Origin of the sequence: Burkholderia sp. RF7-non_BP4, assembly GCF_001521935.1 — a bacterium.
Lineage (GTDB): Bacteria > Pseudomonadota > Gammaproteobacteria > Burkholderiales > Burkholderiaceae > Burkholderia > Burkholderia diffusa.
Map to the genome: position 1 here is coordinate 171,820 of NZ_LOTA01000001.1, position 187,020 is coordinate 358,839.

The 187,020-nt window shown below is 67.4% G+C and carries 169 protein-coding genes, 6 tRNA genes, 1 pseudogene and 1 riboswitch (1 of these 177 only partly in view); of the genes and pseudogenes, 78 read left to right on the forward strand and 98 right to left on the reverse strand.

Annotation, left to right across the window (positions count from 1 at the left end):
* On the reverse strand, positions 1–510 hold the 5' portion of the coding sequence (locus tag WS49_RS00710) for a lipase family protein (protein WP_059523551.1). 528 nt of this gene lie to the left of the window's left edge; only the first 510 of its 1,038 coding nucleotides appear in the window; its start codon is at positions 508–510; the stop codon falls past the left edge of the window.
* Between the two features lie 436 nt (positions 511–946).
* Between WS49_RS00710 and WS49_RS00715 the strand changes: the two genes are divergently transcribed.
* The 8 genes from WS49_RS00715 to WS49_RS00750 all read left to right on the forward strand — a co-directional run bounded on the left by WS49_RS00715 (position 947) and on the right by WS49_RS00750 (position 9,573).
* The gene (locus WS49_RS00715; RefSeq protein ID WP_059523553.1) at positions 947–1,504 is read left to right on the forward strand and encodes a hypothetical protein; all 558 of its coding nucleotides are present in this window, start codon (positions 947–949) and stop codon (positions 1,502–1,504) included.
* An 872-nt stretch (positions 1,505–2,376) separates the two neighbouring features.
* Positions 2,377–3,402, forward strand: coding sequence for a LacI family DNA-binding transcriptional regulator (locus WS49_RS00720; RefSeq protein WP_059523555.1), 1,026 nt, complete (start codon positions 2,377–2,379; stop codon positions 3,400–3,402).
* Positions 3,403–3,466: 64 nt separating this feature from the next.
* Positions 3,467–4,495 (forward strand): ABC transporter substrate-binding protein, encoded by a 1,029-nt coding sequence (locus WS49_RS00725; RefSeq protein ID WP_059523556.1) that lies wholly within the window; start codon positions 3,467–3,469, stop codon positions 4,493–4,495.
* A 16-nt stretch (positions 4,496–4,511) separates the two neighbouring features.
* The gene (locus WS49_RS00730) at positions 4,512–5,336 is read left to right on the forward strand and encodes an ABC transporter permease (protein ID WP_059523558.1); all 825 of its coding nucleotides are present in this window, start codon (positions 4,512–4,514) and stop codon (positions 5,334–5,336) included.
* Positions 5,337–5,346: 10 nt separating this feature from the next.
* A complete protein-coding gene (locus WS49_RS00735; protein ID WP_059523560.1) occupies positions 5,347–6,243 on the forward strand; it encodes an ABC transporter permease in 897 nt (298 codons plus the stop codon).
* A gap of 24 nt (positions 6,244–6,267) precedes the next feature.
* The gene (locus WS49_RS00740; protein ID WP_059523562.1) at positions 6,268–7,299 is read left to right on the forward strand and encodes an ABC transporter ATP-binding protein; all 1,032 of its coding nucleotides are present in this window, start codon (positions 6,268–6,270) and stop codon (positions 7,297–7,299) included.
* A 38-nt stretch (positions 7,300–7,337) separates the two neighbouring features.
* The gene (locus tag WS49_RS00745) at positions 7,338–8,162 is read left to right on the forward strand and encodes a phosphodiesterase (protein ID WP_059523564.1); all 825 of its coding nucleotides are present in this window, start codon (positions 7,338–7,340) and stop codon (positions 8,160–8,162) included.
* Between the two features lie 211 nt (positions 8,163–8,373).
* Positions 8,374–9,573, forward strand: coding sequence for an MFS transporter (locus WS49_RS00750; RefSeq protein WP_059523839.1), 1,200 nt, complete (start codon positions 8,374–8,376; stop codon positions 9,571–9,573).
* Positions 9,574–9,594: 21 nt separating this feature from the next.
* Here the strand turns inward: WS49_RS00750 and WS49_RS00755 are convergent, their stop codons facing one another.
* Positions 9,595–10,776 carry an EamA family transporter gene (locus WS49_RS00755; RefSeq protein ID WP_059523566.1) on the reverse strand — a complete coding sequence of 394 codons (1,182 nt, stop codon included), beginning with the start codon at positions 10,774–10,776 and terminating at the stop codon, positions 9,595–9,597.
* Between the two features lie 494 nt (positions 10,777–11,270).
* Here WS49_RS00755 and WS49_RS00760 point away from each other — a divergent pair, with 494 nt between their 5' ends.
* Both WS49_RS00760 and WS49_RS00765 read left to right on the forward strand, forming a co-directional pair.
* The gene (locus tag WS49_RS00760) at positions 11,271–11,624 is read left to right on the forward strand and encodes a type II toxin-antitoxin system RelE/ParE family toxin (RefSeq protein ID WP_059523568.1); all 354 of its coding nucleotides are present in this window, start codon (positions 11,271–11,273) and stop codon (positions 11,622–11,624) included.
* Positions 11,621–11,893, forward strand: coding sequence for a helix-turn-helix domain-containing protein (locus WS49_RS00765; protein ID WP_059523570.1), 273 nt, complete (start codon positions 11,621–11,623; stop codon positions 11,891–11,893). Before WS49_RS00760 ends, WS49_RS00765 begins: the two co-directional genes overlap by 4 nt.
* A gap of 50 nt (positions 11,894–11,943) precedes the next feature.
* Here the strand turns inward: WS49_RS00765 and WS49_RS00770 are convergent, their stop codons facing one another.
* The 3 genes from WS49_RS00770 to WS49_RS00780 form a co-directional block, all read right to left on the reverse strand.
* Positions 11,944–12,732, reverse strand: a complete 789-nt coding sequence (locus WS49_RS00770; protein WP_059523572.1) for a molybdopterin-dependent oxidoreductase — start codon at positions 12,730–12,732, stop codon at positions 11,944–11,946.
* A gap of 29 nt (positions 12,733–12,761) precedes the next feature.
* Positions 12,762–13,394, reverse strand: a complete 633-nt coding sequence (locus WS49_RS00775; protein WP_059523575.1) for a cytochrome b/b6 domain-containing protein — start codon at positions 13,392–13,394, stop codon at positions 12,762–12,764.
* A gap of 88 nt (positions 13,395–13,482) precedes the next feature.
* Complete coding sequence (locus tag WS49_RS00780) at positions 13,483–13,734, reverse strand: pentapeptide MXKDX repeat protein (protein WP_059523577.1); 252 nt, start codon at positions 13,732–13,734, stop codon at positions 13,483–13,485.
* 269 nt (positions 13,735–14,003) lie between these two features.
* Positions 14,004–14,120: riboswitch (TPP riboswitch) on the forward strand.
* A 124-nt stretch (positions 14,121–14,244) separates the two neighbouring features.
* Between WS49_RS00780 and thiC the strand changes: the two genes are divergently transcribed.
* The 5 genes from thiC to WS49_RS00805 all read left to right on the forward strand — a co-directional run bounded on the left by thiC (position 14,245) and on the right by WS49_RS00805 (position 19,900).
* On the forward strand, positions 14,245–16,176 hold the full coding sequence (gene thiC, locus WS49_RS00785; protein WP_059523580.1) for a phosphomethylpyrimidine synthase ThiC: 1,932 nt from the start codon (positions 14,245–14,247) through the stop codon (positions 16,174–16,176).
* Between the two features lie 259 nt (positions 16,177–16,435).
* Positions 16,436–16,651 (forward strand): glycine zipper 2TM domain-containing protein, encoded by a 216-nt coding sequence (locus WS49_RS00790; RefSeq protein WP_059523582.1) that lies wholly within the window; start codon positions 16,436–16,438, stop codon positions 16,649–16,651.
* A gap of 209 nt (positions 16,652–16,860) precedes the next feature.
* Positions 16,861–17,109, forward strand: coding sequence for a hypothetical protein (locus tag WS49_RS00795; protein ID WP_059523584.1), 249 nt, complete (start codon positions 16,861–16,863; stop codon positions 17,107–17,109).
* A gap of 144 nt (positions 17,110–17,253) precedes the next feature.
* A complete protein-coding gene (locus WS49_RS00800) occupies positions 17,254–18,180 on the forward strand; it encodes a DMT family transporter (protein ID WP_059523586.1) in 927 nt (308 codons plus the stop codon).
* A 439-nt stretch (positions 18,181–18,619) separates the two neighbouring features.
* Positions 18,620–19,900, forward strand: a complete 1,281-nt coding sequence (locus WS49_RS00805) for an EAL domain-containing protein (protein WP_059523588.1) — start codon at positions 18,620–18,622, stop codon at positions 19,898–19,900.
* A gap of 55 nt (positions 19,901–19,955) precedes the next feature.
* On the opposite strand, the gene arfB is transcribed toward WS49_RS00805, so the two are convergent.
* From arfB to recC, 4 genes are read right to left on the reverse strand one after another with little or no spacing between them, the layout of a single operon-like run.
* Positions 19,956–20,360: an alternative ribosome rescue aminoacyl-tRNA hydrolase ArfB gene (gene arfB / locus WS49_RS00810; protein WP_044848015.1), complete on the reverse strand. Its 405-nt coding sequence runs from the start codon at positions 20,358–20,360 to the stop codon at positions 19,956–19,958.
* Entirely contained in the window at positions 20,357–22,645 is a 2,289-nt protein-coding gene (locus tag WS49_RS00815) for an AAA family ATPase (protein ID WP_059523590.1), read from the reverse strand. Before WS49_RS00815 ends, arfB begins: the two co-directional genes overlap by 4 nt.
* On the reverse strand, positions 22,642–26,346 hold the full coding sequence (recB, locus tag WS49_RS00820; RefSeq protein ID WP_059523591.1) for an exodeoxyribonuclease V subunit beta: 3,705 nt from the start codon (positions 26,344–26,346) through the stop codon (positions 22,642–22,644). The genes WS49_RS00815 and recB overlap by 4 nt, the downstream gene beginning before the upstream one ends.
* Positions 26,343–29,681, reverse strand: a complete 3,339-nt coding sequence (recC, locus tag WS49_RS00825; RefSeq protein WP_059523593.1) for an exodeoxyribonuclease V subunit gamma — start codon at positions 29,679–29,681, stop codon at positions 26,343–26,345. Before recC ends, recB begins: the two co-directional genes overlap by 4 nt.
* 181 nt (positions 29,682–29,862) lie before the next feature.
* Between recC and WS49_RS00830 the strand changes: the two genes are divergently transcribed.
* Together WS49_RS00830 and WS49_RS00835 are read left to right on the forward strand one after the other, a co-directional pair.
* Positions 29,863–32,154, forward strand: coding sequence for an FUSC family protein (locus WS49_RS00830; protein WP_059523595.1), 2,292 nt, complete (start codon positions 29,863–29,865; stop codon positions 32,152–32,154).
* Positions 32,155–32,451: 297 nt separating this feature from the next.
* Positions 32,452–33,819, forward strand: a complete 1,368-nt coding sequence (locus WS49_RS00835; protein WP_059523597.1) for an amino acid permease — start codon at positions 32,452–32,454, stop codon at positions 33,817–33,819.
* A 159-nt stretch (positions 33,820–33,978) separates the two neighbouring features.
* Here WS49_RS00835 and WS49_RS34650 read toward each other — a convergent pair whose 3' ends face one another.
* Positions 33,979–34,140 carry a hypothetical protein gene (locus tag WS49_RS34650; protein WP_006476417.1) on the reverse strand — a complete coding sequence of 54 codons (162 nt, stop codon included), beginning with the start codon at positions 34,138–34,140 and terminating at the stop codon, positions 33,979–33,981.
* 242 nt (positions 34,141–34,382) lie between these two features.
* Here WS49_RS34650 and WS49_RS00840 point away from each other — a divergent pair, with 242 nt between their 5' ends.
* From WS49_RS00840 to WS49_RS00850, 3 genes are read left to right on the forward strand one after another with little or no spacing between them, the layout of a single operon-like run.
* A complete protein-coding gene (locus WS49_RS00840) occupies positions 34,383–35,426 on the forward strand; it encodes a Fe(3+) ABC transporter substrate-binding protein (protein ID WP_059523599.1) in 1,044 nt (347 codons plus the stop codon).
* Complete coding sequence (locus tag WS49_RS00845; RefSeq protein ID WP_059523601.1) at positions 35,416–37,092, forward strand: ABC transporter permease; 1,677 nt, start codon at positions 35,416–35,418, stop codon at positions 37,090–37,092. Before WS49_RS00840 ends, WS49_RS00845 begins: the two co-directional genes overlap by 11 nt.
* A gap of 4 nt (positions 37,093–37,096) precedes the next feature.
* On the forward strand, positions 37,097–37,870 hold the full coding sequence (locus tag WS49_RS00850; protein WP_059523603.1) for an ABC transporter ATP-binding protein: 774 nt from the start codon (positions 37,097–37,099) through the stop codon (positions 37,868–37,870).
* 80 nt (positions 37,871–37,950) lie between these two features.
* On the opposite strand, the gene WS49_RS00855 is transcribed toward WS49_RS00850, so the two are convergent.
* The 4 genes from WS49_RS00855 to WS49_RS00870 form a co-directional block, all read right to left on the reverse strand.
* Positions 37,951–38,421 (reverse strand): Lrp/AsnC family transcriptional regulator, encoded by a 471-nt coding sequence (locus WS49_RS00855; protein WP_006754321.1) that lies wholly within the window; start codon positions 38,419–38,421, stop codon positions 37,951–37,953.
* A gap of 285 nt (positions 38,422–38,706) precedes the next feature.
* Positions 38,707–39,348, reverse strand: coding sequence for an NAD(P)-dependent oxidoreductase (locus tag WS49_RS00860; RefSeq protein ID WP_059523605.1), 642 nt, complete (start codon positions 39,346–39,348; stop codon positions 38,707–38,709).
* Between the two features lie 137 nt (positions 39,349–39,485).
* Positions 39,486–39,941: an Rrf2 family transcriptional regulator gene (locus WS49_RS00865; RefSeq protein ID WP_059523607.1), complete on the reverse strand. Its 456-nt coding sequence runs from the start codon at positions 39,939–39,941 to the stop codon at positions 39,486–39,488.
* Between the two features lie 91 nt (positions 39,942–40,032).
* Positions 40,033–40,461, reverse strand: coding sequence for a hypothetical protein (locus WS49_RS00870; RefSeq protein ID WP_059523609.1), 429 nt, complete (start codon positions 40,459–40,461; stop codon positions 40,033–40,035).
* A 193-nt stretch (positions 40,462–40,654) separates the two neighbouring features.
* On the opposite strand from WS49_RS00870, the gene WS49_RS00875 reads away from it, so the two are divergent.
* From WS49_RS00875 to WS49_RS00910, 8 genes are all read left to right on the forward strand, one after another.
* Positions 40,655–40,990, forward strand: coding sequence for a hypothetical protein (locus WS49_RS00875; protein ID WP_059523611.1), 336 nt, complete (start codon positions 40,655–40,657; stop codon positions 40,988–40,990).
* Between the two features lie 243 nt (positions 40,991–41,233).
* Positions 41,234–42,427 carry an ammonium transporter gene (locus WS49_RS00880; protein WP_059523613.1) on the forward strand — a complete coding sequence of 398 codons (1,194 nt, stop codon included), beginning with the start codon at positions 41,234–41,236 and terminating at the stop codon, positions 42,425–42,427.
* A gap of 193 nt (positions 42,428–42,620) precedes the next feature.
* The gene (locus WS49_RS00885; protein ID WP_059523615.1) at positions 42,621–44,579 is read left to right on the forward strand and encodes a PhoX family protein; all 1,959 of its coding nucleotides are present in this window, start codon (positions 42,621–42,623) and stop codon (positions 44,577–44,579) included.
* 561 nt (positions 44,580–45,140) lie between these two features.
* Complete coding sequence (locus tag WS49_RS00890) at positions 45,141–45,965, forward strand: IclR family transcriptional regulator (protein WP_059523617.1); 825 nt, start codon at positions 45,141–45,143, stop codon at positions 45,963–45,965.
* 250 nt (positions 45,966–46,215) lie between these two features.
* Positions 46,216–47,586, forward strand: a complete 1,371-nt coding sequence (locus WS49_RS00895) for an MdtA/MuxA family multidrug efflux RND transporter periplasmic adaptor subunit (protein WP_059523620.1) — start codon at positions 46,216–46,218, stop codon at positions 47,584–47,586.
* A gap of 15 nt (positions 47,587–47,601) precedes the next feature.
* On the forward strand, positions 47,602–50,721 hold the full coding sequence (locus WS49_RS00900) for an MdtB/MuxB family multidrug efflux RND transporter permease subunit (protein ID WP_059523621.1): 3,120 nt from the start codon (positions 47,602–47,604) through the stop codon (positions 50,719–50,721).
* Positions 50,722–50,724: 3 nt separating this feature from the next.
* Positions 50,725–54,033, forward strand: coding sequence for an efflux RND transporter permease subunit (locus tag WS49_RS00905; RefSeq protein ID WP_059523623.1), 3,309 nt, complete (start codon positions 50,725–50,727; stop codon positions 54,031–54,033).
* A 114-nt stretch (positions 54,034–54,147) separates the two neighbouring features.
* On the forward strand, positions 54,148–54,531 hold the full coding sequence (locus WS49_RS00910; protein ID WP_059467132.1) for a VOC family protein: 384 nt from the start codon (positions 54,148–54,150) through the stop codon (positions 54,529–54,531).
* A gap of 84 nt (positions 54,532–54,615) precedes the next feature.
* On the opposite strand, the gene WS49_RS00915 is transcribed toward WS49_RS00910, so the two are convergent.
* Positions 54,616–56,088, reverse strand: a complete 1,473-nt coding sequence (locus tag WS49_RS00915; protein ID WP_059523625.1) for an NYN domain-containing protein — start codon at positions 56,086–56,088, stop codon at positions 54,616–54,618.
* A 254-nt stretch (positions 56,089–56,342) separates the two neighbouring features.
* On the opposite strand from WS49_RS00915, the gene WS49_RS00920 reads away from it, so the two are divergent.
* Positions 56,343–56,972, forward strand: coding sequence for an SDR family oxidoreductase (locus WS49_RS00920; RefSeq protein ID WP_059523627.1), 630 nt, complete (start codon positions 56,343–56,345; stop codon positions 56,970–56,972).
* A gap of 90 nt (positions 56,973–57,062) precedes the next feature.
* On the opposite strand, the gene WS49_RS00925 is transcribed toward WS49_RS00920, so the two are convergent.
* A complete protein-coding gene (locus WS49_RS00925) occupies positions 57,063–57,614 on the reverse strand; it encodes a peroxiredoxin (RefSeq protein WP_059523629.1) in 552 nt (183 codons plus the stop codon).
* Positions 57,615–57,893: 279 nt separating this feature from the next.
* Between WS49_RS00925 and cdpA the strand changes: the two genes are divergently transcribed.
* Positions 57,894–59,633, forward strand: coding sequence for a putative bifunctional diguanylate cyclase/phosphodiesterase (cdpA, locus tag WS49_RS00930; RefSeq protein WP_218921278.1), 1,740 nt, complete (start codon positions 57,894–57,896; stop codon positions 59,631–59,633).
* Positions 59,634–59,660: 27 nt separating this feature from the next.
* On the forward strand, positions 59,661–61,166 hold the full coding sequence (locus WS49_RS00935; protein ID WP_059523634.1) for an HDOD domain-containing protein: 1,506 nt from the start codon (positions 59,661–59,663) through the stop codon (positions 61,164–61,166).
* 70 nt (positions 61,167–61,236) lie between these two features.
* Here WS49_RS00935 and WS49_RS00940 read toward each other — a convergent pair whose 3' ends face one another.
* The 16 genes from WS49_RS00940 to hpnI all read right to left on the reverse strand — a co-directional run bounded on the left by WS49_RS00940 (position 61,237) and on the right by hpnI (position 79,492).
* The gene (locus tag WS49_RS00940) at positions 61,237–62,031 is read right to left on the reverse strand and encodes an ABC transporter substrate-binding protein (RefSeq protein WP_059523636.1); all 795 of its coding nucleotides are present in this window, start codon (positions 62,029–62,031) and stop codon (positions 61,237–61,239) included.
* Between the two features lie 355 nt (positions 62,032–62,386).
* A complete protein-coding gene (gene astE / locus WS49_RS00945; RefSeq protein WP_179949283.1) occupies positions 62,387–63,436 on the reverse strand; it encodes a succinylglutamate desuccinylase in 1,050 nt (349 codons plus the stop codon).
* 7 nt (positions 63,437–63,443) lie between these two features.
* Positions 63,444–64,784, reverse strand: a complete 1,341-nt coding sequence (gene astB, locus WS49_RS00950; protein WP_059523640.1) for an N-succinylarginine dihydrolase — start codon at positions 64,782–64,784, stop codon at positions 63,444–63,446.
* Positions 64,785–64,798: 14 nt separating this feature from the next.
* Positions 64,799–66,262 carry a succinylglutamate-semialdehyde dehydrogenase gene (astD, locus tag WS49_RS00955; RefSeq protein ID WP_059523642.1) on the reverse strand — a complete coding sequence of 488 codons (1,464 nt, stop codon included), beginning with the start codon at positions 66,260–66,262 and terminating at the stop codon, positions 64,799–64,801.
* A 7-nt stretch (positions 66,263–66,269) separates the two neighbouring features.
* On the reverse strand, positions 66,270–67,316 hold the full coding sequence (gene astA, locus WS49_RS00960; RefSeq protein WP_059523644.1) for an arginine N-succinyltransferase: 1,047 nt from the start codon (positions 67,314–67,316) through the stop codon (positions 66,270–66,272).
* Positions 67,313–68,380, reverse strand: a complete 1,068-nt coding sequence (aruF, locus tag WS49_RS00965; protein ID WP_059523646.1) for an arginine/ornithine succinyltransferase subunit alpha — start codon at positions 68,378–68,380, stop codon at positions 67,313–67,315. The genes astA and aruF overlap by 4 nt, the downstream gene beginning before the upstream one ends.
* 30 nt (positions 68,381–68,410) lie before the next feature.
* Positions 68,411–69,643, reverse strand: coding sequence for an aspartate aminotransferase family protein (locus WS49_RS00970; RefSeq protein ID WP_059523648.1), 1,233 nt, complete (start codon positions 69,641–69,643; stop codon positions 68,411–68,413).
* Between the two features lie 942 nt (positions 69,644–70,585).
* Positions 70,586–71,629 (reverse strand): GlxA family transcriptional regulator, encoded by a 1,044-nt coding sequence (locus WS49_RS00975; protein WP_059523650.1) that lies wholly within the window; start codon positions 71,627–71,629, stop codon positions 70,586–70,588.
* A 21-nt stretch (positions 71,630–71,650) separates the two neighbouring features.
* Positions 71,651–72,451 (reverse strand): ABC transporter ATP-binding protein, encoded by an 801-nt coding sequence (locus WS49_RS00980; RefSeq protein WP_006488736.1) that lies wholly within the window; start codon positions 72,449–72,451, stop codon positions 71,651–71,653.
* Between the two features lie 21 nt (positions 72,452–72,472).
* Positions 72,473–73,186 (reverse strand): ABC transporter permease, encoded by a 714-nt coding sequence (locus WS49_RS00985; protein ID WP_059447650.1) that lies wholly within the window; start codon positions 73,184–73,186, stop codon positions 72,473–72,475.
* A complete protein-coding gene (locus WS49_RS00990; RefSeq protein ID WP_059523652.1) occupies positions 73,183–73,872 on the reverse strand; it encodes an ABC transporter permease in 690 nt (229 codons plus the stop codon). Before WS49_RS00990 ends, WS49_RS00985 begins: the two co-directional genes overlap by 4 nt.
* 265 nt (positions 73,873–74,137) lie before the next feature.
* Complete coding sequence (locus tag WS49_RS00995; RefSeq protein ID WP_059523654.1) at positions 74,138–74,695, reverse strand: hypothetical protein; 558 nt, start codon at positions 74,693–74,695, stop codon at positions 74,138–74,140.
* An 87-nt stretch (positions 74,696–74,782) separates the two neighbouring features.
* The gene (locus WS49_RS01000; protein ID WP_059523656.1) at positions 74,783–75,823 is read right to left on the reverse strand and encodes an HpnL family protein; all 1,041 of its coding nucleotides are present in this window, start codon (positions 75,821–75,823) and stop codon (positions 74,783–74,785) included.
* Positions 75,820–76,704, reverse strand: coding sequence for a hopanoid biosynthesis-associated protein HpnK (hpnK, locus tag WS49_RS01005; RefSeq protein WP_059523658.1), 885 nt, complete (start codon positions 76,702–76,704; stop codon positions 75,820–75,822). The genes WS49_RS01000 and hpnK overlap by 4 nt, the downstream gene beginning before the upstream one ends.
* Before the next feature lie 3 nt (positions 76,705–76,707).
* On the reverse strand, positions 76,708–78,150 hold the full coding sequence (hpnJ, locus tag WS49_RS01010) for a hopanoid biosynthesis associated radical SAM protein HpnJ (RefSeq protein ID WP_306426965.1): 1,443 nt from the start codon (positions 78,148–78,150) through the stop codon (positions 76,708–76,710).
* A gap of 166 nt (positions 78,151–78,316) precedes the next feature.
* Positions 78,317–79,492 (reverse strand): bacteriohopanetetrol glucosamine biosynthesis glycosyltransferase HpnI, encoded by a 1,176-nt coding sequence (gene hpnI, locus WS49_RS01015; protein ID WP_059523660.1) that lies wholly within the window; start codon positions 79,490–79,492, stop codon positions 78,317–78,319.
* Positions 79,493–80,134: 642 nt separating this feature from the next.
* Here hpnI and WS49_RS01020 point away from each other — a divergent pair.
* Complete coding sequence (locus tag WS49_RS01020; protein WP_059523841.1) at positions 80,135–81,133, forward strand: LLM class flavin-dependent oxidoreductase; 999 nt, start codon at positions 80,135–80,137, stop codon at positions 81,131–81,133.
* 25 nt (positions 81,134–81,158) lie between these two features.
* Here the strand turns inward: WS49_RS01020 and WS49_RS01025 are convergent, their stop codons facing one another.
* Entirely contained in the window at positions 81,159–82,220 is a 1,062-nt protein-coding gene (locus WS49_RS01025; protein ID WP_059523662.1) for an alpha/beta fold hydrolase, read from the reverse strand.
* Between the two features lie 174 nt (positions 82,221–82,394).
* Here WS49_RS01025 and pdxY point away from each other — a divergent pair, with 174 nt between their 5' ends.
* From pdxY to WS49_RS01040, 3 genes are all read left to right on the forward strand, one after another.
* Positions 82,395–83,255 carry a pyridoxal kinase PdxY gene (gene pdxY, locus WS49_RS01030; RefSeq protein WP_059523664.1) on the forward strand — a complete coding sequence of 287 codons (861 nt, stop codon included), beginning with the start codon at positions 82,395–82,397 and terminating at the stop codon, positions 83,253–83,255.
* 355 nt (positions 83,256–83,610) lie between these two features.
* On the forward strand, positions 83,611–85,755 hold the full coding sequence (locus tag WS49_RS01035; protein WP_059523666.1) for a phosphocholine-specific phospholipase C: 2,145 nt from the start codon (positions 83,611–83,613) through the stop codon (positions 85,753–85,755).
* Positions 85,756–86,128: 373 nt separating this feature from the next.
* The gene (locus WS49_RS01040; RefSeq protein WP_059523668.1) at positions 86,129–87,277 is read left to right on the forward strand and encodes a branched-chain amino acid ABC transporter substrate-binding protein; all 1,149 of its coding nucleotides are present in this window, start codon (positions 86,129–86,131) and stop codon (positions 87,275–87,277) included.
* Between the two features lie 208 nt (positions 87,278–87,485).
* Here the strand turns inward: WS49_RS01040 and WS49_RS01045 are convergent, their stop codons facing one another.
* Complete coding sequence (locus WS49_RS01045; RefSeq protein WP_059465220.1) at positions 87,486–88,247, reverse strand: FadR/GntR family transcriptional regulator; 762 nt, start codon at positions 88,245–88,247, stop codon at positions 87,486–87,488.
* A 425-nt stretch (positions 88,248–88,672) separates the two neighbouring features.
* Here WS49_RS01045 and gudD point away from each other — a divergent pair, with 425 nt between their 5' ends.
* Positions 88,673–90,025 (forward strand): glucarate dehydratase, encoded by a 1,353-nt coding sequence (gene gudD / locus WS49_RS01050; protein WP_059523670.1) that lies wholly within the window; start codon positions 88,673–88,675, stop codon positions 90,023–90,025.
* Between the two features lie 39 nt (positions 90,026–90,064).
* Here the strand turns inward: gudD and WS49_RS01055 are convergent, their stop codons facing one another.
* The 3 genes from WS49_RS01055 to WS49_RS01065 all read right to left on the reverse strand — a co-directional run bounded on the left by WS49_RS01055 (position 90,065) and on the right by WS49_RS01065 (position 92,668).
* Entirely contained in the window at positions 90,065–90,529 is a 465-nt protein-coding gene (locus tag WS49_RS01055; protein ID WP_059523672.1) for a DUF2214 family protein, read from the reverse strand.
* A gap of 37 nt (positions 90,530–90,566) precedes the next feature.
* A complete protein-coding gene (locus WS49_RS01060; protein ID WP_059523674.1) occupies positions 90,567–91,367 on the reverse strand; it encodes a hypothetical protein in 801 nt (266 codons plus the stop codon).
* A gap of 236 nt (positions 91,368–91,603) precedes the next feature.
* Entirely contained in the window at positions 91,604–92,668 is a 1,065-nt protein-coding gene (locus WS49_RS01065) for a glycosyltransferase family 4 protein (RefSeq protein ID WP_059523676.1), read from the reverse strand.
* Positions 92,669–93,229: 561 nt separating this feature from the next.
* On the opposite strand from WS49_RS01065, the gene WS49_RS01070 reads away from it, so the two are divergent.
* Positions 93,230–95,059, forward strand: coding sequence for an ABC transporter ATP-binding protein (locus WS49_RS01070; RefSeq protein ID WP_059523678.1), 1,830 nt, complete (start codon positions 93,230–93,232; stop codon positions 95,057–95,059).
* A gap of 90 nt (positions 95,060–95,149) precedes the next feature.
* Here WS49_RS01070 and otsA read toward each other — a convergent pair whose 3' ends face one another.
* Positions 95,150–96,526: an alpha,alpha-trehalose-phosphate synthase (UDP-forming) gene (gene otsA / locus WS49_RS01075; protein ID WP_059523680.1), complete on the reverse strand. Its 1,377-nt coding sequence runs from the start codon at positions 96,524–96,526 to the stop codon at positions 95,150–95,152.
* Positions 96,523–97,275, reverse strand: coding sequence for a trehalose-phosphatase (otsB, locus tag WS49_RS01080; RefSeq protein ID WP_059523682.1), 753 nt, complete (start codon positions 97,273–97,275; stop codon positions 96,523–96,525). The genes otsA and otsB overlap by 4 nt, the downstream gene beginning before the upstream one ends.
* Positions 97,276–97,558: 283 nt before the next feature.
* Here otsB and WS49_RS01085 point away from each other — a divergent pair, with 283 nt between their 5' ends.
* From WS49_RS01085 to WS49_RS01095, 3 genes are read left to right on the forward strand one after another with little or no spacing between them, the layout of a single operon-like run.
* Entirely contained in the window at positions 97,559–98,203 is a 645-nt protein-coding gene (locus WS49_RS01085) for an SCO family protein (RefSeq protein WP_059523684.1), read from the forward strand.
* A gap of 8 nt (positions 98,204–98,211) precedes the next feature.
* Positions 98,212–98,652, forward strand: coding sequence for a copper chaperone PCu(A)C (locus tag WS49_RS01090; protein WP_059523686.1), 441 nt, complete (start codon positions 98,212–98,214; stop codon positions 98,650–98,652).
* Positions 98,653–98,662: 10 nt separating this feature from the next.
* The gene (locus WS49_RS01095; RefSeq protein WP_059523688.1) at positions 98,663–99,535 is read left to right on the forward strand and encodes a cytochrome c oxidase assembly protein; all 873 of its coding nucleotides are present in this window, start codon (positions 98,663–98,665) and stop codon (positions 99,533–99,535) included.
* A gap of 12 nt (positions 99,536–99,547) precedes the next feature.
* Here the strand turns inward: WS49_RS01095 and WS49_RS01100 are convergent, their stop codons facing one another.
* Together WS49_RS01100 and WS49_RS01105 are read right to left on the reverse strand one after the other, a co-directional pair.
* A complete protein-coding gene (locus tag WS49_RS01100) occupies positions 99,548–100,039 on the reverse strand; it encodes a GNAT family N-acetyltransferase (RefSeq protein ID WP_059523690.1) in 492 nt (163 codons plus the stop codon).
* Positions 100,040–100,166: 127 nt separating this feature from the next.
* Positions 100,167–101,033, reverse strand: a complete 867-nt coding sequence (locus tag WS49_RS01105; RefSeq protein WP_059523692.1) for a pirin family protein — start codon at positions 101,031–101,033, stop codon at positions 100,167–100,169.
* A 110-nt stretch (positions 101,034–101,143) separates the two neighbouring features.
* Between WS49_RS01105 and WS49_RS01110 the strand changes: the two genes are divergently transcribed.
* Positions 101,144–102,061: a LysR family transcriptional regulator gene (locus tag WS49_RS01110; RefSeq protein WP_059523694.1), complete on the forward strand. Its 918-nt coding sequence runs from the start codon at positions 101,144–101,146 to the stop codon at positions 102,059–102,061.
* A 114-nt stretch (positions 102,062–102,175) separates the two neighbouring features.
* On the forward strand, positions 102,176–102,679 hold the full coding sequence (locus WS49_RS01115; RefSeq protein WP_059523696.1) for a GAF domain-containing protein: 504 nt from the start codon (positions 102,176–102,178) through the stop codon (positions 102,677–102,679).
* A 75-nt stretch (positions 102,680–102,754) separates the two neighbouring features.
* Here the strand turns inward: WS49_RS01115 and map are convergent, their stop codons facing one another.
* Together map and WS49_RS01125 are read right to left on the reverse strand one after the other, a co-directional pair.
* A complete protein-coding gene (map, locus tag WS49_RS01120; RefSeq protein WP_059523698.1) occupies positions 102,755–103,561 on the reverse strand; it encodes a type I methionyl aminopeptidase in 807 nt (268 codons plus the stop codon).
* Complete coding sequence (locus tag WS49_RS01125) at positions 103,561–103,797, reverse strand: ParD-like family protein (protein WP_059523699.1); 237 nt, start codon at positions 103,795–103,797, stop codon at positions 103,561–103,563. Before WS49_RS01125 ends, map begins: the two co-directional genes overlap by 1 nt.
* 149 nt (positions 103,798–103,946) lie before the next feature.
* On the opposite strand from WS49_RS01125, the gene WS49_RS01130 reads away from it, so the two are divergent.
* Together WS49_RS01130 and WS49_RS01135 are read left to right on the forward strand one after the other, a co-directional pair.
* Positions 103,947–104,606 (forward strand): helix-turn-helix domain-containing protein, encoded by a 660-nt coding sequence (locus WS49_RS01130; protein WP_059523701.1) that lies wholly within the window; start codon positions 103,947–103,949, stop codon positions 104,604–104,606.
* A complete protein-coding gene (locus WS49_RS01135; protein ID WP_059523703.1) occupies positions 104,603–105,151 on the forward strand; it encodes a GNAT family N-acetyltransferase in 549 nt (182 codons plus the stop codon). The genes WS49_RS01130 and WS49_RS01135 overlap by 4 nt, the downstream gene beginning before the upstream one ends.
* A gap of 290 nt (positions 105,152–105,441) precedes the next feature.
* Here WS49_RS01135 and WS49_RS01140 read toward each other — a convergent pair.
* From WS49_RS01140 to uvrC, 6 genes are all read right to left on the reverse strand, one after another.
* Positions 105,442–105,515 (reverse strand) — tRNA-Cys (locus WS49_RS01140).
* A 100-nt stretch (positions 105,516–105,615) separates the two neighbouring features.
* Positions 105,616–105,691, reverse strand: a tRNA-Gly gene (locus WS49_RS01145).
* A 51-nt stretch (positions 105,692–105,742) separates the two neighbouring features.
* A tRNA-Gly gene (locus tag WS49_RS01150) sits at positions 105,743–105,818 on the reverse strand.
* 53 nt (positions 105,819–105,871) lie between these two features.
* Positions 105,872–105,947, reverse strand: a tRNA-Gly gene (locus tag WS49_RS01155).
* A 144-nt stretch (positions 105,948–106,091) separates the two neighbouring features.
* Entirely contained in the window at positions 106,092–106,679 is a 588-nt protein-coding gene (gene pgsA, locus WS49_RS01160) for a CDP-diacylglycerol--glycerol-3-phosphate 3-phosphatidyltransferase (protein ID WP_006757520.1), read from the reverse strand.
* A gap of 99 nt (positions 106,680–106,778) precedes the next feature.
* Positions 106,779–108,809: an excinuclease ABC subunit UvrC gene (gene uvrC / locus WS49_RS01165; RefSeq protein ID WP_059523705.1), complete on the reverse strand. Its 2,031-nt coding sequence runs from the start codon at positions 108,807–108,809 to the stop codon at positions 106,779–106,781.
* Between the two features lie 76 nt (positions 108,810–108,885).
* On the opposite strand from uvrC, the gene earP reads away from it, so the two are divergent.
* The 3 genes from earP to WS49_RS01180 all read left to right on the forward strand — a co-directional run bounded on the left by earP (position 108,886) and on the right by WS49_RS01180 (position 112,426).
* Positions 108,886–110,073 (forward strand): elongation factor P maturation arginine rhamnosyltransferase EarP, encoded by a 1,188-nt coding sequence (gene earP, locus WS49_RS01170; RefSeq protein WP_059523707.1) that lies wholly within the window; start codon positions 108,886–108,888, stop codon positions 110,071–110,073.
* A 138-nt stretch (positions 110,074–110,211) separates the two neighbouring features.
* Complete coding sequence (efp, locus tag WS49_RS01175) at positions 110,212–110,769, forward strand: elongation factor P (protein WP_034206788.1); 558 nt, start codon at positions 110,212–110,214, stop codon at positions 110,767–110,769.
* Positions 110,770–111,040: 271 nt separating this feature from the next.
* Positions 111,041–112,426, forward strand: a complete 1,386-nt coding sequence (locus WS49_RS01180) for a sigma-54-dependent transcriptional regulator (protein ID WP_059523708.1) — start codon at positions 111,041–111,043, stop codon at positions 112,424–112,426.
* A 172-nt stretch (positions 112,427–112,598) separates the two neighbouring features.
* Here the strand turns inward: WS49_RS01180 and nagZ are convergent, their stop codons facing one another.
* The 23 genes from nagZ to WS49_RS01295 all read right to left on the reverse strand — a co-directional run bounded on the left by nagZ (position 112,599) and on the right by WS49_RS01295 (position 135,250).
* The gene (gene nagZ / locus WS49_RS01185) at positions 112,599–113,627 is read right to left on the reverse strand and encodes a beta-N-acetylhexosaminidase (protein ID WP_059523709.1); all 1,029 of its coding nucleotides are present in this window, start codon (positions 113,625–113,627) and stop codon (positions 112,599–112,601) included.
* A 16-nt stretch (positions 113,628–113,643) separates the two neighbouring features.
* Positions 113,644–114,084, reverse strand: a complete 441-nt coding sequence (gene acpS, locus WS49_RS01190) for a holo-ACP synthase (protein ID WP_059523710.1) — start codon at positions 114,082–114,084, stop codon at positions 113,644–113,646.
* Positions 114,085–114,153: 69 nt separating this feature from the next.
* Positions 114,154–114,930 carry a pyridoxine 5'-phosphate synthase gene (pdxJ, locus tag WS49_RS01195; RefSeq protein WP_059447973.1) on the reverse strand — a complete coding sequence of 259 codons (777 nt, stop codon included), beginning with the start codon at positions 114,928–114,930 and terminating at the stop codon, positions 114,154–114,156.
* The gene (gene recO / locus WS49_RS01200; protein ID WP_014897645.1) at positions 114,927–115,766 is read right to left on the reverse strand and encodes a DNA repair protein RecO; all 840 of its coding nucleotides are present in this window, start codon (positions 115,764–115,766) and stop codon (positions 114,927–114,929) included. The genes pdxJ and recO overlap by 4 nt, the downstream gene beginning before the upstream one ends.
* Positions 115,753–116,652 carry a GTPase Era gene (gene era, locus WS49_RS34655; RefSeq protein WP_059523712.1) on the reverse strand — a complete coding sequence of 300 codons (900 nt, stop codon included), beginning with the start codon at positions 116,650–116,652 and terminating at the stop codon, positions 115,753–115,755. The genes recO and era overlap by 14 nt, the downstream gene beginning before the upstream one ends.
* Positions 116,653–116,712: 60 nt before the next feature.
* On the reverse strand, positions 116,713–117,960 hold the full coding sequence (gene rnc / locus WS49_RS34660; protein ID WP_059523713.1) for a ribonuclease III: 1,248 nt from the start codon (positions 117,958–117,960) through the stop codon (positions 116,713–116,715).
* Positions 117,961–118,113: 153 nt separating this feature from the next.
* Complete coding sequence (gene lepB, locus WS49_RS01215) at positions 118,114–119,007, reverse strand: signal peptidase I (protein ID WP_059447970.1); 894 nt, start codon at positions 119,005–119,007, stop codon at positions 118,114–118,116.
* A 16-nt stretch (positions 119,008–119,023) separates the two neighbouring features.
* A complete protein-coding gene (gene lepA / locus WS49_RS01220; RefSeq protein WP_021159691.1) occupies positions 119,024–120,817 on the reverse strand; it encodes a translation elongation factor 4 in 1,794 nt (597 codons plus the stop codon).
* A 217-nt stretch (positions 120,818–121,034) separates the two neighbouring features.
* Positions 121,035–121,271: a glutaredoxin family protein gene (locus WS49_RS01225; RefSeq protein WP_059523714.1), complete on the reverse strand. Its 237-nt coding sequence runs from the start codon at positions 121,269–121,271 to the stop codon at positions 121,035–121,037.
* A gap of 7 nt (positions 121,272–121,278) precedes the next feature.
* Entirely contained in the window at positions 121,279–122,784 is a 1,506-nt protein-coding gene (locus WS49_RS01230) for a DegQ family serine endoprotease (protein WP_059523716.1), read from the reverse strand.
* Positions 122,785–122,904: 120 nt separating this feature from the next.
* Complete coding sequence (ltrA, locus tag WS49_RS01235; RefSeq protein ID WP_059523719.1) at positions 122,905–124,605, reverse strand: group II intron reverse transcriptase/maturase; 1,701 nt, start codon at positions 124,603–124,605, stop codon at positions 122,905–122,907.
* A 964-nt stretch (positions 124,606–125,569) separates the two neighbouring features.
* Positions 125,570–126,649: a MucB/RseB C-terminal domain-containing protein gene (locus tag WS49_RS01240; protein ID WP_059523721.1), complete on the reverse strand. Its 1,080-nt coding sequence runs from the start codon at positions 126,647–126,649 to the stop codon at positions 125,570–125,572.
* 5 nt (positions 126,650–126,654) lie between these two features.
* Entirely contained in the window at positions 126,655–127,272 is a 618-nt protein-coding gene (locus tag WS49_RS01245; RefSeq protein ID WP_059523722.1) for a sigma-E factor negative regulatory protein, read from the reverse strand.
* Between the two features lie 88 nt (positions 127,273–127,360).
* Complete coding sequence (gene rpoE / locus WS49_RS01250) at positions 127,361–127,960, reverse strand: RNA polymerase sigma factor RpoE (protein WP_006752490.1); 600 nt, start codon at positions 127,958–127,960, stop codon at positions 127,361–127,363.
* Positions 127,961–128,051: 91 nt separating this feature from the next.
* On the reverse strand, positions 128,052–128,516 hold the full coding sequence (locus WS49_RS01255; RefSeq protein WP_059523725.1) for a protein YgfX: 465 nt from the start codon (positions 128,514–128,516) through the stop codon (positions 128,052–128,054).
* An 11-nt stretch (positions 128,517–128,527) separates the two neighbouring features.
* Positions 128,528–129,760: a beta-ketoacyl-ACP synthase II gene (fabF, locus tag WS49_RS01260; RefSeq protein ID WP_059523727.1), complete on the reverse strand. Its 1,233-nt coding sequence runs from the start codon at positions 129,758–129,760 to the stop codon at positions 128,528–128,530.
* A 162-nt stretch (positions 129,761–129,922) separates the two neighbouring features.
* The gene (gene acpP, locus WS49_RS01265; protein WP_004197638.1) at positions 129,923–130,162 is read right to left on the reverse strand and encodes an acyl carrier protein; all 240 of its coding nucleotides are present in this window, start codon (positions 130,160–130,162) and stop codon (positions 129,923–129,925) included.
* A 144-nt stretch (positions 130,163–130,306) separates the two neighbouring features.
* Entirely contained in the window at positions 130,307–131,056 is a 750-nt protein-coding gene (fabG, locus tag WS49_RS01270) for a 3-oxoacyl-ACP reductase FabG (protein WP_059523729.1), read from the reverse strand.
* Positions 131,057–131,092: 36 nt separating this feature from the next.
* Positions 131,093–132,025, reverse strand: coding sequence for an ACP S-malonyltransferase (gene fabD / locus WS49_RS01275; RefSeq protein WP_059523731.1), 933 nt, complete (start codon positions 132,023–132,025; stop codon positions 131,093–131,095).
* Positions 132,026–132,110: 85 nt separating this feature from the next.
* Positions 132,111–133,100: a beta-ketoacyl-ACP synthase III gene (locus WS49_RS01280; protein WP_059523733.1), complete on the reverse strand. Its 990-nt coding sequence runs from the start codon at positions 133,098–133,100 to the stop codon at positions 132,111–132,113.
* Positions 133,101–134,207 (reverse strand): phosphate acyltransferase PlsX, encoded by a 1,107-nt coding sequence (gene plsX / locus WS49_RS01285; RefSeq protein WP_057928056.1) that lies wholly within the window; start codon positions 134,205–134,207, stop codon positions 133,101–133,103.
* Positions 134,208–134,336: 129 nt separating this feature from the next.
* Positions 134,337–134,516: a 50S ribosomal protein L32 gene (rpmF, locus tag WS49_RS01290; protein WP_006051932.1), complete on the reverse strand. Its 180-nt coding sequence runs from the start codon at positions 134,514–134,516 to the stop codon at positions 134,337–134,339.
* A 98-nt stretch (positions 134,517–134,614) separates the two neighbouring features.
* Complete coding sequence (locus WS49_RS01295) at positions 134,615–135,250, reverse strand: YceD family protein (RefSeq protein WP_059523735.1); 636 nt, start codon at positions 135,248–135,250, stop codon at positions 134,615–134,617.
* A gap of 255 nt (positions 135,251–135,505) precedes the next feature.
* On the opposite strand from WS49_RS01295, the gene WS49_RS01300 reads away from it, so the two are divergent.
* Positions 135,506–136,135: a Maf-like protein gene (locus WS49_RS01300; RefSeq protein ID WP_059523737.1), complete on the forward strand. Its 630-nt coding sequence runs from the start codon at positions 135,506–135,508 to the stop codon at positions 136,133–136,135.
* Positions 136,132–136,854 carry an SAM-dependent methyltransferase gene (locus tag WS49_RS01305; protein WP_059523739.1) on the forward strand — a complete coding sequence of 241 codons (723 nt, stop codon included), beginning with the start codon at positions 136,132–136,134 and terminating at the stop codon, positions 136,852–136,854. The genes WS49_RS01300 and WS49_RS01305 overlap by 4 nt, the downstream gene beginning before the upstream one ends.
* 72 nt (positions 136,855–136,926) lie before the next feature.
* Here WS49_RS01305 and WS49_RS01310 read toward each other — a convergent pair whose 3' ends face one another.
* Genes WS49_RS01310 through WS49_RS01325 form a run of 4 tightly spaced genes read right to left on the reverse strand, consistent with a single transcriptional unit; the run spans position 136,927 to position 140,008 of the window.
* Positions 136,927–137,919, reverse strand: coding sequence for a S49 family peptidase (locus WS49_RS01310; protein ID WP_059523741.1), 993 nt, complete (start codon positions 137,917–137,919; stop codon positions 136,927–136,929).
* Positions 137,920–137,931: 12 nt separating this feature from the next.
* The gene (locus WS49_RS01315) at positions 137,932–138,342 is read right to left on the reverse strand and encodes a Rieske (2Fe-2S) protein (RefSeq protein WP_059523743.1); all 411 of its coding nucleotides are present in this window, start codon (positions 138,340–138,342) and stop codon (positions 137,932–137,934) included.
* Positions 138,339–138,998 carry an HAD-IA family hydrolase gene (locus WS49_RS01320; RefSeq protein WP_059523745.1) on the reverse strand — a complete coding sequence of 220 codons (660 nt, stop codon included), beginning with the start codon at positions 138,996–138,998 and terminating at the stop codon, positions 138,339–138,341. Before WS49_RS01320 ends, WS49_RS01315 begins: the two co-directional genes overlap by 4 nt.
* A gap of 5 nt (positions 138,999–139,003) precedes the next feature.
* Positions 139,004–140,008 (reverse strand): RluA family pseudouridine synthase, encoded by a 1,005-nt coding sequence (locus WS49_RS01325; RefSeq protein ID WP_059523747.1) that lies wholly within the window; start codon positions 140,006–140,008, stop codon positions 139,004–139,006.
* A 723-nt stretch (positions 140,009–140,731) separates the two neighbouring features.
* Here WS49_RS01325 and WS49_RS01330 point away from each other — a divergent pair.
* The 6 genes from WS49_RS01330 (at position 140,732) to WS49_RS01355 (ending at position 147,946) form a co-directional block, all read left to right on the forward strand.
* The gene (locus WS49_RS01330) at positions 140,732–143,857 is read left to right on the forward strand and encodes an Rne/Rng family ribonuclease (RefSeq protein ID WP_059523749.1); all 3,126 of its coding nucleotides are present in this window, start codon (positions 140,732–140,734) and stop codon (positions 143,855–143,857) included.
* 131 nt (positions 143,858–143,988) lie between these two features.
* Positions 143,989–145,104 (forward strand): GTP 3',8-cyclase MoaA, encoded by a 1,116-nt coding sequence (moaA, locus tag WS49_RS01335; RefSeq protein WP_059523751.1) that lies wholly within the window; start codon positions 143,989–143,991, stop codon positions 145,102–145,104.
* 28 nt (positions 145,105–145,132) lie between these two features.
* A complete protein-coding gene (gene mobA, locus WS49_RS01340) occupies positions 145,133–145,750 on the forward strand; it encodes a molybdenum cofactor guanylyltransferase MobA (RefSeq protein WP_059523753.1) in 618 nt (205 codons plus the stop codon).
* A gap of 105 nt (positions 145,751–145,855) precedes the next feature.
* A complete protein-coding gene (gene moeA, locus WS49_RS01345; RefSeq protein WP_059523755.1) occupies positions 145,856–147,151 on the forward strand; it encodes a molybdopterin molybdotransferase MoeA in 1,296 nt (431 codons plus the stop codon).
* Positions 147,152–147,188: 37 nt separating this feature from the next.
* A complete protein-coding gene (locus tag WS49_RS01350) occupies positions 147,189–147,464 on the forward strand; it encodes a hypothetical protein (RefSeq protein WP_006476519.1) in 276 nt (91 codons plus the stop codon).
* Complete coding sequence (locus WS49_RS01355) at positions 147,461–147,946, forward strand: GNAT family N-acetyltransferase (protein ID WP_059523757.1); 486 nt, start codon at positions 147,461–147,463, stop codon at positions 147,944–147,946. The genes WS49_RS01350 and WS49_RS01355 overlap by 4 nt, the downstream gene beginning before the upstream one ends.
* A 96-nt stretch (positions 147,947–148,042) precedes the next feature.
* Here the strand turns inward: WS49_RS01355 and WS49_RS01360 are convergent, their stop codons facing one another.
* From WS49_RS01360 to pncB, 5 genes are all read right to left on the reverse strand, one after another.
* The gene (locus WS49_RS01360; RefSeq protein ID WP_059523759.1) at positions 148,043–149,521 is read right to left on the reverse strand and encodes a DNA recombination protein RmuC; all 1,479 of its coding nucleotides are present in this window, start codon (positions 149,519–149,521) and stop codon (positions 148,043–148,045) included.
* Positions 149,518–150,507 (reverse strand): 2-hydroxyacid dehydrogenase, encoded by a 990-nt coding sequence (locus tag WS49_RS01365; RefSeq protein ID WP_059523843.1) that lies wholly within the window; start codon positions 150,505–150,507, stop codon positions 149,518–149,520. The genes WS49_RS01360 and WS49_RS01365 overlap by 4 nt, the downstream gene beginning before the upstream one ends.
* Before the next feature lie 81 nt (positions 150,508–150,588).
* On the reverse strand, positions 150,589–152,019 hold the full coding sequence (locus tag WS49_RS01370) for a sodium:proton antiporter (protein WP_059523761.1): 1,431 nt from the start codon (positions 152,017–152,019) through the stop codon (positions 150,589–150,591).
* 52 nt (positions 152,020–152,071) lie between these two features.
* A complete protein-coding gene (locus tag WS49_RS01375; protein ID WP_059523763.1) occupies positions 152,072–152,734 on the reverse strand; it encodes a LutC/YkgG family protein in 663 nt (220 codons plus the stop codon).
* A gap of 86 nt (positions 152,735–152,820) precedes the next feature.
* Positions 152,821–154,020, reverse strand: coding sequence for a nicotinate phosphoribosyltransferase (gene pncB, locus WS49_RS01380; protein ID WP_059523765.1), 1,200 nt, complete (start codon positions 154,018–154,020; stop codon positions 152,821–152,823).
* A 289-nt stretch (positions 154,021–154,309) separates the two neighbouring features.
* Here pncB and fdxA point away from each other — a divergent pair, with 289 nt between their 5' ends.
* From fdxA to WS49_RS01420, 8 genes are all read left to right on the forward strand, one after another.
* Positions 154,310–154,633 (forward strand): ferredoxin FdxA, encoded by a 324-nt coding sequence (gene fdxA, locus WS49_RS01385; protein WP_006753067.1) that lies wholly within the window; start codon positions 154,310–154,312, stop codon positions 154,631–154,633.
* Positions 154,634–154,734: 101 nt separating this feature from the next.
* Positions 154,735–154,810, forward strand: a tRNA-Asn gene (locus WS49_RS01390).
* A 75-nt stretch (positions 154,811–154,885) separates the two neighbouring features.
* Positions 154,886–154,961: transfer RNA gene (locus WS49_RS01395), tRNA-Asn, on the forward strand.
* Positions 154,962–155,068: 107 nt separating this feature from the next.
* Positions 155,069–155,554, forward strand: a complete 486-nt coding sequence (locus WS49_RS01400) for a CreA family protein (protein WP_059523767.1) — start codon at positions 155,069–155,071, stop codon at positions 155,552–155,554.
* A 61-nt stretch (positions 155,555–155,615) separates the two neighbouring features.
* A complete protein-coding gene (locus WS49_RS01405; RefSeq protein ID WP_059523768.1) occupies positions 155,616–156,521 on the forward strand; it encodes an AraC family transcriptional regulator in 906 nt (301 codons plus the stop codon).
* A gap of 122 nt (positions 156,522–156,643) precedes the next feature.
* The gene (locus tag WS49_RS01410) at positions 156,644–157,417 is read left to right on the forward strand and encodes an AzlC family ABC transporter permease (protein ID WP_059523770.1); all 774 of its coding nucleotides are present in this window, start codon (positions 156,644–156,646) and stop codon (positions 157,415–157,417) included.
* Entirely contained in the window at positions 157,414–157,752 is a 339-nt protein-coding gene (locus WS49_RS01415; protein WP_059523773.1) for an AzlD domain-containing protein, read from the forward strand. The genes WS49_RS01410 and WS49_RS01415 overlap by 4 nt, the downstream gene beginning before the upstream one ends.
* A 159-nt stretch (positions 157,753–157,911) precedes the next feature.
* The gene (locus WS49_RS01420) at positions 157,912–158,688 is read left to right on the forward strand and encodes a DUF4088 family protein (RefSeq protein ID WP_059523775.1); all 777 of its coding nucleotides are present in this window, start codon (positions 157,912–157,914) and stop codon (positions 158,686–158,688) included.
* Between the two features lie 117 nt (positions 158,689–158,805).
* On the opposite strand, the gene WS49_RS01425 is transcribed toward WS49_RS01420, so the two are convergent.
* The gene (locus WS49_RS01425) at positions 158,806–159,216 is read right to left on the reverse strand and encodes a hypothetical protein (protein WP_059523776.1); all 411 of its coding nucleotides are present in this window, start codon (positions 159,214–159,216) and stop codon (positions 158,806–158,808) included.
* A gap of 279 nt (positions 159,217–159,495) precedes the next feature.
* Here WS49_RS01425 and WS49_RS01430 point away from each other — a divergent pair, with 279 nt between their 5' ends.
* The 3 genes from WS49_RS01430 to fumC all read left to right on the forward strand — a co-directional run bounded on the left by WS49_RS01430 (position 159,496) and on the right by fumC (position 162,769).
* Positions 159,496–159,714, forward strand: coding sequence for an RNA-binding S4 domain-containing protein (locus tag WS49_RS01430; RefSeq protein WP_006753074.1), 219 nt, complete (start codon positions 159,496–159,498; stop codon positions 159,712–159,714).
* 129 nt (positions 159,715–159,843) lie between these two features.
* Positions 159,844–161,232, forward strand: coding sequence for a multidrug efflux MATE transporter NorM (norM, locus tag WS49_RS01435; protein WP_059523779.1), 1,389 nt, complete (start codon positions 159,844–159,846; stop codon positions 161,230–161,232).
* 142 nt (positions 161,233–161,374) lie between these two features.
* On the forward strand, positions 161,375–162,769 hold the full coding sequence (gene fumC / locus WS49_RS01440) for a class II fumarate hydratase (RefSeq protein WP_059523781.1): 1,395 nt from the start codon (positions 161,375–161,377) through the stop codon (positions 162,767–162,769).
* A 56-nt stretch (positions 162,770–162,825) separates the two neighbouring features.
* Here fumC and WS49_RS01445 read toward each other — a convergent pair whose 3' ends face one another.
* Together WS49_RS01445 and WS49_RS35500 are read right to left on the reverse strand one after the other, a co-directional pair.
* Positions 162,826–163,338 carry an acyl-CoA thioesterase gene (locus tag WS49_RS01445; protein WP_014897688.1) on the reverse strand — a complete coding sequence of 171 codons (513 nt, stop codon included), beginning with the start codon at positions 163,336–163,338 and terminating at the stop codon, positions 162,826–162,828.
* A 120-nt stretch (positions 163,339–163,458) separates the two neighbouring features.
* A complete protein-coding gene (locus tag WS49_RS35500; protein ID WP_175915183.1) occupies positions 163,459–163,599 on the reverse strand; it encodes a hypothetical protein in 141 nt (46 codons plus the stop codon).
* Positions 163,600–163,777: 178 nt separating this feature from the next.
* Here WS49_RS35500 and WS49_RS01450 point away from each other — a divergent pair, with 178 nt between their 5' ends.
* Entirely contained in the window at positions 163,778–164,485 is a 708-nt protein-coding gene (locus tag WS49_RS01450; protein ID WP_059523783.1) for an ArsR/SmtB family transcription factor, read from the forward strand.
* Positions 164,486–164,647: 162 nt separating this feature from the next.
* Positions 164,648–167,173, forward strand: a complete 2,526-nt coding sequence (locus WS49_RS01455) for a DUF6600 domain-containing protein (RefSeq protein ID WP_059523785.1) — start codon at positions 164,648–164,650, stop codon at positions 167,171–167,173.
* Positions 167,174–167,277: 104 nt separating this feature from the next.
* Here WS49_RS01455 and WS49_RS01460 read toward each other — a convergent pair whose 3' ends face one another.
* Both WS49_RS01460 and WS49_RS01465 read right to left on the reverse strand, forming a co-directional pair.
* Positions 167,278–168,249, reverse strand: a complete 972-nt coding sequence (locus tag WS49_RS01460; protein WP_059523845.1) for a thymidylate synthase — start codon at positions 168,247–168,249, stop codon at positions 167,278–167,280.
* Between the two features lie 42 nt (positions 168,250–168,291).
* A complete protein-coding gene (locus WS49_RS01465) occupies positions 168,292–169,689 on the reverse strand; it encodes a sigma-54 dependent transcriptional regulator (RefSeq protein ID WP_059523787.1) in 1,398 nt (465 codons plus the stop codon).
* Positions 169,690–170,162: 473 nt separating this feature from the next.
* On the opposite strand from WS49_RS01465, the gene WS49_RS01470 reads away from it, so the two are divergent.
* Complete coding sequence (locus tag WS49_RS01470; RefSeq protein WP_257130190.1) at positions 170,163–170,516, forward strand: hypothetical protein; 354 nt, start codon at positions 170,163–170,165, stop codon at positions 170,514–170,516.
* 69 nt (positions 170,517–170,585) lie between these two features.
* On the opposite strand, the gene WS49_RS35810 is transcribed toward WS49_RS01470, so the two are convergent.
* Complete coding sequence (locus tag WS49_RS35810; protein WP_156441312.1) at positions 170,586–170,765, reverse strand: hypothetical protein; 180 nt, start codon at positions 170,763–170,765, stop codon at positions 170,586–170,588.
* A 26-nt stretch (positions 170,766–170,791) separates the two neighbouring features.
* Here WS49_RS35810 and WS49_RS01475 point away from each other — a divergent pair, with 26 nt between their 5' ends.
* Positions 170,792–171,292 (forward strand): dihydrofolate reductase, encoded by a 501-nt coding sequence (locus tag WS49_RS01475; protein ID WP_059523789.1) that lies wholly within the window; start codon positions 170,792–170,794, stop codon positions 171,290–171,292.
* 83 nt (positions 171,293–171,375) lie between these two features.
* On the opposite strand, the gene pmbA is transcribed toward WS49_RS01475, so the two are convergent.
* Positions 171,376–172,746, reverse strand: coding sequence for a metalloprotease PmbA (gene pmbA, locus WS49_RS01480; RefSeq protein WP_059523791.1), 1,371 nt, complete (start codon positions 172,744–172,746; stop codon positions 171,376–171,378).
* A 128-nt stretch (positions 172,747–172,874) separates the two neighbouring features.
* Here pmbA and yjgA point away from each other — a divergent pair, with 128 nt between their 5' ends.
* Together yjgA and mog are read left to right on the forward strand one after the other, a co-directional pair.
* Positions 172,875–173,480, forward strand: coding sequence for a ribosome biogenesis factor YjgA (gene yjgA / locus WS49_RS01485; protein ID WP_290371025.1), 606 nt, complete (start codon positions 172,875–172,877; stop codon positions 173,478–173,480).
* Positions 173,464–174,081, forward strand: a complete 618-nt coding sequence (gene mog / locus WS49_RS01490) for a molybdopterin adenylyltransferase (RefSeq protein WP_082725450.1) — start codon at positions 173,464–173,466, stop codon at positions 174,079–174,081. The genes yjgA and mog overlap by 17 nt, the downstream gene beginning before the upstream one ends.
* A gap of 16 nt (positions 174,082–174,097) precedes the next feature.
* Here the strand turns inward: mog and orn are convergent, their stop codons facing one another.
* Positions 174,098–174,718 (reverse strand): oligoribonuclease, encoded by a 621-nt coding sequence (orn, locus tag WS49_RS01495; RefSeq protein WP_059523795.1) that lies wholly within the window; start codon positions 174,716–174,718, stop codon positions 174,098–174,100.
* Between the two features lie 118 nt (positions 174,719–174,836).
* Between orn and WS49_RS01500 the strand changes: the two genes are divergently transcribed.
* From WS49_RS01500 to WS49_RS01510, 3 genes are all read left to right on the forward strand, one after another.
* Positions 174,837–176,096, forward strand: a complete 1,260-nt coding sequence (locus WS49_RS01500) for a M48 family metallopeptidase (protein ID WP_059523797.1) — start codon at positions 174,837–174,839, stop codon at positions 176,094–176,096.
* A complete protein-coding gene (gene rsgA / locus WS49_RS01505; protein WP_059523800.1) occupies positions 176,093–177,034 on the forward strand; it encodes a ribosome small subunit-dependent GTPase A in 942 nt (313 codons plus the stop codon). The genes WS49_RS01500 and rsgA overlap by 4 nt, the downstream gene beginning before the upstream one ends.
* Before the next feature lie 61 nt (positions 177,035–177,095).
* Positions 177,096–177,413: a putative signal transducing protein gene (locus WS49_RS01510; RefSeq protein ID WP_059523802.1), complete on the forward strand. Its 318-nt coding sequence runs from the start codon at positions 177,096–177,098 to the stop codon at positions 177,411–177,413.
* Between the two features lie 78 nt (positions 177,414–177,491).
* On the opposite strand, the gene WS49_RS01515 is transcribed toward WS49_RS01510, so the two are convergent.
* From WS49_RS01515 to rpsP, 6 genes are all read right to left on the reverse strand, one after another.
* The gene (locus tag WS49_RS01515) at positions 177,492–178,430 is read right to left on the reverse strand and encodes a CobD/CbiB family protein (protein WP_059523804.1); all 939 of its coding nucleotides are present in this window, start codon (positions 178,428–178,430) and stop codon (positions 177,492–177,494) included.
* A gap of 120 nt (positions 178,431–178,550) precedes the next feature.
* Positions 178,551–179,237: a CoA pyrophosphatase gene (locus WS49_RS01520; protein WP_059523805.1), complete on the reverse strand. Its 687-nt coding sequence runs from the start codon at positions 179,235–179,237 to the stop codon at positions 178,551–178,553.
* 87 nt (positions 179,238–179,324) lie between these two features.
* Positions 179,325–179,717 (reverse strand): 50S ribosomal protein L19, encoded by a 393-nt coding sequence (gene rplS, locus WS49_RS01525; protein WP_006753174.1) that lies wholly within the window; start codon positions 179,715–179,717, stop codon positions 179,325–179,327.
* A gap of 133 nt (positions 179,718–179,850) precedes the next feature.
* A complete protein-coding gene (gene trmD, locus WS49_RS01530; RefSeq protein WP_059523808.1) occupies positions 179,851–180,645 on the reverse strand; it encodes a tRNA (guanosine(37)-N1)-methyltransferase TrmD in 795 nt (264 codons plus the stop codon).
* Positions 180,645–181,322, reverse strand: a complete 678-nt coding sequence (gene rimM, locus WS49_RS01535; protein WP_059523810.1) for a ribosome maturation factor RimM — start codon at positions 181,320–181,322, stop codon at positions 180,645–180,647. Before rimM ends, trmD begins: the two co-directional genes overlap by 1 nt.
* Positions 181,323–181,364: 42 nt before the next feature.
* Positions 181,365–181,619, reverse strand: coding sequence for a 30S ribosomal protein S16 (gene rpsP / locus WS49_RS01540; RefSeq protein WP_006476550.1), 255 nt, complete (start codon positions 181,617–181,619; stop codon positions 181,365–181,367).
* A 153-nt stretch (positions 181,620–181,772) separates the two neighbouring features.
* On the opposite strand from rpsP, the gene WS49_RS01545 reads away from it, so the two are divergent.
* The gene (locus tag WS49_RS01545; RefSeq protein WP_059523812.1) at positions 181,773–182,912 is read left to right on the forward strand and encodes a PQQ-dependent sugar dehydrogenase; all 1,140 of its coding nucleotides are present in this window, start codon (positions 181,773–181,775) and stop codon (positions 182,910–182,912) included.
* Between the two features lie 110 nt (positions 182,913–183,022).
* Positions 183,023–183,490 carry an NINE protein gene (locus WS49_RS01550; RefSeq protein ID WP_059523814.1) on the forward strand — a complete coding sequence of 156 codons (468 nt, stop codon included), beginning with the start codon at positions 183,023–183,025 and terminating at the stop codon, positions 183,488–183,490.
* A 22-nt stretch (positions 183,491–183,512) separates the two neighbouring features.
* Here the strand turns inward: WS49_RS01550 and WS49_RS01555 are convergent, their stop codons facing one another.
* The gene (locus tag WS49_RS01555) at positions 183,513–184,691 is read right to left on the reverse strand and encodes a PA0069 family radical SAM protein (protein ID WP_059523816.1); all 1,179 of its coding nucleotides are present in this window, start codon (positions 184,689–184,691) and stop codon (positions 183,513–183,515) included.
* Positions 184,692–184,782: 91 nt separating this feature from the next.
* Entirely contained in the window at positions 184,783–185,271 is a 489-nt protein-coding gene (locus WS49_RS01560) for an Lrp/AsnC ligand binding domain-containing protein (protein ID WP_006762687.1), read from the reverse strand.
* Positions 185,272–185,415: 144 nt separating this feature from the next.
* Here WS49_RS01560 and WS49_RS01565 point away from each other — a divergent pair, with 144 nt between their 5' ends.
* A complete protein-coding gene (locus WS49_RS01565) occupies positions 185,416–186,702 on the forward strand; it encodes a D-amino acid dehydrogenase (RefSeq protein ID WP_059523818.1) in 1,287 nt (428 codons plus the stop codon).
* 186 nt (positions 186,703–186,888) lie between these two features.
* On the opposite strand, the pseudogene WS49_RS34670 reads toward WS49_RS01565, so the two are convergent.
* Positions 186,889–187,020, reverse strand: a pseudogene (locus WS49_RS34670) (electron transfer flavoprotein subunit alpha/FixB family protein); the annotation flags it as partial.

Below are 187,020 nucleotides of genomic sequence, written 5' to 3' on the forward strand. Positions count from 1 at the left end.
GTGCCCGATGACGTTGACCACCGACGATGGCGGCACGCTCCGCAGGAAGTCTGCGAGCTTCACGCGACTTGAATCCGGCGTGTCCAGTACGAAAAACAGCGCTCCGTTGGTACCCGCCGATATGCGTGCGTCGGGCGGGCAGTCCGGCACATACGCGCTGAACGGCTCAAGGGTGCTAAACGAAAAGTCGCCCAAGAGATCGAGCGCAGATTTGAAATTGGTGCCGCTCGTCACCACCGAATATTCGCCGGTGGCGGTCGATTGCAAGACGGCCGTGATATTGGCGGCGTAGCCATCAGTCTTGTCGGATACGATCGCAGGCCCCCAAACGATCTGGAACTGATCGTTCCGGGTCATCCGCGATCCGTTCAGGCGATCGACGATGATCTTTTTCACCTGCGGGGCTGTCGGCTGCGGGATGCCGTGTCCGAATTTGTCCGTCGCCGCGTTGTTCAGCACATAGGCCAACGTGAGGTTGACCTGCATTTGCCCGAGTTTGCTGGATGTCATGGTTCGTCGCCTCGTCGTCGCACTGCGGAAGGGAATCATTGCGAGTAACGCCGGTTCCTGGCCGCTTGCGCCGGCGCGAATGCAATTGGATGCGCAACGGCGGTTCTTTAAATACGGGCGGCACAGGTTCGCAATAATTACGCAAATAATGGCGCACGCAGTACAGCGAAACAACCTGTCGATATTGGCAGGTGCCATTCAGTCACTTCGGCATTTTTAGATTCACTTCAAAACCGGACCCTATTTTCGCTTCATTAATTCAGCGCCGCCAAATCGGCGATCGCCGTTTCAGATAATTGCATCGCCATCGGGATATTTTCGATAACTGAATAAATTGGCGCGGACACGTAACATCGCTTATGTCTGAAGAATTTTCGACTAGAATTCGATCCGACGCGGCCACGTCGAACATCGTGTGACAACTCGGAGAACAACGATGGCAGACTACCTGAAGTACGGCGATGTGATTCGACTCACCAACGGCTACAGTGGCAATTGGAAAGGCGGCTACCTGTGCGTGGGCGGCCCTTCCCATATTGATGGCGGCCAGGATTATGTGGGGACGGTGTCGTCGCTCAGCGGAAATGAAACTGCAACGCAGTGGATTATCGTGTCGCCCCTCAACCAGAAACCCAAGGGGCAAAATGTCCTGAGTTGCGACCAGATTCTGCTTCAGAGCGCCAAGGACAATAGCTTTCTGGCGCTATTCAATAACAACGCAAATAACGGCCAAAATCTCGACGTCGCTACATCAGGCGGCCTCGGCGGCACCGGATCCGTCGCCTGGCATATTTTCATTCGTTCGAACCCCCAGAACGATCCGCAACTGATTACTGAAGACCAGCTCTTTTTGCTGAATTCATTCAATAATGGCACCGGATTCCTGGATACACGGGGCGAAGGCCGATCCGGCTTCCTGTACAACGTTTCGGCTTCGTTGCTGGTCGATCGAGAAGGGAGCGGTAGCGGTGCATGGATGATCACGCGCGGTTAGGCGTCGAGCCTCGGTCCCATTTGCAACCACATTGGGCCGAGGCACCATCCCGGCGATACGCCAATCCGGCGTCAACGGTGATGCTTGCCGGCCACAGCTACAGCGGGATGGTGGAGTTGGCGGGTGATCGAACCGGAGGAGAAACGGCTGGCGTGCACGCAATGGCTCGGCCCATGCCGCCTGACCGGACGAGTGTCAGCAAAGACATATGGTGCCGGGGACCGGACTCGAACCGGCAAGCCAATCAAGGCGGCGGATTTTCGTCACACTGCTTCTTTCAAAGCCGGCGTCGTCGAAACGAAGCCGTTCGTGCGCTGGACTATGCCTTCGCCGTCGCGCGCGGGCGTGATCGCCGCCCGTGCGCCTTAGGCGCCCCCCGTCTAGTCTCTACACCTTCCTCGCTTGAGCTGTACCGCGAGGCTTGGCTCGGCGTTGCCTCGATGCGCGTCGCGCGTCAGGGGTTTCGCCGAATTTGAAGGGTTCTGCACCGACCGTTTCCGGCCGGGCACTCAATCGTTTAAGTCCGCTATGTTTACCAATTTCATCACCCCGGCAAAAGGGCGGACGCGATTCTACCATTGCTTGCACATGCGTTAGCTGATTCACGCGCATTGCATCGCGATGCAGCATGTCGGCCCGCACCGTCCGTGCCCCGATTCATCCGCCGCCGTCGAGATCGACGCGATACCTTCATCGATTTCGTCCCGCGCCGCAGCATCCGCCGATACAATCGAATCCGCCCCGCTCGCCGGGCGTCAAACGTCTGAGGCTTGTATCGTGTTTCTTGCGAAACAAACGGCTCGGACGTCATCGCGAAGTCACAAACGTTTTCGATAATTTTCCCGCCGAAAACGTTTACATCGCCTAACTTCATGACCCCGACCATCAAGGACGTCGCCGCGCTCGCCGGCTTCTCGATCGCCACCGTTTCGCGCGCGATCAACGCGCCGCACACCGTCAGCCCCGCCACGCTGGCGACGATCCGCACCGCCATCGACACGCTGCAGTTCCGACCGAGCCCGCTCGGCCGGCAGTTGCGCGGCGAGCGCACGCGGCTCGTCGGCGTCGTCGTGCCGACGCTATCGAACCCCGTATTCGCCGACTGCCTGCAAGGCATCGACGAACTCGCGACCGCGGCCGGTTTCAAGCTGATCCTGATGACGACCGAATACGACGCGGCACGCGAGCGCCATGCGATCGAGACGCTGCGCGAACAGCGCGTCGAAGGGCTGATCCTGACCGTCGCCGATGCGGACACGCATCCGCTGCTCGACATGCTCGACCGCGACGGCCCGCATTACGTGCTGATGCACAACGACACGCAACGCCGCCCGTCGGTGTCGGTCGACAACCGCCGCGCCGCCTATGACGGCGTCCGTCTGCTGACCGCGCGCGGCCATCGCCGCGTGCTGATGCTGGCCGGCTCGCTCGCCGCGTCGGATCGCGCACGCCAGCGCCATCTCGGCTACGCGCAGGCACTCGAGGAAGCCGGCGTCGCGACGCTGCCGCCGGTCGAAGTCGACTTCAACGCGGCCGAGTTGCCCGACGCGGTGCTCGCGCACCTCACCGCGCAGGCCACGCGCCCGACCGCCCTCTTCTGCAGCAACGACCTGCTGGCGATGGTCGTCATGCGCGGCCTGCGTCGCGCGGGCTTCTCGATTCCCGACGACCTGTCGGTGCTCGGCTTCGACGGCATCGCGATCGGCGAGCTGCTCGCGCCGCCGCTCGCGAGCGTCGCGACGCCGAACCAGGACATCGGCCGCCATGCATGGCAACGCCTCGTCGAATGCATCGGCGGCGCGACGATCGAGCGCACGTCGCTGATCCTGCCGCACACGGTGCGCGACGGCGCGACGGTCGCGCCGCCGGCAGTCGGCCTTCAGTTTCACCAAGCCTGAACGCGCGCGCCGCGCCAGCGTGCGCGGTGCGGCGACATACCCTTACCCCGCCCGGAGACCCACCGTGTCCTTTCGCCTGACCTCGCTGCTGCGCGTGCTCGCGGCACCCATCGCCTGCGCCGCGCTCGTCGCGTTCGCACCCGCTGCCCACGCCGACGAAACCGCGATCTGCTACAACTGTCCGCCCGAATGGGCCGACTGGGCCGCGCAGATCGCGGCGATCAAGCAGAAGACCGGCATCCGCGTGCCGTTCGACAACAAGAACTCGGGCCAGGCGATCGCGCAACTGATCGCCGAGCAGAAGAGCCCGGTCGCCGACGTCGTCTATCTCGGCGTGTCGTCGGCATTCCAGGCGAAGGACAAGGACGTGATCGCGCCGTACAAGCCCGCGCACTGGAACGACATCCCCGCGAACCTGAAGGACCCGCAGGGCTACTGGTTCGCGATTCACTCGGGCACGCTCGGCTTCTTCGTGAACAAGGACGCGCTCGACGGCAAGCCGGTCCCGCGCTCGTGGGCCGACCTGCTGAAGCCCGAATACAAGGGCATGGTCGGCTACCTCGATCCGTCGAGCGCGTTCGTCGGCTATGCGGGCGCGGTCGCCGTCAACCAGGCGCTCGGCGGCAGCCTCGACAATTTCAAGCCGGCGCTGGACTGGTTCCGCAAGCTGAAGGCCAACGCGCCGATCGTGCCGAAGCAGACCGCGTATGCGCGCGTGCTGTCCGGCGAGATTCCGATCCTGCTCGACTACGACTTCGACGCGTATCGCGCGAAGTACAAGGATCACGCGAACGTCGAGTTCGTGATTCCGAAGGAAGGCACGATCGCGGTGCCGTACGTGATGAGCCTCGTCAAGGGCGCGCCGCACGATGCGAACGGCAGGAAGGTGCTCGACTTCGTGCTGTCCGACGAAGGCCAGAAGCTGTGGGCCAACGCATACCTGCGTCCGGTGCGCGCGCAGACGCTCGGCGCCGACGTCGCCGCGAAGTTCCTGCCGGCGAGCGAATATGCCCGGGCGAAATCGGTCGACTTCGGCAAGATGGCGGCCGGTCAGCAAGCGTTCGGCCAGCAATACCTGCAAGTGATGCAGTAAGCGCCGGACTCAAGCCATGCTCGACCTGACTTTCCCGCTGCGCTGGCGCGTCGCGCTCGTCGCGCCGGCGCTCGCGGTGTTCGCCGCGTTCTGGCTGCTGCCGATGGCGGCACTCGTGCGGGTGTCCGCCGACGGCGCCTTCCTCACGCAGTACGCGGCACTGCTCGGCAACGCGCGCTACATGAAGAGCCTCGGCGAAACGGTCGCGTTGTCGGCCGGCGTCACGCTCGCGACGCTCGCGCTGTCGACGATCTCGGGCCTGCTGCTCGCGCGCCGCGAATTCGCCGGCAAGCGCGTGCTGCTCGCGCTGCTCACCTTTCCGCTTGCATTCCCGGGCGTCGTGGTCGGCTTCATGGTGATCATGCTCGCCGGCCGGCAAGGGCTGATCGGGATGCTGTCCGCGAAGCTGACCGGCGACAAGTGGGTGTTCGCGTATTCGGTCGCCGGGCTGTTCGTCGGCTACCTGTACTTCTCGATTCCGCGCGTGATCGTCACGGTGATCGCGGCCGCGTCGAAGCTCGACGCATCGCTCGAGGAAGCCGCGCGCTCGCTCGGCGCGTCGCCGTGGCGCATCTTCGTCGACATCGTGCTGCCGGCGCTCGCGCCGGGCCTGATCGCGGCCGGCGCGATCTGCTTCGCGACCGCGATGGGCGCGTTCGGCACCGCCTTCACGCTCGCCACCGACCTGAACGTGCTGCCGATGACGATCTACACCGAGTTCACGCTGAACGCGAACATAGCGACGGCGGCCGGCCTGTCGATCGTGCTCGGCATCGTCACCTGGGCCGTGCTCGCGCTCGCGCGCCGGTTCACCGGCCACACCGCCGCCGCCGCGGCCTGAGGATTTCTTCATGCAATCGCTTTCCGGTTCGTCCGCGCCGTCGCCGGCGCCCGCCCCGTCGCATGCGAACGACGCCGCACGCCGCGCTCCGCGCGTGTCGGGCGCGCGTGCGATCGCCGCGCTGCAATGGGGCGTCACGCTGCTGCTGTGCGCGTTCCTGATCGTGCCCGTCGTGATGTCGGTGCTCGCGGGCCTCACCGTCAACTATTTCCGCGGGCTGTCGAGCGGCCTCACGCTGCGCTGGCTCGAACAGGTGTGGCAGCAATACCAGGGCTCGGTCGCGCTGTCGCTCGGCGTCGCGTTCGCGACGCTCGCGATCGTGCTCGTCGTCGGCGTGCCGGCCGGCTATGCGCTCGCGCGCAGCAAGCACCGCGTCGCCCGCGTGATCGAGGAGGCGCTCGTGCTGCCGGTCGCGCTGCCGGGCCTCGCGTCGGCGCTCGCGCTGCTGGTCGTGTACGGCGGCTTCACCGCGTTCCGGATGAGCCTGTGGTTCATCGTCGTCGGCCACGTCGTGTTCACGCTGCCGTTCATGGTGCGCGCGGTCGCGGCCGTCGCCGCCGGCGCCGACCTGCGCACGATCGAGGAAGGCGCGGCGAGCCTCGGCGCGTCGTTCGTCACGCGCTTCGTCACGATCGTGCTGCCGAACCTGCGCCCCGGCATCGTCGCGGGCGCGCTCGCGGTGCTCACGCTGTCGATCGGCGAATTCAACCTGACGTGGATGCTGCATACGCCCGATACGAAGACCCTGCCCGTCGGTCTCGCCGACACCTATGCATCGCTGCGCCTCGAAGTCGGCAGCGCGTACACGATCGTGTTCCTGCTGATGACGCTGCCGCTTCTCGTCGCGATGCAGTGGCTCGGCGTCGATCCGTCCGGCACGCGCGCGCCGAAGCGTCGCCCGCGCTGACCCTGCGTTGACTTTCCCGCTCCCATGAAACTCGATTCCACTCCCATCACCCTGACCCGCTGCGCGAAGACGTTCCGCGGCACGCGCGTGCTCGAACCGCTCGACCTGTCGATCGGCGCGGGCGAGACGCTCGTGCTGCTCGGCCCGTCGGGCTGCGGCAAGACGACGACGCTGCGCCTGATCGCCGGCCTCGACACGCCGGACGCCGGCGGCACGATCCGGTTCGGCGGCGACGACGTGACCGCGCTGCCGATCGAGCGTCGCCAGGTCGGCATGGTGTTCCAGAACTACGCGCTGTTCCCGAACCTGACGGTGCGCGGCAACGTCGGCTACGGACTGAAGATCCGCAAGACCGAGCCGCGCGCGCTGCGCGAACGCGTCGACGAATTGCTCGCGATGATGCGGCTCGACGCGCATGCGGACAAACCGGTCGATCAGCTGTCGGGCGGCCAGCGCCAGCGTGTCGCGCTGGCGCGCGCGCTCGCGGTGCGCCCGCGCGTGCTGCTGCTCGACGAGCCGCTGACCGCGCTCGACGCGAAACTGCGCGACGTGCTGCGCCGCGAGATGAACGCGCTGCTGCGCGAACTCGGCGTGACGACCGTGTACGTGACGCACGACCAGGCCGAGGCGATGGAGCTCGGCGACCGGATCGTCGTGATGGGCGCGGGCCGCATCGAGCAGATCGGCACGCCGCGCGACATCTATTACCGGCCGGCGAACCGCACGGTCGCGCAGTTCATCGGCACGCTGAACCGGCTTGCGGGACAATGGCGCGACGGCGCGCTCGTGACGACCGGTGGCTCGATCGTCACGCCGCACGCCGCCGACGAGTGGTTCTTCCGCCCGGAGGATGCGCAGCTCGCCGATCCCGCGCGTGCGCCGCTGCGCGGCGCGATCGGCGCGTGCGCGTTCCTCGGCGAGCGCACGCGGCTGACGATCGAGCAGGCGGCGCCCGATGCACTCGTGATCGACGTGCCGGGCCGCATCGAGCTCGCGCGCGGCACGGCGGTCGGCCTCACGATCGCGGCGGAAGGCCTGATCGCACTCGCCGCGTAACACCGCCCCACGATAACCAGAGATTCCGAGGAACGACGATGCTGCTTGCTCAAATCAGCGATCTCCACATCAAGCGTCCGGGCCAGCTCGCGTACCGGCGCGTCGACACCGCCGCCGCGCTCGCGCGCTGCATCGCGAAGCTGAACGCGCTGGTGCCGCGTCCCGACGCGGTGCTCGTCACGGGCGACCTGACCGACTTCGGTCACGACGACGAATACCGCCATCTGCGCGACCTGCTCGCGCCGCTCGAGATTCCGTATTACCTGATGGTCGGCAATCACGACGATCGCGCGGGGTTGCGGCGCGCGTTCGCCGATCGTCCCGAATTGCAGGACGGCGAATTCGTGCAGTACGCGCTCGACGTCGGCGCCGTGCGCGTGCTCGCGCTCGATTCGCAGGTGCCCGGCGCGAGCCCCGGCGACCTGTGCGACGCGCGGCTCGCGTGGCTCGCCGCGCAGCTCGACGCCGCACGCGACCGTCCGGTGATCGTCGCGCTGCACCATCCGCCGTTCGCCTCCGGGATCGGGCACATGGACGCGCTGCGCCTCGCCCCCGCCGCCGCCGCGAAACTCGATGCGCTGCTGCGCGGCCATCCGAACGTGGAACGCGTGCTGTGCGGCCACGTGCATCGGACGATGTTCACGCGCTTCGGCGGCACGCTCGCGTCGGCCGTGCCGGCGCCCGCGCATCAGGTCGCGTTCGACCTGCGCGCGGACGCGCCGTCCGCGTTCCGGCTCGAGCCGCCCGCATTCGCGATGCACGCTTATACGCCGGAAGCGGGAATGATGTCCCATCACGTGTACGTGGACGAAGGCGACGGGCCTTACCCGTTCTATGAGCCGAGCGGCGAACTGGTCGACTGAAGGCGCGCGTCGCGCGCGATGACGGGCGGTCGCGGCCGATAGCGGCCGATAGCGGCCGACAGCGGCCTGTCACGCCCCGGCCGCCTGGCGGCACGGCCGGCAGGATTCACCGTGCTCCGGTATGATCGGCAGCCTCGATCGGCGCCCGGCCGCCTGCGCAGCCGACGCCGTGCCGCGCGCCCGCGCCGCCCAACTCCGTCCCGTTGCCGCCATGTCCGCCGCCTCCACCGACCGTCCGACCGACGCCGCCTCGCCCCACTACTCGCGCAGCCTGCTGTTGCTGCTCGCGACGATCGCGGGCGTGTCGGTCGCGAACATCTATTACAACCAGCCGCTGCTCGACAGCTTCCGCTCGGCCTTTCCCGACGGGGCGTCGTGGATCGGCGCGGTGCCGACCGCGACGCAGCTCGGCTATGCGGCCGGCATGTTCCTGCTCGCGCCGCTCGGCGACCGTTTCGATCGCCGCGGGCTGATCCTGATGCAGATCGCTGGCCTGTCGATCGCGCTGATCGTGGCCGCGACCGCGCCGTCGCTGGCGGTGCTCGCCGGCGCGAGCCTCGCGATCGGCGTGCTCGCGACGATCGCGCAGCAGGCCGTGCCGTTCGCGGCCGAAATCGCGCCGCCGGCCGAGCGCGGGCATGCGGTCGGCACCGTGATGAGCGGCCTGCTGCTCGGCATCCTGCTGGCGCGCACGGCGGCCGGCTTCGTCGCCGAATATTTCGGTTGGCGGGCGGTGTTCGGTGCATCGGTCGCGGCGCTCGTCGCGCTGGCCGCGGTGATCGTGCTGCGGCTGCCGCGCAGCTCGCCGACGTCGACGCTGTCGTACGGCAAGCTGCTCGGCTCGATGTGGCACCTCGCGGTCGAACTGCGCGGGCTGCGCGAGGCATCGCTGACCGGCGCCGCGCTGTTCGCCGCGTTCAGCGCGTTCTGGCCGGTGCTCACGCTGCTGCTCGCCGGCGCGCCGTTCCACCTCGGCCCGCAGGCCGCAGGGCTCTTCGGGATCGTCGGCGCAGCCGGTGCGCTGGCCGCGCCATATGCGGGCCGTTTCGCGGACCAGCGCGGCCCGCGCGCGATCATCTCGCTCGCGATCGCGCTGCTCGCGGCGTCGTTCGTGATTTTCGCGCTGTCGGGGACGAGCCTCGTCGGGCTCGTGATCGGCGTGATCGTGCTGGATCTCGGCGTGCAGGCCGCGCAGATCTCGAACCAGTCGCGCATCTATGCGCTGAAGCCCGAGGCGCGAAGTCGCGTCAACACCGTGTACATGGTGTGCTACTTCATCGGCGGCGCGCTCGGCTCGTCGGCCGGCGTCGCCGCATGGCACGCGTTCGGCTGGACCGGCATGTGCGCGACCGGCCTGCTGTTTGCCGCGCTCGCCGGCTGGTCCCACCATCGCGGCGCACGGCGCGGCTGAACGCCGCCGCGCGCGCCGGCATCACGCGTCGGCGCGGGACGCGGCCGGTTCGCCGGCCGGCGGAAGCGTGAATGCCGGCGCGGGATCCATGACCGCGGCCGGGTCCACGACGGCGCCCGGTGCCGGCACCGCAAGCGGTACCGCGGAAGGCGCGAGGATCGGCGCCGGGTCCGGCATCGCGGCCTGATCCGGCACGGACGCCGCCCCCGCCGCCGGTTCGGCGGCCACGGTCACCGGGGCCGCTGAAGCGTCGGCCGCCGCGCGCGCCGCGGGCCGGCGCGCGGGATCGAACACGAACGACAGCCCGACGCTGCCGAGGATCGCGACCGTCGCGATCACGGTCGCCGTCGTCACGGGCTCGCCGAGCATCAGCGCGCCGAGCGCGACCGCGACGATCGGGTTCACGTACATGCAGCTGCTCGCGATGATCGGGCTCGTATGGCGGATCAGGTAGCCGTACGCGACGTACGCGGCCATCGTGCAGAACACCATCAGGTACACGAACGCGAACACCGGGCCGACCGCGACCTGCTCGATGCGCTCGCCCATCAGCCATGCGGCGATCGTCGACATCAACCCACCCAGGCCGATCTGCAGCGACGTCGACAGGAACAGGTCCGACGGCAGCTTGAGCCGCGTCGCGAGATGCGCGCCGCCCGCCCAGAAGAGTGCGCCGGCGAGCACGCAGATCGTGCCGAGCGCCGAGTTCGCGGCGCCCGCGCCGCCCGAATTCAGCACGACGATGCCGACCATCCCGAGCGCGACGGCCGCCCACTCGCCCTTCGTCACCGGACGCCCGGCCACCGCCGCGATCACGGTCGCGAACAGCGGCACCGTCGCGACCATCACCGCGGCCGAGCCGCTGCTGACGGTGCGCATCCCGAGCGCGATCGTGCCGGACGACAGCGCGACCAGCATCGTGCCGACGATCGCCGAGTTGCGGATTTCCAGCAGCGTCGGCCATTCGGGCTTGCGACGCAGCGCGAAGACGAACAGGCCGATCCCGCCGAGCAGGTTGCGCAGCCCCGACAGCAGCAACGGCGGGAACGACTGCAACGCGAAATGCAGGCCGCTGTAGGTCGAACCCCAGACGAAATAGATGAATACCAGGGCCAGTGCGACGCGGCCGCCGCGGCTTTGCGGCAGGCGGATCCGGATCGGCAGGCGGGCGAGGAAATCGAGAAGGCGGTCGAGCGGTGTCATCGATCAGCCCGCCCGCACGACGTGTCGCGTGCTCCGCTGAAAGACGCCGGCGATGCCGGCAAACGGCCCTGACGGGACCAGGAAGGCGGAGACGAACGTGCGGAACGACATGGCAGTGCGAACGGCGACGAATAAGAACCGGCAAGCGGCGGCAGAGGGTCAACAAAACGTGCACAGACCGCTTCGGTTGCGCACGCTCGGCATTATGGCATCACGGATTCGAAAGCATCATCGGACCTGTCTGAAAGGATATCGACTGACGTTTCGGCGCGACATTTTTCGGCATTCGGACGAACCGAATCCGGGGCCGGAAACGCGCTGCACGGGCGTCGCGGACATCGCCCGACGCCCTTCCCCGCCCATCGCGATCGATCCATCTGCCTGACGGCCAGTCATGCGTCGCGGGGGTTGCTTCGCGCTTATCGTGACGGTCGGCCTGCCGATCCGGTCGCCGACATTTTGTCCGTTCAACCCGCACACATCCATACAAAATTTTGTATAATTCCACCATCCTTCCGACGAAGCCGGTCGTCTTCGTCGGCAGCGCGCTGGATGCGCTTCGCGGCTTTCCGCTGGCGGCGCGCCGCGAGGCCGGCCACCAGATCGACCAGGTGCAGCGCGGCCTGACGCCCGACGACTGGAAGCCGATGCGCACCATCGGTGTCGGCGTGCGGGAAATCCGCCTGCGCGATGTGAGCGGCGCATTCCGGATCATCTATGTCGCGACCTTCGCGGACGCGATCTACGTGCTGCACTGCTTCCGCAAGCAATCGGCGCGCACCTGCAAGGCCGACGTCGAACTGGCCGCCCGGCGCTATCGCGCATTGACGATCGAGAGGAAACGATGAGCAACGAACGCTATACGAATGTCTGGGACGCCATCGAGGGCCAGCCGGCCGAGGCCGAGAACATGAAGCTGCGCTCCGAGCTGATGATCGCGCTCAAGCAGCGCATCGCGCAGCTCGAACTCAGCCAGGCCCAGGCCGCGAAACAGCTGGGCGTCACGCAGCCGCGCGTGTCCGATCTGCTGCGCGGCAAGATCAACCTGTTCGGGCTCGACGCGCTCGTCAACATGGCGGCGGCGGTCGGCCTGCGCGTCGATCTGCAAGTGCGCTAATCGGCGTGACGCACCCGTGAAGCACGGCGGACGCGGCCGTGCCCCGCCGCTCACGATCCGCCGAACCAGTTGTAGCCCTGATCGACCCAGTAGCCGCCCGGGTAGGTATCGGTCACGAAGATTTCCATGATGTGCTTCGGATTCTTGTAGCCGAGCTTGGTCGGCATCCGCAGCTTCATCGGAAAGCCGAATTCGGGCGGCAGGCGGCGGCCGTCGTAATCGAATGCGAGCAACGTCTGCGGATGCAGCGCGGTCGGCATGTCGATGCTTTCGTAGTAATCGTCCGCGCATTTGAAGCCGACGTATTTCGCGTGCGTATCGGCGCCGACGCGTGCCAGAAACGCGCCGAACGGCGTGCCGCCCCAGCGGCCGATCGCGCTCCACCCTTCCACGCAGATGTGCCGCGTGATCTGCTCCGCGTGCGGCAGCGCATACAGCTCGTCGAGCGTCCACACGCGCTTGCCCGTCACCCGGCCCGACAGCACGAGCCGGTACGTCGATGCGTCGACGTGCGGCACGTCGTCGATGCCGTAATACGCGTTGAACGGGAACGGCCGCGTGATGTCGGCCTCGGTATAGGTCGGTGCGAGCCGCTCGCCGCTGAACAGCCAGGCCTGCACGCGATCGTTCATGCGCGACACCTTCTCGAGGAACGCGTTGACCGACGCGTCGTCCTGCAGCGTGCAGCCGGTCAGCATCGTCAGGCCGCCGAGCGTCAGCACGCGCCGGTTGAAGAGGCGCCGCGACGGCATCTCGAGTTCGCGGCGCACGTCGAGCTCGAGCGACTTGCGGTCGAGCGTCCAGCTCGGCCGACCGCGGTTGTTTCCGGATTCCGACATGATGAGTTCCTTCGCCCGCGGCGTGCGGGTCAGCGGCCGCGCAGCATCGCGAGCAGCGAGCGCGGCACCAGCAGCGCCATCGCGACGTGTACGACGAAAAACGCGACGAGCAGCGACATTGCCCAGAAGTGCACGACGCGCGCGTTGTCGTAACCGCCGAACAGCTCGCGCAGCAGCGGAAACTGCACGGACTTCCAGATCGTGAGCCCCGACAGCACCAGCACGATCAGATCGACGATCGCGGTCAGGTACGCGGCACGCTGCACCGCGTTGTAGACGCTCAGGTCGTCGTGCGACAACCGGCCGCCCAGCGCCGCGCGCACGTCGCGCCATATCGACGCCGGCGTGACCGGCAGCATCTTGCGCGCGAGGCGGCCCGTCGCGATCGACATCGCGAGGTAGAACAGCCCGTTGCCGACCAGCAGCCACATCGCCGCGAAATGCCATTGGAGTGCGCCGCCCAGCCAGCCGCCGAGCGTGATGCCGTGCGCGAACGTGAACGGCGGATAGATCGGCGACGCATCGTAGATGCGCCAGCCGGACAGTGCCATCAGGATCGCCGCGAGCGCGTTGAGCCAGTGGCTCACACGCACCCACAGCGGATGAATGTTGCGCGCGGGCGGCGTGGCAGCCGTGCGCCCGGCAGCGGGAACGGTTTGCATGGTGAAGACTCCCGGAACGTAGCGGCGGTGCGCGATGCGCGAGCGGCCTCGTGTACCGCACGCGCGGGCCGCGCCCCGCCCGCGGCGGTCAGTTCGACGGCGCCATCTTGTCGCCCGACGTCGACTTGCCCATCGCGTCGTGCGACATCGCGTCCTTCTTCATCGCGTGCTTCTTCATGGCGTCTTTCTTCATCGCGCCGTCCTTCGCCATCGCGTCGTGGCCCATCGCATCCTTCGACATCGACGCACCTTCCTTCGACATCGCGTCGTTCTGCGCATACGCACCCGTTGCGGCCATGGCGAAACCGGCGACACAGGCTGCGATCAGTACTTTTTTCATGACATCTCTCCGAAACATGGGTTTGAGGAGCCAAATAGACGGAGGACGTCGCGGGATATGACAGTCGTTTCGAGAATTTTTTTCAGGGACTGCCGAAACCGCTGCAATGCTGCACCGCGCCGTCATCGTCAGCCGGGCCGCAGGGCCGTGCGGCGGTGTCATGCATCGCGGCTTGCGCGGCGGGCGCACCGCCCGCATTGCTGCAACTGCACCGCGGCCACCGGTCTGCCACCGGTTGAAACCGCCGCGAAGCCAGTGTATCGTGTGCGCTGCTAACGCGGGGGTCCTGCAATGCGTTCGGTCAAACAACCGGCATTGCGGGTGAGAAATACCCTTTGAACCTGATCTGGATAATGCCAGCGCAGGGAAGCGTACGGATTTCGCCGCCATCCTTCTGACGAAATCCGCCGCCTCACCAAGCCTCGTCTCCTGCTTAGCTCGAGCCCCACATTCGTCAAGGGCTCCGGGCAAGCGCCGTGGCGCCTGTCCGGCGCTCACACAGGAGATTGCATGAACGCCAATCCGAAGTTTCTGTCCGCGGACGCCCACGTCGACGCCGCCGCCGTCGCCCCGCTGCCCAATTCGCGAAAGGTTTATGTAACCGGCTCGCAGCCCGACATCCGCGTGCCGATGCGTGAAATCACGCAGGCCGACACCCCGACCGGCTTCGGCGGCGAAAAGAACCCGCCGATCTACGTGTACGACACGTCGGGCCCCTACACCGATCCGGACGCGAAGATCGACATCCGCGCCGGCCTGCCGGCACTGCGCCAGCGCTGGATCGAAGCGCGCGGCGACACCGAGGTGCTCGACGGCCTGTCGAGCCGGTACGGCCTCGAGCGCGCGGCCGACCCGGCCACCGCCGACCTGCGTTTCCCGGGCCTGCAACGCAATCCGCGCCGCGCGCAAGCCGGCAAGAACGTCACGCAGATGCACTACGCGCGCCAGGGCATCATCACGCCGGAAATGGAATACATCGCGATCCGCGAGAACCAGCGCCGCGCCGAGTACATCGAGAGCCTCAAGTCGAGCGGCCCGAACGGCGCGAAACTCGCCGCGATGATGGGCCGCCAGCACCCGGGCCAGGCGTTCGGCGCCGCGGCCTTCGGCGCGAACGCACTCGCCGAGATCACCCCCGAGTTCGTGCGCGAGGAAGTCGCGCGCGGCCGCGCGATCATCCCCGCGAACATCAACCACCCGGAGTCCGAGCCGATGATCATCGGCCGCAACTTCCTCGTGAAGATCAACGCGAACATCGGCAACTCGGCCGTCACGTCGTCGATCGGCGAGGAAGTCGACAAGATGACGTGGGCGATCCGCTGGGGCGGCGACACGGTGATGGACCTGTCGACCGGCAAGCACATCCATGAAACGCGCGAGTGGATCATCCGCAACAGCCCGGTGCCGATCGGCACGGTGCCGATCTACCAGGCGCTCGAAAAGGTCAACGGCAAGGCCGAGGACCTGACCTGGGAAATCTTCCGCGACACGCTGATCGAACAGGCCGAGCAAGGCGTCGACTACTTCACGATTCACGCGGGCGTGCGCCTGCAGTACGTGCCGCTCACGGCGAACCGGATGACGGGCATCGTGTCGCGCGGCGGCTCGATCATGGCGAAGTGGTGCCTCGCGCATCACAAGGAAAGCTTCCTGTACGAACACTTCGAAGAGATCTGCGAGATCATGAAGGCGTACGACGTGAGCTTCTCGCTCGGCGACGGCCTGCGTCCCGGCTCGATCTACGACGCGAACGACGAAGCGCAGCTCGGCGAACTGAAGACGCTCGGCGAGCTCACGCAAATCGCGTGGAAGCACGACGTGCAGGTGATGATCGAAGGCCCCGGCCACGTGCCGATGCAGTTGATCAAGGAGAACATGGATCTCCAGCTCGACTGGTGCAAGGAAGCGCCGTTCTACACGCTCGGGCCGCTGACCACCGACATCGCACCGGGCTACGACCACATCACGTCGGGCATCGGCGCCGCGATGATCGGCTGGTTCGGCACCGCGATGCTGTGCTACGTGACGCCGAAGGAGCACCTCGGGCTGCCGAACAAGGACGACGTGAAGGAAGGGATCATCACGTACAAGCTCGCCGCGCACGCGGCCGACCTGGCCAAGGGTCACCCCGGCGCGCAGGTGCGCGACAACGCGCTGTCGAAGGCGCGTTTCGAGTTCCGCTGGGAAGACCAGTTCAACATCGGCCTCGATCCGGACAAGGCGCGCGAATTCCACGACGAGACGCTGCCGAAGGATTCGGCGAAGGTCGCGCACTTCTGCTCGATGTGCGGCCCGCACTTCTGCTCGATGAAGATCACGCAGGACGTGCGCGAGTTCGCGGCACAGCAAGGCGTGTCGGAAACCGAGGCGCTGAAGAAGGGGATGGAGGTCAAGGCGGTCGAGTTCGTGAAGACCGGCGCCGAGATTTATCACCGCCAGTAAGTCGGCAAGCGAACGCGGCGGTCCGCGCGGACCGCTTCGCTTCGTGACGAACGGCAGGAAGCCCGCTTTCGAGCGGGCTTTTTTTTGCCTTCGCGCGCATGCCGTGTGCCTGCCGGCGCAAGCGAAACAATTGATTACGAAACCGCTCGAGCCTTAACAAGTCCTTACAGCAGCGCCACGGGGCGACGCGTAGATTGGATTCATGCGCGGCCGTCCGGCGGCCGCGCGACCTCCGTTCACTACCACAAGGACAGCGATCATGAACCAATCGATTCGGCGTTTTGGGGTATGCGCGCTGCTCGTCGCGACGGTGGCCAGCCTTTCGGCCTGCGATTCGATGACGCGGCGCCAGCGCGATACCGCGATCGGTGCGGGTGTCGGCGGCGTCGCCGGCGCGGCGATCGGCGGCAACGCGCTGTCGACGCTGGGCGGCGCGGCAGCCGGCGGCATCATCGGCAACCAGGTCGGCAAATAAGCCGACCGGCTTACCCGGCTGCCGCGCGACGCGCGGCAAGTTCCGGCCTGACGGCGTTTCCGCACTGCGGAAGCGCCGTTTTTCATATGCGGCGCCGCAACACGCCGCAGCGGCCCGGAAATGATCCGTTACCGTTTAGCGCACCTTGTCATCGCCGCGCGGCCTAAGCTTAAGCATCTGCCGATTGCCGGCTCCGCCGGAGAGACATCATGAACAGGACCCTCGTCGCCGCGGCGCTCGCGTGCACGACGCTCGCCGGCTGTTACTACCCTTACGGCTACTATCCGTCCGGCTATTACACGGCGGCGCCCGTGCAGCCCGCGCCCGTCTATGTCGATCCGGGCCCGGCGTACTACTATCCGGCGCCCGCCTATGCCCCGGCCTGGGGCGGTTACTGGGGGCCCGCGGTGTCGCTCAATTTCGGCTTCGGCGGACGCGGCGGCTGGCACCATCACTAAACGATCGCGCCGGCCGGTTCGTGACGGAGGCGAGCGGATTTCCCGGTTCTTGCCGGTTCTTGCCATTTCATCCGATCGTGAAACGACGGCACGGGAACGCGGTGTAAGATTCCTCGCATCCCGTCCCCTCGCCCGCCACGCTCAATGTCGCCCAAGAACGCCTTTCTGCTGACCGTCCTCGCTGCACTGTGGGGCGCGTCGTTCCTGTTCATCCGGATCGGCGTCGCCGACTTCGGTGTCGCGCCGCTGATGGCGCTGCGCGTGGGCATCGGCGCGCTGTTTCTCGCAGGATTCGCGCTGACGCGCTTCAGGCCCGCCGAGCTCGGCGCGCAGCTGCGCCGTCGCGCGTGGCCGTTGTTCGTCGTTGGCGCGCTGAACTCGGGCATCCCGTTCTGCCTGTTCGCGTTCGCCGAACTGACGCTGTCGGCCGGCGTGACGTCGGTGATCAACGCAACGACGCCGCTGTGGGGCGCGCTCGTCGCCTATCTGTGGCTGAAGGACAAGCTGTCGCTGCCGCGCGCGCTCGGCCTCGTGATCGGCTTTGCCGGCGTCCTCACGCTCGTGTGGGATCAGATCGCGAACGCGCACGGCAGCACCGGCGCCAACGCGACCGCACTCGCCGCCATCGCAGCGCTCGGCGCGACGCTGCTGTACGGCATCGCGGCCAACTACACGAAGCGCACGCTCAGCGGCGTCGATCCGCTCGTCAACGCGACCGGCAGCATGATCGGCTCGACCGTGCTGCTGGCGCCGTTCGCGATCGCGACCTGGCCCGCCGCAGCCGTCAGCGCGCCTGCGTGGGGCGCCGTGCTCGCGCTCGGCATCGCCTGCACGGGCATCGCGTATTTCATCTTCTTCCACCTGATCGCGCACATCGGCCCGGCCCGCGCGATTACCGTGACGTTCGTGATCCCGGTGTTCGGCCTGCTGTGGGGCGCGCTATTCCTCAGCGAACACGTATCGCTCGTGATGATCGAAGGTTGCGCGATCGTGCTCGTCGGCACCGCGCTCGCCACCGGCGTGATCAAGCGGATTCCCGGGCTGCGCCCGCGCGGCGGCGAAGCGGCCTGAGCGGCAGATGGGGCCGGCACCCCGCCGGTGTGGGTTGCGTGCGACACGCCGGCCGCCAATCCGCGAGCGCCGCAGGTCGACCGGTGCGCGACGGCGCATATCGAGTTTCGCCTGATGGCGACGCAACAGCCCGGCTTTGCCGCTTTGCCGCATTCTTCGCACGCGATGCATGCGACATATTTGGAGCCGTCGCCGTATACACGGCCGGTGGCCCTTGCGTGTCACGCGCCGGGCGGACGGCCCCTTCCAGCCGTCGGTGTAGCGTTTGCGTCTGGAGTTACCCTGATACGCGCGCCGCGCCATTCCCGTTACACTCGGATCACTCATCCGCAGAAGGCGGTTACGATGCACCACGTTCTTTCGCGTCCACCTGCGCGTGCGACGGCTTCTGCGTGGCGCGCACGATACCGCCCCCCGATCGCCCCAGGGCACCGTTGACATGAAGCCCTCCCGCGACCTCTCGCTCGACTCCCTGCTCGAACGCCTCACGCCGACGCCCAGCGGCTGGATCGCCACGTATCGCGAGACGACGCTGCGCAGCGTGTTTCAACCGGTGCTGTCGATCACACACAAGCGCGTGGTCGGCTACGAAGCGCTGCTGCGCGTCGTGGACGAGAACGGCGCGCTGGTTTCGCCGGTCGCGCTATTCGACAAGACGCGTGCCGCTGCCGACGCGTTGCTGCTCGACCGGCTCGCCCGCTGCCTGCATACGGCCAACTTCGTCGCGCAAGGCATCGGCGACGGCTGGCTGTTCCTGAACGTGACGCCGCGCGTGCTCGATTCGGGCCTCGTGCAGCGCGAATTCGTCGAGGCGCTGTGCCGTCATTTCGCGCTGCCGCCGAACCGCATCGTGCTGGAAGTCGTCGAGCAGCCGGCGCGCGATGAAGCCGCGCTCGCCCGCACGATCGACATGATCCAGCACCGGGACTTCCTGATCGCGATCGACGATTTCGGCACCGGGTTCTCCAATTTCGACCGCGTGTGGCGCGCACGGCCCGATATCGTCAAGCTCGATCGATCGCTCGTCGAACGCGCGAACGCGTCGGCCGACGATCGCCGCATCATGCATCACCTGGTATCGATGCTCCATCAGGCCGGCGCGATGGTGCTCGCCGAGGGCGTCGAAAGCGACGACGCGCTGCAGATGCTGATGGAGGCCGATATCGATTTCGTCCAGGGCTTCCAGTTCGGCCAGCCCGATGCATCGATCGCGCACGCGAGCGCCGCGGCGCCCGCGATGCTCGACGCCGCGTGGCAACGCTACATCGCCCACCGGCATACGCCGGCGATCGCCGAGCAGCCGGGCTTCGACGCGATCGAGCGGCTCGTGCTCGCAGGCGCGGCCGCGTTTTCCGCGAGTGGCAGCCTGCAGGACGCCGCGCAGCGCGTATTCGTGGTGCCCGCCGCACGCCGGGTGTTCGTCACGGACGAGATCGGCGAACAGTTCCTGCCGTCGATCGGCGCGCGTCCCGAGGACGGCCAGACGAGCGGCACGCGACTCTCGCCGCTGTTCCCGGAGACGCACAGCAACTGGTCGCGGCGCCCGTACTTCCAGCGCGCGATCGCGGCGCCCGGGCGCGTCGCGCTCATGGGCCCGCACTTCTCGCTGACCGAAGGCCGCGATTGCTACACGGCAGCCGTCGCGATTCGCGCGCAAAACCGTCTCGTCGTGTTCTGCGTCGACTTCGTGCTCGACAGCGCGGGCACCGTGATGCGGTAGCGCATACGGCGGCACGACGCCGCCCGCCATGCAGGCTGGCCGGCGATTCGTTTCGTCAGTCGATCACCTTCCCTCTTCCGGACTTCACCACGCTGCGGCGCGACTTGTGTTCGAGCCGCCGCTCCTTCGATGCGCGTGTCGGCCGTGTCGCGACCCGCGCACGCGGCGTGAACGCGACGCTGCCGATCAACGCATCGAGCCGCGCGAGTGCTGCCTCGCGGTTTTTCTCCTGGGTGCGGTATTCCTGCGACTTGATCACGACGATGCCGTCGCGCGTGATGCGCTGGTCGGACAGCGCGAGAAGCCGTTCCTTGATGACGGGCGGCAGCGACGACGCGCGGATGTCGAAACGCAGGTGAATCGCGCTCGACACCTTGTTGACGTTCTGGCCGCCGGCGCCCTGCGCGCGCACGGCGGTCCATTCGACTTCGGCCGGATCGAGCGTGTAGCGGATCATCATCGCGACGTCTCCTTGCGGCGCCGCGCGAGCGCCTCGTCGACGCGGGCCGCCAGGCCCGAATCGCGTTGCGTCCGTGTCGCGACCGCCTGCGCCAGCACGCGCCGCGGGCCGATCACCTGCACGCGCGTGCGCGCACGCGTGACCGCGGTATAGACGAGTTCGCGCGTGAGCACACGGCCGAACGATGCCGGCAGCACGAGCGCGGCCTCGTCGAATTCGGAGCCCTGCGACTTGTGGACGGTCAGCGCGAACGCCGTTTCATGCGGCGGCAGCGCCGCGGGCGACACGGCGCGCGCGGTGCCGTCCGCGCGGCGGAACCATACGCGCAGCACGCCCTGCGCGTCCGGCAACGCGATGCCGATGTCGCCGTTGAACAGCCCGAGCGCATAGTCGTTGCGCGTCACCATGATCGGCCGCCCGGTGAACCAGTGTGCGCCGACCGCGAGCGGCACGCGTGCGGCATGCCGCACGTGCGTGGCCACCAGCGCATTGACGTGCTCGGCGCCACGCGATCCCGTGCGCGTCGCGCAGAGGATCCGGAAGCGGTTGAGCGCATCGAACAACGGCAGCGGGTCGGGCTCCGGCCCGGACAACGCGGTGCGCAACGCATCGAGGTACGCGCCGAACCGGCGCGCGAACCGCTCGACCGTCGACGCCGCAAGCGTCTCGCCCGCATCGTCGTGAAACGACGCGGCAGCGGCATCGTCGGCCGGCAACGCGTCGAGCGTGCCCTGCACGTCGCCGCGGCGGATCGCGAGCGACAGGCGGCCGATCGGCGAATCGAGACCGAAACGGTAATTGCGTTCGAGCCACACGACGCAGTCTGCGAGCGGTGCGGGTGACGCGGCCGCGATGTCGTCGGCTTGCGTTGCAACAGTCGACACGCGTGTTGCCGAACCTCCCGCGTGAGCCGGATCGAACGGCGCGAGCTCGACGGCGTCGAGCCACGCGAGTTCGTCGGCCTCGATCCACGCGGGATCGGTGGCCGCGGATGCGCTATCGAGGTCTGTCGGTACAAGTGACGACGGAGCGATACGTGGCACCGCGTCAGTCGGGGAAACCACGTCGTCCTGCGGGTCGTCGTCGAACAGCGACGCCTGGCGCGTATCCACGTTGCGCCGTGCCGGCGGCTTGCGCGCCGCGCTCACCGACAATGGCGCGGAAGCCGGGGCCGGGGCTTGAGCTGCAACAGCAACCGCCCCCGCCACTTCGCCGTCCGGCACCGGCAAGGCCGCGACGAAAGCCGCTTCGTCGATCCCGAGCGCATCCGCGATGCGCGTGCGCGCAGCGGCGGTGAACGTCGGCCGCGCGCTCAGTTCGGCGAACACGGCGCCGGCTTCGACCGCGGCAAGCTGATCCTTGTCGCCGAGCAGCACGAGCCGTGCACCCGGCGCGAGCGCATCGAGCAGATGCGCGGCAAGCGCGACGTCGATCATCGACGCCTCGTCGACCACGATCAGGTCGTACGGCAACGGATTGTCGCGGTGATGGCGGAAGCCCGCCGCCCCGCCGCCGCCGAGCAGGCGATGCAGCGTGTACGACGTGTCGGGCAGGCGCGCGGCAAGTTCCGGCGGCAGGTCGCCCGCCCGTGCATGCAGCGCTTCCTGCATCCGCTGCGCGGCCTTGCCGGTCGGCGCCGCCAGCGCGATGCGCAACCCCGGATGCGCGTCGAGCAGACAAGCCAGCACGCCGACGACGGTCGTCGTCTTGCCGGTGCCGGGGCCGCCGCTGACGATCGTCACGCGTCCTGTCAGCGCAACGATCGCCGCGACGCGCTGCCAGTCCACTTCGCCCGTCGCGGGCCCGAAGTAACGCGCGAGACTCTCGCGCAACCGGTCGGGCGACAGCACGTCGCCCGGTGCGGCGACGCCGGCCTGCGCGACGAGCGCATCGGCGAGCCGCCGTTCGTAGTCGAAATAGCGCGACAGATACAGATGGTCGTGCCGGTCGACGATCAGCGGCCGCTCGTCGCCGCGCGCGAGCGTGCCGAACGCCACCACGCCGCTCGCGGCAAGCGCCGCGCGCACGTCGTCGACCGGTTCCTCGTAGCGCTGCGCGAGCGCGCCGAGCGACACGCATACGTGGCCGCCCGCGGTCGCCCGGCTGGTCGCGAACGCGGCACGCGCCGCCCAGCGCGCAGCCGCGGCCGGCGCACCCGCGCGGCGCGACAGGTCGCCGATGCGTCGCGCGAACCCTTCCGCGAGCGCAATGCCGAAATCAGCAGGCTCGGGCAGGCGCGCGACGAGGCCGCCGGTGAATTCGAGCGTATCGTCGGACACATTCATGCGCGGCCCCCTTCCATCATCCGGTCAAGCGCGTCGACGAGTTCGCGCGCGGGCCGCCGCGCATGCACGCCGGCCGGTTCGCCGGCACTGCGCCAGTCCGGCCGCACGCCACGCACGAACAGGTACAGATAGCCCGCGATATGCGTGTCGTAGTCATAGTCGGGCAGCCGCCCGCGCAAATAGCGATGCAGCGCAACCGTATAGAGCAGCGCCTGCAGGTGATAGGCATGATCGGCCATCGCGACGTCGAGCGCGCGCGGGCCGTAAGCGTCCGGCGTATTGCCGAGATGGTTCGACTTCCAGTCGACGATCCAGAAGCGGCCGTCGTGTTCGACGATCATGTCGATGAAACCCTTGATGAAACCGGCGAGCACGCCCGCGTCCAGCGCAACGTCCGGATAGCCGTGTGCGACCAGCAGCCGGCGCAGCGCGCCCAGCTCGAGCGACGGCGCCGGGAACAGGAAACCCATTTCGTCGAGCCGCTTGGCGGGATCGAGATCCGCGAGCCGCATGCCCGGCACGAGCTCCGTGCGCACGACATCGTCGACGAGCCGCGCCATCATCGCGGGCAGGCGCGTCGCGAGTTCGGGCTCGGCCTCGACTGGCCGGTCATGCAGCGCGCCGAGCGCCGCCTGGTGCCATGAATCCGGCTCGGTGAACCGACTGAGTTCGAACAGCCGATGCAGACACTCGCCCGCTGCCGCGCCGCGCGGAAACACGAGGATGTCGTCGTCCGGCGGCTCGACCGCGACGGTGTCGTCCACGGCAAGCGCGCCGTCCGGCGCGACGGCGGCAAGTGCATCGTGATCGGGCCGCAGCTCGTCGTCCGGCACGACCGCGACGCCCGCCTCCTCGCGCGCCATCGACGCGGTCAGCGAACTGAAGCTCGCCATCCGCCACGCGTCGCGCAGCACGCGCGTCGCATGGCGGGCGGCGAGCGTCTGCGATGCATCGTGGCCGGCAGCCAGCCGCTCACGGCGCGCCGGCACCGGCAACGGTGCAACACTCACGGGCCCGCCCGCGAGCGCTTGCCACGCAGCGTCGAGCACCGCTTCGTCGGGCGGCTCGTCGAGCCACGCGTCGAACGACTGGCCGGCCCCGGCCACGAGCCAGTTCAGCACGCTGCGCCGCGCCTCGCGGGTCGAGCGCGACGACAGATAAGGCCCCGCGACGAGATAGCACCGATAGACCGCGCGCGTGAGCGCCACGTAGACGAGCCGCGCGCGTTCCGCCGCCTGCTCGCGCAACGCCTGGCGCGCAGCATGCTCGGCGGCTTCGTCGTCGCACCCGTAATGCAGCACGGCGTCGCCCGCATCGTCGTGATACTCGCGCGCGTCGGGCAGCGCCGACGCGGGCGGCTCGCGCAGCCCGCCGTCGTTCAGGAACGGACAGAACACGACCGCGTATTCGAGGCCCTTCGACTTGTGCACCGTCACGATCTGCACGAGGTTGCGATCGGACTCGAGACGCAGCTGCGCTTCCTCGCCGCCGCCGTCGAGCCGTTGCGCGGCGAGCCAGCGCAGCGTCGGCGCGATGCCCGGCTGCGCGGACGCGCGCGCCTGCGTCAGTTCGGCCAGATGGTTGATGTCGGTCACGCGGCGTTCGCCGTCCGCGCCGGCCATCAGCCGCTCGGCGATCCGCAGCTCGCGCGTGAACGTGCGCCACATCACCGCGAAGCCGCGTTCGCGCCACAACAACCGATAGCGCGAGAAGCGCTCGACCCAGCTCATCGCGTCCGCACTGTCGGCCGCTACTCGCGACCCATCGCCGTCGCCCTGCTCCATCCGCCACAACGCCCCGGCGTCGAGGCCGAACCAGTCGGCGGCCAGCGCCGCGCGCAAGCGCCGCAGGTCGCCCGGCGCATCGATCGCCGCGAGCACGCGCTCGAGCTGCTCCGCATCGCCGGTCGAAAACACGGACGCCTGCGCGAGCTCGACGCTGCCGATGCCCCACGTGGCGAGCACGCGCTTCACGAGGCTCCCCTGCCGGTGCGTCTGCACCAGCACCGCGACGTCGCCCGGCGACAGCGGCGTATCGCCGAGCCGCACATGTCCTTCGCGCGCGCCGCGCATCAGCCGGGCAATCTCGGCCGCGCACGCCTGGGCGGCCTGTGCCTGCGCGTCGCGCTTGAGCAGCGTGCCGTCGCCGCCCGGCAGCGCCCAGATCCGGAAATCGCCGGCCGGGCCCGGATCGGTCCCGTCGACGAACGGTGCACGCACGCGCGTGCCGGCGCGCACCGCGTAATAGTCGAGCCCGTCGAGGACGAACGCGCGCGGGTTCGACATGAAGAAGCGGTTGCACGCATCGACGATCGCCGGCGTCGAACGCTGGTTGACCGCGAGCGTGTAGCACGCGCTCGCGCTTGCCCGCGCGGCGAGATACGTATGCAGATCCGCCGCGCGGAAGCTGTAAATCGCCTGCTTCGGATCGCCGACGAGAAAGAGCGGCCCGCCCGGTGCGAAGATCCGGTCGAAGATCGCGAACTGCAGCGGGTCCGTATCCTGGAATTCGTCGATCAGCGCGGCCGGATAGCGCGCGCGCAGCGTCTCGGCGAGCCACGGATGCGCATGCAGCGCGTGATAGAGGTTCGCGAGCAGATCGTCGAACGACACGACGCGGCGCGTACGCTTGCGCTCGGCCAGCTCGCCCGGCGCGGTGTCGAGCCAGTCGGCGACCAGCGCGAGCCAGCGCGCGCGCTGCGCGGCCTCGGCGGCGGCCACCGCCGCTTCGAGCGCGTCGGCGACGTCGAAGAATGGGTGTTCGGGGGTCGCGCCGCCCTTTTTCGTCGCCTTCGCGAGCGCCGTGCGCGTGAGCTTGAGCGCCGCCTTCGGCAGCGCGGCGGCGGCGTTGCCTTGCGCGAAATGCGCGGACCACGCGCCGAGCGCATCGGCGACGGCGTCGGGCTTGTGCGAACGCTGATTGAGCACGGGCTGCGCGGTACGCAGCAGCGCGTCGATCGCCTCCCGCTCGTCGGCCCACATCCGCGCGGCCTCCGCGAAGCATTCGACGGCAGCGGCCTCCGCCGAGGCGTCCGGTTCGACGACGCCGTCCCAGCGTAGCGCGGCGAGCGGCTTCTTCAGCCGCCGCGCGAGCTGGGCGTCGAGCGCGGCCGGGCCCGCGCCCGAATCGACGAGCCACGTCGCGAAGCCGGGCCAGCGCGCGGCCATCGGCTCGACGCGCGTGCGCCAGAAGTCCGCCGCGAGCTCGAAGCGCAGCGCCGCATCGTCGGCCTGCATCTCGAACGCGAACGGCATCGCGGCCGCGAACGGCGCTTCCTGCAGCGCACGCTGGCAGAACGCGTGGATCGTGTGGATCGCCGCCTGGTCGAATGCGCGCAGCGCACGCCGGATCCGCTTCGCGGCGGTCTCGGGGTCGAGCGCGCCGGCTTCGCCGAGCGTCGTCTCGAGCAGGCGCGCGACGAACGGATCGCCGCCGTCGTCGCCGGTATCGAGCGCATGCGCGAGCTGCGCCAGCCGCCCGCGGATCCGCTCGTGCAGCTCGGCCGTTGCCGCCTTCGTGAAGGTCACGACGAGGATTTCATCCGCGCCGAGATCCTTCTCCAGCAGCAGGCGCACGTAAAGCGCGCAAATATTCCACGTCTTGCCGGTACCGGCCGACGCCTCGATCTGGTTGACGCCGTCGAGCGGACAGGCGAACACATCGAGTTCGAGCGCCGCCTGCGGCTGGGATGCGGCGCTCATGCGACCTCCTTCAGATGTTCCAGCATCGGCTCGAACACGAGCCGCGCGAGTGTACCGAACGGCTCGTCGAGCGAAGGATGCGCACCGCGCCATGCGATCGCGATCGCCGGATCGTCGGCTTCGCTCACCACGCGCTCGTTGATCCAGACGCTCGCCGCCTTCGCCTCGCCGTCGGAAATGCGCGCCCACGCGCTGCGCGGGAAGAACCGCAGCGGCATGCGCCGCCCCGCGCGAAACAGCGCGGCGAGCGGCGCGAGACGCTCGAGCGGTGCCGCGACCGGCGTGAGTTCGAACGCGCCGCCGCTGCCGAACCACAGCGTGCGGCGCGGACCGTCGGGCTCCACCGCGCAGTAGACGAGGTGCGCGAGCCACGCGGACAGGTAGTCGCGCGCGCTCGGCCGTGCATAGCGATAGATGATCTGGCCTGCCGGCGTCAGCCGGTTCAGCGTGCCGTGCAGCTCGAGCGGTGCACTCGCCGCATCGCCGGACAGCATCGCGTCATCGGCACCGAACAGCGCCTGTTCGGTGTCGGGCCAGGCAGGCACGATCGCGAGCGTGAACGGCCGCCGTTCCATGCCGTCGGCCAGCGCACGCCGCACGTTCGACGCAAGCTGCGTCATCGAGCCGAGCGCCTGGTCGCGCCAGACCGCGCCCGTCGCGCCGCCCGGCAATTCCGGGCTGGCGTCCGCGATACGCAGCGCATGATCGTGCACGCCGCCTTCGTCCGATTCGATCAGGAGCGGCAGCACGCGCTCGGCGAGCGCGTCGCTGCCCGCGAAGTCGAGTGCGAACGGCTCCGTGTCGAGCAGTTCGGCCTGCGCGTCGGACAGCACGATGCCGAGCCGCGCGCGCAGCAGCGCGCGGGCCGGATGCCGCCAGAACCGTTCGAATTCGCTGAACGCGACGGGTTCGACCGGCTCGGCCGGCAGCGGCTGCGCGAAGAACGGCTGCTCGCGCGTCGCGTCGCGCGCGGCTTCGGCTGCCAGCAGCGACGCCAGCGTCGCGCGCTCGGCGTCGTACGACGCCAGTTCGCTGCCGGGCCGGAAATACTCGGCCGCGAACGGTTGCAGCGGATGTTCGACGATGAACGCGCGCCGCGCGGCATCGACCGCGTCCGGTGGGGCATCCTCGCCGGCCGTGACGAGCGCGAGATGGTCGAGCAGTTCGTCGACGAGCGCCGCGGGCGGCAACGGCGCGTTGTCGCGAATGCTGCGCCCCGTATAGGCAATCAGCAGCCGGTCGCGCGCAGCGAGCAGCAGGTCGAGGAACAGATTGCGTTCGTCGTCGCGACGCTGCCGGTCGCCGAGCTTCGGCAACACGGCCATCAGGTCGAACTCGTCCGCGCGGGCGAGGCTCGGCAGCACGCCGTCGTCCATGCCGAGCAGGCACACGACGCGGTATGGCAGCCCGCGCAGGCTCGTCAGCGACGAGAACGTGACGCCGCCCCACGGCACCCCGCCGCGCGCCGGATCGTCGAGCGCGGCTGCCAGCCCCGCGCGTACGACGGCCGCGGGCAAGGCTTCGTCGGGCGCGCCTTCCGTCATCGCGGCCAGCATCGCGTCGAGCGCGTCGCGCACGCCCGAGAGCGCATCGGCATACGCGGCGCCGGAGTCGAAGAACCGCGCGAGCGTGTCGGCGAACAGTTCGCTCCATGCGCGCGGCGTGTGCGCGTCGGCGAGCCGTCGCGAGAAGCCGTCGAGATCGTCCGTGAAGCGCGCGAGCCGGCCGAGCAGTTCGGCCTCGCTGCCGGTGGCCGCCTCGATCGGCAGCCACGCGCCGACCGGTGCCGCGCCTTCGGGCATCGCATAGCCGAGGAAGAGGCGCGCGAGCGCATCGGAAAACGTATGGCGCGGCGCAGGCACCGCCGCATCGTCGCTCACCGTCGGCGACAGCCCACGCCGCGCGCCGGCGGCCGCGAGCCAGGTCTGAACCGTCTCGAGCGCGGTTGCGTCGATACCGTAACGGGCCGCCACTGCATCGACGCGCAGCCATTCGACCAACTCGGGCGCGCCGACCTGCCGTTCCGGCAACGCGAGCCATTCGAGCAGCACGCGCGCGACCGGGTTCGCCTGCGACGGCGGCAGGCCGGTGATCCGGTAAGGCACGCGCGCGCCGCCGGCGCCCGCGGTACCGAACACGGCATCGATCAGTGGCCCGGCCGCCGCGAGATCGGCGACCGCCACGAGCACATCGGACGGCTGCAGCGTCGCGTCCGCATCGAACCACGCGAGCAGGCGGTCATGCAGCACCTCGAGCTGGCGCGCGAGGCTGTGGCATACGTGCACCTCGATCCCGCGCTCGGCCGGCGCTTCGCCGAGCTCCGCCTCCGGTTGCAAATCGAGGATCGCGTTCTGCACGCGCGCGAGCCAGGTCGGCGCGGGATTCCCGACGAAACGCGACGCATCGCCCGACGCGGCGCTTTCAGTCAGTTCGTGCAGCATGTGCAACTGCGCCTGCGTCTGCCGGCCCCACTCCGCGAGCAGCGGATGGCCGACTTCCTGATAGTCCAGCCGGCCGGCCGCGTCGAGCGCCTCGGCATGCGCGGCGGTGACGATGTCGAACCAGAATTCTCGGCACGGATTGAGCGCATAGACACGCACGTCGATCCAGCGCGACAGCTCGCGCAGCAGCGCGACGTGCAGCGGCGGCATCGTCGGCAGCGCGAACACGCTGACCGATTCAGGCCAGTCGGCACGCGCGACGGTTTCGGGATCGAGGTTGCGCGCCTCCACGAGGAAGCGATGCGCGGGCGGCGTGCCGCTGTCGCTCAGCTCCGCAAGCAGCGCGCGCCACAGCGCCGCCTGCCAGTGCTCGTCGTCGCGTGCGGCATCGCTGATTCCGCGCGGCGCGACGTCGCTCGCGAGCACCGACTCGCCGGCCTGCCATGCGGCCAGCCATTCGGGCCGATAGGTCAGGTAATGATCGAGCACGGCCGCGACGCGCTGTGCGAGCTCGTAGCGCATCGCGTCGTCGGACGCGGACAGATACGCAGCCAGGCGCGGCGACGCGAGCCACGGCGCGCCGCTCGCACCCTGCGCGAACAGCCGGTAGCAGCGCCACACGAGGCGGTCCGGCGCGAACGGCGAGCGGGCGGGCACCGTCAGCACGCGGCCGATCTGCGCCCACAGCCATTGCGCGAGATACGTAAACTCGACGTTCGCGCACACGCCGTGGCGCACGGCGATGTCGAGTTCCAGACGGCGGCGCAGCGCCGCGCTCGGCACGATGACCTGTTGCGGCGCCCACGGGCCGTTGCGGGCCGGAAACGCGGCCAGGTCGTCGAGCAGCGCGTCGGCCAGCGTTTCGTGACGGTTCGAATAGAAGAGATGGAGCATGAAGCGGGTGTCGGAGCCTCGCGCCGGCCAGGCCGTGCGAACGGGAGCACCAAGGATAGCAAAAGGACCGTCGCGGCGAACCTCGTCCGAAAGGCCAGGTTTTGCGGACGACGAAATACGATAGACTCGTCGCCAGTCAATACGCCGCCCCGGGCGTCTTCGTCTGTCATTCAGCCCATCGATGCGCTATTCGGTCGAAATCAGAAAGTTTTTCTACAGCCAGTACTTTTTCGGCGGCCTGCGGATCGCGGTCGGCGTATCGCTGCCGGCCGTGCTGTGCCTGATCGTGTTTCACAACCGGGAGCTCGGCTTCACGATCTCGACCGGCGCGCTCGGCGCGTGCGTCGTCGACATGCCGGGCCCGCTGAAGTACAAGCACAACGAAATGCTCGCGTGCAGCGTGATCGGCTTCCTGGCCGCGCTCGCGACCGGCCTCGCCACGCCGAACATCTTCGCGTTGTGGCTGACGATCGTGCCGCTCACGTTCGTGCTGTCGCTGATCGTCGTCTACGGCAACCGCTGGCCGCAGATCAGCTTCGCGACGCTGTTCATGATGGTGATGACACTCGAGGAGAAGTTCACGCCGCTGCAGGCGTTCGTCAATGCCGGCTGGATTCTCGCGGGCGGCCTCTGGTACACGTACTGGGCGACGCTCGTGTCGCAATGGCAGGCGCGCCGGATCGAACAGCAGGCGCTCGCCGAAAGCCTGTTCGCGTGCGCCGACTACCTGCTCGCGCGTGCGCAGTTCTACGATCTCGATGCCGATCTCGACGAGTGCTATCGCAATCTCGTCGCGAAGCAGATCACCGCGGTCGAAACGCAGGAAACCGCGCGCGACATCGTGCTGCGCAACCTGCCGAAGCTGCGCCGCGGCAAGCTCGACCCCGGCCGCACGACGATGTACAACCTGTTCATCAACAGCGTCGACCTCCACGAGCTGTTCGTCGGCGCGCACACCGACTACCCGCTCGTGCGCAACACGTTCGGTGGCTCCGACCTGATCATTTTCTATCGCGATCTGATCCGCAAGGCGGCCCGCGACCTCGAGGAAATCGGCCTCGCGGTGCTCGAGAATCGCGCGCCGCATTCGCGGATCAGCGTCAAGGCCGAACTGCGCGCGATCGAGTACGAGATCGAGCTGATGCGCAAGAAGAACTTCCCCGCCACCAACGCGGAAGCCTACGCAGCCGTGCTCGCGACGTTCCGGCGCATCTGGAGCGCGACGCGCCTGATCGACCGGATGCGCCGCAACCTGTCTGGCCATGCCGATCCGCAGCAGACCGAACTGAAGATCGACAAGGCACTCACGCGCTTCCTGCAGCGGCGCCGGATGTCGCCGCTGCTGATTTTCTCGAACCTGAACATGCGCTCGCCGAGCTTTCGCCATGCGCTGCGCGTGACGATCGCGGTCGCGGTCGGCTTCTGGCTCGGCCGGCTGCTGCCGCTCACGAACGCCTACTGGATCGTGATGACGACCATCATCATCCTGAAGCCCGGCTACTCGCTCACCAAGCAGCGCAACGCGCAGCGTATCGTCGGCACGTTGATCGGCTGCGCGGCGAGCATTGCGCTGATCTACACGGTCAAGGAGCCGCACCTGCTGATCGCGATCATGTTCGGGTCGATGGTGATGAGCTACAGCCTGCTGCTGTTCAACTACGCGGCGAGCGTCGTGTTCACGTCGTCTTACGTGCTGCTGATGTTCCACCTGCTCGCGCCGGGCAGCATGCGCATCATCGGCGAGCGCGCGATCGACACCGTGGTCGGCTGCATGATCGCGATCGCAGCGAGCCGCCTGTTCCCGTACTGGGAATACCGGCTGATGGGCAAGCTCGTCACCGACATGCTGACCTCGACCCGCAAGTATTTCGAGGCCGTGTGGCGCGCCGGGCGCGGCGTGTCGCCGCCGCCCGTGCCGGCTGCCGACGGCGCTGCGGTCGTGCCGGTCGTCGCCGCGGCGATCGAGACGCCGGCCACCGCCCTCGACGACGACTACCGCTACCGCCTCGCGCGCAAGGACGTGCACATCGCGTTCGCGAACCTCGGCCAGGCGTTCCAGCGAATGATGATCGAGCCGAAGGCGCACCAGCGCTTCGTGCCGGAGCTGAACGACCTGCTCGTGCAGACGCACGTGCTCGGTGCCCAGATCACCGCCGCCGCGCCGCTGATCCGCAGCGCGTGCGCGGCCGACGAGAACATCGTCCACGACGATGCGTTGCGCCGCGGCCTGTCCGCCGTGCTCGAGAACCTGGAGAAGGCGGAAGCCGGCGAGCCGCCGCCGGCCGACCAGCTCGACGCGACGAAGCAGATCACCCGCGACCTCGATGCGATGGTCGTGTCCGCGGAAAAATCCGACGCGGTGGGCGCCGAGCTCACGCACGACCTGAAGGTGCTCGCGCACCAGTGCAAGCAGATGCTCGCGTCGTCGCTGCTGATCCGCAAGGACGCGAGCATCATCCGCCTGCCCGCATGAGGCCCTGAAGTCGTTCCGCCACCGGCCGCCCGCGCACGCAAGCGGGCCGGCCGGCAGCGCTCCCCGCTCCCGCAACGCCCTCCCGAAGCATGACCCGCACGCCCCATACGGCCCACGCGTCCGCCGCGCGACGGCCCCACCTCCGATTGCCCCAGTTGCGCCAGTCAGGGAATACCCGATTCCGGTCGCAGGCTCCGGCTTGTTATCATTCCGACATCTTCAAGTTGTATATACAACTTGAACCAACCGGGCCGGCCCCGTTCGCCCGGTCCGTCGCATAACGATATCGGAGACTCGATGAAGAACTTGCAGCGCCATCTGAGCGCGCGGCACATCCGCTTTCTCGCGCTGGGCTCGGCGATCGGCACCGGCCTGTTCTACGGCTCGGCGTCCGCGATCCAGCTCGCGGGCCCGGCGGTAATCCTGGCCTATATCCTGGGCGGCGCGGCTGTCTACATGGTGATGCGTGCGCTCGGCGAGATGGCCGTGCGCGAGCCCGTCGCCGGCTCGTTCGGCCACTACGCAACCGAAAACCTCGGCCCGTTCGCGGGCTTCGTCACCGGCTGGACCTACACGCTCGAAATGGTGATCGTCGCGATCGCCGACATCACGGCATTCGGCATCTACATGGGCTTCTGGTTTCCGGATGTCCCTCAATGGATCTGGGTGCTCGGCGTCGTCGCGGTCATCTGCGGGCTGAACCTGTGCCATGTGAAGGTGTTCGGCGAGCTCGAGTTCTGGCTGTCGATCATCAAGGTCGGCGCGATCGTCGCGATGATCGGCGGCGGCGTCGCGATCCTGCTGACCGGCATGCATTTCGGCCATTCGGCCGACGTGCCGACGTTCGCGAACCTGTGGAACCATGGCGGCTTCTTCCCGAACGGGATCGGCGGGTTGATCGCGTCGCTGTCGGTCGTGATCTTCGCGTACGGCGGCATCGAGGTGATCGGGATGAGCGCCGGCGAGGCGAAGGATCCTGAGCGCGTGATTCCGCGCGCGATCAACGCGGTGCCCGCGCGCATCCTGTTGTTCTACGTGCTGACGATGGTCGTGCTGATGTCGATCAGCCCGTGGACGGGCGTCGGCAGCGACGGCAGCCCGTTCGTGCAGATCTTTTCGGCGCTCGGCGTGAAGTCGGCCGCGACCATTCTCAACCTCGTGGTGATCAGCGCGGCGATCTCGGCGATCAACAGCGACATCTTCGGCGCGGGCCGGATGATGTTCGGGATGGCGCGGCAGGGCCAGGCGCCGCGCGTGCTGATGGCGACGTCGCGGCACGGCGTGCCATGGGTCACGGTGCTCGTGATGGCCGGCGCGCTGCTGATCGGCGTGCTGCTCAACTACCTGATGCCGAAGGACGTGTTCCTGGTGGTCGCGGCGATCGCGACGTTCGCGACCGTGTGGGTGTGGCTGATGATCCTGCTGTCGCAGGTCGCGATGCGCCGCCGCCTGTCGAGCGCGGAGGTCGCGGCGCTGAAGTTCAAGGTGCCGCTGTGGCCCGTCGCACCCGCGCTGACGATCGCGTTCATGGCTTTCGTGATCGTGATGCTCGGCTGGTTCGAAGATACGCGCGTCGCGCTCTACGTCGGCGCGGCATGGCTCGCGCTGCTCGCGCTCCTGTTCTACGCACGAGTCCGCCCGAAATTTGCGCCTGCGTCACGGTGACGCACGGCTGACCTTCCACGCGGCGCGCCGGCTTCGGCGCCCGCATCTATCGCGGCGCGACGCCTCGCGCCGCCCGCCGCTTCCACTCTTCCAGCCGTTCCTGCGCATCGCTGGCGGCCCGGCCGGGCCGCGCGGCGATCATGCGCATCCGCGCCGGCGTCAGTGCGACGCGGCGCTCGCGGCCTCGGCCGGATGAGCCTCGTCGTACGCGTGCTTCTGCGAGATCGCGTTATACAGGATCGTCCCGATCACGAGCAGCACGGCCACGACGATCAGGATGCTCACGTTGCGGACAGGGTTCTTCTTGCGCTGATCGTTCATGGTCGGTACGGCTCCGTCGATTTCGTTGAAGCGGGCATTCTACGCGCTTGCGCCTGCGCTGCGACGCCCCGGTAGCGCACCTCCCTCCCATCTTCCTCCCCGCTTTCCGACACCTTTCATTTGATAATCATTCCCATTTCGATCTAGAATCCGAAATCTTTCGCTTTGTAATGTTTCGGGTTGCTCGGGCGGCAGGCACGCCCCGGAACGCTTCTTCGTCCGCCTGCCTCATCGGAGTCTCCATGTCGAATCCGCGCACCCGCCTGCTGCCGCTCGCCGGCACCCTCGCCCTTGCCGCCGCCGCATTCGCGCCACTGGCCCACGCGGCCGAGGAAGTGAGCCTGTACACCACCCGCGAACCGAAGCTGATCCAGCCGCTGATCGACGCGTTCACGAAACAGAGCGGCGTCAAGGTCAACACGGTGTTCGTGAAGGACGGCCTGCTCGAGCGCGTGAAGGCGGAAGGCGCGCAGTCGCCGGCCGACGTGCTGATGACGGTCGACATCGGCAACCTCCTCGACCTCGTCGACGGCGGCCTCGCGCAGCCGGTGCGCTCGAAGGTGCTCGACGATGCGATTCCCGCGAACCTGCGCGGCGCGCAAGGCGACTGGTACGCGCTGTCGCTGCGCGATCGCGTGCTGTACGTGGAGAAGGACCTGAAGGTCGACGCGTTCCGCTACGAGGATCTCGCCGATCCGAAATGGAAGGGCAAGGTCTGCATCCGCTCGGGGCAGCATCCGTACAACACGGCACTCGTCGCGGCGATGATCGCGCACGACGGCGAAGCCGCGGCCGAAAAGTGGCTGCGGGGCGTGAAGGCGAACCTCGCCCGCAAGGCGACGGGCGGCGACCGCGACGTCGCGCGCGACATTCTCGGCGGCATCTGCGACGTCGGTCTTGCCAACGCGTACTACGTCGGTCACATGAAGAACGCGGAGCCGGGCACCGATGCGCGCAAGTGGGGCGACGCGATCAAGGTCGTGCGGCCGACGTTCGCGAACGCGAAGAGCGGCGGCACGCACGTGAACATCAGCGGCGCGACGGTCGCGAAGCACGCGCCGCACAAGGCCAACGCGGTGAAGCTGCTCGAGTACCTCGTGTCGCCGGAAGCGCAGGCGCTGTATGCGCAGGCGAACTACGAATATCCGGTGCGCGCGAACGTGAAGCTCGATCCGGTGATCGCGAGCTTCGGCACGCTGAAGGTCGACCCGCTGCCGCTGACCGACATCGCGAAGCACCGCAAGGCGGCCAGCCAGCTCGTCGACAAGGTCGGCTTTGACAACTGACGCAACGTTCGTCCGCGCGCGCTGCCGGCCGCTCCGTTCGCGCGCCGGCGGCCTCTGGCTGGGCGCGGCCGTCGCGATCGCCGCGGCGGTCGCGGCGCCGGTCGCGGTGCTGATCGCCGCCGCGTTCGGCGCCGATCTCGCGCACTGGAAGCATCTCGCCGAATTCGTGCTGCCGCAGGCGCTCGTCAACACGCTGCTGTTGCTCGCGGGCGTCGGCACGATCGTCACGGTGGTCGGCACCGGCTGCGCGTGGCTCGTCACCGCGTACGACTTTCCCGGCCGCCGGATGCTGACCTGGGCGCTGCTGCTGCCGCTCGCGGTGCCCACCTATATCGTCGCGTTCGCCTATCTCGACCTGCTCCATCCGATCGGCCCCGTGCAGGGCGCGATCCGCTGGCTGCTCGGCTTCGACAGCCCGCGCCAGTTCCGTCTGCCCGACCTGCGCTCGCTGCCCGGCGCGATCTTCGTGCTCGGTTTCGTGCTGTATCCGTACGTGTACCTGAGCACGCGCGCGATGTTCGTCACGCAGTCCGCGAGTCTGCTCGAAGCCGCGCGCACGCTCGGCGCGGGACGCATCGAGACGTTCTGGCGCGTCGTCGTGCCGCTCGCGCGGCCCGCGATCGCGGTCGGCGTGAGCCTTGCGCTGCTCGAAACGCTCAATGACATCGGCGCATCTGAATTCCTCGGCGTGCAGACGCTGACCGTGTCGGTCTACACGACGTGGATCACGCGCTCCGATCTCGCCGGCGCCGCGCAGATCGCGCTCGCGATGCTCGCGATCGTCGTCGGCATGATCGCGCTCGAACGCTACGGGCGCCGCCGCCAGCGCTACGCGCACGGCCGGCGCATGCGTCCGGTCGCACCGCGCAAGCTGACGGGCGCGGCCGCGTGGAGCGCCGCCGCGCTCGGCTGGCTGCCGGTGCTGCTCGGCTTCGGCGCGCCGGCCGCATACCTCGCGGTCGAGACCGGCAAGCGGCTGCATCTCGTCGGCGGCGTATCCGCGCAATTGATGACCGGGCTCGCGAACACGCTGACGATCGCCGCCGCCGCAACCGTCGCGACGCTCGCATGCGGGCTCGTCGTCGCATGGGCGGCGCGCGCGCAGCGCGACAGCGCGCGCGCGGGCCCGGCCCGCGTGTGCGCGCGAATCGCGAGCCTCGGCTACGCGGTGCCGGGCACCGTGCTCGCGATCGGCCTGCTGATCCCGTTCGCGGCGGCCGATCGGCTGCTCGGCGCGGCGCTCGGCCGTGACGGACTGCTGCTGATGGGATCGGCGGCCGCGCTCGTGATCGCCTACACCGTACGCTTTCTCGCAATCTCGGCCGGCAGCATCGAAGCCGGCCTCGCGCGCATCCCGCCGTCGCTCGAACACGCCGCGCGCTCGCTCGGCGAGACGGCCGGCGGCACGCTGCGCCGCGTGCACCTGCCGCTGCTGCGGCCCGCGCTCACGACGAGCGCACTGCTCGTCTTCGTCGACGCGATGAAAGAGCTGCCGGCGACGCTGCTGCTGCGCCCGCTGAATTTCGACACGCTCGCGACCTGGCTGTATGCGGAGGCCGCGCGCGGCACCTATGAGGAAGGCGCGGTCGCCGCGCTCGCGATCGTGCTGGCCGGGCTCGTGCCCGTGATCCTGCTCGCGCGCACCCGTCACAAGATCGGAGCCTGACACCGTGAACCTGCTCGAACTCGACGACCTCTGCGTCGCCTACGACACGCCGCACGGCCGCCGCACGGTGGTCGACGGGCTGAGCCTCGCGCTGCCGCGCGGCGACATCGGCTGCCTGCTCGGCGCATCGGGCTGCGGCAAGACCACCGTGCTGCGCGCGATCGCGGGCTTCGAGCCCGTACGCATGGGACGCATCGTGCTGGACGGCACGCCCGTCGCGGCGCCGTCGCTCGACGTGCCGCCCGAGCGGCGACGCATCGGGATGATGTTCCAGGACTATGCGCTGTTCCCGCATCTGAGTGCGGCCGACAACGTCGCGTTCGGCCTGCGGCGCATGCCGAAGGCCGAGCGGCGCGCGCGCGTCGCGGACATGCTTGAGCTCGTCGGCCTCGCCGCTTCCGGCAACGCGTATCCGCACGAACTGTCGGGCGGCCAGCAGCAGCGCGTCGCCCTCGCCCGCGCGCTCGCGCCGTCGCCCGAGCTGCTGCTGCTCGACGAGCCGTTCTCGAATCTCGACGTCGATACGCGCGAGCGGCTCGCGTTCGAGCTGCGCGACATCCTGAAGCGCACGGGCCACACCGCGATCCTCGTCACGCACAATCAGGCGGAAGCGTTCGCGATCGCCGACCGGATCGGCGTGATGAAGGACGGCCGGCTCGCGCAATGGGACACGCCGTACGCGCTGCACCACCATCCGGCCAGCTCGTTCGTCGCGGAGTTCGTGCGCCGCGACGCGCTCGCGGACGAACGCGCACGCGCGCTGTCGCGCGGCCGCTGACCGGGCGATAACGGCGCGTATCGGCGGCGCGCACACGTAACGCACATGCGCACCGGCGCGGTCCGTTGCCGCCCCGCGCGCTATGCCGGCTCGGACAGATCGCGCACCGGCAGCGCGGTCGAATACTTGATCTGCTCCATCGCGAACGACGAACTCACGTCGAACAGCGGCACCGCGCGGATCAGTTGCTTGTACACGCGATCGTAATCGTCGATCCCGGCCACCACGACCCGCAGCAGATAGTCGGTCTCGCCGCTCATCCGGTAGACCTCGACGACTTCCGGCATGTCGCGCACGGCCTGCGTGAAGCGCTGCGCCCACTCCTCGGTGTGCTGGTTCGTGCGGATCGCGACGAACACCGTCGTGCCGACACCGAGCTTGCGCGGATCGCACAGCGCGACCTGCGCGCGAATCGCGCCGGTTTCCTTGAGCCGCTGCACGCGCTTCCAGCAGGGCGTCTGCGACAAATTCACGCGCTGCGCGAGTTCCGCGATCGGCAATGTGGCATCTGCCTGCAACAGCTCAAGCAGTTTGCGATCGATGGCATCCATTTACCCGGTCCCTCGTAGATAGAAATTTTTTCTATGCATCCTGCATGACGGGGAACAATATGGAAACCGCCGCGCGGCGTCGACCGGGATAAATACCAATCAGGCCGGGAAGCATCCGCGTCACGCGCGATCCCCCGCGCAGCGGCCCATCGATCATCGGCACACCAGACGAAACAGGCGATTCCATCCGTCAAGATGGAATCGCCTGAAGTCATTGCGGCTGCGCAGCCTGCTGGCCGCTCGCGGCGAATGCGGCACCTGCGCGCCGCCTTACCGTGAGATCGCTCAATACGCGACCGTTGCGATTTCGCGCACGAAGCTGTGTTGCTCGAGCGCATCGACGAACGCGACCGCGTAGTCTTCCGCCGAGATCCTGCTGTTGCCCTCTGCGTCCACGATCAGCTTGCCCGTGCCCGTGCGGAACGTGCCCGTGCGCTCGCCCGGCGCGATCAGGGCTGCCGGCGCGAAGAACGTCCAGTCGAGATCGCCGACCGTTTTCAGATAATCGAGCGCATCGCGATGCGCGAGCGCGACTGCCTTGTACGCGTCCGGGAAACCTTCGGTGTCGACCAGTTGCTTGCCCGGCGCGACTTCGAGCGAACCGGCGCCCCCCACCACCACGAGCCGCTTCAGGCCCGCCTGGCGCGTGCTTTCCACCAGCGCCTTCGCCGCGGCGGTGATCTTCGCGGGTTCGTCCTGCTTCTGGCTGTATGCGCTCGCGACGACGTCGTGGCCCGGCAGCGCGGCCGCGATGCTGGCCGCATCGAACAGGTCGGCCGCCTTCGCGGTGATGCCGTCGCCGGCCGCGCCCGGATGGCGTGACAGCGCGGTCACGCGATGGCCGCGGCGCACGGCTTCCGCGGCGATGCGCGAGCCGATCATCCCGGTGGCGCCGAACAGTGCGATGTTCAAGGTACGTTGCGTCATGTCGATTCTCCAGAAGTAAAAAGTAACCAAGTTGATTACATATAAGATCGAAAAAAAACGGAGCAACACTCCGTCGTACCGGTCGCCGCGCGTGCGCGTCACCCGGCCTCCTGCCCTGCATCAGCCGTTGCTCGCGATCACCCGCCGGTGCTTCCCGCCGGCCGGCGGCGCTGCTCCGATTCGAGCACGTCGGCCGTGACGTCCGCAAGCGTGCGCGTGGCAAGCGATGCTTCCATCGCGCGCTGCGCGTCGCCGATATAGCCGATCAGCACGCCCTGAATGTGCCGCCCGACGAGACATGCGGGATTCGGCGCCTCGCGATGCAGCGCGAACAGCTGCGCATCGTCGACCGCGCGATACACGTCGAGCAGCGTGATCTCGCCGGGCTCGCGCGCCAGCAGCGCGCCGCCGCCCGCGCCGAGCTGCGACGTGGTCAGCCCCGCGGCCGCCAGCATCGACAGCAGACGGCGAATCAGTGCCGGATTCGTGTTCACGCTACCCGCGATGATGTCGGACGACAGCGGCGCACCTTCCTGCATCGACAGCAAGGCGAGCACATGGACGGCAAACGCGAACCGGCTGCTGGTATTCATTCCTCACTCACTCGGTGACGCCGGCCCGAACGGCAGCCGGCGACAATGTGTACGCACTATAGTTACATTTTACGCATTCCGCAAGGGCCGCTTACTCGCCGCTGGCCGGCTTCGCACCCGATGCGTTCTGCTGACTCCACTGCTGGAGCTTCTTGCCGGCCTCCGCCATCTTCGCGCCGGCTTCCGATGCCGCGTGTGCGACGACGGCGGAAGCGGCCGCATCGATCTGCGCCTGCGCGGCGGACGCGAGGCCGCTCGCGGACAGCGGCGGCACGGCCGAGGCCGCGCTCGCGATGCCGGCCTTCGCGGCATTGATCTGTTGGTTGACGGTACTCGCCACCTGGTCGAGCGCCTTGGCCGCGTTGTTCGCGGCATCGGCGGCCGCGCTGGCGGCCGTATCGGGTTGCGTGGCCGGCGTGCCGGACTTCTCGCAGCCTGCGAGCAACAGCGCCGCACCGACGGCCGCGGCCGCCAGCACGGACCCGGGCACGCGACGCGCCAGCCAAGTCTTCATCTTCATCAGCGATCTCCGGCCGTGCGCCGCACGGCCTGAATGGTTGGACCAGCGTCGATGATACCGCCTGTGGATCAGGGCCAATGACGACTGGTGATTAAAAATGCCTTTCAATTTCGGATTTGTCTGATTCAATCGCAGGCGTGCCGAGACTAAAGTGGGCAGGCTTCAATCCGCTCCGTCTGCTGCCCGCTTCTTCATGGCTTTCCTCATCGACTGGTTCATCGCGCTGGCCGCCGCGCTCGCCGCCACCCTGTTCCTGTGCCTTCGCTCACCGTCCGCGTCGCGCCTGCGCGCGGCCGGACGCCCGCGCCGCGTGGCGTGCGCTCGCCTGCTCGCCCAGGCGGTGATCGGCTTCTGGACGGCCGCGCTGATCGTCGCGCAAGGCATCCTTGGCCCCGACGGCGACGGCCAGTCGCACGCGGGCTTCGCGGCGCTCGCGTTTGCCGCACTCGGGCTCACCACCGTCGCCGCCTATTGGTGTGCCTGCGCACTGCGGCTGCGGCGCTCGCGCGTGCTGTTCGCCCGCCGCTGACGCGCCAGACCGGTGCATCGCGGCGCACCACGCCGCGCATCGCACGCACCAGTTGCGCTCGCGTCGCACCACACGCGTGCACACGCTGCCCCTCCGGCCCCACACGCGGCCTGCCCCGCTCCCGTGCACGCATCGCCCGCGTGCCGCATCGCACGGCCGCCCGCACCACTTACACGCACACATTCACCAAGTTGGCTCGATATTTGCCTTCCTCGCCCGTTTTTTGCGCAAGGAAGCCACGGCATGGATGGTCTGAAATCCGGCGTCGACACACTGTTCCTGTTGATCGGCGCCGTCATGGTGCTCGCGATGCACGCGGGCTTCGCATTTCTCGAGCTCGGCACGGTCCGCAAGAAGAACCAGGTCAACGCGCTCGTGAAGATCCTGGTCGACTTCTCGGTGTCGACGCTCGCGTACTTCTTCATCGGCTACACGATCGCGTATGGCGTCGAATTCTTCGACGACATCGGCACGCTGTCGCAGCACAGCGGCTACGCGCTCGTGCGCTTCTTCTTCCTGCTGACGTTCGCGGCGGCCATTCCGGCGATCGTGTCCGGCGGCATCGCCGAACGCGCGAAATTCAATCCTCAGCTCGTCGCGACGCTGATCATCGTCGGCTTCATCTATCCGTTCTTCGAAGGAATGGCATGGAATGAACGCTTCGGCGTGCAGGGCTGGCTCGCGCATGCGTTCGGCGCGCCGTTCCACGATTTCGCGGGCTCGGTCGTCGTGCACGCGTTCGGCGGCTGGGTCGCGCTGCCGGCCGTGCTGCTGCTCGGCGCACGCCACGGCCGCTATGCGAAGGATGGCCGGATCGCCGCGCACCCGCCGTCGAACATTCCGTTCCTCGCGCTCGGCGCATGGGTGCTCGCGGTCGGCTGGTTCGGCTTCAACGTGATGAGCGCGCAAACGCTCGACAAGATCAGCGGCCTGGTCGCCGTGAACTCGCTGATGGCGATGGTCGGCGGCACGCTCGCCGCGTGGATGGCCGGCCGCAACGATCCGGGCTTCACGTACAACGGCCCGCTCGCGGGCCTCGTCGCGGTCTGCGCGGGCTCCGACGTGATGCACCCGATCGGTGCGCTCGTCACCGGCGCGGCCGCCGGCGCGTTGTTCGTCGCGATGTTCACCTGCGTGCAGAACAAGTGGCGCATCGACGACGTGCTCGGCGTGTGGCCGCTGCACGGGATGTGCGGCGCGCTCGGCGGCATCGCGGCCGGCGTGTTCGGGCAACCTGCGTTCGGCGGCCTCGGCGGCGTGTCGTTCATGTCGCAGCTCATCGGCACACTCGGCGGCATCGCGATCGCCACCGCCGGCGGCACGCTCGTGTACGGCGCGCTGAAGGCGACCGTCGGGCTGCGCCTCGAGCGCGAAGCCGAATTCGACGGCGCCGACCTGTCGATCCACCGCATCTCGGCGACGCCCGAGCGCGACTGAGCGCGAATACGCGTCCAACCGGCGTTCGGCAGCGCGCCTGACGGACGCCCGGCGCATCATTACGTTTTCAATTCAAAAAACTTTCATCGAGCATCCCTACACTTCGGTCCAGTTTTCAACTCGCCTTCGCATTGCTTGCTGATCGCCTGCTTCGCGAAAGGCCATTCTTCCAACATTCGAAACTGGACTCCACATGCCCGCGTTGCCCAATGCTTCCCGTCGTCAGGCCCTGAAGATCCTCGCCGGCGCGCCCATGCTGCCCCTCTCCGGCCTCGCGCTGCCGGCCCTGCTGACGGGCTGCGGCGGCGACGACAATCCGGCGGCGACGCCGGCCGCCGCCGCGTACACGTCGGCGGCATTCTCGGCGATGGCCGCGCCCACGCTCGACAACGCGGCCGCGATGGCCACGACGACGGTCGGCTCGACGCTGTCGGTGTCGTTCTCGGACGGCTCGTCGCGCAACTTCAAGCTCGCGTACCGGCCGTTCTTCGTGACGGGCGACATGGTGCCGGACGGCAAGGGCGGCACGACGCTCGCGGGCGGCTACTACGACATCAACAACCAGCCGATCATCGACCGCTCGGTGGCGGGCAAGGAGCGCCAGTTCTATTCGGACTGCCCGGACGGCAGCTCGCTGCTGACGCTGAAGAATGCGAACGTGGCCGGCGTGAAGGGCAACACGGTGTTCGCGGTCGTGCAGTTCGAATACACGACGCGCGACCAGGCGAGCGCATCGCAGTACGGCCAGCTGCCGTCGCCGATCGCGGTGATCACGCTCGACCAGGATCCGGCCAGCGGCGCGCTGAAGGTCGTCAAGTATCACAACGTCGACACGTCGAAGGCGCACGGCCTGTGGATCACGTGCGGCGCGAGCCTGTCGCCGTGGGGCACGCATCTGTCGAGCGAGGAATACGAGCCGGACGCGACGAAGGCCGCGACCGACGCGCAGTTCAAGGCATTCAGCCGGAACACGTTCGGCGACGAGACGAAGGCGAACCCCTATCACTACGGCCACCTGCCCGAGATCACGGTGAACCCGGACGGCACCGGCTCGGTGAAGAAGCACTACTGCCTCGGCCGCATCTCGCACGAGCTGATCCAGGTGATGCCGGACCAGCGCACGGTGATGATGGGCGACGACGCCACCAACGGCGGCCTGTTCATGTTCGTCGCCGACAAGGCGGCCGACCTGTCGGCCGGCACGCTGTACGTCGCGAAGTGGACGCAGACGTCGTCCGCCGGCGCCGGCAGCGCGACGCTCACGTGGATCAGGATCGGTCACGCGACCAGCGGCGAGATCGAGACGCTCGCGAACACGCTGAAGGCGTCGGACATCATGGACCTGACGACGACCGACCCGAACGACGCGAGCTACACGAAGATCCACTTCGGCGGCAAGTTCAACTGGATGCGCGTGAAGCCCGGTATGGAAAAGGCGGCCGCGTTCCTCGAGACGCACCGCTACGCGGCGCTGATCGGTGGCAGCATGGCGTTCACGAAGCTCGAAGGCACGACGGTCAACGCGAAGGACAAGATCGTCTACACGGCGATGTCGCGGATTGAGACGTCGATGGTCCAGGGCAATGCGGTGTCGCGCGACGTCGCGGTGGACAAGAAGATCGCGGCAGGCGCCGTCTACGCGCTGAACCTGAAGGCCGGCCAGCGCGACACGTCGGGCGGCGCGATCGACAGCGAGTGGGTGCCGGTCGACATGGGCGCGCCGGCCGCGCTCGTCGGCGAGGACCTCGCCGCGGCCGATGCGCTCGGCAACCTCGCGAACCCGGACAAGATCGCGAACCCCGACAACCTGAAGTTCTCCGAGAAGCTGCGCACGCTCTTCATCGGCGAAGACTCGGGCATGCACGTGAACAACTTCCTGTGGGCGTACAACGTCGACACGAAGTCGCTCGCACGCGTGCTGTCGTGCCCGGCCGGCGCCGAATCGACGGGCCTGCACGCGGTCGACGAGATCAACGGCTGGACCTACATCATGAGCAACTTCCAGCACGCGGGCGACTGGGAGACGCCGCTGCACGACAAGGTCAAGCCGACGCTCGACCCGCTCGTGCGCGCGAACTTCAAGGACCGCTTCGGCGCCAGCGTCGGCTACCTGACGGCCGAGCCGACCAGCATCAAGCTCGCGAAGGGCTGACCCTCGGCACCGTGGGGCCACGTGCCCCTGTCACGCTTTCTTCATCACGTTTCATTCGTCGGCGCTCCACGCCGGTTTACGCGCGATGCCCATTGCGGGCATCGCGCTTTTTTTTGCGCGCGCCGCACGCACGCAGGCGCGCACGAGCCCGGTCGAACGGGCGATTTCAGCGATCGGGGGATAATACGGACCTGATGCGTCCGGCGGACGGGCAAAAAAAAGCGCCACGGAGACCGTGGCGCTAAAAAAGTTCTAGCCATTCCGAGGGCCGTGCTAGAACCTGAGAGACTGCGCGAAACACCGTTGCCGGTTAAACTCGTGAAACGATGTTTCGAAAACGTGAGACATTCTTTCCGTTTCCGCCCGACAAGTCAAGCGGTATTTGCACCGGTTTGTTCACTTCCCGGTAATGCTCATTTGAGCGCTTTCCTAATAAACCAAGGGTGAACCCGTAAAATCTCATGCGATGAACGATTCACCCATGGAACATGCATCTTTTGACAATCATCCTACAATACCAACAAAATTGAAATCGAGTTTCGGAAATAGAGAGAATCCCTCGTGTCGACACCTGTAACGCCTCCCGCGCCCCGAGACCGCGAATCGTCGCCGGACGAGATCACCGCGCTCGCGCGCGGCCTCGCCGTGCTGCGGCGCATCGCGGCCGCCGACGCCCCGGTCAGCAACCGCGAACTCACCGAATTGACGGGCATCCCGAAGCCGACCGTGTCGCGCATCACCGCGACGCTCGTCAGCGCCGGCTTCCTGTTCCAGTTGCCCGACAGCGAGCGCTTCGTGCTGACCGCGTCGGTGCTGGAGCTGAGCCACGGCTTCCTGCGCAACTTCGACATCCGCGCGCGCTCGCGGCCGTTCATGATCGAACTCGCCGAGCGCACGTCGCTGTCGGTGCACCTCGCGGTGCGCGACCGGCTCGACATGGTCGCGATCGACGTGATCCGGCCGCGCTCGGCCGTGCTCGTCACGCGTCTCGAGATCGGCTCGCGGATGGACATCGCGCGCACCGCGGTCGGCCGCGCGTATCTCGCGGCACTGGAGGACGACGAGCGCCGCGCGCTGCTCGACGCGCTGCGCGCGACGGCCGGCGACGACTGGCCGCACGTATCGGCGCGCCTGAACCCCGGCGTCGAGGACGCGATGCGCACGGGCCATGCGATCGCGATCGGCGAATGGCGCGAAGGGCTGAACGCGGTCGCGGCCGGTTTCGTCGGCCCGTCGGGCCAGCGCTATTCGGTGAACTGCGGCGGCGCATCCAGTCAGTGCCCGCCCGAATGGCTGCAGGAACACGTGGTGCCCGCGCTGCACGAATGCATCGCGAAAATCACCCGCGAGATCGGCGGCGCACCCGCCCGGCGCAGCGCCGCGTAATCGATCCGTCATCGTCCCGTCGCCTTCTGTAACGACCGTAACCCGTTGAAAGATAGACGACTGGACTGTAACGGGGACGGGACGTAGCATCATGCCCATCGTCGCGCCGCATTCTCGGCGCGCACCGCTCTTTCCTTTTCCCGCGCGGGCCGGAAGGGCCCGGATCGAGCCGGCCCTCCGGCACCGCAAGCCCACGCGCCGCCCCAAGCCCGTTTCCCGGCCCGCCGCGCCGTCTTCCTGACAGAACACGATGGACAACCAACAAAAGCCCACGCCCCCTTCGAAGGATCCCGCCTCCCCCGCCGCGCGCCGTCCGCGCCGCCCGCTGGTGATCGGGACGCTCGCGGTCGTCGTCATCGGCGGCTTGCTGTGGTGGCACCCGTGGAACCGTACGCAGGCGGACGCGCCGGCAGCGGGCAGCGCGGCCTCCGGCGCGAGTGCCGGCGGTGGCGGCCATCGCGGCCGCGGCGGCCCCGCCGCCATGGCGAACGTTCCGCAACCCGTATCGGTCGCGACCGCGACGCAGGGCGAGATGCCGATCGTGCTGTCCGCGCTCGGCACCGTGACGCCGCTCGCGAACGTGACGGTCAAGACGCAGTTGTCGGGTTATCTGCAGTCCGTCGCGTTCCAGGAAGGCCAGATCGTCAAGAAAGGCGACCTGCTTGCGCAGGTCGACCCGCGCCCGTATCAGGTCGCGCTCGAGAATGCCGAAGGCACGCACGCGCGCGACTCGGCGCTGCTCGCGACGGCCCGCATCGACCTGAAGCGCTACCAGACGCTGCTGTCGCAGGACTCGATCGCGTCGCAGACGGTCGACACCCAGGCGTCGCTCGTCAAGCAATACGAAGGAACGGTGAAGACCGACCAGGCAGCGATCGACTCCGCGAAGCTCAACCTCACGTACGCGCGCATCACGGCGCCGGTGTCGGGCCGCGTCGGCCTGCGCCAGGTCGACCCCGGCAACTACGTGACGCCCGGCGACACGAACGGGATCGTCGTGATCACGCAATTGCAGCCGATGAGCGTGATCTTCACGACCTCGGAGGACAACCTGCCGCAGATCGTCAAGCAGGTGAACGCGGGCCGGAAACTGTCGGTCACCGCGTACAACCGCAACAACACGGTGCCGCTCGAGACGGGTTCGCTCCAGACGCTCGACAACCAGATCGATACGAGCACCGGCACGGTCAAGCTGCGCGCGACCTTCGACAACAAGGAAGGCCTGCTGTTTCCGAATCAGTTCGTGAACACGCGGCTGCTGGTCGACGTGATGCGCGATGCGACGATCGTGCCGACGGCCGCCGTGCTGACGGGCTCGATCGGCCAGTTCGTGTACATCGTGAAACCCGACAACACGGTGACGGTGCGCAAGGTCAAGGTCGGCCCGGTCGACGGCGAGCGCACCAGCATCGTCAGCGGCGTCGCGATCGGCGAGCGCGTGGTCACCGACGGCTCCGACCGGCTGCGCGAAGGCGCGAAGATCACGATCCCGGCCGACAAGCCGAAAGGCGCGTCGGGCGCACACGGCGCCGGCGCGGCGTCGGGTGCATCGGGCGCGGCCGCCCACCGCGGCGGACAGAAGCACGGCGCGTCGCAGGCAGCGGCCCCCGCGGCCCAGTAACGCGCGGGCCGCTCGATGAATCCATCCCGCCTCTTCATTCTCCGGCCGGTCGGCACCGCCCTCCTGATGGCGGCGATCATGCTGGCCGGTCTCGTCGCGCTGCGCTTCCTGCCGCTCGCCGCGCTGCCCGAAGTCGACTACCCGACGATCCAGGTCCAGACCTTCTATCCGGGCGCGAGCCCGGAGGTGATGACGTCGTCGGTCACCGCGCCGCTGGAGCGGCAGTTCGGCCAGATGCCGTCGCTGAACCAGATGTCGTCGCAAAGCTCGGCCGGCGCGTCGGTGATCACGCTGCAGTTCTCGCTCGACCTGCCGCTCGACATCGCCGAACAGGAAGTGCAGGCCGCGATCAACGCGGCCGGCAACCTGCTGCCGTCCGATCTGCCCGCCCCGCCGATCTACGCGAAGGTCAATCCGGCCGACGCGCCGGTGCTGACGCTGGCCATCACGTCGAAGACCTTGCCGCTCACGCAGGTACAGGACCTGACCGACACGCGCCTCGCGATGAAGATCTCGCAGATCGCGGGTGTCGGCCTCGTCAGCCTGTCTGGCGGCAACCGGCCGGCCGTGCGGATCCAGGCGAACCCGACCGCGCTCGCGAAGTACGGGATGAACCTCGACGATCTGCGCACGACGATCTCGAACCTGAACGTGAACACGCCGAAAGGCAACTTCGACGGCCCGACGCGCGCGTACACGATCAATGCGAACGACCAGCTCACCAGCGCCGATCAATACAACGACGCGGTCGTCGCCTACAAGAGCGGCCGCCCGGTGATGCTGACCGACGTCGCGAAGGTCGTCGCCGGCTCGGAGAACACCAAGCTCGGCGCGTGGGTGAACGCCGAGCCCGCGATCATCCTGAACGTGCAGCGCCAGCCGGGCGCGAACGTGATCGCGACCGTCGACGCGATCAAGGCGCAGCTGCCGAAGCTGCAGGAGACGCTGCCCGCCACGCTCGACGTGCAGATCGTCACCGACCGCACGACGATGATCCGCGCCGCCGTGCGCGACGTGCAGTTCGAGCTGCTGCTCGCGGTCGCGCTGGTCGTGCTGGTGATGTACCTGTTCCTCGCGAACATCTACGCGACCATCATCCCGAGCCTGTCGGTGCCGCTGTCGCTGATCGGCACGCTCGCGGTGATGTACATGGCCGGCTTCTCGCTGAACAACCTGTCGCTGATGGCGCTCACCATCGCGACCGGCTTCGTCGTCGACGACGCGATCGTGATGATCGAGAACATCGCGCGCTACGTCGAGGAAGGCGATTCGGGGCTCGAGGCCGCGCTGAAGGGCTCGCGGCAGATCGGCTTCACGATCATCTCGCTGACGGTGTCGCTGATCGCGGTGCTGATTCCGCTGCTGTTCATGGGCGACGTCGTCGGCCGGCTGTTCCACGAGTTCGCGATCACGCTCGCGGTGACGATCGTGATCTCGGCGATCGTGTCGCTCACGCTCGTGCCGATGATGTGCGCGAAGCTGCTGCGCCACTCGCCGCCGCCCGAAAGCCACCGCTTCGAGGCGCGCGTGCACCGCGCGATCGACTGGGTGATCGCGCGCTACGCGGTCGCGCTCGAATGGGTGCTGAACCGCCAGCGCTCGACGCTCGTCGTCGCGCTGCTGACGCTCGGGCTCACCGCCCTGCTCTACGTGTACGTGCCGAAAGGCTTCTTCCCCGCGCAGGATACCGGCGTGATCCAGGCGATCACGCAGGCGCCGCAATCGATCTCGTACGGCGCGATGGCCGAACGCCAGCAGGCGCTCGCGGCCGAGATCCTGAAGGACCCGAACGTCGAAAGCCTCACGTCGTTCATCGGCGTCGACGGCAGCAACATCACGCTGAACAGCGGCCGGATGCTGATCAACCTGAAGGCGCGCGACGAGCGCGCCGAGTCGGCCGCGCAGATCATCCGAGACCTGCAGCAGCGCGTCGCGAACGTGACCGGCATCACGCTGTTCATGCAGTCGGTGCAGGACCTGACGATCGACTCGACCGTGAGCCCGACGCAGTACCAGTTCATGCTGACGAGCCCGAACCCGGACGAATTCGCGACCTGGGTGCCGAAGCTCGTCACGCGGCTGCAGAAGGAGCCGTCGCTCGCCGACGTCGCGACCGACCTGCAGAGCAACGGCCAGTCGGTCTACATCGAGATCGACCGCGCGAGCGCCGCGCGCTTCGGCATCACGCCTGCGACCGTCGACAACGCGCTGTACGACGCGTTTGGCCAGCGCATCGTGTCGACCATCTTCACGCAGTCGAACCAGTACCGCGTGATTCTCGAGTCGGAGCCGAAGGACCAGCACTACGCCGAATCGCTGAACGACATCTACCTGCCGTCCGCGGGCGGCGGCCAGGTGCCGCTGTCGTCGATCGCATCGTTCCACGAACGGCCGTCGCCGCTGCTCGTCGCGCACCTGTCGCAGTTCCCGTCGACGACGGTCTCGTTCAACCTCGCACCGGGCGCGTCGCTCGGCGAGGCCGTGAAGGCGATCGACGCCGCCGAGAAGGACATCGGCCTGCCCGGCTCGTTCCAGACGCGCTTCCAGGGCGCGGCGCTCGCGTTCCAGGCGTCGCTGTCGAACCAGCTGTTCCTGATCCTCGCGGCGGTCGTCACGATGTACATCGTGCTCGGCGTGCTGTACGAAAGCTACATCCACCCGATCACGATCCTGTCGACGCTGCCGTCGGCCGGCGTCGGCGCCCTGCTCGCGCTGATGATCACCGGGCACGATCTCGACATCATCGGGATCATCGGGATCGTGCTGCTGATCGGCATCGTGAAGAAGAACGCGATCATGATGATCGACTTCGCGCTCGAAGCCGAACGCGTCGAAGGCAAGCCGCCGCGCGAGGCGATCTACCAGGCGTGTCTGCTGCGCTTCCGGCCGATCCTGATGACGACGCTCGCCGCGCTGCTCGGCGCGGTGCCGCTGATCTTCGGCGCCGGCGCGGGCTCCGAGCTGCGCCAGCCGCTCGGGATCGCGATCGCGGGCGGCCTGATCGTATCGCAGGTGCTGACGCTGTTCACGACGCCGGTGATCTACCTCGGCTTCGACAGCCTCGCGCGCCGCGTGCGCGGCTGGTTCGAACGGCACGGCCCCGGCCGCGACGCCGGCAAGCAGACGGGCGCGTAAGCGATGAACCTGTCGCGCCCCTTCATCACCCGCCCCGTCGCGACGACGCTGCTCGCGCTCGGCGTCGCGCTCGCGGGCCTGTTCGCGTTCATCAAGCTGCCGGTGTCGCCGCTGCCGCAGGTCGACTTCCCGACCATCTCGGTGCAGGCGTCGCTGCCCGGCGCAAGCCCCGAGACGGTCGCGACCAGCGTGACGAGCCCGCTCGAGCGGCACCTCGGCTCGATCGCCGACGTCAGTGAAATGACGTCGACCAGCACCGTCGGCAACGCGCGGATCATCCTGCAGTTCGGGCTGAACCGCGACATCGACGGCGCCGCGCGCGACGTGCAGGCCGCGATCAACGCGGCGCGCGCCGACCTGCCCGCGTCGCTGAAGAGCAACCCGACGTACCGCAAGGTCAACCCGGCCGATTCGCCGATCATGGTCGTGTCGCTCACATCGGAAACGTCGTCGCCCGCGAAGCTGTACGACGCCGCGTCGACGGTGCTGCAGCAGTCGCTGTCGCAGATCGACGGGGTCGGCCAGGTGTCGGTGAGCGGTTCCGCGAACCCGGCCGTGCGCGTCGAGCTCGAGCCTCACGCGCTGTTCCACTACGGAATCGGCCTCGAGGACGTGCGGGCCGCGCTCGCGTCCGCGAACGCGAACAGCCCGAAGGGCGCGATCGAATTCGGCCCGAAGCACTACCAGCTCTATACGAACGACCAGGCCTCGCAGGCGTCGCAGTACAGCGACCTGGTCGTCGCCTACCGCAACGGCGCGGCCGTGCGGCTGTCCGACCTGTCCGAGGTCGTCGACGGCGTCGAGGACCTGCGCAACCTGGGCCTGTCGAACGGCAAGCGCGCGGTGCTCGTGATCCTCTACCGCTCGCCCGGCGCGAACATCATCGAGACGATCGACCGCGTGCGCGCGGCGCTGCCGCAGCTCACGGCGTCGCTGCCGGCCGACATCACGGTGACGCCGGTGCTCGACCGTTCGACGACGATCCGCGCGTCGCTGAAGGACACCGAGCACACGCTGCTGATCGCGGTGAGCCTGGTCGTGATGGTCGTGTTCCTGTTTCTGCGCAACTGGCGCGCGACGCTGATTCCGAGCGTCGCGGTGCCGATCTCGATCATCGGCACGTTCGGCGCGATGTACCTGCTGGGCTTCTCGATCGACAACCTGTCGTTGATGGCGCTGATCGTCGCGACCGGCTTCGTCGTCGACGATGCGATCGTCGTGCTCGAGAACATCACGCGCCACATCGAGAACGGCAAGCCGCGGCTGCAAGCTGCGTTCGACGGCGCGCGCGAGGTCGGCTTCACCGTGCTGTCGATGAGCATATCGCTCGTCGCGGTGTTCCTGCCGATCCTGCTGATGGGCGGCATCGTCGGGCGCCTGTTCCGCGAATTCGCGTTGACGCTGTCGCTCGCGATCGGCGTGTCGCTCGCCGTCTCGCTGACCGTCACGCCGATGATGTGCGCGCGGCTGCTGCGCGAGTCGCACGAGGTGCAGGAGGAAGGCCGCCTCGGCCGGTTCCTCGAGCGCTTCTTCACGCGGATGCAGCGCGGCTACGAGCGCACGCTGTCGTGGGCGCTGCGCCGTCCGCTGCTGGTCCTGCTGATCCTGTTCGCGACGATCGGCCTGAACGTCTATCTGTACATCATCGTGCCGAAGGGCTTCTTCCCGCAGCAGGACACCGGGTTGATGATCGGCGGCATCCAGGCCGACCAGTCGACGTCGTTCCAGGCGATGAAGCTGAAGTTCTCCGAAATGATGCGGATCGTGCAGGCCAACCCGAACGTGAAGAGCGTCGCGGGCTTCACCGGCGGCACGCAAACCAACTCCGGCTTCATGTTCGTCACGCTGAAGGACCGCACCGAGCGCAAGCTGTCGGCCGACCAGGTGATCCAGCAGCTGCGCAAGCCGCTCGCGGACGTCGCGGGTGCGCGCACGTTCCTGCAGGCCGCGCAGGACATCCGCGTCGGCGGCCGGCAGAGCAATGCGCAGTACCAGTTCACGCTGCTCGGCGATTCGAGCGCCGAGCTGTACAAGTGGGGGCCGCTGCTGACCGAGGCGCTGCAAAAGCGCGCCGAGCTGACCGACGTGAACTCCGACCAGCAGCAAGGCGGCCTCGAGGCGATGGTGACGATCGACCGCGCGACCGCCGCGCGGCTCGGCATCAAGCCCTCACAGATCGACAACACGCTGTACGACGCGTTCGGCCAGCGCCAGGTCTCGACGATCTACAACCCGCTGAACCAGTACCACGTCGTGATGGAAGTCGCGCCGAAATACTGGCAGAGCCCGGAGATGCTGAACCAGGTGTGGATCAGCACGTCAGGCGGCAGCGCGAACGGCTCGCAGACGACCAACGCCGCGGCGGGCACCTTCGTCGCGACCTCGGCCGGCACGTCGAGCGCCGGGACGGCCGCCACCAGCGCCGCGGCGATCGCGTCCGATTCGGCGCGCAACCAGGCGCTGAACTCGATCGCGTCGAGCGGCAAGTCGAGCGCGTCGTCGGGCGCGGCGGTGTCGACGTCGAAGTCGACGATGATCCCGCTGTCCGCGATCGCGACCTTCGGCCCGAGCACGACGCCGCTGTCGGTCAACCACCAGGGGCTGTTCGTCGCGACGACGATCTCGTTCAATCTGCCGCCGGGCGTGTCGCTATCGGAGGCGACCCAGGTGATCTACCAGACGATGGCGCAGATCGGCGTGCCGCCGACGATCGTCGGCAGCTTCCAGGGCACCGCGCAGGCGTTCCAGCAGTCGCTGAACAACCAGCCGATCCTGATCCTCGCGGCACTCCTGGCGGTCTACATCGTGCTCGGGATTCTGTACGAGAGCTACATCCACCCGATCACGATCCTGTCGACGCTGCCGTCGGCCGGCGTCGGCGCCCTGCTCGCGCTGCTGCTGTTCAAGACCGAGTTCAGTATCATCGCGCTGATCGGCGTGATCCTGCTGATTGGTATCGTGAAGAAGAACGCGATCATGATGGTCGACTTCGCGATCGACCAGACGCGCAACGGCAACAAGTCGTCGTTCGATGCGATCCACGAGGCGTGCCTGCTGCGCTTCCGGCCGATCATGATGACGACGATGGCGGCGCTCCTCGGCGCGCTGCCGCTCGCGTTCGGCAGCGGCGACGGCGCCGAGCTGCGTGCGCCGCTCGGGATCGCGATCGCCGGCGGCCTGATCATGTCGCAGGTGCTGACGCTATACACGACGCCGGTCGTCTATCTGTACATGGACCGGTTCCGCGTGTGGGGCGAGAAGCGCCGCAACCGCCGCGGCAACCCGGGCGGACCTGCGGTGGCGGGCGAGTAAGCGGGTAACGGGCACGCGGCCGCATCGGGCGGCCGCGTGACGGGCTTGCGCGCCGGCCGCGATCGGCTATCGTGTGTCCATGCCCACCCTCGCGCCCCTTCCCGGGGACCCGCCATGAACGTCCAGCTGAACCATACGATCGTCTGGTGCCGCGACAAGCACGCGTCGAGCCGCTTCCTCACCGAGCTTCTGGAACTCCCGGCGCCGACGCCGTTCGGCGCGATGCTGGTCGTCCAGCTCGACAACGGCGTGTCGCTCGACTTCTACGAAAAAGAGGGAGAGATCACGGCCCAGCACTACGCTTTCCTGACCGACGAGGCCGGCTTCGATCGCGTGTTCGCGCGCATTCGCGAGCGCGGGCTACCGCACTGGGCCGATCCCGCGAAACGGCAGCCCGGCGACATCTACCGCCACAACGGCGGGCGCGGTGTGTACTTCGACGATCCGGACGGTCACTTCCTCGAAGTGATGACGCAGCCATACGTGCTGAACGGATAGCGGAACGCGTCGGCCGGCATTGCACCGGCCGACGTGGCGGCGCGGGCGTCGCCCTCGATCGGACGCCGCCCCGCCATGGCGCCGTTACTCGGCGGCGGCGGCCGTCTTGCGCGGGCGACGCGCGCGGGTCGCCGTCTTGCGGGCCGGCTTCTTCGGCTTGGCGCCGGGTGCCGCTTCGACAGCCGCTTCACCGGTCGACTCGGCAGCCGGTGCTGCTTCGTGCGGCGGCTGCGCGGCCGCCGTCGAGGCACCGTGCTCGCCGGCCGTCGGCGCCGCATGCTGCGCCGCGACGTGGCGGTCCTCACCGTGGTCCGCGTCGCGATGAGGCGCTTCGGCATGCTTCTCGCCGCCGTGCTTGGCACCGCCGTGCGCGGCCTCGTCCGGCTTCGCCGCCGCGTGACGGCCGGCGCCCTTCGCATCGCCCCCCTTCTTCGCGCCGGTCTTCTTCGCCGCGCTCTTGCGCGCGCGCTTGCGGCCGTCCTTCGCGTCGCCGTGCGGCTCGGCCGCTTCATTCGCTTCGGCCGTCGCGGCCGGCACGAGCGCCGCGTCGCTCACGACGTCGACGAGGTCCGCCTCTTCGGCATCGACCTGCGCGCTTTCGTGAACGGCCGCTTCCGCACGCTGCCCGCGATGCCGCGACTCGCGCTCGGCCGTTGCAGCCTCGCCGTGGCGCCCGCCGTGACCGTGCTGCGCGCCACCCGTTTCACGCGCCGCCACCGGCTCGGCCGCCGCGGCGGACTGGCGCGGCCGCGACACGAACGCGCCCGACTTGTCGTCGCGCCCCACCTCGAGCAGGCCGCGCGCCTGCGCTTCGTCGAGCAGGTTGCCGAACGCACGGAAGCCGTAATACGACTCGTTGAAATCCGGCTTGCGGCGCTTGATCGCGCTCTTGAGCACCGACGCCCAGATCTTGCCGACGTCGTCGCGCTCCGATGCCAGCGCGTCGAACGTCTCGACCGCGAGCGCGATCGCCTCGCTCCGGCGCACTTCCAGCTCCGGCTTGCGCGACGGCTCGTCGGCGCGCTTCGCGCCGCCGTTGCCCGTGCGCTGCTGTTCGCGCTTCGCCAGCGCGCGCTGCTGCTCGCGCACCAGGTCGTCGTAGAAAATGAATTCGTCGCAGTTCGCGACCAGCAGGTCCGAGGTCGACTTCTTCACGCCGACGCCGATCACCTTCTTCGCGTTCTCGCGCAGCTTCGACACGAGCGGCGAGAAATCCGAGTCGCCGCTGATGATCACGAACGTATCGACGTGCGACTTCGTGTAGCAGAGGTCGAGCGCGTCCACGACGAGCCGGATGTCGGCCGAATTCTTGCCCGACTGGCGCACGTGCGGAATCTCGATCAGCTCGAAGCTCGCCTCGTGCATCGACGCCTTGAAGCCCTTGTAGCGCTCCCAGTCGCAATACGCCTTCTTCACGACGATGCTGCCTTTCAGCAGCAGCCGCTCCAGCACGGGCTTGATGTCGAATTTCTCGTACTTCGCGTCGCGCACGCCGAGCGCGACGTTCTCGAAGTCGCAGAACACGGCCATGCTGACGTTGTCCAGGGGTAATGCCATGTGTACTCCAACCGGTTGGTCGCCGCGTTGTATTGCGTAGCGGCGAAAAATGCATCGCGCACATGATAGCCGGTCGGCGGGTCGATTCCGCCATCCATGCGCGCGACCGCGCGGATAACGGGGTGCCGCGCCGGCCGTTACGGAGCGGTACAGCCCCAATTACCCGCGCGCCGCCTCCCCAAATCGACATACACTTGAGTATCGGTCGTCCGTCCCTATCTGGGAGGATGACGCATCGCGCAAGGAGCGGTTTCATGACGACGAAGGTATTGCTGATTGGCGCGACCGGCCGCACGGGTCGAGCCTGCGCGGATCTGCTGCTCGAGCAGCCGGAATTCGAGGTGACTGCGCTGGTGCGCCGGCACGGCTATGCGCTGCCGGGCGCGAAGGTCGTCGAGGCCGATCTGACGGGCGATTTCTCGCACGCGTTCCAGGGCATCACGCACGTGATCTACGCGGCCGGCTCGGCGGAATCGGAAGGCGCCGCCGAAGAGGAGCAGATCGACCGCGACGCGGTCGCTCGCACGGCCGAGCATGCGCTCGCCTACAACGTGCAGAAGCTGGTCGTGATCAGTTCGCTGAGCGCGTACTGGCCGGAGCGCAGCGGCGACGCGCTGCGCCACTATTCGCGGATGAAGCGCGAAGGCGACGAGCGCGTGATCGCATCGGGCGTCGACTACGTGATCCTGCGCCCCGGCCCGCTCGCGGACGGCCCGGGCGTCGGCAAGATCGCGCTGACCGAGGAGCCGCTCGACCCGGCGCCGCCGGTGTCACGCCAGGATGTCGCATGGGCCGCGATCGAGGCGATCAAGCTCGGCATTTCGCGCAAGGTCATCGGCTTCGTCGGCGGCAGCGTGCCGATCGAACAGGCGTTGCGCGCGTAACACACGCCCGGGCCGCCACGGGGCGGCGCATTTCGTCGTGCCGGCGGCCCGCGATGCGGGCCGCTTTACTGCACGCTTGCTGCCTCCGGCTTACTGCTTCGGATGCGCATCGGCCCATGCCTTCACCGCGCCGAGCGTGTTCTCGACGTGCTTGTCGGGCGACAGACTCGTGTATTCGTACAGCACCTTCCCCTCCGGCGAAATCACGTAGGACACGCGGTTCGCACGATCGAGCGCGGGCAGCTTCGCGTCGTATTCGCGGATGATCTTCGCGTCCGGATCGGCCGCGACCGGGAACTTGCTGCGGCACTCGCTCACCGAGAACTTCGTCAGCGTGTCGATGTTGTCCGCGGATACGCCGATCACCGTCGCGCCGTAAGCCTTGTAACGATCGACGGCATCCGCGAACGCATGCGCCTCGATGGTGCAACCCTTCGTGAACGCAGCCGGGTAGAAGTACAGCACGACCGGCCCGTGCTTCAACGCATCGGCCAGCGAGTACGTGTAAGTCTTGCCGCCCAGCGACGCCTGCGTCGTGAAGTCGGGCGCCGCGTCGCCCGGCTTCAGTTGCGCCTGCGCGACCAGCGCATGGCCGGCCACCAGCAGCGCCGCCGCGCCGCCCACCAACAGTTTTCGCTTCATCTGCGTCCTCATTTCTTATAAAGTCAGCCTCGATGTAGGCCACACCGGCGTTCGCCTGTCGAACGCCGGTGTGCACGACCCGGCCCGGCGGCAGCGCCAGCCGCGGCCGGCCGGTTAAAGATTCCGCGCAGTCTGCCGTTATTCCTTCCGGACAGCCGGTTCCAGCCCTTCACGTCAGCGAGATACATGGAAGCCAACAGGAAACAGACGCCACGCAAGGGCTCCTGGCGCAATGCCTTGCATACGCTGCGCCGCTTCGCCTGGTCGGGCGGCGCGCTGATGCCTGCGCGCGCCGGCGCGCCGCGCCGCGACGACACCGTGCGCAACTGGCTGGAACAGACGGTCGGCACGGTGGATTTCCTCGCCCATGTCGATCGCGAGCTGCGCTTTCTGTACGTGTCCGACGCGAGCCTGCGCTTCATCGGTTATCACCGCGACTACCTGCACACGCTGACGCTGCGCGACCTGATCGCGGAACAGGATACCTCGGTGCTCGAAGGCCTGCTTGCGCGCGCCGCGCGTTCCGGCCAGGTCGAGAAGGCGACGATGTGCATCGTCAAGTCGCTCACCTATCCGCTCGACGTCGAGATCCGCGCGTTCAAGAGCCGCCACCACGGTGTCGACGGCTTCGCGATCGCGGCGTTCGACGTGTCGGCCTGGCGCGCGCTCGAGGCGCGCCTGACGTACGAGATGCACCACGATCCGATGACGGGGCTCGACAATCTGTCCGCGCTCGTGCCCGCGCTGATGCGCGCGCAGCAGGCCGCCGACGAAAGCGGCACCTGCGCGGCGCTGCTGCTGCTCGACCTCGACGACTACCAGCGCATCAACCGCGCGCTCGGCTACGACGCCGGCGACACGCTGCTGCGCGACACCGCGCAGCGGCTGCAGGCGCTCGTCGCACCCGGCGAACAGCTCGCGCGCGTCGCAAGCGACAAGTTCGCGATCGTGTTCACCGCGCCGGACCGCACGCGCGCGAGCAATGCCGCCGACGCGCTCGCGCGCCGGCTGCAGGCCGCGGTGCGCGAACCTTACGCGTATCAGGGGCAGACCGTCCACTTGTCCGCGAGCATCGGCATCGCGCTGTACCCGGACGAGCGCGCCGCGCCCCATCGCGCGCAGCATCACAGCCCGCTGCTGCGCCGCGCCGACCATGCGCTCGCGCAGGCGAAGGCGTCCGGCGGCAATGCGCTCGCGTTCCATGAACCGGTCGACGATCCGGCCGACGCGGAACGGCTGAAGCTCGAGGCCGACCTGTACGACGGCGTGCGCAACGGCGAGTTTTCGCTGCACTTCCAGCCGATCACGCGCAGCCAGTCGGGGGCGGTGGACGGCGTGGAGGCGCTGATCCGCTGGCGCCATCCGGTGCACGGCCTCGTGCCGCCGGCGACCTTCATTCCGCTCGCCGAATCGATCGGCCTCATCAACTATCTCGGCAACTGGGTGCTCAAGGCCGCGTGCATGCAGCTCGTCGCCTGGGATCGCCAGGGGCTCGCGCTGCAGTACGTGGCGGTCAACGTGTCGCCGCAGCAGTTCCGCGACCCGCGCTTCACGCAAAGCGTGCGCGAGGCGATCGCGCTGACGGGCATCGACCCGCGCCGCATCGTGCTGGAAATCACCGAAAGCCTGCTGATGCACGATCCCGTGCAGGCGAAGGGGCTGCTCGAAGAGCTGACCGCGCTCGGCATCCGCTTCGCGATCGACGATTTCGGTACCGGCTATTCGAGCCTCGCATACCTGCAGCGCTTCCCGCTCGCGAAGCTGAAGATCGACCGCAGCTTCGTCGAGAACCTGCTGACGTCGCGCAACGATCGCGCGATCGTGTCGGCGGTGGTCGGCCTCGCGCAAACGCTCGATCTCGAGCTCGTCGCGGAAGGCGTCGAGACCGAGGCGCAGCGCGAGCTGCTGACCGAGATGGGCTGCAACCACATCCAGGGCTGGCTCGTCTGTCAGGCGCTGCCGTCCGAGGAGCTCGCGCGGCGCTTCGAGGCGCAGCAGCTGCGCCTGCACGCCGCCTGACACGCGCGGCGAACCGGATAGATCCGTATGTCAATCACCGCACACCTGCCCCGCACGGCGCTGCTCGACAAGCTGTGGGCCCGGATGAACGAACGGGGCGACTTCCCGCTGCTGTCGGAGTCGCTGCGCGCGACGATGGCCGCGATGAAGAACGACGATCTCGACTTCACCGCGCTCGTGCGCGTCGTGCTGTCGGATTTCGCGCTCACGCAGAAAGTCCTGCGGCTCGCCAATTCCGCGATGTACATGGCGTTCGGCGGCAACATCACGACCGTCACGCGGGCGCTGATGGTGCTCGGCATGGACACCGTCGGCCATCTCGTCGTCGGGCTCAAGCTCGTCGACCATTTCCACCACAGCACCCCGCGCCGCATCGACGCGAAGCTCGAGCTGAACCGCGCGCTGCTGTCCGGCTGCGTCGCCCGCAAGCTGACCGAGCATGCCGAGTTGCGCGGCGGCGAGGAAGCCGTCGTCTGCACGCTGATGCGTCAGGTCGGCAAGCTGCTGGTGGTCTGCTATCTCGACAGCGAATGGGACCGGATCCGCCGCCGCGCCGCCGAGCTGAACGGCGACGAAGCGGCCGCGTGCGTCGACGTGCTGGGCGTCGGCTTCGACGAGATCGGTCTCGAGGCCGCCGCGAGCTGGCGGCTGCCCGACGTGATCCGCGCCGGCATGGCCGACGGCGACGGCGCACACGCGGCCAGCGCCGACGAGGACGACATCGACGAAGACCGCCAGCGGCCCCGCGACGCCTGCGCCGACGACAGCCCCGACCGTGTGCGCTGGCTGCGCGCGGTGAGCCGCTGCTCGACCGACGTCGCCGGTGCGCTCGCGATGCCCGCGGGCCCGCAGCGCGATGCGCATATCGCGGTGCTCGCGCAGCACTACGAGCAGGAACTGGACATCGACGCCGGCGCGCTGGTGGAAATCGCCGACCGGCTCGCACGCGAGGAAGCGAGCGACACCGTGATGCGCGAGATCGTCGAGCTGCGCGCGAACGCCGACGCGATCGCGCGTGCGCAGCCCGAGCCCGAGGCATGCCTCGAAGCCGGCCTCGCGGACCTGCGCGCGCTGCCGTCCGAGCATGTGCTGACGCCGGTGCTCGCGCTCGCGTCGGAAAGCCTGCTGGCGGGCCTCGCGTTCACGCGCACCGTGATGTTCGTGCGCCGTGAAGACGGCGCGTTCGCCGCGCGGCTCGGCTTCGGCCCGGACGTCGACGCGGCGCTCGACCGCCTGTGCTTCGACGAGCGCTTCGAGCCGGACGTGTTCCATCTCGCGATCACGAACTCGGTCGGCATCTTCATCGAGCAGGCGCAGGACCCGAAGATGGTGAAGCGCCTGCCCGCGTGGTATCTCGATGCGCTTCCCGACACGCGCGCGTTCGTGCTGCTGCCGGTGCGCGTCGGCACGAAAACCGTCGGCCTGCTGTACGGCGACTGGGCCGGTGCGCAGCCGGCGCGCAAGATCACGCAGCAGGAGATGAGCGTGCTCAACGAGCTCGCGCGCGAACTGGGGCGGTTCTTCCCCGCGTGACGCAAGCGGCGCCCCAAAAGCAAACCGGCCGCGAAAGCGGCCGGCTGCATGGTGCGACGAATCGAAACGCTTACTTGAGCGTGACCGGCACGCTGAAGTACTTCTTCGCGAGGTTGTCGATCGTGCCGTCGGCCTTCAGTTCCTTCAGCGCCTGATCGAGCGCCGTCTTCAGCGCCGCGTCGTTCTTTCGCAGGCCGAAACCGACGCCCGAGCCGAGGATCTCCGCATCGCTGACCGTGCCGCCGGCGAAGCCGAAGCCCTGGCCTTGCGGCTTCGACAGGAAGCCCTTCGAGCCCGCTTCCGAATCCTGGAACGTCGCGTCGAGACGGCCCGACTTCAGGTCGGCGTAGGCCAGGTCCTGCGTCTGGTACGGCACGACGTCGACGCCGGCCGGCGCCCACTTCTTCTTCGCGTACGCTTCCTGGATCGTGCCCTGCAGCACGCCGACGCGCTTGCCCTTCAGCGCTTGCGGGGTCGGCAGCAGGCCGCTGCCCTGCTTCGCGATCAGCTGGTTCGGAATCGTGTAGATCGGATCGGTGAACGCGATCGCGTGCTTGCGCTGGTCGGTGATCGTCATGTCCGAGTTGATCGCATCGAACTTGCGCGCCTGCAGCGCGGGGATCAGGCCGTCGAAGTCGCTCTCGACCCACACGCACTTCGTCTTCAGCTTCGCGCACACCGCGTTGCCGATGTCGATGTCGAAGCCGGTCAGCTTGCCGTCGGGCGTCTTGTATTCGAACGGCGCGTACGAGGCCTCGACGCCGAACCGGATCTCCTTCAGATCCGCAGCCATCGCGCTGCCTGCCGCCACGGCCGATGCCGCCACTACCGCGTGCGCGGCCACTTTACGCCAATCCAACTTCATCAGGTGTTCTCCTCGATACTCGAATGTTCCGGAACTACGGGCGCATGCATCATTGCAGGGTCGGATGACAACGACAATGCCGATGCCGCGCCTTGATGCGGCGCAACAGCCGCAAGGCCGCGATTGTACCAATCCGCGCGGCCCGATACGGCAAAGCGGCCGCCGGCGCACGATGCTGCGCTGCATGCGCGATGACGGCCGGATGCGCCGTCGAACTTGCAAGACGATGTCGCAAATACGCAAGGCGCGACGCGCGGGCCGTCTGCGCGGCATGCGGGCGTCGACGCAATTCGGGGATGCTGCGGGACGATGCGCGGGCGACGGATCGCCGCAGCCGCGCGCAGCCGTTTTTTTGTCAGACGAGTGCGGCGAGCGTCTCGCGCGTCGTGTCGACGACGAGCAGGCCCGCGCGCAAACCCGGCTTCACGGTCGGATTCGGAAACACGATGCGCTCCTCGTCGTGCTGCACCGTGTAGCGATAGTCGCCGTCCTGCGCGAGCACGGTGCCGCGCGCGAACGCGGTGAAGTTCGCGACGTCGGCCGCGACGAACAATTCGAGCGCGTCGCTCTGCTTCGTGATCTGGTCGATGACGGTGAACACGCGCGGCAACGGCGGATGGTCGACGTCGCGCGACGGACGGCCGCCCCACGCGCCCGAGACGAGCTTGCGCAGCGCGCGGTCCGCCGGCGCGAAGCGCGACAGATCGTTCTGGCCGAACGGCCGCACCTTGCCGAGTTCGAGCGTGCATGCGAGCGTGCCGCAATGCTCGGCCGTGTAATGCGAATACGTATTGCCCTTCGCGGTATGCAGCAGCACGGCCGCGATGCGCGCATCGCCGAGCCATTCGATCATCGCGCGGGTCGGCGGCGCGCCCGTGTGCGGCAGCAGCGCGAACTGCTCGAACACCGATGCGCGGATCGCCGTGTGCATGTCGATGTGCCAGCGCGCGCCGCCCGCCGGCGCGGCCGCGAAGAACGCGGCGGCCGCCGCTTCGAGCTGCACCGCGCGCGGCGCTTCGCGGCTCGCGGGCACTTGCGTGTGGCGGCCGCTGAACAGGCGGTTCAGGTCGTCGTCGAGATAGCGTTCGCCCGCGCGCATCGCCGGCACGTTGCCGAGCACGACGAGCAATCGGCACGCGAGCGGCAGCGCGGCCGCCGCGAGATCGCGCACGAGCATCGACAGCAGCTCGATCGGCGCGGTCTCGTCGCCATGCACGCCGGCCGACACGAGCACGCTCGCCGCGTCGCCGGCCCCGTCGGCCAGCGCCGGCTCGAGCTGGAGCAGCCCGTCGCCGAGCCATTGCCAGCGCACCGCACCGTCCGCGCACGTGCCGTCCGTCACGGCCGGCGCGTCGCCCGCGAGCGTGAACGCGAGGAAATCGTCGAGCAGCGCGGCGGCCGGCATGCGGGACTCAGCGCTGGAAGTCATACAGCGACCCGACACGCAGGATCTGCGTGAGCTCGTCGAGCGCCGTGCGCGATTCGTCGAGCAGCGTCGGATCGGCGAGGTCTTCCGGGGCGAGACGATCGCGGTAATGCTTTTCGATCCACGCGTCGAGCGACGCGAACAGCGTGTCGTTGATCCACACGTTCGACGTGACGGCCGCACGCTCGGCTTCGTTCAGCACGACGCGCAGGCGCAGGCACGCGGGGCCGCCGCCGTTCTTCATGCTTTCGCGCAGGTCGAACACCAGCACGTCGCGGATCGGGCCGTTGCCGGCCGCAAGCCGATCCAGATAAGCGGCGACGTTCGCGTTCTCGCGGCATTCCTGCGGCACGACGAGCACCTGCGAGCCGTCCGCGCGCGACAGCAGCTGGCTGTTGAACAGATACGACGTCACCGCGTCGTTCACGCTCACGGCCGCATCGGGCACCTCGATCACGTTCAGCCGCGCGCCGCGCGCGTCGAGCGTGGCCGTCAGCGTGTCGTAGATCGCCTGCTTGTTGACGAACGCACGCTCGTGCGTGAACAGCGTGTCGCGGTTGCCCACCGAGATCACGTCGTTGTGGAACACGCCTGCATCGATCACGTCCGGATCCTGCTGCGCGTAGACCGTCGCCGTTTCGGCGAGACCGTGGCGATGCGCGACCGCGCGGCTCGCCTCGAAGGTCTGGCGCGCCGGGAAGCGCTTCGGCTCCGGGCCGCGGCGGTATTCCGAGCGGCCGTACACGAAGAACTCGACGCCCGGCTGGCCGTATTCCGCGCAAAAGCGCGTATGGTTCGCGGCCCCCTCGTCGCCGAGTGCCGGCGTGCCCGTCAGCGCCTCGTGCACCGCGAAGTGCGCGGGATCGGCGAACAGCGTCGACAGCGTGCGGCGCGTCGCCTCGTGCTCGATCGCGCGATGCAGCTTGCTGCACAGGTTGGCCGGCGTGAAGTGCACGCGGCCGTCGCTCGTGTCGGCCGACGGGCTGACGGTGGCCGCATTCGCGGTCCACATCGCCGACGCCGAGCTCGCCGCGGCGAGCAATTCGGGCGCCTGCTTCGCGGCCTTCGCGATCACGTCCGCGTCCTTGCCGGAGAAGCCGAGCTCGCGCAACAGGCGCAGCGACGGGCGCTCCTGCGGCGGCAGCACGCCTTGCGCGAAACCGAGATCCGCGAGCTGCTTCATCTTGCGCAGCCCCTGCTTCGCGGCGGCCTTCGGGTTCGCGGCCGACTTCTCGTTGTTGAGCGACGCCACGTTACCGAACGACAGCCCGGCGTAGTTGTGGGTCGGGCCGACGAGTCCGTCGAAATTGGCTTCTTGTGCGTTCATCGTCGTTCCCTCGATCAGAAATGCAGGCCCGGCGACAGGCTCGCGGGCAAGGTCAATTCGGCGCTTTCCACCGACGCCATCGGATACGCGCAATAGTCGGCCGCGTAGTACGCGCTCGGCCGATGGTTGCCCGAGCGGCCCGTGCCGCCGAACGGCGCGGCCGACGATGCCCCGTTGGTCGGGCGGTTCCAGTTGACGATCCCCGCACGGATCGTGCGGCGGAAGTGGTCCCATGCGTTCGCGTCGTCGGCCAGCAGGCCGGCGGACAGGCCGAACGCCGTGTCGTTCGCGCGCTCGATCGCTTCGTCGAACGTCGCGTAGCGGACGATCTGCGCGAGCGGGCCGAAATGCTCTTCGTCGGGCAGGTTCGCCACGCCGGTCACGTCGAGGATCGACGCGTTCACGAAACCCAGGCGCGGATCGCGCTGCGTCATCGCGATGATCGGCTTCGCGCCCTGCTCGACCAGCCGCGACTGCGCGTCGACGAGCTTCGCGGCCGCGCGGGCCGAGATCACCGCGCCCATGAACGGCTGCGGATCGGCGTCGAACACGTCGGCCGTGATCTTCGACGTGACGTCGGCGAAACGTGCGAGGAAGCGGTCGCCGAACGCGCCCTGCGGCACGAAGATGCGGCGTGCGCACGTGCAGCGCTGGCCGGCCGACAGGAACGCCGACTGGATCGTGTGATGCACGGCCGCGTCGATGTCCTCGACTTCGCCGATCACGAGCGGGTTGTTGCCGCCCATCTCGAGCGCGAGCACGATTTCAGGACGGCCGCCGAACTGCTTGTGCAGCAGCGTGCCGGTGTCCGAGCTGCCGGTGAAGAACAGCCCGTCGATCTGCCGGTGATTCGCGAGCGCGATGCCCGTGTCCTTCTCGCCCTGCACGAGGTTCAGCACGCCGGCCGGCAGCCCGGCTTCCTGCCACACCTCGACCGTCGCGCGCGCGACGCCCGGCGCGAGCTCCGACGGCTTGAACACGACCGTGTTGCCCGCGATCAGCGCCGGCACGATATGGCCGTTCGGCAAGTGGCCGGGGAAGTTGTACGGGCCGAACACCGCGACGACGCCGTGCGGACGATGGCGCAGCACCGCGACGCCGTCGGCCATGTCCTGGCGCTTCTCGCCGGTGCGTTCCTGGTAGGCCTGGATCGAGATGCCGACCTTCGCCGCCATCGCCGCGACTTCGGTGCGCGCTTCCCACAGCGGCTTGCCCGTCTCGCGGCCGATCGCGGTGGCGATCGCTTCCTTGCGCTCGGTGAGCAGCGCCGCGAAGCGCTTGACGATCGCGCAGCGCGATTCGAAGTCGAGTGCCGACCAGCCGGCGAATGCGCGACGCGCGCTCGCGACCGCGCGGTCGACGTCGGCCGCCGATGCGCTGCCGCCCTGCCATGCGATCTCATCGGTGCCCGGGTTGCGCGAAGCGAAGACGGGGCCCGAGCCTGCGACCCAGGCGCCGTCGATGAAGAGTTCCGTCATGATTCGTTTATCCCTGTTTGACTTTGAGCGGCAGCACGCGAACCGGATCGCCGGCCTTCACGTCGAGCGCGGCGGCATCGTCGGCCGACAGCACGAACGCGCCATTCGCGACCACGCCCGGCGCGACGCCGACGCGGAAATCGCCGAGCGACGTATTCGACACGAGCGACTTCGGCGAATGGCCGCCCGGCGCATCGTCTCCGACGTCCGGCTCGCCGATCGCGACCGGCACGACGACGCTTTCGCGCACCGTGCGCAGGTCGTTGACGTGGCATTCGAGCACCGGGCCCGCGTCGAAGATGTCGACGTGATTCTGGTAGCGCAGCCCTTCCGCCTCGAGCATCTTGCGGGCCGGCAGCGTGTCGCGGTGCGTGAGGCCGACCGCGTCCTGCGCGTCCTGCGGCAGCAGGTCGACGTACACCGGATAGCGCGGCATCAGTTCCGCGAGGAACGACTTGCGGCCGTGCGAGCTGAGGTAATCGGCCGCGTTGAAATCGATCTGGTAGAAGTGCGAACCGACCGCACGCCAGAACGGCGACGTGCCGTCGTCGTCGAAGTGGCCGCGCAGCTCCGCGCAGATGCGTTCCGGAAAGCGGTCGCGGAACTGCGCGATGAACATGAAGCGCGAGCGCGACAGCAGGCCGCCGACGCCGCCCGTGCGATAGCGCGGGCTCAGGAACAGCGAGCACACTTCCGCGTAGCCCGTCAGGTCGTGCGAGATGTTCAGCGCGTGCATCCGCGTCCACACGCCGAGCTCCTGGCTCGCATGCACGACGGTGCTCACGCGATAGTTGTAGAACGGCTGCTCGAGGCCGACCTGCGACTCGATCCCGCACACGCCCGCGATGTCGCCCGTCTTCGATTCTTCCATCACGAAGAAGTAGCCGGCTTCGCCCGGCGCGGCCTCGCCGTCGAGCGTGCGGCGCGTGCGTTCGATGCGCGCGGCGAGCGCGTCGCGATCGGGCTTGAACGTGGTCAGGCCCGGCCCGGTTTCCTTCGCGAGCGATACGAGCGCGTCGACGTCGCCCGTTTGTACGACCCGAACGACGATCATGCTGCGTCTCCCTTCATGTCTTCATCGTCGCGGCGGTGCAGCGGCACGCAACGCACGACGTCACCCTCCTTCACATCGAGCGCTGCGCGCACGTCGCCGGCCAGCGGCGCATGGGCGCCCCGCGCATCGGCCGTGTCGCCCGGCAGGTCGGCCAGCACGCAGCGGAACGATTCGCCGCTGCCGGTCGACACCATGTATGCGACGTCGCCCTGCTGGTGCGCGGCCTCGCGCACGACGCGCTCCGCACCATGCTTCACGCACGCGGTGCGGTCGACCTGCGCGGTCAACACCGGGCCCGCGTCGAAGATGTCGACGAAGCGGTCCGGCTCGAAGCCTTCCTCGAGATGGATGTCGTACGCGAGCAGCGCCGATTCGTTCGGCTCGCCGAGCACGCGCTGCGCGGCTTCCGGCAGCAGCGGCACGTAGAGCGGATACGCCGGCATCACTTCCGCGATGAACGTGCGGCTGCGGCCGCCCGACGCGATGTCGACGTCGGTGAAGTTGCGGCCGAAGAACTTGCGGCCCACCGCTTCCCAGAACGGCGATGCGCCCGTGCCGTCGCTCACGCCGAGCAGCAGCGTGAACACTTCCGGCGTGAAGCGGCGGCGGTTCGCGGCGATGTACATCATCCGCGCACGCGAGATCAGGTGCGCGGCCGCGTCGCCGCGCAGCGACGGATCGACGTAGAAGCCGGCCAGCCGGCTCTTGCCGGTCAGCTCGTGCGACATCGTGAGCGCGTGGATCTTGCGGTTCACGTGCAGCTCGCGCGACGCGTGGATCAGTGCGTCGTTGCGGAACGCGTAGAACGGTTCCGAGTAGCCGGCCGCGGCCACGATGCTCGCCGTGCCGAGCAGCTTGCCCGTCGACGAATCCTCGAGCACGAAGAGGTAGAACTCCTCGCCGGCGAAATCGACGTCCGCGCGAAACGAATCCTCGGAGAGCGCCACGCGCGCTTCGAGCGCCGCGCGGTCGTGCGGCAGCGAGTGCAGGACCGGCTGCGCGGTGCGCGCCATGTGCGCGAGCGCATCGAGATCCGTGAGTTTGCCGGGGCGAACAAATAGCATCGTCGTTCCTGTCTGCGATGGGTGCGCCGATCAGCGCGCGGTGGCTTCCTGGGCCGCGAGCACCTGCTCGACCGCCTTCTCGAAGCGCTTCACGCCTTCGTCGAGCAGGTCGAACGGGATCACGAGCGACGGGACGAAGCGCAGCACGTTCGGGCCGGCGATCAGCATGATCAGGCCGTTCTCGGCGGCGGCGGTGACGAAGTCCTTCGCGCGGCCGTCGAATGCGGCGGTGAGTTCCGCGCCGACCAGCAGGCCCTTGCCGCGGACGTCCTTGAAGATGCCGAAGCGTGCGTTGATGCGTTCCAGCGCGCCCTTCAGTCGCACGCTGCGTTCGCGCACGCCTTCGAGGAGTGCCGGGTCGCCGATCAGTTCGACGACCTTGTCCGCGATCGCCGACGCGAGCGGGTTGCCGCCGTAAGTCGTGCCGTGCACGCCGACCTTGAAGTGCGCGGCCAGTTCGTTCGTCGTCAGCATCGCGCCGATCGGGAAGCCGTTGCCGAGCGCCTTCGCGGTCGTGAGGATGTCCGGCGTGACGCCCGTGTCCATGTACGCGTAGAACTGGCCCGTGCGGCCGACGCCCGTTTGCACTTCGTCGAAGATCAGCAGTGCGTCGTTGGCGTCGCAGGCTTCGCGCAGTGCCTTCAGGAAGGCCGGATCGGCCGGGATCACGCCGCCCTCGCCCTGCACCGGCTCGACGATCACCGCGCAGGTTTGCGGGCCGATCGCGGCCTTGGCGGCTTCGATGTCGTTGAACGGCAGGTGCTTGATGCCTTCAGGCACCGGACCGAAGCCTTCCGAGTATTTCGGCTGGCCGCCGACGCTGACCGTGAAGAACGTGCGGCCGTGGAACGACTGGACGAACGACACGATTTCGTATTTGTCGGCGCCGTGGCGGTCGAATGCGACGCGGCGTGCGAGCTTCAGGGCGGCTTCGTTCGCTTCGGCGCCCGAGTTCGCGAAGAACGCGCGGTCGGCGAAGGTCAGCGATTCGAGGCGCTTCGCGAGGCGCAGCACCGGCTCGTTCGTGTAGCCGTTGCCGATGTGCCAGAGCTTGCGGCCTTGTTCGTCCAGAACCTTCAGCAGTTCCGGGTGGCCGTGGCCCAGCGACGTCACCGCGATGCCGCACGCGAAATCCACGTATTCGCGGCCGGCCGTGTCCCACACGCGTGAGCCCTCTGCACGGTCCGGCACGAACGGCGCGGGGGAGAATACCGGCACCATCACTTCGTCGAATGTCTGGCGGGTCACGGTCGAGGTCGTCATGGTCGTTCCTTTCGGTTTCGTAAGAGGGTTCAACAGGATCAAGTTTAGGTAAGGGTGACGCAAGCGTCTTGCGGATTTGCGACGGGTTCTATCGGAAGCGGATGGTTCGGCGTATTTTGCCCTTTCGGCGGGGGTGGTTTTTTTTGTGGGCTTTATTTGGGGTCGTTTGGTGGTGCGCGGTTTGTTGGCGTGAAGCACCTGAGGTCGTGTCGGTCTATTAGCGTTGCCCCTGCGCGGGGCGGCGGTTACTTTTCTTTGTCTTGCCAAAGAAAAGTAACCAAAAGAAAGGCGCTCGGATAACGCATGACCTCCCGGTGCCGTGGCCATCAAAGTGGCCCTCGCCTAAGTGTCCGCGCCAGGCGGGAACCCGGAGTGGTTCGAGCAATGGGTCTGACATCACTCGCCACCCCACGGAGCGGTATACCGCCCGCTAGCTCCATCCTCGCTTCGCTCGGCTGCAAGGTTCTTCAGCCGCAATTCATGAGCCCGCGCGTCATCTGGAACGCCCACTGATCAGTTCGCCGAATCAGTGAGGCATCCGCTGCATAGCAGTGACAAATTCGATTTATTGGATCGATGTGCTACCCACCACGATTCTGGAAAACATTCGTCCAACCGCGTTGAAAAGGGGATGGGTGGACCTGTCGGCCGAGCGAAGCGAGGACGGAGCCAGCGGGCGGTATACCGCTCCGTGGGGTGATGAGTGATGTCAGACCCATTGCTCGAACCACTCCGTGCTCCTGACTGGCGCGGACACTTAGGCGAGGGCCACTTTGATGGCCACGGCACCGGGAGGTCATGCGTTATCCGAGCGCCTTTCTTTTGGTTACTTTTCTTTGGCAAGACAAAGAAAAGTAACCGCCGCCCCGCGCAGGGGCGACGCTAATAGACCGACACGCCCCCAGGTGCTTCACGCCAACAAACCGCGCACCGCAAAAAACCTCAATCCTTGCCACCACGCTCGACCAGCGCCCCCCCACGAGGCTCACTCCCCCCGCCGGTCTGCCTCTCGAGCCACGCTCGCCGATCCTCCCGAGGCGTCACACCAAACCGCTCGCGATAAGCATTAGAAAAATGCGCAGCAGAAGAGAACCCACAAGCGAGACTGACCTGAACCACCGACTTGCTGGTCCGCTGCAACTGGGTCCTGGCCTTGAGCAACCGGAGATTGAGGTAATACTTCGAGGGCATCGCCCCGAGATACTGGCGAAAAAGCCTTTCGAGCTGCCGCCGGGAAACGCCCACGAGCCCGGCGATCTCATCGGTCGTCAAGGGATCCTCGACATTGGCTTCCATCAACAGCAGCGCATCGTTCAGCCGAGGATGCCGCTCGCCCGGCGCGGTCACGAAAGGAATCCGCTGCCGCTCCTCGCCGCTGCGCAGCGTGCCGGCCCCGAGCGCATCGGCAATGCGCTCGCCCAGATCCGCCCCGTGTTCCCGGCCGATCATGGCCAGCATGAAATCGACGGTCGCCTGCCCGCCCGCACAGGTCGCCCGATCGCGATCGATCTCGAAGATCTGCTGCGTGACGATCGACCGCTCGAACTGCTCGGCGAACTGCTGATACGTCTCCCAGTTCACGCTCACGCGATATCCGGAAAGCTGCCCGGCCATCGCGAGCCACCACACGCCGTGGTGAATCCCGGTCACAACCGGCGTCCGCTGCCCGACCCGCGCGAGACTCGCGAGAAACAACCGATAGTCCGCAAACTGCTGAAACCGCTCCGACACGACGATCAGCCAGTCGCACGCGATCGCATCGTTGAACGCCGCATCGGCATGCCACTGCGCACCGCCGGCGAGCGGCACCGGCCGCCCGTCCCACGAACACACCTGCCAGCGATACAGCAAGCGCCCGTCGATCTCGTTCGCGAGATGCAATGCATCGACGATCGGACCCACACCCGACATCGACACGGGCGGCAATGCAACGATCGCCACCTGCGTCGTGCGGGTGGCGCCTGCGGGACGAGACACCGGTACCACGTATGAAACCCGCCTTTCGCGTTACTTGAGACTGCCCGACAGGAACTGCTTCAGACGCTCGCTCTGCGGACGCACCAGCACCTCCTTCGGATCGCCCTCTTCCTCGGTCCGCCCCTGATGCAGGAACATCACGTGGTTCGACACGTTACGCGCGAAACCCATCTCGTGCGTGACGACGATCATCGTGCGACCTTCCTCGGCCAGCTTCTGCATCACCTTCAGCACTTCGCCGACCAGTTCCGGGTCGAGCGCCGAAGTCGGCTCGTCGAACAGCATCACGTCGGGATGCATCGCCAGCGCGCGCGCGATCGCGACACGCTGCTGCTGGCCACCCGACAGGTGCGACGGATACTGCTTCTCGACGCGCGGCGGCAAACCGACCTTCTCCAGGTATTCGCGCGCCCGCTCCTCGGCTTCCTTCTTCGAAATGCCGAGCACGTGCACCGGCGCTTCCATCACGTTCTCGAGCACGTTCATGTGCGCCCACAGATTGAAGTGCTGGAACACCATCGCGAGCTTCGTGCGGATGCGTTGCAACTGCTTGTGATCGGCCACCTCGAGCGCGCCGGCGCGGTCGGTCTTCGTGCGCACGGCCTCGCCGTCGACGACGATCTGCCCCGCATTCGGCCGCTCGAGAAAATTGATGCAGCGCAGGAACGTGCTCTTGCCCGAACCGCTCGCGCCGATGATGCTGATGACGTCGCCCGCCTTCGCGTTCAGCGACACGCCCTTGAGCACCTCGTTATCGCCATAGCGCTTGTGAATGTCGACGGCGGCAAGCTTGACGGAAGCGGACGCGCTCGTTTGAGTGATCTCGGCCAACTGGCTCTCCTCGAAGTGAAATCAATGACGGCCGGCCGCGAGATACGCGAGCCAGTGGCGCTCCGCCCGGCGAAATGCCGCGACGAGTGCGAACGATACCGCAAGATAGATCAGCGCGGCGATTCCGAACGACTGGAACGCCATGTAGGTCGCGGAATTGGCGTCGCGCGCGACCTTCAGGATGTCGGGCACGGTCGCCGTGAACGCGACGGTGGTCGCATGCAGCATCAGGATCACCTCGTTGCTGTACAGCGGCAGCGCGCGGCGCAGCGCCGACGGCAGGATCACCCGGCGGTACATCGTGAACGGCGACATCCCGTAAGCACGCGCCGCCTCGACCTCGCCGTGCGGAATCGCGCGAATCGCGCCGGCGAAGATCTCGGTGGTGTACGCGCAGGTGTTCAGCGCGAACGCGAGGATCGCGCAATTGAAGCCGCTGCGGAAAAACGCGTCGAGCAGCGAGTGCGACCGCACGAACTCGAGGCTGTACATGCCCGTGTACATCAGCAGCAGCTGCACGTAGAGCGGCGTGCCGCGGAACACGTACGTGTAGAACCGCACCGGCATCGACAGCCACTTCTTCTTCGACACGCGCGCGACCGCGAGCGGCACTGCGCACACGAAGCCGAGCGAAATCGACGCGACGAGCAGCCACAGCGTCACCGCAAGGCCGGAGAGGCGCTGGCCGTCCCAGTAAAGGAACGCCTGGCCGAATTCCTGGAGGATCTCGATCATAGTTCTGCGTGCCGCACGCCCATGGAATAACGCTTCTCGAGCTGGATCAGCACGAGGTTGGAAACGGTCGTGATCGCGAGGTAGATCAACGCCGCGACGAGGATGAAGAAGAACATGTTGAACGTGCTCTTGCCGGCGTCCTGCGCGGCCTTCACGACGTCCGCGAGACCGATGATCGACACCAGCGCGGTCGCCTTCACGAGCACCTGCCAGTTGTTGCCGATGCCGGGCAGCGCGAAACGCATCATCTGCGGAAACATGATCCGCACGAACACGCGCATCCCGCTCATCCCGTACGCTGCACCGGCCTCGAGCTGGCCGCGCGGCACCGACAGGAACGCCCCGCGGAACGTCTCGGTGAAGTACGCGCCGTAGATGAAGCCGAGCGTCAGCACACCGGCGACGAACGGGTCGATGTCGATCTGATCCCAGCCGACGAGGTCGGTGAACTGGTTCAGCCAGATCTGGATGCTGTAGAACAGCAGCAGCATCAGGACGAGATCGGGCACCGAGCGGATCAGCGTCGTATAACCGGTCGCGATCGCTCGCAGCACCCGGTTGTGCGACAGCTTCGCCACCGCGCCGATCAGCCCCAGCGCCACCGCAGCGGCGAGCGACAGTACCGACAGCTCGATGGTCTGCACGGTGCCGGCCCAGAGGACAGGACCAAAGCCGTAAAGGAACACGCGCGTCTCCAGTGTTGATATGAACACCGGCACGCATACCTTCCCGCGCCGGGCTGACGCGGATAGTCGCAAGCGAAATTGATTGCCTCAAATCACAGTGCACGCGATTGCTGCGTCGCAGCAATTCGTCGCACCATTTGCAGGCAAGGCCTACGCCCCTGTTTCAAAAGGAAAAAAGCCGCTTCCTGACAGTCGGATGACATGCAGGGAAGCGGACTTTTTGCAATTTTCCGGTCGCTTTTTCGATATAGCGCCGCGGGCGGTCTCACCGCCCCTTCAGGATGTCGGAGCGCGAAGTCGTATAGACAAGCCCGTCCGGGCCGAAATGAACGTTAAAGAATGCGTCGGTGTTCACGCCGTCCTCGAGCCAGCGCCAGCTCCACACCGTCTCGGGCTTCAGCGGATACTGCGCGATGTCGCCCGGCTTGCCGAGCAGGCGTCGCACTTCGTCCTCGGTCATTCCGGGACGCACCTTCGCGAAGTTCTCGGCGCTCAGCACCTGCGTCGCGCCCGTGTAGTGCCCGCTCGCGTCGAGGTCGACGAACCAGGTCTGGTTGCCCATCGGGCCGCGCGGATATTCGAGGCGCTTCGAGCCGTCGGTGAACGCGCGCTCGGTCTCGGGCTTGCCCATCGTGGCGCGCACGTCGGCTTCGGTCGATACGCCGGCCTTCAGCCCCTTGAGCAGCAGCGGCGCCGGCTTGATCGCGTTGAAAAAGTCCCTGATACGTTGCACGTCGAGATTGCCTTGCTTGTCGTCGCAGCCGGTCAGCGCCAGCGCGGCGGCCAGCATCGTCACGGGAAGCAGCCGGAAACGGAAAATCATCGGAAGAAATGCGCGTCGAGAAAACACGCGGCAAGGATACCCGTGCAACGCCAAAAGCGCGAGACGGGCGCGCGGCCCGTCTCGTGTTCACTGCATCGTTTCGGTTTGCACCTCGGCCTCGCGGCGTGCCTGCGGGGTGCGCGCCCCGGCTGGCGTCGCCTTGATCCGGCGGCGCGTGCGCACCAGTTCGGCCAGTTGCCACGAACCGAGCGCCAGGCAGCCGAACAGCACCTCGCGGCCGCGCTTGACCAGCGCGAGCGACAGCGCCGTCTCGCGATCGACGCCGAACATCTGCGCGAGCAGCACGACGGTCGCCTCCTGCACGCCGAGGCCGCCCGGCACCATGAATGCCGCATGCCGCACGGCCTGCGTCATCGCCTCGATCGCGATCGCGCCGCCGATCGATACCGGATGGCCGAGCAGCGCGAGCGCCCAGTAGATTTCGAGCGCGCCGAGCACGTAGCCGGACAACTGCCAGAAGAACGCACTGAACAGCAGCGCCGTGCGTGACATCAGCGCGTCGATGTCGCCATCGAGACGGCGGCCGTCGACGCCCTGCAGCAACCGGTGCGAATCGCCGAGCAGACGCCCGGCGAACCGCTCGATCGCATGGAAGATCCCGCCGCGACGCATCAGCACGACGCCGAGCACCGGCAACGGGAGCGTCAGCAGCAGCGCGAGGCCGATCGTGCCGCCGCCCATGTCGTGCGTCGTCGCGAGCAGCAGCACGAGGCCGAGCGCGGCGAATGCATACTGGACGACGATCGTCACCAGCACCTCGACGATCACCGACGCGGTCACGCGGCTCGCGTCGGGCACCTGCCAGCGCGCCATCCGGATCCCGACCAGCTCGCCGCCGATCCCGACCACCGGCAGCAGCCGGTTCACGGCTTCGCGCACGGTCGCGACCCACCACAGGTACGACAGCGACGCGCGCCGGTCGAGCAGCTGGTGCCACGCGTACGCGTCGAGCAGCAACGGCAGCGCGTGGAACGGCACGAGCCACAGCAGCCCGAAACCGGCACGCTCGAGCATCTGCGTCACGTCGCCGATACCTTCGTGCAAACCGAGCGCGAGCAGGATCCCGATGCCGATCGGCCAGCCGAGCCATTTGATCCACTTGGTCATGACGGCTGCGCCCCCGCTTCGCGCGACGCTCGCGTGCCGCGCCGCGCGGCCGGCTGGCCGAACACGTCGGCAAAACCACCGGTCGCGACGCCCGCGGCCTTCAGCGCGGCCGCGACGCGCGGCGACAGCAGCGCGTCCAGTTCGTCGACCGGGCGGTAGTCGGCCATCGTCGGCGTGATCGGGCCGTCGCCCGCTTCCGCCGGATGACAGTAGATCTCGCCGACGCCGGGCGGCAGCGCCGCGATCGCGTCGAGCAGCACGGCCTCGTCCATCGCGCCCGTATGCTCGATCCCGACCACATAGTCGTTATGCGCGAGCCCCGCGCGGTCGAGCCGCGCGCGCACCAGCGCGATCCACGGCTTGAGCAGCGCGGGCGCGCGCGTTTCGTACGGCAGCCGCACCGCGCGCAGCCCGTAATCGCGGCCGATCTCGATGATCATCGACAGCACGGTCGGATGCAGGTGGAAATGCTTGTGCGCGTTCACGTGGTCGAGCGGCAGGCCGCTCGCCGCGAACGCCTCGAACTGCGCGCGGATCTCGCGGCGCAGCTGCGCACGCACGTGCGGCAGGAAGAAGAAGCGGCAGCCGTCCTTCGCCATCGCGTCGCCGAACCGCGCGTCGGGGCCGACGAGCGCGGGAATTTCATGCGCGGGCAGCGTGGCCGGCCCGTCCGCGAGAACGAGGTGCAGGCCGACCGCGAGCGACGGCAGCCGCCGCGCGCGTTCGATCGCATCCTGCGCCGCGGGCGCACCGACCATCAGGCTCGCGGCGTTCAGCACGCCATCGCGATGCGCGCGCTCGACCGCCGCGTTGACGCGCGGGTGCAGCCCGAAGTCGTCCGCGGTGAAGATCAGCGCCCGCGCCGCCCGCTGCGTCGTCACGAATCAGGCCTCGTGCGCGCGCAGGAAGCGGAAGAACTCGACGCCTTCGCGCAGACGGCGCTTCATCATGTCCCAGCTCGTCAGCATCTCGCGGACGATCTCCCAGATCTTCGACGGACGGAAGTAGAACTGGCGATAGAACTGCTCGAGGTGGTGATAGATCTCGTCGCGCGACAGGTGCGCATAGCCGATCGCCGCCAGCTGCACGCCTTCCTTGCTCACCAGGTTGATGGTCTTGTTCTCTTCCATCCAGCCGTTTTCCACGGCCTGCTTGTAGAGCGTCGTGCCCGGATACGGCGCGGCGAGCGACACCTGGATCGTATGCGGATTGATTTCCTTCGCGTACTCGATCGTCTTCTTGATGGTTTCCTGCGTCTCGCCCGGCAGGCCGAGAATGAAGGTGCCGTGGATCTTGATGCCGAGCTTCTTGCAGTCCGCGCTGAAGCGGCGCGCGAAATCGGTGCGCACGCCCTTCTTGATGTTCACGAGGATCTGGTCGTCGCCGGATTCGAAGCCGACCAGCAGCAGGCGCAGGCCGTTTTCCTTCATGACCTTCAGCGTCTTGTACGGCACGTTCGCCTTCGCGTTGCACGACCACGTCATGCCGAGCTTGCCCAGACCGATGGCGATGGCTTCGGCGCGCGGCAGGTCGTCGGTGAAGGTGTCGTCATCGAACATCAGTTCCTTCACTTCCGGCATGTTGTCGCGGATCCACTTCGCTTCGGCGAGCACGTTCTCGACCGAGCGCGTGCGGTAGCGATGGCCGCTGACCGTCTGCGGCCACAGGCAGAACGTGCAGCGCGACTTGCAGCCGCGGCCCGTATAGATCGACACGTACGGGTAATTCAGGTAGCCGATGAAGTAGTTGTCGATCTTCAGGTCGCGCTTGTAGACGGGCGCGACGAACGGCAGTTCGTCCATGTTCTCGAGGATCGGACGCGCTTCGTTGTGCTCGATCGAGCCGTCCTTCGCGCGCCAGCTCAAGCCCTTGATCTCGGGGAACGGCTTGCCTTCGGCGATTTCCTTGCAGGTGTAGTCGAATTCCTCGCGGCACACGAAGTCGATCGCCTCGCTCGCCGTGAGCGAGTTGTGCGGATCGACCATCACCTTCGCGCCCACCATGCCGACCAGCATCGACGGCTTCATCTTCTTGAGATCCTGCGCGAACATCGCGTCGGTCGGGAACGACGGCGTGCTCGTGTGGATGATCACGAGGTCGTAGTCGTTGGCGATCTTCAGCGTCTCTTCGACCGACAGGCCGTCGGCCGGCGCGTCGACGACGCGGCTGCCCGGCACGAGCGCGGCCGGCTGCGCGAGCCACGTCGGGTACCAGAAGGAACGGATTTCGCGCTTCGCCTGGTAGCGCGAGCCGGCTCCGCCGTCGAAGCCGTCATACGAAGGGGCCTGCAAGAACAGCGTTTTCATGAATGCTCCGGTAGCCTGCATAGTTCGATTCGTTTCAACGATTCAGTCAATCAACCGCGGGCCGCCCTGCCGGCGCCCGCCTCTCTGTCATGTCGCGTCGCGCGGCGTTGCCGCGCGGCGCGTCTCGGCCTTCGGGCCGGATTCGATCGGGGCCGGGCGCATGGCCGGCTCCGTCGGGGAACACACCTCAGCGGCCGTCCCCGCCTTCCACTGCCGCCGTCGCGCGTTCGCCGCCGACGACCGTCATCCTCGCGCCACGCCACACGACGTGCGTGCCGAACGCGGCCGCGAGCCATTCGAGCGCGAGCAGCGTGTCGCGCACCGCGACGAGCGGCAGATCGCGCCAGAACGCGCGCCAGCCGTCCTCGCCGCGCGCGTGCAGCACGAGCCGCCCGAACGCGCCGACGACGGCCGCGCCACCCGCCAGCGTGCCGGCGACGGTGCCGTCGAGACGCAGTGCCAGTGCCGCGCCGATCGCGAGCCACGGTACGGTGAACGTGATGAACAGGAACGCGAAGCCGGCCGGATTCAGCGAACGGATCGTACGCAGCCAGCGCGTCTCGCGGTGCCAGAGCGGCCCGAACGACGGCTCGATCACGTCGGTCGCAACCTCGACCTCGGACAGCACGGTACGCCGCCCGAGGCGGCGCGGCAGCTCGGCGAGCCAGAAATCGTCGGCCAGTTCGTCCTTCAGTGCGACGAAGCCGCCGATCCGGTCGAGCGTGTCGCGCGTCAGCGCGAGCGTCGCGCCGAAGCCGAAGCGGCTCGAGCGGCCGAGGTGCGTGATCCGTACCGACGGCGCGAACCAGGCATCGACGAACTGCGCGCCGATCCGCGTCCAGAACCCGCCGACGCTGCGCGCATGATACAGGCACGTGACGACCCCGACCGACGCGTCGGCGAGCGGCGCCGTCACGCGCTCCAGATAATCCGGCTGCACCGCGATGTCGCTGTCCGCGATCACGATGCGGCCGTACTTCGCGCGCTCCGCCAGATTGATCAGGTTGCTGACCTTCAGGTTCTTGCCGTGCACGCGCGCGTCGATCACGAGCGTGATGTCGCATTCCGGATAATCGGCGCGCAGCCGCTCGACCACGGCGATGGCCGGATCGGCCGCCGACGCGACCCCGAACAGCACTTCATGGCGCGGGTGGCGCTGCTCGCAGAACGTCGCGAGGTTCTCGTACAGGTGCGGCTCCGCGCCGCACAGCGGCTTGAGCACGCTGACGGGCTCGAAGCCGTCGCGCGCGGCGGTGCGCGGCGTGCGCGGACGCGGCGCGAACGCGGCAACGAGCGCATAGCCGGCCGCGGCCAGCGTAAACACCGTCAGGAGCCAGTCCAGCAACGTGACGGCCGGCGTCATGCGCGACGCTCTCCGGCAACGCGCGCGCCCTGCCGATCGATCGAACCGGGTTGAACGTGATTGGATATTCCGACAGCAACGAACGCGGGCACGACCCGACTCCTTGTTCCAGCAGCGTCTGTGTAAAGGGGAGGCACGGCCCGGTCCCCGAAGGCGGCCATGCCCGGCTTCGCGTGGCATATCCTCGCGCGATGCCCGGGACGGGATGCGGGAAGATTCGAATGGCTGCCATCGGCACAACATGGGCAGGCGCCGGATTTTATCAGCCCGCGCCGCCCCGCGCTCGGACGCGTCGCGAAACGGACTGGTGCAATTTCGGCAAAGCTGTGCGGCCGACGAACCATTCCGATACCACCTCGTTCACGTTAGCGTAAGCGCTTTGCAGGCATATTGCAGTCTTGAAAATCAAACGTTTCGTGGAATTTTGTGCGTCGATGCGAAGACATGCCCAATCGCCGTAAAGATTGGTAATTATTCTGAGATTAGGTTGATTTCTGCAACAATCGCCGGACCTTACCTTGCACCCCTGAAAGGCTCATGGGTATCCCCGCGTCGCCAGCGCGTTCCGGAACCCTTTGGCAAAATCGTCGGCATCTGTTGCGCATGCGCATCACCGCGCCCCTCCCCTTCGAAGGTCACCCGATGATTCCGTTTTCCGTACTCGATCTCGCCCCCATTCCCGTCGGCGCCGACGCCGCCCAGGCGTTCCGCAACACCGTCGATCTCGCGCAGCACGCGGAGCGTCTCGGTTACCGGCGCTACTGGCTCGCCGAACATCACAACATGCCGGGCATCGCGAGCGCGGCGACCGCCGTCGTGATCGGTCATGTGGCGGGCGCGACGAAGACGATCCGCGTCGGCTCGGGCGGGATCATGCTGCCGAACCATGCGCCGCTCGTGATCGCCGAGCAGTTCGGCACGCTCGCGTCGCTGTATCCGGGGCGCATCGACCTCGGGCTCGGCCGCGCGCCCGGCACCGACCAGACCACGTCGCGCGCGCTGCGCCGCGACCTGATCGGCAGCGCCGACGCGTTTCCGGACGACGTCGCCGAGCTGCAGCGCTACTTCGCGGAACCGGTGCCCGGCCAGCGCGTGCGCGCGGTGCCCGGCGCGGGGCTGGACGTGCCCGTGTGGCTGCTGGGTTCGAGCCTCTTCAGCGCGCAGCTCGCCGCGATGCTCGGGCTGCCGTTCGCATTCGCGTCGCACTTCGCGCCGGACTACCTGATGCGCGCGCTCGAGCTTTATCGCGCGCAGTACCGGCCGTCGGCCGCGTGGCCGAAACCGCATGCGATGGTCGGGGTCAACGTGTTCGCGGCCGATACCGACGACGAGGCGCGGCGCCTCTTCACATCGCTTCAGCAGCAGTTCATCAACCTGCGCCGCGGCACGCCGGGCAAGCTGCCGCCGCCCGTCGACACGCTCGAGGCGAGCGAGTTCGAACTCGCGAACGTCGCTCACGCGCTGTCGTTCGCGGCCGTCGGCTCGCGCGACACGGTGCGCGACAAGCTGCGCGACCGGATCGCGCAAACGGGCGCGGACGAGGTCATCATCACCGCGCAGATCCACGATCACGCCGCGCGGGTGCGCTCGTTCGAACTGGCGGCACAGATCCGCGACGAACTCGCGAACGAAACCCGCTGACCGGGCGGGTGCGCCCGTGCAGGCGTCACTGCGGGTGCACCGCCGCCATGCCTTCGAGCAGCGCCTTGTGGAACGCGTCCGGGTCCTGGATCTGCGGCGCGTGCCCGAGCGCCGGGAATTCGACGAGCTGCGCGCCGGGAATCGCCGCCTGCGTGCGTTTCGCGAGCTCCGGGTAACGGCCGAGCTTCGCGTGCACCTCGGGCGGCGCCACGTCCTTGCCGATCGCGGTCGTGTCCTTGTCGCCGATCAGCAGCAGCGTCGGCACGCGGATCGCGCCGAGTTCGTAGACCACCGGCTGCGTGAGGATCATGTCGTAGATCAGCGCGGAGTCCCACGCGACCGCGTCGCGGCCCGGGCCGCGATACATGCCGGCGAGCATCTGCACCCAGCGCTCGTAGGACGGCGCCCACTTGCCCGCGTAGTAGGTCGCCTGCTCGTAGCGGCGAATGCCGTCCGCCGTCGTCTTCTGCTCGCGTGCATACCAGTAGTCGACCGACAGCGGCGGCACGCCGAGCGCCTTCCAGTCCTCGAGGCCGATCGGGTTCACCAGCACGAGCTGCTCGGTCGCCTTCGGGTACATCAGCGCGTAGCGCATCGCGAGCATCCCGCCCGTCGAATGGCCGACGATCGTCGCCGACTTCACGCCGATCGACTCGAGCAGCGCATGCGTGTTGCGCGCGAGCTGCTGGAAGCTGAACTGGTAACGCTCGGGCTTCGACGATTTGCAGAAGCCGATCTGGTCCGGCGCGATTACGCGATAGCCGGCGCGGCTCAGCACGCCGATCGTGTCCTCCCACGTCGCCGCGCAGAAGTTCTTCCCGTGCAGCAGCACGACGGTGCGGCCGTTCGGGTGCGCCGGCTGCACGTCCATGTACATCATCTCGAGGGTTTCGCGCTGGGACACGAACGCGTAGCGGTGCACCGGCTCCGGATAGGCGAAGCCTTCCAGGCGGGGGCCGTACACGGGCCCGTCGTTACCGGCCGGCGCCGGGACGGCGGCCGCGGCTGGCGTCGCGCATGCGGCAGCGACACCCGCGCCGAGCACGGCGGCGCGCGCGAGGGACAACATCTTGCAAATCGAAGGCATGGCGATCACGGTAAAGGGAAATGCACGCGGGCAGCCAGGCGGCTGCGCGCCCCGCGATTCTACGCGGTCGGGCTGACGACGGCGCGCAACACTCGATGACCGCGCGACTTCCGCGCACGCGACGATCTCGGGTATCGTGTGACGTGACCCTGAAACGCCTGCAGGCGAACGCTCATGAAAAACGTCCTCAGCATTCAGTCGCACGTCATCTACGGACACGCCGGCAACAGCGCGGCCGTGTTCCCGATGCAGCGCCTCGGCGTCAACGTCTGGCCGCTCAACACCGTCCAGCTGTCGAATCACATGCAGTACGGCCACTGGGCCGGCAGCGCGATCGACGCCGCGAAGATGGAGCAGCTCGTCGACGGGGTCGCCGCGATCGGCGCGCTCAAGCGCTGCGACGCGGTGCTGTCCGGCTTCGTCGGCTCGCCGGCGCAGGCGCGCGCGACGGTCGAGATCGTGCGCACGGTGAAGGCGATGAATCCGAACGCGTGGTACTTCTGCGATCCGGCGCTGGGCCAGACGGGCGGCATCCGGCCCGAACCCGGCGTCGAGGAATTCATCGTCCAGGAGATGCCGGCGCTCGCGGACGGCATGTCGCCGAACCACACCGAGCTGCAGAAGCTCGCCGGGCGGCGCATCGAGACCGTCGCCGAAGCCGTCGACGCCTGCCGCGCGCTGATCCGCCGCGGCCCGAAGATCATCCTCGTCAAGCACCTGCACGACCGCAACAGCCCGGCCGACCGCTTCAACATGCTCGCCGTCACCGAGACCGAAGCGTGGATCGGCCAGCGCCCGCTGTATGCGTTTCCGCGCCATCCGGTCGGCGTCGGCGACCTCACCAGCGCCATCTTCGTCGCACGCCGGCTGCGCGGCGACTCGGTGCGCGCCGCGTTCGAGCACACGCTCGCGGCCGTGCACGCGGTCGTGAAGGCGACCTACGACGCGCGCCGCTACGAGCTCGAACTCGTCGCCGCGCAGGATGAAATCGCGCGCCCGAGCGAATGGTTCGGCGCGTGGGTGACGGACGCCTGAGGCCGCCGCATCCGCGTCGCCGGCGCGCGCGATCTGCTGTTCTGCTGTTCTGCCGTTCTGCCGTTCTGCCGTTCTGCCGTTCTGCCGTTCTGCCGTTCTGCCGTTCTGCCGTTCTGCCGTTCTGCTGTCCGCTTTCCCGCTGTCCGCATCCCCGCTTCCCTTGCATCACGACCGTCGGCCGTTGTCCGTTCAATGCCGCGCGTGCAAACGTTTCCGGACTTCACATGAATGACACCGAATACTCGCTATGCTCGCGGCGGCACGACTGGCGCAGCCGCATCCTGCGCCGCGGACGCGCCCGTTATTTCCCGCATGTCCCGCCAACCGGCTCCCCCTTTAACGCACGATAACGACCATGACCCGATCGAACCGTCGTGACTTCCTGCGCGTCGCCGCCGGCACTGCCGGCGCCGCCGCGCTGAACCTCTTCCCGCCCGTGATCCGCGATGCGCTCGCCATTCCCGCGAACCGCCGTACCGGCACGATCCGCGACATCGAACACATCGTGATCCTGATGCAGGAGAATCGCTCGTTCGACCATTACTTCGGCACGATGCGCGGTGTCCGCGGCTTCGGCGACCCGCGCCCGCTGCGCCTCGCGAACGGCAAGTCGGTGTTCCACCAGCCGGTCGGCCCGGCCGAGCTGCTGCCGTTCCACCCGGGCGCCGACAAGCTCGGCCTGCAGTTCCTGCAGGACCTGCCGCACGGCTGGCAGGACATGCACGCCGCGTGGAACAAGGGCCGCTACGACCAGTGGGTGCCGAACAAGGGCACCACGACGATGGCGTACCTGAAGCGCGACGACATCCCGTTCCACTATCAGCTCGCAGACGCGTTCACGATCTGCGACGCGTACCACTGCGCGATCCCGAGCTCGACCGACCCGAACCGCTATTACATGTGGACCGGCTACGTCGGCAACGACGGCACGGGCGGCGGCCCGGTGCTCGGCAACGAGGAAAAGGGCTACGGCTGGACGACTTATCCGGAAGTGCTCGAGCAGGCCGGCGTGTCGTGGAAGATCTACCAGGACGTCGGCACGGGGCTCGACGCGAACGGCTCGTGGGGCTGGACGCAGAACCCGTACATCGGCAACTACGGCGACAACGCGCTGCTCTACTTCAACCAGTACCGCAGCGCGCTGCCCGGCACGCCGCTGTACGAAAAGGCGCGCACCGGCACCAACATCAGCGCCGGCGGCACGCTGTTCGACGTGCTGCAGCAGGATGTGAAGAACGGCACGCTGCCGCAGGTGTCGTGGATTTGCGCGCCGGAAGCCTATTCGGAGCACCCGAACTGGCCGGCCAACTACGGCGCGTGGTACATCGAGCAGGTGCTGAAGGCGCTCGTGTCGAATCCGGACGTGTGGAGCAAGACCGCGCTCTTCATCACGTACGACGAAAACGACGGCTTCTTCGACCACGTGCAGCCGCCGTTCGCGCCGCAGTCGCGCGACAACGGGCTGTCGACGGTCGCGACGACCAACGAGGTGTTCGCCGGCGACGCGTCGCACATGGCCGGCCCGTACGGGCTCGGGCCGCGCGTGCCGATGCTGGTGGTGTCGCCGTGGACCAAGGGCGGCTGGGTCTGTTCGCAGACCTTCGATCACACGTCGCTGCTGCAATTCATCGAAGCGCGCTTCGGCGCGCAATACGCGGTCACCGCGGCGAACGTGTCGCCGTGGCGCCGCACGGTGTGCGGCAACCTGACGTCCGCGTTCGACTTCGCGACGCCCGATGCAAGCTGGCCGCAGCTCCCGGACACGAGCGGCTACGCGCCGCCCGACCGCAACCGTCACCCCGACTACATCCCGGTGCCGCCGGTCGTCCAGCATCTGCCGAAGCAGGAGGCCGGCCTGCGTCCGGCGCGCGCGCTGCCGTATGAACTGTTCGTGCACGGCCGGATCGACAATGCGAGCGGCCAGTTCCGGCTGACCTTCGCGAACACCGGCACCGCGGGCGCGGCATTCCAGGTTCAGGCGCGCAATCGCGTCGACGGCCCGTGGACCTACACGGTCGACGCCGGCAAGCGGCTTTCCGACACGTGGAGCCCGGCGCCGTCGCTCGGCCTGTACGATCTCGACGTGTACGGCCCGAACGGCTTCTATTGCCACTTCCGCAGCCCCGCCGCGTTGGCGGTCGGCCCGGCGAGCGTCAACCCCGAGGTGATCTACGGCTACGACGTCGCGAACGGCAACATCACGCTGCGCCTGATGAACCGCGGCCACAAAGCCGTGCGGCTCAAGGTGACGAACGCCTACGGCCACGGCCACGCGCGTGAGTTCGACCTCAAGCCGGGCACGCACGTCGACGACTACTGGGACCTGCGCGGCAGCAACGGCTGGTACGACCTGACCGTCAGCGACGGCAAGCCGCTCGGCTTCCAGCGCCGCTTCGCGGGCCACGTCGAGACCGGCCGCCCGAGCACCAGCGACCCGGCCATCCGCACGACCGCGGCGCACGACGACGCCGAAGCCGCATCGGACGCGCTGTCCGACTGACGGCTCTCATGACGCGGCGCGGCCCCGGCGGGCCGCGCCGTGTTCTCACTCCACACCGCCGCCCGCCTCCCCGCCTGTCGCGCTCGCGACGGGAAACTCCCGATACCGGCCATCCGCGCTCGCGTGGAAGCTATGCGCAAATCCGCACCGAATGCGCGGCAAATTCCCAAGACCCGCACATATCGGCGACCTATATATCGAGGCGATCGGGGCTCCTCGCAGAGCCTGACGGGAGATTCTTCCGGGAAGCATCAGCATGCCGACCTCCCCGCCCGATTCCGAGAAGCGGTCGAACCGCCCGCCCGTCGCACGCGCCCGGCCCGCCGGCTGCGTGCGGTATCCACCCGCTGGTGTAAGAACAAGAGGAACGAACATGAAATTGCGTCATTCCCTGTTGTCGGTATCGGTCGTATCCGCGGTAGCTCTCCTCTCGCAACAGGCCGCTCAGGCGGCCGACTCGACCGACGTCAAGGTCGGCTTCGCCGCGCCGCTCACCGGCGTGAACGCCGGTTACGGCAAGGATCTCCAGAACGGCGTGCAGCTCGCGCTCGACGATGCGGCCGCGCAGAAGATCCAGATTGCCGGCAAGCCCGCGCACTTCAACCTCGTCGTGCAGGACGACCAGGCCGACCCGCGCATCGGCGTGCAGGCGGCCCAGGCGCTCGTCGACCAGAACGTGTCGGTGGTGGTCGGCCACTTCAACTCGGGCACGACGATTCCGGCGTCGGTGGTCTACGACAAGGCCGGCATCCCGGTGATCGACCCGGCCGCGACCAATCCGACGCTCACGTCGCGCGGGCTCGCGAACATGTTCATGGTGATCGCGACCGACGGCCAGAACGCCGGCAACGCGGGCAAGTACGCCGTGGACGTGACCAAGGCGAAGCGCATCGCGATCATCGACGACCGCACCGCGTTCGGCCAGGGCGAGGCCGACGAGTTCGAGAAGGCCGTCAAGGCGGCCGGCGGCAACATCATCGGCCGCGAGTTCACCAGCAACCAGGCGGTCGACTTCCGCGCGCAGATCACGAGCCTGAAGGGCAAGAACCCCGATCTGATCTTCTTCGGCGGTCTCGATTCGCTCGCCGCGAACTTCATCAAGCAGATGCGCCAGCTCGGGCTGAACGCGCAGTTCGTCGGCGGCGGCGGCGTGAAGGACAACGAGTTCATCAAGATCGCCGGCCCGGCCGCGGAAGGCGCGATGGCGTGGGAATACGGACGACCGCTCGACGAGCTGCCGCAGGGCAAGGATTTCGAGCAGCGGTTCAAGAAGCGCTTCGGCGTCGACGTGCTGTCGTATGCGCAGTTCGGCTACGACGCGGCGTGGGCGGCGATCAAGGCGATGCAGGCGGTCAACTCGACCGATCCGAAGGTCTATCGCCCGGCGTTGAAGAAAGTCGACTTCGAAGGTGTCACCGGCCGCATCTCGTTCGCGAGCGACGGCTCGCTGAAGAGCGGGATGTCGACGCTGTATCAGGTGAAGAGCGGTGCGTGGAAGACCATCGTGACGAAGGGAGGCTGATCGAGCGGGATGGGCGGCCTGGACAGCCAGGCCGCCGGGACGCGGGCGGTGGCGGGAACGCCGCCCCGCCTTCACACGCGCGATGCGGATACCGACGGATGGGTAGCCGGCAATAAAACGATCGGCGCAATCGCGCCGATCTTATACGATGACTGATGTTATTTCGGCGATATTCGCCGTCGCCCGCGGCAATGCGCGGGCCGTCTCGTCAGCTGGCCTGCGTATCGCGTTCCGCTTCGGCCGCCTCGTGCGCGCGGCGCAGCCGCTCGCGGCTGTTGGTCAGGTGCGTGCGCATCGCGGCACGCGCGGCTTCCGGGTCGTGACGCGCGATCGCCTCGTAAATGTCTTCATGCTCGTGATTGAGCCGGCCGACATAGCGCTCGAGGTCGTCACCGGCGAAGCGCGCCGAATTCACGCGCGTGCGCGGAATGATCGACGCGCCAAGTTGCGTCATGATGTCGACGAAATAGCGGTTGCCGGTGGACTGCGCGATCTGCAGGTGGAACTGGAAATCGAGCTGGGCCGTGTCGCGGCCGCCGCCCGCCCCCGACGCGATCGCGTCGAGCGCGCGCCGCAGCGCGGCGAGATCGGTATCGTTCGCGCGCTGCGCCGCGAGGCTCGCGCATTCGCTTTCGAGGCTGATGCGCAGCTCGAGCACGGCAAGCACGTCGCGCAGCGTCGTGATGGTCGCGGGATCGATGCCGAGCGTCTGGCGGCGCGTCGGTTCGAGCACGAAGCTGCCGATGCCGTGGCGCGTCTCGATGAGGCCGCTCGCCTGCATCCGCGAGATCGCTTCGCGCACGACCGTGCGGCTGACGCCCTGCGCCGCCATGACTTCGGTTTCGGTCGGCAGCTTGTCGCCGGGACGCAGCGTGCCGTTTTCGATCTGCGCGGTCAGCGCGTCGACGACATCTTGTGCGAGGCTGCGTGCGCGACGGCGCGGCGCTGCGGGAAGCGTTGGCACGGACATGAGGCCGGTTCCTTTTTGAATGATCGTAATGTGAGCCGAGGGTTTACGCGGGGTTTGAGCGAACGCCGATGATTCATTATACTGCGTCACAAGTCATCCGACGACTGATGATCGAGCCACGGATCTCCTGTCGACCGAGGCCGGCGTACAAGCACCTGCCAGGTCCCGTGGTTCGCGATCGGCCGACATTCGCGCTTCTGCGCGGCTGCCGGCGCCCGGTTTCACGGTCGACCGAAGCGCGCATCCGCGCTTGTTCCGGTCTGCCGCGACACCGGCATCGTGCGGGTCGCCCTCACCCTTTCGGGTTGCTGTCGACATGCGGGGCTTGCGCGCCGCGCACGTCGGTTGTCGAATGATCGCACCTCCCGCCGCGCGCGGCAAAGCTTTTGCCGCACGGCATTGCCCACACTTTCGCCATCGCCGCCATGAACGCCGTCACTGCCTCGCCTTCCCACGACACGCCGCGCATCGTCGACCTGCAAGCCATTCCGGTCGCCGGCCACGACAGCATGCTGCTCAACCTGAGCGGTGCGCACGGCCCGTTCTTCACCCGCAACCTCGTGATCCTGAAGGACAGCGCGGGCCGCACCGGCGTCGGCGAGGTCCCGGGCGGCGAAAGCATCCGCCGCACGCTCGAGGATGCGCGCGCGCTCGTCGTCGGTCAGCCGGTCGGCAACTACCATGCGGTGCTCAACGACGTGCGGCGCACCTTTGCCGACCGCGACGCGAGCGGCCGCGGCCTGCAGACCTTCGACCTGCGCACCACGATCCACGCGGTCACCGCGCTCGAGGCCGCGCTGCTCGACCTGCTCGGCCAGCATCTCGGCGTACCCGTGGCCGCCCTGCTCGGCGAGGGACAGCAGCGCGAGCGCGTCGAGATGCTCGGCTACCTGTTCTACGTCGGCGATCGCACGCAAACCACGCTGCCCTACCGCGACGGCCGCGGCGCGACCGACGACTGGACGCGCGTACGCGACGAGGCCGCGCTGACGCCCGAGGCGGTCGTGCGCCTCGCCGAAGCCGCGCATGCGCGCTACGGGTTCAACGATTTCAAGCTGAAGGGCGGCGTGTTCGAAGGCGCACGCGAGGTCGAAGCCGTGACGGCGCTCGCCGAGCGCTTCCCCGAAGCACGCGTGACGCTCGATCCGAACGGCGCGTGGTCGCTCGACGAGGCCGTGCGGCTGTGCCGCGACCTGCATCACGTGCTCGCGTATGCGGAAGATCCGTGCGGTGCGGAAAACGGCTACTCGGGCCGCGAGGTGATGGCCGAGTTCCGCCGCTCGACCGGGCTGCCGACGGCGACCAACATGATCGCGACCGACTGGCGGCAGATGGGCCACGCGGTGCAGCTGCAGGCGGTCGACATCCCGCTCGCCGACCCGCACTTCTGGACGATGCAGGGCTCGGTGCGCGTCGCGCAGATGTGCCGCGACTGGGGCCTCACGTGGGGCTCGCATTCGAACAACCACTTCGACGTGTCGCTCGCGATGTTCACGCACGTCGCGGCCGCCGCGCCCGGTCAGGTCACCGCGATCGACACGCACTGGATCTGGCAGGACGGCGAACGGCTGACGCGCGAGCCGCTGAAGATCGAGAACGGGCTCGTGGAAGTGCCGAAGCGTCCGGGTCTCGGCATCGACATCGACATGGATGCGGTCGCGGTCGCGCACGAGCTGTACAAGCAGCACGGGCTCGGCGCGCGCGACGATGCAGCCGCGATGCAGTATCTGATTCCGGGGTGGACGTTCAACAACAAGCGCCCCTGCCTGGTGCGCTGAGCACCGGACGAGCCGGGCGGCGGGTCCGCCCGGTCAGGCCTAGGCGGCCGCCCCGATCCCCCGCGCCATTCCCGACGCGGCGAACACGATGACCATGACGAGCACGGCCTGCCAGTGGCCGATCCGCACGTAGGTGCGTGCGCGGCCCAGATCGGGCATCTGCTGCTGCCGCGCGGCGATGCGCCAGCGGATCAGCCCGAGCATCGGCACGATCTCGAGCAGCAGAATCAGCACGAGCGCGGTCATCTTGAGGTGAAAGAGCGGCTCGTGAAGGTAATACGCGGCGCCCTTCTCGAAACCGCCGAACGCGCGCGTGAGTCCCGTCGCGATCAGCACCAGCGCGGACAATCCCCAGGCCGCGTCGGCCTTGAACACGCCCGGGAGGTCGGCGGCCTGCGCCGACGCGATGACCCGGCGCAGCGCGCGGTTGCGCCCCGCGATCGCGGCGAACGCGACGCCGAACGCCATCAGGTGAACGGCTGCCAGCAACCAGCGAACGATCATTGCGCCTCCTTGTCGCCCGCGCGCCGCGCAGGCCTTGTCAGACGATCTGCTTGAGCGCGGCGTCGAGCGCGAGCACCGCCACGCGGTCGCCCTCGGTCGCGAGCGGCGCGCGCATCACGATCTGCCGGTTATGACCGACGGCCGCCGGCGAATCCCACAGCAGTTCCACCTTCGGCCGCCGAAACAGGCTGCCGCGACGCGGCGGCACGGCGGCCGCCTGCGCACCCTGCTCGGCTTCGGCGGTCGTGCTCCGGCCGGGCCAGCGGACCGACAGTTCACGCGCGTCGTACTGGCCGACCTTGCGGCTCTCCATCCAGACGATCGCGGTACGCGTGAGCGTATCGAGCGAGATCGCGTAGCGGCCGACCGCGAAGCGGCGCGCGGCCACGTTGGTGCGCCACAGCGGCCGCGGGCGGCACATCCACACGATCGCCGCATACAGCGCCGGCGCGGCGACGAGCCAGCCGTTCGTCGCCGTCACCGCGTGCAGCGCACGGCGCCAGCCGGCCGCCCACGCGAACGCGCCGATGGACCACACGGCGAACAGGAAACCGATCAGCGCGAAGACCCGCAGCGCCTGTCGCAGCCACTGCGGCAGCGGATGGAACGGCCGCTCGGCGCGCGCGACGGCGCCCGGCAGCGCGAGCAGCAGGAAGATCAGCACGAGATAGACGAACGCCCATGGCGACGACACCATCGCCGACAGCGACGCGCGATAGCCCATCTGGGACATCGAGAACAGCCAGCGCGCGAGCAGCACGAGACCGATCGCGCGCAACGCGAAGATCACGCCGGCGCCGGGGGCCGGCGCTGCGCGCGTGGTTTTCGATCTCGCCAAGACTGCTCTCCTCTCGATGTTCGTGCGGGGCCGGATTTCGCGGCACGGCCATTATAGGGACATTACCGTCTGGACAGACGGCCGGATGGCGTGCCGGACCGCTTCCGGGGCCGTTCGCGGCGCCGGGCGCGGCGAGAATACAACAGATCGGCGCCGCAGATGTGACAACGCCCCGCCGGGGACCCGGACGGGGCGTCGATGACGGCCTCAGCCGCAGTGCGGCCGGCGCGCCGGCATCAGCTTGCGTTGACTTCGCGCAGCACCGTGCGGCGCTTCTGGCGCAGCAGTTCCTCGTAGCCCTTCACGTAGTTCTGCGCCATCACCTTCGACGAGAAACGTGCTTCGAACGCGGCGCGCACCTTCTCGCGCGGCAGCGTATCGAGGCGCTTGAGCGCCGCGACGGCCGACAGTTCGTCTTCGACGACGAAGCCCGACACGCCGTTTTCGATCACTTCCGGCACCGAACCGCGCTTGAATGCGATCACCGGCGTGCCGCAGGCCATCGCCTCGATCATCACCAGGCCGAACGGCTCCGGCCAGTCGATCGGGAACAGCAGCGCGTGCGCGTTGCCCAGGAATTCGGTCTTTTCCGACTCGCTGATTTCGCCGATGTACTCGACGTGCGGCAGCGCGAACAGCGGCTTGATCTTCTCTTCGTAGTACGCGCGGTCGGCCTTGTCGAGCTTCGCGGCGATCTTGATCGGCAGGCCGGCCTGCTCGGCGATGCGAATCGCGGTGTCGACGCGCTTCTCCGGCGAGATGCGGCCGAGGAACGCGAGGTAGCTCGGCTTCACGTTCGGGATCGGCGTCAGCAGGTTTTCCGGCAGGCCGTGATACACGGTCGACAGCCAGTTCGCCTGCGGCAGCGGGATGCGCTGGTTGTCGGAGATCGACACGACCGGCACGTCGCTGAACGCGTTGAAGATCGGCTGCAGTTCCGGCAGGTCGAGACGGCCGTGCATCGTCGTCAGATGCGGGACCGGCTGGCGCGAGAACAGCGAGAACGGGTAGTAGTCGATGTGGCAGTGCAGGACGTCGAACTCTTCCGCACGGCGGCGCACCTGCTCGAGGAGCAGCATGTGCGGAGCCATCACGTCGCGGATCGTCGGGTCGAGACGCAGCGCCTGCGGCCAGCACGCTTCGAGCTTCGCCGACGTTTGCGAATCGCCGCTCGCGAAGAGCGTGACGTCATGCCCCATCTCGACGAGAGCTTCGGTGAGGTAGGACACCACTCGCTCGGTACCACCGTACAGTTTCGGGGGCACCGCTTCGTGCAACGGAGCGATTTGGGCGATTCGCATGCGTAACTCCTAAAAAATCGGCTAAAAACCAGGTATGGGTCGGCAACCTGCCGGCGGTCCGGGCTGGATGCATGTCGTCCGAAAGTCGGACGAATCAGCCTGCCGGGGGCGTCGAACCCGCGCTGCTCAAGGAGCGTCGGCGACGCGACAGGCATAGAACGTTTGAAACGAAGACCCGTTGACAGGGGTTCGTAAAAACCTGGAATCGAACCCGGAGCCGATTATCTAGGGTTAATCCCGATACGGCGCACAACATTTCAAACACTTTACTTTGTTACAAAGGTGCAACACTTTGCAACCCGCGGACTTGGGCGTCCGTTCTAGAGTGGAAGGCCCTTTTGGCGTTCCGAGTCATCCCTCGCCGCCGGCATCGCGATTCCGGCGCATGCGGCAGGACAGGATGCCGGATTTTATCTCAAAATTGATCGCGCGCCCCTGACCAAGGCAAGATTCGCGCAGCGCAATGCACGGCCTTGTTTACAATGCCGGATTATTCAGTCCGGGCGACCGTGGGCTGCGATCCATCGATCAGCTCAATCACCGAATCACCGCACGCATATTTTGGAATCTCTCACCCCTGCCCAGCGCAACGCCCACAACGCGAAGCTGTCGAGCTACGCGCATCGGCCGATCGCGTTCCTGTTCCGCTACATCCGCCTGCATCCCGTCGCGCACCTGGTCGTGCTCTGCAGCGTGGTGGCCGCCGTCGGCTGCGCGCTCGGCTCGCAATACGCGATCAAACACCTGATCGACGTGCTCGCGACCGGGCGTCATCATCCGGGCCCGTTGTGGAGCGCGTTCGCGCTGCTCGTCGGGCTGATCGCGGCCGACAACCTGCTGTGGCGCGTCGGCGGCTGGGTCGCCGCGCACACGTTCGTCGCGGTTACCGGCGACCTGCGGCGCGACCTGTTCCAGTACCTGATCGGCCACTCGCCGACGTACTACTCGGAAAAGCAGCCGGGCACGCTCGCGAGCCGCATCACCGCCACGTCGAACGCCGTCTATACGTCCGAGAACACGATGGCGTGGAACGTGCTGCCGCCGTGCATCGCGGTGATGGGCGCGATCCTGATGATCATCGTCGTGAACCCGCTGATGGCCGCCGGCCTGCTCGGCTGTTCGGCTGTGCTCTCGATCGTGCTGTTCAAGCTCGCCGGGCGCGGTTCCGCGCGCCATCACGCGTTCGCGTCGAAGGCCGCCGCGGTCGACGGCGAGCTCGTCGACGTGATCGGCAACATGGGCCTCGTGCGCGCATTCGGCATGACGCTGCGCGAACAGAAGCGCTTCGGCGCGACGGTGAAGGCCGAGATGGACGCGCGCCAGCAAAGCCTGCTCTATCTCGAGAAGCTGCGCCTGCTGCACGCGGTGATCACCGCGATGCTGTCCGCCGGCCTGCTCGGCTGGGCGCTGTGGCTGTGGGACCAGGGCCGCGCAACCTCAGGCGACATCGTGCTCGTCAGCTCGCTCGGCTTCACGATCCTGCACGGCACGCGCGATCTGGCAGTCGCGCTCGTCGACGTCACGCAGCACGTGGCACGCCTGTCCGAAGCCGTAAAGACGCTGCTCGAGCCGCACGGGATGCCGGACCGCTCCGACGCGCAACCGCTGTCGGCCAAGGGCGGGCGCGTCGATTTCGAACGCGTGACGTTCGCATATCCGCACCGCCGCGCGATCCTCGATCACTTCGATCTCCATATCGAACCGGGCCAGCGCGTCGGCCTGATCGGCAAGTCGGGCGCCGGCAAGTCGACCGTGCTCGCGCTGCTGCAGCGCTTCTACGACACGCAGGACGGCGCCGTGAAGGTCGACGGGCAGGACGTGAAAGCGATCACGCAGGACAGCCTGCGGCACGCGATCGCGCTCGTGCCGCAGGACATCTCGCTGCTGCACCGGACCATCTACGACAACATCGCATACGGCCGACCCGAAGCGACCCGCGACGAAGTGCTCGCCGCCGCGCGCGACGCCCGCTGTTCGGAATTCATCGAGGCGATGCCGGAAGGCTATGACACGATCGTCGGCGACCGCGGCGTGAAGCTGTCGGGCGGCCAGCGCCAGCGCATCGCGATCGCCCGCGCGATCCTGAAGAACGCGCCGATCCTGCTGCTCGACGAAGCGACGTCCGCGCTCGACAGCGCATCCGAGGAAGCGATCCAGAGCGCGCTCGACCGCCTGATGGTCGGCCGCACGGTGATCGCGATCGCGCACCGGCTGTCGACGCTGCGCAACTTCGACCGGATCATCGTGATGAGCAACGGCAAGGTGATCGACGACGGCAGCCCCGACGTGCTGCGCAACCGTCCGGGCCTGTACCGCGACCTGCTCGCGAAGCAGCACGGCCGCCATCACGCGCCCGACGGCACCGCACCGACCGGCGAACGCGTGGCCTGACACAGCGCCGCGCAGCCGACAAAAAAAGCCGCCGTGCTTCGCGCACGGCGGCTTTTTTCATGGCGTCGCACTACCTTCGCCGCGCGCGGATTACACGCGCTGCAGGTCGCGCAGGAAGTTGTCGCGCCACACCGACACGTTGTTCTCGCGCAGCTGCGCGATCATGTCCGCATAGCGCGCGCGCCGCTCGGCGAGCGGCATCGTCAGCGCCTGCGACAGCGCGTCGGCCATCCCGTCGATGTCGATCGGATTGACGATCAGCGCGCCCGTCAGCTCGCGCGCCGCGCCCGCGAAACGCGACAGCACGAGCACGCCCGGATCCTCCGGATTCTGCGCGGACACGTACTCCTTCGCGACGAGATTCATGCCGTCGCGCAGCGGCGTCACGAAGCCCACGCGCGCGAGGCGATACAGCGCGGCCAGCACCTGCCTGTCGTACTGGCGGTGAATGTAGAGGATCGGCGCCCAGTCGAGCTCCGCGTAGCGGCCGTTGATGCGCCCCGACTCCGCTTCGAGCTGCAGGCGGATGTCCTGGTACGCGCGCAGGTCGGCGCGCGTCGACGGTGCGATCTGCAGGAACGACACGCGGTTGCGGATCGACGCCTGGTGCTCCAGCAGTTTCTCGAACGCGCGGAACCGCTCGACGAGCCCCTTCGAATAATCGAGCCGGTCGACGCTCATGATCAGTTGGCGCCCGCGCAGCGACGTGGCCATGCGCGCGGCCTTGCCGTTCTCGCCGGCCTGCGCGAGCGACGCGATCTCGTCCGGATACACGCCGATCGGATAGGCGGCCGCACGCAGCGTGTTGCCGAACGCGCTGACGCGCACCGTATGCCCTTCGCGCGCCACTTCGCCGCCCGCCTCGAACTCGATGTAGTCGCAGAATGCGCGCAGGTCCGGATCGGTCTGGAAGCCGAGCAGGTCGAACGCGCACAGCGACTCGACGAGCTCGCGATGCGGCGGCACGTTGACGAGCACCTGCGCGGCCGGAAACGGAATGTGCAGGAAAAAGCCGATGCGGTTCTTCACGCCGGCCGCACGCAGCGCACGCGCGAACGGGATCAGGTGATAGTCGTGCACCCAGATCACGTCGTCGTCCTGCAGCAGCGGCACGAGCTGCTGCGCGAGCCAGACGTTCACGCGGCTGTAGCCCTCGAACTCGTGGCGGTCGTACTGGATCAGGTCGGCGCGGTAATGAAACGCGGGCCACAGCGTCGCGTTCGAGAAGCCTCGGTAGTACTGGTCGTAATCGCGGCGCGACAGCCCGACGGTCGCGAACGTCACGGGGCCGCGCTCCTCGATGCGGATCTGCGGCGCACCGGACGCGACCACCTCGCCGCTCCAGCCGAACCACATGCCGCCCGTCTCCTTCAGCGCGTCGTACACGCCGATCGCGAGGCCGCCCGCCGCCGGCTCGCCTTCCGAAATCGGGGCGACGCGGTTCGAAACGATGATGAGCCGACTCATGCGCCCTGCTGCTCCGCGCCAAGCCAGCGGGCGATCTGCTCGTGCAGCGCGTCGACCGAGTCGAGCCGCGTACGGGCCGACGTCTCGCCCGCGCCGACCTTGATCGACACACCGCCGCGCGCGTTGACCACCGCGAAGCCCTTCTCGTCGGTCAGGTCGTCGCCCGCGAACAGCGGCATGCGGCCCGCGAACGGCGGCTCGTCGAGAAACGCGGCCAGCGCGCGCCCCTTGTCGACGCCCTTCGGCTTGATCTCGAATACCATCTTGCCGGGCTGCAGCACGTACGCATCCGCATATTCGGCGACGAGGCGCTCGGCCGCTGCGCGCGCGGCCGGCTCGCGCTCGGGCGCGTTGCGGTAGTGCAGCGCGACGGCCGCGCCCTTGATTTCGAGCAGCATGCCCGGATGACGGTCGACGACGGCCGCGAGTTCGCGCTCGATGCGCAGCAGCCGCTCGTCGTTGAAGCCGATACGCTGCGTGTCGCCGTTCGCATCGCGACGTTCGGCGCCGTGCAGGCCCGCGATCGGCAGGTCCGGCATGTTCAGGAACGTGTCGAGATTGTCGATGCCGCGACCCGACACGACGGCGACCGCACCGTGCGTGCGACGCCGCAGTTCATCGAGCAGCGTCAGCAGCGACGGCGGCACGTGAATGCTGTCGGGCGTCGGCGCCAGCTCGACGAGCGTGCCGTCGAAGTCGAAAAAGAACGCGGTATCGGTCAGGGACAAGGAAGCCGGAACGGATTGCATCGATTCGATGGTCTGAGGAGCGGCCTGCAAACGCGGGGCCGCCGCTGCGAGAATGGAATTGTGCGCATCTTACCGCGCCTGCGTGGCGAGATGGGCGAAACCGGTGGGGCACGAGCCTCGCGCGGCCCTCCGCGTCAACTGCGACATATTGCCCCGCTCGCCCGTGCCGTACGGGTTTCGAAAGGACGCAGGCGCGGGAATTGCGCTACAGTCGGCAACCGCCGGCCGCGCGACGCATGGCGCCGCGCCGGCCGACGACCGTTCCGTCCGATCGAGCCCCAGGATGTCGTCTGCCCGTCCCGCGCCGCACCGGCGCCTCTTCAGTCTGACCCGCTTCGTCCGCACGGCCGCGGCGCTGAGCGCCGCCGTCGCGCTCGCCGCATGCACGCACGACGAGCCGAACTGGCACCTGACCAACGTCACGGGCCACCTGCCCGACCTGTCGTTCACGCTCACCGGCGGCGATGGCCGCGCGATCGACGCGACCGCGTTTCGCGGCCGCGTCGCGCTCGTCTACTTCGGCTATACGCACTGCCCGGACGTTTGCCCCGAAACGATGGCACGGCTGATGGAAGTGCTCGCGAAGCTCGGCCCCCAGGCGAACGACGTGCGCATCCTGTTCGTCTCGGTCGATCCGGCACGCGACACGCCGCAAGCGATGCAGTCGTACGTCGCCGCGTTCGACGCCGCGCATGCGCGCGGCCTGACCGGCACCGACGGCCAGATCGAATCGCTCGCGAAGCGCTATCGCGTCGCATACCAGATGGAAAAACGCGATCCGTCCGGCGGCTACGAGGTGACGCACAGCTCGGCCGTCTACATCTTCGACGCAAACGGTCGCGCGCGCCTGCTCGCGACCGACCGCGACTCGCCCGACGCCATCGCCGCCGATGTGCGCCGGATCATCGACACCGTCCCCACCACCTGAACTCCGACATGAACACGACCCTCAAGACGTTCGCCCTCCTCGCCGCGCTGTGCACCGGCGCGCACGCGTATGCCGCCGGCGCGATCTCCGCGCACAACGCATGGGTGCGCTGGCTGCCGAACAAGCTGCCCGCGGGCGGCTACGTGACGCTCGTCAACACGGGCGACAAGCCGGTCGATCTCGTCGACGTCGACAGCCCCGACTACGGGATGGCGATGCTGCACCAGACGGTGTCGAACGGCTCGACGCAGAAGATGGAAATGGTCGACAAGCTGACGATCCCCGCGCGCGGCAAGGTCGACATCGCGCCGGGCGGCTATCACTTCATGCTCGAAGAACCCAGGCACGCGATCAAACCCGGCGACACCGTGCGCCTGCGCCTGAAGTTCTCCGACGGCGAGACGATCGACACGCCGTTCGCCGTGAAGTCGCCGGCCCAGGCGAAGTGATGCGCGCGCGATGAACGTCCTGTACTGGCTCGATCCGTGGGAACCGTCGCCGACCGTGGTCATCGCGGTGCTGACGGCCGCCGTGATGTTCGCGCGCGGCGTGAAGAAGGCGAAAGTGTCGCCGCTGCGGCAGTTCTCGTTCTGGCTCGGGCTGACGGCGCTCTACATCGCGCTGCATACGCGGCTCGACTACTTCTTCGAGCACGAATTCTTCCTGCACCGCGCGCAGCATCTCGTGCTGCATCACCTCGGGCCGTTCTTCATCGCGCTGGCCTACCCGGGCGCAGCGATCCGCGCGGGCATCCCGTTTCGCTGGCGGCAGCGCTTCGTGCGCCCCGCGCTCGCCTGGGCGCCCGTGCGCGCGACGCTCGACGTGGTGTTCCATCCGGTCGTCGCGGTCGTGCTGTTCGTCGGGCTGATCTATTTCTGGCTGCTGTCGCCGATCCACTTCATCGCGATGCTCGACTGGCGCCTGTATCGCGTGATGAACTGGAGCATGGTGATCGACGGGTTGCTGTTCTGGTGGCTCGTCGTCGATCCGCGTCCCGCGCCGCCCGCGCGGCTGTCGCCGGGCCGCCGGATCCTGATCGTCGTCGCGGCGATCCCGCCGCAGATCGCGCTCGGCGCGCTGATCTTCTTCACGCCGCACGAGCTGTATCCGATCTATTCGATCTGTGGACGCGCCTTCACGTGGCTCAGCCCGCTGCGCGACCAGCAGATCGGCGGCCTGCTGCTGTGGATCCCGGGTTCGATGATGAGCGTGATCGGCGCGCTGATCGCGCTGCGGCACTGGCTTCGGCTATCGGCGCGCGGCCGCCTGATCGACGAGCGGGCGGCCGCCCGGCGCACGCAAAACCCGCCGGTGACGCGCGCCGCCCACTGACGGCGCGGCGCGTCAGCCGCGCGCGCTGGTCATCCACACGTGCGGGATGCCGTCCTCGTCGTGCACGTCCGAGCTCGGCGTGAAACCGAATGCCCCATAGAAGCGCTGCAGATGGGCCTGTGCATGCAGGCTCACCTGCGCATCCGGCCACTGCGCGCGGATGTGCTCGAGCGCGCGCGACAGCAGCGCGTTACCGAGGCCCGCGCCGCGAAACGGTGCGGTCGTCAGCACGCGGCCGATGCGCACGTCGGTGTGCTGCGCATCCGGCAGCAGCACGCGCAGATAGCCGGCGAGACGGCCCGCCGGATCGTACGCGGCCAGGTGCCACGCGGCCTGATCCGCACCGTCGATATCGCGATACACGCAGTTCTGCTCGACGACGAACACGGCGCTGCGCGCGTCGAGAATCGAATAGAGTTCACGCGCCGTCAGCGCGTCGAAGGATTTCCAGTGCCAGTCGAGATCGTCGGCGCGCGCGGAGGCGGCAGGTGCGGAAGCATTCATGGTCGGTCCTGATTCAAGCGCGCCGGCCGGCGCGCGGCAACCGTCGATTATGCCTCGAAGCGCACGCGGCACGCGTGCCGCCGCTCCGCGCGTGAAAAAAAGCCCCGCGTTGCGCGGGGCCTGTCCGTCACGCCGGCATCTGGCCGAAGCGGCCGCTGTTGAAATCGTCGATCGCGGTCCGGATTTCCTCTTGCGAGTTCATCACGAACGGCCCGTAACCGACGACCGGCTCATCGATCGGCTCGCCGCTCAGAATCAGCAGCTTGGCGTCGCCGTTCGCTTCGATCTCGACGTCGCGGCCGTCGCGGCTCAGTTGCACGAACTGCGCCTCGCGGGCGACCGTCTCGCCGTTCACCAGCAACGTCCCGCTCAGCACGACCACCGCGAGCGTCCGCCCTTCGGCGATCGGGAACCGTGCACGGCCGCCTGCTGCAAGCCGCACGTCCCACACGTCGATCGGCGTGTGCGTGCGCGCCGGGCCGCGCCGCCCGTCGAACTCGCCCGCGATGATCCGCGCGCGACCTGCGCCGTCCGGCAATTCGACCACCGGGATGTCCGCGTCCAGAAGCGTCTGATAACCGGGCGCACCCATCTTGTCGGCGGCGGGCAGATTCACCCACAGCTGCACCATCTCGAGCGGGCCGCCGCGCTTCGTGAACGCTTCCGAGTGGAATTCCTCATGCAGGATCCCGCTCGCGGCCGTCATCCACTGCACGTCGCCCGGGCCGATCACCCCGCCCGCGCCGGTCGAGTCGCGGTGCGCGACTTCGCCGTCATAGACGATCGTCACCGTTTCGAACCCGCGGTGCGGGTGCTGGCCCACCCCGCGCGGCGCCGAAGCCGGCTCGAAGTTCGCAGGACCGGCGTAGTCGAGCAGCAGGAACGGGCTCAGGTGCATGCCGTGAGACTGATAGCTGAACATCGAACGCACCGGGAAACCGTCGCCGACCCAATGACCGCGCGGCGCACTGTACACACCCTGGATTTTCTTCATTTGCCTTCTCCGAATTGCGGCGAAACACGTGTTTCGCATCCTGAGGAGGAATATAGAGGTGGAACGATCGATCCGGTAGACTGCCAAAATCGCACTCAGCGTTCCATTTCATGAACGATAACGGACGGGATCTGAACGATCTCTATTACTTCGTGCAGGTGGTCGAGCACGGCGGCTTCGCGCCGGCCGGACGCGCGCTGAACATGCCGAAATCGAAGCTGAGCCGCCGCATCGCGCTGCTCGAAGCGCGGCTCGGAATGCGGCTGATCCAGCGCTCGACACGCCGCTTCACTGTCACCGACGTCGGCCAGACCTATTACGCGCATTGCCGCGCGATGCTCGTCGAAGCCGACGCCGCCGACGAGGCGATCGCGCTGCTGCACGAGGAGCCGCGCGGCATCGTGCGGGTCAGCTGCCCGGTCGTGCTGCTCGATTCGCTGGTCGGCGCGATGATCGCCGCGTTCATGGTCGCGTGCCCGCGCGTGGAAATTCACCTGGAAGCGACCAACCGGCGCGTCGACGTCGTCGGCGAAGGGATCGACGTCGCGATCCGCGTGCGCCCGCCGCCGCTCGAGGACAGCGATCTCGCCCTGCGCGCGCTGGCCGAGCGCGGGCAGTGCCTCGTCGCGAGCCCCGCGTTGCTGCGCGAGCGGGGCGTGCCGGCCGTCCCCGCCGACCTGACCCGCTTGCCGAGCCTCGATCACGGCGTGCCGCAGGCCACGCACGTGTGGCGGCTGCGCGGCCCCGACGGCGCGCAGGCGGAAATCCACCACCAGCCGCGGCTCGTGACGGGCGGCATGCTCGCGCTGCGCGCGGCGGCCGTCGCGGGCGTCGGCATCGTGCAGTTGCCGACGATGATGGTGCGCGACCAAGTCGCGCGCGGCGAACTGGCGACCGTGCTGCCGGACTGGGCACCGCGCCGCGAGATCGTGCACGCGGTGTTCGCGTCGCGGCGCGGGCTGCTGCCCGCGGTGCGCGCGCTGCTCGATTTCCTGGCCGAGCGGTTCGCCGAACTCGAACCTGACTGAGCGGCGGCGCCCGCGAACCACGCGCTGCAAACAGGCCGCGCGTGCCGTAGACTGCGGGACGCGCATCGCGCTTTTCACAACCCCGCTGCCCACAACCCTTTTCGCATTTCAGCCATGTTCACGCTGTCCACCGACCCTCACGCCTCCAAGGCCGACCTCTATGCGACGCTCGTCGAGCAGGCACGCGCGCTCGTCGAAACGGAACGCGACCTGATCGCGAACGCCGCGAACTTCTCCGCGCTCGTCTATCACTCGCTCGACCGCCTGAACTGGGCCGGCTTCTATTTCTTCGACGGGACGGAACTCGTGGTCGGCCCGTTCCAGGGCAAGCCCGCGTGCGTGCGGATCGCGCTCGGCAAGGGCGTGTGCGGCACCGCCGCGCAGACCCGCGAGACGCAGGTCGTGCGCGACGTGCACGAATTCCCCGGCCATATCGCCTGCGATGCCGCGTCGGAATCGGAAATCGTCGTGCCGCTGGTGGCCGCCGACGGCACGCTGATCGGCGTGTGGGACGTCGACAGCCCCGTTGCCGCGCGCTTCGACGACGAGGACCGCAACGGGATGGAAGCGCTCTGCCGCGTGTTCGTCGAACACGCATGGCAGAAGGCGCGCGGTTGAGCCGCGCGACGCCAAACGAAAAAGGCCCCGTCATGGGGCCTTTTCATTGCGCCGCTGCGTGCGGCTCGCCGCACGTCAGGCCGCGTGCGTGCCGGACAGCGCCGCGAACGCCGGCGGCGTCACATCGTCCGACAGGATCTCGAAGCCCTGCTCCGTCACGACGACCATGTGCTCCCATTGAGCGGACAGCGAGTGGTCCTTCGTGACGACCGTCCAGCCGTCGGCCAGCACGCGCGTGTCGCGCTTGCCCGCATTCAGCATCGGCTCGATCGTGAAGATCATCCCCGGCCGCAGCGGCACGCCGGTGCCCGGGCGGCCGTAGTGCAGCACCTGCGGCTCGTCGTGATACACGTCGCCGATCCCGTGCCCGCAATACTCGCGGACCACGCTGAACCCTTCGCGATGCGCGACCTGCTGGATCGCGTAGCCGACGTCGCCGAGCGTCGCGCCCGGACGAACCGCGCGGATGCCCGCATGCATCGCCTCGTAGGTCGTCGCGACGAGGCGCCGCGCCAGTTCGCCCGGCTCGCCGACGAAGTACATGCGGCTCGTGTCGCCGAACCAGCCGTCCTTGATCACCGCGATGTCGAGATTCACGATGTCGCCGTCGCGCATCGGCCGCGACGACGGAATGCCGTGACAGACCACGTGGTTGACCGACGTGCACAGGGTTTTCGGATAACCGTGGTAGCCGATGTTCGCCGGGATCGCGCCGAGCTCGTCGACGATGTATTCGCGGCAGCGCGCGTCCAGTTCGTCGGTGGTGACGCCCGGCTTCACGTGCTCGGTGATCATCGTCAGCACCTGGGATGCGAGCTTCGCGGCCTCGCGCGACCTGGCGATTTCCGCGGCACCGCGGATCGGGATTTCGCGTCTCGCCATCACGCCACCTGCTCGATGCCGTGGGCGACCGACTCCGTCGGCCCGGCGTCGCCGCCGCGTGCTTCGGTCTCGATCAGCATCCGGCAGATATCGCCGTAGGACAGCGACGGATTGAGCTCCGCGAGCATCCCGACGCGCAGCCAGTGCTCCGCCTGTGCATTGATCGAACGGCTCAGCGCGGTACTGGTCGAGCGCAGCCGTTCGTGCATGTGCTCGGATATCTTGATGATTCCCATATGTCTCTAATTAAACGAAATATAGCCGTTTCGTATATTACGCTCGCTCCGATCGCCGGGCAAGCGCCTGGCCGCCGGCGAATCCTCGATCCGGGACAGCAGCAATTCCGTTGACATCGAATTCCAGCTTGCTGGAAAATCAATCCATCATGCAAGAATCAACCGCCACCCCCGCCGACGACACCGGCATCAACGAACGCATCGCCCGGCGCGTGCGCGACCTGCGCACGCTACGAGGCTACACGCTCGATGCGCTCGCTGCGCGTTCCGGCGTCAGCCGTTCGATGATCTCGCTCATCGAGCGTGCGTCGGCGAGCCCGACGGCCGTCGTGCTCGACAAGCTCGCGGCCGGTCTCGGCGTGTCGCTGGCCGGGCTGTTCGCCGGCGATCGCGACGACGCACCCGCGCAGCCGCTGGTGCGGCGCGCACAGCAGGCGGAATGGCGCGATCCGGCGTCCGGGTACGTGCGGCGCAATCTGTCGCCGCCCGGCTGGCCGTCGCCGATCCAGCTCGTCGAGATCGATTTCCCGCCCGGCGCGCGCGTCGCGTACGACTCCGGCGGGCGCGAAAGCGCGCTGCATCAACAGGTGTGGGTCGTCCGCGGGCGCGTCGACGTCACGTTCGGCGACCAGCTTCACGAACTGCACGAAGGCGACTGTCTGGCCATGCGCGTCGATCAGCCGCTGGTTTTCAGCAACCCGTCGTCGCACGTCGCGCGCTATGTCGTCGCGATCTGCGATGCCCCCGCCGCCGTCGGCGCGCGGAATGTGTCATCCGTTCAAGGCCGACAGGCGCAGGAGCCCGTATGAATTCCCCGACACCGCGCGGCGACGTGCGCCTGATCGATTGCAGCGAGGCCGAGCATGCCGCGGCCATTCTCGAGATCCTGAACGACGCGATCGTGAACTCCACCGCGCTGTACGACTACCGGCCTCGCCCACCGGAAGCGATGGTCACGTGGTTCGCGACGAAGCGTGCCGGCGGGTTTCCGGTCGTCGGCGCGGTCGACGAATCGGGCACGCTGGTCGGCTTCGCGAGCTGGGGTACGTTCCGCGCGTTCCCGGCGTTCAAGTACACGGTCGAGCACAGCGTCTACGTCCACCGCGACCATCGCGGCCGCGGGCTCGGCGAGTTGCTGCTGCGCGAGTTGATCCGACGTGCGCGCGAGGCCGACGTGCATGTGCTGGTCGGCTGCATCGACGCGACCAACGGCGGCAGCGTCGCGCTGCATACGCGGCTCGGCTTCGTGCACTCGGGCACGATCACCGAAGCGGGTTTCAAGTTCGGCCGCTGGCTCGATGCGGCGTTCTACCAACTGAGGCTCGACACGCCGGCACGGCCGGTCGACGGCTGACCGACATCGCCGAATGTTCGGCACGCTCATGGTGACGCGTGCAGGAGAACGGCGTCGACACGCCGTTGGATCTCGAATCGGAAATCCGCAAACAGGTGTCGGTCGGCGGACGATCACACTGCCGATCCTGAACGGCAAGGGCTAGCATCTGCTCGCGATTTACGACTTCGACGACAAGCGCATGTCGAAGTGCGAGTGAGTGACGCTAATCGTATCCGGTGGAATAGATGCGTGAATGACACGCGGAAAAAAGAAAAGCCCCGCCGAAGCGGGGCTTTTCTTTTCCTACTTGGAGGCGCGAGCCGGAGTCGAACCGGCCTAAACGGCTTTGCAGGCCGCTGCATAACCGCTTTGCTATCGCGCCAAAAGCGGACTGTCCGTATGCCGTGGAGGCAAGCGACAGATTTTTATTCGAGGACCATCAGTCCATCAAATAAAAAGGGAAGCGTGGCTTCCCCATTACTTGGAGCGGGAGACGAGTCTCGAACTCGCGACCTCAACCTTGGCAAGGTTGCGCTCTACCAACTGAGCTACTCCCGCATTGTCCTGCACCTGCAGCGCTTTGCCGTACAACACGCTGCCAGAAAAATCTGGAGCGGGAGACGAGTCTCGAACTCGCGACCTCAACCTTGGCAAGGTTGCGCTCTACCAACTGAGCTACTCCCGCATGTGTCCTGCATCTGCAGCGCTTTGCCGTACAACACGCTGCCAGAAAAAATCTGGAGCGGGAGACGAGTCTCGAACTCGCGACCTCAACCTTGGCAAGGTTGCGCTCTACCAACTGAGCTACTCCCGCGTATTGCTGCGCTACTGCTTCCCCGTCACACACTTACTTCGTCGTGCAGCGGAGAAGCGAGATTATGTCGAAGGCACATTCGTGTGTCAAGGGCTTTTCCAGCCCTTTTTCCAAAAACCTGCGCAACCGCCCGTGCGGGGCCGGTCACGCGCCGCCGCGCTCGCGAATCTGCGGCCATGCAAGCTTCATGTAGTACAGCATCGACCAGATCGTCAGCACCGCCGCGAGGTACATCAGCCACTCGCCCCACACGCGCGTGTCGATCGTCGCGATGCCGAGCGGCAGCGGGCCGTAGTACAGCAGCATCGGGATCGCGACCATCTGGCACGCGGTCTTGAACTTGCCGAGCTGGTTCACCGCGACGCTCTTCGACGCACCGATCTGTGCCATCCATTCGCGCAGCGCCGAGATCGCGATCTCGCGGCCGACGATCACGAGCGCGATCGCCGCATCGACCCGCGAAATCTGCACGAGGATCAGCAGCGCGGCCGTCACCATCAGCTTGTCCGCGACCGGATCGAGGAACGCGCCGAACGACGACGTCTGGTTCCACTTGCGGGCAAGAAACCCGTCGAACCAGTCGGTCAACGCGGCGAGGATGAAGATCGCCGCCGCCGCGAGGTTGCGGTGCGCGCCGCCCATCACCGTGTCCGGCAGATAGAACACGCCGACGACGAGCGGGATCAGCACGATCCGTACCCACGTCAGGAAAATCGGGAAATTGAACGGCATGGCATGCGGGTCAGTAAAGGATTCGCAATTGTGCCGTGTCGACCGGCCTGCCACAAGAACGCGAGATCGCGCGCTGGGGCCGCCGGCCGCACGGCCGCTTCAGTGAAGCTGCTTGTAGATCTGCTCGGCGAGTGCGTGCGAGATGCCGTCGACGCTCGCCAGTTCCTCGACGCTCGCGGCCACCACACCGCGCAGCCCGCCGAACCGCGCGAGCAGTCGCTGCCGGCGTTTCGCACCGACCCCTTCGAGCTCCTCGAGCCGCGAGGTCTGGCGCGCCTTCGCCCGCTTCGCGCGCATCCCGGTGATCGCAAAACGGTGCGCCTCGTCGCGGATCTGTGCGACGAGCATCAGCGCGGCGCTCTCCTTGCCGAGTTCGAGCGGCGCGCGGCCGTCCGCGAACACGAGCGTCTCGAGGCCCACCTTGCGCCCTTCGCCCTTCGCGACACCAACCAGCATCGACGTGTCGAGCCCGAGTTCGGTGAACACCTGTCGCGCGATCTCGACCTGCCCTTTGCCGCCGTCGATCAGCACGATGTTCGGCAGCAGGCTCGATGCCTCGGCCTTGCGCGTCGATTCGCCGTCGATGCCGGCCGCGTCGTCGGCGGACGCCGCCTGCGCGGCCTGCTCGACCATCTTCTCGTAGCGACGCGTCAGCACCTGCCGCATGGCCGCGTAATCGTCGCCCGGCGTGATGCCGGTGATGTTGTAGCGACGGTACTCGCCCGACTGCATCTTGTGATGGTGATAGACGACGCACGACGCCTGCGTCGCCTCGCCCATCGTGTGGCTGATGTCGAAACATTCGATCCGCAGCGTTGCAAGATCGTCGCCTTCGAAGCTGAGCGTCTCCGCGAGCGCGCGCGTGCGCGCCTGCTGCGAGCCCTGCTCGGACAGCAAACGTGCGAGCGCGATCTGCGCGTTCTGCTCGGCCATCGACAGCCACGCGCGCCGCTGCCCCTGCGGCTGCCGCACCAGCGAGACCTTGTGACCGGCCTGCTCGGACAGCAGTTCGAGCAGGTCGCGGCTCGCGGGCGCGTGGCTCACGACCAGCACGGGCGGCACGCGGTTGCCGAGATAATGCTGCGCGATGAACGCATCGAGCACCTCGGCCTCCACCGACGCCCCCGCGTCGCGCACGGCGGCAGCATCTTCCGCAGGCCCGTCGGGCAATGCTGCGGCGGTTTCGTCGGCAGCGTCCGCCGCCTCGGCTTCGTCGCCGAGCCCGCCTTCGGCAAGCGTCAGCGCACTTTCGACGTGCGTCGGGAAATAGGCCTTGTCGCCGAGATGCCGGCCGCCGCGCACCATCGCCAAGTTCACGCACACGCGCCCGCCCTGCGCGACGACCGCCAGGATGTCGACGTCGCTGTCGCTGCCGACCTCGATCGCCTGCTGGTGCAGCACCGTCGCGAGCGAACTCATCTGGTTGCGCACGGCGGCCGCCTGCTCGAACTTCAGGTCGGCGGCAAACGCGTGCATCTTCTGCTCGAGCTCCTTCATCACTTCCGACTGCCGGCCGAGCAGAAACCGCGCGGCATTCGACACGTCGATCGCGTAATCGTCCTCGGAAATCGCGCCGACGCACGGCGCCGTGCAGCGCCCGATCTGATGCAGCAGGCATGGCCGCGTGCGGTTGTTGAAGACCGAATCCTCGCAGGTGCGCAGCTGGAACACGCGCTGCAGGATCTGGATGCTCTCGCGCACGGCCCATGCACTCGGGAACGGCCCGAAATACTGGTTCTGCTTGTCGACCGAGCCGCGGTAGTACGCCATGCGCGGAAAGCGGTGCGCGGTGAGTTTCAGGTACGGATACGACTTGTCGTCGCGAAACAGGATGTTGTAGCGCGGCGTGAGCGCCTTGATCAGGTTGTTCTCGAGCAGCAGCGCCTCGGCCTCCGAGCGCGTGACGGTCGTCTCGATGCGCGCGATGCGCGTGACCATCATCGCGATGCGCGGCGACAGCTGCGTCTTCGTGAAATAGCTCGATACGCGCTTCTTCAGGTCGCGCGCCTTGCCGACGTAAAGCACGGCGCCCGCCGTGTCGTAGTAGCGGTAGACGCCCGGCATGTGCGGCAACTGCGCGAGGATCTTCTTGGGTTCGAACGGGATGTCGGCGGCTTCTGGGGATGTCATGCGTGATCCGGGTGCCTTGTGGCGCGGAACGGGTCCATTAGAATCGCCAGTTTAGAGCATTCACCGGCCCGCTTCGATGCCCCGCACCGCCCCCGCCTCCCCTGCGCCGCTCGCACCCGACGAACCGATCGCGTGCGACCTCTTCTGCACCGTGATCGACAACTTCGGCGACATCGGCGTGTGCTGGCGCCTCGCGCGCCAGCTCGCACACGAGCATGGCTGGCAGGTGCGGCTCTTCATCGACGATCTGCGCACGTTCGCGCGGCTGCTGCCGGAGGTCGATCCCGATGCCGGGCGGCAGACGCTCGACGGCATCGTGATCGAACACTGGCATGCGGAAGTCGGCGATGCGCTGGAGATCGCCGACGTCGTGATCGAGGCGTTCGCGTGCGAGCTGCCCGGCGCGTATCTCGCGGCGATGGCGCGCCGCGCGCGCCGCCCCGTGTGGATCAATCTCGAATACCTGAGCGCCGAGGACTGGGTCGCGGATTTCCATTTGCGGCCATCGCCGCATCCACGCTACCCGCTGCTGAAGACGTTCTTCTTCCCGGGTTTGTCGGCCGGCACGGGCGGCGTGCTGAAGGAACGCGACCTCGACGCGCGCCGCACGGCCTTCGAAGCCGACGCGGCAGCGCGCGCCGCCTGGTGGCGGCAGGCGACCGGCGACGCGCCGCCGGCGCCGGGCACGACCGTCGTCAGCCTCTTCGCCTATGAAAATCCGGCCGTCGACGCGCTGCTCGCGCAGTGGCGCGACGGCCCGTCGCCCGTCGTCGCGCTCGTGCCCGTCGGCCGCATATCGCCGGCCGTCGCCCGTTTCTTCGGGGTCGAATCGTTCGGCGCCGGCGCGCGCGCGACCGCCGGCAACCTGACCGCTTACGGGCTCGCGTTCGTCCCGCAGGCCGACTATGACCCGCTGCTATGGGCGGCCGACATCAACTTCGTGCGCGGCGAGGACTCGTTCGTCCGCGCGCAATGGGCGCGCAAGCCGTTCGTGTGGCACATCTACCCGCAGGCCGACGACGCGCACCTGCCGAAGCTCGACGCCGCGCTCGCGCACCTGTCGGCCGGCCTCGCCGACGCGCCGCGCGCGGCGCTCGAGCGTTTCTGGCACGCATGGAACGGCGGCGGCACGCCCGATTGGGCCGATTTGCTGCAACATCGTGCCGCGCTGGACGCCAACGCGGCATGCTGGGCCGACGCGCTGGCGGGCGTCGGCGATCTCGCCGGAAAGCTGGCGGAATACGCAAAATCTCAGTTAAAATAAGCGGTTATCCGACGGCTGACCACGCAAGCGCTCGCGTTTGGGGCTCTTGGCACCCACCGGAACGCCCCCCGCTTGCGCCGTCAGCCGTTGTGCAACGCTCAGGCACCTATTTATTTGATTGGATCAGGACAGTTTTTTATGAAGACCGCACAGGAACTCCGCGTAGGCAACGTCGTGCAGATCGGCAGCGACGCATGGGTCATCGCAAAGACGGAATACAACAAGTCGGGCCGTAACGCCGCCGTCGTCAAGATGAAGATGAAGAACCTGCTGACGAACGCAGGCCAGGAATCGGTCTACAAGGCTGACGACAAGTTCGACGTCGTCGTGCTCGACCGCAAGGAAGTGACGTATTCGTACTTCGCCGATCCGATGTACGTGTTCATGGACGCCGACTACAACCAGTACGAAGTCGAAGCGGAAATGATGGGCGAAGCGCTGAACTACCTCGAAGACGGCATGGCGTGCGAAGTCGTGTTCTACAACGAGAAGGCGATCTCGGTCGAACTGCCGACGATCCTGGTTCGCGAGATCACCTACACGGAACCGGCCGTCAAGGGCGACACGTCGTCGGGCAAGGTGCTGAAGAACGCCAAGCTCGCAACGGGCTTCGAACTGCAAGTGCCGCTGTTCTGCAACACCGGCGACAAGATCGAAATCGATACGCGCACGAACGAATATCGCAGCCGCGCGTAATCGCCCGCGATTTCCGGATCGAACAAAGCGCCCTTCGGGGCGCTTTTTGTTTGTCTGCCGCCAACAGCATCGATGCGTCGGCACCATGGGCAACACAAAATCCAGCATTAAAGGTATTCAATTTGTATCATCGGTAACTGTTTTATAGCGACAAAGAAATAATGCACGTCAGGTGTTCAGCGGGGCATAAAATCAGTTTTTAATCTGACATGCGGCTGCGGCCGGCTCGATGGCCGACAGCCCGCCTCTCTTGACTCGACTCGCGTCCACCATGCCACACGCCCTGATTGTCGAAGACGATCCCAACAGTCTGTCCGGCCTGACCGCACTGCTCGCCGCGGACGGCTTCTCGGTCGACACGGCCACGTCGCTCGCCGAGGCACGCACGGCGCTCGGCCGCTCGATTCCCGATGTCGTCCTGGTCGACCTGAACCTGCCGGACGGCAGCGGATTCGACCTGCTCCAGCATCTGCCGCAGCAGCAGCCGAACGGCTCGCTGCCGGTGATCGTGTTGACGGGCAACGCGACGGTCGAGAGCGCGATCGAAGGCCTGCGTCACGGCATCTGGGATTACCTGCTGAAGCCGATCAACATTCCGCGCCTGCGCAGCCTGCTGGCCCGGATTCCGCGTCCCTACGAACTGATCGACGAAGTGCGGACGCTGCGCGCGTCGCTGCGCCACCTGGGCCGTTTCGGCGCGCTGGTGGGCCGCAGCGAGGCAATGCAGCACGTATACGACATGATCGAGCACAACGCCGGCACCGAAACGGCCGTGCTGTTCACGGGCGAAGCCGGCACCGGCAAGAAGCTGGCCGCGCGCACGCTGCACGACCTGAGCCGGCGCCGCAAGGGGCCGTTCGTGTCGTTCGACTGCCGCACGATCGCGCATGCCGGGCGTCACGGCGCGTCGCTCGACAGCGTGCTGTTCGGCCATGAACGCGGCGCGTTCGACGGCGCCGAGCGGCGCGAATCGGGCCTGTTCGAACAAGCGGGCGGCGGCACGCTGTTCCTCGACGAGATCACCGCACTGCCGCTCGTGCTGCAGGAGGCGCTGCTGCATGCGCTCGACTCGCAGAACTTCATGCGGATCGGCGGCACGAGCTCGATCGCGAGCGACTTCCGGCTGATCGCGACCACGCGCCGCCCGGCCCGCGAGGCGGTCGCGAACGGCACGCTGCGCGAGGATCTGTGGCTGCGTCTCGACGCGGCATCGATCACGATGCCGCCGCTGCGCGAGCGCGACGGCGATGCACTCGCCATCGCGGACGCGCTGATCGACGAACTCAACCGCGAAGCGCGCGCCACCGGCCGCAGCACGACCGACAAGCGCGCGGCACCGGGCTTCGTGCGCGAATGCCTGTCCTACGAATGGCCCGGCAACGTGCGCGAATTGCAGGAGCGCGTGCGTTTCGCCTATGACGCGTCCGGCGATTTCATCGAAACGCTGCGCGCGGGCGAAGCGAGCTTCGCGGCCGGCGCCGCGCTGAACGGCAGCAGCGTGCAGATCAAGGTCGGCACCCCGCTGTCCGACGTCGAGGACCTGCTGATCCGCGCGACGCTCGACGCGGTCGGCGGCACGCGCCATCGCGCGGCGACGCTGCTCGGCATCAGCCCCAAGACGCTGTACAACAAGCTGCAGCGGATGAAGGTCAACTGACCGCGCCACAGTTGTTCGGGGCGCTGACGGGGGTTGACGGTTAGTTGCACGAGGCCATGTCGCCCTGCACCTCGCCCCGCGTCGATAGAAAAGCAAAAAGCCGCGCACAAGCGCGGCTTTTTGCTTTCGACAACGACAACGGGAAAGGCGACACCGCGCCGCCCTTCTCCGCTTACGCCAGCGCGCTGCCGAGCAGCGCCTGCGCCTGCAGATACTCGGGTTGCGCGATCAGCTTGTCCCACTTGAGCGGCTTGCCGCGCGCCCGCATCCGCTTGATGCGCCGCACCGACTCGGCCGACGCCTGCGCCTTCAGCCCGTTCAGCACGACTTCGGCCGCGTCCGGCTGGTTGCAGACGAGCACCATGTCGCAGCCGGCGGCGAGCGCCGCGTCGGCCGCCTGCGTGAGCGTGCCGCCTTCGCGTGCCGCCTCCATCGACAGGTCGTCGCTGAAGATCGCGCCCGTAAAGCCGAGCTGCCCGCGCAGGATGTCCTGCAGCCACACGCGCGAGAAACCCGCGGGCCGCTTGTCGACCTGCGTGTAGATCACGTGCGCGGGGATCACCGCGGACAGCGACAGGCCAAGCCAATCGTACGGGGCGACGTCCTGCTTGAGGATCGCGTCGAGCGGCCGGTCGTCGGTCGGCAGCGCGACGTGCGAATCGGCTTCCGCGAAGCCGTGCCCCGGAAAATGCTTGCCGCAGTTCGCCATGCCCGCGAGCGACAGCCCGTGGTTCAGGCTCTTCGCGAGCAGCGTGACGACGCGCGGGTCGCGATGAAACGCGCGATCGCCGATCACCTTCGAATGCCCGTAGTCGAGATCGAGCACCGGCGTGAAGCTCATGTCGATCCCGCATGCGCGCAGTTCGGCGGCCAGGATGTAGCCGACCGCCGTCGCGACCTTCGTCGCGAGCAGCACGTCGCGGTCCCACAGCTCGCCGAGTCGGCGCATCGCCGGCAGCACGGTGAATCCGTCGGTGCGGAACCGCTGCACGCGGCCGCCTTCATGATCGACGGCGATCAGGATGTCCTCGCGCACCGCGCGAATCGAATCGGTCAGCGCGGTCAGTTGCGCGCGGTTCTGGAAATGCCGTGCGAACAGGATCACGCCGCCGGTGTTCGGATGCGCAAGGCGCCGCGCGTCGTCGCGCGACAGGGCCGTGCCGACGACGTCGAGCATGACCGGGCCGGGAGTCGTTTTCATCGAATCGGGAAGTCCGTCAGGGAGTGGTTCGGGAAACAGGTGCGGGTGCAAGCGGCGGCGCGGCATCGGCCTCGGCGACCACGAATGACACCGCGTAGTCGCGTTCGTCGCTGACCGTCACGCGCGCCGTGATGCCGCGCGCGGCGAGCCAGTCGGCCAGCTCGCCCGACGCGACGACGTACGGTTCGCCGCTGCGCTGGTTGAGGGTCTGCAGCGCGCGCCACGTCATCGGCCAGTGCATGCCGAGCCCGATCGCCTTCGAGAACGCTTCCTTCGCGGAAAAGCGCGTCGCGAGAAACGCGATGCCGCGCGCCTCCGAGCGCGCACGGCGCGCATGGAACACGCGCAGCTCGTCGGGGCCGAGCACCTTCTCGGCGAACCGGCCGCCCGTGCGCTCGAGCACGGCCGCGATGCGGCTCACCTGGACGATGTCGGTGCCGATGCCGTAGATCGCCATCTCAGCGCCCGCCGTGATGCGCGGACGATGCCGGGCGATGAGCGAAGCGCGCGCGCACGCAACGCATCGTCAGCGCGCGCCGCCGTGCAGCGCGGCGACCCGTGCGGCGACCATGATCGCCTTCATCTCGCGCACCGCGTTGTCCCAGCCGGCGAAGATCGCGTGCGCGACGATCGCGTGGCCGATGTTCAGTTCGACGATGCCGTCGATCGCGGCGATCTGCTGCACGTTCGTGTAATGCAGGCCGTGGCCGGCGTTGACCTTGAGGCCCAGTTGCGCGCCGGCCTGCACGCCCGCGACGATGCGCTCGTATTCGCGCTGCTGCTCGGCCTCGTCGTGCGCATCGGCGTAGCGGCCGGTATGCAGCTCGACCACCGGTGCGCCGGCTTCATGCGCGGCGCGGATCTGCGTCTCGTCCGGATCGATGAACAGCGACACGCGCACACCGGCGTCGGCGAGCTGCCTGCATGCCGCACGCACGGCCTCGAAGCGGCCGGCAACGTCGAGACCGCCTTCGGTCGTCAGTTCCTCGCGCTTCTCCGGCACGAGGCACGCGTCGTGCGGACGCACTTCGCATGCGATGTCGAGCATCTCGGCCGTCACCGCGCATTCGAGGTTCATCCGCGTCTTCAGCAGCGGGCGCAGCTTGCGCACGTCGGCGTCGACGATGTGGCGGCGGTCCTCGCGCAGGTGCAGCGTGATCGCGTCCGCACCGGCCTCTTCGGCGGCGAGCGCCGCGCGGATCGGATCGGGATAGGTCGTGCCGCGCGCGTTGCGCAGCGTCGCGACGTGGTCGATGTTCACGCCGAGGTCGATGGCGGTGGGCGTTGTCAGGAAGAAACTCATAGGTTTTGCAGGTCGATCAGGATCTGACGCGTGGCAAGCGGCGTACCGCCGAGATAGGTGTTCAGCAGGAAGCGCATCAGCGTCTTGCTTTGCGCGACCGTCTGGGCTCGATGGTAATCGTCCTGCTCCATGTCGAGCAACGTCTGTCCGGTAATCACCGGCCAGTGCGACGGTACGTCGTCGTCCGCATTGCGCACGCCGCGCTCGGGATCGAACACGTAGCGGCGATCCGGTTCGACCGCACGGCGCGCGACCGTGCGGTTCAGCGCCATCGCATAGCCGGTCTCGCGCAGCAGCACGCGCTCGAACGAACGCAGCACCTGCACCGCGGGTTCGCCGTGCGCAAGGCGCGTGAGGGTGAGCACGTAATGATTGAAGAGCGGCGGCTGCGGATCCTCGCGCGCGCAGAATTTCACGAGCAGCTCGTTCGCGTAGAAGCCGCACAGCAGCCCGTCGCCGCCGAGCGGCAGCATCCCGCCGACCCACTCGGCACCCGTCAGCGTGCGTACTTCGGATTTGCCCGACCAGGACAGCAGCAGCGGCTGGAACGTCTGCAGCACGCCGCGCAGCGCGGAGTGCGGGCGCTTCGCGCCCTTCGCGACGAGCGCGAGGCGGCCGTGATCGCGCGTGAGCACGTCGATGATCAGGCTCGTTTCCCGGTACGGATAGCTGTGCAGCACGAACGCCGGCTGCTCGGCGACGCGGAAATCGGACGTGCGAGACGTCGCGCGCCGCGCCTTGCGACGCGGCGGTTCGGGCGGAGCCGGCAACGGCGCGTCGTTCGCGCCTGCGGTCACCGCGTCTTCGGTCGACGTCAGCGCGTCATTCGTACCCATAGGCGCGCAGCCCCGCCTCGTTGTCGGCCCACCCGCTCTTCACCTTCACGAAGGTCTCGAGATACACGGGGCCGTCGAACAGCTTCTCCATGTCCATCCGCGCCTCGGTGCTGATCTGCTTGAGCTTCTCGCCCTTCTTGCCGATCACCATCGCCTTGTGCGAATCGCGCTCGACGAGGATCGTCGCGAAGATACGCTTCAGGCGCCCTTCCTCCTCGAACTTGTCGATCAGCACGGTGCTCGTGTATGGCAGTTCGTCACCGGTCCAGCGGAACACCTTCTCGCGCAGGATTTCGGCCGCGAGGAAGCGCGAGCTGCGGTCGGTCAGTTCGTCCTCGCCGTAGATCGGCTCGCCTTCCGGCAGGTACGGCTTGATCGTGTCCAGCAGGCGCTTGATGTCTTCCGGCCGCTGCGCCGACAGCGGCACGAGTTCGGTGAATTCGCGCAGCTCGCTCACCTTCTGCATGAACGGGAACAGCGTCGCCTTGTCGGCCACGCGGTCGATCTTGTTCGCGATCAGCAGCGTCGGCATGCCGGGCGGGATCAGATCGAGCACCTTCTGGTCGTCGGGCCCGAAGCGGCCGGCCTCGATCACGAACAGGATCACGTCGACCGACGTGAGCGTCGACGTGACCGCGCGGTTCAGCGAGCGGTTCAGCGCGGTGCTGTGGCGGGTCTGGAAGCCCGGCGTGTCGACGAACACGAATTGCGCGTCGTCGAACGTGTTGATGCCGGTGATGCGATGGCGGGTCGTTTGCGCCTTCCGCGACGTGATGCTGATCTTCTGGCCGACGAGTGCGTTCATCAACGTCGACTTGCCGACGTTCGGGCGGCCCACGATCGCGATCATGCCGCAACGGAAACCGGTAGGAGCGGGAGTGTTCATATCGTTTGGGAGACAGGTTCGGAAACGGCCGCGCGGCGCGCGGCACGATCGAGGGGCAATTCAGTGGTCGGCATCGGCCACGCGCGCCTGCGCGGCAGCGAGGCTTGCGCCGCCCTGCGGCGTCTCGGTGCCGGGCGCCGCGGTGTCGCGGGTGCGCGACGCCGCACGCGACGCGGCGTCGGAACCGGCAGCAGGCTTGTCGGTCGACGCGGCCGGATCGGCCGCCTGGCCGGCCTGCTTGTCGGCTGCACGGGGTGCGGCTTCCGCGGGCTTGTCCGCCGCGCGCGAGCCGGCTTCGTTGCGATCCGACGGCTTCTCGGGCGCCTTCTCGGCAGGCTTGTCGGCCGTCGGCTTCGTGGGCCGGTCGGCCTTGTCAGCGGCCGTTTCCACATGCGCCGCGCGAATCGCTGCCATCGGCGCCTGCGCCGGCCGCTCGGTCTGGTGCGCGCCGGCGTCGGTCGCTGCCGCCGCGGCAGCCGCCGCCTTCGCATCGCGCGCCGCCGCACGCTCCTTCCGTTCCGGCGAACGCAGGTCCAGTGCTTCCTGCACGCCCTTCACGCCCGGCACGATTTCAGGCTCGACGTGCTTCGACCCGCGTGCGTTCTTCGAACGCTTCGGCTTCGCGGCCAGCATCGGCGCAGCCGCCAGCACCTCGTCGAGCGCCTTCTTCGCGGCAGCCTGCTCGGCCGCCCGCCGGCTCGCACCGGAGCCCGACACCTTCACGTCGAGCTTCGGCACCGTGCATTCGACCTCGAACTGCTGATTGTGCGCCGCACCATGCGTCGCGACGACCGTATAGGTCGGCAGCGCGATCTTGTGCCCCTGCAGGTATTCCTGCAGCAGCGTCTTCGCATCCTTGCCGAGCGTGCGCGGGTCGATGTGGTCGAGAATCGGGATATAGAGGCGCTTGATGACCCCTTGGGCGGCTTCGAAGCCGCCATCGAGGAATACCGCCCCGATGATGGCTTCGAACGCGTCCGCGAGGATCGATGGGCGACGGAAGCCGCCGCTGCGCAATTCGCCCTCGCCCAGCCGCAGCCCTTCCGAAATATTCAGGGCCTGAGCGATTTCGTAGAGCGACTGCTGCTTGACGAGATTGGCGCGCACGCGCGACAGGTCGCCTTCGTCCAGCTTGCTGAAACGCTGGAACAAAAGGGCGGCCACCGCGCAATTCAGAACGGAATCGCCGAGAAACTCGAGCCGTTCGTTGTGCGTGGCACTGTGACTGCGATGGGTCAAAGCCTGGCGCAACAATTCCGCATTGCGAAATTCATAGCGCAGCCGGCTTTCCAACTGGGATAGGGGCATGTGCAGGAGTATAACGCGGGCGCCGGTCGGGCCGAAACGGCACGGCCGGACGCGAAAAGGCGTGACGAGGCGGTGTTACCGCCGGTTCTTAAAGTAGTTCGGCAATACGCGACGCGGCCCGTGCGTCGCGTATTGCGTGCGAGTCGAACGCGATCAGTTGAAGGAACCGATGCGCTTCAGGTCGCCGAAGTTCATCCAGATGAAGAACGCGCGGCCGACGATGTTGTTGTCCGGCACGAAACCCCAGTAGCGGCTGTCCGCGCTGTTGTCGCGGTTGTCGCCCATCATGAAGTAGTGGCCCGGCGGCACCTTGCAGATCACGCCGCGGCTGTTGTACGTGCAGTTGTCGCGATACGGATAATCGTAGGCGCCCATCACGAACGGCGGCACGGCGGGATTGTTGAGGATCGCATTCTTCTTCGTGCCGATCGTCTCCTCGAACTGCTTCGCATAGTTCTGGCGCTCGTCGTCGAAGAAATCCGGCAGCGGCGTTTCGGGCACCGGCTGGCCGTTGATCGTCAGTTGCTTGTCCTGGTAAGCGACCGTGTCGCCCGGCAGGCCGATCACGCGCTTGATGTAATCGACCGACTCGTCCTTCGGATAACGGAACACGACGACGTCGCCGCGCGACAGCGGGCTGCCCTGCGTGATCTTCGTGTTCGTGATCGGCATGCGCAGGCCGTATTCGAACTTGTTGACGAGGATGAAGTCGCCGACCAGCAGCGTCGGCACCATCGAGCCCGACGGGATCTTGAACGGCTCGACGACGAACGAACGCACGACGAACACGGCCAGGATCACCGGGAAGAAGCTTGCGGTGTACTCGAGCCACCACGGCTGGCGCAGTTTTTCGTCACGCAGCTTCGAACGCGTCTGCCCCGCGTTTTCGTCCGCAAAACGCTTGTCGATACGCGACTGCTGGCGATCGAACTCCTCGATCGCCGCGTCGGCCGCCTTGCGTCGCCGCGGCAGGAAAACCAGTTTGTCCAACACCCACGCTACGCCCGTCACGACGACGAGCACAAAAAGAATCAGCGCAAAATTCATAAAAGGATCAGTCCTGTTATTTGTCTTCGACGCGCAAGATCGCGAGGAACGCCTCCTGCGGGATCTCGACCGAACCCACCTGCTTCATGCGTTTCTTACCTTCTTTCTGCTTCTCGAGCAGTTTCTTCTTTCGCGTGATGTCGCCGCCGTAGCACTTCGCGAGCACGTTCTTGCGAAGTGCCTTGATGTTCTCGCGCGCGACGATGTGCGCACCGATCGCCGCCTGGATCGCCACGTCGTACATCTGGCGCGGAATGATCTCGCGCATCTTCGCGGCCACTTCCCGGCCGCGATACTGCGACTGCGAGCGGTGCACGATGATCGACAGCGCATCGACCTTGTCGCCGTTGATCAGCATGTCGACCTTCACGACGTCCGACGAACGGTATTCCTTGAACTCGTAGTCCATCGATGCATAGCCGCGCGACACCGACTTCAGGCGGTCGAAGAAGTCGAGCACGATTTCGGCCATCGGGATTTCGTACGTCAACTGCACCTGGCGGCCGTGATACTGCATGTTGATCTGCGAGCCGCGCTTCTGCTCGCACAGCGTGATCACGGAACCGACGTAGTCCTGCGGCATGTACAGGTTCACCGTGACGATCGGCTCGCGGACTTCCGCGATGCGGCCGGGCTCCGGCATCTTCGCCGGGTTCTCGACCATGATCGTCGAGCCGTCGCTCTGCACGACCTCGTAGACGACCGTCGGTGCGGTCGTGATGAGGTCCATGTCGAACTCGCGCTCGAGCCGCTCCTGCACGATTTCCATGTGCAGCAACCCGAGGAAGCCGCAGCGGAAACCGAAACCGAGTGCCTGCGAGACTTCCGGCTCGTACTGCAGCGACGCATCGTTGAGCTTCAGTTTCTCGAGCGATTCGCGCAGCGCGTCGTACTGGTTCGCCTCGACCGGATAGAGGCCCGCGAACACCTGCGGCTTCACTTCCTTGAAGCCCGGCAGCGGCTCGGCGGCGGCCTTGGTCGCGTGCGTGACGGTATCGCCGACCTTCGCGGCGGTCAGTTCCTTGATGCCGGCGATGATGAAGCCGACCTGCCCGGCCGACAGCGATTCGAGATTGCGCGACTTCGGCGTGAACACGCCGACGTGCTCGACCGGATACTGCGCGCCGGTCGCCATCATCTTGATCTTGTCCTTCGGACGCAGCGTGCCGTTGACGATGCGCACGAGCATCACGACGCCGACGTAGTTGTCGAACCACGAGTCGATGATCAGCGCCTGCAGCGGCGCGGCCGGATCGCCCTTCGGCGGCGGCACTTTCGCGATCAGCGCTTCGAGCACGTCCTCGACGCCGAGCCCCGTCTTCGCGCTGCAGCGCGTCGCGTCGGTCGCGTCGATGCCGATCACGTCCTCGATCTCCTCGATCGCGTTCTCGGGGTTCGCGGCCGGCAGGTCGATCTTGTTCAGCACCGGCACGACCTCGACGCCGAGCTCGATCGCCGTGTAGCAGTTCGCGACCGTCTGCGCCTCGACGCCCTGGCTCGCGTCGACCACGAGCAGCGCACCTTCGCACGCGGACAGCGAACGGCTGACTTCGTACGAGAAGTCGACGTGCCCCGGCGTATCGATCAGGTTGAGGTTGTAAACCTTGCCGTCGCGGGCGCGATAGGACAATGCCGCCGTCTGCGCCTTGATCGTGATGCCGCGTTCGCGCTCGATATCCATCGAGTCGAGCACCTGCGCTTCCATTTCACGGTCGGCGAGGCCGCCGCATACCTGGATGATGCGATCCGCGAGCGTCGACTTGCCATGGTCGATGTGCGCGATGATCGAGAAATTGCGAATATGATCCATTCAGTGCCGATCAAGCGAAAAAGGCGCGCTCGACGACTGCGGAGCACGCCTTGTAAGTCGGTGAAAAAACGGCTTATTTTAGCCGAAAAGGCCTTTGCCGGGCGGTAATTTGGGACGCCTGGTCGCGGACGCCCCGTCAGGACGGCCTGCCGGAGGCCTTGGCGGGCGGACTCGCACCGGCACCCCGCGCAGGGCGCGGCCGGCGACGGGGCCAGGTTCAGCGCCGCGTCGTCAGCGCGCCGCGCACCCTCGCCTCGTCGAACCGGTGGCGGCACACTTCCGTGCCGTCCAGCAACAGCACCGGCACGTCCTCGTCGTAACGGGCGACGAGTGCCGGATCGGCATCGATGTCGACGTAGCCGACGGCAACGCCGAATTCGGCCGCCACCGGCGCCAGCGCATCACGCATGTCGTCGCACAGGTGGCACCAGCCGCGGCCGTAGAGCGTGAACATCGGCGCGTTACTTCTGGATCGGGCGCGGGCGCACCGGCACGAACTGCGTATTGTCGCCGCGCCGCACGAGCACCGCGACCGCCTTCTGCGGATCGAGCTGCGCGGTCACGTCGGCGAACTGCTTCGCGCTCGTGATGTCGGTGTCGCCGACGCGCAGCACGATGTCGCCGCGCTGCAGGCCCGCCCGGGCCGCCGGGCCGTCGACGCCGTCGATCTGCACGCCGTTCTTCAGCTTCAGCGACTTCAGCTGGTCAGCCGAAAGGTCGCTGACCGTCAAGCCGAGTGAATTGGCCGGGCGCGGCTTCTGCGGCACATTCTTGCGCTGCTCGGCCTTCGCCGTCGTCTCCGCCGGCGTCTCGGCGATCGTGATCGGCACATCACGCGCCTGACCCTTGCGCCACACGCTGACGGTCGCCTTGGTGCCCGGCTTCGTGTCGCCGACCATGCGCGGCAGATCCGACGCCGTATCGACCGACCGGCTGTTGAACTTCAGGATGATGTCACCCGGCTGGATGCCCGCCTTGTCGGCCGGACCGCCCGGCTCGACGCTGCTGACGAGCGCGCCCTCCGCCTTCGGCAGCCCGATCGAATCGGCCACCTCCTTCGTCACTTCGCCGATCGCCACCGCAATGCGGCCGCGCGTGACCTTGCCGGTCGCCTTCAGCTGGTCTGCCACGCGCATCGCCTCGTCGATCGGGATCGCGAACGAAATGCCCATGAAACCGCCGGTGCGGCTGTAGATCTGCGAGTTGATGCCGATCACCTCGCCCTGCATGTTGATCAGCGGGCCGCCCGAGTTGCCGGGGTTCACCGCGACGTCGGTCTGGATGAACGGCAGGTAATCGCCCGTGTTGCGGCTCTTCGAACTCACGATGCCGGCCGTCACGGTGTTGTCGAGGCCGAACGGCGAGCCGATCGCGACGACCCACTCGCCGACGCGCACCTTGTTCGAATCGCCGATCGCGACGACCGGCAAGTTCGACGCCTGGATCTTGACGACCGCGACGTCCGTACGGTCGTCGACGCCGACCAGTTTCGCCTTGAATTCGCGCTTGTCGGTCAGCGTCACGTAGATGGTGTCCGCGTCGTCGACGACGTGCGCGTTGGTCATCACGTAGCCATCCGCCGACACGATGAAGCCCGAACCGACGCCGCGGTTCTGCTCGGTGTCGGGCGGATTGTCCGGCGCCGGCGCGTTCTTCGGGCTGCCATTGCCGTTGCCGCCACCGTTGCCGGGCGCCTGCGGCAGCGGAATGCCGAAGAAGCGCCGGAAGAATTCCGACATGTCGCCGTTGTCAAAGCCCGGCGGGAGCACGCCGCGCGGCCCGGGCGTCGGCACGTTCGCGGTGGTCCGGATGTTCACGACAGCCGGCCCGACCTTCTCGACCAGATCGGCGAAGTCGGGAAGGCTGGCTGCTGGAGGCGTGACAGCGGCCGCGGTTTGCGGGGCGAGCGGCAGGCAGGCAAACAGCACCGCCGCCGCGAGCACTTTGCGCAGCGTGAGTTTCGTCATGTCGGAAGCCGTAGCGTTACTTGGTAGGGTAGCCCCCTCTCCTTGCGGAGAGAGGGCCCCCTAGGAACCGTACGTGCGAGTTTCCCCGCATACGGCTCGAGCCTACAAACAAAGTCCTAGCTATTGCTGGACCGGCTTAGTTACAGCAATTCTACCAACGTGCACCTGCTGGTGGCAGTGTGGGTGCAGCAGCACTCTGTTGGAGAGCGCGTCGGTTCCGCCATGCATCCGATACTCCAGATGGTGGTCGTGCCAACCCGTTTCGTCCGTCAGAGCACATCCGCAATGCGCACACAGCCCGCACTGCGTCATGTACAGCGTGACCCACTGTCGCCGGTAGCGCATCGAATCTGCCATGCGCTCCTGTCGTAGTTGTTCGCTGTACTGCTCCCAACTCGGATCAAAGGGATTGAAGTCCCCCTTCACCTTCTTGTGCCGCTTGATGACCGTGCCGCTGATCTGGTACAGCTCAAGTAGCCCAACACTGCCGTCTTCCCGTACAGTCCGGGAGGCAAACACCCACCGCCGGTTGTCAACCGAGTGGAAGTACTTCCTTCGCACCCAGTCGGCACCTTTCTGCGGGTGCCGCCTCTTCGACCACCGCCAGAGTCTCTGGAATATCAGATGCTCCAAACGGCTGTACGCCTGCTTAGCTACTACGGGGCAGTGGTATTGCGCCCACCCGCGTAGCATCGGGTTTAGCAGTCGGATCAACTCCTCCTGCTTTACCGTCTTATTGCCGCTGATCGCTTCCGCCACCTTGCGGTAGAACGTCTGCACGTTCTTCTTGCTAGGTTTGATGAGCAGCTTTCCCGAGTACTTCCGGAAATTCCACCCAAGGAAATCGAAGCCTTCGTCAATCTGGACAATCCGCGTCTTTTCCTCGGAAAGTTGCAGTCCTCGTTGTGCAAGGAATCCTTCTACCCAAGGTCTGACCTTGTCCTCCAGCACTTCTTTCGATGCGCCGGTTATAACAAAGTCGTCCGCGTATCGCACCACATTTACTTTCAGCTTTTGGGCCGTCCGCACCCCTAATGTCGCATTCAGATGCAGCATCAAGTCACGTTCCAGCCCGTTCAGCGTCACATTAGCCAGCGTCGGGGAAATGATGCCTCCCTGCGGCGTACCAGCCTCAGTCGCCTGTAGCCGACCTTCGTGGATCAGGCCAGCCTTCAACCACTTCCGCAAGATCTCCTTGTCCATTGGGACGTGGGTCATCAGCCAGTCGTGATTGATGTAGTCGAAGCAGCCTTTGATGTCTGCCTCCAGAATCCATTGGGCCGAGGCCTTTTTGGACAAAGAGACAAATATCTGCGACATGGCGTCAGCCGTTGAGCGATTAATCCGAAACCCATATGAGTTCGGGTCGCTCGTCGATTCCGACACCGGCTCCAACGCCAGCAAGTACAGGGCTTGCATCGCCCTATCCCGCATGGTCGGTATGCCCAGAGGGCGTAACTTTCCATTGGCCTTGGGGATAAAGACTCTCCTTAATGGCAGAGGCTTGTATCCGCGCCGCTTCAACTTGCCGATGGCTTCCCATCGGCTCTCAGGCGAGTCCCATACCTCACGATCGACCCCAGCCGTTCGTGCACCTTGGTTTTGCGTAACACGTCGTACCGCATACAGCTTTGCGGACAACGTGCGAGTCAGCATCCTTTGCAGGGTTTTCACCTTGCGCCAGTTGCCTTCCCGCGTCGCCTTCGCAATTCGAATCTGCATCCCTCTCACGTTCCGTTCCACGCGACGCCAATCGACGTCGTGCCAGTGGTTCAGCGCGTGGGAAAGCGCAGATCCGCCCTCACGGGTAGATACTTTCATGCTGCTCTCCTGCTCCGAGAAGTGAATCCCTTTGCGGAGAGCAACACGTCCCCTTGCGGGAGCGTTTTGCTCCCACAAGGGATGAAAAAGAAACACTGATGACTAAGAAGCCACCAGCAATCACACCTCAGCCTGAGGGTTAGTCAGCCGTCTTGCGACGGTAGACCAGACGGAAGTCTGCCCGCTTTCGCGTGGGATGATGTTTCAATCCCTATCCGAGCCATTACAGCCCGACATTCGCTTTTTCCGTCCTCCCATACCCGCACAATCAACAGCGTCCCTTGCGGTTCGCCTGCCAGCCGACTGCGCTGGCGACCATACGGGCTTACCGCGTTCCCGGCATGTCACACGACTGAATTAGGCCCTGCCTCTCCCCCGGCGGTCCGATGACGACGTAACCCGATACTCCAGCGGGTTATCCGACCGCACACCATTTTGGTTGATGCCTAACAGCAGCTTTGGCATCGCAATACTGACGAGGTTTGTCAGCAGTTCACTTACGTTGGCCATCTCAGTCAACCTAGCTCCTTGACCCCTTTGCTGCTTGGAGTCTCCAAGTAGCGGCCTCGCGACCGATACCTGCCCGATACTTCTAGGGGCTACATTGTCAGAGAAGCTTCACACCCCACCGTTACCAGTGACGCATGTCCTCCTAGGTTACTGCTGGTCGTACAGCAGGTTCACTACCTCCCATTGCTGCCAGGAGGCCGAACAATGACACGCCGAACTCTCGCTCGACTGTAAACACAACCCCGCATCCGGAAGCTACGGGGAAAATTGCAAACACCAATCCGCCTTGTCAGCGGAGTTGACGCCGCTAACTAGGCGGAACCCGATGGTAATCGGGCTAATGCAATACGATAGACGGCCAACTGCGACCGCTTTTCGTCTATAGAGGGTTCCAACGTACGGCTGTCAGTTCCCCCTCTCAAAAATAGTGACCAAAGGTCACTCTGTGGTCGGCTTAACGCCGACAGTCGATGCGACTCGCGTCGCACGAAGCCTTGTATTCTATGGCAGACGCGAACTGCTGCAAGGTGGCCGGCGGCACTTCGCCGAGCACGGTGATCCAGTAGTCGCCGCGACGCTTCACGAGCACGTGGGTCGCGCCGGTGCTGCCCGCCCCTTCCTTGCGCGTGTTCTTTTCGGCCGGCTCGATGAAGACGGAGATCGTCGCGAGGCCGTCGGTGAAGACGGCCTGATCGACCGGAATCGGCGGATCGCCGGCGTCGCGCGCGGCCATCGGCCGGCGCACCTCGCGAATTTTCCGGAAGCCGGCGATGGTCGGTGCGATCTGCCAGCCCTGCGCTTCCATGTCGACCGTCGCGACCGGCGGGCGAACGACCGTCCAGCCGCTCAGGTTGCGCATGCCGGCCGCGATCGCGGATTTGTCGCCGACCGTGCCGCCCGTCTGCACTTGCGAAAACGCGACCTGCTCGAGCACGTGATCGCTCGCATCGAGCGTCTGCGAACGCAGCAGCAGCCCGGTGCGGGTGTCGGCCCACAGCTTGTACGTGAACCGGTACGCATCCTTCGGCACGAGTTCGACCACTTGCGCGTCGACCCCGGCCACCCGGTCCTTGCCGAGCAGCTTCGCGTCATAAACGGACATCACGTGCTCGCCGCCCGCGCCGAGCAGTGCAGGGAACGAATCGCGCGTCTGGCGGCGCTCGACCACGCACAACTTGCGCTCGGGGACGAACGTGTACAACTCGTCGTTGTGCCGCAGAACCTTGCGCGGCTTGCCGTCGAGCGACTCGATCCGCTCGAACTCGCCGTCGCGGGACGCCACGTGCGCGATGCGCGACGACTGGACATACCCGCCGCGCTGGTAGACGAACGTACCCTCGTAGCTCTGCTGCTGCGCCGCCTGCTGGATGCGATCGAGCCAATCCGCCGCACCCTTGCGGGTCGCGACGGGATCGTCCGGTTGCTGGGCGCTGGCTGGGAGGGATTGAACGGACAACAGGGCGGCTGCGCAAAGCAGGAGGGCCGGCAGCCGCTTCCATCCGGAGATGGCGTGATTCAACTGCAATGTCCGCATCGGGTTTATTGGCCTGGCGTGGTGGTCACGGCAGCGCGGATCAGCGGCATCGAGCCCGTGACGACGGGCTGCTGCGCGAATTGCTGATGCGCTTCAAGGTATTGGTCGAGACTTGCGTCGCGGATGATGTTGACGTCCTGCAGGCCCGGCTGCGCCGATGCCTGCGCAACCGTCACGCGCTGCAGGTTGCCGTTCTGCGGTGCGCCTGTCGACGCGACCTGGACGGCGCCCGGCGCACCGGCCGTCTGCATCTGCGGGACGACGATCCACGTCAGCGTGGCGGCCGCGGCGGCCACCGCGAACGCGGGCACGACACGCCGGCGCAGCGACAGCAGCTTGCGCGCGACCGGCGCGGCGGCCGGCGCGAGCAGGTGCGGCTCGCTTTCCAGCGCAGCCGACATGCGCGCGGTGAACGCGACGCTCAGCGCGGGCGACAGCGCGAGCTCGTCCGAGCGCAGCGCATCGCCGATCAGGTGGTAATGGGCCCACGCAGCGCGATCCGCGCGGTCGAGCTCAGCCAGAAACTGCCCGTGATCCGGGCCGTCGAACAGTTCACCGTCGACCAGAGCGGAAAGGCGCTCGCCGCGCGAGCACGCTTGCGACTGCGTATTGACCGACCCCATGATGCTCCCCATCTTGCACACACCCCGTCGTGACTTCACGACTCTATCCGTAACTAGACCCCGACCCGCGTCGTTGCGCCCGTCGCGCTTACCAGCGCTTGCCTTCGGGCGTATCGAGCAGCGGACGCAATTTCGCAGCGATTGCCTCGCGCGCCCGGAAGATCCGCGACCGGACCGTCCCGATCGGACAATCCATCATTTCCGCGATCTCTTCGTAGCTCAGGCCCTCGATCTCGCGCAGCGTGATCGCCTGGCGCAGTTCCTCGGGCAGGACGGCCATTGCAGCGTTGACCGTCTCGGCAATCTGCTTGCTCATCAACATCGACTCAGGCGTGTTGATATCCCTTAGTTGGTCTGCGTCGGAGAAAGTTTCCGCTTCCTCGGCATCGGCCTCGGTGGAGGTCGGCGCCCGGCGGCCCTGCGTCGCAAGGTAGTTCTTCGCCGTATTGACGGCAATCCGGTACAACCACGTGTAGAACGCCGACTCGCCGCGAAATTGCGGCAGCGCACGATACGCCTTGATGAACGCGTCCTGGGCCACATCCTCGACCTCGGCGGGATCCCGCACGAGGCGCGAGATCAGCCGAATGATCTTGCGGTGGTATTTGGAGACCAGGAGTTCGAACGCCGCCTTGTCGCCTTTCTGTACGCGCTCGACCAGAGCCTGATCGATTTCTTTTTCACTCACCTGACAAATCCGTTAACTAGGGATGCAACGCGGAGCGTTATTGTAGCGTTCCGGCGCCGGCCGCTGGTTACGGTCGGTAACTGCGCCACCGTCACGCCCGCCCCGCCGTGCCCGCGGTACGCGCCAGCACGGACAGCGCGCTGAACGACGCGGCGTCGAGCGCATCGGCCGGGATCAGCAGCGGCCGGGCACGCCGTGCGCCCTGCCCGACCGACAGCACGAGCAGCAGGCTGCTCCAGTGCGCATGGCCGGTCACGCGGCCCCGGGCCAGCAAGCGCCCGGTGCGGCCAAACGCCGCAACCTCCCCGAATGCATCGATCCGCAACTCGGCCGGCAGCCGACGGGCACAGGCCCGTGCGGCACACATGGCAAGCAGCGCTGCCGTCGCCGCGGACACGCACGCGCCGGCTGCGGCACCGGCCCGCGGCGCCCAGAACAGGTACGCGGACACGGCAGCCGCCGCGACGAACACGGCCAGCACGACATACGACACGGCCGAGGCCCGCAACGCAAAGCGCTGCGGACGCCCGGCCGGAGCATCGAATGGACTCGTCAAGCGATTCAGCGTCAGACGCGCTTGAACACCAGCGTGCCGTTGGTACCGCCGAAGCCGAAGTTGTTCTTCACGGCAACGTCGATCTTCATGTCACGCGCGGTGTTCGCGCAGTAATCGAGATCGCACTCGGGGTCCTGGTTGAAGATGTTGATGGTCGGCGGCGACACGTTGTTGTGCAGCGCCAGCACCGTGAACACCGACTCGAGGCCGCCCGCGCCACCCAGCAGGTGGCCCGTCATCGACTTCGTCGAGTTCACGACGAGCTTGTACGCGTGCTCGCCGAATGCCGCCTTCACCGCGTCGGACTCGTTCTTGTCGCCGAGCTGCGTCGATGTGCCGTGCGCGTTCAGGTACTGGACCTCGTCCGCGTTCACGCCAGCGTCGCGCAGCGCCGCAACCATGCAGCGGCGCGGACCGTCCATGTTCGGCGCGGTCATGTGGTACGCATCGCCCGTCATGCCGAAGCCGGAGACTTCCGCATAGATCTTCGCGCCGCGCGCCTTCGCCGCCTCGTACTCCTCGAGCACCATCACGCCCGCGCCCTCGCCCAGCACGAAACCGTCGCGATCCTTGTCCCACGGACGGGACGCCGTGGCCGGATCGCCGTTGCGGGTCGACAGCGCACGCGCGGCCGCGAAGCCGCCGATGCCGAGCGGCGACACCGTCGATTCGGCGCCGCCCGCGACCATCACGTCGGCGTCGCCGGCCTGGATCAGGCGTGCCGCGAGGCCGATGCTGTGCAGACCGGTCGTGCAGGCCGTCACGGCCGCGAGGTTCGGGCCCTTCAGGCCGAACATGATGCTCAGGTGACCCGAGATCATGTTGATGATCGAACCCGGCACGAAGAACGGCGAGATCCGGCGCGCGCCGCGATCGACGTAGGTCTGGTGCGTGTCTTCGATCATCGGCAGGCCGCCGATGCCGGAGCCGACCAGCACGCCGATGCGTTCCGCATTGGCTTCGTTCACTTCGAGGCCGCTGTCCCGGATTGCCTGGACGCCGGCTGCGATGCCGTAATGGATGAACGTATCCATGTTGCGGGCTTCCTTCGCCGGAATGTATTCCTCGGCGCTGAAACCCTTCACCTCGCCGGCGAAATGGCAGGCGAGGTTCGACGGATCGAACTTCGTGACGGTGGCGATGCCGGACTTGCCGGCGACGAGATTGGCCCAGCCGTCGGCAACATTATTGCCAACGGGCGAAATCAGCCCCAGGCCTGTAACGACAACACGACGGCGGCTCACGGTAACCTCTTTTCCATTGGATGACAAAAACAAAAGCCACAGTGGCCACAGGAACCAGCCCTGCGAGCCCTGTGGCTGTTAGTCCGTCCGGCGCGGTTGCCGGCAGGATGGCGCGTCAAACGCGAAGATCGCGGCGACGTGGCAGATAAGCGCGAAAGGCGCTTACGCCTTGACGTTTGCGCGAGCGTAGTCGATCGCTTGCTGAACGGTCGTGATCTTCTCTGCTTCTTCGTCCGGGATTTCCATGCCGAACTCGTCTTCGAGCGCCATCACCAGTTCGACCGTGTCGAGCGAGTCCGCGCCCAGATCGTTCACGAACGATGCTTCGTTCTTGATCTCGGCTTCTGCGACGCCCAGTTGCTCAGCGACGATCTTCTTGACACGTTGTTCGATGTTATCCATTACCCCTCCGAGGGAAAGTTCAGATTTACAAGTGCGCGCATTTTATCAGGTTTGCTGACGCCAAAACGCGCGTTGGCTTGATGGTCGATCAAGCGCCGATCCGCCTGAAAAACGGGATACGGCGCGGATGGTAAACGAAAATCGTTACGACATGTACATGCCGCCGTTCACGTGCAGCGTCGTGCCGGTGATGTAACCGGCCTGCGGCGATGCGAGGAACGCGACGGCATGGGCGATGTCTTCCGGGCTGCCGAGGCGGCCAAGTGGAATCTGGGTCTTGAGCGCGGCCTGCTGTTCTTCCGGCAGCGTCTTCGTCATGTCGGTGTCGATGAAGCCCGGCGCGACGCAGTTCACCGTGATGCCGCGGCTGCCGATCTCGCGCGCGAGCGCACGCGTCATGCCCGCGACGCCGGCCTTCGCGGCCGCGTAGTTGGCCTGGCCCGGGTTGCCGGCCGAGCCGACCACCGACGTGATGTTGATGATGCGGCCGCCGCGGGCCTTCATCATCGGACGCAGCACCGCACGCGACAGGCGGAACACCGACTTCAGGTTGGTGTCGATCACCGCGTCCCAGTCCTCGTCCTTCATCCGCATCGCGAGCTGGTCCTGCGTGATGCCGGCGTTGTTGACGAGCACGTGAAGCGCGCCGAATTCCTTCACGGTCGCGTCGATCAGCGCTTCGGCCGCCGCCGCGTCGTTGACGTTCAGCACCGCGCCGCGGCCCGTCACGCCCGCTTCCGCGAACCCTGCAGTAATCGCGGCGGCGCCCGATTCGCTCGTCGCCGTGCCGATCACCGTCGCGCCCTGGCGCGCGAGTTCGAGCGCGATCGCCCGGCCGATGCCGCGCGATGCGCCGGTCACGATCGCGACCTGTTTATCGAGAGTCTTTTCCATGAATCGAATATCCGTCTCTTGAGGAAAGGCGCCGCGTCAGGCGGTCGCCAGCTTCAGTGCTTCGTCGAGCGAAGCCGGATCGAACACCGATGCGCCGACCAGGCTGCCGTCGATGCGCTTCGTCAGCCCTGCCAGCACCTTGCCCGGACCGCACTCGATCACGTGCGTGACGCCCGTGCCCGCGATGTGCTGCACGCATTCGACCCAGCGCACCGGGCCCGCGGCCTGGCGCACCAGCGCGTCCTTGATCGCGGCCGGATCGCTGACCACCGCGACGTCGATGTTGTTGACGACCGGAATCTGGGGCGCCTTCACGTCGACGTTCGCGAGATAGTCGCGCAGCTGGTCCGACGCCGGCTTGAGCAGCGACGAATGGAACGGCGCCGACACCGGCAGCGGCAACGCGCGCTTCGCGCCCTTCGCCTTCGCGATCTCGCAGGCCTTCTCGACGGCCGCCTTCGCGCCCGCGATCACGACCTGCGCCGGCGCGTTGAAGTTCACGGCTTCGACGACGCCCGCTTGCGCGGCTTCGGCGCACACCGCGCGCACCGTGTCGTCATCGAGACCCAGGATCGCGGCCATGCCACCCTCGCCGACCGGCACGGCCGTCTGCATCGCCTGCGCGCGGAAGCGCACGAGCGGCACCGCGTCCTTGAACGCGATCGCACCCGCGGCGACGAGCGCCGTGTATTCGCCGAGGCTGTGGCCCGCGACGATCGACGGTGCCGGGCCGCCGGCCTGCTGCCATGCGCGATAGCACGCGTAGGCGGCCGTCAGCATCACGGGCTGCGTGTTGGTGGTCAGATTCAGTTCTTCGGCCGGACCTTCGGCGATCAGCTTGCCGAGATCCTGATTGAGTGCATCGGATGCTTCCTGGAGCGTCTCGCGCACGACGGCCAGATCGGCGAATGCGTTGAGCATGCCGACCGACTGCGAGCCCTGCCCCGGAAAAACGAATGCAAATTTCATATCGTCCCCAATTGAATCGATTCGGACGGCGCGCGCGAACGGCGCGCCGGTTCGGGATCCGCGCGCAGCAATTGCGCGCCGCGGATCAGTAGCGGAAGACGGATGCGCCCCACGTGAAGCCGCCGCCGACGCCTTCGATCAGCACGTGCTGACCGCGCTGGATGCGGCCGTCGCGCACTGCGGCGTCGAGTGCCAGCGGGATCGACGCAGCCGACGTGTTGCCGTGCTGGTCGACCGTCACCACCATGCGCTCCTGCGGCAGGCCGAGCTTGCGGCAGGTGCTGGTCATGATGCGGATGTTGGCCTGGTGCGGGATCAGCCAGTCGACCTGCTCGGGCGCGAGATTCGCCTTGGCGAGCGCCTCGATCGCGACCTTTTCGAGCACGTTGACCGCGAGCTTGAACACGGCCTGCCCGTCCATGTACAGGAACGCGCTGCCGTCGATCACGCCGCGATTGACGTTGCCCGGCGTGCAGAGGATGTTCGAATAGCTGCCGTCCGCGTGCAGCGCGCTGCCGAGCACGCCCGGCTCTTCCGATGCGGACAGGATCACCGCGCCCGCGCCGTCGCCGAACAGCACGCAGGTCGTACGGTCCTTGAAATCGAGAATGCGCGAGAACGTCTCCGCGCCGACGATGAGCGCCGTGCGGTGCTGGCCGCTGCGGATGAAGCTGTCGGCCGTCGCCATCGCATACGCGAAGCCCGAGCACACCGCCTGCACGTCGAATGCCGCGCCGCCGTTCTTGATACCGAGCTTGTTCTGCAGCAGGCACGCCGTGCTGGGGAACACGAAATCGGGGGTCGAAGTCGCGACGATGATCAGGTCGATCGACTGCGGATCGATGTCGGCCGCCTCGATCGCACGACGCGACGCTTCGAGCGCGAGATCGCTCGTCGTGACGTTCGGTGCGGCGAAGTGACGCGCATGGATGCCCGTGCGCGCAACGATCCACTCATCGCTCGTCTCGATGCCTTCCTTCGCGAGTCGATCGGCGAGCTGCTGGTTCGTGACGCGGTCGGGCGGCAGGTAGCTGCCCGTGCCGAGCACGCGGGAATAGAGAGTCGATTGGGCCATTTATGCTTTAGAGGATTGCGCAGCGGAAGGTTCGGCGTGATGGCCTGCGGCCGGGCTCGTCTGGCCCGCGCCGCCCGCGTCGTGTTCGCCGTCGCCGAGCGACACCGAATTGTCCGCCATCGCGCGCGCGAGGCGCTCCAGCACGCCGTTTTTGACGGCATCATACCCGCGTTTGATCGCCCACTCAAACGCGTAGGCATCGGCCGAACCGTGGCTTTTGATCACGAGGCTCTTCAGCCCCAGCAGCGCCGCACCGTTGTACTGGCGGTGATCGACGCGCTTCTTGAAACGCATCAGCACCGGCAGCGCAAGCAGCGCCATCAGCTTCGACATCAGCGAACGGCCGAACTCCTCGCGGATGATGTCGGACAGCATCTGCGCGAGCCCTTCGGACGTCTTGAGCGCGACGTTGCCGACGAAGCCGTCGCAGACGATCACGTCGACCGTGCCCTTGTAGATGTCGTTGCCTTCGACGTTGCCGCGGAAATTCAGCGTGCTGGCGCGCAGCAGTTCACCTGCGCGCTTGATCGTCTCGTTGCCCTTGATGACCTCTTCGCCGATGTTCAGCAGACCGATCGTCGGACGCTCCTTGCCTTCGAGCGCGGCGACGAGCGCGTGCCCCATCTCCGCGAACTGCAGCAGATGCTGCGGCTCGCAGTCGACGTTCGCGCCGAGGTCCAGCATCATCGTGTAGCCGGTCGGGTTCGGCAGCGCGAACGCGATCGCAGGCCGCTCGATGCCGGGCAGCGTCTTGAGCACATAACGGGAAACGGCCATCAGCGCGCCGGTGTTGCCGGCGGAGATACAGGCCTGGGCCGCGCCTTCCTTGACGTGGTTGAGCGCGACACGCATCGAAGAATCCTTCTTCTTGCGCAGCGCCACTTCGACAGGGTCGTCCATCGCCACGACTTCGGTGGCGGGCACGATGGTCAGCGCGGGATCGTCGAGGGCTTTCAGCTTTTTCAGCTGAGCGCGGATCGCGCTTTCGATGCCGACGAGCATCAGGTGCGCATCGGGATGCGCGCGGACGAACTTGACTGCCGCGGGAACGGTCACGGACGGGCCGTGGTCGCCTCCCATGCAATCGATTGTGAGCTTTACGGTCATGGAATGCGACGAATTTCAGGCACAAAAAAGCGGCAGTTGAATGCCGCCTTTTTGTTGAGCCAGGAAAGTGTCAAGCGAACCAGTTGTCACGCGAACGGCGATCGTAGCGCGCAACGCGTGACTTGACGCTTAGTCGTTCTTCGTCTTGACGACTTTCTTGCCGCGATAGTAGCCGTTCGGGCTGACGTGGTGACGCAGATGCACTTCACCCGTGCTCGGCTCGACTGCCAGCGGCGCTGCCGTCAGGAAATCGTGCGAACGATGCATGCCGCGCTTCGACGGCGACTTCTTGTTTTGCTGGACTGCCATGACTAACTCCTAAATAATTTTCCGGATTCTAACACAGCCCGATCCGGCGCTTAACTACCCTGGCCCAAAGCCCTTACGCCTTCCCGCGCCACAACTGCTTAGTGTTTCTTGCCGCCGTCCCCGTCCTTCTTCAGCGCTTCCAGCGCCGCGAACGGATTCGGCCGTTTGCCTTCGTCCCCGTCTTCGGCGGACTCGTCGTCCGCGTCTTCCGAAGGACCGCTCGCACCCGACACGAGGCTTTCGTGAACTGCCGGGCAAACCTCGTGCTTGGGCACGAGCGGCAACGAAAGCAGCAACTCCTCTTCGATCAAGTCGACGAGATCGAACTGGCGTGAGCCCACGATCACATCGGCTTCATCGTCGTCGAGCGGAAATTCTTCAGCTTCTTCTTCGGTCGCAACGACCCGGTACGTCATGTCGACGTCGAACGTCTGGTCGTACGGGGTCATGCAGCGCTGGCACGTGAGCCACGCATGGCCGTGCACCGCGAGGCGCAGATACGGCTGCTGCCCATCGGCGCCGTCGTCCTGCAACTCCTTCTGGGTGAACCCTTCGGCCTGCCACGTGAAGACCGTGTCGCGATCGGGCGCGTCCACCGGCACTTCGTTCAGCATGCGCGGCAGCTGCGACAGGCGCACGGCACCCGCTGCCTGCCGCCCGCTGCGGGCGAATTCGAACAGGTCGACCGCGTGCGGATCAAGCGACGCCGCAGGTTTGCCAGAAGAAGTGTTCATGTTGCGCTCCTGCCTACAGGCTGACTTGCGGGATCCGGCTTGCTGGCGCCGCACATTCGGCGCCGCGCACGTGCGCGATCTACGCCGCGTACGATTACGTACTTTACTTCCGAAGACCCGGCAGGCGCCACCACTGCGAAAGCCTGCCGACGAAAAGCGGGAAAGCATACCTGTTTTACCTTTTGCGGTCAATCACTTATGCTTGCGCCCTCGCAACACCGCGCCACACCTGACGACTCATCGCCCCAATCGACCATGCCGGATACCGTTTGCCGCCCGCCGCGGCTGATTCTCGCCTCCAGTTCCCGCTACCGCCGCACGCTCCTCGAGCGCCTCGGCGTGCCGTTCGACGTGATGTCGCCCGACCTCGACGAAACCCCGCTCGCAGGCGAAACGCCGGCCGCGACCGCGCTGCGCCTCGCCGGCGCGAAGGCGCGCGCGGTCGCCGCGACGATCGACGCGCCGGACGGCGTGCTCGTGATCGGGTCGGACCAGGTCGCGACGTTCGACGGCCACCAGATCGGCAAGCCCGGCACGCACGAGCGCGCGCTCGCGCAGCTCCTGTCGATGCAGGGCCGCGACGTCGAATTCCACAGTGCGCTCAGCCTGTACGACAGCCGCACGGGTGAAACCTGGAGCGAGGACGTCGTCACGCACGTGCGCTTCCGCTCGCTGCCCGAAGCCGAACTCGACGCATACTTGCGTGCGGAAACGCCGTACGACGTCGCCGGCAGCGCGAAATCCGAAGGCCTCGGCATCGCGCTGCTGGATGCCATCGACTCCAACGACCCGACAGCGCTCGTCGGCCTGCCGCTGATCGCGCTCACGCGGATGCTGCGCGCCGCGGGCTATCCGCTCTTTGCCACCCAGGGAGACCGCGCATGACGGCCGGCACGCTCTATCTCGTCCCGAACACCCTCGGTGAAGGCGACGCATCGATGCTCGCCGCCGTGCTGCCCGCGGCCGTGCAGGCGCGCGCCGGCACGCTCGGCTATTACATCGGCGAAAACGCGAAAACGACCCGCGCGTTCCTGAAGAAGATCGGCACGACGCGGCCGATCCAGGAAATCGAGATCCGGGAACTGAACGTCAATACGCCGGCCGGCGAGATCGACCGGCTGCTCGCACCGGTACTGGCGGGCGCGGACGCCGGGCTCGTATCCGAGGCCGGCTGCCCCGCCGTTGCCGATCCTGGCGCGCTGCTGGTCCGCCGGGCGCACGAGCGCGGCGTGAAGGTCGTGCCGCTCGTCGGGCCGAGTTCGATCCTGCTCGCGCTGATGGCATCCGGCCTGAACGGCCAGAGTTTCGCGTTCAACGGCTATCTGCCGGTCGATGCGGCCGCGCGCGCGAAACGCCTGCGCGAACTCGAGCAGTTGTCGCGCAAGGCGCGCCAGACGCAGATCTTCATCGAGACACCGTACCGGAACCACGCGATGCTCGACACGCTCGTCGCGACCTGCGCGCCGTCGACGCAGATCTGCGTCGCGGCCGATCTGACCCTCGAGACCGAGACGATCGCCAGCCGTACGGTGGCCGACTGGAAAAAGGCGCCTGCGCCGAATCTGCACAAGCGCCCCGCCATCTTCCTGCTGCTCGCGAACTGAGATCGGCGCCGGCAACAGCCTCGCGGCACGGGGCGCCCCGCCCCGCTCGCCGCGGCGCCGGCCGGCTGCCGCTCAGCGCAAGCTGAACGACGCGCCGCCGGTGGTCAGCGCCTTCATCGCGGCACCGCCGACCGCCGCGCCGAACTTGCGCGCAACGCGATTCGTCAGGCTTTCCTTCACCGTGTAGTCGACGAGATCCGGCGCCTTCAGCACGTCGCGCGCGACCGTGTCGGTCGTGCCGTAGCCGTCGGCGAGCCCGAGTTCGACGCTCTTCTCGCCGGTCCAGAACAGACCCGAGAACATATCGGGCGTTTCGTGCAGCCGCTTGCCGCGGCCATCCTTCACGGCCTTGATGAACTGCGCATGGACCTGGTCGAGCAGCGCCTGCGCATGGGCATCCATCTTCGGCGTCTCGGGCGAGAACGGGTCGTAGAAGCCCTTGTTTTCGCCCGACGTGTGCAGGCGGCGATCGACGCCCAGCTTGCCCATCAGGCCCGTGAAGCCGAACCCGTCCATCAGCACGCCGATCGAGCCGACGATACTCGCCTTGTCGACGAAGATCTTGTCGGCGGCGGACGCAATGTAATAGCCGCCCGATGCGCACATGTCGGTCACGACGACGTACAACGGCTTGTCCGGATACTTCGTGCGGAGCCGGCGGATCTCGTCGTAGACCATCCCTGCCTGCACCGGGCTGCCGCCCGGGCTGTTGATCCGCAGCACGACGCCGGCCGTGCCGCTGTCGTCGAAAGCGGCATCCAGCGCCGTATTGATGTCGTCGGCGTTCGCGTTGGTGCCCGCCGCGATCTCGCCGTCGATCGTCACGAGCGCCGTGTGGCGCCCGCTCGACGAGAACTTCGAGTCGCTCGAGAAATCGATCAGCGCGAACGCGAACAGCACGAATACGCCGAGGAACGCGAAGCGGAAGAAGATCTTCCAGCGCCGCGCCGCGCGCTGTTCCTTGACGGCCGCGAGCGCGATCCGCTCGAGCGCCGCACGCTCCCAGTTCGGTTCGCGGCTGTCGGGACGGGACGAGGAATCGGGGATGTTCGGTTGGTCGGCCATGCAGTAATGTCTTCAGTCGGTCGTGGCGGAAGGAGGCGGAGCGGCGGGCCCCAGGTCGGCATCCGGCACCCAGAATACCGCACGCCCGTCCGGCGTGTCGCGCTCGTCGACTTCGACCGGCCGCAGACGACCGCCGCGGCACGGGCCGCCGACACACTTGCCGGTATCCGGCGCGTAGATCGCGCCGTGCGTCGCGCACATCAGGTACAGGCCCGACGACTCGAAGAACTGCCCTTCGGCCCAGTCGAGCTCCATCGGCACGTGCGCGCAGCGGTTCAGGTAGCCGTACGCGCGACCTTCGTAACGCACGAAGAACACGACCGCCTGCTCGCCGCGCAGCGACGCGTCGACGCGCACGCCGGCGCCGCCGTCGGCCAGCGCGTCCGATGCACACACGCGCACGGCGTCCGGCGTCGTGCTCATGCGTGCTCCCGCAGCCACGCCGCCAGCGCGCCGACGTCCGGCGCGACGAAGCGCGGCGTCAATGCGGCCAGCGCATCGGCCGTGTGCGCGCCGTACGCGACGCCGATGCCGGCGGCCCCGGCACTGGCGGCCATCTGCAGGTCGTGCGTGGTGTCGCCGATCATCACGGTACGCGCAAGATCCTGCCCCAATTCGCGCGACAGCTCGTGCAGCATCGCCGGGTGCGGCTTCGAGAATGTTTCGTCCGCGCAGCGCGTCGCATCGAACAGGCTCGTCAGCTTCGACTGGTCGAGCACGCGGTTCAGCCCGACACGGCCCTTGCCGGTCGCGACCGCGAGCAGGTAACCCGTATCGCGCAATTCCGCGAGCAGTTCGCGCACGCCGGCGAACAGTTCGATGCGCTGGTCGTCCAGCAGGTAGTGATGGCGATAACGTTCGGCCAGCCGCGGATAGTCGGACGGATCGAGGGTCGGCGCAGTGATCTGGAGCGCATCGCGCAGGCCGAGGCCGATCACATAGCGGGACGCCTCGTCCGACGGCGTGGGCAGGCCGAGATCGCGGCACGCGGCCTGGATGCTGTGCGCGATGTGCGCAGTCGAATCCATCAGCGTGCCGTCCCAGTCGAAGACGATCAGGTCAAATTGCTGTCGGGCCATGCGAGTCAGGCGGTATCGCGCAGAGCGCGGAGTTGATCGAGGAAGCGCCGGCATTCGTCCGGCAGCGGCGCGTCGAACTGCAGCGCCTCGCCGGTCAGCGGATGCGCGAGCTTCAGCCGGTGCGCATGCAGGAACATCCGTTTGAGCGACGGCTGCGCGTTCGCGCGCGCCAGCGCCTTGTTCAGTGCGAAGTCGCCATACTTGGCGTCGCCGACGATCGGCAGGCCGAGATGCGCGAGGTGCACACGGATCTGATGGGTCCGACCCGTTTTGAGTTCCGCCTCGACCAGCGCGTAGTCCGGCCAGCGCTCGATCAGGTTGAACACCGTGTGCGACGGCAGGCCGTCGTCCTGCACGCGCACGCGCCGCTCCCCTTCCGGGGTCGAATACTTGAACAGCGGCGCCTTCACCGCACGGCGGCGGCCCCAGTCGGACTGCCACTCTCCGTGTCCGCACGCAAAATAACGCTTGTCCATGCGGTTCTCGCGGATCTGCTCGTGCAGGCCGACGAGCGCCGAGCGCTTCTTCGCGAGCATCAGGATCCCGGAGGTCTCGCGGTCGAGCCGATGCACGAGTTCGAGGAACTTCGCGCGCGGACGCGCCTGGCGCATCTGCTCGATCACGCCGAACGCGACGCCGCTGCCGCCGTGCACGGCGACGCCGGCCGGCTTGTTGATGACGAGCATCGCATCGTCTTCGTACAGCACCTCGAACTGCGCGGGCGGCACGATCGGCGTGTCGGCGCGCGCGAGGTCGGCCGCCGCCACCCGCACGGGCGGCACGCGGACGATGTCGCCGAACGCGAGGCGATACTGGGCGTCGACCCGACCCTTGTTCACGCGCACTTCGCCGCTGCGCAGGATCCGGTAAATATGGCTTTTGGGCACGCCTTTACAGACGCGCAACAGGAAGTTGTCGATCCGCTGACCGGCCGAGTTTTCGTCGATCTGGATCATCGATACCTGGCCGCTTGCGACTGAATTCTGGGATATTTTGCCTAACTCATTCATACTGAATATAATTTTGCCCAGCCGGACGTTGAGGGTGGCCTGACAGGCCGGCCCCGACGGAATCGGGCAAGGCGCAAGCGCAAACCGCTATTTTACTTGCGCCGGGGGTCTGCTGCTCGCCCCTGATCAAAGAGATGCAGCAAGTTGCACGCACGGCGCCGCCCGTCGGCAAGGATCGCGCCCACAGGCGGATTCGGTCGGCAAGGCGCCGCGGTAACGGAAAGTTGGTTGAAAAGAATTTGATCGGCAGCCCGACGGCGTGAAGTACGTCCGCAGGCTGCCGGTTGCGAAAATACGGCGTTGCGCCCGATTTGGCCCCGCGAAGCGTGCGGGGCTTGGCGACGTCAAACCAGGGAAGTACACCCCAGGCGGGAAAGTCGGGCTGGATTCGATACTCCCCGCTGCGGCCCAAGCCGCAGCATCTGCCGCCCGTCGGCGCGCGCGACGCATTGCGCGCGCCCCGTGGCAGTGCCCCGGTCTCAGGCTTAGCGCGCTTTCGCAGCGTGCGGTGTGTGGACGCCGTGCTTTGAAGCCGTGTTCGCAGGTGCCCTTTGGCCGCCGGCCCCGTCTTTCGGGCCCAAGCGCCTCTTCAGGCAATTCTCCCCGCCATCCTTCCCGCTCCAGCGTGCCCGTGACAACACAACAAGGCGCGGCCTGCCGTCGTTCCCGCCCTCGCGACTGACAACCGCGAGGCGCCGGCAGCAGAGCCGCCTGGAGTCGTTCATGAAACGCATGCTGTTCAATGCGACGCAGCAGGAGGAGCTGCGCGTCGCCATCGTCGATGGGCAAAAGCTCATCGACATCGACATCGAGACAGCCGGGCGCGAACAGCGCAAGGGCAATATCTACAAAGGTGTCGTGACCCGCATCGAGCCGTCGCTCGAAGCGTGCTTCGTCAACTACGGCGAAGACCGCCACGGCTTCCTGCCGTTCAAGGAAGTCGCCCGCCAGTACTTCAAGGAAGGCATCGACATGCGCTCCGCGCGCATCCAGGATGCCCTGCGCGAAGGCCAGGAGCTGATCGTTCAGGTCGAGAAGGAAGAGCGCGGCAACAAGGGCGCCGCCCTCACGACCTTCATCTCGCTCGCCGGCCGCTACCTCGTGCTGATGCCGAACAACCCTCGCGGCGGCGGCGTATCGCGCCGGATCGAAGGCGACGAGCGGCAGGAACTGCGCGAAACCATGGCGCAGCTTCAGATTCCGGACGGCATGAGCATGATCGCCCGCACCGCGGGCATCGGCCGCAGCGCCGAGGAACTGCAGTGGGACCTGAACTACCTGCTGCAGCTGTGGCGCGCGATCGAAGCGGCATCGCAAAGCGGCAATTCCGGCCAGCCGATGCTGATCTATCTGGAATCGAGCCTCGTGATCCGCGCGATCCGGGACTATTTCCAGCCCGATATCGGCGAAATCCTGATCGACACGACCGAGATCTACGATCAAGCCCGTGCGTTCATGGACATCGTGATGCCGGACAACGTGTCGAAGGTGAAGCGTTACCACGACGACGTGCCGCTCTTCTCGCGCTTCCAGATCGAGCACCAGATCGAGACCGCGTATTCGCGCACGGTGCCGCTGCCGTCCGGCGGCGCGATCGTGATCGACCACACCGAAGCGCTCGTCGCGATCGACGTCAACTCGGCGCGTGCGACCAAAGGCGCGGACATCGAGGAAACGGCGACCCGCACGAACCTCGAAGCGGCGGACGAAGTGGCCCGCCAGCTGCGCCTGCGTGACCTCGGCGGCCTGATCGTGATCGACTTCATCGACATGGAGTCGGCGAAGAGCCAGCGCGAGGTCGAGCAACGCCTGAAGGATGCGCTCAAGCACGACCGTGCGCGCGTGCAGATGGGCAAGATCTCCCGCTTCGGCCTGATGGAACTGTCGCGCCAGCGCCTGCGTCCGGCCCTGTCGGAAGGCAGCCACGTGACGTGCCCGCGCTGTAACGGCACCGGCCACATCCGCGATACCGAATCGTCCGCGCTGCAGGTCCTGCGGATCATTCAGGAAGAAGCGATGAAGGAAAACACCGCGGCGATCCACTGCCAGGTGCCGGTCGAGGTGACCGCCTTCCTGCTCAACGAAAAGCGTCAGGAAATCAACAAGATCGAGTCGCGCTTCAAGGTCGGCATCGTGCTGATCCCGAACAAGCACCTCGATACGCCGCACTACAAGCTCGAGCGCCTGCGCCATGACGACGCGCGCCTCGACGATCCGCGTGCGTCCTGGAAGATGGCGGAAGAAGCCGCCCGCGAACTGGAGTCGGAAACCGGCTACAGCAAGCGTGCGGCCGACGTGAAGCCGAAGCAGGAAGCCGCGGTCAAGGGCATCACGCCCGAGCGTCCGGCACCGAGCCCGGCACCGCAGCGCCCGGTCGAACCGGTTGCGGCGCCCGCACCGGTCGCCGCGGCGAGCGGCGGCTTCATCGGCTGGCTGAAGGGTCTGTTCGGCATGTCGCCGGCTCCGGCACCCGCGCCGGTCGCACCGGCACCGGCCAAGGAGCAGGCAGCCCGTCCGGCCCGCGAGCGGACCGAGAAGACCGAGCAGCGCGGCGGCGATCGCAACCGCAATCGTCGCGGCGGCGCCCAGCAGGCTCAGGGCGGTCGCGATCAGGCAGCGGCAGGCCGTGGCCAGTCGCAACGCCTGGAACGCGAAGGCAAGGAAGGGCGCGAGCCGCGTGAACCGCGCGAAGGTCGCGAACCGCGTGAAGGCCGTGAGCCGCGCGAAAGCCGTGAGGGTCGCGAAAGTCGCGAGGGCCGTGGCCCGCGCGAAGGCCGCGAACCGCGTGAGCCGCGTGAGAGCCGTGAACCGCGTGAACCGCGCGAGAACCGCGAACCGCGCGAGCGCACCGAGCAGCCGGAAGCCGTCGAGGCAGCCGGCCGCGGCGAGCGCCAGGAACGCGGCGAACGTCGCGAGCGCGGAGAGCGCCGCAAGCCGACGCAACACGCGGCGACGCTCGAAACCGTCACCCGTGGCGAGAACCATCCGGAAGCGGCAGCCGACCAGACTGCAGCCGTCGCCCTGCCGGGCGCCGATGTCGCAGCCGACGCGGAAGCCGGCGCACGTGACGGCGAGGAACGTCGCCGCCGCCGCCGCGGTCGCCGTGGCGGTCGTCGCGAGCGCGAGGACGAAGGCGCAGTCGTCGACCACGCCGAGCAAGGCGCGGACGGCGAAGCCGCCGTGCAGGCCGTGACGACGGAAACCCCGAGCGCGGTCGAGCCGGCTCATACGGCCGCACCGGTCGCGGTGGCAGCCGTCGCCGCAGCAGGCGCAGTCGTTGCCGAAGCGGCCGCACCGGTCGCAGCCGAGCCGCAACAGGCACCGGTTCGCGTCGAAGCGACGCCGGTCGCGCCGCTCGAGCCGCTCGAGCCGGCCGTCGTCGCACCGGCAGCCGAAGCGGCACCGGTCACGCCGGCCGCTGCTCCGGAAGCCGCCCCGGCTCCGGTCGCGGTTTCGCCGACCGATGCGTTCGAAGTGCCGGCCGCGCCGGCTGCCGTCGAAGCGCCGCAGTCCGCGCCCGTCGAGCAGGCTGCACCGGCACCGGTCGTCGCAGCCGAAGCGGCTCCGGCCGCCGTCGAACCGGCTCGCGTCGAAACTGCGCCGGTCGAAGCCGTTGCCGCGCCTGCTCCGGCGCCCGTGCAAACGGCCGCTGCACCAGCGTCGGCGAGCCTCGATGTCGTGCTGGAACAAGCCGGTCTCGTGTGGGTGAACACCGACGCCGACAAGTTCCGCGCTGCTCAGGAAGCCGCGTCGCGCCTGCCGCGCGCAGTCCGCGTTCCGCGCGAGCGCAAGGCGCTGCCCCCGGTCGACACGACCCCGATGCAGCAGGTCGAAACGTCGCAACATTAAGCGACGCATCGCCCGACCAGGAAAAGCCCGCCTCCGGCGGGCTTTTCCATTTCCGCGCTGCGGGTTTCCGCCCACCGGCCCGGCCAGCCGCTTGCGGCTAGAATAGAAGCTTGGCTCGCACTTCTTTCAACATGTTCCGACGCATCATTCCTCTCGCCGACGTCAGCGGGATGCCGGATATCTCCGGCGTCGCGCATACCCCCGACGGCGCCTTGGCCGACACGTTCGCCAGGCCGCTGCGCGACCTGCGCATCTCGGTGACGGACCGCTGCAACTTCCGTTGCGTGTACTGCATGCCGCGAGACGTGTTCGACAAGAACTACCCGTTCCTGCCGCACAGCGCGCTGCTCACGCACGAAGAAATCGAGCGCGTGGCGCGGCTGTTCGTCGCGCACGGCGTCGAAAAGATCCGGATCACCGGCGGCGAACCGCTGCTGCGCAAGAACCTCGAATTCCTGATCGAGCGCCTCGCGCGCCTGACGACCCATGACGGCCGCCCGCTCGACCTGACGCTGACCACCAATGGCTCGCTGCTCGCGCGCAAGGCGCGCGCACTGAAGGATGCCGGCCTCACGCGCGTGACGGTCAGCCTCGACGCGCTCGACGATACGTTGTTCAAGCGTATGAACGACGCCGACTTCGCGAGCGCCGACGTGCTCGACGGCATCTTCGCCGCGCAGGCCGCGGGCCTCGCGCCGGTCAAGGTCAACATGGTCGTGAAGCGCGGCACCAACGACAGCGAGATCCTGCCGATGGCCGAGCGCTTCCGCGACACCGGCGTGATCCTGCGTTTCATCGAATACATGGACGTCGGCACGTCGAACGGCTGGAACATGACCGAAGTGCTGCCGTCCGCGGACGTCGTCGCACGGATCGCCGAACAGTTCCCGCTCGTGCCGCTCGAGCCGCACACGGCGGCGGAAACCGCGCAGCGCTGGGGCTATGCCGACGGCAGCGGCGAAATCGGCGTGATCTCGAGCGTCACACAGGCATTTTGCGGCGACTGCACGCGCGCGCGGTTGTCGACCGAAGGCAAGCTGTACCTGTGCCTGTTCGCGTCGACCGGCCATGACCTGCGCGCCCTCGTGCGCGGCGGCGCCAGCGACGCCGAAATCGCGACCGCGATCGCCCGCATCTGGCAGGCCCGCACCGACCGCTATTCGCAGCTGCGCGGCAGCGCGGCCGCCGACGCGGTGCCCCACGACGGTGCCGGCAAGCGCGTAGAAATGTCGTACATCGGCGGCTGACGCGCGCCCGCCGCCCCGATTTCCCGCGATGTCCGCTTCCGCCTCGCCTTCCGTCACCGGCCTGCTGCTCGCGGGCGGGCGCGCGACGCGCATGGACGGCGCCGACAAGGGTCTGCAACTGCTCGACGGTACGCCGCTTGCGCTGCACGTGCTGCGCCGGCTCTCGCCACAGGTCGACGAGACGCTGATCAGCGCGAATCGCAACATCGATCGCTATGCCGAGCTCGGTGCGCCGTTCGACGCGCGCATCGTGCCGGACGAAACACCCGATTTCCCCGGCCCGCTCGCGGGTCTGCTCGCCGGCATGCGCGCGGCGCGCGCACCGCTCGTCGCGTGCTCGCCGTGCGATACGCCCTATTTGCCGACCGACCTCGTCGCGCGGCTGCATGCGGCGCTCGACGCGCAGCAGGCCGACATCGCGATGGCGGTGACCGTCGACGCGCAACAGGCACGTTCGCCGCAGCCGACCTTCGCGCTGCTGCGCACGTCGCTCGCCGACGACCTCGCGGCCGGGCTCGCGGCCGGCGAGCGCAAGGTGCGTGCGTGGTACGCACGCCACAAGACGGTCGAAGTCGAGTTCTGCGACGAGCGTGCGTTTTACAATGCCAACTCCTGGCAGGAACTTGCCGCGCTTGCCCGCCGTTGACGGCCCCGGCATCCGCTCCCGCCCGCCGCATGCGCCTTCGCGCTCCGGCGCCCTCCGCGCGCCACCGGCCACGAACCCGATACGCCTTGCGGCGCAGTCAGACTGATGATCACGCAATCCTCGCCCGCCTCCCGAACCGCACCCGATTCCGCTGCCCCGTTGTCGCTCGCCGACGCGCAGGCGCTCGCGTGCCGGTTCGCGGTGCCGGTCGACGCGTGCGACACGGTGCCGCTGCATGACGCCCTCGACCGCGTGCTCGCGGCCGACGTGAATGCGCCGTTCGACATTCCCGCGTACGACAACTCGGCGATGGACGGCTATGCATTCGACGGCAGCGTGCACGCACTTGCATCGGCCGCCGACATCGCGCTGACGGTCGCCGGCACGGCGTTCGCCGGCCATCCGTTCGACGGAGCCGTGGCGCCCGGTGCGTGCATCCGCATCATGACCGGCGCGCCGATGCCGGCCGGATGCGACACGGTCATTCCGCAGGAACGCGTGCGCGTCGACGGCGACGTCATCCGCTTCGCCGCGCACGACGTCACGCGCGGCGCAAATTGCCGCCGGGCCGGCGAGGATCTCGCCCGCGGCGCCTGCGCGCTTGCCGCGGGGCGCATTCTGCGCCCGTCCGATCTGGGCTTGCTCGCATCGTTCGGGTTGCGCGAAGTCACGGTGCGCCGCCGCGTGCGCGTCGCCGTGTTCTCGACCGGCGACGAACTGCGCGAACCCGGCGAGCCGCTCGATCGCGGCACGCTGTACGACAGCAATCGCGGGATGCTGGTCGCGATGCTCGAACGGCTGCACATCGACGCGCTCGATCTCGGGATCGTCCGCGACGATCCGGCGGCGCTCGAACGCGCGCTGCGCGATGCCGCCGCCGCACGGGCCGACGCGGTGATCACGTCGGGCGGCATGTCGGTCGGCGAAGCCGATTTCACGCGCGACGTGATGGCGCGGCTCGGCGACGTGACCTTCGCGAGCCTCGCGCTGCGGCCCGGCCGGCCGCTCGCGTGCGGCACGCTCGCGCCTGCGGCCGACGGCGCCGGCCACGTGCTGTTCTTCGGGCTGCCCGGCAATCCGGTCGCATCCGCCGTGACGTTCTACGCGATCGTGCGCCCCGCGCTGCTGACGCTGGCCGGCGCGCATGCGCCACCACCGGCGATGTACACGGCACGCAGCACGCAGGCGCTGAAAAAGCGCCCGGGCCGTACCGAATACCTGCGCGCCGTCGCGACGCGCGACGCCGACGGCCAGTGGCACGTCGCGCCAGCCGGTTCGCAGAGTTCCGCATCGCTGAGCGGCCTCGCGGCCGCCAACTGTTTCATCGTCCTGGGCCACGATTCCGCGGCAGTCGACGCGGGCGCCCCGGTCGACATCCTGCCGCTCGACGGCTTGATCTGAATTCCAATCGGTATATCTCTACGGGGGCAATCCGCACATGAAGAAACAAATCTCGTCGATCGCCGCGGGACAGACCGCGAAGGCGCTGATCCTCGTCTACCTGACGTTCAGCGTGCCGATCGTGCTGCTCGGCATCCTGGTCGCGTACATCCGCTACGGGATGGTCGAACTGAGCACGATCCTGAGCGCGCTGCTGCTGAACGCGATCCTCGGTTTCGTGCTGCTGTGGATCGCCTGCCACGCGTACAACTGGGTCGCGTCGCGCTTCGGCGGCATCGAGATCGTGCTGTCCGATCCGCCGGAGGAAGCGTGAGCGGCACGCCGCTGATCCGCTCGGCCGAAACGCGCGACGTCGGTGCGATTCTCGCGCTGATGCGCGAGCTGGCCGAGTTCGAGAAGCTCACGCACCTGTTCGTCGCGAGCGACGCCGATCTGGCCGACGCGCTGTTCGGCGAGCGCCCCGCGGCCGAAGCGCTGGTGGCCGAGCGCGACGGTGCGATCGTCGCGTATGCGCTGTTCTTTCACAACTATTCGACGTTCCTCGGCCGTCGCGGCCTGTATCTCGAGGATCTGTACGTGCAGCCGTCGCAGCGCGGCACGGGCCTCGGCACCACGATGCTGCGGCACCTCGCGGCGCTCGCCGTCGAGCGCCGCTGTGCTCGCTTCGAATGGTCGGTGCTCGACTGGAACGAGCCGGCGATCGACTTCTACGAAAAGATGGGTGCGACCGTGCTGCCGGAATGGCGCATCGTGCGCGTCACCGGGGATGCGCTGAACACGCTCGCCGCACGTTGAACGCGGGCCGGCCACGCCGGTCGGTGCTGCAAAGGAAAACGGGCGCCACGGCGCCCGTTTTTCGTTCCAGCCGGCTTCGGCCGAATACGCGATGCGTCATGCATCGTCCGCATCGGCGCCATCGGCAGCGTCCGAGCCGAGCAGCCCGGCCGCCGTCTCGCCCGGCAACGCCTCGACCTGCTTCAGCTTGCGGTTCATCACGCGGGTGCGCTGCTCGGCGGCCTCGATCGAGCGCGTGACCGTTTCGAGCTGCGCCTTCGTGCGCGCGAGCACATCGCCGAACTTGCCGAATTCGGTCTTCACCGCACCGAGCACCTGCCACACTTCGCTCGAGCGCTGCTCGATCGCGAGCGTGCGGAAACCCATCTGCAGGCTGTTCAGCAGCGCGGTCAGCGTGGTCGGGCCTGCCACCGTGACACGATAGTCGCGCTGCAGCAGGTCGGTCAGCCCCGGGCGGCGCAGGATCTCCGCGTAGAGGCCCTCGGTCGGCAGGAACAGCAGCGCGAAATCGGTCGTATGCGGCGGTGCGACGTACTTCTCCGCAATCGTGCGCGCTTCCATCCGCACGCGCGCCTCGAGCGCACGGGCCGCGTCCTCGACCGCCACGGAATCGGCGCGCTCCTGCGCGTCGATCAACCGCTCGTAGTCCTCGCGCGGGAATTTCGCGTCGATCGGCAGCCACACCGGCGGCGCGTCGCGCGTGCCGGCATCGCGCCCCGGCAGCCGGATCGCGAACTCGACGCGTTCGCTGCTCTTCGGCACCGTCGCGACGTTCTTCGCATACTGGTCGGGCGTGAGCATCTGCTCGAGCAAGGCCTCGAGCTGCACCTCGCCCCAGGTGCCGCGCGTCTTCACGTTCGTCAGTACCTTCTTGAGGTCCCCAACGCCGGCCGCGAGCGTCTGCATCTCGCCGAGCCCGCGGTGGACCTGCTCGAGCCGGTCCGACACGAGCTTGAACGATTCGCCGAGCCGTTGTTCGAGCGTCGCATGCAGCTTCTCGTCGACGGTGCGGCGCATCTCCTCGAGCTTCGCCGCATTGTTCGTCTCGATTTCCTTCAGCCGCTGCTCGAGCGTCGCACGCACTTCACCGATCCGGCGATCGTTGGCCTCGGTCAGTTGCGTGAGCTGCCGGTTCAGCGTGTCGCCGAACAGCCGCAGCGCGACCGTCTGCTCTTCGCGCGCCTGCTGCGCCTGACGCTGCACGCTCTCGCGCATCGCATCGAACTGCTGCGCGTTGCCCGCGACGAGCTTGCCCAACTGTTGCGCGAAACCCTCGATCTGATTGTTCTGCACGGTCGCGATGCTCGTGAGCTGTGTCGCGAGCGTCTGCTGAAGCTGCGAGAAATTGCCAGCCAGCTCGGTGCGCGAGCCGCGCGCGTTCTCGACGATCTCGCCACGCAGCTCGCGCTCGAGCCGCTCGACCGCGAGCGCCTGCGCGTGCGCGGCGTCCTCGATCTGGTCGCCGAGCACGGCCGCATCGTCGCGGCGGCCGCCGCCGCGCACGATCGCGACGATCGCCACCGCGAGCGCGACGGCCAGCACGATGACCGTCGCCAGCAACAACATCGTCGTCATGCGCGCGGCTTCCCGATCACGTCAGGGTTGATCGGGTTCGGCGGCTGCCCCGCGCGCGGCCCTTCGCCCAGCGCGGCGATCAGGTTGTCGGCCGCGAGGTTCGCCATCGCGCGGCGCGTCTTCTCGGTCGCGCTCGCGATGTGCGGCGTCAGCACGACGTTCGGCACCTCGAGCAGCGCCGGGTGCACGCTCGGTTCGCCTTCATAGACGTCGAGGCCTGCCGCGGCGATCGTCCTGTCGCGCAGTGCGGCGGCCAGCGCCGCGTCGTCGACGATGCCGCCGCGCGCGATGTTGGTCAGCGTCGCGGTGGGCTTCATCTTCGCGAGCTCGGCCGCGCCGATCGTGTGATGGTTCTCCTTCGTGTACGGCAGCACGAGCACGACGTGATCGGCGCGCGCCAGCAAGTCGTCCTTCGACACGTATTCGGCATTCAGCTCGGCCTCGATCTCGGGCGCGACCCGCGACCGGTTGTGATAAATCACCTGCATCCCGAAGCCGCGCGCGCGCCGTGCGAGTGCCTGACCGATGCGCCCCATCCCGATGACACCGAGCGTCGAGCCGTAAATGTCGCTGCCGAGGAAACCGTCATACGCCCACTTCTGCCAGTGTCCGGCGCGCAACCAGTGCTCGGATTCGGCGATCCGCCGCGCGGCGGCCATCATCAATGCCCAGCCGAAATCCGCGGTCGATTCGTTCAGCACGTCGGGCGTGTTGGTGCCGAGCACGTTCGCGGCATTGAACGCGGCCATGTCGAAATTGTTGTAGCCGACCGCCATGTTCGACACGACGCGCAGGCGCGGCGCCGCCGCGAGCGCGGCCGCGCCGACCGGGTCGCCCGCCGTCAGCGCGCCGTCCTTGTCCGCGAGGCGCGCGGCGAGCGCGTCGGGGGCGAGCGCGTCGCCATTGTTCCAGTCGACTTCGAAATACTGCTCGAGCCGTTCGATCACGTCCGGAAAGATCGGACGTGCGACCAGGATCTTCTGCATCGCCATCTCCGCATGCCGCGGCCGGCACGCGGCACATCGTGCACCGCCGGAGCCGTCCGCGCTTGGTTGAAAATCGTCAGCCTACGCCGGGAAGAAAATCCACGACGTCAGCAGGAATACGGGTACCAGGATCACGAGCGCCCAGCCGAGATACGCGAAGAAGCTGGGCATCTTCACGCCGCGCGATTCCGCGATCGCCTTCACCATGAAGTTCGGCGCATTCCCGATGTAGCTGTTCGCGCCCATGAACACCGCCCCCGCCGAAATCGCGGCGAGCGTCGTCGCGCCCGTCGTCATCAGCGCCTGCGCATCACCGCCCGCGAGGTTGAAGAACACGAGGTAGGTCGGCGCGTTGTCGAGGAACGACGACAGCAGGCCGGTTGCCCAGAAATACATCGCGTCGATCGGCTTGCCGTCGGGCCCCGTGACGAGATGGACGATCTGGGCGAACGCGCCGTCCGCACCCGCGCGCAGGATCACGATCACCGGCGCGATCGTCACGAAGATCCCCGCGAACAGCTTCGCGACCTCCTCGATCGGCGCCCAGTTGAACGCGTTGCCTTCGCGCGCCGAGCGCGGTGTCAGCGCGAGCGACGCGAGCGCCACGACGACCAGCGCGACGTCGCGCACGAGATTCTGCAGCGCGACGTGCGTGCCCCACACGTCGAACGAGATGCCCGGCTTCCAGACGCCGCTCATCAGCACGAGGCCGATCACGGCCGCGAGCAACACGAAGTTGACCTTGCCGTCGATCGACAGCGCGCCGCTGTCGGGCGTCGGGTCGAGTGCGGCCGGCCGCTCCTCGCCGGCCTTCCGGTAGAAGTACGTATCGAGCACGAAGAAAAGCGTCAGCAGCACCGCGCAGATGAACAGCATCGGCAGTGCGAGATGCGTGGTCGTCCAGAAGAAGCTCACGCCGTTCAGGAAGCCGAGGAACAGCGGCGGATCGCCAAGCGGCGACAGCGACCCGCCCGCGTTCGCGACGAGGAAGATGAAGAAGATCACGACGTGCACGACGTGCTTGCGGTTATCGTTCGCGCGCAGCAGCGGCCGGATCAGCAGCATCGCGGCGCCCGTCGTGCCCATCACGCTGGCGAGCAGCGTGCCGAGCGCGAGGATCGCGGTGTTCAGCTTCGGCGTGCCGTGCAGGTTGCCGTTGACGCAAATGCCGCCGGCGACCGTATAGAGCGCCGTCAACAGCACGATGAACGGGATGTACTCCTCGAGCAGCGCGTGCACGAGCGTACCGAACGCCGTGCCCGCACCGAACGCGGCGGCGAACGGAACCAGGAACACGATCGCCCACGCCGCGGCGATCTTGCCGAAGTGGTGATGCCAGAACACCGGCGCGACGAGCGGGAACACCGCGATGGACAGCAGAATCCCGGCGAACGGGATGCCCCAGAGTGCGGACAGCGTGGCACCGTCGAGCGTGGCGGCCGATGCAAGCGCGGGAACGGCGCCAAGCGCGGCTCCCGACGCCATGCCCGCCCAGGCGGCATGTCGTTTCATGCAGAACTTCCTTGTGCGAGTGAGTCGAGTGAGGATGGATCAGGTGCGCGCGTCATGCGCCGCGTACGACGATCGCGTGAACGCGGTACGGGCCGTGCGCGCCCAGCACGATGGTCTGCTCGATATCGCCCGTGCGCGACGGGCCCGATACGAAATTGACCGCACGCGGCAATTCGCCGCGCTCCGCGCGAATCAGCGCGAATGCGTCTTCATGGCCCGCGACGATCCGCGACGCCGGCACGATCGCGATGTGCGTCTCCGGCAGCAGCCCGGCCGACGCATAGGTGTCGGGGCCGGACAGCAGCACCAGCGAACCCGTTTCGGCGGTTGCGCAGAAGCAGCCGGTGAGGCCGACGAGATCGCCGTCGCGCGGCTTTCGGCATTCGACCGACAGGCCCGCGCCGGCCCAGTCGAGCTCGGCCAGCGTGCGCCACGCGACGGCCTGCATTGGCAGGCCGTGAGCGGAAAGATAGCGGGCGGCGGCGGCCGGCGCATCGGCCAGTGTCGCGACCTCGTCGACCGTCGTCGACAAGCGAGCCGCTTCGTCGACGAATGCGGCGACGAGGTCGGCCGGCATCGGCGGGCGCGGCCCCTCGGGATGGCGGGCGAGATAGTCGGCGACGCCGTCGCGCTCCGCTGCATCGGGTTCGGGCGCGCGTCCTTGCGCCGCGCGAATGCGTGCGAGGATCTGGCGACGGGCAGCGGAAGTGTCCATGAACGGTCCTCGTGACGTTGGCGTGCAATACCGTCGGATTATACCGGCCGCCCTCGCCGCGACGCACCTGGCCGCTTGGCCGATGCTTATTGCGATGCGTCCTCGTCGACCGGCTGCGCGATGCCGAACACCTGGCGCAGGTACGCGAGATACGCCTTGTCGTCGCACATGCTCTTGCCCGGCGAATCCGACAGCTTCGCGACCGGCTGTCCGTTGCAGCGGACCATCTTGATCACGATCTGCAGCGGCACGTAGCCGAGATCGTTCGTGAGATTGGTGCCGACGCCGAACGCGAGCTTGCAGCGGTTGCGGAACCGTTCGTACAGCTGCATGACCTTCGGGATGTCCAGCGCGTCCGAGAACACGAGCACCTTGGTACGCGGATCGCAGCGGTTCGCCTCGTAGTGGCGCAGCATGCGCTCGCCCCATTCGAACGGATCGCCCGAATCGTGGCGCGCGCCGTCGAACAGCTTGCAGAAGTACATGTCGAAGTCGTTCAGGAACGCGTCCATCCCGTAGACGTCCGACAGCGCGATCCCGAGGTCGCCGCGATACTCCTTCGCCCACATCTCGAAACCGTAGGTCTGCGAATCGCGCAGCCGCGGGCCGAGGGCCTGGCAGGCCTGCAGGTATTCGTGGGCCATCGTGCCGAGCGGCGTCAGGCCGTGCTTCATCGCGTAGAACACGTTGCTCGTGCCCGCGAACTGCGGCCCGAGCCCGTCGCGCAGCGTCAGCGCGACCTCCTCGTGCCACACCTTCGAGAAGCGCCGGCGCGTGCCGTAGTCGGCGATCTTGCAGTCGGCGAACTCGGGCTTCGCGCCGAGCAACTTGATCTTCTCGCGCAACCGTTCGCGGCCTTCGCGATAGTCGGGCTCGCGCTGCGTGTTGCGGAAATAGACCTCGTTGACGATCGCGAGCGCCGGAATCTCGAACAGGATCGTGTGCAGCCACGGCCCCTCGATCACGATGTCGATCTCGCCGTTGCCCTTCGGCGAAGGCGTGATCGAGATGTATTTCTCGTTCAGGTGAAACAGCGCGAGGAAGTCGACGAAGTCGCTCTTGATGAAGCGCATGCGCCGCAGGTAGTCGAGTTCGTCGTCGGTGAAGCGCAGCGAACACAGGCCGCGCACCTCGTCGCGGATCTCGTCGATGTACGGGACGAGATCGACGCCGGGCGTGCGACACCGGAACCGGTACTCGACGTTTGCGGCAGGAAAGTGATGCAGGACGACCTGCATCATCGTGAATTTGTAGAGATCCGTGTCGAGCAGCGAAGTGATGATCATGATTACGGCACCGCCAATAACGTGACAGGGCCCCGGCGCACCGCGCGCCGCCCGGTCTGCCGGCCATGTTACCCGAATGCGGGCCCGACCATCGTGAAACCGCCTCCCCCTTGCCCACCGCGTCGTGCAGCCGGCCGCACGCACCGCGCCCACGGTCGGCCCCATAAACTAATCACGAAACGATATAAGCCGGAAAGCCGACCACGCCATGCGGGTTTTGCGCTTCAGTTACAATGCCGCTTTTGGCGCAAACGCCACCCCATATATACCGCCAAGCAGGAGCGTTTTAATGACTCACGTTGTGACCGAAGGCTGCATCAAGTGCAAATACACGGATTGCGTGGATGTGTGCCCGGTGGATTGCTTCCGTGAAGGTCCCAACTTTCTCGCCATCGATCCGGACGAGTGCATCGACTGCGCCGTGTGCGTCGCCGAGTGCCCGACCAATGCGATCTATGCCGAAGAAGACGTTCCGGGCGACCAGCAGCAGTTCACCGAGCTGAACGCCGAACTGGCGAAGAACTGGCCGTCTATCACGAAGACGAAGCCGGCACCGGCCGACGCGGACGAGTGGAAGGACGTGCAGGAAAAGCTGCACCTGCTCGAACGCTGATCGCAGCGGCGCCGCAAAATATTTTGCACGTCGCCGCTCAAAAGTGTTGACAGGTTAGCGAACGCTCCATACAATCTCGTTTCTCTGCTGTTGTTGTTTGTTCCCCGATAGCTCAGTCGGTAGAGCGCCGGACTGTTAATCCGTAGGTCCCTGGTTCGAGCCCAGGTCGGGGAGCCAAAAACGCAAGAGCCCGTTGAAGGTGGACGGGTTTTTTGTTGGCCACCAAACAAGCACGCAGATGTACCGATTTATTCCCCGATAGCTCAGTCGGTAGAGCGCCGGACTGTTAATCCGTAGGTCCCTGGTTCGAGCCCAGGTCGGGGAGCCAGACAGCGAAAGGCCCGTCATTCGACGGGCCTTTTGTTTTTCCGGCGCCCGTCGGTCACCGCCGCGCATGCTAGAGTTTCTGTCCCGCATTCGCATCCGGTTCCATCGATGAAGCACCGCCTCCTTTCCGCTGCGCCGTTCGCCCTTCTGCTCTCCGCCCTTGCCGCCGCGCCGCTCGCGCACGCGGAGGAAGTCGGCAGCGTCAACACCCATTTCCGCGTGACGGGCTCCGACCGCGTGGTCGTCGAAGCGTATGACGATCCGCTCGTGACGGGCGTCACCTGCTACGTGTCGCGGGCGCGCACCGGCGGGATCAAGGGCACGCTCGGCGTCGCCGAGGATCCGAGCGAAGCGTCGATCGCGTGCCGGCAAGTCGGCCCGCTCAGCTTCAAGGAGCCGCTCAAGCAGCAGACCGACGTGTTCAGCGAGCGGATGTCGTTCATCTTCAAGACGCTGCACGTCGTGCGCGTGGTCGACAAGAAGCGCAACACGCTCGTCTACCTGACCTACAGCGACCGCATCGTCAGCGGCAGCCCGAAGAACGCCGTGACCGCGGTGCCGATGCCGGCCGGCACGACGATTCCGGTCAAGTAAGCCCGCGCCGGCCGGGCGCTCGAGCGATACACTGTCGATTCGACCGCCCTCGCGCCCGACCATGTCCGCCACCCGCCTTCTTCCGGACTCCGCACGTTACTGGCGCACGCCGCTGCTGCCGGACGCGGACCTGCTCACGGCGACCTATCGCGACCATACGTTCGCGCCGCACTGGCACGACGCGTACACGATTCCCGTGATCCTCGAGGGCGCGGAGCGCTACACCTGTCGCGGCAGCGGCCATGTCGCCGAAACGGGCACCGTGCCCGTGATCAATCCCGGCGAGGTGCACACGGGCTCGCGCGCGACCGACGAAGGCTGGTGCTATCGCGTGAGCTACGTGCCGGTCGACTACATTCGCGCGCTCGCGAGCGCGATGGCGGGGCGCCCGCAGGATGCGCCATGGTTCCCGTCCGACGTGATCCGCGACGCCGATCTCGCGGCACGGCTCGCGCTGGCCCACCGGATGATGGAGGCCGGCAGCGAGTGCATGCCGCCGTTCCATCCGCACGAGCAGCCGGCCGCCGATGCTCCGGCCGCCACGGCACCGCGCGTCTACGATCCGCTCGCCGCCGAAACGGCGATGCTCGATGCGTTGTCGACACTGATCGCGCGCCATGCCGACGCGCGGCTGCAGCCGGCTGCGCTCGCGGCCGACGAGCCGCGCGTCGACGCGATGCGCGAGCGGCTCGCCGCCGATCTTACGTGCACGGTCACGCTCGACGACGTCGCGCAGGCCGCCGGCCTGTCGCCGTTCCACGCAGCGCGCCTGTTCACCCGGACGATCGGGATGCCGCCGCATGCGTGGCGCAACCAGCTGCGGCTGCAGCGCGCGCTTGCGCCGTTGCGCGCGGGCGTGTCGATCGCCGACGTCGCCGCGGCCAGCGGCTTCGTCGACCAGAGTCACTTCTCCCGGCATTTCAAACGGATGTTCGGCGTGCCGCCCGGACGCTGGCAGGCGCGCTGACGCGCACACGCCCATCCTGCATTCGACGATACGCGGCAACCGGCACGCAGATTGCGCCGCCGGCGCCGCGTGCGCAAGAACGTACAAGCCGCCACGGGCAGCGCACCGCTATCCTGCATTGCATGGAGACGCGCCCTGTGAAACCTGCACCCACACCTTCAACCCCGCCCCGCCGCCCGCTCAACGAATGGCTCGACGGCGCACGCGACACGATCCCGATGATGATCGGCGCGGCGCCGTTCGGCGTGATCTTCGGCACGCTGGTCGGCGGCGGCCCGCTCGCCGCATGGCACGGCGCGCTGATGTCGCTCGCGGTGTTCGCGGGCTCCGCGCAATTCATCGCGCTCGGCCTGATCGCCGGCAGCGCGAGCTTCGTCGTCGTGCTCGCGACGACGCTGATCGTGAACCTGCGTCACCTGCTGTACAGCGCGACGCTCGCGCCGTACGTCGCACACCTGCCGCTGCGCTGGCGCGCGACGCTCGGCGCGCTGATGACCGACGAGGTGTTCGCGGTCGCCTATGCGCACTACCGGCACTTCCCGCCCGGCGCGATCGGCCCCCACTACTTCTTCGGCTCGGGCCTCGCGATGTACCTGAACTGGCAGATCTGGACGCTCGCGGGCATCGGTTTCGGCGCGGCCTTCCCGGGCCTCCAGTCGCTCGGCCTCGATTTCGCGATGGCGGCGACCTTCATCGCGATCGTCGTTCCGCAGCTCGGCACGCTGCGCTATTTCGCGGCCGCCGCGACGGCCGGCACGCTCGCGTACTTCTGGCAGGGCTGGCCGTACAAGCTCGGGCTGCTGGGCGCGGTCGCCGCCGGCGTCGCGGTCGGCGTCGCGCTGACGCTGCGGCACGAGCGTTCGCGCACCGCCTCACGCACGGAGACCGCATCGTGAGCTACGCGCTGCTGATCCTCGGGATGGCCGTGATCACCTATGCGATCCGGACGACGCTGTTCCTGTTCGGCGAGCGGCTGACCTTCCCGCCGCTCGTGCGGACCGCGCTCGGCTTCGTGCCCGTCACCGTGCTGACCGCGATCATCGTGCCGATGACCGTCTCGCCGCACGGCGGCACGGCCGAACTGACCTGGCGCAATCCGCAGCTCGTCGGCGCGCTCGCCGCCGTGCTGGTATCGGCGACGACACGCCGGCCGCTCGTGACGATCGCGGTCGGGCTCGCGGTGTTCTTCTTCTGGCAAGGGATCGTGATGCCGCACTGGCTGCCGGCCTGAGCGAACGTCGCCGGCCGCGCTCAAGTTTTCGCCCGGCGCGCCGATATCGGGTAGGAAGACCCGCCATCGGCCTCGGCGCGAACCGGTCCGTCGACGCTGCGCCCGCACCGGTGCGCGATGTCGGCCGCCGGCCCGCGCGGGCCGCCATCGAGACGATTCATGGGCCAGATCACCCTTTCCCTCAAGGACGACACGCTTGCGTCCCTGCGCAAGGACTACGACGCATTCGTGCGCGTGTCGCTGAAACTCGACCCGCAGTTCGCGACGCCGTCGTTCGAGGATTTCCTGCGCGCCAAGCTGCTCGACAACATGGTGCCGCTGACCGAGCATGCCGTGCAGCGGATGCTCGAGGGCGGCCAGTACGCGTGGGCGAAGCGCACGCTCGACAAGGAATTTCCGGACGTCGTCGCGATCCTGATGCGGCAGGCCGGCGAATTCGGCTTCGGCTTCGCATCGCGCTCCGAATGGACCCCCGACGAGCTCGCGAAGGCGTGCCGCGACTGGGCCAAGGCGATCGTCGCCGAAGCACAGGGCGACGCGTCGCTCGTCGATCCGCTCGCCGCGCAGATCAAGAGCGCGGTGCACGACATTCAGGCGCTCGAGGAAATGATGCAGACGCCCGCATGGCGGCTTGCGGAATCGCTGCGCCAGCGCGTCTACGAGGCGAAGCTCGCGTGCGAGATGAGCGTCGGCAGCGCCGCGCGCGACAAGCTCGGCGAACTGCGCGGCCTGCTGCGGCTCGGGCTCGCGCACGGTTCGTTCCAGAAACAGGAAGCGCAGCAGATCATGGAATACCTGCGGCTGCTGAAGCCCGAGATCTTCGTCGACGAGCCGTACGACGTTTTCGCGCGGCTTGCCGCGTGGCTGCGCGGCGTATTCACGCCGTCCGCCGCGCGACCGGCGCACGGACCGGGCCAGGAACAGCATCGGCCATGACGGCCCGCGTCCACGCATGAAGAACGGCCCGGTTCGCGCGAAGCGAACCGGGCCGCCGATCGATCGCCGCCACGACGCGCCGTCCGGGGCGAACATCGTGCGACGTCGGAGGGCCGCTTACTGCGCGGCGCCCGAGGCCGATGCGCCGCCCTGCACGCCGGCCGACGCGCCGCCTTCGACCGCCTCGTCGCCCACCTTCGACTTTGCCGTGCCGGCATGATGCTTGGCCGACTTCGCCGCATGCTTCGCGTGCTTCTTGGCCGAGTGGACCGACGACGCCGCCGTATCCTTCGCGCCGTCGGCTGCCGCACCGACCGCGTCGGTTGCGCCGCCGACCGCATTGCCCGACGCATTCGCGCCGGCATCACCCTGCATGCCCGCACCTGCGCCAGCCCCTGCTGCCGGCGCCTGCGCCTGCACGCCGGCACCTGCGGTGCCCTGTGCCGCGACACCCGTCTGCGCGAATGCGGCCGAAGTGGCGAACGCCGTCAGCGCGGCACCGATCAGCATCGAACGAATCTTGGACATGACAATCCTCCTCAAGAAGTTGTGGGCGCGGACCGCCTCGATGCGATCCGTCGCGTCCCCTGCCGCAACGCGCAGCAGGTACGACGAAAGACCCGCGGGCCGCACGTCCGGTTCTCGAATCTCTCAGACTGTTACCCACCGTTTCATTTGCTGACGAATCGCTCACAGTCCTTAACAACTGCGGCGCGCGGGCCTGCACGAGCGTCCGCACTCGCGCGCCGGCCGTCGGTGCCGTATGATGCGGGGCGATTCCTCCCGCGCACGTGCGCTCCCTTCGTCATGCCCAATCTGGATTTCACGCTGACCGGCGAATACGTCGAGCTGCACAACCTTCTCAAGATCACCGGCCTCGCGGATAGCGGCGGCACCGCGAAGATGTTCGTCGCGTCCGGCGCGGTGAAAGTCGACGGCGTGGTCGAGCTGCGCAAGACCTGCAAGATCCGCGCGGGTCAGGTCGTGCTGTTCGGCGATACGCGGATCGCGGTTCACGACGCGTAGCGGTTCCCCCTGACCGCGACATGGCCATCGGCGCGCGCGTTCGACACCGTTCGAATAAAGCCGTAAGCTAGCCGTCTCTCAAAATAAATACAGACAGCGCGGGCCCGCACCCGCGCGAGCGCTCACTCCATGTCGCATTCCGGTCTTACGCGGACGGCCGCCGCGCCGCCGTCGCTGTCCAGTCATGCCGCCGATACCGCGCGCCTCGCCGCGCCGCTCGCGATCGCGCAACTCTCGCAGATGGCGATGAGCGTCACCGACACGGTGCTGCTCGGCTCGCTCGGCCCCGATTCGCTCGCGGCGGGCGGCCTCGGCGCCAACTTCTTCTTCGTCATCGTGACCGTGCTGCAGGGCGTGCTGTCGTCGATCAGCGTGAGCGTCGCGCATGCCCGCGGCGCGCAGGCGGAACATCGCGTGCCGCACATCTACTGGACCGGCTTCGTGCTGTCCGTGCTGCTCGCGATTCCGGCGATCGTCGCGCTGTCGCTGTCCGAACCGATCCTGCTGATGTTCCACGAGCCGCCGACGCTCGCGCATCACGTCGGCGAGTACACCGGCATCTTGCGGTTCGCGGCGCTCGGCAGCCTGATCGGCGTCGGACTGATGCGCGCATTCCTGCCGGCGATCGGCGCCGCACGACGCCTGCTGTGGGTGTCGATCGGCGGCGTCGGCGTCAACGGCGTGCTGAACTACGGGCTGATCCACGGCGCATTCGGCTTGCCGCGGCTCGGTTTCCTCGGCTCGGCGGTCGCGACGACCATCACCATCTGGCTCACCGCGCTCGCGCTGATCTGGCTGCTGCACGGCCGTCAGCGGTTCCGTCATTTCGTGACCGCCGCCCGCCCGAAACTGCCCATGATGGGCGAGCTGATCGGCATCGGCTGGCCGGTGGCGATCACGTACGGGGTCGAATCGACGCTCTTCCTCGCCACGGGCCTCACCATCGGCGTGCTCGGCGCGACGTCGCTTGCCGCGCATCAGATCGCGCTGAACGTCGCGTCGGTCGCGTTCATGGTGCCGCTTGCGATCGGCCAGGCCGCCAACGTGCGGGTCGGCTACTGGGTCGGCGCCGGCCAGCCGGTCGCCGCGCGCCATGCGGGCTTCGTCGCGCTCGGGCTCGGCGTCGCGTTCATGTCGCTGTCGGGGCTCGTGCTGATCGTCGCGCCGCATGCGATCGTCGGCCTGTATCTGCAACTCGACGACCCGGCCAACGCGGCGACCGTGTCGCTGGCCGCGTCGCTCCTCGGCATCGCCGCGGTGTTCCAGATCGTCGACGGCATGCAGACCGTCGGGTCGGGTGCACTGCGCGGACTGCGGGACACGCGCATCCCGATGCTCGCGGCGACCTTCGGCTACTGGGGCATCGGTTTCCCGACCGGTTACTGGCTGGCGTTCCATGCCGGCCTCGGCGCGCGCGGCCTGTGGTGGGGGCTCGCGGCCGGCCTCGCGAGCGTCGCCGTGCTGATGGCTTGGCGCTTTCACCGGAAGACCGCGTCGCTCGTCGCGCCGACGCGTTGAACTCGGCACGACGCGAAATCGCGGCCGGCGCTATGCTTGTCGGCTGAAGACCCAAGGACGCCGCGCCAGCGGCGCGACTGCCTCACGATACGCCAGACGCCGCGCCACGCGCGGCCTTTCCCCTTCCCAAGAGGAGTGCATCATGAACGAAGCAGTTCGGATGGAACGCGACACGTTCGGCGAGATCGCCGTGCCGGCCAACCGGCTCTGGGGCGCGCAGACGGAACGCTCGCTGCAGAATTTCCGGATCTCGACGGAGAAGCAGTCGCCCGAGCTGATCCACGCGCTCGCGATCGTCAAGCGCGCCGCGGCCGCCGTGAACCAGTCGCTCGGCGTGCTGGCCGACGACAAGGCGCGCGCGATCATCGACGCGGCCGACGAGATCATCGCGGGCAAGCATCCGCGCGAATTCCCGCTCGCGGTCTGGCAGACGGGCTCCGGCACGCAGACCAACATGAACCTCAACGAGGTGATCGCGAACCGGGCGAGCGAGCTGCTCGGCGGCGAGCGCGGCGAAGCACGCAAGGTCCACCCGAACGACGACGTGAACCGCGGCCAGTCGTCGAACGACGTGTTCCCGACCGCGATGCATGTCGCGGCCGCCTACGCGATCGTCAACCACCTGCTGCCCGCGCTGCGCACGCTGCGCGCGACGCTCGACGCGAAGTCGAAGGCTTTCGCCGACATCGTGAAGATCGGCCGCACGCACCTGCAGGACGCGACGCCGCTCACGCTCGGGCAGGAGTTTTCCGGCTATGTCGCGCAGCTCGACCAGGGCGTCCGGCACGTCGAATCGGCGCTGCCGCACCTGTACGAACTCGCGCTCGGCGGCACCGCCGTCGGCACCGGGCTGAACGCGCATCCGGAGTTCGCGGTGCGCGTGGCCGACGAGATCGGCCGGCTGACGAAGCTGCCGTTCGTGACCGCACCGAGCAAGTTCGAGGTGATGGCGGCCGCCGATGCGCTGGTGTTCGCGCACGGCGCGCTGAAGACGGTCGCGGCCGGCCTGATGAAGATCGCCAACGACGTCCGCTGGCTCGCGAGCGGGCCGCGCTGCGGGCTCGGCGAACTGTCGATTCCGGAGAACGAACCGGGCAGCTCGATCATGCCGGGCAAGGTGAACCCGACGCAGTCGGAAGCCGTGACGATGCTGTGCTGCCAGGTGTTCGGCAACGACGTCGCGGTCAACGTCGGCGGCGCCAGCGGCAATTTCGAGCTGAACGTGTTCCGGCCGATGATCGCGCACAACGTGCTTCAGTCGGTGCGGCTGCTCGCCGACGGCGCGCAGAGCTTCAACGACCACTGCGCGGTGGGCATCGAGCCGAACCGCGCGCGCATCGACCTGCTGCTGAACGAATCGCTGATGCTCGTCACGGCGCTCAATCCGCACATCGGCTACGACAAGGCCGCGCAGATCGCGAAGAAAGCGCACAAGGAAGGCTCGACGCTGAAGGCCGCCGCGCTCGCGCTCGGCTACTTGACCGAGGCGGAATTCGACGCGTGGGTGCGCCCCGAAGAGATGATCGGAGCGCGGTGATCGCGGGGAGGTGACGCGATGACGGGCGCGGCACGCATGCGCGGCGCCCGTTGTCGTCAGACGGTGCCCTTCGCCACTTCCTCGGGCTTCATCTCGACGATCTTGTCGAGCGCGGCGCGCACGTCGGCCGCATATTTGGCGAGCACCTTCTGCTCGTCGGTCTCGGGCACGAACGGCGGCACCGGCACCGGGTTGCCGTTCTCGTCGACCGCGACGAACACGACGAGGCAATCGGTCGTCTGGCGCAACACGCCGCCCTTCGGATCGCCGGCATGCACGGACACATGGATATGCATGCTGGTGCGCCCCGTCGCGACGACGCGCGCCTTCAGTTCGACCAGGTTGCCGACGAGGATCGGACGCTGGAAGCGGATATTGCCGACGCTGACCGTCACGCAATAGCGGCTCGACCAGACCGCCGCACACGCATACGCGACCTCGTCGATCCACTTCATCAGCGCGCCGCCATGCACCTTGCCGCCGAAGTTCACGGACGACGGCTCGGCGAGGAAGCGGAATACGGTTTCGGTGCGGTCGAGGGCGGCCGGTACGGGGGACGGTTGGGACATCGTGGTAGCTCCAGGCGGCGGGGGCACTGCAATCGGCGCATTATACGTTGCACTGCGGCAACACGTCGCGGCACCCGCCGCGCACGCTGAGCCGGCGTCGGCGCCGGAAATCGGCGCCCGTCAGCGGCGCACCGTGATCCCCTGGTCGATCGTCCCGTACATCTCGAGGCTGCCGCCCCGCGCGCCGGCAGCGCCCGCGCCGCCCTGCGCACAGGCCGCGCAGAGGAGCGCGGCCGCCAACAAGCAGAAAATCGTCTTCATCGTTGCATCGTGTCGCATCCGGCGGCCCACTGCCGCCGCGTCGGGTCATTCTACGCGCGCGCGGCCGACGACCGCCGGTCGCGCACCGCCCCGCCGCATCCGACATTTCATCCGAACGCGAAACATCGAATGCGCGCAGCGCCTACACTGCAGTCATTCCGCCTGACGAGACACGACGATGACCGATCAAGACGACCACCACTTTCCAGGCCTGAGCCGGATCGGCGCACTGATCGCCGATCCCGGGCGCGCCGCGATGCTGTGGGTGCTGATGGACGGCAGCGCGCGGCCGGCCGGCGAACTGACGATGATCGCGGGGCTGTCGCCGTCCGCGGCGAGCGCGCACCTCGCGCGCCTGACCGAAGGTGGCCTGCTCGCGCTCGACGTGCGCGGCCGGCACCGCTACTACCGGCTCGCGTCGGCCGACATCGCGGCATCGCTCGAGGCACTCGCGAACGTGGCCCGCGCGGCCGCGCCGAACCGTCCGGTGCCGCCGCCGTCGCGCACGGTGCCGGCCGAACTGCGCTATGCGCGTACCTGCTACGACCACATGGCCGGCGAGCTCGCGGTCCGCATCTTCGACGGGCTCACCGCGCGCGGCTGGCTGCAGGCGGACGGCGACGCGATCGAGGCCACCGAGCTCGGCACGCAGGCGCTCGCGCGCTGGGGCATCGACGTCGCACAGCAGCGCACGCGCCGCCGCCGTTTCGCATGCGGCTGTCTCGACTGGAGCGAGCGCCGCCCGCATCTCGGCGGCGCGCTGGGCGCGGCACTCCTCGACAGCTTCTGCGCGCACGGCTGGATCGAGCGTGCCGCGCGGCCGCGCGTGCTGCGCGTCACCGTGCCCGGACAGCAGATTTTCGACGACTGGCTTACGTCCGCTTGACGCGCACATTGCGACCGGACGACAACGGCGCGCGATGGACAGGTTTTGTTACATCGCGTGCCATTCGACTTACAAAACACCGAGCACTGAAACAGGCCGAGCGGATATTGTGAACTCAACGGCACGAATCGACGCGCCGCGATAACGACGAAGACGCTCATCATGGCCTCCCTGTTCACGCTCAAGCGAACCGCCCGCTGCACGCTGCTCGCGTTCGCCACGCTGGCGACCCTGCCCTCCGCATTCGCGCAAGCGACACAGGCCGCGGCATATGCGGCCGCCGCCCGACAGCCGGGCGGCGATCCGCCGAGCCGCGTCGCCCGGCTCAACTACATGTCGGGTGCCGTGACGACGGAGCCCGCCGGCACCGATACCTGGTCGTACGCCGCCGTGAACCGGCCGCTGACGACCGGCGACCAGCTGTGGAACGATGCCGGCGCGCGCTCGGAGCTGCACATCGGCTCGACCGCGGTGCGCCTCGGCGAATCGACGAGCCTGTCGGTCCTGAACCTCGACGACAACACGACGCAGCTGAAGGTCGGGCTCGGCACCGTGTCGACGCACGTGCGCGATCTGCCGCCGGGCGGAACCTACGAAATCGACACGCCCAATCTCGCGCTCGGCGTCACGGGCCCGGGCGACTATCGCGTCGATGTCGCGCCGAATGGCGAGACCACGACGGTCACCGTCCGCAGCGGCAGCGCAACCGTCTACGGCAGCAACGGGCAGTATCCGCTGTCGCCCGGGCAGCAGGTCGTGTTCACCGGCACCGACCTGCAGGTCGCGCAGCAATCGGCCGCACCGGCCCCCGACGCGCTCGACCAGTGGGCCGCCGGCCGCGATGCGGCCGAGCAGCGCTCGGTGTCGGCCCGCTACGTATCGCGCGACATTCCCGGCTATCAGGATCTCGACGCGAACGGTACTTGGCGCGAAACGCCGAATTACGGCAACGTCTGGGTGCCGAACGACACGCCGGCCGACTGGGCGCCGTATCACGACGGTCACTGGATCTGGCAGGCGCCGTGGGGCTGGACGTGGGTCGACGATGCGCCGTGGGGCTTCGCGCCTTATCACTACGGCCGCTGGGCCTATGTCGACGACAGCTGGGCATGGGTGCCCGGCCCGATGGTCGTCAGCCAGCCGCCCGTCTACGCGCCGGCGCTCGTCGCGTTCGTGGGTGGAGGCGGCGGTCCCGACTGGAGCGTCGCGCTGACGGTCGGCGGCGTCGCCGCGGCCGGCTGCGCGTGGTTCGCACTCGGCCCGGGCGAACCCTGGCATCCCGGCTGGGGTGGCTGGAGCCCGCATTACTACGATCGCGTGAACCGGAACATCGTGGTCAACAACGTGACGGTCAACAAGACCGTGAACGTGACGAACATCAACAACGTCACCAACATCACGAACATCAACAAGACGTACGTGAACTTCCGGGCGCCGCATGCGATCACGGCCGTGCCGGCATCCGCGTTCGTGCACGGTCAGCCGGTCGCGCACTTCTCGCAGCGCGTCGATCCGCAGCAATGGCGCAATGCACACGTGATGCCGGGCACCCCCGGCATCGCGCCGGTGCGTCAGAGCTTTACCGGCGGACTGCGCACGGCCAGCTACCGCCCGCCGGCGGCGATCGGACAGCACACGTTCGTCGCGACGCGCAATCCGGCGGTGCCGGCTGCATATCGCGACCAGGCGGCCGCGCATCTCGCCCGGCAAGGCGGGCGCGTGCCGGGCGCGGGCGCGCCCGTCGCGAGGACGAATGTGCCGGCCGACTATACGGCTCGCCCGGTTCGCGTTCCGGGCAATCCGAAAGCCGGTGCATGGGCGATGCGCAACGTGCAGCTCGTGAATCCGCACGGTCCCGTCGTGCAACCGGCACACGCGCCGCGCGACGGGCAGCCCGCTCCGGCACAGGCAGAGGCACAGGCCGCACGGCCGGGTGCCCCGATGCCGATCATGCCGAATGGCGTGCGGCCGATGAACGGCGAAGCCCCCAATGCGCCGCGCGTCGCGAACGGCGCCACGCCGCAGGCGCCGAGCAATCCGGCTCCGCATCAGGCGCCCGGCGCCGGAAATGGCGTCCCGCACCCGCCGACGGCCGTCAACGCGCCGACCGGGCACGACAACACGCACGCTGCCGCGGCGCCCGCGCCCGCGTGGATGCAGCCGCACACGCCGATGGAGCGTCAGCGCCCGACGCCGCCGACGGCACTCCACGCAGCGGGACAGAATGCCCTGCCGCCCGTGCGCAGTGCGGCGGCGGTCCCGCATCCGGAAGCCGCGCACGGCACGCAACCCGACGCGCGGCAGGAAACGCCGCGCGCGTTACCGCAACCACGGATCGATACGACCGCGCAGATTCCGCAGCCACGTCCGCGTCCTGACTTCGCGGCACCGGCCCAGCATGCGCAGCCGCGGCCCGAGCGGGCGGCCCCGACGCCGCAACCGCGCCCCGAATACGCGCAACCGGCACCGCGGCGCGAGGTCGCGCCGCCGCGCGTGAACGAATACCGCCCGCCCGCGCCGGCCGTGCACGACATGCCGCGGCCGCAGCCGCAGGCGCCGCGCATGGAGCCGCGGCCGTCGATGCCCGCGCCGCGCATGGAACCGCGGCCGCAACCGGCGCCGCACGTCGAGGCGCCGCGCCCGAGCAATCCGCCGCCCGGCGGCCACGAGGAGCGGCACCGCCAATAACCGCCCGATGAAACGGAAAGGCCCGACCGGCGAATGCCGGTCGGGCCTTCTTCATTCCATCTGTCGCGTATCGCGTAACCCGCGCCGCCGTCGAACGCCGGGGCTCAGACCGCCATCGGCGCGGTCAACGGCTCATGATGCCGGTAGCCGACGAGCGAGAAGTCGGACGGCTCGATCTGCTCGAGCCATTCGGGTGCATAAACGCCCGTCTTCGCGTAGTCCGGCACGCGCTCGGCGATCTCGAGCCGCGGGCTGTCGTACGGTTCGCGCGTGAGCTGCTGCTGCAGCATGTCGAGCTGGTTCTCGTAGATGTGCGCGTCACCGATGAAATAAGTGAACCAACGCGGCGTGTAACCCGTCAGCCGGCCGACGAGCGACAGCAGCGCGGCCCCTTCCGTCAGGTTGAACGGCGTGCCGAGCCCGACGTCGTTGCTGCGGATGTACAGGCACAGCGAAATCTCGCGCTTCGTGACGTTCGGCAGGAACTGGTACAGCAGATGGCACGCGGGCAGCGCGATCTGGTCGAGTACGGCCGGATTCCACGCGTGAAACAGGATGCGGCGATCGGCCGGGTTCTCCATGATCGTGTCGAGACACTGGCGCAACTGGTCGATCGCCTTGTACAGCAGCACCTTCGGCGCACCGTCCTCGTCGAAGCGCGTGACGATCCGGAAACCGCGGCGCGTCGCGTCGGCGATCTGCGCGTCGGCGCCCGCGTCGAGCACCTTGTAGCCGGGCCACTGGCGCCATTGCACGCCGTACACGTCACCCAGGTCGTCGACGCCCTGGCGGTACGGGTTCGCGAGCCACTGCGCATTGTCGTTCGCGTTCGCGTCCCACACCTTGCAGCCGAGCGCGCGGAAATCGGCCGCGCTGCGCGATGCCCGCAGGAAGCCGACCAGTTCGCCGATCGCGGACTTGAACGCGAGCTTCTTGGTCGTCACGGCCGGGAAACCTTGCTGCAGGTCGAACCGCAGCATCGCACCGGGCATGCTGATGGTGCGGATGCCCGTGCGGTTCTCCTGCCAGGTGCCGGTGTCGAGGATGGTGCGAACGAGGTCGAGGTACTGTTTCATGCGGGTTCCTTCGGCCGCGAGGGCGGCCGTCACCCGCCAATTTTAGCAAGCGTGACGCGGAACCTCCGGCAACGGCGCCGAAAACCCTCCCAGCGGGTCGCTGCGATCGCGCATGCCATGCGCGCACATCAGCCGGTACAACGTGACGCGCGACACGCCGAGTTCGCGCGCCGCATCGGCGAAACGGCCGCGGTGGCGCAGCAGCGCCTGCTCGATCGCCTGCCGTTCGGCCGCTTCCCGCGCCTCGGTGAGCGAGACGGGCGCCAGGATCGCGAATTCGTTGAGCTCGAGATCGGCCGCGGTAATCATCCGGCCCTCCGACATCACGATCGCGCGGCGCACGCGATTGATCAGCTCGCGCACGTTGCCCGGCCACGAATAACCGTACAGCGCGGCGATCGCGTCCGGCGAGAAACCGCGCAGACGGCGATGCGCGTCGCCCTTGAAACGCTCGAGCATGTGGCGCGCCAGCAGCTCGATGTCCTTGCCGCGCGCGCGCAGCGGCGGCTCCTCGATCTTCAGCACGCACAGCCGATGGAACAGGTCCTCGCGGAACCGCCCGTCGCGCAGCGCCGCTTCCATGTCCACGTGCGTCGCGCAGATCACGCGCACGTCGACCGGCACCGACACATGCGCGCCGAGCCGCTCGATCTTGCCTTCCTGCAGGAATCGCAGCAGGCTCGCCTGGCTCTCGAGCGGCAGGTCGCCGATCTCGTCGAGAAACAGCGTGCCGCCGTTCGCGGCCTCGACACGGCCGATCTTGCGCTGATTCGCGCCCGTAAAAGCACCGCGCTCGTAGCCGAACAGTTCGGCCTGCAGCAGCGTCGACGGAATCGCACCGCAATTGATCGCGACGAACGGCGCCTGCGCGCGCGCCGAGCGCTCGTGGATCGCAACGGCCGTCAGTTCCTTGCCGGTACCCGATTCGCCGGAGATGAACACCGGTGCATCGGTCGTGGCGACGCGCCGGATCGTCCTGAAGAGGCCGAGCATCGCGTCGCAGGTGCCGACCATCTCGCCTTCGGCGCGCCCGGCGCCGACGGGCGACGCCACCGGGTCGGTCAGCGCGACCATGCCGTGCGCATGGCCGATGGTCTCGACGATGCGCGACGCCTCGTACGGCATCGTCACGTAGTCGAAGCAATAGTCGCGAATGAGATGTCGCAGCGTGGCGTCCTGCAACTGCCCACGCCGGGTCGCCGCGATCCAGCCGATTTGCTGGATGCTCAAGCACGTTTCGAGTTCGCGCAGATCCGCGGGCCGAAAACCCGGCGAGAAATCGAGCAGGCCGGCGGTTGCCACGCCGTGCTGCACGACACGCCGCACGTCGCGTGCGCTTTCCGCAAGATCGACGCGCCACCCGCATTCGTCGAAATGCCCGCGCAACGCGTCGTTCGGCTCGCGCGAGAAATAGATCACATGCCGCTGCTCGGCTCCCATATGCCCACCCCGTTCATCAACCGTCTAACGATTGCCGTACACGCCAAGTCACGTGCAAAAGGATCGAACCGGGTCAGCCGAAGCGGCTCGATTCGCCATGCCGATGCGCGGCGGCGACCAGCCTCGCATGATGGCGTTTGTCTCGCGTCCAGTTATTTTTTGGTCACGACGGCTTAGTTATAGGCGCTGAATGCGACAAACCAATTGCAGCGCAAAGGGGCGAGCGGCCGAATCGCTCAATGGTCGACGTTTATCAATCATCTGCACATAGCACACGCGCAGCGACGCGTACCTGCATCGACACACGCGCAAATTTTCATCCTTGAAGCGTTTTGATTGAATCCGCAGTATTCCCAAGCCCCGTCGTTTCACGCCTGAAACATTTCCCGGCGTTTTCGATTGCGATTCATGACGCTCCCCCGCAAATCGCAGACGCGACAACGCTCTTCGCCCGATGGCATGCATTTCGCTGAATGTGCAACGGATCGGAGAAGGCGGCCATGCGAACACTTTTTTCACGGTCTTGCGTGCAGATGACGATAGCGTTTGCGCTCGCGTGCCCGTTCATGCCGGCACGCTCGGAAGAAGGCACGCGGCCCGAACGCGCGATGCTGCTTGCCGATAACGCGCCGCGCATGCAACAGGACAACCGCATCAGTATCGTGCCGATCGCCGCACCCAAACCGCGTTCGTCGGGCAACACATGGGTGACGCTGTGGGACGAGCTCGCCCCGCCTGCTCCGCTGCCGATCCCGATTCCTGTTCCGCTTCCCGGCAACGCGCAACATGCGATGGAGGGAAACACCGGAAACCGCATGCATCGATAATCCGCTCACGACGCCACACGCCGCTCAATCGATGAGGATTACAGATCGAGTGGGATGAATCAGGCCGTTTCATGCAGCGTCCATATCTCGACGCGAACCGTTTTTTGTGTCCGTCCCCCGGCGGGCACTCTTTTTATTCAGGACATCACGGCGCAAAGGCCGCACCTCGTCGCCACCGCCGACGAGGCGCGGCGGACCGAAAACCGCCAATGCGGTCGCGCGCCGCCATTCCGGTAGAATCGGCGCCATTCCGGCTCTCCTCTTCCCCGACCTTCATGACGACGTTGACCCTGATCGTCGCGCGCGCCCGCAACGGCATCATCGGCCGCGACAACCAGTTGCCCTGGAAACTTCCCGAGGACCTCGCGTTCTTCAAGCGCACGACGATGGGCGCGCCGATCGTGATGGGCCGCAAGACCCACGAGTCGATCGGTCGGCCGCTGCCGGGCCGCCGCAATATCGTCGTCACGCGCGACGCAACGCGCCGCTTCGACGGCTGCGACACCGTCACGTCCCTCGCCGATGCGCTCGCGCTCGCCGCGCGCGACGGCGTCGCCGAAGCATTCCTGATCGGCGGCGCACAGCTCTATGCGGAAGGCCTGGAGCTCGCCGACAAGCTGGTCGTCACCGAAATCGACGCGGACTTCGAGGGCGATGCGTCGTTCCCGGCGCCCGATCCCGCGCACTGGCACGAAGTGTCGCGCGACCCGCACCAGGCCGCCGCACCGAACACGTTCGACTATGCGTTCGTCGTCTACGCGCGCAAGCGCGGCTGACACGCGGCGCACGACAAAAAGCCCGACCGGCGCACGCACGCCGGTCGGGCTTTTCAGTTTCCTGGCGGCCGACGCCGCGCCGTTTACTGCCCGGCGATCGTCATCTGCTCGATCAGCACCGAGCCCGTTTCCTTCGTCCCGCGGACGATCGAATCCGCACCGATCGCGACGATATGCCGGAACATCTCCTGCAACGTGCTCGCGACGGTGATTTCCTCGACCGGATACTGGATCACGCCGTTCTCGACCCAGAAGCCGGCCGCGCCGCGCGAATAATCGCCGGTCACGTAGTTCACGCCCTGCCCCATCAGCTCGGTCAACAGCAGGCCCGTGCCGAGCTTCTTCAGCATCGCGTCGAAATCGTCGCCCGGCTGCGTGTTCGAACTGCGCAGCGCGAGGTTGTGCGAGCCGCCCGCGTTGCCGGTCGTCTGCGTGCCGAGCTTGCGCGCCGAATAGGTCGACAGGAAGTAGCCTTCGACGACGCCGTCGCTGACGACGCTGCGCGCACGCGTGCGCACGCCTTCCTCGTCGAACGGCGCGCTGCCCATCGCGCGCGGCACGTGCGGATCCTCGACGACCTGCACGTGCGGCGCGAACACCGGCTTGCCGAGGCTGTCGACGAGGAACGACGTCTTGCGGTACAGCGCGCCGCCGCTGACGGCCTGCACGAATGCGCCGAGCAGGCCGGCCGCGAGCGGCGCCTCGAACAGCACGGGCACCTTGCGGGTGTCGAGACGGCGCGCGCCCATCCGCGCCAGCGCACGCTCCGCCGCATAACGCCCGACGGCTTCCGGCGCAGCGAGGTCGACCGCGCTGCGCTTCGACGAATACCAGTCGTCCCGCTGCATGTGGCGGCCGGTGCCCGCGATCGGCGCACACGCGATGTAGTGGCGCGAGTACGGGTAGCCGGCGAGGAAGCCGCGCGACGTCGCGAGCACGAACTGCGAATGCTGTGCCGACACGCTCGCGCCTTCCGAGTTGCGGATCTGCGGGCTGACCGCGAACGCGGCGTCTTCCGCGCGGCGGGCGAGCTCGACGGCCTCGTCGGCCGTCAGCGCCCACGGGTGGTAGAGATCGAGGTCGCGCGGGTCGGTTTCGAGCAGCTCGGCCTCGGCGAGGCCGGCCGCGTCGTCCTCGGCCGTGAAGCGCGCGATGTTGTACGCGGCGGCGACGGTGTCCTTGATCGCGGCCGGCGAGAAATCCGACGTGCTCGCGTTGCCGCGCTTCTTGCCGATGAACACCGTCACGCCGACCATCTTGTCGCGGTTGTGTTCGATCGTCTCGACCTCGCCGCGGCGCACCGACACCGACAGGCCGTCGCCTTCGGAGATTTCGGTCGCGGCGTCCGTCGCGCCGAGTGCCTTCGCATGGCGAAGGATGTCCGAGGCAATTTCTTTGAGCTGGTCCTGCGTGTGCGGGAAATAGCGCGCTTGTACGTCGAGATTGGCTGCCATCGTCGTGATATCCGGTGGCGGGCGAGCCGCCCGCATGTTCAAAATGTTGCGTATCCCGCGATCATAGCAAGGTCCGGGGCCACATACCGACAAGCTTGGGGTGTGCGCGCCGCGATACAATGCCGCCCATGACACGCAAAACCCGAATCCAGCCGATCGAGCACGCCGACGACGACACCGGCAATGGCTACGATCGCCCCAGCAAATCCCAGTTGAAACGCGAGATGCACGCGCTGCAGGAGCTCGGCCAGGCCCTGGTCGACCTGCCGAAGGACGCGCTCAAGCGCATGCCGATGCCCGAGGACCTCGCCGACGCCGTGCGCGAGGCGCGCCGGATCACCGACCACGAAGGCAAACGCCGCCAGCTCCAATACGTCGGCCGCGTGATGCGCTCGCTGACCGACGAGGAAACGGCCGCGCTGCGCACCGCGCTGGACGCCCAGCGAGGCGTGAACAAGGCCGCGACCGCCCGCCTGCACTGGATCGAGCGCACGCGCGAGCAGCTGCTCGCCAGCGACGACGCGCTGACCGAATTCCTCCGCCTGCACCCCGAAGCCGACATCCAGGAAGGCCGCACGCTGATCCGCAACGCACGCAAGGAAGCGCAGCAAGGCAAGCCGCCGCGCTATTTCCGCGAGCTGTTCCAGTGGATCAAGACCGCGAGCGGTACGGACGAGGCCGACGCAGACGAAGCGCCGGACGAAGCCGGAGACGACCATGACGACGAAGCGTAACCACCCGGACGAGCTCGTGGTCGGCCTCGTGTCGATCAGCGACCGCGCCAGCGCGGGCGTTTATGAGGACAAGGGCATCCCGGCGCTGCAGGAATGGCTCGCCGGCGCATTGCGCTCGCCGTGGCGCGCCGAAACCCGGCTGATCCAGGACGACGCGCCGACGATCTCCGCCACGCTGGCAGAACTCGTCGACGTCGCGGGGTGCGATCTGGTGCTGACGACCGGCGGCACCGGCCCCGCGCGGCGCGACGTGACGCCGGACGCCACGCTGGCCGTTGCGACGAAGGAAATGCCGGGATTCGGCGAACAGATGCGGCAGATCAGCCTGAATTTCGTGCCGACCGCGATCCTGTCGCGGCAGGTCGCGGTGATCCGCGAGACGGCCGACCACGCGGCGCTGATCATCAACCTGCCCGGCCAGCCGAAGTCGATCCGGGAAACGCTCGAAGGGCTGCGCGACGCCGACGGCAAGTCGACCGTGCCCGGCATCTTCGCGGCCGTACCCTACTGCATCGACCTGATCGGCGGCCCGTACATCGAGACCGACGCCGCGGTGGTCGCGGCGTTCCGGCCGAAGAGCGCGCAACGCGCGCCGCGCTGAGTCCGTGCCGGCCCGCTCAGGCGGCCGGCGCGGACTCGCCTGCCGGCGCCGACGCGGCCGGAATCAGGAAATGCTCGCGGTAATACTTCAGTTCGTCGATCGACTCGTGGATGTCCGCGAGCGCCGTGTGCATCGCGCGCTTCTGGAAGCCCTTGTAGATCGCGGGCTGCCAGCGGCGGCACAGCTCCTTGAGCGTGCTGACGTCCAGGTTGCGGTAGTGGAAGAACCGCTCGAATTCCGGCATCCAGCGCGCCATGAAACGGCGATCCTGGCAGATCGAATTGCCGCACATCGGCGACTTGCCGGGCGATACATACTGCGCGAGAAACGCCTGCAACTGCGCGGCAGCCTCCGCCTCGGTCACGGTCGACGCGCGCACGCGCTCGATCAGGCCCGAGCGGCCGTGCGTCGACTTGTTCCAGTCGTCCATCTTCGCGAGCGTTTCGTCGCTCTGGTGGATCGCGAACACGGGGCCTTCCACCGCGATGTCGAGCGTGGAATTGGTCACGACGACCGCGATTTCGATGATGCGGTCGTTATCCGGGTCGAGGCCCGTCATCTCCATGTCGAGCCAGACGAGGTTCAACTCGTTGCGCACGAGCGCGGGCTGGCTGGCGGAAGCGGCGGTATCGGTCATGAGTCATCCCTGGAAAATGGCGGACGGCGCGCGGCGCCGCCCGGGCGGCCGGCATCGCGTGAGCGGGCCCGGTCCGCAAGAACATATAATTCTCGCATAGAACCCTTTGGCGCCTTCGATGTCACCCTTTTCGTTCACCCTGCTGTTCGCGATCGTCGTGCTCGCGATGGTCGTCACCAAGCTGTGGCTCGCGTCGCGGCAGATCCGCTTCGTCGCCGCACACCGCAACGGCGTGCCCGCGCAGTTCAGCGCCACCATCCCGCTGACCGCCCACCAGCGCGCCGCCGACTACACGGTCGAGCGCACCCGGCTGGCGATGTTTGAAATCGTCGTCAGCGCGGCCGTGCTGGTCGGCCTCACGCTGCTCGGCGGCGTCGGCGCCCTCGACACGCTGCTGACGGGCTGGTTCGGCCGCGGCTACGGGCAGCAGGTCGCGCTCGTCGCCGTCGTGCTCGCGATCATGGGCGCGATCGACGTGCCGTTCGAGTATTACCGCCAGTTCGGGATCGAACAGCGGTTCGGCTTCAACCGCATGACCAAGCGCCTGTTCTTCACCGACATGCTGAAGAACACGCTGCTCGGCGCCGTGCTCGGCCTGCCGCTGCTGTTCGTCGTGCTGTGGCTGATGAACCAGGCCGGCAGCCTGTGGTGGCTGTGGACCTGGATCGTCTGGGTCGCATTCCAGATGCTCGTGCTGCTGATCTACCCGACCTTCATCGCGCCGATCTTCAACAAGTTCGAACCGCTGAAGGACGAAGCGCTGCGCACGCGCATCGAGTCGCTGATGAAGCGGTGCGGCTTCGCGGCGAAGGGCCTGTTCGTGATGGACGGCAGCCGCCGTTCCGCGCACGGCAACGCGTACTTCACGGGCTTCGGTGCGTCGAAGCGGATCGTATTCTTCGACACGCTGCTCGCACGGCTGTCCGGCCAGGAAATCGAGGCCGTGCTCGCGCACGAACTCGGCCACTTCAAGCGCCGCCACGTAATGAAGCGGATGCTCGTGTCGTTCGTGCTGAGCCTCGTGCTGCTCGCGCTGCTCGGCTGGCTCGCGCAGCGCACGTGGTTCTATACGGGGCTCGGCGTCACGCCGTCGCTCGACACGAGCAACGCGGGCGCCGCGCTCGTGCTGTTCTTCCTCGCGATCCCCGTGTTCCTGTTCTTCGCGACGCCGTTCAGCAGCCTCACGTCGCGCAAGCATGAATTCGAGGCCGACGCGTTCGCGGCGAGCCAGACCGATGCGCAGGATCTCGTCAGCGCGCTCGTGAAGCTTTACGAGGACAACGCGTCGACCCTCACGCCGGACCCCGTCTACACGGCCTTCTACTACTCGCATCCGCCGGCGTCGCAGCGGATCGACCGCCTGATGCAGCACGCATGAGCCGGCCGACCTCCCGCAAGCCGGCTCCGCGCGCATCGGGCGCGCCGCGTGTCGACGGCCGCGTGATCGCGGCGCACGGCCGCCACTATATCGTCGCGCCCGACGACGGCGGCCCGATGCTGCAGTGCTTCCCGCGCGGCAAGAAAAGCGAGATCGCGGTCGGCGACCGCGTCGTGTACGAACAGGCGTCGGCCGACCAGGGCGTGATCGTCGAGATCGGCGAGCGGCGCAACCTGCTGTACCGTTCCGACCAGTTCAAGTCGAAGCTCTTCGCAGCCAACCTCGATCAGCTGCTGATCGTGCTCGCGACCGAGCCCTATTTCAGCGAGGATCTCCTCGGCCGCGCGCTGATCGCGGCCGAAGCGAATGAACTGAAGCCGCTCGTCGTGCTGAACAAGATCGACGTCGAGGCCGCGCTGCCGGTCGCCCGCGAGCGCCTCGCGCCCTACCGCGCGCTCGGCTACGACGTGCTCGAACTGTCGGTGAAGGGCGCGCCCGACGATGCGCGCGCGCAACTGATGCCGCATCTGGCCGGGCATTCGACGATCCTGCTCGGCCAGTCCGGAATGGGCAAGTCGACGCTCGTGAACCTGCTCGTGCCCGATGCCGAAGCCGCGACCCGGGAAATCTCGGCCGCGCTCAACAGCGGCCGTCACACGACGACGTTCACGCGCCTCTACCCGCTCGAAGGCGGCGGCGCGCTGATCGATTCGCCGGGTTTCCAGGAATTCGGCCTCTACCACCTGACGGAAGGCCGCCTCGAGCGCGCGTTCCCGGAATTCCGCCCGCTGCTCGCGGACTGCCGTTTCTATAATTGCCATCATCTGCACGAGCCGGGCTGCGCGATTCTCGAAGCCGTCTCCGACGGCCGCATCTCACCGTCGCGGCATGCGCTTTACGCACAGCTCGTGCACGAGGCAAGCCAGATCGTCCGCTGAGCGCACGGCGGGCAGAAGGCGGCCGGGGGCGCCGGCCCGGCCTTCACCGACAGGAGCCGCGATGCGTTTCAAGGCCCCCAATCTCGCCACCGCGCAGCATTGGGCGAATGTGCTGCAGGCGGCCGGCATCGGTTGCGAACTGCACAACTGCTACGCGACCGGCGCGCTCGGCGGCCTGCCCGCCGACGCTTGCGCCCCCGAGCTGTGGCTCGACGACGAGCGCGACGATGCGCTCGCTCGGCGGCTCCTCGATGCGGCGTCGCATGGCCCGTCGGCCGGCGCCGCTCCGTGGCGCTGCCGTCGATGCGGCGAGGCGCTGGAGGCTCAGTTCACCGCCTGCTGGCAGTGCGGCGCCGTACGCGATCCGCTCGACGACTGAGCGGACTGACCTGGCGCATGGCAAAAAGGCCGGCATGAAGCCGGCCTTTTCGTTTCATCGCGCACGTGCGCTGCGGCGTCACGACACCCAGACGGCCAGCGTCAACATCAACAGCAGGATCATCCACAGGATCACGGCGCGCCAAACCAGGCCGACCGCGGACTGCAGCGTGCGCGGCGTGCAATCATCACCGACCGTCAACGGGCCGCTGTCGCCGACCGCCAACGCGTCGAGACTCGACGGTTCCGCGAGCGGCCCCGCGAGGCGCGCGCCGAGCGCGCCGCTGCCGGCCGCGAGCAGCACGCCGTCGTTCGGGTCGGGCCACTGGCGCGTGTGATTGCGCCACGCGTAGATCGCATCCTCGAAGTTGCCGACGATCGCGAAGCCGAGCGCGGTCAGTCGCGACGGAATCCAGTCGATCACGAAGAACGCGCGCTGCGCGAACGTCGAGAACGCGGCGGTGCGATCGTCGCCCGGCGTCGACCAGCTGCGCGCGAGATATTCGGAGATGCGGTACAGCACGGCACCGGCCGGACCGATGGGCAGCACGTACCAGAAGAACACGCCGAACACGTGGCGATGCGACGCAACGACCGCATGAATCAGCGTATGGCGGACGATTTCGCCGACCGGCATGTCGACCGTGTCGAGGCCCGTCCACTCGTGCAGGATTTCACGCGCGCGCGGCACGTCGTCGTTGTTGAGCGCGAGATGGATATCGGTGAAATAGTGGCTGAACTGGCGGAAGCCGAGCGTGAAGTACACGACGACGACGTTCCAGATGAACGCGAGCACGAAGCTCACCTTGAACAGCAGAAAGTAGATCAGCGCGACGATCAGCACCCACGGCAGCACGACTGCAAGCCATGCGAGCACACCATGCTTTTGCTTGCCGGCGTCGAGGCCATGCGCGACGGTTTCCGCATGAAACTGGAACAGGGCGAACACCGGATTGCTCGGCGACAACGCGCGGACCTGTTCGATGATGAGGGCGAGAAGAACCGAAAAGAAAGTCATGCGTGGCGCCGTCTTCGGAGTTATGTCATTTTTTGCATAACGATAGCACAGCGTAAGCAGCGCATGGCTGCCGACGCGACGGGCCGGCGGCCGGCCGCGTGCGCGGGTTCGGGCCGGATGCTATCCGGCTGCCAAGAAGCGGTACAGATTGCGCAACATGCCGGCAGTTGCGCCCCAGATGAAGTAATGCCCTGCCGATTCGCCGTTCGGATAGGGCATCGCAAAAAAACGACGCTCGCCACCTTCCCAGCGGAACACGCGCACCTGGTGGTTCGCCGGACTCATCAGGAACGCGAGCGGTACCTCGAAAATCTCGGCAACCTCGAACGTGTCGGCCTGCACGGTAAACGGCGGATGCACGAGCCCCACGATGGGCGTCACGCAGAAGCCGGTCCCCGTCAGGTAGTCGGGCAGCGCACCGAGCACCTCCACCGGTTCGGCGGCCAGTCCGATTTCTTCCTTCGCCTCGCGCAACGCGGTCGCCGTCGCATCGCGATCGAACGGCTCGCGACGGCCACCGGGGAAGCTGATCTGCCCGGCGTGGTCGTTCAGGTGGTCGGCGCGCTGGGTCAGCAGCACGGTGAGGCCGCCCTCGCGAACGACGAGCGGGATGAGGACGGCGGCGCTGCGCGGATCGACGCCCTCCTGCAGCCGTGCCTCTCCGGGCTCGACGCTCCATTCGAGCGTGCGCGCGAAACGCTCGCGCAGCCCGGGCGGGGTCATCAAGCGGGTTTCGATGGACGGCAAGCCGGCGCCAGTGCCTTCGACCGGCAGCACTTCGGGATCAATGATGGGGCGGCGATTCAATGGGGATCTCGAGTTCGTGACGTATCGAGCATATTGTCGCGCCAGAATGAAAAAAGCACCCGGGAGGGTGCTTTTTCCTTACAGCTCTTACTCTTGGGAAGCTGCTGCGGCGCGATCCTTCGACACCAGCTTTTCCTTGATTCGAGCCGACTTGCCCGAACGCTCGCGCAGGTAGTACAGCTTCGCGCGACGCACATCACCGCGACGCTTCACGACGATGCTCGCCAGCAGCGGCGAGTAGGTCTGGAACGTACGCTCGACGCCTTCGCCCGACGAAATCTTGCGGACGATGAAGTTCGAGTTCAGACCACGGTTGCGAATCGCGATCACGACGCCTTCGTACGCCTGAACGCGCTTGCGGTTACCTTCAACCACGTTCACGTTCACGATCACCGTGTCGCCCGGGGCGAATTCGGGGATCGTCTTGCCGGCGAGCGCGCGCTCGATCTCTTCCTGCTCAAGTTTTGCGATCAGATTCATCACTGACTCCTAAAGCCATCTTGTCGGCGTTTGCACCCGCCTGCTTCCAGGCTTGGCCCCGATAGAGGATGGATTCACATCAGGCACCGCGCACGCATGCACGGCACCGCCATTTCCCGCCCGCGCCGCCGCCTCAGGAGGCGTTCTTCGCTTCGCGTGCGAGGTTCGCAAGCCATGCCTCGTCGGCACGGCTCAACAACTTCTCGCGGCGCGCCCGGACGATCAGGTCCGGCCGCTTCCGCAACGTATTCCTCAACGCTTCCTGGCGCCGCCACCGCTCGATCTCGGCATGATGGCCGCCGAGCAGCACGTCCGGCACGCGCATCCCCTCGTATTCCTCGGGGCGCGTGTAATGCGGACAATCGAGCAGCCCGTCGGCGAAGCTGTCCTGCACAGCCGACTGCGCGTCGTTCAGCACGCCAGGCAGCAGGCGCACGACGGCATCCATCATCGCCATCGCCGGCAGTTCGCCGCCGGACAGAACGAAATCGCCGAGGCTGATTTCCTCGTCGACGCACCGGTCGAGCAAACGCTGATCGATCGCCTCGTAGCGGCCGCACAGCACGATGACACCAGGCTCCTGCGCCATTCGCACCGCACGTTCGTGCGTGAACGGTGCACCTTGCGGCGACATCATCACCACACGCGTGCTCGCGACGCCCTGATCCGCCTGCGCTGCTTTCGCAGCGCCGATCGCGGCCTCGAGCGGCCTGGCCAGCATCACCATGCCCGGACCGCCGCCGTACGGACGATCGTCGACCGTGCGGTAGTTGTCCGTCGTGAAATCACGCGGATTCCAGGTGCGCAGCCCGAAGCGCCCCTGCTTCACGGCCCGGCTGGTGATTCCCCAGTCGGTCAGTGCGCGGAACATTTCGGGAAAGAGCGTGACGACGTCGAACTGCACCGCGCTCTCCGTAACCTGGTTCATTAGTAATCGGCTTCCCAGTCGACGACGATGCGACGTGCCGCCTGATCCACCGTTTTGACGTAGACGCCGACGAACGGAATCAGCCGTTCGTCGGTGGTCGGCCGACCATCCTTGCCGACTGCCGGATACTCGACGCGCATGATCGAATGCACGCCGTTGTCGATCATCCCGCTCACCGTCCCGAGCGCCACCGATTGCTCGTTGACGACCTCGAGGCCGATCAGGTCAACCCAATAGAATTCGTCCGCGGCCAATGCCGGGAAATCTTCCCGGCGCACGAACACGCGAAAGCCGCGCAAAGCCATTGCGGCATCGCGGTCGTTGACACCCGCGGTATGCGCGACGACTGTGTCGCCGTGCGTCTTCGACTGCAGGATGCGGGCAGACAAGCGCTCCCCACCCCGTTCCAGCCACCAGCGGCGCGCCTTGAGCAGCGCATCGCCGCCGCGACCGGCGTCTGCATGCGTCGCCACCTTGACCCAGCCTTTCAGGCCATAGGCGTCGACGACCGCCCCGACCTCGACAGCATCGTCGGGCCAGGCTTGTACTGCCTCGAGACTGCCCTGCTCGGCAGCCGTACCGGCGCTCGCGACAGTGTCGCGCTCGACCGGCTTGCGGACGAATGCGCCAAATGACGCTCGCCCGCGCTTTGCGTTACCGGAATCGTGACCGGACATCAATGCTCCTTGCAGCCGGCACGACCGGCACACCGCGCCATGTTAGGCAGCCGGTTGCGCCTTTTGCGCTTCCTTCACGAGACGCTGGACGGTCGGCGACAGTTGCGCGCCAACGCCTTGCCAGTACGTCAGGCGGTCCTGAGCGATACGCAGCGATTCGCCCTTCGTGGCGACCGGGTTGTAGAAGCCGACGCGCTCGATGAAGCGGCCGTCACGACGGTTGCGCGAATCGGTAGCGACGATGTTGTAGAACGGGCGCTTCTTCGAGCCGCCGCGAGCCAGACGGATGATAACCATATGAAATCCTTCGGGAAAACCGGGTTCGAAACTACTGAAACGTGCGATTATAGCCGGAAACCAAAGCCACAACAAACACTTACGCGCAAAAATTCCACGGACGCCCTGCACGCCGGGCATACAATCGTCGTGTCCACGACGCTTACCGCCGCCATGCCGCCATCTTGCGTCACCCTGGCGCGCCGCGCGCAGCACCGCCTCGCGGGCTTGCTGACCGGCCTCCTCACCTGCCTCGCAGCCACCGCGGCTTACGCCGCAACGCCGGCGGACAAACTCGTCGTGCCACCCGGCTTCCACGTCGACGTGCTGACCGACGCAGTGCCGACCGCCCGCGAAATGGCGTGGTCGCCGCGCGGAATCCTGTATGTCGGCTCGCGGGAAGGCCGTGTGCATGCACTTGTGATGCAGGAGGGCCGGATCACGGCCCGCTACGTGATCGCATCGGGGCTCGACATGCCCGTCGGCGTCGCGTATCGCGACGGCGCGCTCTATATCTCCGCCGTGTCGCGTATTCTGCGCCTCGATCACATCGACGACCGGCTCGCCAGGCCTCCGGCGCCGGCTGTCGTGACGGATACGTTGCCGACCGATCATCATCACGGCTGGAAATTCATCGCATTCGGCCCCGACGGCAAGCTCTACGTGCCGACCGGCGCCCCATGCAACGTGTGCCTCGCCGATCGCGATCGATACGCGATCATCGCACGCATGAACGCGGACGGCAGCGGCCGGGAAGTGTTTGCCCGCGGCGTGCGCAATACCGTCGGCTTTGCCTGGCACCCCGAGTCGCGCGAGCTGTGGTTCACCGACAACGGGCGCGACTTGATGGGCGACGACGTGCCCGACGACACGCTGAATCGTGCGCCGCGCGCGGGCCTCGATTTCGGCTTTCCATATTGCCACGGCGGCGACACGCCCGACCCTGAATTCGGGAGCGCCGACGTGTGCCGCCGCTACGCGCCGCCCGTGCTGAAACTCGGCGCGCACGTCGCGGCACTCGGCATGCGCTTCTATACGGGAACAATGTTTCCGGCGTCATATCGCAACAACATCTTCATTGCCGAGCATGGTTCGTGGAATCGCAGCACGAAGGTCGGCTATCGCGTAATGCGCGCGGTCGTGTCGGCCGACGGCAGCCACGCAAGCCAGACACCGTTCATCACAGGCTGGCTGCGCGCGGACGGCACCGTGTGGGGGCGCCCGGCCGACGTCCTGCCGCTGCCGGACGGCTCGCTGCTCGTCAGCGACGACTACGCAGGCGCCATCTACCGCATCACCTATGCGGCACCTTGACGCATGCAAGGGGTGACCGGGCCCGACCGGGCATCGTAGAATGCGTGCCGGGCCGAGCGCCCCGCGCCGGCCCGCCGGCCGCCCATGCCAACGATAATCCGCCGCCATCCATGTCCAGCAGCACCGCATCGTCCCGCCGCTTCCGCTCCAAGACGCTCACCGCCGCCCTCGCGTTCCTGCTCGGTTCGCTCGGCGCGCACCGCTTCTACCTGTACGGCTTTCGCGACGTGTACGGCTGGGCGCACCTGCTCGCGACAATCGTCGGGATCCCGGGTTTCCTGCTGCTCGCCGCGACCCAGCGCAGTGCCAACCTCGGCTGGTGGCTCGCCGTGCCGGGTGCGATCTCGCTTCTGGCAGCGTTCCTCGCCGCGCTCGTCTACGGCCTGCGCCCCGACGAGAAGTGGGACGCGCAATTCAATGCCGACACAGGCAAGCACAGCCAGTCAGGCTGGACGGTGATCTTCATCGTGATCTTTTCGCTGCTGATCGGTGCGTTCCTGCTGATGACCGCCCTCGCGCTGTCGTTCCAGACGTACTTCGAATCGCAAGTCGAAGCGGCAAAGCAAATCTCGCAGTAAGCGCCAACACGCGTCGGCCGGATCAGAACAGGCTCAGTTGCACGTCGTCACGCGACTTCGTGCCGGTCGCGCCCGCCACCGGGCGCTGCGCCGCCGCCCCGGTCGCCGGCGCACCGCGAAACTGCGACAGATCCAGAATGCCGTTCGCACGCTCGTTCAACCCTAGCCGCTTCACGGCCTGACGGAACCGCTGCCGCAACAGGTCGGCCCAGATTCCCTCGCCCTTCATCCGCTTCGCGAAATCCGAGTCGTAGTCCTTCCCGCCGCGCATGTCGCGCACGCGGTTCATCACGCGCTCCGCGCGATCGGGGAAATGCGCGGAGAGCCAGTTCTTGAACAGCGGCGCGACCTCCCACGGCAGCCGCAGGATGATGTAACTCGCGTGCGTCGCGCCGGCTTCCGCACAAGCTTCCAGCACACGCTCCATGTCCGGCTCTGTGACGAACGGGATCATCGGTGCAATGCTGACGCCCACCGGCACGCCCGCATCACGCAGCGCGCGGATCGTGCGCAGCCGGCGCGCCGGCGTCGCCGCACGCGGCTCGAGCGTGCGCGCGAGATCGGCATCGAGCGTCGTGATCGTGACCGCGGCCATCACCTGCCCGCGCTTGGCCATCGGGGCCAGCAGATCCAGATCGCGCTCGATCAGGGACGATTTCGTGATCGCGGCGAACGGCAGCCCGTGATCGTGCATCACCTGGATCACACTGCGCGTGATGCGCAGATCGCGCTCGACCGGCTGGTATGCATCGGTGTTGACGCCGAGCGCGATCGGCTCCGGCACGTAGCGCTTGCGCGAAATCTCGCGCTCGAGCAATTCGGCCGCGTTGACCTTCGCATAGATGCGGCTCTCGAAATCGAGCCCCGGCGACAGACCGAGGTAACTATGGGTCGGCCGTGCAAAGCAGTAGATGCAGCCATGCTCGCAGCCGCGATACGGATTGAGCGACACGCTGAACGGTATGTCCGGCGACTGGTTGTGCGTCAGGATGCTCTTTGCGCGCTCCTCGAACACCTGCGTCCGCAGCGGCGCGGGCAGATCGGCGTCGTCCGATTCGTGTGTCCAGCCGTCGTCGACCGCTTCGCGCAGCGCCGTTTCGTATCGCCCCTGGAGGTTGTCGACCGCACCGCGCCCCTTGCGGGGCGCCGGCGGTGCTATCGGAAATTCGTTGTCGGACCGACCGTCCATGCGCTCACCCATTCGCCTGCACCAAATACTGTACATTTATACAGTATTGGGTGCAGCATGCCAAGGGCGGGATTGAGGGACGGGCTGCAGGCAGCAGCCACGGTCATTCGCCGACCGAGATCGTCAGCGTCTCCTTGATTTCTTCCATCACGACATAGCTCTTCGACTGCACCGCGCCGGGCAACTGCAGCAGGATGTCGCCCAGCAGCTTGCGATAGTCGGCCATTTCACCGATGCGCGCCTTGATCAGGTAATCGAAGTCGCCGGACACGAGATGGCACTCGAGCACCTCGTCGATCTTCATCACTTCGCGCCGGAACTGCTCGAACATGTTGCCGCCCTTGTGGCCGAGCGTGATCTCGACGAATACCAGCAACGCGGCGCCGAGCTGCCCCGGATCGACGCGCGCGTGATAGCCGGTAATGACGCCGTCGCGCTCCATGCGCCGCACGCGCTCGATACACGGCGTGACGGTCAGCCCGACCTGCTCCGCGAGGTCCTTCATCGCCATCCGGCCGTCGTCCTGGAGCAGTTTGAGGATGCGCCGGTCGAGCTTGTCGAGCGAGCGTACTGGCTGGCGTTGCGTTCTCATTTGTTTATGCTGAAAACCTGAAAAATACGATAACAAAACCTGCACATTCGACAATACCATAGCGCAAAAAACTAGATCAGCTAGAGGTTACACGGAGACGCACGTGCGCCCGGCCTCGACCTGATCCTTCCATCTGGAGCAGCTATGCGAGTCGTCATTCTGGGCAGCGGTGTGGTGGGCGTGGCAAGCGCGTATTACCTCGCGCGCGCCGGTCATGAAGTCACGGTGATCGACCGGGAAGCCGGCCCGGCACTCGAGACGAGCTTCGCGAACGCAGGTCAGATCTCGCCCGGCTATGCTGCGCCGTGGGCCGCGCCCGGCGTGCCGCTGAAGGCCGTCAAGTGGATGTTCGAGAAGCACGCGCCGCTCGCGATCCGCCTCGACGGCACGCGCTTCCAGCTCCAGTGGATGTGGCAGATGCTGCGCAACTGCACGGCCGAGCGCTATGCAGTCAACAAGGGCCGCATGGTCCGCCTCGCCGAATACAGCCGCGATTGCCTGCAGGCGCTGCGCGCCGACACGGGTATCCAGTACGAAGGCCGCACGGGCGGCACGCTGCAGCTGTTCCGCACGCAGCAGCAACTCGACGGCGCGGCGAAGGATATCGCGGTGCTGCAGGAAGCGAACGTGCCGTTCGAACTGCTGTCGCCGGCCGAGCTCAAGAATGCCGAACCGGCGCTCGCCGCCGTGTCGCACAAGCTGACGGGCGGCCTGCGCCTGCCGGGCGACGAAACGGGCGACTGCCAGTTGTTCACGACGCGCCTCGCGGCGCTCGCGGAATCGCTCGGCGTGAAGTTCCGCTACAACACGCCGATCGACGCGCTGGCGATCGCGGGCGGCAGGATCGCCGGCGTGCAGTGCGGCAGCGAGACGGTGCGCGCGGATGCATACGTCGTCGCGCTCGGGTCGTACTCCACGAACTTCATCTCGAACCTGATGAAGATCCCCGTCTATCCGCTGAAGGGCTATTCGATCACCGCGCCGATCGTCGACGAGACGGCCGCGCCCGTGTCGACGGTGCTGGACGAAACCTACAAGATCGCGATCACGCGTTTCGACCAGCGCATCCGCGTCGGCGGCATGGCGGAGATCGTCGGCTTCGACAAGAACCTGCGTGCCGCGCGTCGCGAGACGCTCGAAATGTGCGTGAACGACCTGTTCCCGGGCGGCGGCGACACGTCGAAGGCAACGTTCTGGACAGGCCTGCGCCCGATGACGCCGGACGGCACGCCGATCGTCGGCCGCACGCCGGTCTCGAACCTGTTTCTGAACACCGGCCACGGCACGCTCGGCTGGACGATGTCGTGCGGGTCGGGCCAACTGCTCGCCGACCTGATCTCGGGCAAGAAACCGGCAATCCAGGCCGACGACCTGTCGGTGCATCGCTACCTGAAGGACGTGGCCGGCCAGACGCGCCCGGCATACGCATAAGTCGGAACGGTCCGCGGCGAGGCAGGCCGACCCGCATCAACGAAAAAGGCGCCCTCGGGGCGCCTTTTTCGTTACAGCGAATGCGTTTCGGGCTCGAAACAGAGCCTCGGCCATCGCACAAAAAAGGGGCGCTCATCGCGCCCCTCGTCTTGCGTACTTGCCGCCGAAGCGTCAAGTCACGCCGTGTCAGCCCAGTTCATTCACGAGTTCCGGCACGAGCGCGAACAGATCGCCGACGAGCCCGTAGTCGGCCACGCTGAAGATCGGCGCTTCGGGATCCTTGTTGATCGCGACGATCACCTTCGAATCCTTCATGCC

Bases quoted from the DNA above. Each gene is read 5' to 3' on its own strand.
- WS49_RS01555 (WP_059523816.1), bottom strand. From the start codon at position 184,691: ATGGGTGAGCGCATGGACGGTCGGTCCGACAACGAATTTCCGATAGCA.
- WS49_RS00985 (WP_059447650.1), bottom strand. From the start codon at position 73,186: ATGATCGAGATCCTCCAGGAATTCGGCCAGGCGTTCCTTTACTGGGAC.
- WS49_RS00730 (WP_059523558.1), top strand. From the start codon at position 4,512: ATGCTCGACCTGACTTTCCCGCTGCGCTGGCGCGTCGCGCTCGTCGCG.
- WS49_RS01100 (WP_059523690.1), bottom strand. From the start codon at position 100,039: ATGAATGCTTCCGCACCTGCCGCCTCCGCGCGCGCCGACGATCTCGAC.
- WS49_RS01300 (WP_059523737.1), top strand. From the start codon at position 135,506: ATGCCGGATACCGTTTGCCGCCCGCCGCGGCTGATTCTCGCCTCCAGT.
- WS49_RS01295 (WP_059523735.1), bottom strand. From the start codon at position 135,250: ATGAACACTTCTTCTGGCAAACCTGCGGCGTCGCTTGATCCGCACGCG.
- pmbA (WP_059523791.1), bottom strand. From the start codon at position 172,746: ATGGCAGCCAATCTCGACGTACAAGCGCGCTATTTCCCGCACACGCAG.
- WS49_RS00905 (WP_059523623.1), top strand. From the start codon at position 50,725: ATGAACCTGTCGCGCCCCTTCATCACCCGCCCCGTCGCGACGACGCTG.
- WS49_RS01305 (WP_059523739.1), top strand. From the start codon at position 136,132: ATGACGGCCGGCACGCTCTATCTCGTCCCGAACACCCTCGGTGAAGGC.
- WS49_RS00880 (WP_059523613.1), top strand. From the start codon at position 41,234: ATGGATGGTCTGAAATCCGGCGTCGACACACTGTTCCTGTTGATCGGC.
- WS49_RS00865 (WP_059523607.1), bottom strand. From the start codon at position 39,941: ATGAATACCAGCAGCCGGTTCGCGTTTGCCGTCCATGTGCTCGCCTTG.
- WS49_RS01130 (WP_059523701.1), top strand. From the start codon at position 103,947: ATGCAAGAATCAACCGCCACCCCCGCCGACGACACCGGCATCAACGAA.
- pgsA (WP_006757520.1), bottom strand. From the start codon at position 106,679: ATGCCGTTCAATTTCCCGATTTTCCTGACGTGGGTACGGATCGTGCTG.
- earP (WP_059523707.1), top strand. From the start codon at position 108,886: ATGCCCCGCACCGCCCCCGCCTCCCCTGCGCCGCTCGCACCCGACGAA.
- WS49_RS00720 (WP_059523555.1), top strand. From the start codon at position 2,377: ATGACCCCGACCATCAAGGACGTCGCCGCGCTCGCCGGCTTCTCGATC.
- WS49_RS00860 (WP_059523605.1), bottom strand. From the start codon at position 39,348: ATGACGCAACGTACCTTGAACATCGCACTGTTCGGCGCCACCGGGATG.
- WS49_RS01400 (WP_059523767.1), top strand. From the start codon at position 155,069: ATGAAGCACCGCCTCCTTTCCGCTGCGCCGTTCGCCCTTCTGCTCTCC.
- WS49_RS01135 (WP_059523703.1), top strand. From the start codon at position 104,603: ATGAATTCCCCGACACCGCGCGGCGACGTGCGCCTGATCGATTGCAGC.
- WS49_RS00870 (WP_059523609.1), bottom strand. From the start codon at position 40,461: ATGAAGATGAAGACTTGGCTGGCGCGTCGCGTGCCCGGGTCCGTGCTG.
- nagZ (WP_059523709.1), bottom strand. From the start codon at position 113,627: ATGAAAACGACTCCCGGCCCGGTCATGCTCGACGTCGTCGGCACGGCC.
- rplS (WP_006753174.1), bottom strand. From the start codon at position 179,717: ATGAATCTGATCGCAAAACTTGAGCAGGAAGAGATCGAGCGCGCGCTC.
- WS49_RS01280 (WP_059523733.1), bottom strand. From the start codon at position 133,100: ATGGCCCAATCGACTCTCTATTCCCGCGTGCTCGGCACGGGCAGCTAC.
- WS49_RS01450 (WP_059523783.1), top strand. From the start codon at position 163,778: ATGACCGATCAAGACGACCACCACTTTCCAGGCCTGAGCCGGATCGGC.
- WS49_RS00800 (WP_059523586.1), top strand. From the start codon at position 17,254: ATGTCGCCCAAGAACGCCTTTCTGCTGACCGTCCTCGCTGCACTGTGG.
- WS49_RS00745 (WP_059523564.1), top strand. From the start codon at position 7,338: ATGCTGCTTGCTCAAATCAGCGATCTCCACATCAAGCGTCCGGGCCAG.
- WS49_RS01245 (WP_059523722.1), bottom strand. From the start codon at position 127,272: ATGGGGTCGGTCAATACGCAGTCGCAAGCGTGCTCGCGCGGCGAGCGC.
- cdpA (WP_218921278.1), top strand. From the start codon at position 57,894: ATGCCTGCGCGCGCCGGCGCGCCGCGCCGCGACGACACCGTGCGCAAC.
- WS49_RS01310 (WP_059523741.1), bottom strand. From the start codon at position 137,919: ATGGCCGACCAACCGAACATCCCCGATTCCTCGTCCCGTCCCGACAGC.
- ltrA (WP_059523719.1), bottom strand. From the start codon at position 124,605: ATGAAAGTATCTACCCGTGAGGGCGGATCTGCGCTTTCCCACGCGCTG.
- WS49_RS01320 (WP_059523745.1), bottom strand. From the start codon at position 138,998: ATGGCCCGACAGCAATTTGACCTGATCGTCTTCGACTGGGACGGCACG.
- moeA (WP_059523755.1), top strand. From the start codon at position 145,856: ATGATCACGCAATCCTCGCCCGCCTCCCGAACCGCACCCGATTCCGCT.
- WS49_RS01040 (WP_059523668.1), top strand. From the start codon at position 86,129: ATGAAATTGCGTCATTCCCTGTTGTCGGTATCGGTCGTATCCGCGGTA.
- uvrC (WP_059523705.1), bottom strand. From the start codon at position 108,809: ATGACATCCCCAGAAGCCGCCGACATCCCGTTCGAACCCAAGAAGATC.
- WS49_RS01370 (WP_059523761.1), bottom strand. From the start codon at position 152,019: ATGAAACGACATGCCGCCTGGGCGGGCATGGCGTCGGGAGCCGCGCTT.
- pdxJ (WP_059447973.1), bottom strand. From the start codon at position 114,930: ATGAGTTTCTTCCTGACAACGCCCACCGCCATCGACCTCGGCGTGAAC.
- hpnI (WP_059523660.1), bottom strand. From the start codon at position 79,492: ATGACGCCGGCCGTCACGTTGCTGGACTGGCTCCTGACGGTGTTTACG.
- WS49_RS00920 (WP_059523627.1), top strand. From the start codon at position 56,343: ATGACGACGAAGGTATTGCTGATTGGCGCGACCGGCCGCACGGGTCGA.
- era (WP_059523712.1), bottom strand. From the start codon at position 116,652: ATGAACACTCCCGCTCCTACCGGTTTCCGTTGCGGCATGATCGCGATC.
- moaA (WP_059523751.1), top strand. From the start codon at position 143,989: ATGTTCCGACGCATCATTCCTCTCGCCGACGTCAGCGGGATGCCGGAT.
- WS49_RS01350 (WP_006476519.1), top strand. From the start codon at position 147,189: ATGAAGAAACAAATCTCGTCGATCGCCGCGGGACAGACCGCGAAGGCG.
- arfB (WP_044848015.1), bottom strand. From the start codon at position 20,360: ATGATGATCCGCTACACGCTCGATCCGGCCGAAGTCGAATGGACCGCC.
- WS49_RS01560 (WP_006762687.1), bottom strand. From the start codon at position 185,271: ATGAGAACGCAACGCCAGCCAGTACGCTCGCTCGACAAGCTCGACCGG.
- WS49_RS01035 (WP_059523666.1), top strand. From the start codon at position 83,611: ATGACCCGATCGAACCGTCGTGACTTCCTGCGCGTCGCCGCCGGCACT.
- WS49_RS00755 (WP_059523566.1), bottom strand. From the start codon at position 10,776: ATGACACCGCTCGACCGCCTTCTCGATTTCCTCGCCCGCCTGCCGATC.
- acpP (WP_004197638.1), bottom strand. From the start codon at position 130,162: ATGGATAACATCGAACAACGTGTCAAGAAGATCGTCGCTGAGCAACTG.
- mobA (WP_059523753.1), top strand. From the start codon at position 145,133: ATGTCCGCTTCCGCCTCGCCTTCCGTCACCGGCCTGCTGCTCGCGGGC.
- rpsP (WP_006476550.1), bottom strand. From the start codon at position 181,619: ATGGTTATCATCCGTCTGGCTCGCGGCGGCTCGAAGAAGCGCCCGTTC.
- WS49_RS01425 (WP_059523776.1), bottom strand. From the start codon at position 159,216: ATGTCCAAGATTCGTTCGATGCTGATCGGTGCCGCGCTGACGGCGTTC.
- WS49_RS01545 (WP_059523812.1), top strand. From the start codon at position 181,773: ATGCCGCCATCTTGCGTCACCCTGGCGCGCCGCGCGCAGCACCGCCTC.
- WS49_RS01365 (WP_059523843.1), bottom strand. From the start codon at position 150,507: ATGCAGAAGATCCTGGTCGCACGTCCGATCTTTCCGGACGTGATCGAA.
- WS49_RS00830 (WP_059523595.1), top strand. From the start codon at position 29,863: ATGCGCTATTCGGTCGAAATCAGAAAGTTTTTCTACAGCCAGTACTTT.
- recO (WP_014897645.1), bottom strand. From the start codon at position 115,766: ATGGGTACGAATGACGCGCTGACGTCGACCGAAGACGCGGTGACCGCA.
- astD (WP_059523642.1), bottom strand. From the start codon at position 66,262: ATGACGGAACTCTTCATCGACGGCGCCTGGGTCGCAGGCTCGGGCCCC.
- recB (WP_059523591.1), bottom strand. From the start codon at position 26,346: ATGAGCGCCGCATCCCAGCCGCAGGCGGCGCTCGAACTCGATGTGTTC.
- WS49_RS00885 (WP_059523615.1), top strand. From the start codon at position 42,621: ATGCCCGCGTTGCCCAATGCTTCCCGTCGTCAGGCCCTGAAGATCCTC.
- WS49_RS00835 (WP_059523597.1), top strand. From the start codon at position 32,452: ATGAAGAACTTGCAGCGCCATCTGAGCGCGCGGCACATCCGCTTTCTC.
- WS49_RS00910 (WP_059467132.1), top strand. From the start codon at position 54,148: ATGAACGTCCAGCTGAACCATACGATCGTCTGGTGCCGCGACAAGCAC.
- WS49_RS00840 (WP_059523599.1), top strand. From the start codon at position 34,383: ATGTCGAATCCGCGCACCCGCCTGCTGCCGCTCGCCGGCACCCTCGCC.
- fdxA (WP_006753067.1), top strand. From the start codon at position 154,310: ATGACTCACGTTGTGACCGAAGGCTGCATCAAGTGCAAATACACGGAT.
- WS49_RS35810 (WP_156441312.1), bottom strand. From the start codon at position 170,765: ATGGCGCCGATTCTACCGGAATGGCGGCGCGCGACCGCATTGGCGGTT.
- astB (WP_059523640.1), bottom strand. From the start codon at position 64,784: ATGAACGCACAAGAAGCCAATTTCGACGGACTCGTCGGCCCGACCCAC.
- astE (WP_179949283.1), bottom strand. From the start codon at position 63,436: ATGCCGGCCGCCGCGCTGCTCGACGATTTCCTCGCGTTCACGCTCGCG.
- WS49_RS01375 (WP_059523763.1), bottom strand. From the start codon at position 152,734: ATGGACACTTCCGCTGCCCGTCGCCAGATCCTCGCACGCATTCGCGCG.
- WS49_RS00735 (WP_059523560.1), top strand. From the start codon at position 5,347: ATGCAATCGCTTTCCGGTTCGTCCGCGCCGTCGCCGGCGCCCGCCCCG.
- norM (WP_059523779.1), top strand. From the start codon at position 159,844: ATGTCGCATTCCGGTCTTACGCGGACGGCCGCCGCGCCGCCGTCGCTG.
- WS49_RS00875 (WP_059523611.1), top strand. From the start codon at position 40,655: ATGGCTTTCCTCATCGACTGGTTCATCGCGCTGGCCGCCGCGCTCGCC.
- WS49_RS01125 (WP_059523699.1), bottom strand. From the start codon at position 103,797: ATGGGAATCATCAAGATATCCGAGCACATGCACGAACGGCTGCGCTCG.
- WS49_RS00780 (WP_059523577.1), bottom strand. From the start codon at position 13,734: ATGAAAAAAGTACTGATCGCAGCCTGTGTCGCCGGTTTCGCCATGGCC.
- WS49_RS00915 (WP_059523625.1), bottom strand. From the start codon at position 56,088: ATGGCATTACCCCTGGACAACGTCAGCATGGCCGTGTTCTGCGACTTC.
- WS49_RS00815 (WP_059523590.1), bottom strand. From the start codon at position 22,645: ATGAATGTGTCCGACGATACGCTCGAATTCACCGGCGGCCTCGTCGCG.
- WS49_RS00995 (WP_059523654.1), bottom strand. From the start codon at position 74,695: ATGATTTTCCGTTTCCGGCTGCTTCCCGTGACGATGCTGGCCGCCGCG.
- WS49_RS01475 (WP_059523789.1), top strand. From the start codon at position 170,792: ATGACGACGTTGACCCTGATCGTCGCGCGCGCCCGCAACGGCATCATC.
- WS49_RS00770 (WP_059523572.1), bottom strand. From the start codon at position 12,732: ATGTCGGAATCCGGAAACAACCGCGGTCGGCCGAGCTGGACGCTCGAC.
- WS49_RS00855 (WP_006754321.1), bottom strand. From the start codon at position 38,421: ATGGATGCCATCGATCGCAAACTGCTTGAGCTGTTGCAGGCAGATGCC.
- WS49_RS01020 (WP_059523841.1), top strand. From the start codon at position 80,135: ATGATTCCGTTTTCCGTACTCGATCTCGCCCCCATTCCCGTCGGCGCC.
- rimM (WP_059523810.1), bottom strand. From the start codon at position 181,322: ATGTCCGGTCACGATTCCGGTAACGCAAAGCGCGGGCGAGCGTCATTT.
- WS49_RS01445 (WP_014897688.1), bottom strand. From the start codon at position 163,338: ATGTCCCAACCGTCCCCCGTACCGGCCGCCCTCGACCGCACCGAAACC.
- WS49_RS00795 (WP_059523584.1), top strand. From the start codon at position 16,861: ATGAACAGGACCCTCGTCGCCGCGGCGCTCGCGTGCACGACGCTCGCC.
- WS49_RS34650 (WP_006476417.1), bottom strand. From the start codon at position 34,140: ATGAACGATCAGCGCAAGAAGAACCCTGTCCGCAACGTGAGCATCCTG.
- WS49_RS01420 (WP_059523775.1), top strand. From the start codon at position 157,912: ATGGGCCAGATCACCCTTTCCCTCAAGGACGACACGCTTGCGTCCCTG.
- WS49_RS01110 (WP_059523694.1), top strand. From the start codon at position 101,144: ATGAACGATAACGGACGGGATCTGAACGATCTCTATTACTTCGTGCAG.
- WS49_RS00750 (WP_059523839.1), top strand. From the start codon at position 8,374: ATGTCCGCCGCCTCCACCGACCGTCCGACCGACGCCGCCTCGCCCCAC.
- WS49_RS01055 (WP_059523672.1), bottom strand. From the start codon at position 90,529: ATGATCGTTCGCTGGTTGCTGGCAGCCGTTCACCTGATGGCGTTCGGC.
- efp (WP_034206788.1), top strand. From the start codon at position 110,212: ATGAAGACCGCACAGGAACTCCGCGTAGGCAACGTCGTGCAGATCGGC.
- WS49_RS01405 (WP_059523768.1), top strand. From the start codon at position 155,616: ATGTCCGCCACCCGCCTTCTTCCGGACTCCGCACGTTACTGGCGCACG.
- WS49_RS01000 (WP_059523656.1), bottom strand. From the start codon at position 75,823: ATGACCAAGTGGATCAAATGGCTCGGCTGGCCGATCGGCATCGGGATC.
- WS49_RS35500 (WP_175915183.1), bottom strand. From the start codon at position 163,599: ATGAAGACGATTTTCTGCTTGTTGGCGGCCGCGCTCCTCTGCGCGGCC.
- acpS (WP_059523710.1), bottom strand. From the start codon at position 114,084: ATGGCGATCTACGGCATCGGCACCGACATCGTCCAGGTGAGCCGCATC.
- lepB (WP_059447970.1), bottom strand. From the start codon at position 119,007: ATGAATTTTGCGCTGATTCTTTTTGTGCTCGTCGTCGTGACGGGCGTA.
- WS49_RS01550 (WP_059523814.1), top strand. From the start codon at position 183,023: ATGTCCAGCAGCACCGCATCGTCCCGCCGCTTCCGCTCCAAGACGCTC.
- WS49_RS01095 (WP_059523688.1), top strand. From the start codon at position 98,663: ATGAACGTCCTGTACTGGCTCGATCCGTGGGAACCGTCGCCGACCGTG.
- WS49_RS01470 (WP_257130190.1), top strand. From the start codon at position 170,163: ATGTGCAACGGATCGGAGAAGGCGGCCATGCGAACACTTTTTTCACGG.
- WS49_RS00940 (WP_059523636.1), bottom strand. From the start codon at position 62,031: ATGAAGTTGGATTGGCGTAAAGTGGCCGCGCACGCGGTAGTGGCGGCA.
- WS49_RS01430 (WP_006753074.1), top strand. From the start codon at position 159,496: ATGCCCAATCTGGATTTCACGCTGACCGGCGAATACGTCGAGCTGCAC.
- WS49_RS01325 (WP_059523747.1), bottom strand. From the start codon at position 140,008: ATGAATGAGTTAGGCAAAATATCCCAGAATTCAGTCGCAAGCGGCCAG.
- yjgA (WP_290371025.1), top strand. From the start codon at position 172,875: ATGACACGCAAAACCCGAATCCAGCCGATCGAGCACGCCGACGACGAC.
- WS49_RS01360 (WP_059523759.1), bottom strand. From the start codon at position 149,521: ATGACGACGATGTTGTTGCTGGCGACGGTCATCGTGCTGGCCGTCGCG.
- WS49_RS01115 (WP_059523696.1), top strand. From the start codon at position 102,176: ATGTTCACGCTGTCCACCGACCCTCACGCCTCCAAGGCCGACCTCTAT.
- WS49_RS01180 (WP_059523708.1), top strand. From the start codon at position 111,041: ATGCCACACGCCCTGATTGTCGAAGACGATCCCAACAGTCTGTCCGGC.
- WS49_RS00970 (WP_059523648.1), bottom strand. From the start codon at position 69,643: ATGACGACCTCGACCGTGACCCGCCAGACATTCGACGAAGTGATGGTG.
- map (WP_059523698.1), bottom strand. From the start codon at position 103,561: ATGGCGAGACGCGAAATCCCGATCCGCGGTGCCGCGGAAATCGCCAGG.
- WS49_RS01025 (WP_059523662.1), bottom strand. From the start codon at position 82,220: ATGCCTTCGATTTGCAAGATGTTGTCCCTCGCGCGCGCCGCCGTGCTC.
- plsX (WP_057928056.1), bottom strand. From the start codon at position 134,207: ATGACCGTAAAGCTCACAATCGATTGCATGGGAGGCGACCACGGCCCG.
- thiC (WP_059523580.1), top strand. From the start codon at position 14,245: ATGAACGCCAATCCGAAGTTTCTGTCCGCGGACGCCCACGTCGACGCC.
- WS49_RS01225 (WP_059523714.1), bottom strand. From the start codon at position 121,271: ATGTTCACGCTCTACGGCCGCGGCTGGTGCCACCTGTGCGACGACATG.
- rnc (WP_059523713.1), bottom strand. From the start codon at position 117,960: ATGCCCCTATCCCAGTTGGAAAGCCGGCTGCGCTATGAATTTCGCAAT.
- WS49_RS00740 (WP_059523562.1), top strand. From the start codon at position 6,268: ATGAAACTCGATTCCACTCCCATCACCCTGACCCGCTGCGCGAAGACG.
- WS49_RS00775 (WP_059523575.1), bottom strand. From the start codon at position 13,394: ATGCAAACCGTTCCCGCTGCCGGGCGCACGGCTGCCACGCCGCCCGCG.
- fumC (WP_059523781.1), top strand. From the start codon at position 161,375: ATGAACGAAGCAGTTCGGATGGAACGCGACACGTTCGGCGAGATCGCC.
- WS49_RS00900 (WP_059523621.1), top strand. From the start codon at position 47,602: ATGAATCCATCCCGCCTCTTCATTCTCCGGCCGGTCGGCACCGCCCTC.
- WS49_RS00805 (WP_059523588.1), top strand. From the start codon at position 18,620: ATGAAGCCCTCCCGCGACCTCTCGCTCGACTCCCTGCTCGAACGCCTC.
- WS49_RS01460 (WP_059523845.1), bottom strand. From the start codon at position 168,249: ATGAAACAGTACCTCGACCTCGTTCGCACCATCCTCGACACCGGCACC.
- WS49_RS01045 (WP_059465220.1), bottom strand. From the start codon at position 88,247: ATGTCCGTGCCAACGCTTCCCGCAGCGCCGCGCCGTCGCGCACGCAGC.
- WS49_RS01085 (WP_059523684.1), top strand. From the start codon at position 97,559: ATGTCGTCTGCCCGTCCCGCGCCGCACCGGCGCCTCTTCAGTCTGACC.
- pncB (WP_059523765.1), bottom strand. From the start codon at position 154,020: ATGATCATCACTTCGCTGCTCGACACGGATCTCTACAAATTCACGATG.
- fabG (WP_059523729.1), bottom strand. From the start codon at position 131,056: ATGGAAAAGACTCTCGATAAACAGGTCGCGATCGTGACCGGCGCATCG.
- otsA (WP_059523680.1), bottom strand. From the start codon at position 96,526: ATGAGTCGGCTCATCATCGTTTCGAACCGCGTCGCCCCGATTTCGGAA.
- WS49_RS01455 (WP_059523785.1), top strand. From the start codon at position 164,648: ATGGCCTCCCTGTTCACGCTCAAGCGAACCGCCCGCTGCACGCTGCTC.
- lepA (WP_021159691.1), bottom strand. From the start codon at position 120,817: ATGGATCATATTCGCAATTTCTCGATCATCGCGCACATCGACCATGGC.
- WS49_RS00715 (WP_059523553.1), top strand. From the start codon at position 947: ATGGCAGACTACCTGAAGTACGGCGATGTGATTCGACTCACCAACGGC.
- WS49_RS00765 (WP_059523570.1), top strand. From the start codon at position 11,621: ATGAGCAACGAACGCTATACGAATGTCTGGGACGCCATCGAGGGCCAG.
- WS49_RS01330 (WP_059523749.1), top strand. From the start codon at position 140,732: ATGAAACGCATGCTGTTCAATGCGACGCAGCAGGAGGAGCTGCGCGTC.
- WS49_RS01090 (WP_059523686.1), top strand. From the start codon at position 98,212: ATGAACACGACCCTCAAGACGTTCGCCCTCCTCGCCGCGCTGTGCACC.
- gudD (WP_059523670.1), top strand. From the start codon at position 88,673: ATGAACGCCGTCACTGCCTCGCCTTCCCACGACACGCCGCGCATCGTC.
- WS49_RS00935 (WP_059523634.1), top strand. From the start codon at position 59,661: ATGTCAATCACCGCACACCTGCCCCGCACGGCGCTGCTCGACAAGCTG.
- WS49_RS00790 (WP_059523582.1), top strand. From the start codon at position 16,436: ATGAACCAATCGATTCGGCGTTTTGGGGTATGCGCGCTGCTCGTCGCG.
- WS49_RS01315 (WP_059523743.1), bottom strand. From the start codon at position 138,342: ATGAGCACGACGCCGGACGCCGTGCGCGTGTGTGCATCGGACGCGCTG.
- WS49_RS01105 (WP_059523692.1), bottom strand. From the start codon at position 101,033: ATGAAGAAAATCCAGGGTGTGTACAGTGCGCCGCGCGGTCATTGGGTC.
- WS49_RS01515 (WP_059523804.1), bottom strand. From the start codon at position 178,430: ATGACTTTCTTTTCGGTTCTTCTCGCCCTCATCATCGAACAGGTCCGC.
- WS49_RS01065 (WP_059523676.1), bottom strand. From the start codon at position 92,668: ATGCGAATCGCCCAAATCGCTCCGTTGCACGAAGCGGTGCCCCCGAAA.
- hpnJ (WP_306426965.1), bottom strand. From the start codon at position 78,150: ATGCAGGCTACCGGAGCATTCATGAAAACGCTGTTCTTGCAGGCCCCT.
- rpmF (WP_006051932.1), bottom strand. From the start codon at position 134,516: ATGGCAGTCCAGCAAAACAAGAAGTCGCCGTCGAAGCGCGGCATGCAT.
- rsgA (WP_059523800.1), top strand. From the start codon at position 176,093: ATGAGCCGGCCGACCTCCCGCAAGCCGGCTCCGCGCGCATCGGGCGCG.
- orn (WP_059523795.1), bottom strand. From the start codon at position 174,718: ATGACCGATACCGCCGCTTCCGCCAGCCAGCCCGCGCTCGTGCGCAAC.
- pdxY (WP_059523664.1), top strand. From the start codon at position 82,395: ATGAAAAACGTCCTCAGCATTCAGTCGCACGTCATCTACGGACACGCC.
- aruF (WP_059523646.1), bottom strand. From the start codon at position 68,380: ATGCTATTTGTTCGCCCCGGCAAACTCACGGATCTCGATGCGCTCGCG.
- WS49_RS01510 (WP_059523802.1), top strand. From the start codon at position 177,096: ATGCGTTTCAAGGCCCCCAATCTCGCCACCGCGCAGCATTGGGCGAAT.
- WS49_RS00925 (WP_059523629.1), bottom strand. From the start codon at position 57,614: ATGAAGCGAAAACTGTTGGTGGGCGGCGCGGCGGCGCTGCTGGTGGCC.
- WS49_RS00895 (WP_059523620.1), top strand. From the start codon at position 46,216: ATGGACAACCAACAAAAGCCCACGCCCCCTTCGAAGGATCCCGCCTCC.
- WS49_RS01500 (WP_059523797.1), top strand. From the start codon at position 174,837: ATGTCACCCTTTTCGTTCACCCTGCTGTTCGCGATCGTCGTGCTCGCG.
- recC (WP_059523593.1), bottom strand. From the start codon at position 29,681: ATGCTCCATCTCTTCTATTCGAACCGTCACGAAACGCTGGCCGACGCG.
- WS49_RS01410 (WP_059523770.1), top strand. From the start codon at position 156,644: ATGGAGACGCGCCCTGTGAAACCTGCACCCACACCTTCAACCCCGCCC.
- fabD (WP_059523731.1), bottom strand. From the start codon at position 132,025: ATGAAATTTGCATTCGTTTTTCCGGGGCAGGGCTCGCAGTCGGTCGGC.
- otsB (WP_059523682.1), bottom strand. From the start codon at position 97,275: ATGCAATCCGTTCCGGCTTCCTTGTCCCTGACCGATACCGCGTTCTTT.
- WS49_RS01240 (WP_059523721.1), bottom strand. From the start codon at position 126,649: ATGCGGACATTGCAGTTGAATCACGCCATCTCCGGATGGAAGCGGCTG.
- astA (WP_059523644.1), bottom strand. From the start codon at position 67,316: ATGATCGTCGTTCGGGTCGTACAAACGGGCGACGTCGACGCGCTCGTA.
- mog (WP_082725450.1), top strand. From the start codon at position 173,464: ATGACGACGAAGCGTAACCACCCGGACGAGCTCGTGGTCGGCCTCGTG.
- WS49_RS01565 (WP_059523818.1), top strand. From the start codon at position 185,416: ATGCGAGTCGTCATTCTGGGCAGCGGTGTGGTGGGCGTGGCAAGCGCG.
- trmD (WP_059523808.1), bottom strand. From the start codon at position 180,645: ATGAACCAGGTTACGGAGAGCGCGGTGCAGTTCGACGTCGTCACGCTC.
- WS49_RS01230 (WP_059523716.1), bottom strand. From the start codon at position 122,784: ATGACGAAACTCACGCTGCGCAAAGTGCTCGCGGCGGCGGTGCTGTTT.
- WS49_RS01465 (WP_059523787.1), bottom strand. From the start codon at position 169,689: ATGGGAGCCGAGCAGCGGCATGTGATCTATTTCTCGCGCGAGCCGAAC.